The following is a 199,659-nucleotide window of genomic DNA, read 5'->3' on the forward strand; positions in this document are numbered from 1 at the left end:
GGAATATTCCGGGGGGCTTTTTTGTGTTCTCCTAAGGCCATTCGGCTTTGGCCAAGTAGCTTGGAATTGGCCTGTCAGGAATAGGCTGTTTGCTGCTTGTAACGCCGACTACGCAACATTCTGGCCTTTAATTCAAGTGTGTAAAAGGCTTAAGAATCTCCGGAGCGCTGCTGAAGTATGTATCGTAGTGAGCTGAGTTTGCAAGTTGACCTGCTTTAAGTAGAATAGCTGTTGCGTTTTACAAACGGTGTAGAGACGCGTAGTCGCGTCTCCTCGTTGAACGGTTTTGTTCGGGCGGCGCGAGCGAGGAGACGCGACTACGCGTCTCTACACCGTTTGTACAGCTACCATGATGCGACACGCGAAGTAAGGGCCACAAAAAAAGCCCCCCACCTAGTGAGGAGCCTGTTTTGGAAAGAAGGAGATACGCTTTCTACTGAGTCAGCTCGCCAAGGGCGCCGGGCAGAAACTTTATAAGCTCGTCAACCTGGGAGCGCGTGAAATTGCCGGATACGGCTATCAGAGCGAAGGATTCGGGAACGGCTTCTACGTTGCCGGTAGCAACCAATTCTGGTACCCGGTCGCCTTGCTGGCGAATGGCGTAGCGCGTGATGGTTGTGCTGGCCGAATCGGCGGATACGGGGATGGAAGTGTACCGCTCACTGGCCAGCAGGCCGTCTACTTCCTTATTAAGACCAGCCGCTACCAGGCGCTGGGCCCGATCGGTGGTGGGTGTGAAGGTAAGCATGCGGATTTCGCGCACCGAAGTCAGGGCCTGCGCCAGCTCATTATTGCCCCCCAGCTTGCCCAGGCGCGCCAGCAGCAACCGAGTGGTGAAGCCCGCCGACAGGGTGGTAGCCTTGAAGCCGGAACGGTTCTCGTATTTGCGAAAAAACTCAGCTACCGTGCGGGCAGGCGTTTCGGGGCCGCTTGTGCGGCAGCTTACAGTGAGGGCGAGGCCCAGTACGGCAACGAGCGAAAGCAGACGTAGTTTGGTATACATAAGGGAGCAAAGGAGATTTGGCTCCGCATACGTAGCTTGGCAGCGGCCCGTTCGCCCTGTGGTATTAATCGAAGGAAACAGTATTCAGAAAAAACACGTCGCGCCCCGCGCCTCGGGGAGTGCGTACGTGTTGGTAGCCAAAGGTCAAAAATCGGCTGCCGTACCACGCCAGCATGCCCTCGTAGTTGGTGCTGCCTAGCTTCTCCTTACTCTCCGGGTTAATCGGCTGCAAAGGCATTACCAAGTCATTGGGTGAGGGCAAGGTGCGGTCGATGATTTTATAATGGATATTTTCCTCTTCCAAATACGTCATTACGAGGCGCTGGCCATCGGGCATGGGTCGTAGCCGCACTGTTTCTTCCAGCTCATACGATTCGGCATCTTTCAAAACGAAGGTATTGTCCCAGAGTAGGTTGCCGCGCCGGTCGAAGCCGCACACAATGGCGTGGGTCGTATGATAGCCGTCGAACTGCCGGTACCGGGTGCCTACCATGCCGGGGCCGTAGCTGTCGCTGCGGTAGCGCGGGTAGTACACCTCCGCTACCAGTACGTAGCCGTTTTGGAAAGGCAGCAGGTCGTGCACGAGCAGGCGGTAGCGCAGGGGTAGCTCACGGTTGGCGGCCCGGCGCTCCTGACTGCGCTGCTGAATCCGGGCCGCACGGGCCGGCTTCAGGTAATCAAAAAAGTGCTTCAGACGCGTGAAATCGTAGAAGCGTAGGGACTGCCGCACGCCGGTTGGAGTGGTGCCTGCCGTGAGATCAGCCGAAAAAAGGCCCTGAGAGTAGCGCGGGTCGCGTAGGGTGTACGTGCCGGCTAGCATACGGTCCGAGCTGTCGCCGAGACTGACCTGGGCGGTTATCAGGCTGCGCTCGCTCTCTGTTTGGACAAACTCGGAGTTGAGTAACTGGCCATCGGCCGACAGCTGCTTTAGCTGCAAGCGCGATTTTACCCCATTCGACTGCCGCATAATTATCTCGGCGCGCTTGGTAGCGGAGTCGGTGAGAAAGGTGAGTTCGGTGGTCAGCGGCTCGTACACCGACGGTAGCAGCTGGTGCTTGCCGGCCTTCATGTCCAGCCTGACTATCGTCATGTGCTGATCCAGGAGCACTGTTACAAACAGATTGCCCGCTAATACTTTCTGGTCGAGCACGTCGCGGGTTACCTCAGTATCAAATTTAACCAAGGTTACGTCGCCCGTTCGACCATCGAGGCCCGCTACCAGCAAGCGCTCCGGGGCGTAGCGCGACTGAAATAGCGCATACACCGCCGTCGCCTCAGCGCTCATCAGCTTGAATTCGTACTCAATCGGAATCTCCAGGTTGCGCGAGCCAAGATCCTTAAGCTGGTGGTCGAATTTTTGGAAAGTATAGCTAGTGCGTGAGCCAATGAAAACATCTTTCTCCACCAACAGTACCACGCTGCTGTCTTCGGGGATGGCCAGCACTTGCACATCTGTATCGTATTGGGTGAAGGGCAGCTCCAGGCGAGCGGGCTGGCTAGGAGCAATGGAAAGCTCGGGTGCCTGGGCTAACAACGGCCGCCCTGCTACCACCAGAGTCATAATTCCCAGCCATCCGACTATTCTATTTTTCATAGCTACCATGCGCCCTATTCGCTGTGACGCTTAGTAAGATACGACGGAGACGGCATAAAGTCACGCGGCGCGGAAGGTTGTGGGGGGCTTTTTGCGAATGGTTACGCGGCCAGTAAGCAAGCCAACGCCGAAAAAAGCCCCCCAACCCGCGCATAAGCTAAAAAGCCTGCCTTACGGATAATAGACAGGCTTTTCAACGCAGAAATAGTTAGCTTCCCAGCTCCAGCACCACATCAAACTCCTCACTGCGCAGCGGCATCACCGACAGGCGCGACTGGCGCAATAAGCCAATCTGGCTCAGGCGTGCGTCGAGCTTTATGGCAGCCAGCGACACAGGACGGGGTAAGGGTTGGTGCGGGCGCAGCGCTACGGCCACCCAACCACTTTCGGGCGGCGCGGTGGCATCGGGGGCGGCGGGGGCAGCTACCTCGGCCATGCCCACCACAGTTTTGTCGGTTACGCTGTGATAGAAAAGAACCAGGTCGCCGGGCTGCATCTGCTGCAGGTAGTTGCGGGCCTGGAAGTTGCGGACGCCAGTCCAGTCGGTGTGCCCGTCGCGCACAAAGTCAGTCCAGGAATAAGCCGCAGGTTCGGATTTAACAAGCCAGTAATTCACTTCAAAAATAAGACAGCTGGAGAGTAAGGAAAAACAACGCACAACAAAGCCCGGCAAAAGAAGCCCTAAATTTCTTTAGAATCGCTTTTGCCGGGCTTTGCTGCCTCCCAACAGTCGTGAGAGAGTACTTATCGCAGGCGCAATACAACCAGCTTATCGTTCTCGACGCGCAGCACGCGCAATCGAAACGGTGGGCGCAGCTCCGCGTTGTCGAGCGTCATCGTCAGGATATCCTGGTTTTCCTGCATCGATGCCCAGCGACCAACATGGGCCTCCGGGGCATCGGCGGGGCCGAAAGTGTAGAATGTAAACTGCCCATCCTTATCAAAGCGCAGCCCATCCAAGTAAACAGGACCGTAGCGGGGCACACCGGGGGGCATTATATAGCCCTGGGGCCGATAGATAACCGTGTCGCCGGGGTGGGCTTCGTGCGAGTTGTACCAGGAGCGACCGTAGAGCGGCCCCGTCGGTCCCTCCGGGTTTAGCGTCATCAGGTCACCCACGTTTTCGGTACAAGCTCCCAATACCATAGCCACGAGGACGGTCAGGAGCGTAAGGGTAAAAATGCGCATAGTTGAATATAAAACAGAACAGAAGCAGGAGTCGTAAGCTGAATGAAAGGTTGCAGGGCTATTGCGGCAAGTGTCGAACTTTTAATAAATCCTTTTCCAACGATACAATTTCGAGCCGGTAGCCTGGCTCGTCTTTACTGTCAAACGTAATGTGGAGTACGTTCTCGCTTTCTGCTTTCCACTGGCCTTTACGTCCTTCAAGGCCATCAGTGGGGGCAATGTCGTACCGCGTAAAGAGGCCATTATGCTCGAAGTTGAACCCCGTACGGCCGCGTGAAGGGCCAAACGAATACGTATTGGGCCGGTATACTTCTATATTTTCTATATCCTCCTCGTGGGCGTGCAGCCAGGTACCTTCAAGCAAAAGCAGCTGCGGCGACTTGCGCGGGTCGGGTTTGCACGTTACGGCCAGCAGCAACACGCTCAGGCAGCAAAGCAGAGAAAACAGGCGCATGACAACAGCGTAAAAGTGAGAAATAGGCGGGCAAATTATTGGCTTCCAGTTTACAATCAATAGTTGTACCCGAAAACGCTATTCACCCTTATTCACGCATATTATTTAAAACATACTATTTCCCAACCCTGTACCTTTACCTTCCTTCTCCATCCCCCGCTGGGGGGCAAATTCTGCTTCTGTTTTGGACAATCGCGCCCTGATTCGCGCCTTCCGCCTCGCGGCCTCGCTGCTGGAACTGCACGACGAAAATCCATTTAAAATTCGGGCCTATGAAGGTACCGCTGCTGCCTTGGAGCGCCTGGAGTTTCCGGTGGCCGAGGTAGAGCGCACCGGCCTGCCCGACCGCACGGGTCTGAGCAAAACAGCCGCCGCCCGTGTGGCCGAAATGCTGGACACCGGTACCTTTGAGGAGCTGACGCGCCTGCTCAGCATCACGCCGCCCGGTGTGGTCGAGATGCTGAACATCAAAGGCATCGGCCCCAAAAAGATTCGTATGCTGTGGCGCGAGCTGGGCGTAGAAAGCTCCGACGCGCTACGCGCCGCCGCCGAGCGCGACGAGGTGAGTAAGCTTAAAGGGTTTGGCAAAAAGACTCAGGATGCCATTCTGCAAGCCCTCGAATTCAGTGACCAAAGCCGGGGCAAGCTGCTGTATCCGCAAGCCGAAGAACTGGCCAAAGATCTGGTTGTGCGCTTGCAGGAGGCGTTGTTTACGGAGTCGGTGGCCGTGGCAGGGGAAGTGCGCCGCCGCCTGGAAGTGGTGGAAAATGTGGTGCTGGTAGCGGCCACCGCCCAGCCGGAGAAAGCGCATAAGCTGCTGAATTCTTTGGATGGTCTGACGGCCGACCCTTTGCGCTCGGGGCCGTTTGCGTGGCGCGGCACGGCTACGACTTCGGGCGTAAAAGTGGAAGTGCTGCTGGTAGCTAAGGACGATTTCACGAATCAGCTCTTTTTGCTGACGGGTGCCGAGGCCCATCTATCCGAAATATTTGTCCCCCAGGCCGCGCATGGCCAACCGGCCACGCTGCGGCAGCTGCTGAAAAAGGAGCGTTTCTACCAGGAAACGGCCATCTACGAAAAAGCCGGCCTCCAATACGTGGAGCCCGAACTCCGCGAAGGACTCGGCGAACTAGCGCTAGCCAAAGAGCATAAGCTGCCTAAGCTGCTGGAAGATGCTGACCTGCGCGGCAGCGTGCACAACCACAGCAACTACTCCGATGGGGCGCACACGCTGCGCCAAATGGCGGAGTTTCTGCGGGATGAAGGCTACGAGTACCTGGGCATCTGCGACCACTCGCAGGCCGCGCACTATGCCAATGGCCTCAGCCCCGAGCGGGTGCACCAGCAGCAGCACGAGATAGATGAGCTGAACAAAGAGCTGGCGCCCTTCCGCATTTTCAAAGGCATTGAAAGCGACATTCTCGGCGACGGTGCTTTAGATTATCAGCCCACCGTGCTGGCGTCGTTTGACTTTGTGGTGGCCTCGGTACACAGCAACCTCAAAATGGACGAAGCCCGCGCCACCACGCGTCTGCTGCGGGCCATTGAAAACCCGTATTGCACAATGCTCGGGCATCCTACCGGGCGCCTGTTACTGCGCCGGGAGGGCTACCCGATTGACTACAAAGCCGTCATTGACGCCTGTGCTCAACATGAGGTTGTCATTGAGATAAACGCTAACCCGTGGCGGCTGGACCTGGATTGGCGCTGGGTGCGCTACGCCCTCGATCAAGGTGTGAAGCTGAGCATCAACCCCGATGCGCATCATACCACCGGCTACGCCGATATGCGCTACGGTGTATTTATGGGGCGTAAAGGCGGTCTAACGAAGGAAATGACGTTCAATGCAATGTCGCGTGAGGAGGTAGCCGCGTACTTTGCCCAACGGAAAGCTAAGATTAAGCCGGCTGAGGAGTTTAAAACGACTTTGTTTTAATGGGGGCTCGGGCTGCCGTTAAATAGCTTATGAAGATTCTTGTTCTGCGCTTTTCCTCCATCGGCGACATCGTGCTGACAACGCCCGTGGTGCGGGCGTTGAAGCAACAGGTGGCGGGTGCGCAGGTGCATTTTTGTACCAAGCCGGCTTACCGCGGTATCATCGAGCCAAATCCGTACGTGGAGAAGGTGCATTATCTCACCGGTTCGCTCACGGAGCTGGTAAACGAGCTAAAGGCCGAGCGTTTCGACTACATCATCGACCTGCATAATAACCTGCGCACTCACCTGCTAAAGCTGCGCTTAGGAGTACCCTCGTCGAGCCTCGACAAGCTGAATGTGCGGAAGTGGCTGCTGGTGAACCTGAAGATAAATACCCTGCCGCACCAGCATATCGTGGACCGCTACCTGGCCGCCGCCTCGCCTCTGGGTGTGCGTAATGATGGGCAGGGGCTGGATTATTTCATTCCTGCCAGGGATGAAGTGAGCCTCGATACGCTACCTGCCGACTTTCAGCGTGGGTACGTTGCCTTTGCTATAGGGGCGCAGCATGCCACCAAGCGTCTGCCCGTCGAACGCATTATTGAGCTGTGCGGGCTGTTGCGCCGTCCGGTGGTGCTGCTCGGCGGCCCAGAGGACGAAACAACTGGTCACGTAGTGGAGCTGGCCTTTGCTAAGCAAGCCGCTGCCTCGCCGCCACCCGCGCGCAAAGTGCCCGACAGCCCCTATTATTTCCCGTCGGAGGCCAGCACCGCTTATGCGCCCCAAACCGTTATTTACAACGCCTGCGGGCAGTATTCGCTCAACCAATCAGCTTCATTGGTGCAGCAGGCGCAGCTAGTCGTGAGCCACGACACGGGCCTGATGCATATTGCCGCGGCCTTCAAAAAAGATATTTTCAGCGTGTGGGGTAATACGGTGCCCGAGTTTGGGATGTATCCTTACCGCACCGAATTCCGCATTCTGGAAAGGCCGGGGCTTTCGTGTCGGCCCTGTTCCAAGATTGGCTACGAAAAATGCCCCCTGGGACACTTCAAGTGTATGCGCGAAATTCAATTTGATCTGGATTTGCCCCCCACGCGTGATGGGCGTTAAACCTTGATGAGCCTGAGTTGAGTGAGCCTCTAAGGCAGAAATAGGCGTAATAAACGGATAAAAACGGTATCTTTTATCCTTGCTATCACTCTTATTCCGTTCATTATGGCTGAAAATTCCGCGAAATCAGTGCTCGTGAAAGTGGGTGCTGACGCCCTGCTGGCCGACGTGCAGGCTGGTCGCCACACATATGTGCTGGATGAGCCCGAAGAGGTAGGTGGCCAGGACAGGGGCCCTACGCCGTATGATATGCTGCTTTCGGCTCTGGGAGCTTGCACCGCCATTACCCTCCGCCTCTATGCCGACCAGAAAAAATGGCCTCTGGAAGCAATTGAAGTGCGCTTACGCCACCAGCGCGTACATCGCACCGACTGTGAGCAGTGCGAACAGGAAGGCCGGATGTTGGAGGAAGTGGAGAAGGAACTGCGGCTGGTAGGGCCGCTCACGGCGGAGCAGCGCCAACGCCTGGAGGTGATTTCGCAGAAATGCCCCGTACAGAAAACCCTGATGAGTGGCTTACACATCAAAACCCATCTTGTGCCTGAGAGCAACTGATTCTTCGTCTAAAGCCGCTTTTTGTGGAAGCTAAATCGCCTTGCGTTCACCTCAGTAGCGTAACTGCCATTATCGAGGATGAGCAGTATGTGTGCCCCGAATGCGTAGCCTTGGGCGACGAGTGGGTGCACCTGCGCGTGTGTCAGACTTGCGGCCATGTGGGCTGCTGCGACAACTCCAAAAATAAGCACGCTACCCGCCACTTTCACGCTACCAATCATCCCGTCATAACCTCCGCTGAACCCGGCGAACGGTGGGCCTGGTGCTACGTGGATAGTGCGTTTGCTGAGTATTAGTCTGAACCACGGATTACGTGGATTTTGTAGCTGGCCTTGTACTGACTTCTCCAGGTTTTCTGTTAAAGTTATTTGCCAAAAAAGCCCCCCAGAAATAGTTCTGGGGAGCTTTTTTTAAGTTAAGGAACCATCCGCAAAATCCGTGACATTCGAAAAATCCGCGTAACCCGTGGTTCAGACGATCTTATCGAACCCACAGTAGCTGTGTAGCGCTTTGGGTAAGTGAATGCCGTCCTCCGCCTGATTATTTTCCAGCAAAGCGGCTACGATACGGGGCAACGCCAGCGCCGAACCATTAAGGGTGTGCAGAAGCTGGGTTTTGCTGCCCTCGGCCCGGTAGCGCAGCTTGAGGCGGTTGGCCTGGTACGTTTCGAAGTTGCTGGCCGAGCTTACCTCCAGCCACCGGCCTTGGGCCGCACTCCACACCTCCAGGTCGTAGGTAAGGGCCGACGTGAAGCTCATATCGCCGCCGCAGAGGCGCAGCACGCGGTAGGGCAGCTCCAGCTTTTGCAGTAAGCCCTCAATATGCGCCCGCATCTCTTCCAGAATACCATAGCTCTGCTCAGGCAAGGCGATTTGCACAATTTCTACTTTGTCGAACTGGTGCAGACGGTTGAGACCCCGCACGTCGGCACCCCAGGAGCCGGCCTCGCGCCGGAAGCAGGGCGTGTAACCCGCATTGCGAATGGGCAGCTTATCGATGGCAATAATCTCATCGCGGTAGAGATTGGTAATGGGTACCTCGGCCGTCGGAATCAGGTAGAGATTATCCTGGGCGTCGTGGTACATCTGACCGTCTTTGTCGGGCAGCTGGCCCGTGCCGTAGCCCGAGGCTTCATTTACCAGAATAGGCGGCTGCACCTCAACGTAGCCGGCCTCCCGCGCTTCATCCAGGAAAAAGTTGATGAGCGCGCGCTGTAAACGGGCTCCCTGACCTTTATATACGGGAAAACCCGCCCCACTTATTTTGTTGCCCAGCTCAAAGTCAACAATGTCATACTTCTTGATCAAATCCCAGTGGGGGAGGGCCGTGGGGGGCAAATCCGGCTTGATGCCATGCTCCGATACTACTTCATTATCCTGCGGAGTACGGCCCACGGGTACGCTGCTATGGGGCAGGTTAGGCAGCTTGAGCAACAGCTGCTGCAAAGCAGTTTCTACCTGGCTTAGCTCATCGGCGTAAGTTTTTATGTCAGCTTTGAGGGTTGCGGTGCGGGCTTTCAGGTCCTCGGCACTGGCTTTGTCGCCGCTCTTCATCAGGCCCCCAATCTGGCGAGCCAGCTCATTCGCTTCAGCCTGAGCCGAGTCGTGGGTGGTTTGCAGCTGGCGGCGGCGCTGGTCGAGGTTGAGAATGGCCGTAACGTCGGCTTCAGCGGTGGGATAGTGCTTTTTGGCCAGGCCGGCCAGCACGAGGTCAGGGTGTTCTTTTAAAACGGAAACTTGCAGCATACGGCAAAAATAGGGAAGTAGCGGAAGCTTTTATATTCGAAGCACGGGTAAATATCCATCCTGAACGAAATGCACTGCGTAGCCAAATGAGCGGGCACGAACCATTACCGCACCGCGAATGTCCTTACTATTGTGGCGAATAGCCCGAAAAAAAGCGTATCTGATTTGGCGGTTTACCCGTATTAGTCTAACATTGCGGCAACAAGCCGGCGGCTGATGCCGGGTCCGCAGTATTTTTTGCTCGCGTACGGCCCGCTTTTATTTCCAGCGCCTCCCCGAGTACCCCATTTTCCCTACGTCTTCTGTGCTTCGCGCCGCGCCGCGGTTGCCCTTTATGCCCCGGTTGGCCTGTGCTGCTCCCTATCCTGTCTTGTCTGGTATCTCCACCCCCCTTCTGCCCGTTTTCCTCCTAGTTAGTTTATGTACAATATTGAAGAATTGAAGGACCGTTTGCTTTCCGAGCTAAAAGAAATAGCGGAAAAGCTGCAGGTTGGTAACTTCAAAAAGCTCAGCAAGCAGGATCTGATTTATAAGATTCTCGATCAGCAGGCCATACTACCTGCCGATCAGCTTCCCCAGAAAATAAAGCCCGCCCACGCTAAAAATGGGGCTGACCAACCCTTCTCGGATGTGGCCGTAGCCGATGCCGTGCCAGTCGCCGCCTCTACGACTCCTGCCGCACGTCCGGCTCCAACTCGTGCCCGTGCTACCCGAAGCGCTGTTCCCACACCCGATGCAGCCGTTGATGCTGCCGTGGCAGCAGCGCCCGCTGTGGCTGTAGTGCCCGAATTAGCGCTGGCTGAAGCACCGGCTGTCGTAGAGGCCCCCACCGAAGCAACTGTGTCTGCCGACGCTGAGCCGGCAACCGAAGCTGGTGCCGCCCGACCCGTGAAGCTGTATCAGCGGCCTGAGCGCCGCCTGCGCAACGGCGTTGAGCGTAATCGCATCGAAGAAGTAACGCCTGCTACTTCGAATGACATTGACACATCGGGTGGCGACATGCCGGCTTCTCTGACCCCGGAAGGTGCTATTGAGGCTGCTGCCGATACTCACTCCGACGCAGCCGCTGCCCCTATTTCTTTTGCGCCCGGCGTGATCGCCCGTGAGCCGCGCACCGATCATCCAACTGCTCCCCGCGAGCGGGAATACCGCGACGGCCGTGAGCCCCGCGAACAGCGTGAACCACGTACGGATGCTCCCCGCGAGCGGGAATACCGTAATGACTCTCCGCGCGAGAACCGCGAGCCTCGGGATTTACGCGAGCCGCGCGACAATAATCGTGAGAATCGGGAGCCGCGCCCATTGCGTGATGCGCCCCGTGATAACCGGGAACTACGCGAGCCTCGGGAAAACCGGGAGCCCCGCGAGTTGCGTGAGCCCCGCGAACCAAGAGAAAACCGGGAGCCGCGTGAGTTGCGTGAGCCACGGGAAGGCCGCGACCAGCAGCGCCGTGATGACCGCTTTGCGGCCCGCGACCAGCAGCGTGCCCCGCGCCCCGCTGATGGCCAGCAGCCGGCCGGTCAGCAGCAGCGCCCGCGCAATGACTTTGATATTGTAGTGGATGGTGAAGGCACGTTGGAGCTTATGCCCGATGGTGGCTACGGCTTCCTGCGCTCACCTTTCTATAACTACCTCGCCTCGCCCGATGATATTTATGTGGCGCCTCAGCAGGTAAAGCAGTTTGGCTTGAAAGCTGGCGACACGGTAAAGTGCAAGATCCGGCCGCCCCGCGAAGGTGAAAAATACTTCGCGCTGGTAGGCGTAGATGGTATCAACGGCCGCACGGTAGAAGAGGCCCGCGACCGGATTCCGTTTAGTAACCTTACGCCGCTGTTTGCTGAGGAGCGCCTGAAACTGACCACAAAGTCCAGCCTGCTCAGCACCCGAATCCTGGACTTATTTGCCCCAATTGGCAAAGGCCAGCGCGGTCTGATCGTGGCCCAGCCTAAAACCGGTAAGACGGTTCTGTTGCAGGAAATCGCTAACGCTATTTCTGAAAACCACCCCGAAGTTTATCTCATCATTCTGCTTATCGACGAGCGGCCGGAAGAGGTGACCGACATGGCCCGCTCGGTGAAAGCCGAGGTGCTCAGCTCCACCTTCGACGAAACGGCCGACCGCCACGTCAAAATTGCCAGCATTGCTTTGGACAAAGCCAAGCGCCTCGTAGAGTGCGGCCACGATGTGGTGATTCTGCTCGATTCCATTACACGTCTGGCCCGTGCGTACAACACGGTGCAGCCGGCTTCGGGCAAAATCCTGTCGGGTGGTGTGGATGCCAATGCATTGCACAAGCCCAAGCGCTTCTTCGGGGCGGCCCGCAATGTGGAGAATGGCGGCTCTCTGACCATTATCGCCACGGCCCTGATTGAAACCGGCTCCAAGATGGACGAGGTTATCTTCGAGGAATTTAAAGGAACCGGCAATATGGAATTGCAGTTGGACCGCAAGCTGGCCAACAAGCGCATCTTCCCGGCTATCGACGTGCCGGCTTCCGGCACGCGCCGCGAAGATTTGCTCATGGGCAAAGAAGAGCTGAGCCGCATTTGGGTGCTGCGCAAGTTCATGTCCGACATGACGGCCGTAGAAGCTATGGAGTTCCTGAAGGACCGCATCAAAGACACCAAGAACAACAACGAGTTCTTGATGTCTATGAACGGCTAGTATATTGCTTAAATAATAAAAAAGCCCCCCGGAAATATCCGGGGGGCTTTTTTGTGCATACGGACTGATTGTGCCATTAAGTAAGAAGTCAAGTCTAAGAACCAAATTAGCTTCTTGAATACCTTGCTAACATGATTCGATATATCATGAACCAAAACACACCGAATACCACTGACTGCGCTAACAAAATTACAGCATAACTATCAGGCCCCATATAGGCGATTCCAAAACCAATGAAGCTGACAGATAGTGTTACTAAAAGGCCTAGCATTACCCAATCACCATATAGTGGAGGGTACAGGCATAGAACACTTGCTGTCCCTAGTCCAACGTATAAAAATGATATAACAAATGAGTTTTTGAAAGCACGGTTCTGCAAATCAGTCATCTTGTCGATTGGTTTCAAAGGTAGAACTGGGTAAATATATAGGTACTTGCCTCGCGCCCGCCGAAGGCGGTACTTTGTACAATGGAAAACACGCCTGACCTCCCCGAACTGTTATACATCTTTGATCCGCTCTGTGGCTGGTGCTATGGCATGACGCCCATAATCCAGCGCGTGCGCACCGAACTAGCGGGCCAGATTCAGGTATCGGTGCTCAGCGGCGGTATGGTGACTGGCGAGCGAGTGGCTCCCTTGCGCGCCAAGTGGAATTACATCAAGAATGCCCTGCAGGATGTGGAGCGGGCGGCTGGAGTGCGTTTTGGTGAGGCGTATCTTCGGCTGGGAGAGGAAGGCAGCGTTATTCAGAACTCCGAGCCGCCCTGCCGCGCCCTTACCGTTTTTCGGCAGCTGAATACCGACCCCAGCCGCGTCATCGATTTCGCCCACGACATCCAGCAGGCGCATTATTTCCACGGCCAGGATTTGACTGATCCGGCTATCTACTCTGCGCTTGTCGCGCCTTACCAGATTGATGCGGCCGAGTTTCAGCGTCGCTTGACCTTGCCCGAAACGGCTACCGCTACCCGCCAGGAATTTGCGGCCGTAGAGCGCATTGGAGTCCAGGGATTTCCGACGACAATATTGCGCGCAGGCCAGCAGGGCTATGTGCTAGCGCGGGGTTTTCAGTCGTATGAGGCGTTCAGCAAAGCCGTACGACAGGCCTTACAGCAGGCTACGGAAGAGCAGTAATAGCAAGATTCAATTTAGCTGCGCGTTCAGTAAGCACCTCGTTGCTTTAAGCTTGGTGTCAGCCGCCGACGCTGCCAATTCGCACCACCTGCTGTTTCAGTGGCGACCAGGCTATGCGGCGGCCATCTTCTTTGCCAACCAAATACTGAAAGCCAATGGAATCGGGGCGGCGCAGCAGGTCGTCCCAGGTCGTGCGGTCGATGGTATCAGCCTGGTAGGTGTCTTTGGCCGTAACGGCAGGCGTGCGGAAGTTTTTATCCGCAAAAAAATCGTCCATGCGGCGGCGCACAAAAGGTTCGCGCTCGGCCTGCGTGGCGGTGTTGCCTTTCATTTCATATACCATAGACGCCTCCAGATCGGCGGCAGAAAGCACTTCACGAAAAATTGTTTCGCCGCCGGAATTGGTAATGGTAAACGTTGCTTCGCCCGCCAGCAGACAAGGGCCGCGCAGCACCAGCTTAAATTCATCCTCAGCAGAGGGGGAGGAAAATCGCCGCTGCCGCTGCACCGTTTTGAGCGTGTCCGATTGGGCATTGACGGCGGGCGCGCGAGTCGTGTCCAGAGGCTCGGCCGGGGCGGCAACAATGGCCGTATCCGACGACTCAATACGCGTTGAATCGGGCCTGGAGCAAGATCCGAGCACAAATAGCAGTAAAACCGAACAGAGGGCGTGACGCATATAGTAAGACAACTTGGAGGCTGTTTCCCATACGTAACCACTTGTATTACTGTTCTGGGGGGCTTTTTTAGGACAAATTTCTGCGTCCGTCACTACTGAGTTACCCAATGTCTTAGCACCAGCATCAGCCCGAAAGCCGCACTCAAACACAGCGACGACACCTGATTCATGCGCATGGTGCGCTCGAAGTTGGCCGCCGAGGCATCGGACCAGACCAGAAAAGCCCAGCGGCTGAATAAGGCCACTATCGGCCCGGTAGCTATCAGGAAAATAATCAGGTTGCGGAGCTCGGCGCGCCACCAATACGTAAAACCCAGCAGCGCCGCCCCAAACAACAGCCCCACCGCCGCAAACACAAACGTACCCCGGATGCCCAGCACCAGGCTCAGGGTTTGGTCGCCGCGCTGCCGGTCTTCCTGGTGCTGATACACCTGCGTCAGCGGGTAGGAGCCGCACAAAAACAGGGTGCTCACCAGCGCGAGCAGCAGGTTGTCGGGAGCCAGAATCTCCCTAGAAATGCCCCCCGCGCCTACCTGAGTCATCAAAAACGTAAACGCGCCCTGAAACACCACCACCACTAGCGTACTCAGTAGCGGGTATTTCTTCAGCCGGATGCCCTCGTAGCTGTAGGCTTTGGAGATGAGCAGATACACGGCCACCAAACCCGCAAACAGCGGGCTGAGGAGCCAGGCTCCTCCCACAGCCAGCGCATCGAACAGCCACACCAGATGCAGCAGTTCCTGAGATACTTTGGGGGGCTTTTTGAGGCCGCCGATGCTGCCCTCGTCGCGGTCGTAGTAGGAGTTGTAGCCGTTGGAGGCCGGGTAGGCCAGCACATGGAGTACTATGAACACGCCCACCGCCCTCCACGGACTAAACGGCTGCCGCAAGGCGCTCAACCCAAACCAGAATACCGGCATCAGGTACACCGAAAAGGGAATGCGCAGCAACGGCGCGGCGCGGCGGTAGGCGAGAAGCATAAAGAGGCGAAAAACGGTAAGCGCGCAAGGTACGGTAGCCGGCCGGAGTGGTAGCACAACTTCAAAGTCGTACTACCACTAGAGTTGTACGACTTTCGCGTAAGCAGGCATCCGCAACGATAGTGGTACTACGACAGAAAGAGGCGTAGTACCACCTCAATCAAATGAATTTACACTTCCTTCGGCCAGCCCACTAAGTACGTAACCTGCGAGCCGGACCAATGCTTCACCTTGCCCGCCCGCCACTCAAATTTGCCCCCCAGATCGGCTTTACGTGCCAAGTCAAGCAGCTGAGCCGTTGGGTACATGCGTAGGATAGATACCGTCCCGTCCCAGATGGTGCAAAGCGGAATCAGGGGAATGATGAAAGTGAAAAACAGGCGACTCAGGCGAAATGGCGCCATAAATGACGTGGCCAACATCTGCATAATGGGCAAAACCGTCCAGGCCAGCAGGATTTCGTGCCAGTGCTTACCGGCGCCCTCAAACACGCCAATCCCTGCGCCCTGCCGCACGGCATCAGCCAGAATAGCCTCGGCCGCTGCGGGCCGAAAATGGTGAAAAGCGGAGAAGATGGTGCGAAACCCGGTGAGATGAGCGGGCACCGCCGTGGCATCCACCGCCGCTGTTTCGTAGCCAATTTGCCCCCCGGAGCTTTCCTGAATGCCTTGCCAGGCGCTGGGCTGCGGGTACAAATCGGTGAGGGTAACGCGGAGGCTGGTTAGGCCAGGCAGCTGGCGCAGCGCCCGCGCTACGCCGTCGGTGCCGCCGCCCGCGCCCGCGCCGAGTTCGAGCAGATGGAGCTGCTGAGTTTTCAGGAGCGCCTCCTGAAGCACCGGCACCAGCGGCTGATAAATGCCCAGGTGGCTGGTCATGAAGCGCAGATAGTCCATCATACCCGCCCGAATAACGCCGGGGAACCATGGTTGATCTTCAAACTCGAAAAGGTGGAGGCGGAGCTTCACAGAATAAAGGATTAGGGCGTTTTACTGCGAATAGTCCGCAGCCGTAGAGACGCGACTACGCGTTTCTACGGCTGCGGACTGGCAAAAAGAAAAATTTTCAGCGTGCATGGTTGCGAATCAGCCTAATCTTTATCAGCTTTGCAAAACAAAGTGCTTTTAAATTCTATGAACTCAGCCGTCGATCCGCTCGCCCAGCTTACTGAGATTCGCGCCATCATGGAACGCTCGTCGCGCTACTTGTCGCTAAGTGGCCTGTCGGGTATTGCGGCGGGCGTGGTGGCGCTGGTGGGCGTAGGCGTTGGCTATTGGTATGTGGGGCGCGAATACGGCAGTACGCAGGACTTTGTGCGCGTGATGCAGAGCTCAGAGGGGGAAAGGCTACGGGCGCTGCCGTTTCTGCTGGGGCTCACGGGGAGCATTATTCTGTTGGCGCTGAGCGCGGCGTATTACTTTACCCGCCGCCGGGCCCGGCATGATAAGGTACAGCTGTGGAGCCCGCTGGGGCGGCGCCTGGCCTTGAGTCTGGCTATTCCGCTGGCGGCCGGGGGGCTTTTTTGCCTGGCTATTTACCTGCAAGGCGCGGCCGGACTGGTGGTGCCGGGTATGTTGCTGTTTTATGGGCTAGCTTTGCTCAATGCCAGCAAATACACGCTGGAGGAAATCCGGTGGCTGGGCCTCACCGAAATTGGGCTGGGGCTGGTAGCCGTGTTATTTCCCGGCTACGGGCTACTATCTTTCGCCTTAGGCTTTGGCCTGAGCCACATCATCTACGGCCTGCTCATGTACCGCCGCTACGAACGGACTGCCCGCTCCCTGTGAAGCACACTATTCACACGCTCAATAAAGCCTTCGACCACCGCGTGCGCCTGGGCGTGATGGCCGTGCTGCTGGGCCAGAGCGACCCGGTGAGCTTCAACGAGCTGAAAGAAACCCTCGACCTGACCGACGGCAATCTGGCCAGCCATGTAGCCGCCCTCGAAAAAGCGGGCTACGTGCAGGTGAGCAAGCAGTTTGTAGGCAAAAAGCCGAACACCACTTACACACCCTCCAGCGAAGGTAAGCAGGCTTTTCAGGAGCATTTGAACGCTCTGGAAAAATTGCTGCGTGGCTAAACGCTCTTTTTTTGCCTATATCCTTTGAATTACAAAGTTCTTTTGATTTATAGATTTCACCCTTTTCACCTGCTTATCTATGGAAATCTTCACCAATATCCCGGGAGCCCGTGCTGGCGCTTCGTCGGTCGCGGCCCCTCGCCTTAGCCTCACCACCTTGCAGAAAGTAGCCATACCAGTCGGGGCAATCTGGTTCTACATATTGTTCTGGGAAGAGCGGCCGGCTCTGAACGTGCTTCTTTACACAGGGTTCGTGCTGGTCGTTGGGCTGGCAGGGCTGCCGCGCCGCGCCCCGCAATGGCGTTCTGGCGGGTTTCAGCTGACGCTGGCCGGCACGGTGCTCAGTGCCGCGCTGGTGGCCTGGTATGGCTCAGCGGTGGCGCTATTAGCCTGGGTGGCTTCATCGGCTATGTGGCTCGGCTACCGCAATCAGCCCCACCTGAAACTGGTAGTCTATGCGCTATGCACGGCCGTCAGCAGTGCCAGCCGCGCTGTGCCACGGCTGGCGCAGCTGATGCTCCTGCCGCGCAACCTGGATGGCCGCGTGGAACGGGTCTGGTTCTACGGACGACTGTTGATACTACCCTTAGTGGCTCTTTTAGTGTTTCACATCTTGTTTGCCATCGCCAACCCAGTTTATAGTGAGATAACGGGTCGGGTGTTGGATATAATAGGGGAGTGGGTGGAGGCCTTTTTCGAGATTTTCTCCATACCGCGTTTCCTGTTTTTCGTGTTCGGTCTGGCCCTGACCGGGGCGGCGCTGGTGCTTGTGCCGGTCCATTACTTTGCGGATCAGGAGTCACGCTTTGGCGAGTTCATCGTGCGTCAGCGTGACCGGGTGGCTTCCTTTGCCGTGCGCCGCCCCGACTTCCGCGCCAAACGCTTCCGCGCCCTCGACCTGCGCAAGGAATACCTCGTGGCTCTCAGCATGCTGGGTTTGGTGAACGTGTTGCTGCTCATTGTCAATGGCATCGACATCAACTGGATTTGGTTTGGCTTCACGCCCGCGCCCGGCTTCGATCTTACTCAGTTTGTCCACGAAGGCACTTACGTGCTCATTCTGAGCATCCTCGTGGCGATGGGCATCGTGCTGTGGTTTTTTCGCCGCAACCTGAATTTCTACGAGCGGGGACTGCCGCGGCTGCGCTGGCTGGCGACGGTATGGGTGCTGCAAAACGCGGTGCTGGCCGTGTCGGTGGGGCTGCGCAACTACTACTACATTCTGTATACCGGGCTGGCTTACAAGCGGATTGGCGTGTACTTCTTCCTGCTGCTCACTTTTTTTGGCCTGGCCACGGTGCTACTCAAAATCTGGCAGCGCCGCTCGGCTTACTCGCTGGTGCGTCTGAATATGCTAGCGGCTTACGTGCTTATGGTGGGGCTGGCCTGCGGCAACTGGGAAATCTGGATTGCGCGCTACAACCTGCGCCCCGAGCTGCATGAGCTCGACTACGGCTTTCTGCTCGACATGCCCGACCGGGTGCTGCCCATCCTGGCTGCTCACCCAGAGGTGCTTACCCAGCGCCACCTTGTGCACGAGCACTACAGCAGCTGGATAACGCTGAATCCTGATGTAGCAGCGCAGCGGCTCGAGCGGCGTCTGGCTCGATTCAAGGCTGTGCAGGGGGCTCGTAAGTGGCCCAGCTACACCTACACCGACTGGCAGGCTTACCAGCAGATGCCCCGCTGGGTGTGGCACGGGCTTTAGCCCGTCGCCCTTCCCGGTCGCGCCAGCACACACCGCATCCTGCCAGTTGGGAGTTCGGGTTACTGGCTTTTGCTGAAGTCGTAGGGATTGAATTTGGCAGGATAGAGGAAATATTGGTCACGCCGGGGGAGCATCTCTGTGCGCGAACAGCACCAAGCATCGGCAGGTACGGTGGTGGCCAGCGCGCCTCGATGCCCGGCAGGAATAGCATTTCAGGCGCACCAAGTGACGAGCGACATGATATTAATTGAGCCCGAGCATGTCCTAATGCGGTTTCATCGGGAACTCTGGCTACGGGGCCGCGCCTAGTTGGTATATTTGCGTATCCGTCGTCGGTGCCTACTACCAAGAGTGGCCCCTCGGCCGCAACGTGTTTTGTTCAGCATGTCCGCTTCCGAATCGCCTAATTCAGTAAAAAAGCCGCGTCGACGCTGGCCCAATATCCTGTCGCGTATGGCGTGGGGGGCTTTTATTATAGGGCTGGGCGTGTTTCTGCTCTATCCTATTCTGGTCAGCACTAACTTCATGTTTCTCTTTGGCAAGTCGCCGGGGCTTGAGGAGTTGGAGAATCCGAAAGTGGAAAAAGCCTCCGAGCTATATACCTCCGATGGCGTACTGATTGGTACCTATTTCCGCGAAAACCGCTCGCCCATTCCATTCAGTAAGATTTCGCCCTTATTAGTCAAAGCCCTGATTGCTACCGAGGACGCCCGCTTCTACGACCACGCCGGCATCGATCCGCAAGCCATGGCTGGCGCGGTGTGGGCCGTAGTACGCGGCGAAAAGCGTGGCGGCAGCACCATTACCCAGCAATTGGCTAAGAACCTGTACAAAACCCGCCGCGGCGAAACCGGTGGTGCGCTGGGTTATATTCCGGTGGTAAGTACACTTATCAGCAAAACCAAGGAGTGGTTGACGGCCGTGGAGCTGGAACGCCGCTATACTAAGGAGGAAATTCTGCGCATGTACTTCAACACGGTGGAGTATGGCTCGCAGGCCTTCGGCATTAAGGTGGCGGCCAAAACATTCTTCAGCACTTCGCCCGACAGTCTGAAGCCCGAAGAGGCCGCGATGCTCGTGGGCGTGCTGAACAACCCGACTGCCTACAACCCGCGCTTTCACCCTGAAGCCGCGCTCAAGCGCCGCAATCTGGTGCTGGCGCGTATGGGGCAAGCCGGCCACTTGAAAGTCAGCGAGGTTGATTCCCTGCAAAAAAGCCCCCTGGCTCTGCGCTATCAGGTAGATAAGCACTTCGACGGGCCTGAAGCTTACTTCCGCGGCGCGGTAAGCCAGACGGTAAATGAGTGGTGCGAGAAAAACGGCTACGATATGTACCGTGATGGCCTGAAGATTTATACTACGATTGATTCACGCATGCAGGCCCACGCCGAGGAGTCGGTGTTGCAACGCATGAAAGTACTGCAGCGGCAGTTCGATAACTTCTGGCGCAACCGGGGCGGCAATCCGTGGGTAGATGATAAGGGCAAGGAGATTCCTGATTTTATTGAAACCCAGATGAAGCGCACGGCGCAATACAAGCGCCTGGCTGAGCGCTACCAGGGCCAGCCCGCCCGGCTGGATTCAGCCCTGAACGCGAAGCGCCCCATGAAGGTGTTTACCTGGAAAGGCGACGGCGACACGACGCTCGTCATGTCGCCGCTCGATTCGCTGGCGTACTACAAAAAATTCCTGCACGCGGGCATGATGACCATGGACCCTTTCACGGGCCACATCAAAGCCTGGGTAGGGGGCCTGAACTACCGCTTTTTTCAGTACGACCACGTAAAGCAGGGCCGCCGCCAGCCGGGCTCCACCTTCAAACCCTTCGTTTACTTAACGGCTCTCGACAACGGCTACACGCCCTGCGACCGTATCCGCGATGAGCGTGTGACCATTCGCTACGTAGAGAATGGCAAGAACATGGAGTGGAAGCCCAACAACGTGACTCGCGAGTATTCCGGCTCCAACATGACCTTGCGCCACGCTATGGCGCGCTCCATCAACTCCGTGACGGCTCAGCTTACGGAGCTGGTAGGGTGGGAGAACGTAGCCAAATACGCCCACAAAGTTGGTATTCGCAGCAAGCTGCTCGATGTGCCCAGCATTGGCCTGGGCTCGGGAGGCGATGTGAGCGTGTACGAAATGGTAAACGCGTACAGCACCTTCGTCAACAACGGCTTCCGCACCGAACCCCTGCTCGTGACCCGCCTCGAGGACCGCAACGGCAACGTCATTAAGCAGTTCGATCCCAAACAAAAGCGCGTTATTCCGGCCGAAACGGCGTGGCTAATGCTCTATATGCTGAAAGGCGGTATGGAAGAGTACGGCGGCACCTCCCAGGCATTGTGGGAATATGATCTCTGGAAAAAAGGGAACGAGATAGGGGGCAAAACCGGCACCACCTCCAACTACTCCGACGGCTGGTACATGGGCGTGACCAAGGACTTAGTGAGCGGTGTGTGGGTAGGCGGCGAAGACCGCAGTATTCACTTCTTCCGCTCGCAGCAGGGCGAAGGCAGCCGGATGGCGCTGCCTGTATATGGCACCTATATGGAGAAATTATATAAGGACAAGAACCTGGACGTAGAATATGGGCAGTTTCCCAAACCCACCGTCAAAATCACGAAGAAGTACAACTGCCTGACGCCCGCCCCGCGCCGCATCGTGGAGCCAATTGACTCGCTGGTGGCTGATAATCTGTTGGAAAAGCTGAACGCAGGCACTATCGCCGTGCCGGACAGCCTGTAGCTCCAATTAGTATAGAAGAAGAAGTGAAAAGGAAAGAGGTGATAGGTTTTTATTCCTCTGCTGCGTAAAATGAATCCAAGGCGCCCTTTAGGTTGGGATACTCAAACGTAAAGCCTTGGTTTAGGACTTTCTCAGCACTTACCCGCTGCGAGGCCAGCACGATTTCGCTCATTTCTCCCATCATCAGGTTCAGGGCAAAGGCGGGTACTTTAGGTAGTACCAGTGGCCGGTGCATGACATCAGCCAGGGTCTCGGTGAAGATTTGGTTAGTAACAGGATTAGGCGATACAGCATTGTACGTGCCCTGCCACTGCGGCTCATCGAGCATCTGAATCAGTAGGCGACATAAGTCGTCGAGGTGAATCCAGGACATAAACTGTTTGCCTGAGCCTAAGGCAGCCCCGGCCATTAGCTTTACGGGGCGCGCCATTTGGGGTAGCGCCCCGCCTTCCGTGCTGAGCACGATGCCGATACGCGCAATGATGGTTCGTATACCCAGCGCTGCTACTTCCTGGGCTGCCTGTTCCCACTTGCGTGATACGTCGGCCAAAAAATCATCGGCAGGGGTGTTGGGGGGCATTTCTTCGTTTACCAGCTTGTCGCCGCTATCCCCGTAGATGCCGATAGCCGACGCCGACAAAAACGCTCGTACGTGGTGTTCGCCTTTGGCTAACTCTTTGGCTAGTAGCCTGGTGCCATTCAGGCGGCTTTCCAGAATTTCGCGCTTGCGTTCCTCCGTCCACTTGCCATCCGACACGCTCGACCCGGCCAGATTAATGATGTAATCGGCGTAGCGAATGGCGGCGGGGTCCAGTATATCGTGACGCGGGTCCCAGCGAAAAGTGTGGTAGTGGCTGGCACTGGTCTGGCGGCTGAGCAGGGCCACTTCATAGCCCGCATCAATGAGAAGTTCAGCGAGACGCGTGCCAATTAGGCCCGTACCGCCGGTGATGAGAACTTTTCGGGACATACTAATGAGTGTTGCCTATTGCAGTCTGACACTTACGTGTTTAGTCAGCAAAGGGTGTTGGGCAGATGAGGTGGTGAATGGGGATGCAAGCTAATAGGCGGCCGACAACTCACAACCAGAATTTACTTCCCAATCAAACGCAGGAACTCAGTGCGGAGCGTTTGGTCACGGTCGAAAGCCCCGCCATACTCGGCTGTAAGCGTGCCGCTGCTGGTATCGTTCACGCCCCGGCTCATTACGCACAAATGGTCAGCCTCGATCAGTACGGCCACGTCGTTGGTGTGCAGCGTATTTTTTAGCTCCTCGGCAATCTGCCGCGTCAGACGCTCCTGCACCTGCGGGCGCCGGGCATAATACTGCACCACCCGATTGAGCTTTGACAAACCAACCACATGCTCGCCGGGCAGATAGGCGACGTGGGCTTTCCCAATAATAGGCACGAAGTGGTGCTCACAGCAGGAGAACAGGGTAATGTCGCGCTCTACCAACATCTGGTGATACTGATAGCGGTTATCAAAAAGCTTTACATCGGGCTGATAAACGGGATTAAGGCCCCGAAACCACTCCTGTACATACATTTTAGCTACCCTACGGGGAGTGCCATTCAAGCTGTCATCGTCCAGATCCAGCCCCAGCAGCATCATAATTTCGCGGAAGTGATCAGCAATGCCAGCTATTTTCTCCTCTTCGCTCAACGTAAAGGCATCGGGGCGCAGGGGCGTGCGCAGGTCAACTGGTAAGTGGGCATCATTCGGGACGGGGCGGTCCGTTGCAGCTGCTGCGGGCACGGCGTTATCCATGGTATTCAACAAAGTTGCGTTCGGTCTCATACAAGGTGACCGATAAAAGTAAATGCGGCTCCACATGAGCCCGTAGCTTTCGCCAAATTACCACGGCGATATTCTCGGCCGTAGGGTTGAGGTGGCGAAACTCTTCCGTATCCAAATTGAGGTTACGATGATCAAAGGTATCCAGAATCTCGCGCTTAATCAGGTCGCTTAAGCGTTTAAGGTCATATACGTAGCCCGTTTCCGGATCAACAGTGCCCGTGAGGCGTACGATCAACTCGTAATTGTGGCCGTGGTAATTAGGGTTATTACACTTGTCAAACACCTGCTGATTGCGTGCCTCATCCCAGGCAGGATTGAAGAGCCGATGGGCGGCGTTAAAATGTTCCTTACGACAGACAGTGACTTGCATAGTGCTTGCTGAACCACAGGTGCGGCGTTTTGTTCAGTGGCCTATGGTTATACCTGTTTATTCTACACTTGTCAGGGCTTCAGAGGCTAACAGAGTAAGGGATATCACTTTGTAGATCAGCTTGTATGCGGGTTGTGGTAGTTAAACTATATGGGGTATAACTTAATAAATAAAAGTGGGTGTTCTTGAAAAAAAACAACTCGAAGGGTGTTCGATAAAGGGTAGTCTGGTATAGATTTGGTGTAGTGACATTTGAGATAGCAGCACAATCTTTCTAATAATAACTTTTTCTTTAACCCTTTTCATTCATATATGAAACAAGGTGTACTACTTACTCTGCTCCTGAGCTTCATGCTGACGGTAACCGGCTACGCCCAGAAGTCGCCCGTTGATGAAACGGATATGTCTATTAAGGGTATCCCCCGCAAAGGACAACGTATTTCCTTACAGCTTGAAAGCAAGCGCGTAGAGGATTCGTGGGCTAAACGACTGAATGAGAGGTTTGGTAGCAAAGTGAAGAACGACAAAGGCGTGTACTCGATGGAGGGTGTCACGATCGACGAAATTTCTAAAACGCCAGTTCGGGTTTTTAGCAAGATTGATGCTACCCCTACGGGTACTACCATCTGGTGGGCTATTGACCTGGGCAATGCTTACCTCGACAGAGCGGCTACTCCCGTACAGTGGAGCGCCGCGGAAAAGTACCTAAAAGACTTTGCCCGCCTGCTTTACCGCGAAGACTTAGCCGTGCAGGTAGCTGAGGCTGAAAAGTCTCTGATTATTTCTCAAAATAATCATAATGCAGTAATAGCTAAGGCTGACCTGGTACGGAAGGATATCGAGAAAAATAAAGCTCGCAAAACGGATATTCAGCAGGAGTTGGCGAAGAACGCCGCTGAGCTTCTGCAGTACAACAACGTGGTGGACATGAACCTGAAAGAGCAAGAAGCTGCCCGCGCCGACATTGTCAATATGCGCGTAGCTCTGGAGGCTGTGAAGGACCGGATGAACAAAATCGAGTAATCTGTAATAAGCTGCAGAAAAGCTCCTCAGAGGTGTCTGGGGGGCTTTTTCTTTTCTGAAGCGTATAGCTTTTCGCCTAGCGCATCACACTTCGCACCTGCTCGACGGCAGCCTGCTCGTCTTTCCACCCCATAATTCGTATCGTGCCCGGTGAGGCCCGCTGCTGAAACCACAGCCGTAGTATCTGGTGAGCAGCCGGGTAGCGTTGGATGAAAGCAGCCCAGGTACTCGTTTCTCGTAATATCTGCTGGCTCGGCCGGGCCGGTACAGCCAACACTACCCGTTCCAACGCTCCAGCGTTATCAAGCAGTAATAAGCCAAGGGGCAACACTTCGAGTACCGTACCCGTCGGCTGGCTTTCAGCAAGTACCAGCACGGGCAAAGGGCCGCCGGTAGCTGTATTGGTGCCCGGCACAAAGCCGTAGTTGCCAGGGTAAGGCAAAAACTCCAGCACCCGATCTTTGCCCGCCCGCTGCTGGGGGGCAAATTCGTGGGTAGCCGGGTCGTAGCGACGCTCAAGGTTGGTGCCTGCCGGAACCTCAATAACAGCTTGGAGCAGCTTGCGCTCAGCCGAGAAGGTCGGTAGCTCAGTGTAGTCGGTTTGACAACCAGCTACGCTAAGACCAATCAGAAGGCTGCCTAAAAGTCGTTTGGCTCCCCGCATCAATACTTGCGCTTATTTCGCCAGCTGCTCATCGAGCTGGCGAAAAGGATTGAGTTGATCGAGCCGCAACACAAAGCGAATCTGATCGGTGAAATCTTTGCGGCTGCTGGGCAAGCCATTCTCATATTGAGAACCAGCTACGGGCAAGTAAAACTGGAAGATATTTTTGATAACCGGCACCACAAGGCCCGCATCGTAGAAGAGATTTTGCCCCCCACGGCGGCCGAAGAGTGTATTATCTTCCTTCGTAACACCAAAGTCAGCAAACACGCTAAGGCCGGTGACCGGCAGATCGGCTTGCAGGTTGAGGGTGCTAAGCCAGCGCTGGCTATTTACTGGAATAAAGCCTTTGAAAGCACCGTCGCGGTCGTCAGTTTGATGCGTTTGGGCAGTGAAGGCATCCGAGATCTGATGGCGGTCCAGGAAGGCCGTTTGGCGACGGTAGTCAGGGCTGCCGCTCAGGCCAATGAAGAATGGCGCGTCGTTAGACTTTTGCAAAAAACGCCCTCCAAAGAGCCGCGCCTGCACGCGCTTCTTCGGCGAGTAATATCGGCTGTACGAAGCCGAAGCGCGCAGTAAGGTGGCCTGTAGCGATGAATTTTCTACTGATAAATCTGGAGTAAGCCTGTTCAGCTCCACGCTGGCCGACCAGGTTTGCAGGGCGTTGCCGGCTTGCACTTGGTAGAACAAGGTCTGGATGCTGCTGGTCACATCAAAGTCTTCATCGCGCACGGACGTGTTGGCGATTTGCACCGTGTGCTGGGGGGCATTATAAGCCGACTTAGGCAAGGTCAGGGTCAAGCTGGGCTCCACTTTCACGTAGCGCTCAAAACGTTGCACCGTAACACCAGTAACGAGTTGCCGGGCGGTTTGCCGGGGCAAAATGTTCAGATTGAGCGTGCCGATACCGTTCAGTTCGTTGCGGTTAAAGCTGTACATTGGCATAGCCAGGTAGCTCAGGCGCTTTGGTACCAAGGGGCTGCTATAGAAAGCCGCGCCCAGCATAAATTTGTCGGAAGTGTTGGCTCCCAGCACCGGCGCCCAGTTGATGGCGGCGCGGTCCCAGCGCTCCACGCCGGCTAACGGCTGCAAGCGCAGCGGCTCCAGGCGGGGCAAATTGCCCCCTAGTTTGAGCTTGTCATCGCGGCGGTTGAGCTGGGGCGTAAGGTAGGTTGGGTCAATGACGACGGAGGCAACACCTTCGCGCCGGAAGTCAAGCTGGGTTGCCTCGTCTTCTTCTCCGCTGCCAAATACGGGCGTCCATTGCGTTTCAAGAACCTGACCCTGGGCATTGAGAGTAGATACCGGCACGGCGAAGGGGGCCGGCGAGTCATTGCGAACCAGCACTTTTACCTGGTCATTCGTTACCTCTATATCACCTACAGCGGCGTTGTAGCGAGTGGTGTTTTGAAGCATATTCTCAAAAAACCAATCCAGTTGCTGCCCGGTGCTTTCTTCAAAAATGGCCTGCATGTCGGCAGGAGTAGGGTGCTTGAACTGCCAGCGCTGGTAGTAGGCACGCATAGCGGCATCAAACTTCTCCTGACCCAGATACCCCGCCAGATACTTGAGCAGGGAAGCCGTTTTGCCGTACACGATAATGCCATAATTGATTTTGCCGTACTCCGCCGAGCCAGGCCCGCTTACCGCCTGATCGAGGCCCCGGCTGGCGGAGGCTTGGTAAGGCACCTGATTTAGAGCCGTAGCATTCAAGCCTTCTACGCCCAAAATAGTAGAGGCTTTGCCCGATTTCAGGACACTTTCAAACATACCCGCATTCGGATTGTCGCGCTCAGCCACCCGATTTTCGATATAGGAGTTCACGCCCTCATCCAGCCAAGGGAAAGCTCGCTCATTAGAGCCCAAAATACCGTAGAACCAATTGTGCCCTACCTCGTGCACAATAGCTGAAGGCATCGTCACGGTTACCATAGGATACTCCATACCCGAGCCAGCGCTCAGCGCCCCATCTACGGCCGTAGCGGCGGTATATGGGTACTCACCCACCCACTGCGAATAGTAAGTGATAGCGTCGTTTACATCTTGCAGGCCTTTTATCCACTTCGCTACGTCCTTATTCACGAATAGCACCCACGTATCCACCTGCTTGCCCGAGGGCAGCGTAACGGCGCTCTTGAGCACATTAAACCGCTTGTCAGCAAACCAGGCGAAGTCGTGCACACGATCCTGCACATAACGCAAAGTTTTCGTCTCAGCAGCGGAGGCGGGGAAGGTGAGGTCTTTGCCGTAGTCTTCCGGCTTTTTAGCGGCAGCGGTGGTCGCTAGCTGCATTAAGCGGGCTTGCTCTTCGGCATTCTGCAGTACGCCGGTAGCGCCCACCGTGTAATTGGAGGGCAGGGTAATGCGCACATCGAACGACCCAAATTCGGAGTAGAACTCGCCCTGATCCAGGTAGGGCATCGGGTGCCAGCCCTGGCTATCGTACACCGCCGGCTTCGGGTACCACTGCGTTATCTGATACGACTGCTCTACGTGGCCAAAGCGCGAAAACGAAGCGGGAATCTTCACCCGGAAAGGGGTTGTAATTGTAATTTTGCCCCCCGGTGCCAAGGGTTGGGGCAACGCTAGCTTCGCTATATCGGCGTGCTCCGGGTCGAAGCTGAGCGTGGCGGGTTGGCCGTTTACTTTGAAATCAAGCTGATCTATGAAGCCGCGCTGGTCCTGGGGGGCAAATTGAAACTTGCTGCTGCCGTTGCGCAATTGTTGTTTCGCAAAAGCCGTGGTGTTGTCGCGGTAGGCATTGGGCCAGAGGTGAAACCAAATAAAGGTGAGCTGATCGGGTGAATTGTTGGTGTACTGTATTTCCTCCTGGGCCGTGAGCGTATGCTGGCGGTCATCAAGGGTGACATTAATGGAATAATTGACTTCCTGCTGCCAATAATCGCCAGGTGAAGTAGTCTGGGCCGAAAGTGCCAGAGGAAGAAAAGCAAGCCAGCAACTGGCTAATAACTTTTTCATGCGGGGAGGAAAGAATAAGGGGCGAATAAATATAGAACGAAAGTACGTGGTCGGCCTCAAAATGCCGTGTCACAACCTTTCTGCCGGGCGGCCCGTTTTCTCAAACTCAGTTCCACTATCCGCCCTGCGGATTAACACCCCCTACCTATGTCTTTCAATAAAATCCCCAAAGACGATACCCAGCACCAAAACCACCTAGATGGCGCGGTGAATAACCTGAATAATGACTTACAGGAAGAAGCCTCGCGCGCCGGCTTCGACAATGTGCTTCAGCGCTGGATTGAGGATGTAAAAGAGGTCAACAACCCGGAGCTACACCAGATTGTAGTTGATTTGCAGGCATTGAAGGCCCACTTCAACAGCGGCACCATCGATCATAAACTCGTTGGTCAGTTAATGGGACGTTTGGGTGAGAATACGCTTAAGGCAGCCATTTTTGCTGAAAACCCAAACACTGCCCAGCGAGTAACCAACTTGGGTGAAGCCTTGCTGAAGGCAGCCAAGCAGGTGCAAAACCCTAATGTCAATTCTACTCCCGAGCAGGATTTGAAAAATTCGAACGGCTAATAGCTACTTAATCGAATTTATATAAATGCAAAAAGCCGGCTCCTTGATAGGAGCCGGCTTTTTGTACGCTTAAAAAAGCCGGGCTTAGCCGCGCTTTTCTTTGATCTTGGCTGCTTTGCCCGACAGGCCACGCAGATAAAACAAACGAGCACGACGCACTTTACCGCGACGCACTACCTCAATCTTGTCAATATTGGGCGACAGAAGGGGAAAAATACGCTCGGTGCCGATTTGGTTCGAAATTTTACGAACGGTGAAAGTCTCGCCGTTGGAGTTTGGGTTCTTGCGTTGAATAACAACACCCTGGAACTGCTGAACACGCTCCTTGTTGCCCTCGCGAATCTTCACGTGAACATTAACGGTGTCGCCGGCGGCGAAAGCGGGGAAGCTGGCGCGGCGCTCCTGGGATTCCTGCTGGATAAAATCGAGTAGTACGCTCATGGCTGGGAAAAACTAAAAATAGGACGGCGCCGCCGTCCGAGTGGTTTCGGGTAAAAGAGGCGCAAATATAGCGCTCTGTTTTGAGGAAGGCAAACTTATTGCAGAGTTAAATGCTGAAAGGGCCAAACGGCTGCGTATACAGGGGTTAGCTGGCTACTCATCCAATAAATCAGGGCGTCTTTGGCGAGTCCTTTCCAAGGCTTGCTCGTGCCGCCAGATGTCAACCTGAGGTGTATTACCCGAGAGCAGAATCTCGGGCACGGTCTGGCCCCGCCACTCCGCCGGGCGCGTATATACCGGCGGAGCCAGCAGATTATCCTGAAAAGAATCACTTAAGGCTGATTCTTCATTGCCAAGTACCCCAGGCAAGAGCCGCACGATAGCATCAGTAAGAATGGCAGCCCCAAGCTCGCCGCCACTGAGCACGTAGTCACCCACGCTGATTTCGTGCGTGATGTAGGCCTGCCGGATGCGCTCATCAATGCCTTTATAGTGCCCGCACAGGATGATGACGTTCTCGGTCAGCGACAGGCGGTTTACCAGCGGCTGCCTGAGCGTCTCTCCATCTGGCGTCATATAAATGACAGCATCGTAGCGGCGCTCGGTTAAGAGTCCGTCCAGGCAAGCCGCAATGGGCTCTACGCGCAATACCATCCCTGCTCCGCCGCCAAATACGTAGTCGTCGATTTGCCCGTGCTTGTTAATAGCAAAGCGCCGCAAATCGTGGACGTGAATTTCAGCCAAACCCTTATCCTGCGCCCGCTTCACAATGGAGTGGGCAAAGGGACTGGCCAATAAATCAGGCTGGCAGGTGATTATATCGAGGCGCATGGTAGCACCGCCGTTGGCAGTGAAGCTAGGTTCTATAAATAAAGCGGTGATTAAGCGCTGGGGGCTTTTTTAGCTACGGTTCGATGAACTCATCAGGCTCGTCACGTTCCCGGGAAGACGGCTTGAGGTAAACATCCAGCAAGCCCTCTGGCAATCTAACGTGTAGCTTAAGCTCGGCTTCGTCGGCGTGTAAAACCAACTCATCCACGACCGGAATCAGCACTTCCTGCCCTAGGTAGCGCATACCCATCAGGTCTTGCTGGGGCATCTCGTAGAACGTCTCCACGATACCTAGCTCACCTAACGTTTCATCAACAACGAGGTAGCCGATAACGTCGTGGAAGTAAAACTGGTCATCCTCAAGCTCTGGCAACTCTTCAAGCGCCTGGTAAAGCTTCGCATTCCGCAAAGGCTCGGCCGCTTCTATCGTGTCGATGCCTTTAAGCTTTAATAACACGCGGTCAGCCGCCTGAGGCTGTACTCGCTCCACGGCGAAAGCCGTCAGCTTGCCGGGTGTGGGGGGCAATTCCAGCCACACGGACTTCATTTTACGGTAAGCCTCCACGTCGTCTACATCCAAGAAAGCTACAACGAAGCCTTTCAAGCCGTGTGTCTTCCCAATGCCGCCGAGCTGATAGCATTCGTCGATAGTCATAAGATAGGGATTGTGATGAGGTGAACGCGCAAGAGGTAGAAAAGAGAGCCTTCGCGGGAAAAAAGTTGAGAGTTTAGGAGAAGCTGCCGCGACACAAGCCGCGAGACAACAACTCCTAAACTCTCAAACGTTTAAACTCCTAAACTAAACTTAGGCGCCAGCTTCCTCAGTTGTTTCGGCCGGAGCAGCTGCTTCGGCCGTCTCGCCTTCAGTTTCGGCAACTGGCTCAGCAGCAGGAGTCTGCTTCTTGCGAATTGCTTCGGCACGAGCCTCTTTAACTTTGGTTTCGGCGGCAAGCTGCTGCTTGCGAGTCTCTTCCTTGGCAGTGCCCAGGCTTGTAAGCTTGCCTTCGATCTTCGCGTCTTTCTGCTCTTTCCAAGCAGTGAATCGCTCGTCAGCTACGTCCTGAGCGATGGCACCTTTGATAACACCTAGTTGGAGGTGCTTGCGGTATAATACACCCCGATACGAGAGCATAGCGCGCACCGTATCGGTCGGCTGGGCACCCTTCATGATCCAATCGAAAGCTTTTTCGCCGTCGAAGTTGATGGTAGCTGGGTTGGTATTCGGGTTGTAGGTACCGATTTTCTCGATGAAACGGCCATCGCGGGGGGCGCGGGCGTCGGCTACTACGATGTCAAATTGCGCGGCTTTCTTGCGGCCGCGGCGGGCGAGGCGGATTTTAACTGCCATAAACCTAGTTGGTTAAGCGACGGAACCCGTCCGTCTGATTGAAAGTGAGGCGCAAAGGTACGCACAACTGGCCCCAATTGAAACCCCTTTAATAAGATTCAACCTGATTACTTGGCTTTGTCACTTATTAAAAGGTAAAAGAAAGGGCTGCCTCGTTTCCGAAACAGCCTTTCTATTGGCTAAGATAAACTAAGCAGCAACGCGCACCGGAACTTGCTGCTTACGCTTGATTTTGATAACGCCCATCTTATCCATACTCCAGATGAACACGTAGGTAGGGTCAAACTCCCACCACTTCACACCGAAGTTGACGCGCAAGGGAAGCTTATGGTGGTTGTTCTGAAACAGTTCACCAAAAGCCAGAAAGTCCAGAGCCAGCGTATTCTTCGACTTATCGTGATTATCAAAGTTCTGATAGCCGTACTTGTGGCCACCCCAGTTCACGATAGCGCCGTGCAACGGGCCCATCAAAAAGTGAACCGGCAGCAATAGATACATCCACCAAGCGGTAGCAAAGTTGATGTAGAACAGCACGTAAGCTGTACCCCAGCCCAGACGTGAATACCACTGACTGCCGAAGCTTTCTACGGCTTCCCATACTGGATAATCACCTTCAAACCGCTCAGGAGCTTCTACGTTGTGCTTAAGCAGGTCAGTATAAATGACCTTCGTCTTCCACATCATCGCAAATGGGTTGGATGAGAAGTGGGGCGAGTGCGGGTCCATCTCGGTGTCGGAGTACGCGTGATGCATCCGATGCAGGATGGCATAGGCCCGCGGCGACAGGAACGAGGATCCCTGACAAGCGTACGTAAAGAGGTAGAAGAACTTCTCCCAGAACTTGTTCATCGTGAACATTTTATGCGCCGCGTAACGGTGTAGATAAAATGTCTGGGTGAACAGCGAAAGGTAGTAGTGGGCAACGAAGAAGACAAGTATGGGCATAAAGCAGGGGTGTTGGATATCAGAGGAGTCAGAACTAGAAGGTTGTTCGCAAAAGTCTACACGGTTGACTTTAGTTCAGATGTCGAGTACAAACCTACAGCCAGAGCTGCGTAGGGTCAATAAATAGACCGAAAAGGCCAAAATATTGTTCAGGTGCTATTTCACCCTGATTCAAGAACAAGTAAGCGTCATTACTGATACCTTAGGTTCTATTCTATTACAAAATCTTTGGCAGGCTCAACAGCAGTTGTTGTGACAGCTTTCAGTCATGATACTTACTCCTCAACTCACAAACGAACAAAAAGTTGGAAAAAGCTGAAAGCACTGGCTTTTAATAATATGCATTCGCTGCCTCCCAGTGCGCGATAGCCGGTAGCGGAGCCTCAAAAGTCATCAGCTCCTTGCTGACGGGGTGCGCCAGCTCCAGACGCCGAGCGTGTAAGGCGATACTCACATCAGGAAGAGGTGCCAAAAAGCCATATTTCACATCACCCACGATGGGCGTACCCAAACCGGTGGCGAGCTGCACCCTAATCTGATGTGGACGCCCCGTAATGGGGTTTACCTGAATGAGATAGCGCGAGCCAGCCTGACCTAATACTTCATAGTCCAGCTCGGAGCGCTGGCCCTGCGGATGCGCGGTGGAATATGCCTTGGTAACGTTGCGAATAGGATCTTTGACGAGCCAGTGCACTAAGTGGCCGTTGGCTGGCTCGGGGCGCTTGCCTACCAGCGCCCAATAGGTTTTGTGCACAGTATTGTCCCGGAACATCTCATTGAGGCGGCTCAGGGCTTTCGAGGTTTTAGCCAGGGCCACTACGCCGCTCACGGGTCTGTCCAGGCGGTGCGCCACACCTATGAAGGCCGCACCCGGCTTTTTGTATTTGAAACGCAGATACTCCGCGGCCTTTACCGATAACGGTTCGTCGCCGGTAGAGTCGCCTTGTACGAGCAAGCCGGCCGGCTTATTAATAATAAGCAGATGATTGTCTTCAAACAGAATCTCCTTCTGTTCTGACCATAAATTCGGACGAGTCACGCGGAATTAATTGACTAGTAATAATTATTAAAAAAGCCCCCCAGCACTATAACACTGAGGCCGAGGAGGGAAGAACGAACCGTTCTGGGAAATCTAGTAGGCTTCTTCGGACGAAGGAAAGTCTTGCGTTTTTACATCTTGAATGTAGCGCTGTACGGCATCGTGCATTACATCACCAATTTCGGCGTAGCGGCGCAGGAAACGGGGCTTAAACTCTTTGGTGATACCCAACATATCATGAACTACCAGCACCTGCCCGTCAACGTCGGGGCCAGCGCCGATACCGATAACCGGAATAGTGAGCGTTTCAGCAACCTGCTTAGCCAAAGCCGACGGGATTTTTTCCAGCACCAGTGCAAAGCATCCCAGCTCTTGCAGCAGCTGTGAGTCTTCAAGCAATTTTTGGGCCTCAGATTCTTCTTTGGCTCGCACGGTGTACGTACCGAATTTGTAAATGCTTTGGGGCGTGAGGCCTAGATGACCCATGACTGGGATACCAGCTGTAAGTATGCGCGTGATAGACTCCCGGATTTCAGCGCCGCCTTCCAGCTTCACGCCGTGCCCACCCGATTCTTTCATGATGCGAATGGCCGAGCGCAACGCCTCCGATGAATTGCCCTGATACGAGCCAAAAGGCATATCCACCACCACAAATGCCCGTTTTACGGCCCGCACCACGGAGGAAGCATGGTAAATCATCTGATCCAACGTGATGGGCAAAGTCGTTTCATGGCCGGCCATCACGTTGGAGGCCGAGTCGCCTACCAGCAGCACATCAATGCCCGCGCCGTCAAGCAGGGTGGCCATCGAAAAGTCGTAGGCCGTGAGCATAGCGATTTTCTCACCCCGCTGCTTCATGGCTAGCAACTGGTGGGTGGTCACAAGCTTAACTTCTTTGTGCTGGGACATGGGAGCGGAGAAATTTAGGAGAAGTTTTGGTGATGGTAGCGCGCCAATCCGTTCCGCGTCGAGCCGCAGGCGAGAATCCGATGTCGCGCAGACGCGTAGCCTCTTGCGGTGCCCGGCGCGGAACAGATTGCCGCGCTACGTGCATAATGGCCGCACAATGATACTAAAACGGTTCCAAGCGCGAGGATGGAAACTGAATTTGCCCCCCAGCCTTACCGATTCTGGAAAGTGCGGTTGCGGTTAAGCTTGAGGTCTTGCAGCAGACTTGATTTGGCGGCAATAGTTACGTTGTAGCCCTGGCGGATACCGAAGGGAAACCAACTGCCACTGATTTGCCAGCAGTGCAAATCACGGTAAAAATCGAGGGAAGTAAATGAAACCTGGTTGCTGCGGAAGTCATAGCCGCTACTGTAGCCGATACGCAGGTTCTGGGTGAGCTTCACCGAGCCGCTCAGGTTAAGTGATGCGACCGTAAGCGCGTCGGCGCGGGGTCGGTTGGGCCGGCCTGGTATTGGGCCTGGGTCTTGGTAGGTAGCACCAAAGGACGTGCTCAGCTCCCAGGGAATATCAAAGTCAACATAGTCCTCATACGGGTCGACGCGCACGGGATTACCCAATACAGGGTCATTAGCGGGGGCCACATCACGCTCCACGGTAGACTTTTTCGTGCCCGCCGCCGGATTAAACTGATAGCTTAAGTTCAGAGTAGCGGTGGTAAGCTGGGCCAGCCGCCGCTTCGGCTGATTGAAGAGGTATTCGTTGATAAACCGGCCTGTGGAGTCGCGTTGATAGAAGACAAAGCCGGCGTTCACCACGATGTTCAGCTTCTTGGCTACCTGGGTGCGGAACGTAACGGCCAGCGGTAGCAGGTTGAGCGAGTCGGCGGCAAAGTCGTAGCCGGTATTAAAGTCCAGCCCATCAATCAAGCTTACTTTCTCAAACGGAGTGGTGCCGGTCGTATCATTTTTGGAGCGGACCTTCATTTCTATCTGATTCTGTAATCCAACAGACAGCGCGCTGGAAGCCCGCCCATTCGGGTTGCCCGCCGTAGCCCCAATGAAGCGGCTGAACGCTATCGGATTGCGGGTGATGTCGTTCTGCTGGCCAAACTGGTTGTACAAGCGGCCTTGCGCATCGCGAAGAGCCCCCAAGTTCAGATTGGACTCGTAAAAATTGTCGTTTTGGGAAAAATTAGGGGTGTAGCTATAGCTAACCGACGGCGTGAGTTTGTGGCGAATAGCCTCAATTTTAGCCCCTTTTATCGGCACGATACCATAGATATTGGTCGATAGGCTGGCCCCGCCGGAATAATTGTACAAGCGGCCGAACTGAGAAACCGTGTCGATACGTACGGCCTGCGCATCGGGCTCGAACTTATAATTTAGACGTTTGAAATACCAGGATTCTCCGTAGTTGACCGTAGGGTTAAGACTCAGATACTTCAGGACTGTGTAGTTACCCAGGGTAATACCGAACTGGTGCTGTACAGTGGGCTGCGAATTATTTAGCAAAGGCGCCAGATTCGAGAAATCGAAGGGAATGGTACGGCCCTCACGCGTGCCGCCAATCACGGGAATAATGCCACCATTCAGCAAGCGAGGCTGCTCCAGGTTGCTTAGCTCATTGCGACCAATGAGGTTATAGGATATAGCGAACTGCTCGTAAAAAATCCCTTTAGGCTCCAGCCCGAACCACTGATACGGGTACTGCCGCGCTACCTGCACCGACACATCTGGCAGCACAAAATTCATGACACCCGTCTGGGTATTCTGATTCTGGCTGAGCTGAAGGGAATAGTTGATGGGCGAATTGCGAATCTGCTTTTGGTAGCTGATCGTGGAATTAAACGAAGGCGTGAGGTAGCGCCGCGTATCAAAGGAGTTTTGCTGGTTGTAATCGGTGCTGCCAGCCTGCACGCTCGCCGAAAAACGCCCCCCACCGGGCCGGGGAGTGGGCGTATGGTTCCAGTTGATCCAGATAGTCTTGGGGCTGCGCGGCCGCCGGAACTCTTGGTTGGTATTGAGCGCCTCCGAGCGCAGAATAAGATTAGCAGGGCGCTGCGTATAATCAATACTTAACAGGCCGTTGTAATTGTAGCGCTTGATGTACTGCATCTCGCCCCGCAAGGCAAAGCCGCCGAATGCCTCGGCATTGCCAGCATATACATCGCCGGTTAGGCGGAGGCCAATGTACTCATTGGGCGCGAAGTAGTAGCCACCATTACGCAGGAAAAAGCCCCGGTCGGCGGACTGCCCGAATGTGGGGAAAATAAGGCCCGATGCCCGACTTTTGCCCGGAGTTGGAAAGTAGCCGAAGAGAAAACCCAGCGGGGTCGGAATATCGCTTATCACGAGGTTGAAAGGGCCGGTTACCACTTTCTCCCCCGGAATTACCTTCATTTTGGTGGCGTTGATATGAAAGTGTGGATGCTCCAGATTACACGTCGTGTACTGCCCGTTGCGGCCGAAAATCTCGTTCAGCGCATTCTTCTTCACGATTCCAGCGTGCACGTAGCCTTCACCCTGCTGCGTAACGGCATCGGCAATTTTTCCCTTGCGCGTTTTGAAGTTGTAGTTGATAGAACCGGCCTGATAAAGCCCCCCAGCGTCTTTGAACACCGGCCGGCCCTGCACTTTGCCCGTGGAGTCGGGGGCACCGTTCGCCTTGAGCAGGTTTTGGCCGTAATCAACGGTAATGAGGGCCGCCTTTAACGATAAATCACCGTAGTCAACGTTAGCTTCATCGTAGAGATACGCGACCTTTTTCTGGACATCAAAACGAATGGAATCTTTCGCCGAATACTTAACCGTGGTTTTGATATCGCCCTTCACTTCGGCCCCAACGCGTAGGGAGTCGCCGGCTGCACTGGTATCAATAGCCGATACGAGGCGCGTTCCACGCGCTGCTCGGCTTGTGTCGGCTAGCACATTCGTCGTCTGGCGCCCGTCAGAGTTGACGCGTGGCACGACGGCGGGCACGGGGGTAGCCGGGCGTCGCTGTTGGCCCCAGGCGCCGCTGATACTCAGCACCAGCAGCACAACCGCCAGCAGCGGCACCAGCCGACCCGGATGGGGAAGTAGGCAAGAATAACTCAAGCGGAACGGCGCGGACAAGGCCACGTAGTTTTTATCGTTTATTTTGTGGCGATTTGCAAAGGTAGCGGGTAGCTACTCCAACTAACGAACTCTGTGCGGAATATTGTAGCTGTTTGTCTGGTGGGTCTGTTGTTTATTTCTGGCTCGTCGGTAGCCGTGGCCCCAGGCTCCACGGTTTTGCCCCCCAGGAAGTACCAACTACGCACTATAGTGCTGGATGCCGGCCATGGCGGAAAGGATAGAGGCTGCGCGGGCGTGTCGGCCCGTGAGGCGGCCGTGTCCCTGAAAATAATTCTGGAGCTGGGCCGGCTCATCGAAGCCAATGAACCCGATGTGAAGGTAGTGTACACCCGCAAGACCGATGTGTTCGTGGAGCTGGCCGACCGGGCCGGCATTGCCAATAAAAATAATGCCGACCTGTTTATCAGCGTGCACTGCAACGCGGGGCCATCTGCCGCTTACGGCACCGAGGTCTGGACGATGGGTACGGCCAAAACCGACGCTAATCTGGCCGTAGCCAAGCGTGAGAATGCAGTTATTTTACAGGAAGATAACTATAAAGCTCGCTACAGCGGCTTCGATCCCAACTCGCCCCAGAGTCATATCCTGTTCTCCCTGTTTCAGAGCGCCCACGTAGATAACAGCCTGCGCTTCGCGCAAAAGGTTGACTATCAGTTTAAAACAAAGGTGGGCCGGAAGTCGCGCGGGGTGAAGCAAGCTGGGTTTTTGGTGCTTTGGAAATCGACGATGCCGTCGTCTCTGATCGAAGTCGGGTTTTTGACCAACCGCAACGAGGAAAGCTACCTGAACGATAAATCGGGTCAGTCGTATATGGCCTCGGGTATATACCGGGCATTCCGGGATTATAAGAATGAGTTAGAAGCTATGAACGGGGACTAAAAGCCCCCCAATGGCATTTAACACCTTATTTGCCTGCTCCTCACCTTCCCTAACAGCTGACCCGACGTGTCAAAAGAAATCAAAGTAGCCCTGCTCGCTCTCGTGGCAATCGTAGCCCTTTACTTCGGGTTTACCTTCCTGAAAGGAAGCAATCTGTTCTCCTCCAGCCGCACGTTTCACGCCAAGTATGACAACGTGGACGGACTGGCCTTAGGCAACCCCGTTATCCTGAACGGGGTGAGAGTGGGGCAGGTGCGCGAAATGCACCTGGTACCGGAAGAAGGCAACCGGGTGCGCGTACAGTTCGAGCTGAACAAGGACATCGTGGTAGGCGACTCCACCGTGGCCAGCCTCTCGGGTACGCTGCTGGGCAGCAAGACCATTACGCTATTCATGGGCAAGAACTCGAAGATATATGACGGCGGGGAGGAGTTGAAGTCCTATACCGTAGCCAGTATTACCGATGCGTTTCAGGCCAAAGCTTTACCCGTGCTGGGGACCGTCGACTCGACCTTGATTAAGGTAAACAGCTTTCTGACCAAAGATGCCCGTGTAAGTCTGCAAGCGACGCTGCTCAACGCTCAGGGCTCGACGGAGGCGCTGAAAAACCTGCTGATTATGAATCAGCGCAACATCAACCAGATTACGACTAATATGGCCGAGCTGACCCGCTCGCTCAACGTAACAGAGCGTAAGTTCGACCGCCTGGCTACCAACCTGGCGCAAATCACGGACACGCTCAAAAATGCCCCCCTGAGCCAGACGGTGCGCAAAATGAATGCTACCGTGACGGAAGCTCAGGCTACCATGGCCTCGCTCAACCAGTCGTTGACCAGTACCAAAGGCTCGCTGGGCAAGCTTATCAATGATGACTCGCTCTATACCAACCTCAACGCCTCCGCTGCCAGCACCGACGCGCTGCTCGTTGACTTCAAGGCCAACCCCAAGCGCTACGTCAATTTCTCGCTAATCTCGTTTGGCGGCAAGGATAAAGCCAAGAAAGAAGTGACCAAAAAGCCTAACGGCGAAATAGAAACCGAGCAGAAAGTAAAATCTGATAGCCCGCAAACTATGGCTCCTGTCGACTCGGTCATTGCGCCAGTTAAATAAGGCGTCTGCCATTTTTAAGTACCTTTGAAATCCGCCTTCGGGCGGATTTTTTTGTGCCCTACCACCCAAATTTGCCCCCCAACACCCTTTTCCCACCCGCATGAATCTGGAGTTCAACAAAAACGAAGATCAAGTCAAACAACTCATTTTCCAACTCAGCCAGCGTCATAAGAAAGTAGCCTTGGGCGGCGGTGAAAAGCGCATCGAGGCCCACAAAGCCAAAGGCAAGCTCACGGCCCGCGAGCGGATAGCCTACTTGCTGGATGAAGGCGCGGAAACGGTAGAGATAGGGGCCTTTGCAGGCGAAGGTATGTACCAGGAGCATGGTGGCTGCCCCTCGGGCGGCGTGGTGGTGGTGATTGGCTACGTGAAAGGGCGGCAGTGCGTGGTAGTAGCCAACGATGCCACCGTGAAAGCGGGTGCTTGGTTTCCGATTACGGCCAAAAAGAACCTGCGGGCCCAGGAAATCAGCATCGAAAACAAGCTGCCCATTATCTACCTCGTCGATTCGGCGGGCGTGTACCTGCCGATGCAGGACGAGATTTTCCCCGATAAGGAACACTTCGGCCGCATTTTCCGCAACAATGCTGTGATGAGCAGCATGGGCATCGTGCAGCTGGCCGCCATTATGGGGCCTTGCGTGGCCGGGGGGGCTTATTTGCCTATCATGAGCGATGAGGCCATGATCGTGGACGGCACGGGCTCGGTATTTCTGGCGGGATCTTATTTGGTGAAATCGGCTATTGGTGAAAGCATCGACAACGAGACGCTGGGCGGCGCTACCACGCACTCCGAGATTTCGGGCGTGACTGACTATAAGTTTCAGAGCGACGAAGAGTGCCTCGACCATATTCGCAACATCTTTGATAAGATGGGGGGGCAGCCCACCGCCGGCTTCCACCGCGCCGCGCCCGCCGCGCCGGCCGAGAAGCCCGAGGAAATATATGGCCTGCTACCCGCCGACCGCGCCAAGCCCTACGATATGATGGATATTATCCGTCGCCTGGTGGATAACTCGGAGTTTGAGCCTTACAAAGACCTCTACGGCCAAACCCTTATCTGCGGGCTGGCGCGCATTGATGGCTGGGCGGTCGGAATTGTGGCCAACCAGCGCAAAATCGTGAAGTCGAAGAAAACGGGTATGCAGATGGGCGGCGTCATCTACTCCGACTCGGCCGACAAAGCGGCGCGCTTTATCATGAACTGCAACCAGAAGCGCATTCCGTTGGTGTTTCTGCACGATGTGTCGGGCTTCATGGTGGGCTCGCAAAGTGAGCACGGCGGCATCATCAAGGACGGCGCGAAGATGGTAAGCGCCATGAGCAACTCGGTGGTGCCCAAATTCACGGTTATCGTGGGTAATAGTTACGGGGCCGGCAACTACGCCATGTGCGGCAAAGCCTACGACCCGCGTCTCATCGTGGCCTGGCCCACGGCCCAACTGGCAGTAATGAGCGGAGCCGCCGCCGCCAATACGCTCCTCCAGATACAAGTAGCCAGCCTAAAAGCCAAAGGCGAAGAAATCACGCCCGAAGCCGAAAAGGAATTGCTCGACCGCATCAAGAACCGCTACGAGGAGCAACTCTCGCCTTACTACGCCGCCGCCCGCTTATGGGTAGACGCCGTAATTGACCCGCTGGAAACGCGCAAGGTAATTTCAATGGGTATTGATGCTGCGAACCATGCACCGATTGAGAAGGCGTTTAATGTGGGCGTTATTCAGGTATAAGAACATAATTGCTTATTGATTAAAATAATCTTTCATCGTTTTAGTTTAGTCCAACTTTAGTTATGATATCCTTTAGATTATCTTCAATTGGTAACGGTAGTAGTTTTCGTGGAACTGGATTTATCGTTAATAATAAGGCGTATTTTTTGGTCACAGCAAAACATTTGTTTTGCCCAAGCTCTACCTTAGATAAATATAGTGTTCCATCTATAAATAATTTGCTTGCTGAGGTATCGATATTGACCCCTGATGGTCTAATAGAAATTCATAAAGAGCTGCTAATAAGTTCTGATAAATTATCTATTAGGTATAATACATATAATTTAAGCGATACTAAAGTGTTGGACCTAGCAGTTTTAGAATTAAATGATACTCCAAGCGAATTGAAGAACAATGCTTTTCCTCTTCCATTGCTTAATGAAAATCTTAGTTTGAACTATGACGGTTTTTTGAAAATCACGGGTTTTTCAAGTAAAGTCGAAAATTGTCATTCTATATTAAGTTTTAAACTTGTAAAGGAAGTTCAAGATTTATTAGATGATTCTATATACTATTTCATGTTTAATGCTGAAGTAAATCTTAAAGGAATATCTGGTGCACCTATATTAAATTATGTTGAAGATGAGTGTATGAATTTGGATGGAGTTGTCGTAGGTCAAAACAATAAACATCCAACAATAGGCTATGGAATCAAGGCATTCTTTATAAAAGAAATAATTAACACATACCCTCCGCAGTCGCTCGGCTGCGCCGAGTGACGCTTACGCTTGAGCAGCTATGCTGCGAATCCGTCCGCGCCGCCCGGTAAACAATACCTTTCCACTCATGAAAAGGCTCTACATCATTGCTGGCTGCAACGGAGCTGGGAAAACCACAGCGGCCTTTGCCATGCTGCCGGGTTTGCTGGATTGCCACGAGTTTGTGAATGCCGATGAAATAGCGCGTGGACTTTCGCCTTTTCAGCCGGAAGCGGTGAGTGTGCAGGCTGGGCGGCTTATGCTCACGCGCTTGCAGGACTTGGTCGCGGCCGGAGAAAGTTTTGCATTAGAAACGACGCTGGCTACCCGAATCTATTTGCCGTTCATCAAAATGGCACGGGCGAAAGGGTATCACGTCAGTTTGTTCTTTTTCTGGCTTGACTCACCGGATTCGGCAGTACAGCGGGTGAGAATCAGAGTGCAGGAGGGAGGCCATAGTATTCCGGAGGCGGTAATCCGACGGCGCTACGAAGGCGGACTACGGCAGTTTTTCTCTCATTACCGAAGTACCGTCGATAAATGGGTATTCCTAGACAACTCGAATGGCATAGGACAAGTAATTGCCAGAGGTACTTCCAGCGAAGAAGTTGTATTAGATTCAAAACTGTGGCAGCACTTGACTATTACCTACCATGACTGATCAGGAAAAAAGTGATTGGGTTGACCGCCAGTTACAAGCAGGTCTAGTAGCCGCCTACGCCGCTATGCTGAACTTCAAGCGTTACAAAAAGACGCCCGTCATCGTGTCGCGCAACGGGCAGATTCTAGAGGTGCATCCTGATAAAATGCCCCCCGCAACTCAGGAAAATTAACTCAACTCTCCTCTGCGAGAATTAACGCTCGTGCCCACCGGAGTGAACATTCCAGCACCTTCTACGTGTTAATAAACAGGCAACCGGCGGCGGCGAAACCGTGTCGGTTGCTTTTATTTGCTACTTCGTGCTACTCGGGGCCGCTGCACACGCCCCGACCATCCGCTACATGACCAATAAAGAAATTAAAGCACTTATCTCGCTGCTCGACGACCCCGAAATTGCCCCCCAGATTGAGGAGCGGATTCAGGCATTGGGCGAAACGCTAATTCCCTTTCTGGAAGAATCGTGGGAGGAGAGCCTCGACCCGCGCCAGCAGCAGCGCCTGGAGGATCTGATTCACGATTTGCAATTTGATGGCCTGAAGCAGCGGCTGCGCGTGTGGCGCGATTCGGGCGGTGAAAACCTGCTTGAAGGCATGTGGCTGCTCAACTCCTACCAATATCCGGATGCCGATTTGCAGGCCCTGAATCGGGCTGTTGAGCAGCTGCGCTTTGAAGCCTGGACGCTGATGCGCCCTAACATGCACCCCACCGACCAGGTGCAGGTGCTTAACCATGTATTGTTCCGGGCGCATAAGCTAGGGGCCAACACGCAGAACTTTCATTCGCCGGCCAACTCCATGCTGCACCTGGTGTTGGAAACCAAGCGCGGCAATCCCCTTACGCTCTGCGTGATTTATATGCTGGTGGCGCAGCGGCTGAATTTGCCGGTTTATGGCGTGAATCTGCCCAATCTGTTTGTGCTCATGTATCAGTCGCAAAGTCAGATTTCGGAGCCGTTTTATATCAACTGCTACAACCGTGGCCTTATCCTCTCGCGCACCGATATTGAGCACTACGTGGCGCAACTGAACCTATCGCCCAACGATATTTTCTATATGCCCTGCTCGCACCTCGACATCGTGCGCCGGGCGTTGCGCAACCTGGTTATGAGCTTCGAGAAGCTGCAAGAGCCCGCCAAAGCCACCGAAGTGAGCAAGCTTCTCGCCATCCTGACCGATGAAATAGCTCCCCTAACTGATATTGACCCTAAGGAATAAGTAAAAAGGTGGTAGTACGATTCCAAAGCCGTACTGCCACTAGCGTAGGCCCATCTTTGATTGGCTTTTCCATCACTTCAACGACAGTAGTCCTATGACTTTGGAGTTGTAGGACCACAAAAAAGCCCCCCGGCAAAGCGCTGGGGGGCTTTTTCTTGTGAATAAGCTAACCGATTTACATTTTTTTAATCAAACAGCCTGCTGCTCGCTTATCGGCTACGCCAGCGGGCCTGCCGGCCAGGATATTATCCAGCGCCTGAGCTACGTAGTGTTCTTTGGCGTAGGCTTCTATCTGGGCGTTATTGTCGATAGCACCTTTATAACGCACCGCAAATCCCTTTTCGACGGGCTGCAATATCACGACCTCCGGCGTTTTGGTAGCGCCCAGCAGGGAGCTTACTTTCTGGCCTTCATCGGTGAGGTAAGGATAGTCGTCGGTGCCAGTGGTTTTCATCTTCAGCTTATCGGCGTCGATAGCATCAGCCGTAGCCTCCAGATTAATGGGCGCATTAATAAACAAAAACTGCACGCCTTTGCCGCTGTAAGTTGCATTCAGGGCGCTGAGCCGGCTTTGATAGAGCTTGGAAAAGGCGCAGTTAGGATTTACGAATACAACCACAACAGCCTTATTGCTGGCATAGCTGCTCAGCGTAATGGTGGCATTAGTGGGGCTGGTGAGGCTGAAGTCATTGACGGTGCGGCCATCCTGCGCCTTGGCCACACTTACCGCAATGGTACAGAAGAGCAGGGCCGTGGCGGCAAGAATGGAAATACGGCGAAAGAGCATGGGTGGGAAGTTTAGGAAGTAGAATCGAAGCGCCAAATCTTACTAAGTAGATTTTTATGTCTTTAACTAGATGAAGCAGGCAAAACTCAGCCGTGTGTAGCATCTTCAACGCAATACGTTAGCACGTAGTCGGTTGCTAAGCGTTGATAGGAAATTTGGTGTTGGCTGCGGAAGTTTTCGAGTAGCAGGTGCCCCGTCAAAACACCTGCCTCCCGCAGCTCAAACGGGTTGAGCAACAATTGCTCTTTAAACACCACGCCCCGGCGACTATGCAGCTTATACAATGTCTCTTTGGCACTCCAATAGAGACTATATTTAGCTAAGTCATCGCCGGCATTGGCTCTTTCAGTTTCAGCTAGAAACCGGGTCGCCAAGTGTTGCGCTTTGGGTCTTATCAGTTCAACATCTGTGCCAACGCGCCCTTGAGCCGCTACAATTCCTGCTACCCACTCCCCCGAATGTGACAATGAAACCGCAAAATCAGGCAATTGCTCCAGATAAGGACGGCCGTTCACGTCATTTAGCAGGAGGGCGTGGACAGAGGTTAGCTTGCGCAAAAGCGTATGCGTCAGCGCCCGCCCCGCCAGCCACTGCGCCTGGCGGGTTAAATCGCGCACTGCCGGCTGCTGCGAAGCATAGTGCGCGGAGTGGGGGAGAAGAGAATGTAGCGCGGGGGGCATTTCCGTAAGATGCCACAGCCCTAGTAACGCATGTTCGGAAAGCGGCGTGAGGGAGTATAGAGGCATGATTTATTGAGGAATTAGAACGTCATGTCGCGCGCAGCAAAGCAAGACCGCCTGCTTATTGCGGACTTGGTTAAAAGCAGGACTCCAATTGCTTAGAAAAATCAACTGCAAGTTGTTTCTCTAGAGGCTTGAAAAAACCACTGTAATTTCGCCCTAAATTTTTACCTCGTCCATGCCGTTGATTTCTCGTCCGCAAGTGCAGAAACTGGCTACCCTCAGTGGCCACCGCGACTGCGTGTATGCCTTGGCCGGCGCCGCTGAGGAAGATCGTTTCTTTTCGGCTGGCACCGATGGAATGGTCGCCGTGTGGAGCATTGATGACCTCACGCGCGATGGGGAGCTGGTAGCTCGGGTCGAAAATTCGGTATATGCCCTGCACTACCTGCCTGAACGAGGATTGTTGGTGCTGGGGCACAATTTTCAGGGCGTGCAGGCTATTGCGTTAGCCGAAAGAAAGCTGGTGCATAGCACGGCTCTGCCACCAGTTGCCATCTTCGATGTTGCGTATTCCGCGCCCCGGCAGCGCTTGTACGTGGCCCTCGGCAATGGGGTGCTGGCCGTGTTGCGAGCCACTGATTTTGCGCTGGAAAAGCTAATTTCTCTCAGCGAGAAAAGCCTGCGCTGCCTGGCATTGCACGAGGAGCGCGGCGAATTGGCCGTGGGTGGCAGCGATACAGCGGTGCGTATTCTGGATGCTGATTCGCTGGCCGTGAAGTATACGCTTACAGGTCATAGCAACTCAGTATTTACCGCTGCTTACTCGCCCGATGGTCAGCAGCTACTGACGGCCGGCCGCGATGCTCACTTGCGCACCTGGGCCGTGGGGGGCAATTATGCCGAAGTAGGCAGCATCGTGGCCCACATGTTTACCATTAACCACCTGCTATTCAGCCCCGACGGATTGCTGCTGGCTACGTGCAGTATGGACAAGTCCATTAAGGTGTGGGAGGCCGAAACCGGACGCTTGCTGCGGGTGGTGGATAAGGCCCGGCACGCGGGCCACGGCACTTCCGTCAACAAGTTATTTTGGTCGGGGAGGCAGAATCGGCTAGTTTCGTGTAGCGACGACCGCAGCCTGGCGGTTTGGCAATTGACAATGAGCAGTGAGCAATGAAGAATTGGTCAACTAGCCGCGTGGCGGCATCATATCCGTGGTTCGTAGTGCTGGCTGCATTGCAACCGCCGTACCGCGGCCAATCGATTCACTGCTCACTGTCAATGGCTCGACTCTTAATTACTCCTTGAAATGAAAATAACCGCCCTTGATATTCGGCAGAAAACCTTTGAAAAAGCCTTCCGCGGCGTTGATAAGGACGAAGTACAAGCCTTCCTGATCACGCTCTCGCAGCAATGGGAGCGCATGGGCGACGAAAACCGGGAATTACGCCTGAAGCTGGAGCACGCTACCCACGACGTGCAGAAGATGCGCGAGGTAGAAACCAGCCTCTACCGCACCCTCAAAACGGCCGAAGACACGGGCAACAGCATCACTGAGCAGTCGCAGCGCGATGCTGACTTGCGGGTTCGCGAAGCGCAGCTCAAAGCGGATCAGCTGCTAAGCGAGGCCCGGCAGGAGGCGCGTCGGTTGGTAGAAGAAGCTACCCGCGAAGCTGAGAAAAGCGTGGCAGCTATGCGCACCGAAGTCAATAGCCTGGGGCAAGAGTGTCATCGGCTGGAAAACCAGATGGAAAACCTCGTGCGCGATTTGCAACACCTGGCTTCTGACGCGCTGGAGAAAGTAGCAAAGGCGAAAGCCCGACCTAAAACAAAGGCCGCCGCCATCCTTTCGCGGGTCGAGAGCGTACAGGGTAGCAGGACCGAACCTTCACCCCAAAATGACTCTGCCATGCGTGTATCTTCTGCTTCTACTTCGTCGGCTGCTGCGGTAGCTGGCGCTTCCAGCGCCGTCCTGGGGGGCATTTCGGTGGCCGAATCCCGCCCCATTGGCCCTCAGCCCGGTAACTATAACCCTAAACCCGGCCAGCAGCCCGACCCCGGTGCGCCAGCCCAAACGCCCGGCCCCGATATTCGGCCCAGCTCGCCCGATGAAAACCCCGGCAAAGCCGACCCTTCGCGTATCTACCAGCCGGAGCCTTCGCGCGTCCCGGCGCCCGGCGCACCCGATATTGAGCGTCCAATGCCCGACATTCAACCCGTAGGACCCAGCCACCCCGAGATTATGCCGCCTTCGCCGGCCACGCATCCGGGTATGGCTACCGCGGCCTCAGTCGAAAAATCGTTTTTCGACGAGATCTAATCTCAGCCACGACTGAAAAAAGCGCAAGGCCCGCAAGCTATGCCGGGCCTTGCGCTTTTTACGCCCACACCTCTCTGGTCATTTCAGGGCATTACGCCACTATTAATCACGTACTATCATGGAACAAATCGCGCTGGAGGGCATGGAGTTCTTTGCTTTTCACGGCTATTATGATGAGGAGCAGAAGATCGGGAATAAGTACGGCGTAGACCTGTACATCCAAACTGACCTGCACGCGGCCGGTGCTTCTGATAAGTTGCAGGAAACCGTAAACTACGAGGTACTCTACCGCCTGGTAGCAGAAGAGATGCTGGCCCCGGCGCGGCTACTGGAGCATGTGGGGCATCGGGTAATGGACCGCATTCTAACCCAGTTTCCGCATGTGTACACCGTGAAAGTATGCGTATCGAAGTTCAACCCACCACTGGGGGGCATTTGCCGCCGGGCACGCATTACTCTCAAGCGCAAACGAGCCCAAAATGCCCCCCAGAACCCAGAAAAGTAGAAAAAACGTTTACTGTCAGCTTGCTAAACATAAAAAAGGCGACTAGTTATGGTCGCCTTTTTTATGTTTAGCAAGCTGACAGCTGCTCACCGCTTACGCGTTTCTGTTCGGATTATTAGGATTATTAGGGTTGTTGGTATTCGTGGTATTTTTGGTCGAATCGTTAATCTGCTCGATATCCACTTCCGTTTTGCGCACCGTGTCCCGAATAGTTTCTTCCCGCTCGGTCACTTCTTTTCCAAGGCTGATTTCTTCCACCACGCGGGCTTCTTTGCCTACTACGGCACGTTCCGCACTCTCCGTGATTTCAATTTCACCTTCTTTGAAGGCGGCAAAATCTGCTTCCGTAGCCGGACGGTTTACGGCGTTGCGCTCTACTTTTACGTGCTCCTCACGCAGGCGTAGATGCTCCTCTACGGGGCGCTCCACGATCCGGCTGCGCAAACGCACCCCCCCTGTTTGCTCCACGCGCTTATCTACTTGCAACTGCTCTTCCATCACTTTCATCGAGTCGGTTTGGCCGGTTTGGTCAGTGTCAGACTGAGCACCCGCATAGGAATTGCCGGAAGTGCCAGCATTGTGTTGCGAAGCCATATCATCAACATCTACCGCGCCGTAATTATCAAGAAAGTCGCGAGCCCGCTCAGCTTCCGCGGCTGACTGGGCATGTACCGTTACCAATGATTTACCGCTCCGCACTACGTTTGAGTAGTTGCTGGCCGTACTGTTGTCGTCGCTGCCAAACAGGTTGCTGAAAAAATTGCCAATGCTGTCGCCCACATTATCTGCGGCCGCTTCGGCGCGGGTGCCAGTGGTATTAGTGCTGGTGCTGGCACCAGAGTTATAATTGCTGCCGGAATCACTGCCCTGATTATATGGCGCTACGTCCACGAAATCACGCTGAAATCCATTCTGCTCAAGTTGCTGTACCGCACGCTGGGCTTCAGCGGCAGTGTTGAATACTCCTACTACGGTATGTGCCATGATATTAAGGTATTAGGATTGGGGATGAATGAAAGAAAGATTGATAGGTTGGTAAAGGGTAAAGTCTAGGTAGTGGGGTCGGAGGGGGAGGTGGGATCAGGCGCTATGCGCTGCAAATGAATTTCCTCCTTGCGTAGCGTTATTTGTTGGGGCGTACGCGTTTCCGTCTGGTGCTTTGTAATGCGTACTTCTTCTACTAATAGCAGCCGTTTTTCAACGACTAACACTTCCCTTAAAATGGGCATTATCATCGTGTCGCCCTCGTAGCGGACCGCTGGCGGAGTAGCTACATATTGATTGATGGTGACACGCTCTACGTTTACTTCTTCCTGAATAACGGGTACATCTACCACGCGCTGTTCTTCCTGCACCGTCTTCGATACCCGAATTCGGCCAGTCTCCACCACATCCTTCCCGATCTGCAACTGCTCCTCCACCACGGGAATTGTGACGCGGGGATCAGGCACCTGATAAGGCTGTTGGTTGTCGAATTGATTAGTGGAAGGCTCCATAGGCGAAAGCGCTGATAGCCGTGGGTTAGGTTGTGATACTCAGACAATAAATAATACGGGGTGTCTTTGGCTAAGTTGAAAATTGATGAAAAATTATTCCTGTTTTTTTACTAAAGCTCGACACTAACAATATTGGTTTTGTCATATAAAAACATTTAAATAGGGTTACATAAATATTGTAATTTGTTAGATGTCAAATGCTTATATTATAATTGTCTAAAATCCAGTGCCGCTGAGGTTGACTTTAATATTCACGGTTAAATCTAAACCCATAGATAGACATGCCATGCGACTTATCTTATCGGATTGATTGACTGTCATAAAACCGAAGGCCGCAACAATCCACTTACTTACGTGACTTTGAAGGCCCGGACAAGTGATGAGTAACCGCTGGGAATGGTATACGAAATTATTCGTATATAAAGCTTGCTAGTACGATAGCTTTCGTATACGTTTGTCATACGAATTCCTTCGTACTACTATAACTTTCAGAATCAATGAGCAAGCTACCCCTTCCCAAACCAACCGAATCGGAACTGGAGATCCTGCAGGTACTCTGGCAGCACGGCCCCACCACCGTCCGCCTCGTGAACGACGAGCTGAGCCGCAAGCGCGACGTGGGCTACACTACTACCCTGAAGCTGCTGCAGCTCATGCTCGACAAGGGCCTCGTGCTCCGCGACGATGAGAGCCGCACCCATGTGTACCGCGCCGCCGTGCGCGAGGAGGAAACCCAAGGCCTGCTCATCGACCGCCTCCTGGACGCGGCCTTTGGCGGCTCGGCCCTCAAGCTGGTAGTGCAGGCCTTGGGCCACCAGCGTACCTCACCGGCCGAGCTGGACCAGATCCGGAACCTGCTCAACGATATGGAGCAACAGAAAAACGCAGCCGAGAAAGGAGGGACTGATGAGCTGGCTTGAGCATCTTTTATCGCCGGCCATCGTTCGGGCGTTGGGCTGGACCCTCGTGCACTCGCTGTGGCAAGGAGCCGTGGTGGCATTGACTTTAGCCGGGCTGCTGCTATTGTTGCGGCAGCACACGGCGCGCATTCGCTACCGGGTGGCGGGTGTGGCCCTGGTCGCGCTGCTGGGCTTGGCGGTAGTTACATTTAGCCGGTATTATCTGGCCGAAAATCCCGATGCTAAGGTAGTGCCAACTGCCTTGGCTACGACGGCCAACGCTCCAGCGTCCGTTTCAACCAATCTGGGGGGCAATTTCCCCTTGGTTTACGCACTTGATAAGCGCCTGACAGCTGCCGTACCCGTACAGCCAGCTACACCCGCTGCCGCTGCTGCGTCGTGGCTGCCGTACTTCGACCAGCACCTGCCCTTGATCGTAGCGGCCTGGCTGCTGGGCTTACTGGCCATGACGCTGCGTTTTTTGGGCGGGCTGGCCTACCTGGACCGCTTGCGGCACTACCGCGTGCGGCCCCTGCCGGCCGAGTGGCAGCGCCGACTGGCGGCGCTGGGCAATCGGGCGGGGCTGCGCCGGACAGTGGCCCTGCTGGAATCGGCGCTGGTGAAGGCGCCGCTGGTGGCCGGTCACCTGCGGCCCGTTATTTTGCTGCCACTGGGCACCATTTCGGGCCTGAGCCAGGCGCACCTGGAGGCAATTCTGGCACACGAGCTGGCCCATATTATCCGGCGCGACTACCTGATGAACCTCGTGCAGTCCATTACCGAGATTCTCTTTTTCTATCATCCCGGCGTTTGGTTCGTGAATGCCTGCCTGCGCACCGAGCGCGAAAACTGCTGCGACGACATGGCTACGGCCCTGTGTGGCAGCCCGCTGACGCTGGCGCTGGCGCTTACCGGACTAGCCGAGCTGGGCCACGACCGCTTTGCCACCCCGCGACTGGCGGTGGCCGCCGTCGGGCCCGATGGCTCGCTGCTGGGCCGGGTGCGGCGGTTGGTGCAGCGCCGTTCGGCTCCCACGTTCTCCGAAGGCTTTATGGCGGCCGTGGTAGTGCTGGGTGGCATCGTGCTGCTGGGCGTGAGTACGGCTTTCTCCATGGCTGATCCGCACTTCAAGAACAGCCGGAATGAAACGATGGCAGTCGGCAATACCTGGCGGGCCGACTTGTTGCCGGGCCTGCTGGTAGTGCCTCCCATCACCAAAATTGCCCCCCAGGGCCCTTTGCGTGAGACAGTAGAAGGAAGCGATAAAGACAAGGACAAGGACAAAAAGAAGCGCCGGCGGAAGGACGATAACAACCGTATGGTTATCATCCAGGATGGCGCGCGGGGCCGGCGTGAGGAGGGCACCATCGTGCTGGAGCGCGACAAAAAAGGTCGCCTGACGGAGGTGATTGTTGATGGCCAGCGCATTGATAGCCAGGCGTTGGGCAAAGCGCAAAAGAGAAATAAAGCCGATGGGACGCAGGTTATTCGCCTCAGCACAGGCAGCTCCACCCGCTTGTACGGCCGAGCTGACGCCCGAATCGATTCGGGCTTGGCCAGCTCCGTCTTGTCCGACCTGGACCAAAACGAGCTGCGCCGCTCGCTACGGGAGCTCACGGTGGACACCGAGAGGATGACGCGCGACCTGGGAAATCTTAATCTGCGGGGCAGCGCGCAAGTAGTTGACGACGAAAGAATCCGTAGCCAGGCGCTGCGGTCGGCGGAGCTGGGCCTGCGCGCGGCCGAGCGCCGGGCCACCAATGAGACGGAGCGGGAAAAGATCAGAGAGCAGCTGGAAAATATCCGGCAGGAGCGCGAACAAGTGCAGGAAGCCGTTCAGTCCGAGCGGGAAGCGGCCCAGGCTGAACGAGAGACGGTTCGCGCCGAGCGAGAAGCCTCCCGTGCCGAGCGCGACGCCCGCAACCGCGCGGCCGACGAGGCCCTCATCGCCGAGCTGCTCAAAGACGGCCTGATCAAGGATCGGCAGAATTTTCAGCTGATGATGAATGCCACCGAGCTGCGCGTGAACGGCGAAAAGCAGTCGGCCGCGGCGTATGCCAAATACCGCAAGCTGTACGAAGAGGGCACCGGACGCGCCATCAGCCCCTCGGGCTCCGTGCTGCTGACGTACAGCGGCAGCAACGTGAACCGCGTCCATTCCAGTGGCCCCAATGCCAGGGCCAGCACCTTCAGCGCGCCGCCCGCGCCGCCGCTGCCCCCCACGCCTCCCAATCCGCCCCGGGCGCCCCGGCCGCCGCGCCCACCCCGCGCCGCCACCTTTGGGTCCGTGGACCTGGGCAGTCAGCTGCGGGCTGATGGGCTGATTGGCCAGAACGACAAGTCGTACCAGTTTCAGCTCAACGACAAGGGCCTGACCGTGAACGGCAAGCGCCAGCCCGAGGCAGTAGCCAGCCGCTACCGCCAACTGCTGGACAAGCACGGGCGCGGCCAGAAGTTCAACATGACCGTCAACGTGCAGGAATAGAGGATAAGGAAACAACGATATAAGATGAGGGCCTAAAAAGCCGGCTATTTCCAGGAAATAGCCGGCTTTTTTTAATAAAAATGCCCCCAGCGGCAACGCTTGCCCCGCCGGGCGCATCTATAAGGCCATATCCCGATTTTTTGATTTTAATAAGCAGTGTTATGCGCCGTTTTTTACTGTGCTGGTGGTTAGGATTAGTCACCTTCCTGGCTGGGGGGCAAAATTTGCCCCCCACGGCGGCCCCGGCCGCCACCGCACCTAAGCGCCAGCTCCAGGCCCTGCGCATCACCGACAACATCAAGCTCGATGGGGTGCTGGACGAGGCCATCTGGCAGCAGGCCCCCATTGCCACCAACTTCATCGAGAACCGGCCCACGCCCGGCCGCCCCGAAAACCACAAAACCGAGGTGCGCGTGCTCTACGACGACGCCAACCTCTACATCGGGGCCGTGATGCACGACGTGAGCCCCGATTCCATTCTGCGGGAACTGAGCCAGCGCGACGACATCAACAACTCCGACTACTTCGGGGTAATGCTGGACACTTACCACGACAAGCTCAACGGCTACGGCTTCGCCGTCACCTCGGGCGGGGTGCAGGTAGACGCGCGCTACTCGCCGGCCGTGGGTGATGACTATAACTGGAATGCCGTCTGGGACTCGCGCACCACCCTGCGCGGCACCAACTGGATAGCTGAAATGCGCATTCCTTACTCCGCCATCCGCTTCAGCGGCAACCCCGAGCAGGTGTGGGGACTCAACTTCGTGCGTCAGCGCCAGGCCACGCGCCAGCAGTTTTTCTGGAACCCCGTGCGGCCCGAAGTCGATGGCTTCGTGAACCAGTGGGGCGAATTGCTGGGCATCCGGGACGTAAAGCCGCCGCTGCGCCTGTCGCTGACGCCCTACGTGTCGAGCTACGTGAACCACAACCCGCTCAACGCGGAGGGCACGCGCCGCACCACCACCAGCTTCAACGGCGGGGCCGACGTGAAGTGGGGCATCAACGAAAGCTTCACCCTGGATGCCACGTTGGTGCCGGATTTCGGGCAGGTGCAAAGCGACAACCAGGTACTCAACCTGTCGCCCTTTGAGGTGCAGTTCAACGAGAACCGGCAGTTTTTTACCGAAGGTACGGAGCTGTTCAACAAAGGCAATTTGTTCTACTCGCGCCGGGTGGGGGCCACGCCCATTGGTTTCTACGAGGTGACGGTGGGCGAAAACGAAAAGATCGTGCGCAACCCGGCCGAGACGCGCCTGCTGAATGCCACCAAAGTATCGGGTCGTACCAGCAAGGGGCTGGGCGTGGGCTTGTTTAATGCCGTGTCGAACAACGTGTACGCCACCCTCCGCGACGCGCAAACCGGCCAGGAGCGCGAGGTGCTGACCCAGCCCCTGAGCAACTACAGCATTGCCGTGCTCGATCAGAGCCTGAAAAATAACTCTTTTGTGAGCCTGATCAACACCAACGTCACGCGCTGGGGCAGCACCTACGACGCGAACGTGACCGGGGGGCTTTTTCGCTTTGCCAACAAAAAAAACTCCTATGCCCTGAACGGGCAGGCTAACTACTCGCGCCGCCGGGGCCAGGTCTTCGGCTCCGACCAGCGAATCGATGACCGCGACGGCTACAAGTACGGGCTGAGCTACGGCAAGATCAGCGGCAACTTCACCTGGAACGTCAGCCACGGCATCGAGTCGGATACCTACAACCCGAACGATCTGGGCATTCTGTTTGGCAACAACTCCATTAGCCAGGGCCTGGACCTGGGCTACAACATCTACAAGCCATTCTGGAAAGTCAATCGGCTGAACACCTTCGGGGGCGTAGAGCACTCTCTGCTCTACCGGCCTAGGCGCTACCAGCGCGTGAGTGTATACGCCGGCGCCAATACCACCTTCACCAAAAACTTTTTGAGCACGGGCTTCAACCTCAACTTCCAGCCCACCACCCACGACTACTTCGAGCCCCGCGTGTTTCCGCTGGGTGACTACTACGTGCGCGTGCCCACCAGCCTGAACGTGGGCGGCTACATCTCCACCGACTACCGCAAAAAGCTGGCCTTGGACGTGAACGGGGGCGTCCGGACCTACGCCCGGGATGAGCGTCTGCCGCGCCCGCGCCGAATGGGCTACGGCCTGGGCATCTCGCCGCGCTACCGCGTCAATAACCAGCTCAACTTCCGCTACAGCCTCGACTGGAACCTGCGCCGCCACCAGGTGGGCTACGTGAACGGCGGCCTGAGCGCGCGCGATACCCTGGATCAGCCCTTCATAGGCCAGATTCTGCTGGGCCGCCGCGACGTGGTTACGGTGTCCAACGTGCTGTCGGTGGCCTACACCTTCACCAACCGGATGTCGCTGACCGTGCGCACCCGCCACTACACCAGCAACGTGCGCTACCAGGACTTTGCCACCCTGGCCCCCGGCGGCGCGGAGCAGCCCGTGGACTACCGCCGCAACCGCGACAATACCTACAACGCCTTCAATGTGGATGCCGTGTACTCGTGGTGGTTCGCGCCCGGCTCCCAGATCAGCATCGTCTGGAAAAACGCGGGCACCTCCTTTCTGCAAGCCAACGAGGCCACCCCGCTTTACTTCGACAACCTGAGCAACACCATCAACACGCCCCACAATAACTCTGTATCGGTGAAGGTACTCTACTACCTGGATTATCTGATGCTGAAAAAAAGGCGGTAAGGCTACGCGTATATCAGTAGCACGGAGTGCCACTACGTGCTACATTGTCGTGCTACTTGCCAGCTATAGTTCCAGCAGCTCGGCGGCGGCGCTAAAGGGCGATTTTTTGCCCCCCATCACCTGCTCCCGCATCTCGGCCAGCTGCTGTTGCACGCGGGGATTGGCATAAAAGCGCTCTTCCAACTCCTGCCGGATGGCCTCATGCAGCCAGTGCAGATTCTGCTCCTGGCGGCGGCGCTGAAAGTAGCCGCTGGCCTGCATCTGCTGCTCGTACAGCTCTATTACCTCCCACACTTCCGCCACGCCCGCGCCCGTCAGCGCCGAGCTGGTCGTCACCAAGGGCGCCCAGCTTGAGGCAGCTTTGGGGAAAAGATGCAGGGCATTCTGGTATTCGCGGCGGGCGCGGGCCGCGGCCAGTTCGTTGCCAGCGTCGGCTTTGGTAATGGTCACGGCGTCGGCCATTTCCATGATGCCCTTCTTGATGCCTTGCAGCTCGTCGCCGGCCCCAGCCAGCATCAGCAGCAGAAAAAAATCGACCATGCCATGCACGGCTGTCTCGCTCTGGCCCACACCCACGGTTTCCACGAAAATCACGTCGTGGCCGGCCGCCTCGCAGAGCAAAAGCGCCGCGCGGGTGCTGTTGGTGACGCCGCCCAGCGAGCGGCCCGCCGGTGAGGGCCGGATGTAAGCCGCCGGGTGGGCCGCCAGCTCGCTCATGCGGGTTTTGTCGCCCAGGATGCTGCCCCCGCTGCGCTGGCTGGTGGGGTCCACGGCCAGTACCGCCAGCTTTTTGCCCAGCTTATTTACCAAATGCAGCCCCAGGGCCTCAATAAACGTGCTTTTGCCCACGCCCGGCACCCCCGTAATGCCTACTCGCACCGAGCGGCCGGCTTGCGGCATCACCGCGTCGAGTACTTGCTGAGCGAGCTGTTGGTCGGTAGCCAGGGTGCTTTCCGCCAGCGTAATAGCCCGACTCAGCACGACGCGGTTGCCGGCCCGGATGCCGGCCACGTACTCATCGGCGGTGAAGCGTTTGGCCATAGGTGCGGGTTGCCCTTACTTAACGATGAAATTGGGCAAGCCAAACTTGCTGCGTTTGCCCCCCAGACTGATGCCATCGTCCTTGTACTGGCAGGCCAGGCCGGCGGCGTTCGGGTTCCCAATAATGCCCAGAAAGGGGTTGTCTTCGCGGGCCACGTAGATTTTGCCGTCCGGCCCCCGCTGGAGCGCCCCGATTTTGCGGTTCTTCGAGTCGCCGATTTTGGTGGCTTTGTCGGTTTTCAGGTCAAACTGCCAGATCTGGGCCGCCCCGCCGCCGGTGCCGTTGTTGGTGCCGTAGAGCTTGCTGCCGTCGGGCGAGAACTCTACGCCGTAGGCTTCCTCGTAGGGGCCAAACTGGCGCGGCTTGCTCACCAGCCCCGTATTCCGGTCAAAGTCAAAAACCTCGAACTTGTTGCTTTCGCGCCAGATGGCAGCGGCCAGCTTATTGCCATCGGGCGAGAATTTCAGGCAGCCGATGGCATTGCGGCCGGGGCCGGCGTGCATGGTGCCTACGTTGCTCAGAATAGGCTTGGTCTGCACCCCATCGGCCGTGACCAGGTAAGCCACAAAGGCATTGGAGTTCCAGCGGTGACCCACCACCCACACGTCGCGGCCGTTCTGATGGCGCACGGCGGCCAGCTTTTCGGCCACGGGCGAGATGAGCAGCATATTGGCGCGGGGCACGTCGCCCAGGCCGTTGTCGCGGGTCATGTCCACCACGGAGTAGCGCATGCCGCCGGGCCGGCCCTGAAAGTCGGTGATGAATACGTAGAAGATGTTGCCGCTGCCGGGGTCGGGCACGATGAGTACCCCTTGCGTGCTTTCCGGGCCGCCCATCAGCCGGCGGCCATTGGGCATGGGCGCGTGCTGGCGGTTGTAGATAGTGCCTCCATTGGTGTAAAACAGCAGCTGGCCGCTTTTAGTAGTGGCTACAGCGCAGTTTTCGTAGCTCACCATCTTGCTGTCGAGTAGGGGAGTGGGCTTGCCTTGGGCGAAGCTTAGCCCCGCCATATTGCCGAAGTACCAGATAGATTGCTCGGCCTGAGCCCAGGCTGTGGAAGTGGTAAGAAGGCTAACGAACAAGAGCAAAAAAGGAAGTCGTTTCATAGAGTTGCAAAGCGCTAGGGCAGGTGTAGTAACGGGTGCTACGGAAGGGAAAACGGAATTTCGTGCCAAGATAATATAGCTACCGGTCGCAGTCTCCAGCGAAAACCATCAGCAAAAAGTAACAGACAAGCACTTTACGTAGTTAGAAGACAAGCTGGGGGGCTTTTTTGAACCCAACAAAACTAAAAAGCTCCTTAGTGGCCACTATCTGATCAAGGCCGTATCAGCCCCACTTCTTTCCTGTCGCGCATGCTACGTTCCTTTATTCTGGTGTTACTACTAAGCGGCCTTGTCTTAGGTACTGTGGCTCAGGTGCCAGCGACTAAGTCTTCCTTGCCGGAGAGGATAGAAGCTCAGCGGTGGCGGAAAAGAATTGTTGTTCTCTACGCTTCCACGGCCGAATCAGCCAAGCTTAAGCAGCAGCTGGCCAGCCTGGCGACCGCCAAAGCGCAGGTGCAGGCTCGCGATATACTTATCATCGAGGCTATTGAAACATGCCTGAGCACCACCGAAAAGCAGTACATCCGCCAGACGCTGGCGGTAGAGCCGGGCGATTTCGCCGTGGTACTCATTGGGAAAGATGGGGGTGTAAAGCGAAAGGAAACTAATCCCATCGACCCCAAGACCTTATTTGAGACCATCGATACCATGCCCATGCGGCGCCAGGAGATGCGTGCAAAAGGTAAGTAGGATCGTGGGTGAGAGGTGCGTTGGGCTTAGAAGGATAATAGGAGCGTCCCAAAGCCAGAGCGCTTCTATCTTGTAAGTTAGCCGCTACTGATTCGAAATTTGCCCCCCAGCGCCGGTTGTTATGGCCGATTCAGGGTTGTAACCGTATGCATTGCAATCATTTCATTAAAATACACGCATAGTTCCATGTCATTCTCCTCTGCCCGTCCCGAAGATCTACTGTTTGATGCCGCCCGTCGGGGTGATGTTACTTATCTGAAAGAACTGCTGGATGCCAACGTCGACGTAAACACCGTGAACGGCAAAGGCTTTACCCCACTCATCGTGGCTGCTTACGACGATCAGCTGGAAGCTGCCCAACTCTTGCTGGAAGCTGGAGCCGACGTAAACGTGCAGGATGCTGGCGGAAACAATGCGCTAATGGGCGTTTGCTTCAAAGGCCACGCCGAAGTTGCCAGTCTGCTGATAGCGCACGGGGCCGACCTGAACCTGCAGAACGGTAATGGCGGCACAGCGCTCATGTTTGCCACGTTGTTTGGGCGTAATAAGCTCGTGAAGCTGATGCTCGACGCCGGCGCCGATACCACTATCCAGGATATTCGGGGGCTTACCGCGTTGGATCTGGCTGTGCAGCAGGGCAATGAGGAGGCTTTACAACTGCTCCAGTAGCTGTTTGACCACTTCCCTATCTATTGGCCGTATAACAACCCAAAATTGCTGCTGACATGTTCGTTATGAAGTTGCTAAACAGGTTATACATATTCTCTCAATGGACAGCTTAGCCAGATTTGCCCCCTACATTTATGCCTTGCTGCGCATTGTGGTGGGGTTGCTTTTCGCGATGCACGGTAGCCAGAAGCTACTGGGTTTTCCCGGTGACAAGCCGCCCGTGGAAATTGCTTCTCTCATAGGCCTTGCCGGAGTCATTGAGTTGGTAGGTGGCTTGCTGATTACTTTCGGACTTATGACGCGCATTGCTGCTTTCATAGCCAGTGGTACTATGGCCGTAGCTTACTTTATGGCCCACGCGCCGCAAGGAAGCCTTCCTATTCTCAATCAGGGAGAGCCGGCAGTTGTGTACTGCTTCGTGTTCCTGTATATCGCCGCGCAAGGCTCCGGCCCTTGGAGCGTCGATAATTTGATACGAAAAGATCGGCGCGACGTGCTGCCGCGCTAAATACTACATAGCATAGGCCAACTAACGATGCATCATAAAAAGAGGGCTGGCTTATCTAACAAAGCGTTAGAAAAGCCGGCCCTCTTTTTATGATGCTTTTTGCTATGCGGAAATTCGCCCGGAAACAGGCTAAGCTGGCTTGGTTAACAAATAGTAGGCGTAGCGCCGCCCCAATTTTACTTCCTGCTCAATTTCCAGTGCAACGAGTTGCGGTTCGAAGCCGCAGCTTATGGCGTTTCCCCAAAACTCCTCGATACGGTACGTCACCATATGTGGTAGATTCTGGGCGTAGCCCCAACGATGCGGCTGGCTTATAGGTGTGTTGTCGGCGTAGCGAATCTGAATAAAAGCTTGCCCGCCCGGCTTTAAGAGTTTATAGGCGATATCTAATACACGGCTACCGTAGGCTTTGGTAGGAAAAATCTCAAAGACGTAAGTCGAGAAAAACAGGTCGCAGGGCTCCGTAATAGTGCTGAGGACCGTTTCGGGGGTGCCAGCTTCAAACTGTATAGGAACAAAGCGATGAAAGCCTTCCTGTACTAGTTGCTTCTGGCACTCATTCACGCTGGCAGAGGTAATATCAGTGCCATAATAGCGGCTCGAGCCCGGCGCGAAATGTACGGCATTGGCGCCACCACCACACCCCCAGTCTACAATGCTGGTTGGTTGATTATCAAGGGTTGCCACGCCCGCCAAGCGGCGGTACATCTCGTAATTGTGGCGGCCCATCTTGAGCCACCGCTCGTCATTGTTCTTGAATACACCTGTGCCACGCCAATGGGCATTGCCTGGAATGTACTCTTTGTCAGTGCGTTCCCAATAATGTTGAGAATCAGATATTAGCTTATCTTCTGAATCGTACAGATGTAAGTTCTCTCGTACTACTCGCTCACTGGAGCGATAAATCCGAGCTAAAGTATTTCGTAACTGAGCTTTCATCAAGTTAATTGTAAGAAGTAAGGCTAAAGATTTATCAGTGCAAGATATGCAAGATATGCTTTAATGTCGTTTTAATCCTATAAAAATCCTTGTTTGTAGTTGAATAAATTTAAAATAGATAAGAGAGTAAGTAAGGAAAGCTCATCAGCTATAATTTTTAAGCATAATCTATATAAGCTGAGTCAGTACATACCTGTAAGTCAACTAACAACTTAGAATTTCGGAGTTGCCGTACAGAATAGCTGGTTGATATAGCGTAAAGCAGAGGTTTCACGCATCGTTTAGTGACTGGCTGGAAGCATTTCTAGTGGCTTGTAAAACCTCGGCAACGATGCGCGAAGCGGAAGCGTAGCTCTACCTTACTTCGGTGTTCGCGCTACATCCTGTACACTGAGTCTGAAATTGCTTTAGTAGGGTTAAACTTAGTTATAGGTTATCAAAATTAACAGAGTTTAAGTGTTAGAAAGGCGACACTGATTTTACTTATACCGTGTGATAGCAGCCTAAATACAAATAGATCCGTGGTAACGCTTAAGCAGTGGGTCATTTCTGAAGCTCCTTTAGCTTCTGCAATATTTCCTGCGCTGCTACTGCAATTACCGTTCCGGGTCCATAGACGCCAGCTACTCCCATCTCGAAAAGAAAGTCATAGTCCTGGGCCGGAATCACGCCGCCGGCGATTACCAGAATGTCAGCGCGGTCGAGCTTTCTAAGCTCCTCGATAAGCTGTGGAATCAGGGTTTTATGGCCAGCGGCTAAACTGCTCACGCCTACTACGTGCACATCATTTTCGGTGGCCTGGCGGGCTACCTCGGCCGGCGTTTGAAACAGAGGGCCAATATCTACGTCGAAGCCCACATCGGCGAAGCTGGTAGCAATAATTTTCGAGCCCCGGTCGTGGCCGTCCTGCCCCATTTTAGCCACCAGAATGCGTGGTCGACGCCCTTCCAGCTTGGCATACTCGTCAGCCATCTCGCGGGTACGCTGAAATTCGGCGTCGTAGTCCAGCTCAGCGGAATACACGCCCGAAATGGCGCGAATGGTGGCTTGGTGGCGTCCGTACACTTTTTCTAAAGCATCCGAGATTTCACCAAGAGTAGCGCGTACGCGGGCAGCTTGTACAGCCAGCGCCAGCAGGTTTTCGGAGCTGCTGCGAGCCGCTTCCGTCAGGGCCTCTAACGCTGCTTGTACCGCGACAGCGTCGCGTTCAGCTTTTGTAGTCGCCAGCCGGGCGAGCTGCGCCTCCCGGACGGCGGCATTATCAATATCAAGCACATCGATTTTGTGCTCTTCAGTGGGCCGGTACTTATTTACACCTACTATAATTTCCTTGCCTGAGTCGATACGTGCCTGCTTGCGGGCCGCAGCTTCTTCGATCCTCATTTTGGGTAAGCCAGTCTCAATGGCTTTGGCCATACCACCCAGCTCTTCCACTTCCTGAATCAGCGCCCAGGCTTTATCGGCGAGCTGGTGGGTGAGGCTTTCCACATAATACGAGCCGCCCCACGGGTCCACGACGCGGGTAATGTCGGTTTCGTGCTGGAGGTACAGTTGGGTGTTGCGGGCAATACGGGCCGAGAAGTCGGTGGGCAGAGCAATGGCCTCATCCAGCGCATTGGTGTGCAGGCTTTGGGTGCCGCCCAACGCGGCGGCCATTGCCTCAATGCAGGTACGCGCTACGTTGTTGAAAGGGTCCTGCTCCGTCAGAGAATAGCCCGAGGTCTGGCAGTGCGTGCGCAACGCCAGCGACTTTGGGTTCTGGGGGGCAAATTGCTGCATGAGCTTGGCCCACAACAGGCGCCCGGCACGCAGCTTGGCAATTTCCATGAAGTGGTTCATGCCAATTGCCCAGAAAAACGACAGTCGGGGGGCAAATTGGTCTACGTCCATGCCCACGGCCAGGCCGGCGCGCACGTATTCAAGGCCGTCGGCGAGGGTGTAGGCCAGCTCCAGGTCGGCGGTGGCGCCAGCTTCCTGCATGTGATAGCCGCTGATGCTGATGGAGTTGAAGCGCGGCATGTGCTGGGCCGTATAGGCAAAGATGTCGGCGATGATGCGCATGCTCGGCGCGGGCGGATAGATGTAGGTATTGCGCACCATAAATTCCTTCAGAATATCATTCTGAATGGTGCCCGCCAGCTTCTCCGGACTCACACCCTGCTCCGCCGCCGCCACGATGTAAAAGGCCATAATCGGCAGCACGGCCCCGTTCATGGTCATCGATACCGACATCTGATCCAGCGGAATCTGGTCGAAGAGAATCTTCATATCCTCTACCGAGTCGATGGCGACGCCCGCTTTGCCCACGTCGCCCTCCACGCGCGGGTGGTCGGAGTCGTAGCCGCGGTGCGTCGCCAGATCAAAGGCGACAGAAAGGCCTTTTTGCCCCCCAGCCAAGTTTCGACGGTAGAAAGCGTTGCTTTCCTCAGCCGTCGAAAACCCCGCGTATTGCCGGATGGTCCACGGATTCTGCACGTACATGGTAGCGTAGGGCCCCCGTAGGTAAGGCGCTACGCCTGCTCCGAACCCCAGATGATCGAGGCCGGCGGCATCTTGGGCCGTGTAGTAGCTACGGACTGGAATCTGTTCGGGCGTCAGTGCCTGCGTGGGCGCGGCCGGGGCGGGCGGCAACGGCGCCGCATCGTATGGAATCCGGGAAAAGTCAGGCTTCATGGTTGGGTGAGGTGAAAGTGGCCTGGGAAGTGTTTGAAAATTCGAACGTCGTGCTTGATCTAGCCTCCCGCAGGAAGCATCTCGCGTGTTTCATTGCTTAGCTTGGCAACGTCAGCACACGAGATGCTTCGCGCTGCTCAGCATGACAGACGTAATCATTATATTATTTCTTTCCCTGCAAACGGGCCAGCATATCGTCGGTGTTGTAGCCATTTACGCTGAACTCGTGAAAGCCGTGGCGCTGCACGGCGGCTTGCATGGTTGCCACGTCGCTGGATAGCAAGGTGGGCAGATGCACCGAAAGGTCGGCAGAATCAGGAGCGGATACTTCGCGGGCTAGGGCTCGGTATTGCTCAATGGTAGCGTACATTAAAGTCGCCGTTTCGGGCGTGGAATACAGCACTGATAACGTATCGGCCGGCGGGTCGGCTAGCGGAAGCGCCGCTTGCTCCTCGGTGGGAAGGGTTTTGAGAAAGGAATCCAGAATGGTGCGGTTGGCATCCTGACCCAAAAGCACCACCGCAGCCCGCTGATTCTGCTGCAACTGCCGCCGAAAATGCAAAGCCGTTACCAGGCTCAACACCTCGGTAGGATACGTAGCACGGGTCGTGTCGAAGTCGCGGCTACGCAACAGCTTTTTCGGATCGAACTCAAACTCTTCCTGGGGTTGCGTGAAGCGGTTGGTGCCCACTATTACCTGCTCGCCGGTAGCTATGCGATTAAACTGCTGACGGCTGACAGTGCGCAGCTCTTCCAGCGCACTGCCCCAGGCTTTGGGTAAGCCGCCTTTTGCCTCGGTTGCCTGAAAAAGTGCCCATCCCTCACGCGCCAGGGTGTCGGTGAGCGTTTCGAGATAGTAGGAGCCTGCGGCGGGGTCTGTTACGCGGCCCAGTTGCGATTCTTCGCGCAAAATAACGGAAAGGTTGCGCGCCAGCCGCTCCGAAAACTCGCCCGGCTCGCGGTACAGGCTATCGAAGGGCGCGACGGTAAGGGAGGTAGCGCCGCCCAACACGGCGGCCATTGCCTCTGTCGTGAAGCGCAATAAGTTGGTATGCGGATCGAGGGTAGTTTGCAGCCACGATGACGTGCTGGTATGGATGCGCAACGTAGCCGCGAGGCTGGGGGGCAAATTGAAGGCATGAAGCAGCGTTGCCCACAGCCGCCGCACGGCCCGCAGCTTGGCGATTTCCAGGAAGTAGCTGGTTCCTATGGCCAGGTGAAGCTGCATGGTAGCCGCCACGTCAGCCACGCTTAGCTCGGCGTTGGGCAGGTTTTGCAGATAAGCTGCCGCCACATTCAGCGCGTAGCCAACCTGCTGGGTATTAGTGCCGCCCCGATTGCCAAAGAAGCTGGCATCAATAGTCAGCGCCTTAAACGTAGGCAGATGTTGGGTTAGCTTTACGACCGTTCGCAGCTCGGGCAAGTGGGTGGCGAGTTCCGTATTATGGTGATGAATGAGGGGATCAGTCAATAAAAAGCCCCCCAACTCCTCACTGGCGGCCAGAAGCCGCCGCAGTAGACTGGTTGGGTGGTGAGGCACCGAATACCCAATAAAAGTGGTGTCGAGCGGCAGAAAGCTGTGCAGATAGTCTACGTCGAAAGCACTGGCGTCATCAGAGAAGACAAAATGCACACCGTCGGCGCCACGGTCCAGACTTATACGGGCCTGGTCTACGGCCTCATGGCCGCTGTTTTGCGCCGCCACGCGCACCACGGGCACGTTGCGCCAAGAGCGGTCGGGAGCAGCAGGCTCCGGTAGGAGAGGAGATGGCAAAGCGCCTAACACTTCCAGCGCCTCGCGGTGGTAAAACGGCTGTACGCTGAACCCTTCGGTTGTCTGCCACAGCAGCGTGGCGGGGTCCGTACCTTTTAAGTTGCGGTGGATGCGCTCCTGCCAGGCCTCCGTGCTGACGGGTTGAAACTCGGGAAACGAAACGGGTGCCGGGCGTGGGGTATCGGCCATACGGGGATAGTAAAAAGCCTCTGATTCCGGTAAGGAATGCGGGTTAAAGATACCGGATTGGGGTTATAATGGCGACTTGGGTCCGTTGATTGTACGGCGGCGTACGGCATCTGGCTTTGTTCGCTCACATAACCTGAGCTTCTCTCTTTGTTATTAAGGGCGGCTCATGTCGAGAAAAAGCCTGTTCTAGTCAACTCTATGCTAGGCCTGGGCGAAAGCACAAAGACCCGCGTTATCTTTGCCATCCGTCTGTTCGCCTTTTGCTGTTTTTATGCACTTTCTCCGCTCCCGTGTCGCTGGCCTCGGTCTGCTTCTTGCCGTTACCGTCGCGCCCGCCTGTCAGCGCGGGCCCTACGTGGCTAAGCCCACGCTAGCACCCACCACGGCCCAGCCCGTAGGTCAGACACTGCCTCCCGACCCTAAAATAGCAGCCCTTATTGAGCCTTACCAGCAGAAGGTAACGCGGCAAATGGTGGAGGTGATAGGTACAGTGCCCGTAGCCATCAGCAAAAACGCAGGTGAATCGCCCCTGGCCAACTTCGTGGCCGATATTCAGCGCCAGCGCGCTACCGCCGTCACGGGCAAATCCATTGATATAGGCGTAATAACCAACGGAGGCCTGCGCACGAATATTCCAGCCGGCTCGCTCACGCTGGGGGGTATTTTTGAGCTCATGCCTTTCGAAAATGAATTGGTTGTGCTTGACGCGCCCGGCCCAGTGATGCAGCAGCTATTCGACTATTCGGCCCGTAGTAAGATGGCGGTTTCAGGTGCTACCTACGCGGTAAGTGCCGATGGCCAGCCAACCAATATTCTAATTGGTGGTCGGCCTTTCAACCCGGCCCAAACCTATACCGTCGCTATTTCCGATTATCTGGCCGGCGGTGGTGATAATATGGTGTTCTTCAAACCCATTAAGCCTCGGGGCACTGGTGTACTGCTGCGCAATGCTATTGCTGACCATATTCGTCAGCTTACTAAAGAAGGCAAGCCCGTGGAGGCCAAAGTAGAGGGCCGGGTGAAAGTCATTTAACAGCTATCAGATTGTTAATAGGTAATGGTGAGTCATCAGCTAATAAAAGTTTTGTTAAATGTTCATTGCTGCCTGTTAAATGAAATCCATGAACCGTCGCGACTTTCTTAAAAACTCGACCCTTGGCGCCGCTAGCTTAAGCTTGTTGGGTGTGCCAGCGTTGGCCCGCGACGCGAAAAGCTCGCGCCTCACTATTCTGCATACCAACGACATGCACTCGCGCATCGAGCCGTTTCCGGAAGGCAGCGGGCAGTTTGCGGGCATGGGTGGCATGGCGCGGCGGGCTACGCTGATCCAGCAAATTCGGGCGCAGGAACCCAACGTACTGCTACTCGACTCCGGCGACGTTTTTCAAGGCACTCCATATTTCAACTTCTTTGGAGGAGAGCTGGAGTTCAAGCTGATGTCGCAGATGGGCTACGATGCCGGCACGCTTGGCAACCATGATTTTGATAACGGTTTGGAAGGACTGGCCAAGCAGTTGCCTAACGCGAACTTCCCCTTTCTGATAGCCAACTACGATTTCTTACAAACACCGCTGGCTGGTCGTTTTCAGCCCTATAAGGTGTTCACGAAAGCCGGACACCGCATCGGAGTTTTTGGGTTGGGCATTGAAATGGCTGGCTTGGTAGCCGACAAAAATTTTGGCAAAACCGTGTATCTCGATCCTATTGCCACGGCCCGTACCACCGTGGCTCGTTTGCGCGACACTGAGCGTTGCGATTTGGTTATTTGCCTGTCGCACTTGGGATATCAGTACAAAAATGAAAAAGTTGATGACCATAAATTAGCCGCGCAAGTAGCTGGCATCGACTTAATTTTGGGCGGCCACACGCACACCTTCCTCGATGCGCCCGTGCCCATTGACGGCCCCAGCGGGCACCGGACGCTGATTAACCAGGTTGGTTGGTCGGGAATCAACCTCGGCCGTTTGGACTATGAGTTCGAGCGCAAGTCGCGACGCCCTACTGTTGCGGCAGCTTCCGTCGTCACCGTGCGAACGGCCTGACAAAAGCAAGGAGTCGGGCGTTTTTTTGTGTCCTGACTTTTCCACATTTTTGTCTCCCCCTAATATAATCGGGGCGCGGTCGGCCCGTGCTCCGATGATTTTACCTGACCCTGCACCCGTTGCTTTTGTCCTATATAGTTGATGCTGAAGGATTGCCAAACCGTATGGGCCAACTGTCTTCGCGTCATCAAGGCAAACATTGGTGAGCAGAGTTTCCGCACCTGGTTCGAACCCATCGTGCCGGTGCAGCTCCACCATAATGTCCTGATTATTCAGGTTCCCAGCCAGTTCTTTTATGAATGGCTGGAGGAGCATTATGTGGATGTACTCAAGAAAAGCATCTACCAGGAGCTGGGCCACGAAGGCCGTTTGGAATACAGCATTGTAGTTGATCAGGGCAACGGCCAATCGAAGCCGCGGACGGTGAACATCCCCACGTCGCGCAAAGCGGCGTATCCCGCGCCCGGCAATAACAGCGCGACCCAAGTAGCGGCTAGCGCTCAAACGGCCAGTGCCCGCAACGTGGCCGCCGCCGCCAGCGCACCCGCCAACCCTGACACCCTACGGAACCCGTTTGAGGCCGCGAAGGGCATTGATCGGAATTACCTGAAGTCGCAGCTCAACCATACGTACTCTTTCGAGAACTACATAGAGGGCGACTGTAACCGTTTGGCCCGCTCAGCGGGTTTGGCCGTTGCCAATAAGCCGGGTACTACCAGTTTCAATCCGCTGATGATTTATGGCGGCGTAGGCTTGGGCAAAACGCATTTGGTGCAAGCCATCGGCAACCACGTCAAGGCCACTACGCCCGATAAGTTCGTGCTTTACGTGTCGGCGGAGAAGTTTACGAATCAGTTTATTGAGAGCCTGCGCAGCAACGCGGTGCAGGACTTCGCCAACTTCTACCTGCTGGTAGACACGCTGATTCTGGACGACGTGCAGTTTTTGTCGGGTAAGGATAAAACCCAGGAAATGTTCTTTCACATCTTCAACCACCTGCACCAGGCCGGCCGTCAGATTGTGATGACTTCCGACCGGCCTCCGCGCGACCTTAATGGTTTGGAAGACCGGCTTCTATCCCGCTTCAAGTGGGGCCTCACGGCTGACTTGCAGAGCCCGGACTTCGAGACGCGCATGGCCATTATTCAGAACAAAATGCAGCAGGATGGCATCGACATCCCGCCGCAGGTAGTGGAGTATCTGGCCCACTCCGTGAACACCAACGTGCGCGAGCTGGAAGGGGTACTTATTTCGCTGGTGGCTCAAAGTAGCCTCAACCGCCGCGAGATTGACCTGGAAATGGCCAAACAGGCCCTGCGCCACATCATTGAGGAAGTAGAGGCCGAAGTCAATCTGGATTTCATTCAGAAAACCGTGGCGGAATATTTCAGCATTCCGGTTGATTTGCTGAAGGCTAAAACCCGCAAGAAAGAAGTTGTAACGGCTCGTCAGGTGGCCATGTATTTTGCGAAGGAGCATACCAGCCATTCACTCAAAAGCATCGGCCACAACTTCGGCGGCCGCGACCATAGTACCGTCATTCACTCCGTTCAAACCGTGTCGGACCTGATTGATAGCGATAAAAGCTTCCGCAGCACCATCGCGGAGCTACGCAAGAAATTCGCAGGCAAGTAGCCCTGAGGTTCCAGCTTGGGGCTGCAAAAAAGCCCCCCAGACTAATCTGGGGGGCTTTTTTTCTTTTAGAAGGTTAAGAGTTTGGCTGCGCATCGCGCAGAGGTACCTGGTGCTGATGGGCAAAGGCGCGCACTTGGTCGCGCAAGGTGCGTTTGCGCCGGGAGCCTCTTACTTCACGCATGCTCAGGTTATACTGGTCGCCGGCTTTGAGCTTAATGCGGAGCTGTTGCGCTACAAAGTCCAGGCTGGCAATATCCTCTGCCGCAAAAGCCTGCTTGGCCCGAAACAAACCGCCCTTGTGCACAATGTAGCCCGGCGTAAATTCCAGGTAGCTCTGGGTGCCAAAGACGGGCGCATTATGTACCAGTACATAGCCCAGATACACGAAGCTGAACACCAGAAACACCCAGTGCAGGAAGTGATAGTCGTTCACGCCGTCATCCGACGACATGGAGAACAAAGTGTAGGCAATCCAGAAGCAGGCAATGAGTACCTGGCCCCAAAATGGGACGCGGGAGGTATTGGCTGGTTGCAGACGAATGCGGGTAGAAGTAGCGGGCATAGAAAGAACAGATAGTTCGGCAAAAAGCAAAGTAAACTAAAAACCGGCAAGGCTGTGGGCATTACCGGTTTTTAGTTGCTTCGCAATATTTACCTGCTGGATTAACTAACGAGCGTTATCACCAGCAAAAATTACTTCAGGCTTGCGCTCAGCGTCATTTCGGGCACAGCTTGCAGGAGCTGCGAAATAGGGCAGTTTAGCTTGGCGTCTTCGGCGTGCTTCTGGAAGTCTTCGGGTGAAATGCCGGTTACCTGCCCTTCCGTCGTGACGTGAATTTTGGTGACTTTGGGCTTGCCATCTACCGTATCCATGGTCACCTTCGATTCGGTATTGAGCTGTTGGACCTGGGCACCGGCCTTGCTGAGCTGAATGGCTAAATACATGGTGTAGCAGCCCGCGTGCGCCGCGCCCACCAACTCCTCCGGATTGGTGCCTTGCTTGCCTTCGAAACGGCTGCCAACCGAATATGGCGCGTTCAGGGCGCCGCTCTGGGTGGTGAGGGTACCGCTGCCTTTTTGGTCGCCGTTCCAAATGGCCTTGCCTGCATGATCTGCCATGATGTGATGAGTAAGGGGTGAAAAATGGGTTGATATAATCTACCAACCTATAAAATGCGCGTTGGGTTGTGGTGTCTGATAAATTTGGAGTGACAGAGGCAATTTGCCGCGACAGCAACAGTTATTAGCCGATTATACAGTCTGTTGGACGCTTAGGTTAAATTAATCCGATAATTTGCCCCCCGGTTAGTACTTACGCTACTAAAATTCGTACGTATTTCTCGGTATGACGTGCTGGCGCCGGGTACGTAGTTATTTCAGAAACTTTTTCGCTTGTTTATGGCCCTAAAGGCCGCTTTCAGCCGTCCACTTGCCGCGCTCCTATACCATCGCTATCAGCAATGGTTGCACCGCCCGGTAGCTACACAGAAGCGCGTGTTAGCGAGCTTAATCAGTCAGGCCCACGCTACTGCTTTCGGCCGCGACCATGATCTTGCCAGCATCAGCAATGCCACGGACCTGGCTCGTCAGGTACCAGTGCGCGACTACGAGGCGTTATCCCCTTATTTTCGGCGGGTACAGGAGGGTGAGCCCGATGTACTGTGGCCTGGCCGTCCCCTGTATTTAGCCAAAACCAGCGGTACTACCTCGGGCACCAAGTACATACCGATTACCACCGCCAGCATTTCCAATCACATTAATGGGGCCCGCGATGCTTTGCTCACCTACGTGCACCGCACGGGCAAAGCACAGTTTCTGGATGGTAAGCTCATGTTTCTGTCGGGTAGTCCAGAGCTGAGCATAGTCAATGGGATTAGAACAGGGCGCTTGTCAGGCATTGCCAATCACCATGTGCCGGCTTACCTGCGCCGCAGCCAACTGCCTGGCTATACTACCAATTGCATCGAAGACTGGGAGCAGAAGCTCGACCGCATCGTGGACGAGACTATTGAGCAGCCAATGAGTCTGATTTCGGGCATTCCGCCTTGGGTGCAGATGTATTTTGACCGCCTGGTGCAGCGCACGGGCCAGCCCATCAAGGATATTTTTCCCGATTTCGACCTGTTCGTATATGGGGGCGTCAACTTCGAGCCCTACCGCGCCAAGCTTTTTGAAACCATCGGTCGCCCCGTGGATAGTATCGAGTTGTTTCCGGCCTCCGAGGGCTTTCTGGCTTTTCAGGATGAGCCTGGCAACCCCGGCTTGCTGCTCCTGCTCGATGCCGGCATTTTCTTCGAATTTATTCCCGCCGAACGCTTTTTTGAGCCTAACCCGCCCCGCCTCACCATTGCTGATGTGGAGCTGGACAAGCAGTACGCCTTAGTGCTCAACTCCAACGCCGGCCTCTGGGGCTACAGCATCGGCGACACGGTTCGCTTCGTGAGCCTTTCGCCCCACCGCGTGGTGGTGAGCGGGCGCATCAAGCATTTTCTGTCGGCCTTCGGCGAACACGTCATTGGGGAAGAAATAGAGCTAACGCTGCGCGAAGTCATGGCCCAATTCCCGGAAGTGGAAGTGGTGGAGTTTACCGTCGCGCCCCGCGTGAGCACCACGCCCGATGAGCCCTCCCAGCACGAGTGGCTCATGGAATTTGCCCGCCCGCCCCAGGATGCTGCCGCCTTTGCCGCCGCTCTGGATGTCGGTCTGCGCCGCCGCAACACGTACTACGACGACCTGCTGGGGGGTAATATTCTGGCTCCGCTCCGGCTCACAAGCTTGCCGCCGGGCGCATTTCAGCGCTACATGAAAGGCTTAGGCAAGCTTGGGGGGCAAAATAAAGTGCCGCGCCTGAGCAATGACCGGGGCGTGGCTGATGGGTTGGTCAGCGCGGTTTAAAAGCTGTATCTTGAGTTGTGACAGATGTAACCCAGCCAGACGAAAATGCTCCGAACTACGACATCGACGACGTAGCATACTGGCTCACCCGGACGGTAGAAGAAAGGATGCAGCATTTGGAATATCTACGCCGCAAAGTTTATTTCGAGGAGCAGGCGAAGCTTGGTAATTACCCAACGGAAATGCCACCAATGGAGAAAGTAGGTAGAATAATTAGGTTAAAGGATAAAAAATAAACGGGTGATTGAGTATCCCAGCTTACTTCGCCCCACGGCTACCGAAAGCATAGTAGTAGCTGGTCAGTCGTTCGCTGTTCCTAAAGTAGAGCTATTGCTTCGGCCTTGGCTGGGAGCGCCACTTATGAATCACTTCGGTCATAAGCCCCTGATTGATTTCGGTGGGCTCCCGGTGTTTGCGGAGTTGTGCGTATACGAGCTATTCCGACTGTCGGGTTGGGAGGCACGGTGGCTTGAAACGTATGGTGCGCCAGCGGCTGGTCCTTATTTATTTACCAATTGGCTCGATGTGCCACTAAAACAGCAGCAACATCAGCCGCTGCGTGTTGCTTGGGTAGCTGAGCTGCTAGAGGTAATAGCAGCCTATAACAAAGGCCGCTATGGTGGCTGCTGGGATGTAATCGGGTGGCACGGCAAAACAATAGTATTCGCTGAGCTGAAACGGCGCAAGAAAGACCGGCTTCAAACAACGCAGCCGTTATGGCTGGAAGCAGGCTTGCGGGCGGGTTTACAGCCGGAAAACTTTCTGTTTGTGGAATGGGATTTTGATAGCAGTATCTAATGCGCATAGCCTTTGACCTCGACAATACATTAATTCGTTGCGGCTACGATTTCCCGCTTGAAAAGCCAAAACGGGCTATGCTGGCCAAGCTGCTGGGAAAAGAGGAGTTGCGGCAAGGAACGAAAGAAATAATAGACTACTGTCATTAGCAAAGCCTGGAAGTATGGGTATATACGACCTCGTATCGCAGTAATTGGTATGTTCGGAAATTGTTCTGGTTACATGGAATTTGGCTGGATGGCGTAATAAATCAGTCGCGCCATAAGCTTGCAGTCCAGGCTCTCTGTACTAAACACCCTCCAAGTTTTGCCATTGACTTGCTGATTGATGATTCAGAAGGTGTTCGGATAGAAGCAGAGCGACATAATTTCAAAATGTTGGTCGTGTTGCCCGAAGACGACCAATGGGTGTCGAAAGTCAAAAACGCATTGAAATCGTTAAGTGCTTAATGTCAGGTATTTTAAAACCCCACCTCCACGCCGCCTGCCTCGCCTACGTCCAGGACCGCATAGCCGCGGCTACTCAGGCCATGCAAGCCGCTCAGGAATCGGCCAACTCCGAAACCAAGAGTAGCGCCGGCGACAAGTACGAAACCGGCCGCGCCATGGCGCAGGAGGAGCGCAACCGCAACGCCGTGCAGCTCCGCGAAGCCCAGAACCTGCACGCCGAGCTGGCCCGCATCAACCCCGAGCAAGCCTGCGATACGGTGCGGCCGGGCGCGCTGGTCGAGACGAGCATAGGGGGCTTTTTTATCAGTATCAGCGCTGGTAAGCTTACTGTTGATGGTAAAGATTACTTTGCTGTATCGGCCGCGGCGCCGGTGGCGGTGGCACTGAGTGGGAAGCGGGCGGGGGAGGAAGCGGTGTTCAATGGGAAAGTAGTGAGTGTATACCATGTGCACTAGAAAATCTCATGGCTAAAGTAAAAAAGAAACAGGGCGGGCATCGAGTAGCCCAACGACCAAAAGCATTAGTCTGGCCGGCGGTTCTGTTCTTTATTATTTTCGTGCTGACGTGGGTAGAAGCAGCCAGTATAAAGGCTGGCTGCTCAGGGTTATATACTGAGCGAGGAGTTATAGCTCATTTTGTTCCTTTAATTATAGTATTAGTATAGTATTAGCTTTCCAGCGAATTATTGATGGCAATTTCTTCAAGCAATATGCCATAGTAACTATGCTATTTGGTGTTGGATGCATGAGTATCTGGGCGCCGCTGCTAGATGCGAGAAGCCAAGCCCTTTTCTTCTTGCCCTTTGTATATATAATATGGTTGCGAGTGCTGCTATTTATACTTTTCCAGGAGTATCCATCTTTAAAGTCGGTTCCGGTTCTAGTGATGGGTCCTAGATCCTATAAGGGCCACCCTTATTATAAGCCCACGAGGCGGGAGACGTTCTTCTCGGTAGCTGTCTTGGTGGGAATGTTTGCTTGGTTAATACTTTTGAATGCAGTATTTCCCTGATGAGCATCAGCTAACAGGTGTCGGCATTGCCATGGTCATTGCATTACCTTTGTTGACCCACGTCACCGCTTCGCATGTTCCACCCACCCAAACGTCTTACCCTACTCGGCTCTACTGGCTCCATCGGTAACCAAGCTTTGGATGTAGTGCGCTCCCAGCCGGACCGGTTTATTATTTCGGCACTTTCGGCCCACTCCAATGCCGATTTATTGATCCAGCAGGCGTTAGAGTTTCGGCCGGCTGCTGTCGTTATCGGCGACGAGAAGCACTATCAGACCGTCAGAAATGCGCTGGCTGGGCAGCCGACGGAAGTGCTGGCGGGCATTGCGGCATTAGAAGAAATAGCCAGCCGCGCCGATACGGACATCGTGCTCACGGCTATGGTGGGCTACGCGGGGCTGCTGCCTACCGTGCGCGCTATTCAGGCCGGCAAAACCATTGCGCTGGCTAACAAAGAAACCCTGGTAGTGGCTGGTCAGCTTATTACGGGCTTAGTCAAAAAGCACGGCGTGGGCTTGTATCCTGTCGATTCCGAGCACTCGGCTATTTTTCAATGCTTGGTGGGCGAGGAGTGCAATCCAATTGAAAAAATTATTCTGACGGCCTCTGGGGGGCCTTTTCGGGGGCGCACGTTGCAGGAGTTAGCTACCGTAACGAAGGTGCAAGCACTGAAGCATCCCAACTGGGACATGGGGGCCAAAATCACCATTGACTCCGCTTCGTTGATGAATAAAGGCCTGGAGGTGATTGAGGCTAAATGGCTGTTCGGGCTGCGTGACGACCAGATTGAAGTAGTAGTGCATCCGCAGAGCATTATTCACTCCCTTGTGCAGTTTGAAGACGGCTCTCTGAAAGCCCAGCTCGGCCTACCCGATATGAAGCTGCCGATCCAATACGCCTTGGGCTACCCTGAGCGGCTGCCGAGCAACTACCCACGCTTTTCCTTCCTCGATTATCCTCAGCTTACCTTCGAGCAGCCCGACCACGGCACATTTCGCAATCTGCCGCTGGCTTTTGAGGCCATGCGTCGGGGCGGAAATGCTCCCTGCATTCTCAACGCCGCCAACGAAGTTGCCGTAGCTGCGTTCCTGCGTGATGGCATCGGTTTCCTGCAAATGCCCGACCTCGTGGAAAACTGCCTGTTGAAGGTTTCGTACCTTGCCGAGCCTGCGCTCGACGACTACGTGCAAACCGACTTGGAAACGCGCCGCGTAGCGCAGGAATTTTTAAAACATTAACCCAAACCCCGTGTCATTCTAAGTATAGCCGCGCGGAACGAAGCACCGCTACTGCTTCGTTACAGTGCCATGCTTGACTTGCACTTTTCCCCCAATTAATCCGCCGGACTGATACTAAACAGCGCGGAAACACCGATTTTTATCACTCTGTAAAAACAAAAAGCTTTGGATATTCTGATAATGGCCGGGCAGCTCATTCTGGGGCTGACGATTCTGGTGGGCGTCCACGAAATGGGGCATATGCTATCGGCCAAGTGGTTTGGGATGCGGGTGGAGAAATTCGCCATCGGCTTTCCACCGAAATTATTCGGCAAAAAAATCGGCGAAACTGAGTACATGATTGGTGCTGTGCCCCTGGGGGGCTTTGTTAAGATCACGGGTATGATCGACGAGTCGCTCGATACAGAGGCCATGAGCCAGGAGCCCCAGCCCTATGAGTTTCGGGCCAAGCCAGCCTGGCAGCGCCTGATTGTGATGCTGGGGGGCATTATCGTGAACGTGCTCACCGGTATCCTCATCTTCACCATTCTTACCGCCAAGTACGGGCAGAGCTATCTGCCAGCTTCGGAAGTGCGCTTCGGCGTGGTGCCCAGCAAGCTAGGCGAAGAGATAGGCTTCCGCAAAGGCGACAAAATCGTGAAAATCAATGGCCGGCCGTTCGAGCAGTTCGACGACGTGTACGACCCGGACGTGGTGATGGGCAACCAGAGCTACTACACCGTGGAGCGCAACGGCCAGCTGCTCGATATCAAGCTGCCCACCGACTTTATGGACCGCTTGGCTGATAATCAGAAAGATCCCGCCCGCTTCGTAGAGCCGCTAAATCCGTTTGAAGTAGGCGAAGTAGTGGCCGGCCGCGCCGCCGCCAAAGCTGGTTTGCAGCCCGGCGACCGGATTCTACGGGTCGGCAACCAGGAAATCAACTTCTTCCCCGAGCTACAGCAAGCCCTAAAAGACAACGCGGGTAAGGCTACCGCCCTGCTCGTGCAGCGCAATAGCCAGCCGATTACGATTACGGCCAACATTGAAGACGAAGGAACGCTGGGCTTCATGCCCAAATCCTTGCTCCAATACTCGACCAAGGACTACAACTTCTTTGAAGCCATTCCGGCTGGGGCTTCGCAGGCATTTGGTATCGTGAGCAATCAGGTGCAGGCGTTTGGCAAGATATTCCGGGGCGAGGCATCGGCCAGCAAGTCATTGGGCGGACCAATGGCTATTGCCCAAACTTACGGCGGCACCTTCAACTGGATCAAGTTCTGGACCCTGACCGGCATGCTGTCCATGGTGCTGGCCTTCATGAACCTGCTGCCCATTCCGGCCCTCGACGGCGGCCACGTCATGTTCCTGACCTACGAGATGGTATCGGGCCGTAAGCCTTCCGATAAGTTCTTGGAGAACTCCCAGAAGGTAGGCATGGCGTTGCTGCTGAGTTTGATGGTATTCGTTATCTTCAACGACCTGTTCAAAACACTGTTTTAGAACTTATTGGCCGCTTTTTTACCTAAATAGAACGGAGTCCGCTTCGTTCTATTTTTGTTTCCAACTCCTTTGATCTGTATGCGTTATCTGCTCGTTTTCTGCGCTTTGTGTCTGCTTAGCTTTTCTGCGATGGCACATGCCTACCACGCCAGCATCATGGACGTGCGGTACAACCCGAAAAAGCAGCAGCTGGAAGTGGCGTTGAAGGTTTTTACCGATGATTTTGAGAAAGGCCTAAGTGCCGGCCAGCCTAACGCCGTCACTTTCGATAAGCTTTCCCCGGCTCAGGTTTCCAGCCTGACCACCGCACTGCTGCAACGCTCCGTGGCCTTCGGCACCAAGACCGGCGAAACCCTGCCGCTCCGCTTAGTTGGCGTTGAGAAGGACAAGGACGCGCACTGGATATATTTCTCCGTAAAAATGCCCCCCAAGCCTGCCACTACCATCTATCTGCAGCACCGCTTGCTCCTGGATACCTTTCAGGACCAGATGAATATCGTGAATGTAGACGGCGGCGGTAAAAAGCAAAGCGCCTTGTTCCGCGCCGGCAACGACGAGCAAAAGCTAAGTTTTTAGGCAGCGTTTCTGGCGCAGATTAATGCGTGTAGCGATAGTAAGGTGACCTGGTCTTTAAATAGTGAATAGCCCAGCTGGTTATTTACTACTTTCATCGTCATGCGGTCTTCCCTAACTCTGATTCTACTTAGTGCCGGGCTCCTGGCTTTTGCTGTTGGTTGCGGTGTTTTGTCTGGCTCGAAAAGCGGCCGCGCCAGTACCGGCCTCGTGCAAGTATGGCTCACCAACCCAGCACAAGCAGAGCGGTTTGCCGTTCAGCCTAGTCTGCGCTCAGGGGCGATAATCACCGCCGACGTTCCTATCATTGCTATCGATGAGCAGCAGCGCTTTCAAACCATGGACGGGTTTGGCTATACACTCACCGGTGGCAGCGCCATGCTTCTGCATAAAATGACCCCCGAAGCGCGCGCTAAGCTATTGCGTGAGTTGTTTGGCGTGAAAGACGACGCTATTGGCATAAGCTATCTGCGCTTGAGCATCGGCGCTTCCGACCTCGACGACCGGGTATTTTCCTACAATGATTTGCCCCTCGGTGAGACTGATCCGACGCTGGCGCGGTTCAGCTTAGCTCCCGATCAGGAACACCTAATTCCGGTGCTCAAGGAAATTCTGGCTGTCAGTCCCGACATTAAACTACTCGGCTCTCCCTGGTCGCCGCCCACCTGGATGAAAACCAACGCCAACTCCAAGGGCGGTAGCCTCAAGCCGGAATGGTACGATGCCTACGCACGCTACTTTGTGAAATACGTGCAGGGCTACGCGGCGGAGGGCATTCGAATTGACGCAATTACAGTGCAGAACGAGCCACTGCATCCTGGCAATAACCCCAGCTTGCTGATGCTGGCGGAGCAACAGGCTACATTCATTAAGAGTAATCTCGGGCCGGCTTTCAAAGCCGCGAAGCTCGACACCAAGATCATCATCTACGACCACAACGCCGATAAGCCGGAGTACCCAATTACCGTTCTCAACGACCCGGAGGCCCGCGCTTACATCGATGGCTCGGCGTTTCACTTGTATGGGGGGCAAATTGAGGCGCTCAGCAAGGTACACGCTGCTTACCCCGATAAGCATCTTTATTTTACCGAGCAGTGGGTGGGTTCCAAAACCAAGTTTGCCGACAATTTTAGTTGGCACATCAAGAACCTCGTCATCGGGGCGCCGCGCAATTGGGCGCGCACCGTGCTGGAGTGGAACTTAGCGGCCGACTCCCAGCAAAACCCACACACGCCCGGCGGCTGCACGGAATGTCGGGGGGCAATTACCATTGATGGTGATTCAGTGAAGCGCGAGGACGCGTATTATATCATCGCCCACGCCAGCAAATTCGTGCAACCCGGTTCGGTGCGCGTGGCCTCTACTGAAACGACCGGTTTGCCAAACGTAGCTTTTCGCACGCCAGATGGTCAGCTGGTGATTATCGTGCAGAATGAAGGCACTGAGCCTAAAACCTTCGGTATCCGCCGCGGGCAGCAAACCGTAACTGCTACGCTGCCGCCCGGTGCCGCCGCGACGTATGTATGGTAACGCCGATTGTGGAAGGGAGTTAACAGCAAGTAGTTACCAACCCGCGCCCGCGTCTTTATTCTCCTCCAGTTTAATCAAACGGAACTCCACTCGGCGGTTAAAGCGGCTGTCATCTTCGGTTTTCTCTTCGCGTAAAGGCTGCGTGCTGCCATAGCCCATGTTATCGATACGGTTGGGCTTGAGCTTACCCTTTTGCTCAATGTAGTTGCGAATGGCCTGGGCACGGTCCTGCGAGAGGGCCACATTGACGTCCGGGTCGCCGCTGGCGTCGGTGTGGCCTGAAATGCTAAGCCGGAACGTGGGGTGGTCAACCATATATAACGCAATCTGATCCAGCGTTTGATGCATAGAGGGGCGGATGGCCGATTTGCCTTGGTCAAATTCGATGTTGCGAAAAATCAGGGGCAGACGGTAGTCAAGCGAGTTAGTGAGCAAGCGCATTACCGTGTCGCCTTTCAGCTCAAACTGCTTTTCCACGCTGAAGAAATCCGGGCTCTGAATCAGCAACACGTAGTGCGAGCCCTCGATCAGATCAAAGTCGAAGGAGCCATCAGGGCGCAGGTATTTGCTGGCTACCTCAATGCCATCATCAGTATCGATAATGCTGACAATGCCCCCCAGCGGCTTTTTGCTTACTGAGTCAGCCAGCACGCCCTCCACATGGGTGGTTGCCAGCGGCTGGGCTTCCATCGGGAGCGGAAAGGAGTAGAGGTCGAGGTTTTTGAGGTCTTTCACCTCCGAGCGGGCGTAATAAAGATTCTTGGAGTCGCCGTCGATGGTGAAGTAATACTCTGACCCTTTGCCATTTACCAGCGGCCCCACGTTGCGCGGCTCCTGCCAGCGGCCCTGCACGCGGTAGCTCTTATAGATATCGAAGTCGCCGTAATTCAATAATTGCCCCCTGGAGCTGAAGTACAGCACATTATACAGCGGGTGAAAGAATGGGCTGACCTCGCTTTCGCGGGTATTTACCACCGGACCCAGATTCTGGGCTTTGCCCCACTGCCCGTTTTTTTGCCGCGCCGTGTACCAGATGTCCGACAGCCCAAAGCCTCCCAGCCGGTCGGAGGCGAAGTACAGCGTGTCTTCCCCCCGCGACAAAGTAGGCTGCGAATCCCAGGCCGATGAGTTTACATTAGCCCCCAAACTCTTCGGCACCGACCATTGCCCATCCTGAAACGTCGACTGAAAAAGGTCGCAGTTGCCGTGGCAGTTCGGGCATTCGCAACGGGCAAAGTAGATCGTGCGGCCATCCTTGGTAATGCAAGCCGAGCCCTCGTTGTAAGGCGAGTTGATGGGCTTAGGCAGCGGTTCGGCGTCAGTCCAGTAGTCGCCTTCCTTACGCGACGTGTATAGGTCCTCATCAACCACGGGGCTGGTAATACCACGGGTCTTGCGCTTGGAGGAGAAAATAAACAGGCCCGCTTCCGAATTCAGCGTCGGGCCATAGTCTTCCACGTCGGAGTTGATACCATCGCCCATGCTCGTATACACGCCTTTGGGCGGATGAAACGTGACGATGTTTTTTCGGTACTCAACCAAGTCGTAGTAGGTTTTCAGGGGCACATACAAATCCTGGGTTTTCTGTTCCAGAGAGTCGTAGTAGAGTTGAATTTTAGTGATATCCTGCCGGTGATGCTTGAGCGCCAATCTATAGTAGGCTTTGGCGCGTGCCTCGTCGCCGGTGCGCTCACAAAGCTGACCTAAGCGCCAAAGTAGCGGCGTGTCTTTTTCGAAGTTCTGAATGCCAAACTGATGCACATACGCTTCGAGCAGCTTGCGGGCCTGGGCCCAGTTTCGGCGCTTCTCGGCCCGCTGAATCTCTTTCAGCTCTTTCTTATTCTGATAATACGCTACCCGGTTCACGTTGGGGAAGCTGGGGGTAGCATCCGGTCGTAAGCGCAGCGGGGGGGCTTTTTTGCTTGGGACTGGTCGCGCTTGGGCGGACTTACCAGTCGGTTGTTGCGCATATGCGGCCGTAGCGGTCAAAAACCACAGTAGTAAGACTAGACGGAACAAGCGATGCATACAGAGTTTTTGAACACCAAGAGCCGCTACAATTGCCGCGCCAGACACCAAAAATAGAAGTTTTTCAATGCAAGTGCTAAGCTTATTATCTGCCTGATTGGCTAGTCGCCGGGGGGCATTTATGCCGCTTTGTCGGCAAATCGCGCAGGGGGTATCATGGCATAGCACTTGCCAAAGCCGTACCTTTGACCTACCGTTGGCCCTGGGGAGCTACGGAGCGCTGCAATTCTGTCATTCTGGCACCGCCATCTCTTCCTCGATTGTATTATTATGAGTGAAAACCGCAATTCGCGCCGTCCCAAGTCGTCTGTGCTACATATGGCTGAAGATCCCGCCGAGATGGTGTCCATTATCGCCACCGATCCTGAGCAGGTCATGTCCGGCCAGGATGCGCCCGAGGTATTGCCTTTGTTGCCCGTACGCAACACCGTGCTGTTCCCGGGCGTGGTACTGCCCGTCACCGTAACGCGCAAAAAAAGTATTCGCCTGGTGCGTAAAGCGTATCGTGGTAATAAGATCGTAGGCGTATTAGCCCAAAAAAACACGCAGAGCGACGACCCAACCATCACCGACTTATATGAAGTGGGCACCATGGCCCGCATTCTGAAACTGTTGGTGCTGCCCGATGGCAACACCACCATCATCATTCAGGGCCAAAGCCGATTCAAGGTAGAGGAAGAGCAGCAGGACAGCCCCTATCTGACGGCTCGGGTCAGCTATTTCTCCGAAACGTTTCCCAACAAGACTTCCAAGGAAGTGAAGGGCTTGGTGTCGTCGCTGAAGGATGCGGCGGCCAAGATGCTCAAGCTCAACCCCGAAATTCCGCAGGAAGCGCAGGTGGCCCTGGATAATATTGAGTCGCCGGCTTTCCTCACTCATTTTCTCTCCTCGAATATCAACGTGGAGGTAGGCCTTAAGCAAAAACTGCTGGAAATAAATGATGGCGTGGAGCGGGGCACGCGCCTGCTGGAAATGATGCTCAAGGAGATTCAGCTCCTGGAAATAAAGCACGAAATCCACAACAAGGTTCACACCGACATCGACCAGCAGCAGCGCGATTACTTTCTGCGCCAGCAGATAAAAGTGCTGCAGGATGAGCTAGGCTTCGATGGTCCCGACCAGGAAGTAGAGAAGCTACGCGCGCGGGCCAAGGACAAAAAATGGCCCCCCGCCGTAGCCAAGCACTTTAATAAGGAGGTAGATAAGCTCAGTCGGGTGAACCCGCAGGCCGCAGAGTACCCGATGAGCGTCAACTACGTGGAGTTTCTGATCGATTTGCCCTGGGCCGAGTACACCAAGGATAACTTCAATCTGAAGCGTACCCGCAAAATCCTTGACCAGGACCACTATGGCCTGGAGAAGGTAAAGGACCGCATTATAGAGTACCTGGCGGTGCTCAAGCTCAAGCAGGACATGAAGGCCCCAATTTTGTGCCTGTATGGCCCTCCCGGCGTGGGCAAAACTTCTTTGGGTCGTTCGGTGGCTCAGGCATTGGGTCGCAAATATGTGCGAATGAGCCTGGGTGGCGTGCGCGACGAGGCCGAGATTCGCGGGCACCGCAAAACCTACGTGGGCGCTATGCCGGGCCGTCTTATTGCCCAGATTAAAAAGGCCGGTGCTTCTAATCCGGTCATTATTCTGGATGAGATTGATAAGGTAGGGGCCGACTTTCGCGGCGACCCACAGTCGGCGCTGCTGGAAGTGCTGGACCCGGAGCAGAATTCCACCTTCACCGATAATTACCTGGAGGTGGAGTACGACCTGTCGAAAGTGCTGTTCATCGCTACGGCCAACTCCCTGGATACCATTCATCCGGCCTTGCGCGACCGGATGGAAATTATTGACCTGACGGGCTATACGCTGGAGGAAAAAACCCAGATTGCTAAAAAGCACCTCTGGCCGAAAGTACTCCACGAGAATGGCCTGACGCCAAAAGACGTGAGCATCACGCAGCCGGCTTTGCAACGTGTGGTTGATGATTATACGCGCGAGTCGGGGGTGCGTGGCCTAGAGCGCAAGCTCGGCTCGGTGGCTCGCAACATTGCCAAAAGCAAGGCGCTGAAGGAGGAGCATGCCACCATATTAGAGCCGAAGGATGTAAGTCGCATTCTGGGGGCCGCCATTTTCGACCGCGACCTGTATCAGGACAACGAAACCGCTGGCGTCGTGACGGGCCTGGCCTGGACGTCGGTAGGGGGGGACATCCTCTTTATCGAGAGCCTGCTGAGCCGTGGTCGGGGGAAGGTGACGCTCTCGGGCCAGCTGGGCGACGTGATGAAGGAGTCGGCCGTGACGGCCTTATCGTATCTGCGCAGCCGCGCCGATTCACTGGGCATCGATTACCGGATTTTCGACCAATACGACCTGCATATTCACTTTCCGGAGGGGGCCGTGCCCAAAGATGGCCCCAGCGCGGGTATTGCCATCTTCACCAGTATTGCCTCCGTGTTCACGCAGCGCAAGATCCGCTCGCATCTGGCCATGACGGGCGAAATTACCCTGCGCGGCAAAGTGTTGCCCGTAGGCGGCATCAAAGAGAAGATTCTTGCTGCCAAGCGTGCCGGCATCCGCGACGTGATTCTTTGCGACAAAAATCGTAAAGACATTCAGGAAATTTCAGCTGAATATCTCAAGGACCTTACTATCCACTACGCTGCCCGCGTCGATGATGTGCTGAAAGTAGCTCTGCTGGATGAGTTGGTAGCCAACCCGCTTAAGCTCACGGTGCGCGACGAGCCCGCGCCAGCATTGTATGGCCCGAGCGTAGAGGTATCCTAGTAAGAAAGAAGACCAGCACCCGCTGGGTGTAACGTTGCAGTAGTAGGTGAAAGCCCCCCGACGACTGTAATGATGCATCTAGTGGGTGCTGGTCTTCCTGTTTTACCGCATATAGGTAAGGCCAGAATAGCCGAAACGCTGTATCTTGGAACGATGATTCGCCCGCTGCCCTCTCGTTCGTTGCTTGCCTTCTTTGGTTTGGTGCTGGGAATAGTATTGGCAAGTAAGCCGGTGGCAGCGCAGATTGGGGGCCAGCAGGCATTCACCTTCCTGAATTTGCCCCCCAGCGCTAAGCTGGCCGGTTTGGGCGGCGTCAATGTCAGCTCCCGCGACGCCGACGCGACCATGATCTATGGCAATCCGGCCCTGCTTAACGCTGATATGGACGGTCGCCTGGCGCTCGGCTACGTCGATTATCTATCTGATATCAAGCAGAGTACGGCGGCCTACGTCTTCAATACAAAGTCATTGGGTCGGTTTGGCGTTGGGCTCACGTATCTGAACTACGGCAGGTTTGAGCAGTTCGACGCGGCAGGTACTAGTCTGGGTGAGTTTTCGGTAAACGAATACGCGCTGGGCGTGTCCGACGCCTACACCAGCGGCAACTTCACGCTGGCCGGTACGCTCAAGCTGGCCGTGTCTGGTATTGCTGGCAATCATTCGCTGGCTGCCTTGGCCGATGTGGGGGGCATTTTCAAGCATCCGACAAAGGATTTTACGGTGGGCCTCACTGTGCGCAATGTCGGCTACCAGCTCCAACCCTACGCTGGAGCCGACCGTGAGCCCATGCCGCTGGACGTACAGCTGGGGGCTTCCTTTAAGCCTGAATATATGCCGCTGCGCCTTTCCATCACGGCGCACCACCTCCAGCAGCTGGATATCGTGTACCTCGACCCCAACCAGCGCGGGCAGCTCGACGATAATGGCGACGAAATCAAGCCGAAAAAGTCGCTGGGTGACAAAATTGCCCGACACTTTGTGGTGGGGGGCGAATTGTTGTTCAGCAAGAACTTTCACCTGCGGGCCGGTTACAACCACTTGCAGCGCCGGGAGCTACGCCTGGAAAATACCTCGGCAGGCGCTGGGTTGAGCTTTGGTGCTATGCTACGCATCAGTGAATTTCAGCTCGACTATACCCGCGCCTATTACCACGCTTCGGGCGCAGCCAATTATCTTACCGTGGCCCGTAATCTGAATTCGCTTTTTAACAAGAATACCAGCAACTGATGTTGCTATCAGATAGTTATAAGGGTTGTCCGTTCCACCAGATACCTACTCTTTGGTTGTCCGGCATGATAAGCCGGCGACACAATTTTTCTTAAGTAATTCGTTTGCTTAGGGTTATGAGGTCAATAGCCTATATGGTTAGCACGACGTATAAAGGGCCCACCTACGATTACAAGCCCTACCTACACCACCTGTGGGTTTCACACCAGCCCACGTTTCGTTTATCCCATGATTGAATCAGCTTCTTTTCTTACCCCGGCCCAGATAGTGGCCGAACTCGATAAGTATATTATTGGTCAGCACGATGCCAAGCGTCACGTAGCTATCGCGCTGCGCAACCGCTGGCGCCGCCTGCATGCTCCCGCCGATATGCAGCGCGAAATAGTGCCCAACAATATCCTCATGATTGGCTCGACGGGCGTGGGCAAAACGGAGATTGCCCGCCGTCTGGCCAGCATCGCCGATGCGCCCTTCACGAAAGTGGAAGCCTCCAAGTTTACCGAAGTCGGCTATGTAGGCCGCGACGTGGAAAGCATGGTGCGCGACCTTGTGGAGCAATCGGTGAACATGGTGCGGATGCGCCGTAAGGAAGAAGTGAAAGTACAGGCTGCCCAGGTAGTAGAGGATATCATTTTAGATGCGCTTATTCCGCCCATTTCCAGCACGCCCACTACGGTAAGCAAGTCGTCCGTCGACTTCAGCGGTGAGGGAAACATGCCTGAGAGCGACCACGAGCTAAACGAGCGCACCCGCGAGAAATTCCGCCAGAAAATTCGGGCCGGCGAGTTGGACGACCGCAAAATTGACATCAAGGTTCAGCAAAATAATACGCCCGGTATTGGGGTAGTGGGTGGCCCTGGCGGCATGGATGAAGCCTCGATGGCCGGCCTTCAGGATATGCTGAGCAGCATGATGCCCAAGAAAACCCGGAAGCGCAAAGTAACCATCGCCGAAGCTCGTAAAATCCTGCTCGATGAAGAAGCCGCTAAGCTCATCGATATGGATGAAGTGAAGGACGAAGCCATCCGCAATGCCGAAAACGCCGGCATTATCTTCATTGATGAGATTGACAAAGTAGCCAGCCGCAACGGTAAAAGTGGGGGAGGTGGCCCCGACGTAAGCCGCGAAGGCGTGCAGCGTGATTTGCTGCCCATCGTGGAAGGCTCGGCCGTCAGCACCAAGTATGGCGTTATTAATACGGATCATATCCTGTTTATCGCCGCTGGTGCCTTCCACGTAGCCAAGCCCAGCGACCTTATTCCCGAGCTGCAAGGCCGCTTCCCGATTCGCGTAGAGCTGCAAAGCCTCACAAAAGCCGATTTCTTCCGTATTCTCAAAGAGCCTAAAAACGCGCTTACCAAGCAGTATGAGGCGCTCTTGATAGCGGAAGAGGTGGAGTTGTCCTTTGATGACGCCGCTTTGGAGCGCGTGGCCGAAATTGCTTTTGAGGTGAACGAAGAAGTTGAAAACATTGGGGCCCGACGCCTGCACACGGTGATGAGTCGCTTGCTCAACGATATTCTGTTCGATGTGCCCGACCGCATTGGAGCCAATGCGCACATTCTGATTACACGCGAGCTGGTAGAAGAGCGCCTCCGCGATATGGTCCGCAACCGAGATTTGTCGCAGTATATTCTCTGATTTACAGTAGAGTCAGATAGGTGAGCTAGTCCTCAACTAAAGTATTCCAACGAAAAAGGCGGCTCTCAGAGCCGCCTTTTTCGTTGGGTTTCCTCTGCGGCTAATTTGCCCGTATAAGAATTTCTTTCGACCGCTTCATCTTCAATTTCTATACGCGATGCACTACTATATCATTACTGGCGCGAGCCGAGGCTTAGGCAAAGCGCTGGCCGAAGAAATCCTGCGCCAACCCGATACGATGGTGCTGGGGGTTTCGCGCCACGCTACCATCGAGCATGCCCGCTATCAGCACCAGCCTCTCGACTTATCGGATATCGTGGCCGTGGAAGCCAATTTGCATAAGGTATTTGCCCCCCAGCCCGATGCGTCCAGCATTACGCTGGTGAATAATGCAGCGGTATTAGGCCAAATCGGATACGTGGGTGAGCTACCCAATGAGCATTTCACATTCGCTTTCGACGTGAGCTTAGTGGCTCCGGCTATGCTCATGAATACCTTTTTGAGCAAATACGCCGGCATGACTTGCCCGCGCACTATCCTCAATATCAGTAGTGGGGCCGCGTAGCGCGCCGTAGATGGCTGGGCCGCTTATTCCGCCTCTAAGGCCGCCCTCGATGCGTTGTCACGCGCCATTCAGAAGGAGCAGGACTTGCGGGGGACAGGGGTACGCGTTCAAACTATATCACCGGGGGTGCTGGATACAGGCATGCAGGAGCAAATTCGCGGCACTGATAACCGGCAGTTTAGCGAAGTCGACAAGTTTGTTGCTTTTCACACCGAGGATAAACTCGCGGATCCGGTAGAAGTCGCCCGCAAGATTCTTGCCTCACTCTAACTGAGTTGATTGGGTGATATCGCTGCGGCCTTAGCATATAGGTTGCCTTAGTAGGTAGTGCCAAAAAAAGCCCCCCAGACTATTCTGGGGGGCTTTTTATTTAAGCTACAATTTATTAGTAGCCAGGGTTCTGGGTTATATTCGGATTGTTCACCGTTTCACGGAACGGAATCGGGAAGAGCAGACGGTTAGGGTCTACAATTCCCAGTACGCTTTGGGCCCGGCCGGTACGCACCAAGTCAAACCAGCGGTGGCCTTCCAGGGCCAGCTCAACCCGACGCTCCTGCGCAATAGCATCTAGCAGAGCCGCCTGGGTAAGGCCGGCTCTGGCCGCCAGCCCAGCCCTCACCCGCACCCGGTTTAGCAGCGTTAGCGAGCCGGGGATGTCGCCCAGCTGGGCTTTCGCTTCTGCCCCGATCAGCAGGATTTCGGCAAACCGAAAAACGCGGAAGTTATCGGTGCCGGTGCCCGGATCGATGAATTTGATTCCGTATCCGGCAGGAATGCGCAGCCCGTTTGAGGTAGTGACAGTAGCCGCGCCATTGGATATGGTGGCGTCTTTGCGCAGGTCACCGGCTTCGTAGGCCGTAGGCAGTGAGCTTGCCGCGCCCGTTGGGCTCAATTCATTGCGGCCCCCACTGGAGCCGGGCAGAAAGTAGAAAGCGTACTGGCTCGACGTATTGGCATCAAACTGAACCTCAAAAATCGATTCGATCGAGTTCTCGGTGGTGAAAATGGTCCGATAGCTGGGGAGCAACTGAAAACGGTTGCTGGCGATAATCTGATCAGCGGCGGCGGCGGCGGCTTGCCAGTTCTTACGGTACAGCTCTACGCGCGCCCGCAGCGCGCGGGCAGCTGATTTGGTAGCGCGGCCTACGTTGACTTCCGGCAAGGAGGGTTCAGCGGCTGCCAGATCGGTCAGCACTTGCTCGTAGACCGCGGCCTGCGGCGAACGGGCTACGTTCAGGGTCGCGTCGGGCGTAGAGGTCGGCGTGAGCACTATCGCTACATCACCCCAATAGCGCGTAGCGTCGAAGTGGGCGAGGGCCCGCAAAAACAAGGCTTCGGCTACGAACGCGTTACGCTGGGTTTCCTCAATACTCGTTATGCCGGGCACCTGGGCAATCACGTTGTTGGCGCGACCAATAGTGCGGTACAGGGCAAAATAAGTATTCTGATTGTTTGCGTTGTCTGTCAGAATGTTGCGGTTCTTTATCTGCGCAAACGTCGGAAAAGTGCCGATGTGAGCCAGGTTATCGGCTACCAGATCAGCAAAAATCGGATACTCCAGGCCGTAGTAGTTGGAACTGGTCAGCGCGCCGTAAATGCCGATTACTGCCCCGCGTGCTCCTTCCAGGTCAGTGAATACATCATTCCGGTCGACCGAAGTCTGGGGAGTGGGGTCTAGAAAGTCGGAGCAGCTGCCTGCGCTCAGACCCAGTAGACCAAGCATTGCCAGGGTGGCAAATTTTGAACGAATTGTCATATGGTCAGAAGAGAAAGACGGTTTAGAAGCCTAGATTAACACCTACCTGGAAGGTGCGGGCTTGCGGGAAAGTTAGAAAGTCAGTGCCCAAAGACGTGTTGCTGCCGCTGAAGGTGTTGATCTCAGGGTCCAGGCCAGAGTAGTTGGTGAAGGTCAATACGTTCTGGCCGGAGAGATATAACCGGGCCGTTTGCACACGCATCACTTTCGTGAAGGCTTCCGGAATGTTGTAGCCGAGCGTGAGCGTCTTCAGGCGCAGGTAAGAGCCATCTTCCAGAAAGCGCGTCGAGGTACGACGGTTGTTGTTGGGGTCGCCGAATGCCGCGCGGGGCATATCGGTGTTGGGGGCATCGGGGCGCCACCGGTCAAGAACCGAGGCAAGCTGACCAAACTGACCGTTCATGCCTTCTGCAAAAGCGCGGGTATTGTTGTAAATCTCATTGCCGGACTGATACTGGAAGAAGAAGCCTAAATCGAAGCCTTTAAAGCTCAGCTGGTTGTTTATGCCACCAAAGAACTTGGGCTGCGCCGAGCCAATAATGTCCTGGTCAGCCTGGCCTATCATGCCATCGCCGTCTAGGTCACGGAAGCGAATGTCACCTGGGCGGGTTCCTGCTGCCTGATAGAACACGGTGGTACGGCCGGCAAGCTCACGGGCGCGGGCATTATCGGCATCAATTTCCTCCTGGCTCTGGTAGATGCGGTCTACCACATAGCCGTAGAAGCTGCCCAGGGGCGAGCCTACCTGCACCCGGTTGGCGAAGCCAGCCTGAAACGGTGCGTCATTCACCAGACTGGTTACTTCATTGCGGATAAAGGACATATTAAAGTTGGTAGTCCAAGTAAACGCGTCATTTTTGACGTTCTGCGTGGTTAATTCCAGCTCCAAGCCCTTGTTTTCGAGGCTACCAATGTTCTGCGTGACGGAGAGGAAGCCGGAAGTCAGCGGCAGCTGACGGTTCAGCAGCAAACGATCTGCCTGCTTCTTAAACACGTTGGCTGAGAAGAGCAGCCGGCTATCCAGCAGGCCCACATCCAGGCCCACGTTTACTTCTGCTGACTTTTCCCAGGTCAAATCATCTACCCCGATCTGCGTGGGCACCAGGCCGGCGATCTGGTTGTAGTTGGCCAGGTTGCCGGCACCTACCCCGTACAGATTGCGTGAGGCAAAGTTGCCGATTTCGAAGTTGCCGGTTTGGCCATAGCCCCCACGCACCTTCAGCTCGTTTACGAATTTCTGCTCAGGGAAGAAAGCTTCTTCCGAGATGCGCCAGCTGCCCGAAACAGCCGGAAAAACGCCGTACTTGTTTTGAACCCCGAAGCGCGACGAGCCATCGCGGCGCAACGAGCCGCTCAGAATGTAGCGGCCCTTGTAATCGTAGTTCACCCGGCCAAAATAGGAAAGCAGTGTCCAGAGCGTCCCATCGGAGGAGGCTTCGGTTCTGACCGAGCCGGCCGCCAGGCGTTTGATCTTGTTGGTCGCAAACCCCGAGACGGTGGTCGTGATGCCTTCCTGGGTTGACTTAATTGCGCTCTGACCGGCCAATAGCGTGATGTTATGGTCACCCAAAGACTTCGTGTAGGTCAGCGTGTTCTCCGTTTGCCACAGCACGTCATAGCGGCTGTTGGCGTTGCCTATGCCATTGCTGCCTGCTCCCTGCAGCAGAGTGCTGGGGATAAACCGATCCTCTTTCAGGTTCAGGTAGTCAGCTCCTAGAGTGGTGCGCAGACGCAGATCCTTCAGAATGTCAGCTTCCGCGTAGATGTTGCCGATCATGCGGTTGCTGCGCGCTTCCAGGGTAGGCAAGGTCGCGGCTGCCACCGGGTTTTCTACCGAGGAGAAAGGGTCCCGGCCAAAGCTGCCATCAGCGTTACGGAGTGGCGTCTGTGAGCCCAGCAGGATGGCGGCGCTCAGTACACCGTAGATGTTGTTGTCGTTGGCGATACGGTTGCTCAGCGAGCGGCTACCGGTCACGTTTACGCCCACCCGAATCCGGTCAGAGATTTTATTGTCAATGTTGAGGCGCATACTGCCGCGCTTGAAGCCCGAGGCAATGATGATACCCTCTTGATCAAAGTAGCTGCCCGAAAGCAGGAAGCGGGTACGCTCGTCGCCTCCGGAGGCAGTAAGCGTATAGTTGCTTATACCAGCGGTGCGGAAGATCTCATCCTGCCAGTTTGTGCTGGCCCCGGTAAACAGCGCCTGTTGCGCAGTCGGATTAGCTTCCACGTAGCGTGGGGCCAATCCAACATTAACGCGGGATTCATTGATGATGTCCTGCGACTGCTGTCCGTCTAGTACATCTAGGCGCTTTATTGTCTCCTGAACGCCCTTATAAGCATCGAACGTTATTTTGGTGCGGCCCGCCTGACCGCGCTTGGTCGTGATAAGGACCACACCGTTCGCGGCCCGTGAGCCATAAATGGCAGCGGCGGCGGCATCCTTCAGAATTTCGATGGAGGCAATGTCGTTCGGGTTGATGTCGGACAGAGCATTCAGCTGCTGGTTGCCAACGCCAATGTTGGAATAGCTGCCCGTGTTGATTGGCACCCCGTCCACCACATACAGCGGGTCGCTGCTGGCGGAGATGGAGTTGTTGCCCCGGATGCGCACAGAAATGCCCCCTCCCGGAGTACCTGAGTTGGCCGTAACCTGCACCCCGGAGGCCCGGCCTTGGAGAGCTTGATCTACGCCTGCAATAGGCTGCCCCTGAAACTCCTTGGCGTCAACGGAGGTGATAGCCCCCGTAACCAATGCTTTAGACTGGCTGCCGTAGCCTACCACGACCACTTCGCTCAGTGCTTTCGTATCAGCTGCAAGCGAAACATTTACTTGGTTGTTAGTGCCAATAGGTTGTTCCTGAGTTACATACCCAATTGAGCTGAAAACCAATGTGGTACCAGTGCTTGGTACTGCAAGCGTGAATGTACCGTCTGAATTGGTTGAAATACCATTACTAGTGCCTTTTACCAGAATGGTAACCCCTGGCAAGCCTTCTCCCGTTTGCCGGTCTGTAACCCGGCCAGATATACTCCGGTCTTGAGCTGTCACCTGCTGCAACAGGGTGACAATGAGCAAAAAGCTCATCAGTAAGATTTTTTTCATGCAATAGAAATGAATTAAGTGAGTTTGGTCAACTAAGATAAACATAAATAAAATATCATAACATTATAGAAACACACTTTATAGGATTAATTATAATACATTTTGTATATACGTTATTATATATGATGTATAAGAGTTTATTATATATACTGTGCTTCTGATGCTGTTAAGCGTGACAATTTTGATTAAGCCTTTATATAAGTATTAGGCATTGGCTAAATAAGAAAAAGCCCCCCAGACTTCTGGGGGGCTTTTTTTGTAATCAAATATTTCCGCGTTGAATAACGCGCAAGTACTAGGGGCGCACTATCACAGCCGTGTAATAGCGTGTGGCAGTAGTTCCACCAGCCAGAGTTGCATCAACTTTGAAATTAAATGTGTTGGCCGCACGCGAGGAAGCTGGACTAGTACCAGCCCCTACCACTGTACCAGTGGCACGAATCGAGTTAGCCGGAACAGACAGGGTAGCAGTTCCGTCGACTATAGGCAGAGTACCCAAAACTTTAGTACCACCTGTAAGATTAGTCACGGTTACGCTGCTAGCCCCTGCCGCCGATATTTTCAGAACAATGTTGCTATTTAAAGGGTAGTCAGCGGTGATCTTATTGATGTTGTCGTCAAAAATGATCGGAGTCTGGGGAATAATCCGGAAGTTCTCCTCTTCCTTTTTGCAACTAGCGAGTGTCATCGCTGCTACTAAAAGCAACAGCACATGGTAGATGATTTTTTTCATGAATCGAATTCTTGATTAGAAAGTGGGAAAAGCGCCGCGTGGAGAAGTTGTTGGCCCCCACGCGGCAGCATTTTGCTAGCGGCCTGGATCCCAGAATACAGATGGTGCCGTCAGATCGGTACGCTCCGGTGTGTTTGCTGGGTTCGCTACACGCTCTAGATCCGGGTAAGGAAGAATACGAGGAATCTGCTGCAAGACCGCATTAGCAGCCAATGACAGGGTAGGAAAGCCAGTACGGCGCCAGTCCGTCCAAGGCTCTACTGCTACACCATAATTGGCTACAAACTTTTCTTCGATGATCGTCCGAAGCAGGTTGGCTGGAGTGATCTGCGCGACTCTGCCTGCAATGTAGGTAGTTGCGTCAGCGGGGGCTACACCGGCGGCATCCATGGATGCCTGAATACCTGCTCTCAGCGCGGTGGTAGCGCTTGCTACGTTGCCCGTGCGTTGATAATACTCAGCCAGAATTAAGTTGTACTCAGCGTAAGTCAGCATCCGAATAGGAGCCGCTCCTGTATAAGTAGTAGTAGAACCGGGTGTAAGCGCGCCACGCAGGTATGTGTTCATGCGCGAAAAGGTAATATTCGGCGCACCTGTTACGCCCGTACCGTTGCCGGCACCGGTGTACTGACCAGCCGCTGGAGAAGCTGTAAAGTAAGAAGGCCGACGCGGATCCGATTTTGTATTCATCAAGCTAACCAGCGTCGAACTTGGAAAGAACGTGCCGGGACGGCTTATCTCAAATTGATGAATAGGGTTTTCGTTCCGGGATACGGCTGCGAAATCCAATTGAAAGTTATCGGTATTGCTACCCATAAAACTCGTAGGCCCCTTCGCAATGAGGGCAGCAATATTACTGGTGGCAGTAGCTGATACCTTGGGATAGTAGTGAACGTACAAACGCAGCTTAAGCGTGTTGGCAAACTTCGTCCACTTAGTCAGGTCACCATTATAGATCAAGTCGTCACCAGCAGGGGTAAAATCCGACGCCTTTCCAAGATCCTCAATGCCCGAATCAAGGAGAGCCATAATTCCGGTGTACACATCCTCCGACTTATCATATTTAGGCTGCACGTTGGCACCAAATTTCAACGCTTCCGTGAAAGGAATGTCTCCAAAGGCATCTGTAGTGATAGCAAATGTGAAAGCCTGCATGATCTTGCTGATGCCGGCATACTTAGGACTAGCGGCTTGCGTCTGATCAATGAGCTTCTGCATATCAGCCAAAGCTCCTCCGTAGATGTTGCCCCGCCAGGCATTGTTCAGATCAGTCGCAGTCACGCTGTAGCGGTCGTACTCAGCCGTCTGAGTACCCGAGCCGCCCTGACCGGAAAACTGCTGCACGAACAGGGAGGTGTACCGATGGATATCAGAACCCATCAAAAATCCGAGCTGGGTTTCAGCAGACACCAGTATGTTGGCTGCTGGAGCAACCAGCACATCATTCGGGCTTCGGTTAATATCCAGAAAGTTGTCGCAGGCACCAAGCAGCCCTAGTGTGGCCGTGAATGCGACGTATTTAGTAAAGCGGGAAAATCGCATAGTATGTTCGTTTGATCAATTAGAAAGTGAGGCGAATTGAAGCGCCGTACGTGCGCGACTGGGGCAGCGCGTTGAACTCCAGACCCTGCGAATTGCTTTGGCCCTGAGCGTTCACCTCCGGGTCAATGTGCGGGATGTTCGGAGCGTACAAGAACACGTTACGAGCGTTCAGGCCCAACTCAACGTTGCCTAAAAAGGTTCTATCCGTCAGGGCTTTGGGCAGCGAATAAGTTAAGGCTAATTCGCGCAGACGAATCCAGGAGGCATCAAATACCACGAACTCTGCTCGGCCGAAACCATAAAGGTCATCAAAATACTCTTCGGCTCTGATCTGAGTTGTATTGGGGGTAAAGCTGCCATCGGCCTGCTGAACTACGCCCTTAATGACATATAGATTGTCACGATCTCCGGTCTCCTCGGCTGCACCAAACCGACGCAAGTCGCTTACGTTGCGCGAGATGACGTCGCCACCGTAGCGAATGTCCAACAGGGTATTAAGGGTCAGGCCCTTAAATGCAAAGGTATTGGTGATACCGCCCGACCATTTTGGGTTTGGATCGCCCACGATCTTGTTATCCAAAGCCAATTGAGCACGACCCTGGGCATTGAGTAGTAACTGCCCATCGGGAGAGCGTTGGAATACGCTGCCGAAAATTACACCGTAGGGTTGGCCGGCAATCAGCCGAGTGCTGGGAGTAACGAAACCACCCAGAGTAATCTGCTCCACGCCAGGAGCCAAAGACACTACACGGTTGCGAATACGCGTCCAGTTGAAAGAGTTGCTGTACGTGAAGCCTCCAGCCTTTACAGGAATAGAAGTGATAAGCAGCTCTATACCTTTAGCTTCCGACTTACCAATGTTCTGAAAATTGTTAGTGAAACCTGAAGCTGCAGCTACGGGCACCTGGAAAATGATGTCCTTACTCTGCTGGTTGTAAACAGTACCTTCCAATCCTAAACGTCCTCCGAAGAAGCTTAAATCAAGGCCACCCTCGTAGGTAGTGGTAAACTCCGGACCTAAGTCAGGATTGCCCCCTACGTTGTCCAGAGACTGACCGACCTGATCACGGAAAGGGAAGTTAATGGCTGGGCCAAAACCATCGGCTGGGATATTGGTAGAAGAGAAGTAGGTATCGGTAGAATATACGGGAGCCTCACGACCTACTGTGGCAGCAGCACCTCTGATTTTACCGGAGGTGAAGTATTTATTGTCCTTTAAGCCCGGTATAGCTTCGGTGAACACAACGCTGGCTGATACGCCAGGATAGAAGTAAGAGCGGTTTTCAGGGCTGAAAGTTGACGAGAGGTCATTACGACCCGTTAAGCCAAGGAAGGCGAAATCTTTATAGCCAACGTTCAAATCACCATAAAAACCAATCAAGCGGGTTGCCGACGTAGTGCCGAAGGGCAGAAAGGTTTTGGTATTGGCAATGTTGTCGAAACCACGGATTACAATGTCACTACCCGTTACACCCCGGCTCGTTGTCCGACGCTGGTTGATTTCGTTACCTACCAGCAGGCGTACATTCAGATCCTCCGTGATATTGCGGTTGAACGTCAGGTTCAGGTACGAGCTAAGCTCGCGACGGTTGAACGTTTGATCCCGAATAGCACCAATAACAGCCTGCGCGCCGGGAACAAAACTTCCCCGACCATCACGGGCCCCAACATACTTGAATTCCTGAGCGTACGTATCCGTGCCCAGTTTGTAGTCCAACGACAGCCAATCGGTGAAGTCATAGCCCACGCTCACATTACCCACGATACGGTTTATCTCATCGTCGTAGGTGTTGTTCTTGATCGTCCACAATGGGTTATCATCATTGCTGTACCAGGTATTGTTGGGCGTAAAGGTGCCAACAACAGCTGCACCCTGCTGACCACCGTTGGGTAGCTCAAAAGGATAGCGGTGTACGTCGTAGCTGCGGGGTAGGGACCAGCTACGGAAAAAGGGGTTTGCCAACGTATTTCCCTGAGGAGTTCGTGAGGAAACGTTGTTGGAGAAGATCATATTAACGCCCGTACGCAATTTGTCCGTGAGCTGCGCATTGCCGTTGAAGGTTACGGTATTACGCTTCAGGTCATTATTGTCCAAAATACCCACTTCATGCAGATTACCATAGGAGGCAAAATAACGCGTCCGCTCAGTAGCACCTGATAAAGAGACGTTATTCTGGAAGTTGGAGCCTGTCTTGAAAATGTCTTTGACGTTGTCAGGGTTGATAGTCAGGACCTCATCTTCACCTCGGAAGTTCGTGACGGTCTGGCCTTCTACCCGAGGACCATAAGAAGCGACACTGGTGCGGCCGAAATTACCACTGTTGCCCTGACCATAGGTGTTCTGATAATCAGGCAGACGGCCCACCTTAACGATGTTGTAGTTCGAGGTTACGTTTATCGACTGCTTCTTCGAGCCTAGCGTAGCTCCTCTTTTAGTCGTGATAAGGATAGCGCCCGAAGCGGCCCGCGAGCCATATAGTACGGCCGCAGCAGGTCCTTTCAGAATGGAAACGGTTTCGATATCGTCCTGGTTGATGTCGATGGCCCGGTTGGAGTTAGCAACCCCGTTCTGGAGCGCGTTGCCGCCTCCACCGTTGTCAATCGGAATACCGTCTACTACAAATAGAGGCTGATTGCTGCCGTTAAATGTGGTTAGACCACGAATAAAAATGTTAGAAGACGCGCCTACCATGCCGCTGGAGCCTTGAACGCGTACGCCCGCTACCTTACCAGCCAGCGAGTTTACTACGTTAGTCTGACGGGCTTGCGTTAGCTCTTCCGCCTGAACCTGAGATACTGAGTAGCCCAGTGACTTCTTTTGAGTCTCCTGACCAAGTGCGGTAACAACTACTTCACTCAGCTGCTTGGTGTCAGAAGCTAAGCCAACATTGATTCGATCTTCAGTGCCGATAGACCGATCTACGGTGATATAGCCAATAGAACTGAAGGTTAATACGCCACCGGTAGCTGGTACTGTGAGCGTAAATGTACCGTCAGAATTCGTTGAAATGCCATTCGTAGTGCCTTTCAGCAGCACTGTTACGCCTGGAAGGCCTTCCCCCGTTTGTCGATCCGTAACCTGACCCGATACATTTCGGTCCTGGGCCGTGACTTGCTGTAGCAAGGTGAACATGAGCAATATGCTCATGAGTAAGATTCTTTTCATGCAAAAAAGATTTGGGTAAGAAGAAATGTGAAACTTAACTTTTGCTCTGCTAAAAATAAGGAGGATTTATGGAAAACAAGATTTTAGATCACTTTTTACAGTGATTACACCAACTCATATGTTTAAAAACAGACATTAAAAATCTAATAGAAATTAATATAGCATAGAGAAAATAACAATAGTTATAGGAATGCTGCAAAATAATTGGTGTATTTAAAGATTCTTTTACTGCTTCTCCGTAGGCACTCATACTTTGAAATACTTGCCAATCAGGTGCATGTAGATTATTTAAGACTTACGCAGTTGTTTTTACGAAACTAAGGCGGTCTAACCAAAACGGACGGGGAGAATTCTTAACTTCTACTGCCGGTGAACGAAAAAATGAATCTTGGTGAGTTGCTCACCACCCGCAAGGCCTATATATCCTCATTCAAAGCTGAGTGCGTACGTCGGCGACTATTGATGACTGGCAAAGCATTGCGGCCCATGTATGAACCATTTTGTCCCCGTTACTTAAGCTAGTGGCTCTAAGCATTGGACTAGGCCCTGCCCATCAGCGCAGAGCAAGGCGAAATCAAACGACTGCAGGCTGAACTGAGGCCCAATCCACTTGCCACGGTATCTGAATTGCCTGCTGGGCCAATCTGTGCTTGAGGTGGTGTATTAGATTACCTCATAGAAGCCTGACCAAAGTGAGACACCACTTCTATTTCTAACCCAAGTTACGGAATAGTCGCGTAGCGGCGACAGAGGCGCAAGGAAATCTGTCGCTGCTACGCGGCTTATGTGTCCGCTTGTGGCCATTTCTACCAACATGCCGCCACTATGCAGCTACTCCGCAACTTGGGTTTTCTACTCTAACCCTCGCCACTCAGCAAGCACTCTTCTCACCAATCTGAACAGACTCTCCTGCTTAACCTACTTATTGGTTCAACATCTATTAGTATTGGACCACCTCAGAGGATGTTAATAGAGGGGTATATGACCTTCGCGGGGAAACTGTTATATTAAAAGCGAATTAAAGTAAAAACCACTTCTTAGCGCTTTAGACGGTTTTTTTCTTTACGTTTGGGTTTCATCACTCATATAAAATTCACTCACCAACACAAATTAGTACATGAAAAGACTTTTCTTATTATGCAGTTTTCTGTTTATGGTCGCCCTGTTGCAGCAGGTAGCGGCTCAAGACAGAGGCATCTCTGGGGTTGTGGCTGATGCTGCCAATGGGCAGGGTCTTCCTGGAGTGACAGTACTCGTGAAGGGTACTACTATTGGGGCCTCAACTGGTGCTGATGGCGCGTATACATTAAGTATTCCAGCGTCGGCTACCACACTTACGTTCAGCTTTATTGGTTATAATAGTGTTGAGCGTGCTATCAGTGGTGCCTCCACTATCAATGTTACTCTCACCACTGATACCAAGCAGCTAAATGAGGTAGTGATTACGGCACTCAACGTAGAAAGAACGCGTAACTCCTTGCCTTTTACTGCCACAGTAGTAGAGGGCGAGAATATCACGGTTGCTCGTAACCCCAACGCTGTTAACGGACTATCGGGTAAGGTGGCTGGTTTGAACATTCAGCAAAATAATGGCTTAGGTGGATCCTCTAACGTTGTAATTCGGGGCACTAAATCGCTCTTCGGCAACAACCAAGCACTGTTTGTGGTCGATGGCGTGCCAATCAGCAATGCCAACACCAACACTGCTGGTCAGCAAACTGGCCGGGGTGGCTATGATTATGGTAACGCCGCCGCCGATATCAACCCAGATGATATTGCTTCTACTACGGTACTAAAAGGCGCTGCCGCCACAGCACTTTATGGCGAACGAGCAGCTAATGGAGTAATCTTGATAACGACCAAAAAAGGTCGCAAAGGACTGGGCGTAACTGTAAATGCCGGAGCTACTGTTGGCCGTATCGATAAGAGCACCTTTATTAAACACCAGACGCGCTATGGAGCTGGTTATGGCCGCTACTATGAAGATGAGTCTGGTTATTTCCTTTCCCGCGATGTGCTGGGTAATGGCGAAGACGCTTTAGTAACTCCTCTATCGGAAGATGCCTCTTATGGTGCTCCTTTTGACCCAAATTTGCTGGTTTATCAATGGGATTCCTATGATCCAACCTCGCCCAACTACAGAAAGGCTACGCCATGGGTTGCCGCTGCGAATGGGGCCGATACCTTTTTTGAAACGGCTACTACGCTGAATAATAGCGTTATGATCGATGGTGCTAATGATAATGGCTATTTCAAATTGGGATACAACCGGGTAGATGATACGGGGGTATTGCCGAATAGTAAAATAACCAAGAACATCATTAATCTCGCTGCCTCTCTTAATCTGACTCCTCGCTTAACGACCAGCGCAGCTATTAACTACACAAATCTGCAAGGTAGAGGCCGCTATGGCACCGGCTATGGTGATGGCAACATCATGACGAACTTCCGGCAGTGGTGGCAGACAAACGTTGACATTAAGGAGCAAAAAGCCGCCTATGAGCGCAATGCTGCCCGCAATTTCAACCCAACCTGGAACTACGCTGATCCAGACAATCTGACTCCTATCTACTGGAATAACCCTTACTGGGTACGCGAGCAAAACTACGAGACAGACTCACGCGACAGGTATTTTGGTAACGTGGCTGCCACATACAAGTTTGCCGATTGGTTTAATGTACTTGGCCGTGTAACCTTAGATACTTATAGCGAACAGCAGGAAGAGCGTCTAGCCGTTGGAAGTGTGGGCGTATCGGAGTATTCACGCTTTAACAGAACTTCTAAAGAGGCTAACTTCGACTTGATTGGTAATTTTTCAGCAAACATTACCGATGCTATTTCCTTTAAAGGCTTGTTAGGTACCAACTTGCGTCGTCAGGCTTTTAGCTCAATTCTTGCTTCCACTACTGGTGGCCTCGTTGTGCCGAGATTGTATTCTTTGTCTAATACCGTCGATCCTCTGCAGCCACCAGTTGAGAGTGAGATACAGGTAGGAGTAGATGGTGTTTTTGCCAGCACTACGTTTGGACTGCGGGACATGCTGTTCCTGGACCTGACCGTCCGTCGGGATAAGTCCACAACGCTACCCGTCAACAATAATGTGTTTTACTATCCTTCAGCTGCCCTTGGTTTCGCCTTTTCTGAGCTAACGAAGGAATCTGCTCCTTGGCTGTCGTACGGTAAAGCCCTCATTAACTATGCGGAGGTAGGACAAGGTGCTTCCCCTTTGAGCGTTTTTGATACCTATGTTAAGCCTACGGGCTTTGGATCGATTCCGCTTTTCTCGTTGCCCGATACGAAAAACAACCCGGAGCTAATGCCCGAGCGGACTAAAAGCGCCGAAGCAGGAGTGGAACTGGCATTCTTAGAAAGCCGTGTTGGTTTGAACGCTACAGTATATCAACAGAATACTGTAGATCAAATCATTCCACTCAATATCTCTACTGCTACTGGCTTCAGCCGCCTGTTTGTTAACTCCGGAAACGTTCGCAACCGCGGCGTAGAATTGGCTGGTTATGTAACGCCTTTCAGAAGCGATAAACTGACCTGGACGGTGAATGCTAACTGGTACAAAAACCGTAATGAGGTTCTTTCTTTGTTTGAAGGAGTTGATAACATTGTATTAGCCAGCTACCAGGGTGGGGTTACTTCCAATGCTACCGTAGGCCAAGCATTTGGTTCGCTACGGGGCTCTACGTACCGGCTTAATGATAATGGAGAGAGAATTCTGGACGTAAGGAAAAATGCTGCTGGCTTGCCTACGACCGCTTACTACGCTCAGTCATCTACATCTAATGAAGTTATCGGAGACCCCAATCCTGACTGGAAGGCTGGTCTTTCCAACACGATTAACTATAAAGGCATCTCTCTCTACTTCCTGCTGGATATTCGTAAGGGTGGTGATGTTTTCTCACTCGACCGCTACTATGGCCTTGCTACCGGTATGACCGAGGAAACGGCAGGTGATAACGATCTGGGAAATCCATCGCGGAGCCCAATTGCACGTAACGCAGATGGATCCTACGCTGCAAACAGTGGTGGTGTAATTCTGCCTGGCGTTTATGCCCCCGGAACTACCATCAATGGTCAGGATGTTTCCGGCCAACCGAACACGGTGCGGTCGAGCAATACGAACTATGGCTTGTTTGGCTACTTACGCAATCCAAACTCAGCTTTTGTGTATGATGCCAGCTTTGTGAAGCTCCGGGAAGTGTCATTGTCTTATACTCTGCCAACAGCGTTTGTGACGCGGGTAGGCGGTGTAAAAGGAATTGATGTTTCCTTGATAGGTCGCAACCTGTGGTTGATTCACAAGAACCTACCTGACGCTGATCCCGAAGATGCCTTGAGTTCCGGCAACTTAGGTCAGGGATATTCATCGGGTGCTTTCCCCACTACGCGCAGTGTGGGTGCTAATATCCGCTTCCGGTTTTAAGAAAAACAACGAATGAAAAAGATACTTCTTTTCGGCTTTACAGCTCTATTTCTAGCCACGTCATGCGTGGATAGTCTGGACGACTACAACGTTGATCCTAAACGCGCCACCACTGTGCCTGGCGTTACCTTGATCACCAATGCACAACGCAGCTTAGCTCGTACCATTACCAGCTCCAACGTGAACCTGAACCCTTTCAGGCTTTACGTGCAGTACTGGGCACAAACCACGTACTTCGATGAAAGCATCTACAACATCGATACTCGCGCCATTAACAATACTTTCTGGACTGCCTTATACCGTGATGTATTGGGAGATCTAAGAGAGGCCAAAAAAATTATCACGGCCGATCCAGTTCCCACCGAGGCAGTGAAAGCTAATCAGCTGGCTATTCTGGAGGTGATGGAAGTGTATGCATGGTCAACGCTGGTTAACACGTTTGGCAACGTACCCTATACGCAGGCCCTGGACTTCAAAAATACCCAGCCTGCTTACGATGACGCTGCTACCATTTATACCGACCTCATCGCACGGCTTGATGCGGCCATTGGGCAAATGAAAGGAGACGCAGGTAGCGGCTCGTTTGCAGATGCAGATTTGTATTACCATGGCGATATTGCGGGATGGTTGAAGTTTGCCAACTCCCTCAAGCTACGCATGGCGCTTACAATCGCCGACGTGGATGCTACCAAAGCAAAACTGTTGGCTGAGCAGGCTGCATCTAAAGTGTTAACCAGTAATGCGGATAACGCACAATTGAATTTCCTTTCCAGCTTTCCTAATGCTAATCCTGTTTGGGAAGACCTAGTGCAGAGTGGTCGTTTCGACTACGTCGGCGCTAGCACCTTCATCAACCAGTTGAATACCCGGAATGATCCAAGAAGGGACGACTACTTCAAGACGGTAGCGGGTGGTACTAATGCTGGCACCTTCCGTGGTGGGGTATATGGCACGAACAACAGCTATGCTTCTTTCTCTGCGCCAGGCGAAAAGCTGGAAGATCCGACCCAGCCAGGCGTGTTGCTCTCGTATTCCGAGGTTGAGTTCCTGTTAGCTGAGGCTGTTGAGCGGGGCTTTGCTGTTGGCGGAACCGCTGCTACTCACTATAACAGAGCTGTAACGGCCTCTATTCAGCAATGGGGCGGTACCACAGCTGAGGCGACTACTTACCTAGCCCAGCCAACCGTTGCCTACGCTACTGCTGGTAGCACGTACAAAGAGAAAATAGGTATCCAGAAATGGATTGCCTTATACGCGCAGCCTGTAGAGTCATGGAAGGAGTTTCGTCGTCTCGACTATCCAAGGCTGACTGCTCCGGCTGGTGCATTGAGCGCATTACCCCTGCGCTTCACTTATCCGGTGATAGAGCAAAACCTTAATGGAGCGAATTATACCTCCGCATCTTCTGCAATTGGGGGAGATGTTGTAACGACTAAAATATTTTGGGATAAATTTTAGTATTCCGTAATACCCACACAAAAAAGCCCCCCACAATTTGTGGGGGGCTTTTTTGTGTGGGTTGTCTCAGTCAGGCCCTAATGTCCTCGGCCAAGGCCCATTCAGCATATTTTGCAAGTCTGTGCACTATATATCGGTGCGCAAGTCTTTAATAAGCTTATAAGGGAGCAGCACGGACTTGCCAATCCAGAGATTAAAATCATCAGGTTTCTTGCTCCTCGATCGTGGTATAGTTGAGGTCTGGGTTTTTGAATATGGATAAGGACAGAAGATATAGGCATGCATCCAGTTGATAATATAAATAATCTAGTAAAATTTTGCTTAGCTTGGCAGAAGAAATTCTAGTTTTAACTCTTTCCTTCTTATTGTCTCAACACACTCCCACAACTTTAAACCACATGAAAAAAACTTTATTCATCATCTTCTTGATGGTCACCGCGCTGTTGCAGCAGGTGGTAGCCCAGGATAGAAGTATTTCCGGACGCGTGACCGACGCGGCAAGCGGTCAGGGCTTGCCGGGCGTGACGGTGCTGGTGAAGGGCACAACAGTAGGGGCCTCTACCAATAGTGATGGCACTTTTAATCTGAGTGTACCCTCAACGGCAGCTACGCTTACCTTTTCATCTATAGGCTATCTCTCCGTTGAGCGGCCTATAGGCAACTCAAATGTTATCGATGTGCAGCTGGCAACTGACACTCGTCAGTTAGAGGAAGTAGTCGTAACCGGTTTGGCCACCTCTATCAAACGTTCTAACCTGGCCAATGCCGTGACTACTATCTCAGCTAAGGAACTGGTAGGTAGCACACGGCCGGTGACAGTAGATGCTGCTCTGAACGGCAAAGTAGTGGGTGCCAATATCTCTCAAACCTCCGGGGCGCCTGGTGGTGGTGTGGCTATTCAGCTACGCGGTATTTCCACGCTAAATGGTAGCACTCAACCGCTCTATATTATTGATGGCGTCTATGCCGTTAATGCTGAAGTTGGTAATGGAGCCGGCGCGGCGGCTTTTTCGGCGGCGGCTTCCACAGTTGCTGGCCGTAGCTCACAGGATAACCCGGTCAACCGCATATCAGACCTGAATCCTAATGATATTGAAAGCATTGAGGTCCTGAAGGGCTCCAGCGCGGCGGCCATTTATGGTACTCGGGCTAACAATGGCGTAATCATCATTAAGACTAAGCGTGGAGTAGCTGGTCAGACCCGTGTTAGCTTTAATCAAGACTTAGGCTTTGCTAAGGCCTGGCGTTTATTGGGAAAGGAAGACTGGACGGATAGTAAGATTGACCTCGTATACAGTGGGGCCCGTGCTGCACTTGAAAAAGAGCGCTTACGTACCGCCCAAGCCAATGGACAGATTTTCGATTATGAGAAGGAAGTATTCGGGAATACCGGATTCTTGCGCAATTCCTCGGTCAGTATCTCTGGTGGATCGGAGCGAACGAAATTCTACGTAGCAGGCACTACCAGCAATGAAGAAGGTATTGTGAACCGCACCGGATTCAAGCGTAACTCAGTTCGGGCCAACATAGATCAAAAGATTGGTGAACGCATCGATATAGGAGTTACTTCAAGCTTTATCAATACGCAGAACCGGCGGGGCTTTACAGGCAATGACAACCGGGGAGTGAGCTTGGGCTACACCTTGGCATACTTGCCAAGCTATGCTCAGTTGCAGCCTAATGAAGCAGGTGTATTCCCTGAAAATCCATATGGCGGTGATAACCCATTGGCTATTGTAGAGCGTTCGATAAATGAAGAAAACACTAATCGCACGGTGCAGGCAGCTACTGGGGTGCTCCGTATTTTAGAAAAAGAAGGCTCTTCACTACGGCTGGCTGTGCAAGGCGGTATTGACTTTTCGAGCAGCGATGCATTGCTGGCATTACCAGCCGATCTACAATCACAACGGAACCTCGCTAATCCTGGCGCAGTGCGGGTAGTAAAAAACCAGTTCTTCAATTACAATGCGCAGGCATTCTTAGTGTATGACTGGCGTATAGGCGAAACCATCAACCTGACCTCCCAAATTGGTTCGGTACGTTTGGGCCTTGAGCGTGATTTGAGCTTTAGCCAGGGGCAGAACTTAGCGCCTGGTAACCCATTATCACCTAATCGTAGCTCATTGGTAACTCAGGAAGTTGAGTTCGGCTCTGAGCAGGATATTGGCCAGGTTGCCCAGCAAGAGATAAACTTTCGGGATCAGATTATCGCTACGGCAGGCGTACGATTTGATAAATCGAGCCGCAACGGCGACCCGAATAAGTACTATGCTTTCCCGAAGGCTTCCTTAGCAGTGAACATAGCTAAGTTTGGCTTCTTTGATTTGCCAGCGGTAAACTTAGTAAAGCTTCGTGCGGCCTACGGTGAAACGGGTGCTCCACCCATCTTTGGCTCTACTTTCTCGCCATTGGTAAACATAAGCACGGGGGGGCGGATTGGCTTTTTGCCTTCAACGCTAGTGGGTAATCCTAACATTGGGCCGGAGCGGGCTACCGAATTTGAAACCGGAGTAGACTTAGCGTTTCTTGACAACCGCATCACTCTGGAAGCAACGGTGTATAATAAGGTAGCAAAAGACCTTATCAATATATTCCAGCTGGCGCCAAGCACGGGTGTTACTTCTATTCGAGCATTCCCGGTGGGCGACCTGCAGAACCGTGGCATAGAGTTATCGTTAGGCGCGACGCCTGTACGCACGGATAACTTCAGCTGGACCTCAACCACCCAATATTGGTCTAACCGCACGAAGGTGACGCGCCAAGTGGTACCTAATTTTAATACTGGCTTAGGTTTTGGCGCCTCATTCGGCCGCAACGTATTCTCCTTGGGGCAGTCGCCCTCACGCTGGTATGGTTCCCCTACTAGTGCTACTGATAACCCCAACAACCCTAGCTTCCTGACGCGTTACGAAGAGGCGCAGCCAAAATTCCAAATGTCGTTTTTGAACAGCTTTACTCTATTTAAAAACGTGGAGTTATCCTTTCTGGTAAACTGGCGCAAAGACTCCTACACAAGCAACCTGAGCCGTCTTCTACAGGATGAGGGCGGCACGACAGAGGATTGGAGCCAGGACGATGATGGTGATGGCGAGGTAAATGGCCAGCAGCGTCAGAGTGGAACGGCCCGTGAGTTTATTCAAAACAGTGGCTTTGTACGCGTACGGGAGGCGAGCATCTATTATTCGGTGCCAGCCAGCGTGCGCACCAGCCTGTTCAAAGACTATGTGCGAAATATTCGCATAGGGGTGTCGGGGAACAATTTGCTGACTTACACTGATTATGTTGGCTATGACCCAGAGGTTTCCAACTTTGGTTCTACCTCCAATGGTGCTCAGGTAGATGTGAGCAGCTTCCCGAATACACGGCGGGTGTTTTTTCACTTGAGCCTCGATTTTTAATCTTCACTTGCTTCACTCTACCAATGAATAAAATATTAAAATTTCAAGCTCGTCCTCTATTGATGGCGGGCACTTTGGCTACTTTGCTTAGCGCGAGCAGCTGCAGCTTTTTCGAGATTGATAAGGTAACGGACCCTAACAATGCCAGCATTGAGAGTGTGGCTACTAACGCCAGCCAGGCTCAACTGAACGCGCTTGCCGTAGGCGTGGAAGCGTCGCTTCGACTGGGGCACGCGAACAACAGCTCCTATAACCAGATCGTAGGTACGCTGGGCCGCGAGGTGACCGTGCTGGCCCAAACGGAAAGTCGTTGGTATCTGGAATTGCAAGGCCGCCGGGGAGCTACTGGAAACGTTAGTGTGGATGTGCTTGATGATGCTGCTTTCTACAATGGTCAGTACACTGACTTCGCGCGCGTAGGCCGCGCGGCCCGGGTCTTCCGGGCATCGGCCGAGGCGAGTGCAGTAGTTAATGCCGAGCAAAAGAGTGGCATTGCCGGCTTCACGCGCACGTATGAGGCGCTAAGCAAACTGCATCTGCTCAACCTGCAAGGTGAGAATGGTATCCGGGTAGACCTGGACGATATTCGGCGCCCTGGCAAATTTGTGACGCCAGCTGAAGCGTTAGTAAATATTCGCCAGCAGCTCGATCAAGCCGACCAGGATCTGGCTGCTGCGGGTGCAGCTTTTGCTTTCCCGCTTTCAAGCGGCTACGCTGGCTTTAATACACCTACCACCTTCCGGCGCTTCAATCGGGCACTGGCTGCGCGGGTGTCATTGTACCAAGCTGACTTTGCCGGTGCTCTGACGGCTCTGAATGCATCGTTTTATGATCGGGCTGGTAGCCTTACTTTGGGCCCAAAAATTACCTTTAGCCCAACCACCGCCAGCGACGTAGGCAACCCATACTTTCAGGTACCGAATGGTGAGCCATCTAACCTGGTAACGGTGCCTAGCAATTTTGTGACGGAGGCTGAAGCGGGCGATACGCGCTTAGCAAAAGTAGCGCTGCGCACCACACCTCGCACGCTGGGTAACATAACAGGGACCTACGAGGCGCGTGTGTTTCCATCCCAAAATGCTCCTCTTGACATCATCCGCAACGAAGAGCTTATTCTGATTGCGGCGGAAGCGCGGGTTGGTACGGGTGACTTGACGGGTGCTTTGGCCGATATCAATGCTATTCGGACTCGGGCTGGCGGTCTGCCTGCCCTCACGGCTGGCTCGCTCGCAGGTTCAGCTCAGTATATCAACGAGATTCTGAAGCAGCGTCGGTATTCCTTGTTCTATGAAGGCCACCGTTGGATCGATCTGCGTCGTCTGAATCGGTTGAACCCGAACCCAGCTCCTGGACAGACGCTTGCTTTCACCGCTGCCCCTTTCCGGCTGTTTACTCGCCTGGAGCGGCCAGCGGCTGAGAAGCAGTGGGACATTGCTAATCCGTAATCCTCGGATCAGGACCACAAAAAGGCCCCCCAGCAAGCTGCTGGGGGGCCTTTTTGTGCAACAGGGTTTAGCTCTGCATCAGGAAACCCTTGATGTACTCGTCTAGGTCGCCATCCAGCACGTTTTGCACGTCGGTGCGCTCGATGCCGGTGCGCAGGTCTTTGATGAGCTTGTAGGGGTGTAGCACGTAGTTACGGATCTGCGAGCCAAAGTCGATGCGCTTCTTGCCAGCTTCCACCTTGTCGCGCTCGGTGTTGCGCTTGTCGATTTCAATCTGGTAGAGCCTTGACTTGAGCATACGCAGGGCGTGCTCCTTATTCATGAGCTGGCTGCGCTCAATCTGGCATTCGATGATAATGCCGGAAGGCGCGTGCTTAAGCCGAACTGCGGTTTCGACTTTGTTTACATTTTGCCCCCCGGCACCGCCAGCCCGATACGTATCCCAGGTGATGTCGGCCGGATTGATCTGAATGTTGATGGTGTCATCAACAACGGGATAGGCAAATACCGACGCGAACGACGTGTGACGCCGGCCGCTGGAGTCGAAAGGGGACATGCGCACTAGACGATGCACGCCAATCTCGCTTTTGAGGTAGCCGTAGGCAAAGTCGCCGCTGATTTCTATGGAGGCCGACTTGATGCCGCCACCTTCGCCGGGTTGGTAGCTCACCTGTCGCACCTCAAAATCGTGCTTCTCGCCCCACATGATGTACATACGCATGAGCATCTCAGCCCAGTCCTGGCTTTCGGTGCCGCCAGCGCCGGGATTGATGTCGATGATGGCAGAGAGCTGGTCTTCCTCATCGGAAAGCATCCGCTTGAATTCGAGCTCCTCTACGGCTTTTTGGGCCTTGTCGAATTCGCGCTGCATCTCCTGCTCGGTGGCCTCGCCCTCGCGGTAGAAGTCGAACAAGACTTCGGTGTCGGCTACGGAGTGGGCTACGGCTTCGTAGTCATCGGTCCAGACTTTGATCGACTTGATGTCTTTGAGAATGGCTTCGGCCTTCTTGGAGTCATCCCAGAAATCGGGGGCCGTTGTTTGCTCCTCAGCGGCTTCTATTTGGGCTTTGCGGTTATCGTAGTCAAAGATACCTCCTCAGGGCCTCAGCGCGGCCCTTCAATTCCTTAACCTGATCTTGGGTCATGTGGGAATAGAAAAATGGATATTAAGTAGGAAAGCGGCAAAGGTCCGCAAAATAAAGCGGTCAGCCTTGTAGTAGACTGACCGCTTTAAGAATAAGCTGTAACTAACTGACCAGCGGGTTATACGCTCACCATCCAGCCGTGCGTATCGGCGGACCGGCCGTTGCGAATGGCATCCAAGGCCTGAGAGACTCTCTTGGAAATGGAGTCAGGGCCGCTGGGGGGCAAATCGTAGTCCTGATCGCGGTAGCCGATGGTGGCAATAGGGGCAATGGTAGCGGCCGTGCCTACTCCAAATGCCTCCTGTAAGGTGCCGGCAGCCTGAGCCTTCAAAATCTCATCAATTGAAATCTTACGCTCCTCTATTTGTAAGCCCCAATCGCGGGCTATTTGCAGCACACTCTTGCGCGTAATGCCATCCAGAATAGAAGTGCTGAGGGCGGGAGTAATAATGCGTCCGTTAATGACGAACATCACGTTCATCGTACCCGACTCCTCTACGTAGCGATGCTCCGAGGCATCAGTCCACAGCAACTGATGGTAGCCTTCGAGGTTAGCCTTTTTGGTAGGGAACATGGAAGCGCCATAGTTGCCGGCCGCTTTGGCATAGCCCGCGCCACCCTCAGCCGAGCGAACGAATTTCTCTTCAAACCGAACCCGCAATGGCTTATTATAATACAAGCCAACGGGGCAGGTGAATATCATAAAGCGGTAAGAGTTAGAGGGCCGAACACCCACGAAGCCATCGGTGGCAAACATGAACGGGCGGATGTACAGCGCACTGCCCGGCCCGTCGGGAATCCAAGCGGAGTCAAGACGAACGAGCTGCGTAAGGCCCTGCATGAATAGCTCCTCGGGAAGCGTGGGCATGCACATGCGCTCGGCCGAGGCATTCAAGCGGTGAAAGTTGTCGAGGGGGCGAAACAGGGCTACTTCGCCGTCGGCGTTTTTGTACGCTTTCATGCCCTCGAAGATAGCCTGACCATAGTGCAGAGCTGAGTTGGCAGGGCTGACCGCCATGTCACCGTAGGGAACAATTTGGGGCTCCTGCCACTCGCCATCGTGGTAGTCTACCGCGAACATATGATCGGAGAAAATCTTGCCGAACTCGAGCGTGCTGGCGTCGAGTTGCGATAGGCGAGAAGCTGTGGTACGCTGGGTCCGAATGGTCAAGGTATCAAGCATAGGGTGGATGATGGAAAGGGTGGGTGGGTAAGTATCAAACGGCAGACTGGGGTGGGCAGTTGCCGCCGCTTGGGGTACAAAGATAAGCCGCTAAAGGCCGACGCTGGCGGGAGGGGCGCTTTGGGGCAGAAGCGAGCTTTAATAAATCAAGATACAAAAATTGTCCCCCAGGTACGATGAATAGTTTACAACCGCGCCTTCCAGGTTACTTCTTCAGCACCAAGGTCTTGTGCCATCTGACGGCTTAGTACAAACAGGTAGTCCGACAGCCGATTCAGGTAAATAATGACCAGCTCGGCCACAAAGGATTCTTCGCTCAGGTGAATGGCCAATCGCTCGGCGCGCCGGCACACGCAGCGCGCGACATGAGCATACGACACCGCTACGTGGCCACCCGGCAGGATGAAAGCATGCAGCTCGGAAAGCTGCTCGTTCATGCGGTCCATCTCACTTTCCAGCAACAGCACGTCTTCCTCGTGCAGGTCCGGAATCTTCATCTTCGATTTTTCCGGGTCAGAAGCCAGGGAAGCGCCGATGGTGAAGAGGCGGTCCTGAATTTCCTTGAGCAAGTCGCGGCGGGGGGCATTTATTTCCTGGTCCCGGACCAAGCCGATATAGGAATTAAGCTCATCCACGGTGCCGTAGCTTTCAATGCGCAGGCTGGCCTTAGAGACGCGAGTGCCGCCGATAAGAGAGGTAAGTCCTTTATCGCCGGTTTTGGTATAGATTTTCATGGGAAATTAAATGGCTGAACTGTTAAACTGTTAAATGGCTAATTGTTCTAGTAGCTCGTTGAACGACCAGCCATTTAACCATTCAGCCATCTAGCCATTCACCAGGTGGTGCGTGGCAATGTCGGTGTTTACCGTGTCCGACTCTACCAATCCATCGCGCAGGCGCACGATGCGGTGGGCATAGCGGGCAATGTCTTCTTCGTGAGTCACCATGATAATGGTATGCCCTTTGGCGTAGAGCGCCTCGAACAGGTCCATGATTTCGTGGCTGGTTTTGGTGTCTAGGTTGCCGGTAGGTTCGTCGGCCAGCAGAATGCTGGGGTTATTCACCAAAGCACGGGCAATAGCCACCCGTTGCCGCTGACCACCCGACAGCTCATTAGGGCGGTGCTTGGCACGAGTGTCGAGACCTACGCTACGCAGCGAGTCCATCGCCTTTTCTTCCCGGTCGCGCTTATTATAGCCAGCGTAGATAAGCGGCAGGGCTACGTTGTCCAGGGAACTGGCGCGGGGCAACAGGTTAAAGGTTTGAAAGACGAAGCCGATTTCCTTGTTGCGCACCTCCGCCAGCTGATTATCTGACATCCGGCTTACGTCCTGACCATTCAGAACATAGCTGCCATCTGTAGGCGTATCTAGGCAGCCGACAATGTTCATCAGCGTCGATTTGCCCGAGCCCGAAGGACCCATAAAGGCTACGTACTCACCGCGCTGAATACTGATCGTGACGGACCGCAGCGCGTGAATACGCTCAGCGCCCATCTGATAAATTTTGGAGATGCCAGTGGTTTCAATGACAGGAGGTTGCATGAGCAGCGAGCCGGGTTAGTTCCAGGGAGCAAGAGCAGCGGCCTGCGCGGCGCGTTGCGCTTCATATTGACTACGAAAGGTAGCATATTCCGCCGGGGCGAGCAATGTGCGCAATTTATCCAACGGCTCCTCCGCGTAAGGCGCTAATCCCGCCCGTACAGCCGCTATTACATAAGCCTTTAACAACGGAACTGATTCAGGATTATAGTCCAATCCTTTGAGCAGGACATCGTACGCTTTGGCATAGTCGCGCTGGCGGACATGGAAATCAGCTGCTGCCAGTACGCCCTCAGTCAGGTAGGGAGCTTCCCTTATAAGTTTGGCATAAAGGCGCGCAGCATCAACGGGCTTATCGGCGAGCGTAGCCTGAAAATAAAGTCTGTGCGGCTGATGCTGGGGGGCAAAATAGCTTGTGCTTACCAGTTGGCGAAGATTTGTAGTCTGCTGGGTTTGCACATACAGCTTTCCTCGCAGCGCGTTCCATTGGGAGGATGCAGCGCTTTTAGTGGCCGGTGAAGGCGCATAGCGTTGTAAAGCGGCGCGTACCCCTTCCAGATTTCCTGCGGCTAAAACGCGCGGCAATTGAGCTAGCAAAGCTGCCTGCCGAGCTGTGGGCGTTTCTATAGCTTCAGCCGCCGTGAGCAGAGCCATAGGATTGGCGTCGGCCGCTCCCACAACTACTATGTACTGGGCCTTTATTGAATCAGGTGCCGACGGAAACTGCGTGGTGAAGTCCAGCGTAAGAAGATTGCGTAACCGTTGACCTTGCCGAGCTAATGTGGGGTTTGGGTCTTGGGCAGCCACGGCAGCCTGGATCTGAGCTGAATCAGGCTGGCCTGCCAAGGCAAAGGCATAGGCGCGGGGCAAGGCGACTTCCGCGAATCCGTTGCGGGCAGCTTCCGCGAAATAGGCAGCTGCCGTGGCGTACAGACCTTGGTCGAGCAGCCACATTGCCCGCACCTGCTGGTAATAGGCCGCACTGGGCGAGGTACCAATAACCAGTGGAAGCAGCGTTGCCTGCGCGGCCACCGGCCGGCCCCCGTAGTATTGGGTTAAAGCGCGTAGAAACGTCAGCTGCTCAACATAAGCCTCATTGTCGGGGTGGCTAATTGCTTGATTTAATAGAGGTAGGAGCGTAGTGTCATGGGCGGCTAACCGGCGCAGGCCGGTGTGGTAAAGGCGGCCAAACTCGGCGGCACTAAGGCCATTGGTTGAGTCAGCAAGTGTACTGGTTCCAGTAGCTGTATTGTCGCCGGTGAGTTGGGCTAAAAGCAGCGCATTGCTTTGTAAAGCCATATCATCAGTCTGGGGGGCATTCTCTCGCAGCAACTCCTGAGCCGCCTTTAATTCCTGGTTCTGCACCAAAAAAGCCAGCTGGTTGGCCCTCACGATGGTATTATCAGGCGACAGCGTAGTGGCCCGTTGCTGATAAAAAAGGACGGAGTCGGTGAGGGCGGAGCGGGAGTACAGTTGAGCCAGGTCGTTGGCCAGCCGCGCACTCCGGGGGGCATTTTTAATGCCTTCCTGCAAGGTCTTCTGACGGTCGAAGAAGTCGGAAGGCTCATCGAATAAAGCGGCCAACCGTAGGGGTATTTTTTCGGAAGGCGCGCGACTTAAGGCTCTACGCAGGGCGTTGATTTCGTTCTGCCGCTGATTGCGAAAGCGGTAAAGAGCCGCCCGACCCATGCTGGCGCGATGGTTAAAGCGGTCGTACACGTCGCTCTCGGCGTAATAGCGCTCTGCTAGCAGGGCCAGACCATCGTTCGTAGGATCTTCCTCACTTTGCAGGCGGCTCAAGTCACCAAGGTTGTTGTAGAAACCTGCCCGTACCTGGTTGAGCACGAAGAAGTTATTGCGCATAGACACAATCCCCAATGCCCCAATCCCGATAACATAAACGGTATAAAATGGCAGCCGCCGCGGCTCATACACCACGCGGTACACGCGCAGCCGCTGCCGCATGAGCGGCGCGAAATTGAGTAAAATGTACAGCAAAAAAGCCCCCCCGCAGGTCAGCAGGGCCAATGCCGTAAAGTCACGGCCGGCGGTGATAAGCGGATCATTCGCCGTAGCCAGCGCGTAGCCCAGGCTGCCCGCCGCCAGCGCCACCAGTACCAGATAAATGTGCGCCGCGCCCGGCCAGTAGCCAACCCAGGAGCCATAGGTAGCCGCCCGCCGCCGTAGTCCCAGCCAGCCCACCAGCACGGCCGGCAACAGCAGCAAGTAGGGATCCAGACGGACGTTAGGCAGAATCAGAACTTCGCCGTCGTTCAGGTAATACAACAGCAACGTGCCTAGGTAAAGCCCGCTTGCCAGCACAAATGGCAGCAGGCCAAACCGGCTACCCGGATTTTCAGCCTGGGTATTCAACCACAATAGCCCATGAATATTCTCGAAGGCTACCCACAGCACCAACAGGGCAAAAGCCACCGCGCCGCTTATGGTGGCGTAACTGGTTAAGTGAAGGGCTGTAAAAGCAGGAGAGAAGTTGCTTTGCGATAGGAGAATAACGTTCAGCGCGCTCACCACTACCGCGAACGTGAGCAGCCGCTGCCCCAGGGTAGCCGTGGGCCAGAAAGCGTGAAAAGCAAAGGCCGGCAGCCCCAGCAGCGCCAATGCCAGAACCAGAAAATACTGCTGCAACGAGTCGAACACGCCGAGCAGGTCGGCATTGAGCGACATCAGCAGGAAGATAACCAGCGCCATGCCCACCACGAAGGCAGGGCGAGCCAGCGTGCTTACCAGGGCCAGAAAATACACCAGACAAACCGCCAGCAACCCTAGCCAGGCCATAGCGGCTTCGGGCTGCACATAAGGCCCAGCCACATCATACGTTTGCGTGACCAGGTAGCCGTTGAGGCGCACGGCCAGCTCATCGAGACCAATCTTAAGTGGTGTGAGCGTGGTGGGGATGGGCGTGAGCTGCGGCACCGTAACTACGGGCAGGGTCCGCTCGGAGCCGGTGAAGGAATGAAACAAGGCCAGCCCGACGGCCAGCAACGCCACAAAACCTAGAATAAGCAGGGCAACACGCCGGCGCGGAGCAGGCGGCAAAGCAGGGGTAGGCACCAACGGTTATTCCAGCACTTTCGGAACGCGGAAGTAATCCGAGTCTTTGCGCGGCGCGTTGCGCAGACCATCCTGATGGTTAATAGTGTTCTGGGCTTCGTCGGGGCGCAACACGTTGATTTCCTGGGATAAATGTACCAGCGGCTCTACGTCGGTGGTGTCAAGCTCACGCAGCTCAGCTACCCAATCCAGGATTTTATTCAGGTCGCCGAGCATTTCCTGCTCCTTGGTGGCGTCGAACTCGAGGCGGGCCAGATGGGCAAGTTGGCGCAGGGTGGCAAGGTCAGTACTCACGGTATCAATGAGGAATTAGGAATGAAGAATCAGGAATTGGGCAGGCTAAGCCCGGCGTTGCCGTTGGTTAGCGTCTCGTTGGCGTTTGCCCCTGAGCTGGAAAGCTGCTGGGGGGCCTTTATGGTGACTTCTGATTTGCTGGCGCGCAAAAATGGCCGGGGTGAAGGCTCGGGCAGGCCAGCAGCATCGGGGTGAAACTCGCTGGCAATAATAGCGAATGCGCGCTGCTTAAGCGCTTCCACGTCATTCATTGTCAGGTGTTGGGTCGGAATAGGGTCGTGGAGTACGATGCGCAGCGGAGAGTAGCGCACGCGCAACGCGCCGTCAAGATCGGGCAGAAAGCGGTGATTGAGTGGCATCGAGACGGGCACGATGGGCACGCCGGCGGAAATAGCGAGCTGAAACGCGCCATCCTTGAAAGGCACCATCTCTTCACCGGGCTTCTTGGAAATGGTGCCCTCCGGGAAAATAATGATGGAGCGGCCCTGCGCCAGTCCGGCCCGTGCCTGCACGATGGCCCGGCCCCGGCTCATGGCGCTTTCGCGGTTTACGGTAATGTACACGCGCCCAAATAATGGCCCCCAGAACGGCACCTTCGCCAAATCACTTTTGCCCATGATGTTCAGAAAGCCGGGAATGGCTTTGAATAACATTGGAATATCAATGTAGGAACTGTGGTTGGCCACGTACACGCACGGCTGGCCGGGGGGCAATTGGTTTTTGCGCACCACCTCCACAGGCATGCCCCACATTCGAATCGAGATGATAGACCAACTCCGATTAAACGTGTGTAGGTGCCGATACCAGGCCGGCCGCCGCCCCAGTACCCACTGCGCCGGATACGTGACTACGAAGGGCATCACAAACCAGAAGGTGCTCCAGGTAGTATACAGCCGATGTCCGAGAAAACGCAGCAAGTCACGCATAACACAAATTTAGGAGATAGGAGTTAGAAGCCCGGAAGTAAGCCTCTTTTTGGAATATCAAGAATAAGCGCACTCCATTTTTGCCCCCCGCAAGATATAAAACGAACCAGGCGGCTATTTTCCAGTGGGCTGGTTGCAAGCGAAAATAGCCTATTTAGAATGTAACCCCAAGGCGGTGCTGTTAGCTCCTTGCTTCTTCCGGCTGCTTTCTACTGGCCAGTACTTTTTCTGCTTTGAGCAAGCCAGCCACACTGATGGCATCGGTAATGCGGTCATCCATTACCATGCGGATGGCTTCGGCTAGTGGCAGCTTCCACACGCGGAGGTCCTCGGTTTCTTCGGGCTCCACATCACCCTGTTCTAGGTCTTCGGCCAGAAAAATGAAGCCCTCTTCGTCCGTAACGGAGTTGGAGGTGTGAATGCGGGAAATGGTAGTCCAGCGTCGGGCAAGCAGGCCCGTCTCCTCCCGGAGCTCTCGCTGGGCCGATTCCAGCACATCCAGCTCAATTGGCCCCCCGCCCATCGGTATTTCCCAAGAGTATTCATTCAGCGTGTAGCGGTACTGGCCCACCAGCCACGTATTGCCATCCGTATCTAGGGGTACAATGCCGATGGCCTTGTTTTTCATGCTCACTACTCCGTAGATACCGGGTCCGCCCGCCGGGTTCAGTACTTGGTCTTCGCGCACCGAAATCCACGGGTTCTGGTATTTGAGGTCGGTGCTGAGTACCCGCCAGGGGTTATGATTCGGATTGAAGTCGGAGAGTGCGGAATGGGACATAGGGTAGAGCTGCGGCAAAAAGGTAAGAAGCACAAAGGTAAGGCGCGGGCCGAAGAGCGACCAAGCGAGGCGTCCATCGGGGGAATTAGCAAGTTGGGCGAGTAGTAGTCTGAGTTGGTCCAAAATATTTCGGTTAATTGGCTGATGGATAATACTTTTGCATCAATAGTATAAGTACCCGCGGGGGGAGGTTGTGGAAAGGAAGAATCTTTCCGTGGGGTGCCGATCAGGCCTAGGAGTAGGGTGAATCAATATAGACCATCGGCGCACAAAAAAAGGCTGTTGCACTATGCAATGGCCTTTTTTGTTTGGGGGGGCAAAATGTGCGCGTGGCCGTAATCGTATACCAACCCAGGGCGGCGAGTGCGCGTACCAAGAACTAGCCGCCCGCACACATTCCGGGCTGCCCCCGATATTCCTATGGCTAATCAACCCAAAAAGCAACCAAATCAACCCCAGCCCGGCGACCCGCTTTTCAACCTTAAGCACGCCCAGGCTGAAGCCGAACTGGCCCAGAAAACCGGCGGCCTCGGCCCTCTTACCAACGAGTATATTACCACTGAAGAGGATGAAGCCCTGGACGAAGGTCCCCGCGACAGCCAGGGTTTCCGGCGCGGCGAAAATGAGGCTCCCGTAATCGGCAGCAACGCCGGCGACCACAAATAAGCCGCTCCGCCCTTTGGCAGTAGCATAGTTTATTACTTAAAATTACTTAAAAAGGCTTTCCCCACGGCGCTACTGGCCGCAGGGAAAGCCTTTTCTGTGGGCATTGATGCCGTAAGCAGCGCTGGCTGCTTACTTTCGCGGCTACTATGCTCCTGATTTCCCACACGCACGAGCCGCTCGAAGCGGGCCTTGACGAAGCTGGCCGGGGCTGTCTGGCCGGGCCGGTGTTCGCGGCGGCCGTTATTTTGCCCCCCAGCTTCACCTCAGCCTTCCTCAACGACTCCAAGCAGATGACGGCCCGTCGCCGTGAGCTGGTGAGGACCGAAATATGCGCGGGCGCGGTGGCATGGGCCGTGGCCGAAGCCTCACCGGCCGAAATTGCCAGTATCAATATCGCCCAGGCCAGCTGTCTGGCCATGCATCGGGCAGTGGCGGCGCTTACCGTGGTGCCTACGCATCTGATCGTGGATGGCAACCGATTTCAGCCTTATTCGGGTATCGAGCATACGTGTTTTGTAGCGGGCGATGCGCACTACGCCAGTATAGCGGCTGCGTCAGTGCTGGCCAAAACGTTTCGGGACGAGCGAATGCGGACCTTGGCGGCGGAATTTCCCGACTATGGCTGGGAACAGAACGCAGGCTACCCCACCAAAAGCCACCGCGCCGCCATTCGGGCGTACGGCCCCACGGAGCATCACCGGCTGGGCTTTCGGCTATTGTAAGGGTGAAGTTTCGAAAAGCCAGGATGCAGCTTTAGTATGTGCTACATCGCCCCTCACAATTTCACCCTTTCATCTGTAGTAAATCCAGAAAGAGGCTGAACCCATCGACCGTGGTGGCGCCTTCTCCGAATTTGTCAAAGCTTAGGGGCTTAACGATGTAGCCGCTCACGGCCAGTTCGGTGGCTTTGAGGCGGTCGGCTTCGAGGTCGGAGGTGGTCATGATAAATACGTTCAACCCCACGAACTCGGGGTCGGAGCGCAGGGCTTCGAGCAACTCCAGGCCATTCATGCGGGGCATGTTGATGTCGAGCATTACCACGTTGGGCTTGGCTATCTTGACTTGCCCATTTTCGCCACGCAGCAGATTCAGCGCCTCGCGGCCGTTGCGGGCCAGGTGAAGCGGCACGTCAATGTTGTGCTTGCGCAACTCGCGTTGCACGTTCATAACATCCATCTGATCATCTTCGACGAGCAGAATACTAGGGGTAGTAGTGGTTTCGAGCGACATAGAATACAGAAACTAAAGCGATAAAACAGACTCGTTTCTGGCTCCCTATACGACCGGGGGGCAAATTAGGCTGTCCGAATGCCGGTTTCGATAGCACGGCTCGCTTCGGCCACAGCCAGTTTGGGCCAGGTAAACGTGAAAATTGCCCCCTGGCCTTCAGCTGATTCTACCTGGATAGTGCCACCCTGGCGTTCTACTATCTTCTTCACGATGGCCAGCCCTACGCCGGTGCTTTCAAGCGTATCGCGGTCAGTAAGGGTCTGAAAAATCACGAATATCCGCTCGTGGTATTCCGGGTCAATGCCCGGTCCATCGTCGGCAATGGAGAAAGTGTACTGCTGGCGGTCTTCGCGGCAGCTGATACGCACGGTGCCCGTATCGGGGTGGTCGTGGTATTTGAAGGCATTGCTGATCAGATTGGTGAATACCTGCTGGAGCTGCACCCGATTGGTAATAAGGGTAGGCAGATAACTTGGCAGATCAACTTTGAAACCAGCGGGCGGTGCCAGCGAATCAATAATTTCGGTCAGGAACTCCCGTACGTTTACCCGCTCCTGAGCCTGAGCCGTACGTCCTACGCGGGCCAGCTCCAGAATGCCGCTGATCAGGTTTTCCATGCGGTGCACGCGGGTCCGCATCAGCTGCAGGAACTCCCGGATGTGGTCGGGTAGCTCCTGGCCCAGGTCTTCCTCAATCCAGCGGGAGGCGCTTTCAATGCCGCGCAAAGGCGCTTTCAAATCGTGCGAGACCACGTAGGCGAACTGGTCCAGCTCATTGTTGCGCCGCTCCAATTGTGTAATGGTCGAGCCAATGGTGCGGGCCATCATATTCAGGGACGTCACCAGCTCGCTCAGCTCATCCTGGTCCGTATCCTTCAGCTGGGTTTGATAATCGCCCCCCGCTACCCGCCGCGACAGGTCCAGCATCATGGCAATGCGTTGGGCCAGCAGGCGGGTGATATACGTGGCCCACACAATGCCCATGGTGATAGCAATGATGGTGAGCGAGATAGACAGCATCCGGGTCTGCTGAATGCTATCGGTGAGCTTGTCGCGCCGCTCAAGGCGGGCCGCCAGCTCATCTGCTTCAAACCCATCAAATAAAGCCCGAATCTGGTCCATGAGCATCTTGCCCGTCAATCCTTCCGCCAGCAGTTTATGCTCCAGCCCTTCGAGGGCCACCTGATAGGGGTTGCGGCGCAGGGCTTCGCGCTTCTCACTGATCATCAGATGCGAGTAGGATGCCCACTGTTGAAACAAGTGCTGGGCGCGCTCTAAGCGGCCGCGCTGGGGGCTATCGGGGGGCATTTGCTGGCGCAGATTCACGAAGCGGCCCAAGAGGTTACGCTCCCCTATATGGTAAGGCTCCAGCATGGCTTCGTTGCCCACGAGCATATAGCCCCGGAAGCCCGTCTCCATGTCAATGATATTGCGAAGCAGCGTGGTAGCTTCTTCCGTCCGCAGCTGCGATTCTTCCACCCGCAACGAGTTGCGCAGCACTTTGCGCGACAGCTGGTAATTGATGATAACCACCGCCGCGAACAGCACTGAAATGGCCAGAAAGCCGGCGAAGAGTTTAGTAGAAAGCTTGAGCTTCATGCGAGGCGGTAATAAAAGAAATTACCGGCCCAGGCTTGGGCTTTCGGTGCGCAGCCTCTGCTCCATTGTGCGTAGCAGGCGCGTAATTTCGTCGACGTATACTTGTACGGAGGCCAGGCCAGCAATGGCTTGCTCCACATTACCGGCCTGGTGCAAATCGAGTAGACGGTTGGCTTCCTGATGAATTTGCTGATGCACTTTGTCCAGTTCGCGGCTTTCGGGCAGATGGGCATAGGCTGCTAGGGCCCGCTCCCGAATCCAGACGCCGAGCGCGCACAACTGCGCATCCCGGATGGGCGCTTCGGCAATGCCACTACCGTAAAGGGCCGAGCGGAGTTTCGATTTGAACAGCAGGTGCCGTACCTGCGCCATTTCAAAGTCCTGTTTTAAATCTTCGTGCATAAAAACTTCGCCCTTAAAGCGCCAAAAGGCCCAAAGGGCGGATGCAGACTCTCCGTGTGGATGCGCCTCGACCAACGAGAAAACCAGGCTCATTGTTCACGGGTTTGGCCCCCTACGTATGATAACTCAAAGGTAGCAGGTATGGTTAAGTAGCCTAGCCGATGGAATTGGCTAGTTTTGCCCCCCAGAACCCACCCTTGTACCTCACTCCTTTACCGATGGCCGAAGACCTCAAAACCGTTACTCTCAACGACGTACACCAGCAGCTGGGGGCCAAAATGGTGCCCTTCGCGGGCTATAATATGCCCGTGCGCTACTCTTCCGACCTCGACGAGCACCACACGGTGCGTCGGGCCGTCGGTATTTTCGATGTATCCCACATGGGTGAATTCCGAGTGCGCGGCCCCCAGGCGCTCGACCTGATTCAGCGCGTCACCAGCAACGACGCCAGCAAGCTCGTGGACGGCAAGGCCCAATATGCCTGCCTACCGAATACTGAAGGTGGCATCGTGGACGATTTGCTGGTGTATCGCCTGGCCGAAAACGATTATCTGCTGGTCGTAAATGCCTCCAACATCGAGAAGGACTGGAACTGGATCAGCCAGCACAACACGGAAGGCGTGGAGATGGAAAACATCTCTGACCAGATCAGTCTGTTTGCCGTGCAGGGCCCGAAAGCCGCTGCCGCGCTGCAACCCTTGACCGATGTGGACCTGGGGGGCATTCCGTACTACTCTTTCGTGCAGGGCACGTTTGCCGGTGCTCCCAACGTCATTATTTCCGCCACTGGCTACACCGGCGCGGGCGGCTTCGAGCTGTATGTGCCGAATGAAAGTGCCCGCGCGGTGTGGGACAAAATCATGGCGACCGGCCAGGAGTTTGGCCTGAAGCCCATTGGTCTGGGTGCCCGCGACACGCTTCGCCTCGAAATGGGCTACTGCCTCTACGGCAACGACATCGACGACGCCACCTCGCCCCTGGAAGCTGGCCTAGGTTGGGTAACGAAGTTTACCAAAGACTTCACCAACGCCGACAACCTCAAAAAGCAGAAGGAGCAGGGCGTGAGCCGTAAGCTCGTTGGCTTTCTGATGGACAGCGGCGGCATCCCACGCAGCCACTACGAGCTGGTAGACGAGGCCGGAACCAAAATCGGAGAAGTTACTTCGGGTACGCAGTCGCCATCGTTGGGTAAAGGAGTTGGCTTAGGCTATGTAAAAACGGAGTTCAGCACACCCGGCAGTAAGGTGTTCGTGCAAGTGCGCGGCAAAAACCTGCCCGCTACGGTCGTGAAGCTGCCGTTTGTAAAGGGCACGGAGGAGTAAAAAGGGTACCGTTAGAACGTCATGCAGAGCGGAGCGAAGCATCTCGCGTGCAGCCGTTGGGTTAGTAATCCGACGACCACACGCGAGATGCTCCGCTCCGCTCTGCATGACGCTTTTTCAAATAGACTACTATAAAAATGCCTGCCCTCGACGTTTGTTTTTCCCCCGAGCTGCTAACACTATATGATCTGCGCGGCAAGGTGGCTGTGGTGGTGGATATTCTGCGCGCTACGTCCTCCATGGTGACGGCGCTGGCCGCGGGCATTACGCATATCATTCCGGTGGCGGAGCTGGCCGAATGCCGCGCATTTGCCCCCCAGGGCTACCTCACCGCCGCCGAGCGCGACGGCGTGCAGGCCGAAGGCGTCGATCTGGGCAATTCGCCTTTCGGCTACCTCGATGGCAAAGTGTCCGTTAAGGGCCGGGCCCTGGCCATCACCACTACCAACGGCACCCGCGCCATTCACCTGTCTCTCTCTGCCGATAGCGTCGTGCTGGGGGGCTTTTTGAACCTAGAAGCCGTGGCCAATTTTTTGCGCCAGCAGCAGAAAGACGTGCTGGTCGTGTGCGCGGGCTGGAAAGGCCAGTTTAATCTGGAAGATACCCTGTACGGCGGCGCTCTGGCCGAGCGCCTGGCCGCCGACTTCGACACGGCTAGTAGCGACGCCACACTGGCCGCTCTGCATCTGTGGCAGTACGCCAAAGACGACCTGGCAGGCTACCTCCTGCAATCAGCGCATGTGCGGCGCCTGAACAGCCTTGAGGTGAATAAGGATATGGAATTCTGCCTCCAATTGGATGAATACAACCTCGTGCCCATCTGGCAGGATGGCCGAATCGTGGCGCTGTGATCGTGGCACAGTCTACTTCAGCTTCTCATTGTCGTGGTGGCGGGTGGCGTCGCGCGTGGTTTTCTTCTCCAGATTCTTCGCCAGCGCTTCGGTCAGATTTACACCGGTTTGATTAGCCAGGCAAATCACCACAAACAGCACGTCGGCCAGCTCATCGGCCAGCACTCTGTCCTTGTCGGATTCTTTAAAAGACTGCTCGCCGTACTGGCGCGCGATAATGCGGGCTACCTCGCCCACTTCCTCCGTGAGCATGGCCATATTGGTCAGCTCGTTAAAATACCGCACACCGGTAGTCTGAATCCAGGTGTCGACGGTTTGTTGAGCTTCTTCGATGGTCATAAGGGGAAATAAAAAGTTGAGTTGATGTTAGCTCGGCGGCGAATCAAGCACGAGCGTTACCGGGCCGTCGTTGAGCAAGCTTACCTGCATATCCGCCCCAAACTCGCCGGTGGGCACGGATTTGCCGAGCAGTCCTTCTACTTGCTGCACAAACTGCTGATACAGCGCGACGGCCACGGGCGGCGGGGCGGCACCGATGTAGCTGGGGCGGTTGCCTTTGCGGGCATCGGCGAGCAACGTGAACTGACTCACGACCAGAATTTGCCCCCCGACATCCTGCACACTACGATTCATTTTGCCTTCCTCATCGGAGAAAATGCGGAGCTGCACCAGCTTGCGCGCCATCCAATCCAGCGACCGGGCATCATCGTGGGGGGCAAATCCGGCCAGCACCAGCAGCCCCGGTCCGATTTCTCCTACCGTCCGGCCTTCTACTACCACGCGGGCCTCCCGCACCCGCTGAACTACTACGCGCATTGTTGAGCTTGAACAAAGTGTGTGGCGTGGTCCTACGACTCCTTCTGTCGTAGGACCACTATCGTTGAACGACTCATTCAATCTAGGCTCGAACGTCAGCAACGATAATGGTACTACGAATTCCGCGGAGCGGTTCGTAGTACCACCGCAAGTAAAGCCTTAATCTTGCCTTCTCAAATGAAAGGGCCTGATCTGGGTCGCTCATCGTTAACGGTTAGGTGCCCCTTGAATCAGCGTTTGTTGCTCCTGTTTCTGGCTTTACTGGTGGTTGCGGCCGTGCGGCTGTACGGACTGGCAGGCGCCGCCCTGCCCGATTATGATTCGGTGTATAACTGGCAAATCGTGCGGGAAGTAGCCGCGGGCGACCTAACGCACTTGTTTCACCAGGGTGCCCCGCTGTTTTATCTGATTATCGCCCCTTTGGTATGGCTGGGGGGCAATTTTCACTTTCTACAACACGCCAACGCCTTATTGTCGGTGGTGGCAGTGGGCAGCCTGGCAACGTTCGTCGGGCGTGAAGCTCGTCTTTCCGCGTGGCAAACGGCTGGGTTAGCCCTGTTCATCGGTACCTCGGTATTCCTGACCTTCTCCGGCCGCGACTTCACCATGAATTCCGGTAATCTGCTGGTGTTTGCCGGTCTGCTACGGGCTTATTATCATCGCCTACAGGTGCCCAGCCGCCAAACCCTGCTGCGGGCAGCCGTCTGGCTCATGCTGGGAATCGGCTTTAATTACCGCTTTTTATTCACTGTTCCGATTCTGGTCGCTTTCGAGCTGCTGGCCGCCGATGACCTGTTGCTTCGGCGCGGTAACGCCTGGCGAGTCATAGCAATCTTAGTCGCGCCTTTTGTGGTGCTGGGCTTGGTGAGCTTAGTAGCAGGGTTGCCTTTGCAGCGCCAATGGCTGGCCGTGTATTATGGCCTGATCATGCGCGGCGAGCCCAACTTGGCCGGTAACGTCGGCATCTTCCACCTCGACCTACTCTACTACTTCTACTTTCTGCGCGACTTTGAGTCGCCGCTGGTGCTGCTGACGTTGCTGGTGGCACCAGTGCTGTGGCGGCGGGAGCTGTTTCAGCGGCAACAGCTGCCTAACCTAGCGCGCTACCTGGCCGTGTGGGGCTACTGTTTTTTGGCGGGCATGTCGCTGCTTATAAAAGCCCCCCGCGGGCTGCTGCTGGCGTATGGCGTCTTTTACGCGCTGACCTTTCTGAGTCTGCGCCGCCTGGTTTCTGGTAAAGTCCTGGGCGTGCTGGTGCTGCTGGCAGTTGGGTTCAACGTGTACCGCATTGAGCGCGAAGTGTATTCGTATGCGCCCACTAATTATCCGAAGGTGGCAGAATGGCTGCGGAATCAACGAGTTGCTAAGCTGCTCAGCACGATAGGGCAAGGGGCAGCACCTTTCGTCGCGTCAATGCCAGTAGTTGTCATTACCGATGAAAAGCAACTACCTGCCCTGCGTCAGCAAAGCTACCGCTATGTCCTGCTTGATGCCTACTGGCGCGTAGCCGGCGTTCAGCGGTTTGAGGCATTGCGTCGCCAACCGGCGGTAGCTGCCTGGCCCGAGTTACAGCTCACCTCACCTCTACTTTTTCTGGAACACTCAGAGTATACCGGCCTGACGTATCACCAGACCCTAGCCCGCCAGCAAGCCGCCGCCCGCGACTCTTTGCAGCTGCGGTTAATCCGGCTCGAGTAAGTGGATATATTTATAAGACCGTCATGCGGCGCAGCGCGCAGCATGACGGTTAAGAAGAGATAACATTACGATCCCCCAAATAGCTCTACCGCCGAATCTTCAAGCTATCGAGCGTGCGTTGATAGCGGCGGGCATTGCGGCGGTGTTCGGCGTAGGTGGCAGCAAAATCGGAGTAGCCGCTAAAGTCGGGGCGGGCACAGAAGAAAAGGTAGTCGTGGGCGGCGGGCTTGAGCACCGCGTTCAGGCTCTGCCGATTAGCCGAGGTAATGGGGCCGGGGGGCAACCCTTTGTGCTTGTACGTATTATAAGGCGAATCCACGAATTTATCTTTGTTGAGCACGCGCCGTACCCCGAAGTTGCCAATGGCCCACAGTAGCGTCGGGTCAGCCTGCAGGCGCATGCCCTGGCGCAGCCGGTTAAGGTACACGCCGGCAATAATGGGCTTATCCTCCGGCTTAGCCGTTTCACGCTGCACAATGCTGGCCAGCACATGCACCTGCGCTGGCGAGAGCTTTAAAGAATCGGCCCGCTGGCGGCGCTCCGGTGTCCAAAAGCGACGATGAACCGCAGCTGCTGAATCGAGAAATTGCTCAGCAGAAGTGTTCCACAGGAATCGATAAGGACCAGGCAAAAATATGGTCAGCACCGTAGTGGTGTCGAGCTGGTAGCGGCGGCGTAAAAAACTGTCGTCCTGCAACAAAGCGCGCAGCGTAGTTGAGTTGGCTTCTAGCTGGGGGGTAATTTGACCTACCAGCTGCGGCTTGTATTTGAAGGCGTTCAGCTCAAAAGCAACCGTATCCTGCTCGCCGTTCATCAGCTTATCGAGCAAGGCATCATTGCCCAAGCCGGCCTCCAACCGATACCGGCCCGGCCGCACCTGCCTCGCATACTCCCGGTGTTCTGCCAGCCAAACAAAGGTTTCCGGCTCCTGTAGCAACTCCTGCCGCCGAATAGAGTCGAGCACCGCCTGAAACGAAGAACCCGTATGGATATACAAATATGCGGGCCCAAAAGGCGAAACGGCCACGTTGGGTTTCCACCGTACGCGCCAGGCCGCATACAGCCCCGTGCCTGCCAAGACGAAGACGACGGCCAGAAAAATGCCCCCCAGCCAGCGCCAGCGCCGATTTGGGGAGTGAGAAGAAGCTACTTTATTCAAACCTGATTCGTATCAACAAATGCGTATTAACGTGGGCGCCTATCCAGGCTTTTCTGCTCTCGCAACGAGGCGCTGCCACACAAAAGTATACTCATCGGGGGGCTCTACCCGAATTTGAAAAGCTTCTACGGCGGCGGGTGGCGCTTCGGCGAAGGCTTGGCGTACGGCCGCGGCTGCCTCATCCACGCAACCCGCTTTTTCCAGCCAGTCATTCAGCGACATGGGCGTAGTGCCACCCGCTAAAGTCATTGCCTGTACCGTTAGCCCCGCGTCAGTTAGCGCTTGCCGCCACTCACTCGGGGCAAGGTTGCGGGCGTGCGAGGGGTCGCGGAAAGTTTCCACGCGGTTTTGCCACTGGCCTGTTGTTGGATCATCATCAGGAATAGTAGTGTCAGCCAGCAAAAAACGCCCCCCAGGAAGCAGTACTCGATTCACTTCAACCAGGAAAGCCGGTACCGACTGAAAATGATGGGGCGCAATCCGACACGTAACCACGGAAAAACTAGCATCTGGAAAAGGTATTGTCTCTGCGGCGCCCTCCTGCCAGCGCACATTCGTAAGGCCGCGTGCAACCTGATTCCGCTGCGCCTGCGCCAGCATTCCCGGCGATACATCCAGCCCCACCACCGACTGGACGTGGGGGGCAAATGCAAGCGCGGTAAAGCCCGTACCGGTGGCCACATCTAAGACCGTATCCCTGGAATGGCACGCTGCCTGTGCCAGCAGCCATTCCAGGGAAGAGGCCGTCCAGGAGTTCCACTGCGCATTATAGTGCGGCGCTTGGCGGTCAAATTGTTCTTTGGCGGAGCTGGGGGGCATTTTTGGGTAGGGGGGCTTTGCACGCGCCCGTTGTTGTTTAGGTGTTTTACGTGTAGTGATGGTTTAGGTATGCCGCCCCGGAGCATCGTTCGACGACGGGCGCGTACCACGCGCCCCTACCCGCCATGCACCAGTGTGGCTACCGCTTCGGCCAGTTGCTGCCGCCGCTGCTGGCGCTCAATTTCTAGGGGTGGGGCCGAGCGCACCTCACAGTCAGGAATGGAGCACCGCTCACAGGTTTCATTCACGATGCGCAGCGGAATAGCCGGGTCGCCGATAAAACGAACTTTGCGCTTCAGGTTCTCGTCGCAGAGCAGCCCAACCGTTACGCTCACGGCCGGCTCCGTGGCGGTCGAGGCGCGGGCCAGCGTCAGGCAGATATACTCGTTATCGGTGCCGTAATAGCGGGAGCGTTGGGCGCCAATGGCCACCGTGGGCGCGCCCGGCTTCGCTTGCAGGCGCAGCTCGGCCAGCAGGCGCAGCGAAATCCAGCGCCGGCAATAGTGCTCATGCAGCTCGTTGCCGTGCGGGTTGTGCAGGCGCGAAAGGTGCAGTTCCTTTGTCAGCTCGTAAGGTGCCGTAGCGTTTGCCTGATCGAAGCGCAGGAAAAACAGGCTTTGGAGGCCAAAATGCCGGGGCAGCAGATTAGTCAGGCGCTGCATGAACATTTCCGGCGACACATTATACTTGGTCAGCAAGCTCAGCCATTGGCTTTCATCCCATTTGGTGGCGTCAAACAGCTTTTGCAAATCCCGCACCAGGGCTTCTTCCTCCATCAGCAGCGCCCCGGCGAAGTAAGAGGCCTTAAAATTATTGAGTACCTCATCGAAAGAGCGCACTGGGAAACTGGCATTCACATACGGCCGCTCGCGCAGGTTGAGATAGTGAAACGCTACCTCCCGTCCAAGTACGAAAGCCTCCTGCGCACTGCTCAAGCCGGGCCGCAGCAACAGCCGGCGGGTTTTGGGCTGGAACACCGACCGTAACCGTCCCAACGAAGCATATTCATCTAACAGGCTGCGGTCCAGTGAGTATCCATACTTATCAGTCAGTACGCGCTCCAGCTGGCGCGTGTCGAAGGGCGCGGCGGCGTTTAGCTTTTGCTCTACCGTGAAGGTGCGTACATCCTGCTCCAACTCCTCAAAATAGTTGTCGTGCATTTCCTGGTAGGAGCGCAGAGCCGCCAGAAAAAAATGCTCCTGCCGCATCTCGTAGTTGCGGCCAATCTCAAACAAGGTGCTGATAAAGGCATTCATTTTGGCCGGCGCATCCGCAATCAGCTCCACGATGCGCATTGGGTCCAGCCCAAACATCTCCAGCGGAAACTCCTTGAGCAAGTCCGACTGGAGCAGCTCCGAAATGGGCTCCAGCTTACGGCTCAGCGTAAGCGATGTAAGCTGATCGTAGCTCACGCCTAGTACCTTACTCAGACTCAGTATTTTATCCGCCTTCGGATATTTCTTGCCTTTCTCAATCTCATTGAGGTACGAGACCGATACATCGCAGGCGCGGGCCATCTCGGCGGGAGTCAGCCCTCGCTCTTGCCGCAACTCACGAAGCTTCAACCCAAAAATCAATCGTACTATCTGACCGTGACTAAGCATATTAATATAGATGCGACGGGACGCCTTGTTCCTTCCGTCTTGATACTTAGTGTTGAAAGGTTGACAAATCTACGCTTTGTGAGCGATTATTAAATATTAGCGAATATTCGCTTGTTTAATAAAATTCGCTTAGTTATGTTTGGTGCATAGTGTATTCAACCCGCCAAACCACTCTCAGCTATGACCTTCTCCGAGCCGCACATGCTAGTATCACTCCCGAAGTATTTGGCCCCCGAGCGGGTAAAAGTGCTAGGTGCATATACAGCAGAGTTTGCCGAAATTCTGACGCCATCTGCGTTAGCCTTTGTTGCCGAGCTGCACCGGCGCTTCGACCGCACCCGCCGCGACTTGCTGGCCCGGCGCGTAGCACGCCAAAAAGAATTTGCCGCCGGCAAGCTCCCCGATTTTATATCCGAAACACGGCTCATCCGTGAAAAGCCATGGACCGTAGCGCCCCTGCCCACCGATCTGCTCGACCGCCGTGTGGAAATCACCGGGCCCGCGGAGCGCAAAATGATTATCAACGCCCTGAACTCAGGCGCCAAAGTGTTCATGGCCGACCTGGAGGACTCGAATTCTCCTACCTGGGCCAACGTCGTTGGGGGGCAAATTAACCTGCGTGATGCGGTACGCCGCACTATTTCGCTCAGCACACCCACGAAAGAATATCGCTTGAATGAGGAAATCGCCACGCTCATTGTGCGGCCGCGCGGCTGGCATCTGCTCGAAAAACATGTGTTGGTGGATGGCGAGCCCATCAGCGCCGCCCTGTTTGACTTTGGCTTATACTTTTTCCATAATGCCCACGAACTGCTGGCGCGGGGTAGCGGCCCTTACTTTTACCTTCCCAAAATCGAAAGTCACTTGGAGGCCCGGCTGTGGAATGATGTGTTTGGCATTGCCCAATGGTCGCTCAAGATTCCAAAAAGCAGTATTAAAGCAACGGTGTTAATTGAGACGCTGCCCGCCAGCTTCGAGTTAAACGAGATATTGTATGAGCTGCGCGACCACTCGGCGGGTCTGAACTGCGGGCGCTGGGATTATATCTTTTCCTATATCAAGCGCCTGGGCCTGAACCCCGATTTCCGCCTGCCTGACCGTGCCCAGGTAACCATGACGGTGCCGTTTATGGCGGCTTATTCCCAGCTTGTTGTCCAGACCTGTCACCGGCGCGGCGTGCACGCCATTGGGGGCATGGCCGCTCAGATTCCCATCAAAAATGACCCGGATGCCAACGAGTCCGCACTGGAAAAAGTCAGGCAGGATAAAGTACGCGAGGCCAAAAACGGCCACGACGGAACCTGGGTAGCGCATCCGGGTCTGGTGCCCATCGCCTTGCAGGTATTCAATGAATTGATGCCCAGTGCCAACCAGATAGAGCGCAAGCGCGAAGACGTGCACGTAACTGCCGCCGACCTGGTGCAAGCGCCGCAAGGCACCATTACCGAAGCCGGCCTGCGCCTGAATATCGACGTGGCTATTCGGTACCTCGAGGCATGGCTGGGAGGCAATGGGTGCGTGCCGCTTTATAATCTAATGGAAGACGCCGCCACCGCCGAAATATCACGGGCGCAGATGTGGCAGTGGCTGCACACGCCTGGTACCACCCTAGAGGATGGCCGCCCCGTCACGCTGGAACTGTACCGTTCGCTCATCACCGATCAGATAGCCCTTATGCGCAAAGCAATAGGAGAGGAGAATTTCACGCAAGGCCATTATGAACAAGCCGCCCGCCTCTTCGACCGTCTTGTGACGACCAAGGAATTCACCGAGTTTCTAACCCTACCGGCTTACGAACAACTAGCCTAGGTCGCCGCGGTACTACCAATTCCGAGGAGCGGTTGGTAGTACCACTATCGTTGAACGACCCACGTTGGGGCAGACATCCACAACGATAGTGGTACTACGACAGAAAAAGTCGTAGTACCACCCCGCCCGCTTACCGATTTCCTCTTTTCTCTGCGAAAAAGCCGCTTTCCTGAGCAGCATGGACATGCTTAGCCCTTTTTTAACGCTAATTCTTAACCATAAACCGCCATGAACAAGCCCGAACGCATTGCCGCCATCAACCAGGACTGGACCAGTAATCCGCGCTGGCAGGGCATTAGCCGGCCTTATACCGCCGAGGAAGTAGTGAAGCTGCAAAATTCCATGAAGATTGAGTATTCCTTGGCCCGGCAGGGCGCTGAGCGGCTGTGGCAGCTGCTGCACTCGGAGGAGTACGTGGCCGGACTGGGCGCGCTTACCGGCAACCAGGCCGTGCAGGAAGTGCAGGCTGGCCTGAACGCCATCTACCTCAGCGGCTGGCAGGTAGCCGCCGATGCCAACGGCGCCGGTCAGATGTACCCTGACTAGAGCCTCTACCCTGCCGACAGCGTGCCCAACGCAGTTAAGCGCATCAATAATGCGCTGCTCCGCGCCAATTAGATTCAGAACCTGACCGGTGACGGCGACGTGCATTGGCTGGTGCCCATCGTGGCCGACGCGGAAGCGGGCTTTGGCGGTAATCTGAACGCCTTTGAGCTGATGAAGATGATGATTGAGGCCGGGGCCGCCGGGGTGCATTTCGAAGATCAGCTGTCCTCGGCCAAGAAATGCGGGCACCTGGGGGGCAAAGTGCTCGTGCCCACTCAGGAAGCTATCAACAAGCTGGTCGCCGCCCGCCTGGCCACCGACGTGCTGGGCGTACCCACGCTGATCGTGGCTCGCACCGACGCCGATGCCGCCGACCTGATCACGAGCGACGTGGATGAGCGCGACCTGCGCTTCGTGCTCAGTGAGGACGGCCGCACCAGCGAAGGCTTCTACCGCGTACGGCCCGGCGTGGAGTCGTGCATTGCCCGCGGCCTGGCCTACTACGCGCCCTACGCCGACATGATCTGGATGGAAACGTCGCACCCCGACCTGGCGCAGGCGCGGCAGTTTGCCGAAGCTATTCATGCCCAGTACCCCGGCAAGCTGCTGGCCTACAACTGCTCGCCATCCTTTAACTGGGCCAGCAAGCTGAGCGTGGAGCAGATGGAAAGCTTCCGCGAAGAGCTGGCGGCCCTAGGCTACAAATTTCAGTTTATCACCCTGGCCGGCTTCCATGCCCTGAATACCAGCATGTTTGAGCTGGCCCTAGCCTACCGCGACCGGGGCATGGCCGGCTACTCCGAGTTGCAGGAGCGGGAGTTTGCTTTGCAAAAGCAGGGTTTCAAAGCCGTGAAGCACCAGTCTTCCGTGGGCACCGGCTACTTCGACGCGGTGCAAAACGTGGTGTCGGGGGGCAAAACCAGCACGGCCGCGCTGGTCGGCTCCACGGAAGAAGCACAATTCTAAATCGCAGATGTTGCAGATTTATTGAATCGCACAGATTCGTGAATGATTGTGCCGCCATCAAAAAAGCCCCCCCAGTACGGTCTGGGGGGCTTTTTTATTAACAAACTATGGCTTGAAGCCAAATAAACAGTTCCCTTCTAGAATCAATGCAATCAAATAAATCTGCAACATCCGCGATTTAGAAGGGCTCCGCAATCAGCCCATAATCAAGCGAATGCCGCTCAGCGGTTTCGCGCAGGATGGCTTGCTGCCATGGTCGGAGTACCTGGCCGGCCCCCAGCTCCACGATGTCGGCCACGAGGCGGTTGGACAGCACCAGATTAGCCACGAAGCCGTTGATGTCGGTCGTGATAAAGGCCTTGAGCTGAAGCAGCAGCTGCTCGCGGGCGTCGGCCTGAGCCGCTTTCTGGCCGTTGAGCCGCCGCCGGAACGGAAAGCGCCGCTGCTCGCCCGTGGCGGCCGGCTCGGGCGCGGGCACAAACGTATCGGCCGAGAGCGCCGCGAGCTGGTCGAGGTAGGGCGCGCGCTTCAGCTCGGGGTGAAGGCCGCGGGCGGCTTTCCAGTCGCTGAGGTCGCGGGGCGTGGTGCGTACTAGCTCCGAGAGGCGGTCGTTGGCGAACACCATATAGGGCGGCCGGTCGAGCTGCTTGGCTACCTGGTCGCGCAGCAGGTAGAGGTCGCGAAACAAGGGCAGCTCGTCGGGCAGAATGCGGTATTTGCCGGCAATACGCAGGTAAGGCCGCTCGTCGCGGGTATAGCGCACCGTTTCCAGGGCCGCGTTTTCCTCGGTGGCCCAATGAGCCCGGCCCAAGGCCTCCAGCTTGGCCGTGAGGCGGTCGGCCAGCTCAAACAGGTAGATGACGTCGTTGGCCGCGTACACCTTCTGCGCATCCGTAAGCGGGCGCTTCAGCCAGTTCGACTTCTGCTCACCCTTATCCACTTCCAGGCCTAACTCACTCTGAATCAGCCGACCCAGGGAGATATTGTTGTCGGCCTCAGCCAGCAACGTGTACTGCACGCTGGTATCGGTGATGTGGCGCACGTGTACACCATATAGCTCATCAAGCAGCAGAATATCAGACTTGCAGCTGTGAAATACCTTCTCGATGGCCGGGTCGCGCAGTAGCTCCCAAATGGGCTCCAGGTCCTGGGCCGGATTGGTAAGGGGAAGCGGGTCGATGAGGTAAACGCTGGGGCCGTCGAAGATCTGGATCAGGGCGAGATTGCGGCCGTAGCGGTGGCGCATATCATCAAACTCCAGGTCCACCGCGATGCGCGGGGCGGGACGCATGGCATCGGCTGCCGCCTGCACGGCCGCCGGAGTTGTCAGGTAGTGTATATCGGGTTGTGACATGGAAATCAAGACAAAAAACAGAGCCCACACCAGGCGGCAAGGCCGGGGGGCATTTTATCAAAGGTAGGCAGGAGTGGGGGGCAAAAGCAACGGCGCGGCCGGCAGTGGGCATCAGCGGCTCAGCACGGCGCTGTGCTGCCGCACCTGCTCCACTTTCGCCCGGATTTCGGCCAGGCCCAGGTTATGGATGCTGCCCAGGTGCGTGGTCATAAACTCGCGGTGGGGCACGTAGCTGCCGTCGTCTACGGCCCGCCCCACCTGCTGGTAGGCCTCGCGGAAAGGCACCCCGGCCTGAATAAGCTGATTGATGTTCTCCACCGAAAACACCCCGTCGTACTTGGCCTGGCTGAGCAGGTCGGGCTTGATGCTGAGCTGCGGAAGAGCGAAAATGAGTATATCGAGAATATCCACGAACTGCATCATCGGCTCAAACAGCAGCTCTTTCAGCAGCTGAAAATCGCGGTGGTAGCCGCTGGGGAGGTTGTTCACGCAAAGCGTAATCGTGTTGGGCAGCGCCTGCAAGGCATTGCAGCGGGCCCGCACGAGCTCAAACACGTCGGGGTTTTTCTTGTGGGGCATGATGCTGGAGCCCGTGGTGAAGGCGGAGGGCAATTCCACGAAGGCCAGATCCTGGCTGTTGTAGAGCACCAGATCGTAGGCCAGCTTGGAGAGCGTGGCCCCCACGCCCGCCAGGGCAAAAGCCAGCGTCTTCTCGGTTTTGCCCCGCAGCATCTGCGCGCCCACCGCGCTTACGGCCAGCTGCCCGAAGCCCATTTCCTGGGTGGTAAGCTTTCTGTCAATGGGGAAGCTGCTGCCAAAGCCGGCCCCCGAGCCCAGCGGGTTTTGATCGGCGACGGTGTGCGCGGCTTCAAACAGGGCAATATCCAGCAGCAGATGCTCGGCGTAGGCTGAAAACCACAGGCCGAAGCTGCTGGGCATAGCGGCCTGAAAATGAGTGTAGCCGGGCATCAGATCGGCCTGGTGGGTTTCGGCTTTTTGCAGCAGAATATCCACCAGCGCCATGATTTTGGCGGCGGCCTGCCGGGTGTAGTCTTTCAGAAAAAGCTGAATGGCGGTCAGTACCTGGTCGTTGCGGGAGCGGGCGGTGTGAATCTTCTTGCCCGCGTCGCCAAACTTCTCGGTGAGGTAAAACTCGATTTTCGAATGTACATCCTCGAAGCTGTCTTCAATAACGAAGCGGCCGGCGGCAATTTCGGCTTCTAACTCACCAAAGCCTTGTAGTAGTTGGTCTTTTTCTTCCGTTGAAATGAGGCCGACTTTGGCCAGCATGATGGCCTGGGCTTTGGAGGCCAGCACGTCGAAGTGCGCCAGGTACATGTCCAGCTCCCGGTCTTTGCCGACCGTGAACCGCTCTATTTTCTCGTCAACGGCCGTGCCTTTTTCCCAGATTTTCATGTCTCAAAAACTAAAGCCTTCCAGCAGTTCGATGTAGCCTCGGATTCCGGCCCTCACCTCGCTAAGGTAAATGTATTCGTCGGGGGTGTGGGAGCGGGCCGAGTCGCCGGGGCCTATCTTGACCGTGTCAAACGGCAGCACGGCCTGGTCGGAGAGAGTAGCAGACCCAAACAGCTTCCGGCCCAGATTTGCCCCCCGCAGCACCAGCGGATGCGTGGGGGCTATGCGCGAGGAGTTGAGATGCACCGAGCGCGGCGTGACTTCCGCCCGCAGGTGCTCCCGCACGACGCGCACGATTTCCTCATTGGAATATAGCTCATTGGGCCGCACGTCGACCACAAACCGGCAGGTATCGGGCACTACGTTGTGCTGGGTGCCGGCCTGCACCTGGGTCACCGTCATTTTCACCGCCCCCAGCAGCTTCGACTCGTTGGGGAAGCGGTAGCTGCGCACCCACTGCATATCGTCCAGGGCTTTGTAAAGAGCATTTTCGCCTTCGTCGCGGGCGGCGTGGCCGGTGCGGCCGTGGGCTACGCAATCCAAGACAACCAGGCCTTTTTCGGCAATGGCCAGGTCCATCTGGGTTGGCTCACCGACGATGCCCAGGTCAATTTTACCCAAGTGGGGCAAAATGCTGCGAATACCATTCGCGCCCGAAACTTCTTCCTCGGCCGTGATAGCGCAGATGAGGTTGAAGGCGGTTTCCCGCTCCTGAAAATAAAGAAACGCAGCCAGCAGGCTTACCGCTGCTGCCCCGGCATCATTGCTGCCCAGGCCAATGAGCTTGTCGCCTTCCCGCGCGGCCCCGAACGGGTCGTGGGTCCAGCTTGTGCCGGGCTTCACGGTATCGTGATGGGAATTGAGCAGGATGGTGGGCTTGTGGGGGGCAAATTGTTGGGCGACGGCCCACACGTTGTTGCCCGAGCGTTGAGGCTGAGCACCGTGCGTCGTCAGGAAGGCAAAAATCAAATCAGCCGTTTTGTCTTCTTCCCGCGAAAACGAAGGCGTTTGAATAAGCTGAATCAATAAGGCAATGGCCCCTTCGGTAAGCTGCTCGATTAGGCGCGGCATACAATCGTTTTTACCGGCTCGTTGATTTTCAATGCGTTTTCAATGATGACTTTCGCTACGCCCTCATCCAGTGCCGCAAACGCATTGTCGAGCTTGGGCAGCATCCCGGCGGCAATGGTGCCGCGGGCTTTCAAGGCGGCGTAGAGCGTGGGCGTGATTTGGGGAATAACGGAGCTTTCGTCGTTCACGTCGGCCAGCACGCCATCTTTCTCGAAGCAGAAATGCAGCTCTACCTGGTAGCGGCCGGCCAGAGCGCGGGCCAAGGTGCTGGCAATGGTATCGGCGTTGGTGTTGAGCAGCTGGCCGTGGCCATCGTGGGTGATGGCGCAGAAAACGGGCATCAGATTGCCCCCCAGCAGCAGCTCGATAAAGTCAGTGTGGATGTTTTGCTTCTGCAAGTCGCCCACGAAGCCGTAGTCAACCTCCCCCACGGGCCGCTTGCTGGCCCGAATAACGTTGCCGTCGGCACCGGAGAGGCCCAGGGCATTTACGCCCGCCTGCTGAAGCAGGGCCACGATTTGCTTGTTGGTTTTGCCCGCGTAGAACATGGTTACCACGTCCAGGGTGACCGCATCCGTGATGCGGCGGCCGTTGATCATGTTGGGCAGCATCCCCAGGCTGGCCAGCAGCTCGTTGGCCCCCTTGCCGCCGCCGTGGACCAGAATTTTTTTGCCCCCCACCCGCGCCAGCTCGCCCAGAAAGAAGCGAAGCTGGTCGGGGTCGTCAATAATTCCGCCCCCGATCTTGAAAATTTTCAGGACTTCGCTCATGCAGGTAGAGAAAGGGTAAAGGTGGCGCTCAGGTCCATGTGGCTGAGTTTGTAACTAATCCGGCGAATCGCCAGCACCGGCACCGGATCGGCTTAACAGTGTTTTAAAGCCGGCCGGGTAAAGTTTCCAAAAAAAAACATCTAGTTTTGCAACGATTTAGCGGCCTATTCAATTTAAACCGCACAATCTCACTCCGTACTACGGTACCTATCATGATTCTTCTCTCTTCTATTGCACTTCTGCCGCGGCCCACTTTGGCCGTGCGAACAATGCCAGCTTAAGAGCTGGCTGCAATAATCTGCCTGCGTTTTTAGATCGATAAAAACCGGCATGGGGCCCTCCCAAAGAACCCCATTGAAGAGAACGTTCACGAATCATCCTTTGACACGAGTGTAAGCTATAGTGTGCCTTATCTTGCCTGGTTGACAGCTTTTGCTGCCCTGGCGAGACGTAAGCCAACCACCCCCTTTCTTCTGGGTTTACTTCCCGAACTGGTTCCGGTTGCCGTGTATCCTCGTCCGTAAGGACCGCCCTTCTTGCTCTCAATTTGTACTATCTGCCATCAGGCACCCCAGTTTTACTCCCATGATAATACGCGTAGCCAATGCCGACGACGCGCGGTACGTGGAAACACTTTGTCAATGGTACGAGGAATCGGCCAAACAGCGGGGCGTAGGCATCGCCAAGCGCAACCCCGATTACGTTCGCCAGAAAATGGTGAAGGGCGACGCTATTATTGCCTTTATCGACAACGAGCTGGCTGGTTTCTGCTATATCGAAACCTACGAGGACAACACATTTGTGGTCAATTCGGGCCTGATCGTGAATACCGCTTTGCGCAAGGAAGGCCTGGGCCGCGCCATCAAGCACGAGGTGTTCAAGCTTTCGCGCACCAAATACCCGGCAGCTAAGATTTTCGGTATTACCACCAGCCTGGCGGTAATGAAGATTAATACCGAGCTAGGATATAAGCCCGTGACCTTCACGGAGCTAACGCGGAGCGACGACTTCTGGAAGGGTTGTTCCAGCTGCAAAAACTACCCCATCCTGATGGAGAATGAGCGCAAAATGTGCCTCTGCACGGGCATGGTCTACGATACGCTCAACGACCAGTTCAGCCAGCAGAGTATTGAGATTTTAAGTCAGGAGAAATAGAAGCGGCCGTCATGCAGAGCTTGTCGAAGCATCTCGCGTGCGTGGTACTATTTTACCAACAAAAAGGCGGTTATGCTGAGGAACCGAAGCATCTCTACCGCTTTGTTGCGATGGTAACTCAACGAAGCGGTAGAGATGCTTCGGTTCCTCAGCATAACACGACCGTAGCATGACCGCCTTATAACCGTCATTCCCAACAAATGAAAAAAGTAGTTTTAGCGTACAGCGGCGGCCTGGATACGTCGTACTGCGTGGTGTATCTGACCAAAGAGTTAGGCTTGGAAGTACACACGGTCATTGTCAACTCGGGGGGCTTTTCTGCCGAAGAATTGCAACAAATCGAGACGCGGGCCTATGAGCTGGGCTCCAGCAAGCACGAGGTTATCGACGTCACGGCGCGGTTTTACCAGGATTGTCTGCGCTATCTGCTGTTCGGCAACGTGCTGAAAAACGACACGTATCCGCTCTCCGTGAGCGCCGAGCGCATGTTTCAGGCCCTGGCACTGGCCGAGTACGCCCGTGAGCATAAAGCCGATTACATCGCCCACGGCAGCACCGGTGCCGGAAACGACCAAGTGCGCTTCGATGTGGCTTTCTCCGTAATTGCCCCCCACACCGAAATCATTACGCCCATCCGCGACCAGAAGCTCAGCCGCCAGGCCGAGATTGAGTATCTGCGCGGCCACGGCGTAGAAATGAGCTGGGAAAAAGCCCGATACTCCATCAACAAAGGCATCTGGGGTACCAGCGTGGGCGGCGTGGAAACGCTGACTTCGCACCAGGCCCTGCCGGAAACGGCTTATCCTACCCAGCTTGAGCAAACCGAGCCTACGACTATCGAAGTCACCTTCGAAAAAGGCGAACCCGTGGCGCTGAACGGTCAAAAAATGCCCCCCGTAGAACTTATTCAGGCGCTGAACGAGCTGGCGGGCCGCTACGCCATCGGCCGCGACATCCACGTAGGCGACACGATTCTGGGCATTAAAGGCCGCGTAGGCTTCGAGGCACCGGCCGCGCTGATGCTCATTAAAGCCCACCATTTGCTGGAAAAGCACACGTCCTCGCGCTGGCAGCTGCTACACAAGGACTATATCGCCAACTGGTACGGCACGCTCCTGCACGAGGCCCAGTACCTCGACCCGGTGATGCGCGACATGGAAGCTTTCCTAGAGTCGTCGCAGGCGCGGGTGTCGGGCACGGTATTTATCAAGCTGAAGCCCTACCAATTTGAGCTGCAAGGCATTGATTCCAAGTTTGATATGATGCGCTCCAAAGTAGCGACCTACGGCGAGGAAAACGACGCCTGGGATGCCCGCGATGCGCAGGGTTTCATCAAAATATTCAGCAACCAGCTCAAAATTCACGGCAGCTTCAATGGCGAAAGTTAAGGTAGGCATTGTGGGCGGGGCCGGCTACACGGCCGGCGAGCTGATTCGCATTCTGCTGTATCATCCGCAGGTAACGATCAGCGCGGTGGTCAGCTCTTCCAATGCCGGCAACCCCGTGTATCAGGTACACGACGACTTAGTGGGCGAAACCGACCTGCGCTTTCAAAGCGACCTGAACGGCGACGAAGAGGTGGTTTTCCTGTGCCTGGGTCACGGCAATTCCCGCAGTTTTCTGGAGAAGAACACTGTGCCCGCAGAAGCCAAAATCATTGATTTAAGTAATGATTTTCGGCTGAATGTTGATAAAGAGGTGGCTGGACGAAGCTTCGTATATGGCTTGCCCGAGCTGAATAAATCTGCCATTCAATCTGCGCAGAACATTGCCAATCCCGGCTGCTTTGCCACGACTATTCAGCTCGCTTTGCTGCCTTTGGCGCAAGCCGGCCTGCTTACTAGCGACGTGCACGTATCGGCAATTACTGGTTCTACGGGTGCGGGGCAGAGCTTGTCGGAGACGGTGCATTTCTCGTGGCGTACTAATAACGTGTCTATCTATAAGCCTTTCACGCACCAGCACCTCGGCGAGATAGGAGAGAGCCTGACGCAGCTACAGCCGCAGCTGGAAGGTGATATTCACTTCATTCCGTACCGCGGCAACTTCTCACGGGGCATTTTCGCCAGCGTGTACACGCCTTCCGAGCTAAGTCAGGAGGAGGCGCGGAAGCTGTTCAAGGATTTCTATGTCGATGCTCCTTTCACTACGGTATCAGACAGGGAAATTCACCTGAAGCAGGTAGTGAATACCAACAAGTGTGTGCTGCATGTGCAGAAAATCGGCAAGCAGCTGCTCATCACATCCGCTTTGGATAATCTGGTGAAGGGCGCCTCCGGGCAGGCTGTGCAGAACATGAACCTGCTCTTTGGGTGGGAGGAAAATGAAGGACTTCAGCTCAAATCAGTCGCTTTCTAATGGATTTATTCAACGTTTACCCACTCGTTAACATCACGCCGGTAAAGGCTCTGGGAGCAACGTTGTGGGACGAAAACGGCCAGGAGTACCTGGATTTCTACGGCGGCCACGCCGTTATTTCCATCGGCCACAGCCACCCGCACTACGTCCGCCGCATCAGCGAGCAGCTCAGCCAGATTGGGTTTTACTCCAACTCCGTGCAGATTCCAATTCAGGCCCAGTTGGCCCGGAAGCTGGGCGAAGTTTCCGGCTACCCAGAGTACAGTTTGTTTCTGTGTAATTCCGGGGCTGAGGCCAATGAAAATGCTCTGAAGCTGGCCTCGTTTCACACCGGCAAAAAGCATGTTATTGCTTTCAAAGGAGCCTTCCACGGCCGCACATCCGGCGCCGTAGCCGCCACCGATAACGCCAAGATTGTAGCGCCCTTCAACGCGGGCCACGGCATCTCTTTCGTCGGCTACGACCTGGCCGAAGTAGAGCGAGTAATGCAAAGTGAAGCAGTTTGCGCCGTCATTATCGAGCCGATTCAAGGTGTGGGGGGCATTTTACGGCCTTCCGATGTATTTCTGCAAGGCCTCGCGGCGCTATGCAAAACGCATAGTGTCGTGCTCATTGCTGACGAAGTACAAAGCGGCTATGGGCGTAGCGGCCGCTTCTTTGCCCACCAGCACGCCGGTATTCAACCCGATATTATTTCGGTGGCCAAAGGCATGGGTAACGGCTTTCCCATCGGCGGCATCCTGATTTCGCCGGAGCTAAAGGCTTCCTATGGCCTGTTGGGCACTACGTTTGGCGGCAACCATCTGGCTTGCGCCGCCGCACTGGCGGTATTGGAAGTTATTGAACAAGAAAATCTGATAGCTCACGCCGATGAGCTGGGGGGCTACTTGCGCGCCGAGCTGGAAGCTAACACCGGTGCCCAGGAAATCCGGGGCCGCGGGCTGATGGTAGGCATCAAGTATAACTTTCCCATCAAGGACCTGCGCGACAGGCTGCTGACGGAGCACCACATCTTCGTCGGCAACGCCTCCGACCCAACTGTGCTTCGTCTGCTGCCCCCGCTCAATATCACCAAGGCCGATGTTGATAGGTTTCTGGCGGCGCTCTACCGGACCTTACCCCCTAGCCCCCTCTCCGCAGGAGAGGGGGCTAGGGGGAACTAGCTCTAAAAAAGTAGTTTCCATCCCCCCTTTTCTCGCCTCATCACCAGCCGAACTTTCTGGCCTTAAAAACTAGAAACTAGTCCCCCCTCTCCCCGAGGAGAGGGAGCTAGGGGGTGAGGTCCACGCTGATATGAAACAAGTAAAGCTAATCCTCGAAGACGGCACCGAAATCGAAGGAACTGGGTTCGGGGCGCACACCTCAGCCGCGGGCGAAGTTGTATTCAGCACGGCCATGACGGGCTACCCCGAAAACCTGACGGATCCGTCGTTCAGAGGACAAATCCTGGTGCTGACCTACCCCATGGTGGGCAACTACGGTGTGCCAGGCGAAGAGCTCTACGAGTCGATCTCCAATATTTTCGAGTCGGACAAGATTCATATCTCCGGGCTGGTCGTCAACTATTACTCTGAGGAGCACAGCCATTGGAACGCCGCCAAAAGCCTCGGCGACTGGCTCAAGGAGTACAACATCCCCGGCATTTTCGGCGTGGACACGCGTATGCTCACCAAAAAGCTGCGCGAGAAAGGCGCTATGCTGGGTAAGATTGTAGCCGAAGTCGACGTGCCGCTCTACAACCCCAACCAGGAAAACCTGGTAGCTCAGGTAAGCCCCCCTGGCGTGCAGCACTACGGTACTGGTCAGCACAAAATCGTGCTGGTGGATTGCGGCACCAAAACCAATATCATCCGCTGCTTCCTCAACCGCGACGTGGAGCTGATCCGCGTGCCCTGGGACTACGACTTCACCCAACTCGACTACGACGGCCTCTTCCTGAGCAACGGCCCCGGCGACCCAAAGATGTGCGAGGCAACTATCAGACACCTCCAAACCGCTTTGCTGCAGGACAAGCCCATTTTCGGCATCTGCCTGGGCTCCCAGCTCATGAGCCTGGCGGCCGGCGGCGATACGTTCAAGCTAAAATACGGCCACCGCAGCCACAACCAGCCAGTAAAGCTTTCAGGCACCCAGCGCTGCTATATCACCAGTCAAAACCACGGTTTCGCCGTCGATACCGATACGCTGCCCGCCGATTGGGACATGCTGTTCGAAAACCTGAACGACGGCACCTGCGAAGGCATTAAGCACAAAACCAAGCCGTTCTTCTCCACTCAGTTTCACCCCGAAGCCGCCGGCGGCCCGGAGGATACGGAGTTTCTGTTTGATGATTTTTTGAAGGCGGTGGCGGAGTATAAGAACCGCTAACCCCACCCCCACCCCTCCCCGATGGGGAGGGGCTTCAATTCACGTAATCTAATTAGCGGGTTATGGTTGAAAATAATAAGAAATGGCATCAGATACGCCTCCGTCTAGCCGAGTTTTCGCTGCATTTTCATCCTCAGAAAACCATAGAGTTTCTGGATGCTTGCAGAGCTTCCAGAAGCCTTCGCCAGCTGCTGCCATATATCAGTTTAGGGCGCTTGGGACTAGAATGTTATGATGCTAATGAGCGTGGGCAATCTGACGAGTTTGTGTGCTTGTATTTTCATCAAGACCAGTACACCGTTTCAAGCTACGACAATACCGAAAAGAGGTATTTCGATAATCCGCAAGCCGCTATTGATTTCGTCGAACAGAGCCTCGCTAAGGAAAACCCTTTTGCAAAATCAGCTTCAGTAGAAGTTTAAAAAACATAAACCCACAAGTCGTCTGGCTCCCCCTCCCCACCGGGGAGGGGGCCGGGGGGTGGGGTTCCGCACATGAACAAACCCAACAAAGTTCTCATCCTCGGTTCCGGCGCGCTGAAAATTGGCGAGGCCGGAGAGTTCGACTACTCCGGCTCCCAGGCCCTTAAGGCGCTGAAAGAGGAGGGCATCCGCACCATCCTCATTAACCCCAACATTGCCACCGTGCAAACGTCGGACAACATTGCCGACGATGTGTACTTTCTGCCCGTGACGCCTTTCTTCGTGGAGGAGGTCATTAAGAAGGAACAGCCCGATGGCATTCTGGTGGCCTTTGGGGGGCAAACTGCTCTGAACTGCGCCGTGGCGTTATTCCGCGGCGGTGTGTTTGAGAAGTACAACGTGAAGGTGCTGGGCACGCCCGTGCAGGCCATCATCGATACCGAGGACCGGGATATTTTCAAGGAGAAGCTCGACCAGATTGGCGTATTCTCAGCTCGTAGCGAGGCCGTAACCAGCATTGAGGATGCGCTGAAGGCCGCTGAGAGAATTGGTTTCCCGATTATCGTGCGGGCGGCGTTTGCGCTGGGTGGCCTGGGCAGCGGCTTCGCTAATAACATGGACGAGCTGCGGGCCCTGGCCCAGAAGGCTTTCACGATTTCCGATCAGATTCTGGTGGAAGAATCGTTGAAGGGTTGGAAGGAAGTGGAGTACGAAGTGGTGCGCGACCAGTACGATAACTGCATCACGGTCTGCAACATGGAGAACTTCGACCCCATCGGTATTCACACCGGGGAGAGCATCGTGGTAGCGCCCTCGCAGACGTTGAGCAACCGTGAGTACCACAAATTGCGCAGCATCGGCATCAAGACCATTCGCTACCTGGGCATCGTGGGCGAGTGTAACATTCAGTATGCCCTGGACCCCGTTTCGGAGGATTACCGTGTAATTGAAGTGAATGCCCGCCTGTCCCGCTCCTCGGCGCTGGCCTCTAAGGCGACGGGCTATCCGCTGGCATTTGTGGCGGCCAAGCTAAGCCTGGGCTACTCGCTGGCCGAGCTGAAAAACAGCGTGACGCAGACGACGTCGGCCTTCTTTGAGCCGGCCCTGGACTACGTGGTAGTGAAGCTGCCGCGCTGGGACTTGGGCAAATTTGAGGGCGTGAACCGGCAGATTGGCTCCGCTATGAAAAGCGTGGGCGAGGTCATGGCCATCGGTAAATCCTTCGAGGAAGCTATTCAGAAGGGCCTGCGCATGCTGGACACCGGCAAGCGCGGCTTCGTGGCTAATAAGCCTGAAGACCTGGATACCGCCACCATCGACAAGCTGCTCAACGAGCCGAACGAGGAGCGGATCTTCGCCATTAATCTGGCATTTGAAGCCGGCTACACGCTGGACCAGGTGCATGATTTGACCAAAATCGACCATTGGTTTTTGCAGCGCTTGTACACCATCTTTCAGCTCGGCACCCAGCTCGCAGAGAAGCGCGGCAGCGGCTTAGGTGCCTTGGAAACCGAGCTGCTGCGCGACGTGAAGAAAGCCGGTTTCTCGGACCAGCAAATAGCCGTGAAGCTACTCGGCGAAGGCGACGTAAAAGCCGACGAGCTGCTGGTGCGTGCCCGCCGCAAGGCGCTGGGCGTGCTGCCCGTCATTAAGCAGATTGACACGCTGGCGGCCGAGTTTCCTGCCAAAACCAACTACCTCTACACCACCTACCACGGCACTGAAAACGACCTGGAGCCCGAAACCGATAAGTCGGTGGTGGTATTGGGCTCGGGTGTGTACCGCATTGGCAGCTCCGTGGAGTTTGACTGGTGCGGCGTGCAGGCCGTGCAGACGGCTGCCGAAGAGGGCTACAAAACCATCATCATCAACTATAACCCCGAAACCGTCAGCACCGACTATGACGTCAGCGACCGGCTGTACTTCGAGGAGCTGAGCTTCGAGCGGGTGATGGATATTCTGGAATTTGAGCAGCCGGGGGGCCTTATTCTCTCCACTGGGGGGCAAATTCCGAATAACCTGGCTACCCGACTGGAGGAAGCCAACGCGCCTATTCTGGGTACCACGGCTTTCCGCATTGACGAGGCCGAGAACCGTCATAAGTTCTCCAGCATCATGGACGAGCTGGGCATTGCGCAGCCCCGCTGGAAGGAGCTGACCTCACTGGATGCCATGCTGATGTTTGTGCAGGCAGTGGGCTTCCCGGTGCTGATTCGGCCTTCCTATGTCTTGTCGGGGGCAGCAATGAACGTTGTTTCCAACAACTTCGAGCTGGAGGAATTTTTGAAAGCTGCCAAGGAAGTAAGCGCCGAATACCCGGTAGTGGTGTCGGAATTTATTCAGGAAGCCAAGGAAGTTGAGCTGGATGCGGTGGCCGACAAGGGCGAAATCGTGAGCTACGCCATTTCCGAGCATGTGGAGTTTGCCGGCGTACACTCCGGCGACGCCACCATGTACTACCCGCCCCAGAAGCTGTACGTGGGCACCATCCGCAAGCTCAAAATTATTGCCGAGAAGGTGGCCAAGCGCTACGAAATCAGCGGCCCGTTCAATATTCAGTTTCTGGAAAAAGACGGCGAAATCCGGGTGATTGAGTGCAACCTGCGCGCCTCCCGCAGCTACCCGTTCGTATCGAAGATTTCGGGCAACAACCTGATCAAAAAAGCCACCCAGGTACTACTGGGCAAGAAAGTGACCCGCGACGAGAGCGAGCGAATCTACGACCTGCCCTTCGTGGGTGTAAAAGCCCCCCAGTTCTCCTTCACCCGCCTCCCCGGCGCCGACCCGGTCATGCGCGTGGATATGGTGAGCACCGGCGAGGTGGGCTGCCTGGGCGACACCGCTGAGGAAGCCCTGCTGAAATCGATGCTGAGCGTAGGGTATAAAATACCCGCGAAGTCGGTGCTGATTTCCAGCGGACCTATCAAGTCGAAAGTGGCCTTGCTCTCGGCGGCCGAGCTACTGGTGAAGCACGGCTACACCATCTACGCCACCCAGGGCACGCACCGATTCTTCGCCGAAAACAACGTGCCCAGCAGCCTCCTGTTCTGGCCCGACGACCACCAGGAGCCCAACGTACTGACTTACCTCAAGGAGAAGAAAATCGACCTAGTCATTAACATCCCCAAGAACCTCTCGAAAGGCGAACTGGACAACGACTACAAAATCCGCCGCACCGCCGTGGACTTTGGCGTGGGCTTGCTAACGAATGCGCGGCTGGCCAAAGCATTCATTCAGGCCTTCTGTACGCTGAAGCTGGAGGATCTGAAGATTAAGAGCTGGAACGAGTATAAGGCGATGTAACTGGCAGAATTAAGGAAAAAAGACGGTCATGCTGAGCTTGTCGAAGCATCTCTACTGCTTTGTTGTGGTGCTATTCAAACGGCGTGGTAGAGATGCTTCGGCAAGCTCAGCATGACGGTCTGGTTTTCTTTGTATTGTAACCGTATGTACGTTTACATCCTCACTAATCCAACCCAAACCGTCCTGTATATCGGCGTTACCAACGACCTCATACGGCGACTCTATAAGCACAGCAGTGGCCGAGGCGACGCCGGAAAATTTACCGGCCGGTATCAGGCGGATTTGCTTGTGTTCTTCGAGTTGTGCCCGGATGCCACACAGGCCATTGCACGGGAAAAGCAGCTGAAAGGCTGGACACGCCACAAGAAAGATATGTTGATTACAGCATTCAATCCGACTTGGCAGGTTATTGATTTAGAAACGTGGACAAGATGACCCCAACGGAGCGGTAGAGATGCTTCGACAAGCTCAGCATGACACTCTAATAGTAACTTATCTGACCTCCGAATAGCTTCAGAATTAATGACGAAATACTGGTGGCTGGGCAGGTTTGCAATACTCTGCTGGCACTGTCCAAACTTCGGGAATGGGATTTCCTGCTCCACCTTGAGATATACGTTTTTGTGATTCGGCTCCGAACCAAATAACTAGATGGTCTTCAAGATTACCATGTTCGTTGGGAATAATTCCGACCACAACGCCCAATAAGCCATCTAGCTCAATAAAATCCCCAACCTTGACATCTTGGATTCGCATAACTAAGCAAGAGATTTAAATACAAACTCCTGACAAGATATAAGCTTCAGATTCCGTCTCCTAAATATGCAAAACTTCACCTCCTTCGCCGATGCGGGCGACTACAAGGCCCTGTTGCAGCAAGCCCTGGAAGTCAAGGCGAATCCGTACGGCTACCAGCACATTGGCAAGAACAAAACCGTGGGGTTGATTTTCTTCAACCCCAGCCTGCGTACCCGGCTCAGCTCCATCAAAGCCGCCTACAACCTCGGCGCGCAAGCCTGGGTGCTCAACGCGGGGGCCGACTCCTGGACGCTGGAAATGGCCGATGGCGTGGTGATGAACGGCGGCACACAGGAGCACATCAAGGAGGCTATTGCCGTGATGAGCCAGTACTGCGATGTGCTGGGCGTGCGCACCTTCCCCACGCTCACGGACCGCGAGGCCGACTACAGCGAGGAAGTTTTCAACAAGATTCTGAAGTACGCCACCGTGCCCGTTATCAGCCTGGAAAGCGCCACGCTGCACCCGTTGCAGTCGTTTGCCGATCTGATTACAGTAGCCGAGCACAAGCAGAAGGAGCGCGTGAAAGTGGTGCTGACATGGGCTCCGCACGTGCGCGCCCTGCCCCAGTGCGTGCCCAACTCTTTCGCTGACTGGTTCTCGGAAGTGGATTGGGTAGACTTCGTCATCACTCATCCCGAAGGTTACGAATTAGCCCCCCAGTTCACTAAAGGAGCCCATATCGAGTACGATCAACGCAAAGCCTTGGAAGGCGCCGACTTCGTTCAAGCCAAGAACTGGAGCAGCTACCTCGACTACGGCCAGGTCCTCAGCAACGACCCCGCCTGGATGCTCACGCCCGAGCACCTGGCCGAAACTCATAACGCCAGGTTTCTGCACTGCCTGCCCGTGCGCCGCAACGTGGAAGTATCCGACGCCATTCTCGACTCGCCGAACTCGCTCGTGATTCAGGAAGCCGGCAACCGGGTGTTTTCTATGCAGACGGTGTTGCATGAACTCTTGAAATCCTAGCCGGAATCAGTACTTTAGCAAAAGCCAGGGTCGTTAGCGGTGGAAAGGCGGCGTAGGAGCGGAGTGTGGGGTTCGGCCGGTTGCGCGGGGTGGTGTAGCGGAATAGCGCAAAGGCAACAATATAGGGCGAGTCCCGCATGAGCAGACTAACTATTAGTAAGTGCTTATAAAGCAATTGGTTAGCTCCCACGGATTTCGGCGCAATAGTATTTAACCAAAAAAGAAAAGCATTTATGTAGTACTTTAAGCGGCATATTCGCTCAGACAGCGTCGGGGCAGGCAACTCGGCGAAAACAAAGCTTTCACTTTTTACTTTTTTACACCTTTGCGGCCGGTCTGACAAGCCGGTATTTCTCACTCTAACTGGTTAAAAGCCAAACCCTAAATGAAACAAAAATTTTTACTCTCTCTCGTCTGGTGCCTGCTGCTGGTTACGGCCGCGTGGGCCCAGACCCGCACGGTGACCGGCCGCGTGACCGACGCTACGGGCACGGGCCTGCCCGGCGTGACGGTGCTGGAGCGCGGCACCACCAATGGGGTAAGCACCAGCGTCGACGGTGCCTTCTCGCTGAGTGTGCAACCCAACGCCACGCTGATCATCAGCTCCATCGGCTACAACAGCCAGACGATTCCGGTAGGCAACCAGAGCGTCATTAACGCGCGCCTGGGCTCCAACGAAACGCTGCTGAACGAGGCCGTGGTAGTGGGCTACGGCAGCCAGGCCAAGTCCGAAGTAACGGGCTCCGTCACGCAGCTCAGCAGCAAGGATGTGGAGAACATCCCAACGGTGAGCTTCGAGCAGGCCATTCAGGGCCGTACGCCGGGCGTCACCATTAACCAGGGCTCGGGTAAGCTCGGGGCCGGGGTGCAAATCCGGGTGCGGGGCTCCTCATCAGTAACAGCTTCCAACCAGCCCTTGTATGTAATCGACGGTATTCCGGTAACCTCCCAAGACGTAGGTTCGGATACGGAGCCGCTCAACCCGCTGGCTGACCTGAACCCGAACGACATTGAGTCCATCACCATCCTAAAGGACGCCGCTTCTTCCGCTATTTATGGCTCGCGCGCTTCTAATGGGGTAATCTTGGTAACGACCAAGACCGGCCGCGCAGGCCAGACGAAGGTGAACATGGGCTACTATGTAGGTACCAGCGAAACCACTCGGCGGCAACAGTTTCTGAACGCTGCCCAATACAAGGAGCTATTCACGGAAGCAGCCGAAAATGAAGACCTGGATGCCGCAGAAGAGTTTGAAAACAACGGCTTGGATATTAACTCCACCGTTGATCAGAAATGGTCGGATGAGCCTTTCCGCAAGGGCAAAGTAGCGCAGTACGATGTAAACGTAAGTGGGGGCGATGCCAAGACGCGCTTCTACCTCAGCACAACGTATAATGACCAAACAGGTATCATCATTGGCAACCGGTATCGTCGGGGTAGTGCCCGCATCAACCTTGACCACTCTATTACAGAGAAGCTACGCGTGGGCTTGAACTTGTCGTTGACCCGCTCGGTAAATGATCGTACGCCCAATGATAATCTCTTCTCAAACCCCGTGCAGCTGAACGCTCTGCCCCCCATTCAGCCTAAGATTGACCCGGAGACGAACGAGCTGAACCGGAACACGCTGTACTATAACAACCTGATTGACTTGAGTCGAAGCGAGAATCGCTCTGGTACGTACCGTTCCTTCAGCAACTTCAATCTCTCGTATCAGCCAATTAAGAACTTAACGCTGCGCACAGAGGCCGGGGCTGACTTTCTGAACCTGAACGAGAACCTTTACGGGGCAGCTGGCACTATCCTCGGTAGTAACACCGGCTATGGTTTCAGCAACCAGGTGCAGGTAATCAACTACACGACCAACAACACGGCCGTTTACAACCGCAGCTTCAACGAAGACCACAACGTAGAGGCGCTGCTCGGTTTCTCCTTCCAGCGTTCTGATACAAAAGAGACTTCAGCCGAGGGCCGGGGATTTGCTAACCCTGAGTTCACCAAAGTTGCCAGTGCTGCCATCAAAACGGCAGGCTCGGCTTCTGAGCAAACAGGCTTCTCATTCGTCTCTTACTTTGGACGCCTCAACTATGCGTTTAAAGGCAAATATCTGTTGTCGGGTAGCGTACGCCGCGACGGCTCGTCGCGCTTTGGCGCGAATAACAAATACGGCAACTTTGGGGCTGGTTCTATTGGTTGGGTAATTTCGGAGGAAGGTTTTCTGCAAGACAATTCTATTCTGAACTTCCTGAAGCTGCGTGCCAGCTACGGCCTCACAGGTAACGCCGAAATCGGCAACTTCGCTTCGCGTGGCTTGTTCTTGGCTGTTCCTTATGCCGATCAGGCGGGTATTCGTCCGAGCACGGTGGTAGGCAACCCCGATTTGTCGTGGGAGAGCACAGCCCAAGCTGACCTCGGATTGGAGTTTGGTTTCTTCGATAACCGCATTTCCGGTGAAATCGACGTGTACAACAAGAAGACTACCGACCTGCTGCTCAGCCGTCCGTTGCCATTCAGCAACGGCTACAGCAGCATTACCGAAAACGTAGGCTCATTGCAGAACCGCGGTTTGGAAATCGCGCTGAACACGCGCAACTTCGATGGTGACTTCAAGTGGAGCACTAACTTCAACATCTCCTTCAACCGCAACAAAATCACTTCGTTGGCCGCACCTATTCAGAGCCAGTATCTGGGCAGTGTGCGCCAGGGCGAGCCAATCGGCGTGTTCTACGGTCGTAAGTATGCTGGGGTAGACCCTGCAAATGGGGATGCGCTTTATTTTGCGGAGGATGGCAGTACTACTAATCTTGCTTCACGAGCCTTCCTACAGAAAGTGGGTGATCCTACCCCAGACTATACGGGTGGTGTTACGAATACTTTCTCGTTTAAAGGCTTCGACCTGAGCGTGCTGGGTCAGTTCGTGTATGGCAACGACATCTATAACTCAGCTGGTATCTTCCAGTCGGCCAATGGTGACTACTTTGATAACCAAACCATTGACCAGCTGGATCGGTGGCAGAAGCCCGGCGACATTACGGATGTTCCTCAAGCCCGCCTATATGGTGCCAATGGCACCGTCCAGTCGTCGCGTTGGGTAACCAAAGGTTCTTTCCTGCGGGTCAAAAACCTGACCCTGGGCTACACACTACCTCAGACGCTGGCTAAGCGTGGCTACGCACAGTCGGCTCGTATCTACGTGTCGGCCCAAAATCTGGCGACCATTACCAACTACGATGGCTATGACCCAGAGGTAAACACCGCTGCTTTCGGTCAGGCTAACTTCCTGATTGGTCACGACTTCTACACCCCACCACTGGCCAAGACCTTCTTGGTGGGTATTAACGTAGGCTTTTAATCTCAACGGAATTACTGATGAAAACGATATTTTTCCGATCGGCCGCTATTACAGCCCTGAGCTTGAGCTTGGGTCTGGGCGCGTGCGACGATAAACTCAATATTGATCCGCTGCAAGCCATCGATGCCACCACGGCGTTGAACTCTGAAGCTAACGTGACCAGCGCCGTCGTTGGTTTGTACTCCTCTATTAGCGGCTCGAACCTGTACGGCGGCAACCTGATTATGGTACCAGAGCTTATGGCAGCTGATGGCTACATCAACTTTCAGGGCACCTTTGCCAACTACCGGCAACTGGCCCGCCGAACTACCAACTCGGAAAACGCTACGGCTCAGGGTATTTGGCAGGCTGCTTATCAGACTATCAACCAAGCTAATCTGGTGATTGATGCGCTGCCCGTTGTAACCACGCCCGCCCTAAAGGCGCGGTTCGAAGGGGAAGCTCGCTTTATCCGGGCTGCTATGTACTTCGAACTGGTACGCTTGTACGCAAAGCAGTACACCCCCGGAACAACCAACACGCAGTTGGGAGTGCCTATTAACCTAGTGCCCGTAAAAACGTCTAAGGAAGCTTCAGTGCTGGGCGCACGGGCTACGGTAGAGGAAGTGTACACGCAAGTAATTACGGACCTAACGCAGGCTTCGACGTTGCTGCCAGCCAACAATGGCTCGAGGGCCTCACGCTTCACGGCCAAGGCGCTGCTGTCGCGTGTGTACTTGCAGCAAAGTAACTTTACGGCCGCCCGGACCCAGGCCAACGACGTTATTGTGAATAGTGGTAGAACCCTATCTCCCACATTGCAGTCAGTGTTCACGGGCCGTAACACGTCCGAAACGTTGCTGGAAATTCAACAGAACGATCAGAATAATGCGGGGACCTTAACTACGTTCTTCTCTAGTATCGGTGATTTGGGCCGCGGCGACATACAGGTGCTGTCCGCTTTTGCTAACCAGTATGAGGCTACGGATGCCCGTGGCCGCTTGCAGCTTATCTACCCCGGAACGGGCCGAAACAGCTTCAGTGGCCAATTGCGGTCAGGTAAGTACACGACATTAGGTCAAAACATTCCGGTAATACGTCTCGCCGAAATGTATTTGAATCGCGCTGAGACTGCATTTCGGGCAGGGGATCTCCCTGCTGCCCTTGCAGATGTCAACCGTATTCGTACTCGTTCAGGTGCTACGCCTTTGACTGCTCCTAATCTGACGCTTGCCACTATTCTGCGTGAGCGGCAGTTGGAGCTCGCTTTTGAGGGCTTTCGCATTCATGATCTGAAACGGACTGGTACGAATATCGTCACTACCGGTACTCCGCCAGTTATCATTCCGATTACCAGTAATATTCTGGTGCTTCCAATTCCGAAGCGTGAGACGGACCTGAATCCCAATCTGGTGCAGAACCCTGGTTACTAATCGAGTTTACATTGAGGCATAAAAAAGCCCCCCAGAGTCCTTCTGGGGGGCTTTTTTATGCCTTATCAATTAGCTATTTATCGGTCAGCAACACCTGGGGGGCATTTCGGCTGTTGCCCATGATGATGACCTTGCTGTTGGCGGAAGTGGCGATGGCCTGGTTGGCCTTGATGGTTTCGTATTGCAGAAGCTTGTCGCTGAGCTCGGCGCTGATGATTTTCTGGTAGTCGGCGATGCCCTGGGCTTCGAGGCGCTTGCGCTCGGCTTCCTGCCGCTCCTTCTGCAGCACGAACTGCATCTTCTGGGCTTCCTGCTCGGCGGAAATCTTGCTTTCGATGCTGCGTTTGACGGGGGCGGGAAGCTGGATATTGCGAATCAGGAGCTGCTCGAGCTGAAGGCCGCGTTGCTTAAAGTCGCGGTCGATGGTGTTGTAAATGCGGCTCTGAAACTCGTCGCGCCGAGTAGAGTAGAGGGCCACGGCGTCGTAATACACGGCATTGTCGCGGATGCGGGTGCGCGTGACGGGGCGCACGATGGCATCCTGATAGTTGGGGCCAATGGTAGACAAAACGTGAGGCGCCTTGTCGGGCACTACACGGTAAAGCACTGTCAGATCGATGACGACTTCTAGGCCGTCGGCGGTGAGCACCTGAATGGCATCGTCGCCCACGCGCTGGCCTTCCTCACGCTGGGCCGACATGGTGTAGTTCTGGGTGCGCGTGTCAAATTTGGTGACGTCTACCAGCGGATTAACCACATTCAGGCCGCTGGTAAGGATGCGCGGCTGCACCTTACCAAACAGCGTCTGAACGCCGACTTGCCCGGCCTCAATCTGTACCATCGTACTCAGCGCTAAGCCCAGCACCACCAACGTAAGCCCGGCGAACAGCAGCAGGCTGCGAAACTGCTGGAAAGCGTACGAGATTTTGCTCGCATTATACCCCAGAATAAGCAGCACAAGGCCGAGAAAAACAAGAGTCATACAGGGGAGGGGTTAGGGTAGAAAGGGAAGTGGTAGCGAGGAGAAGGCGCGAAAAATGCCCCTCGCCCGCTACGAAAAGATACGAGTTTGAGCCACCGTTTGAAATAGAGCGGTGAAACCGGCGGGTTTTAAAATCACTGAGCACAGGCTATTCATCCTCATCCTCGTCCTCCTGCAGGGCGTCGAAGTCTATCTCCTGAGCTAGCGCTAGAGCTTCCCGTATCACGGCGTCCATCAGGGGCTGGATATCGGCGTCGAGGGTGCGCTCGAAAAGCTGCAAGATCTGTTCGCCCTCCTCATTCACATAGAGGTTGGTATAAAGACGCTCAAAAAGTTTGGCGTCACGGGTAATAACGGTGTCGATGTCGGCGACGGAGCGGGCGCCCAGGGCGCGGTGCAGCACGTCGAGTACACGGCGGCTTTCCTCGTGGTCGCCCAGGTCGGTGAGCAACTTGAGCAAGGACATGGCCACGCCCAGGCGCACGCGCTCAAAGCGGAAGGGAACATCGGCGCGGCGGGCGTGCTCGAAGGTGGCGTAGGCCGCCGTGTCGGGCTCAGTGAGGTAGTAAGCCGCGTCAGCGTCGGTGCGAAAGGCGGCACGTAGCAATTGTTCGTAGTCAAGAGCACTCATGTTGGTAGTGATAAAGAAGCGTGAAAGGCCTTGGGGCCGCCGTTGAAAAAGCCCCCCAGAGCAGGTAGACGTAACCTAAAAGGTGAAAGGTACGATTGGAGAAAAGACAGCGCGGGTTTTAATCGGCAGTAGTTTTTTTACGGAGCGCCGGTAGGCCGATCTGTGACGTATTATTTTCCCATTTGACACACTTTTTAATTGCAAGACGAATGACACACAAGAAAAAATGGCTGCTGTTTGCTCCCTCCGGACTGATGCTGGTTGGGTTTGGCACTTGTCTGATTCAATGGGCTACCAGCCTCCAGCGCAAGCAAGTACCCACTGCCGAGTGGGTGGCGGCCGGTACCCTGGCGCTGGGCGTGTTCAATGCCGGGCTGTGCGTATTTGGGCGCGGCGTGTCGGAAGGCGTACTGTATGAGCTGCGCGAGAAAGGCCCTTCTGCCGTTATAACAGACGAGATTCCGCAGGCGCAGGAGTAGCCAATAGCACAACTAGGAGGAAAGCCAAAAAACAGGGAGCCATTTGCGCCCGCTGTTTTTCGGCTTCTCGATTCCCGGCTGAGGGGTCTGGATAGCAGGTGGTAGTACGGCTCCAAAGCCGTACTACCACCTGCTATCCAGGTCGGAAACGGACCTCGATTGAGGCATTTTACCTGAACATTAGCTGGTGATAAGCGTAAGAAAACGACTGTGGAGATTTAGTAGACATACTAGATATAGCGTATTGTTAATCTGTTGATTACTCATCTCTTCATTCAGCTTCGCTAAGCAAACCGGATTGCTTCGTCCCAGTTAAACATCCGTAGGTCACTCACGGGCACCCGCCTGACGGCTTGCTGGCTCCGTCATCCTCCAAATCCCCTTCCATGACAAACGATTCTTTCACCGACCAGCCCGGCGCCGCGCCGGACGATGGCTCGCGGCGTAGCTTTATGAAGCAGGCGGGGGGCATTTTGGGTCTGGCCCTGACGCCGCCTTTCGTCAGTCAGGCTGAGCGGCTCACCGCACTTTCCCGCAAGGTGCAGGGCGTATCGGAAATGCGGCTGAAAGTGAATGGTACCGTGCGCGTTATAAATGCCGAGCCCCGCGTGACCTTACTCGATGCCCTGCGCGAGTACCTCGACCTGACCGGCTCCAAAAAAGGCTGCGACCTGGGCCAGTGCGGGGCCTGCACCGTACTGGTAGATGGCCGCCGCATTAACTCCTGCCTCACGCTGGCCGTGATGAACCAAGGCAGGGAAATCACGACCATCGAAGGCTTGGCCAAAGGCGACGACCTGCACCCTATGCAGGCCGCCTTCGTTAAGCACGACGGTTTTCAGTGCGGCTACTGCACGCCGGGCCAGATTCTATCGGGCGTGGCCTGTGTGAATGAGGGCCACGCCACCTCCGACGCCCAAACGCGGGAGTGGATGAGCGGCAACTTATGTCGCTGTGGCGCTTACCCCAACATTGTGGCCGCAGTGCGGGAAGTACAACAGAAAGGAGGCGGAAAAGCATGAATAATTTTGCCTATCAGCAAGTGGGGAAGGCCAAAGATGCCACCGCCATTCTGCGCGAGGACAAGCAGGCGGCCTTCATTGCCGGCGGCACTACGTTGCTGGACTTGATGAAGACCAACATCGAGCAGCATTCTCAGCTCGTAGACATTAATCTGCTGCCCTTCAAAGGCATTGAGCAGACCAGCGACGGTTTGCGCATTGGCGCGTTGGAGCGAATGAGCGACGTAGGAGAGAACCGGTTGGTGCTGGAGCAGTACCCGGCTATTTCGGAGTCGCTGCTGCTGGCCGCCTCGCCCCAACTGCGCAACATGGCCAGTATAGGGGGCAATCTGTTGCAGCGCACCCGCTGCGGCTACTTCCGCGACGTGGCTTTTCCGTGCAATAAGCGCGAGCCCGGCTCGGGCTGCCCCGCCCAGAAAGGTGACAACCGCAACCTGGCCATCCTCGGCGTGAGTGACAGCTGCATTGCCAACAGCAACCCCGGCGACCTGGCCGTGGCCCTGGTTGCCCTGGACGCAGTACTGACCTTAGAAAACGCGAAAGGCAAGCAGCGCCGCGTGCCGCTGACCAACTTTTACCTGCTGCCCGGCAACACGCCCCACAAGGAAACCGTGCTGGAACCCGGCGAGTTGATTGTGGCCGTAACCGTGCCCACTGCCGCGCACGCCCGGCGCTCGATGTACCTGAAAGTGCGCGAGCGCACTTCCTACGCCTACGCGCTGGCTTCAGCCGCCGTGGGTCTGGATGTGCAGGGGGGGCAAATTCGCTCGGCCCGCGTGGCGCTGGGCGGCGTTGGTGCCCAGCCCTGGCGCTCGTTAGAGGCCGAAAAGATCCTGACGGGCGCTCCCGCCACGGAAGCAACGTTTCGGGCCGCCGCCGCCGCGGCCCTGCAGGGGGCGCAGCCCCGCGAACACAATGGCTATAAAGTGGAGCTGGCCAAAAACACCCTCGTGCGCGCCCTCTTCGACCTCACCGCCAAAGTCTAAGCATCGCCGTTATGAACGAACCAAACTTCTTTGAATCGCCCGGCGCGGGGGGCAGCGTGGGCCAGCCCCTCGACCGGGTGGATGGCCACGACAAAGTAACTGGCAAAGCCCGCTACTCAGCCGAGTTTCCGCTGCCCGGCCTTACATACGGGGTGCTCAGAACCAGCGAGATTGCCAAAGGCAAGATTACGAGCATCGATACCACAGCCGCCACCAAAGAGCCGGGCGTAATCGCGGTACTCACCCACCTGAATCTGCCCAAGCTCGCCCAAACGCCTAACACGCCGGAGGGCAAAAAGGCGATTGGGGCACCTATGGGCTTTTTGCCGCTTACCAGCGACGAGATCCACTATGCCGGGCAGCCAGTGGCGCTGATCGTGGCCGATACCTTCGAGCGGGCCACGCACGCGGCTTCGCTGGTGCGCGTCCAGTATCAGGCTGCGCAGCCCATTGCTTCTTTTCTGGATGCGAAAGCGGAAATCTTTGATCCGCTGAAAGTGCAGGATGGCAAGACACCCGGCCACACCCGCCGGGGCGACCCACAGGCGGCGCTGGCGGCTTCGGCCGTGAAATTGAAAGCTACCTACAACCACGCCATCAATCACCACAACCCCATGGAGCCCGGCGCGACCACGGCCCACTGGGAGGCCGCCGACCGACTGACCGTATATGAGTCGACCCAGGGCGTAACGCGGACCCAGACAGCCCTGTCGCAGATGCTGGGACTGCCGCGGGAGCAGGTTCGCGTGGTGACCAAATACATTGGCGGAGGCTTTGGCTGCAAAGGCTCGTGCTGGCCGCATACGCCGCTGACGGTGCAGGCCGCCAAGGCCGTAGGACGGCCGGTGAAGTTGGTTCTCACCCGCCCGCAGATGTTTACCTCCATGGGCCATCGCGAAGATCAAACTCAGACTCTAACGCTGGGCGCGACCAAGGAAGGTAAGCTCACGGCCCTCATTCACGAAAAAACGTCCACTACCTCGCCCTGGGATAATTATGCGGAGCCCAACAGCCGCATTATCAACCTGCTCTACGAATGTCCCAACTTCGAGGCGAAGTACGAGCTGGCCCGCGCCAACGTGATGACCTCCACCTTCACGCGTGCCCCCGGCGAGGCACCCGGCTCCTTTGCCATTGAATGCTTGATGGATGATCTGGCGTATCAGCTCGGCATCGACCCGATTCAGCTTCGGCTGCTGAATTATGCGGAGAAAGACCCCAGCACTGGAAAGCCGTGGTCGAGTAAGAGCCTGAAGCAATGCTACGCCCGCGGGGCGGAGCTGTTTGGCTGGAGCAAGCGCAACCCCAAAAACGGTCTGACCCGCGACGGCCGCCATCTGGTAGGCCTGGGCATGGCCACCGCCAGCTACCCCGTGCATAACTCCCAGGGCACGGCCCGCGTGCGCCTTTACGCCGACGGCCATGCCGTGGTGCAGAGCGGCGCCACCGACCTGGGCACCGGTACCTACACCGTCATGACCCAAGTGGCGGCCGACTCTTTGGGCTTGCCGGTTGATAAAATTCGGTTTGAGCTGGGTGATACGCGCCTGCCCACCGCGCCCAATTCAGGCGGCTCGGTGGCGGCGGGTACGGTGTCGTCATCCATCTATATGGCGGCGCAGGATGTGTGGCAGAAGCTAACCAAGCTGGCTATTCAGGACAAAAGGTCGCCGCTGTTTCGGGCCAAGCCGGAGGACGTGATAAACGAAAAAGGCCGGTTGGTTCTCAGAAAAGACAAAGCCAAAGGTGAAGATTTTGCGGTGCTGATGAAGCGCATTGAGCTGACCGATATCGAGGGCACCGGCAACGGCAAGTACGGTGCGGGCTACGAATCGGGTATGGCAGCCAGCCCCGCCGACTCAGGCCATAAAGACGATACCGCCGGGCACTCCATGCACTCCTTCGGAGCGCACTTCTGCGAAGTGCGCGTCGATCCGGAGCTGGGAACCGTGCGCGTGTCGCGGTGGGTGAGCGTGCACGCGGCCGGCCGCATCCTAAACGCCAAAACGGCCCGCAGCCAGATTATCGGCGGCAGCATCTTCGGCATCGGTAACGCCCTGATGGAAGCTACGCACCGCGACGATACGTTCGCCCGCTACACCAACGCCACGCTGGCTGACTACCACATTCCCGTCAATGCCGATATTCCCGAGATGACCGTCGAGTTTATCGAGGAGCACGATCCTTATATCAATGCGATGGGCGTGAAAGGCATCGGCGAAATTTCGATGGTGGGCGTGGCGGCGGCCGTGGCCAACGCGGTATTCCACGCCACGGGCAAGCGCGTCCGCGACCTGCCGATTACCCCGGATAAAATACTTAGCGCCGGCGTCGCTTCTTAATGTCTGTGTGGTTAACTGGAACGAGGTAGAGACGCATAGTTGCGCCTTGTCGTTGCTGATGTCGCTTATGCCGTGCGGTAGCGGTCGTTCAACGACGAGATGCAACCTTGAACAGCTTTCTAGTTCTTAGATAAAAAAGCCCCCCAGAATTTGTTCTGGGGGCTTTTTGGTGGATGGCTCGACATACTAAGCTACTCTGTCTGGCTATGGTTTTGGAGCGGAGAGAAGCCGGCAGCTTCGCGGCGGCGCTCCTCATCATTCTGCATATCATTCAGCTCAATGTTGAGCGCATCGCCGGAAATTTGAATCTCGCGCAGCGACATAGCCAGCGACACCAGCAAGGCCAGCAGGCTCGCGCCAAAAACCAGCTGCCCCGCCCGCACGAAGCCCGCAAACAGCAGAAACATGCAGAGCACGCATCCAAACATGCTGGCTATACCCACCGCCTGCATATTGCGCACAATCGCCAGCCGCTGCCGCAGGTTCTGGATCTGGAGCATCAGGTGGGTGCTATGCGTGGTCTGATACTGCGATTTGAGCGTACGCACCCGGTTGGCCAGGGCCATGAAGCGGTTGGTGTAGGCCAGCAGCAGCAGCGACAAAGCCGGAAAGAGCAGGGCCGGCGTAGTGAGCGTGATGTCCATAAAATCTAATATGATAAGAGGACCTTCCTTGTGAAGGCGAGGTGTGGTACTACCAATTCCGGGGAGCGGTTGGTAGTACCACTATCCTTGAACGAGGTCGTTCGCGCATCAGCAACAATAGTGGTATTACGACTTTGGAGTCGTAGTACCACCGTACGTCAACATTATTTCAACACCTTCACTACCAGCTGCGAGGCGTGTTCAGGCGAATGATAGAGGCGGTGCGTGGCCTTTTGAAAATCCTGCTCCTTCGCCTCATAGATATTGGGCACGAAGGTCTGCGGGTTGCGGTCCACGAGCGGGAACCAGGAGCTTTGCACCTGCACCATCAGGCGGTGGCCCTTACGGAAGGTGTGGCACAGGTCCTGGAGGGCGAAGGGCACGGGCGTTACTTCATTGGGTGTAAAGGCTTTGGGTTGGGAAAAGCTCTCGCGGAAACGGCCGCGCATTACCTCGGAGCGGATGAGCTGCTGGTAGCCGCCGAGCTTCACATCGGGCAAGGTGCGCGTGTTGTCGGGCGTGTCGTCGGGGTACACGTCGATGATTTTGACGACCCAGTCGGCGTCGGTGCCAGTGGTGGCTACCTGCAGCAGGGCCTGAATGGGGCCGGCCAGGGTAAGGTCTTCAGTCAAAACGCCGGTTTGATAGGTGAGCACGTCGGGGCGGCGCGCGGCGAAGCGCTGGTCATCGGTCATGTACTCGCGGGTCATGCCGGTGGCGGTGGCTTCGGTGAAGGGCACGGGCTTGGCGGGGTCGCTGGTGTATTCGTCAAAAAGCCCCCCAGGCGCAGTAGCGGTTGGTTTATCGAAGGAAATTTGCCCCCCAGGCTGGAAAAACAGCGTCCGGTCCTGGGCCTGCTTAGGCGGCCAGGCATCGAAAGTGCGCCAGCGGTTGGTGCCACCCTCGAAGATGTAAGCCTCGGGCAGCTTCGGGTCAGTTGACTTGTCAGCCTTCAACTGAGACCGGAAGAATGGGGCCTCGATGCTGTCCTGATAGAATAGCGACGGGGCCGGGCCGTAAGCTACGTTGCCCACCATTTCGCCCGTGCCGCGCGCCCAGCCGCCGTGTACCCAGGGCCCCATCACGAGGCGGTTGGTGAGCTTAGGGTTGTTCTGCTCAATGGTTTTATAAGTTTGCAGGGCTCCAAACAGGTTTTCGGCATCATTAAAGCCACCCACGGTAAGCACGGCGGTGTTCGGGTTCAGGTCGCGCAGATGGGGGCGCAGGTTGCGGGCCTGCCAGAACTCGTCGTAGTTGGGGTGAGCCGTCAGGTCGTTCCAGAAGGCCACGTTATTCTTAAAGTAGCGCTCATTGGCGTTTTTGAGCGGACCCATGCGCAGAAAGAACTCGTAGCCATCGGGCGTGCCGTGCTGAAACGCGGGATTGCGGGTGGGCGTAGGCTGGGGGCGCGGCAGGCCGAAGCTGGCCAGAAAATTAAAGGCGTGGGGCAGGAAAAATGCCCCGTTGTGGTGAAAATCGTCCCAGAACCAGTCGGCAATCGGGGCCTGCGGCGAGGAAGCCTTGAGTGCCGGGTGCCGGCTGGTGAGGCCCACCGACGTGTAGAAGCCCGGATACGATATGCCCCACTGGCCCACGCGCCCATTATTGCGGGGGCCTTTTTTGACCAGCCACTCAATGGTATCAAACGTGTCGGTGCCCTCGTCGATGTCCTGCTTGCCGCGCGGCTTGTCCTTGACCGGCCGCATATTCACAAACTCGCCCTCCGACATATACGCCCCTCGCACATCCTGATACACGAACATATAGCCCTCGCGCATCATCGTCGGCGACGGGCCGAGGGCGAGCTTGTAGGTGTCGGGGCCGTAGGGGCCGGCCGAATAAGGCGTACGATTCAGCATGACGGGGTAGCGTTTCGCGGCCGCGTCGGTGGGAGCGTAGATGACGGTGTGCAGCTTGCGGCCGTCGCGCATGGCTACCAGCTGCTCGGTTTTGCGGTAATGCTGGCGCACGTAGGCCGAGTCGGCGTTGATTTTCTGGCCGTAGGCCGTAGCGCTGGCCAGCAGCAGCGCCGTGGTAAGCAGGCGAAAGAGTAGGGGTGACTTCATGGGGGAAGAAAAAATGGACAGGTTGCAGAAAGAATACGACGAAAGTAACAGAGATTCGCACACTGCTACTATCAGGTTAGTACCTTGCTTTGAAACTGTCGCGCCCTGCAACGCCTGGTGACGGAGCGTAGCAGCCGGGCCGACTGGTTTGGGCCGTTAGTTTCACTTTGTTTTTCTGTATTTCCAGCACTGGCTGGCCACATTTACTCTATGAAGAAACCCGCTACCCGGCGGACGAAAGTCTGCACTGGCTCGATCCAATCCCTGTTTTTCCTGCTGGCTCTGCTGTTTGGCTCCCCAGCCGCCGGTCAGGCCCAGACGGCACCAGTTACCGCAGCCGCAAGCGCGCTGCTGACGCCCGCCCAGTTTCTGGGCTATCCGCTGGGGGCCAATTTTACGCCCCACTCCGAGCTGCTGCGCTACGTAGACCACGTCGTGCAGCATTCCGGGGGTCGGATGCGCCTGCAGTCCTACGGCCGCACCTACGAAAACCGCCCCCTGGAAGTAGTGCAGATCGCCTCGCCCGAAAACCTAAGCCGTCTGGATGAAATCCGGCGCAACAACCTGCGCCGGGCCGGCCTGGAAAGTGGAGCTGCCCAGGCCAAAGACCCCGCCATTGTGTGGTTGAGCTACAATATCCACGGTAATGAAGCGGTGTCGTCGGAGGCCATGATGCAGGTGCTGTATGACCTGGCCAACCCCCAGAACCAGCAGACCCAGCAGTGGCTCCAGAATACGGTAGTGCTCCTGGACCCATGCGTGAACCCCGACGGCCGCGAGCGGTACGCGCAGTGGTACAACCGCGTCCGCAACCGCACGCCCAACGCCTCGCCCTATGCCTGGGAACACCACGAACCCTGGCCTGGGGGGCGTTTTAACCATTATTATTTCGATCTGAACCGCGACTGGGCCTGGCAAACCCAGCAGGAAAGTAAGCAGCGCGTGGCGCTCTACAGCCAGTGGCTGCCCCAGGTTCATGCCGACTTTCACGAGATGGGCGTAGACAACCCGTATTACTTCTCGCCCGCCGCCAAGCCGTTTCACGCCGACATTACGCCTTTTCAGCGGGAGTTTCAGAACACGATTGGCGAGTATAACCGGAAGGTGTTCGACCAGAATAACTGGCTCTATTTCACCCGCGAAACCTATGACTTGTTTTACCCCAGCTACGGCGACACGTATCCCTCGTTTAATGGAGCCATCGGCATGACGTATGAGCAGGGCGGCGCGGGCCGGGCCGGGGTGCAGATTGCCAAAGCCGACGGCGACACGCTCACGCTCGCCCAGCGCATTGCCCACCACCACGCCGCCAGTCTGGCCACCATTCAGGCTACGGCCGAGCGCCACGACCCGCTGGTGCGTGAGTTTGAGAAGTACTACACCACTGCCCGCACCAAGCCCGGTGGCGAGTACAAGACCTACGTGCTGGCCGCCACCAACGACCCCGGCCAGCTGGAAAGTCTTCGCAAGTACCTGGAGCGGCAGCAAATCAGCTATGGCTACGCGCCGCGTAAGCTGCGCACCAAAGGATTCAACTACGCCACCGGCAAAAATGAAACCGTGGAAGTGCAGCCCCGCGACCTCATAGTAAGCATGTATCAGCCCAAATCGACGCTGGTGAAGGTGCTGTTCGAGCCCCGCCCGGCCCTGGAGGATTCGTTGACCTACGATATTACGGCCTGGGCCTTACCTTATGCGTATGGCCTGCAAGCGTATGCGCTGAAAGAGCAGCTGCGGGGGGCAAATGCTGCTTCACCGGCTCCGGGTATTGCCCCCGCGGCGCGCGGCGCGCAAGCTGCCGCTGGTACGCCGTATGCCTATGTGGCGCGCTGGACGAATGTGCAGGATCTGCGTTTCCTGAGCCAGCTGTTGCAGAAGAAGGTGAAAGTGCGGGTGGCGGAGCTGCCATTTGAGGCCGAAGGTCAGAAATATCAGGCCGGCACGCTGGTCATTACGCGCACGGGCAACGAAAACCTAGGCCCGCGCTTCGACCAGATCGTGCGGGCCCAGGCCGATTCGATGGGGGTAAGGGTGCAGTCCGTGCGCTCGGGTTTCTCGACTACGGGGGCCGACTTTGGGTCCAGCTCGGTGCGCTACGTGAAGCAGCCCACCGTGGGCCTGGTGGCGGGCGAAGGTATCTCGCCCACTGCTTTTGGCGAGGTGTGGCACTTCTTTGAGCAGCAGATTGGCTACCCCGTCACGGTGCTGGGCACGGACTACCTAAATAGCATACCGCTGCAAAAGTTTGACGTGCTGATTCTGCCCGATGGCAACTATGCCGATATCTACCCCGAAAAAAGCCTCGAAAACCTGAAAGCCTGGGTGCGGGCCGGTGGTAAGCTCATCGCGATGGAAGGCGCCGCTGCCTACCTCGCCAACCGCAAGGATTTTCTGCTCAAAACCAAGCCCGCCGACTCGGCCGCCGCCAAGAAAGCGGCTCCCTACGCGTCGCTCCGGCGCTATGCCGACTCTGAGCGCCGCCAGATTGAGGAGCGCGTGCAGGGCAGCGTCTACCGCGTGCAGCTCGACAATACCCACCCGCTGGCCTTTGGCTACGGCTCCACGTATTACGCCCTGGTGCGCGATACACTCAACTACCGCTTTTTGGGCGAAGGCGGCTGGAATGTGGGCATCCTCAAAAAAGAAGGCTCCGCCGCGGGCTTTACTGGCCGCCGCGCCCGCCAGAAGCTCACCGACACGTTTGTGCTGGGCACCCAGGAAATGGGCCGGGGCCAGGTAGTGTACCTGGGCGATAATCCGCTGTTTCGCGGGTTCTGGCAGGGTGGCAAGCTGTTATTCGGCAACGCGTTGTTTTTTGTGGGGCAGTAGCTACCCTCCACCCCTGGCCCCGGATTAGGGGTGGAGGTTACGACACAAAAAAAGCCCCCCAGAAACTTCCGGGGGGCTTTTTACTGCGCAAAACAAAAATTAATCAACGATGTCCTCGGCTTTGTTGCCTACTTTCTTGGCACCTTTCTTCACGGCTTTGCCGGTTTTCTTAGCGCCTTTTTCGACCGCGTTGCCGGTTTTGCGGCCGGCGCGCTTAACGTCCTGGGTGGTGTTGTAACGCTTCTGGCCAACCGCCGTGCGGCCGGTGCGGGTAGTGGTTTCGGTTTTTACGGTGCCGTTGTCGCGCACGTCTACTTCAGTCGTAGAGGTGTTGCCGGTAGCCTTATCGCCGGTGGTAGTAGTGGTAGTCTGCGCGAAGGCAGCGGAAGAAAAAGCTGTCGCGAAGAACAGCAAAAGAGCCTTTTTCATAACGGGTTTCATATTTAAGGGGAAAGACAAATGTGTCTTACGGGGCCTTATACGGCAGACCCGCAAATAAGTATGTCCTATTCCCTTCTTTACTTTCGGTTGAGCTACAACTTGTGTTCAGTTGGCAGCAGCAGCGAGCTATCGCCGTAGCTCAAAAATCGATACTCGTGCGCTAAAGCGTGGTTGTAAACTCGCCGCCAGGCGGGGCCAATAAGAGCTGCTACGAGCAGCAGCAGGGTGCTTTCGGGCTGGTGAAAGTTGGTGACCAGACCCTGAACTACCCTGAACTCGTAGCCCGGCGCAATAAGCAGCTGCGTGGTAGCGCGCAGGAAAGTATTGCCACTGCCTTCCACGTATCGCAGTAAGGCCTGCAATGCCTCCGCTACCGTTACCAGCGGTCCTTCTTCGTACGGCTGCCACTGGGTCACATGCAGCCCGGTTACGGACATCCTATCGGGCTGCTGAGTCAGCCTGGCCCCCAGCCAGTACAGGCTTTCGAGGGTGCGCAGACTGGTAGTGCCCACCGCGATAATGGGCTGTGGTGCCTGCTCCAACAGTTGGCGCAGCACGCTGGCTTCCACCACAAACGGCTCGTCGTGCATGGCGTGGCCCGCCATGTGCTCGGCTTTTACGGGCTGGAAAGTGCCGGCGCCCACATGCAGCGTTACGCGGGCCGTTTGGAAGCCGTGCTTACTGAGGTCAGCCAACACGGCATCGGAGAAGTGCAGGCCGGCCGTGGGAGCAGCCACCGCGCCTTCGTGGGCCGCGTACACGGTCTGGTAGCGCACGGCATCTACGTCGGTGTCTGCGCGGTTGAGGTAAGGTGGAAGCGGCAAGTGCCCGGCATAGCGCAGCACTTCCGCGAAAGGCAACGCAGCCGGCTCCCAACTGAACTGAATAAGGGAGTAGCCGTCGGCCACTTCCCGGCGCTCAGCCGTGAGCAAAGCCGGCTCATCATCAACAGCAAATGCCAGCTGTACGGGGCCTGTTTTCCAGCGCTTGCCATTGCCTACCAGACACTTCCAGACACAGCTGCCGGTTTGCTGCATGGCTGGCTCCACGGCGCGGTGCGGGGCTACGGGCTCCAGGCAAAACAGCTCGACCGCGCCGCCCGTAGGCTTCTGGCAAAAAAGCCGCGCCCGCACCACCTTTGTGTCGTTGAAGACCAGTAAGGCGCTGGGGGGCAATTCAGACGATAAATTACGGAAGCGTTGATCGGAAATCTGCCCCCCCCGATATACCAGTAGGCGCGACTGGTCGCGGTGGGGCAAGGGCTCCGGCGCGATGCGATGGGGGGGCAATTCGTAGGTAAAATCCTGGATGGAAAGCTGACGCGGATCGGGAAAGGCGGACATAGCCGCAAAGGTAAGCAGGCAGTCGACGGCTGGCGCACAAAAGTCAGCCGCCCCGAGGTAGCTGCTTGTGCGCTAATCCGGGGCGGCTGACTTCTTTAAACCAAAGCAGGCTAATCGGCCCGTTGAAAAAACATGAGATGCTGCTGCGGCAGGCTTTCTACGCTTTCGATAAACTCGAGCCCAACGGCGGCCATCTCCTTGCGGGCCTGCTCTATGCTCATCTTATGAATACGCTTGATGGGCACATTCACGTCCTCGGCGCGGTATTCCACCAGTGCCAAGCGCCCCGTAGGCGTGAGACTTTTGCGAATGGCCGTCATCATTTCGCGCGGGTGGTCAAACTCGTGGTACGCATCCACAATCAGCACCAGATCAACGCTATTGGGGGGCAAATTTGGGTTGCGGTTGGTGCTTAATACAGGCTCCACATTCGGTGCCTTGTTGCGGGCTTTATTCTCCTTTAAGTAAGCAATCATTTCGGGCTGAATATCCACCGCCAGTACTTTGCCCTGGGGCACCAGCTGGCTCATCTGAAAGGTGAAAAAGCCCGTGCCCGCGCCAATATCGGCTACTACGTCGGTGGGCTTGAGCTTGAGCTCACGCAATAAGATATCGGTGCCTTCTTCCTGCTGCCGGTCGTCGCGCTCCAGCCAGCCCGCGCCCTCATGGCCCATTACGTGGGCAATCTGGCGGCCCATATAATACTTGCCGATGCCATTGGGGTCGGCGGGGGGCTTTATTTCGTAGCCGCTGGTATCGCGCGAAGCATTCAGGCGCTTCTCCGTCTCGAGGGGTAAGCGGCTTTCGGTGGGAGGCTGCGTGCAGGAAGTAGCATGTAAAAGCAGCGCGGCTGGTAATATGACCCACGAAAAAATCAGCGAAACGGTATGCATAGAAAACAAACAGGGATGCTACGGATAAGCAAACAGCTAAGGAGCCTGAAGCGTTCGGGAAATAAATTTCTCGTCTGTTCACTACCCCATTGTAGGTGAGAGAGCTTAGATAACGTCAGCTAATTCAGAAAAAATATATTCAAAAAGGTGATTTTATCCACCCCTTTCTACCTTTGGACCGTACAAAAGCCGGTTCTACTTCTCTCCACTTACATTTTTGACCTATGAAACACCTATCCGGACTCTGGCACAAGCTAACGGTCGTTGTAGCCGTAACTGCCGCATTGAGCAGCTGCAACCGCGCTGAATACGCCATGCTGCCTCAAACAACATCGTATCACGGTACTGCCCAGCGCGCCGTAACAGTAGCACCCGCTGTGAAAGCTCCTGCCGCTACCGAAGTTACTCCTGCTGTCGAAGCTCCCATATCAACTTCAGAGGAAGTAGCTATTACTCGTCCGGTTGAGGTACCCCCCGCTACCGTAGCAGCGCCAACTGCCTCTGCTCAGGCAGTAGCCCCCGCAGTTGCTGTCGCGCCTGCAAAGGCTACCGTGGCCCCCAAGCTGAGTTTTGCACAGAAAGCGTTAGTGCAGAAGCTAGCTAAAAAAGCTGAGAAAATGTCGAGCAAGATGCAGGTGAAGCAACGGACAGAAACAGCCGGAGCCGAGCGGCTGGGAGGCAGACTGCGCCAAGGTATCATCCTGCTTATCGTTGGTCTACTAGTTGGATTATTAGGAACAGCTCTTAGTGGAGGAATAGGCACATTGATTGGTATCATTGGTACTATTTTAGTCATTGTGGGTATAATTCTCATTGTTCTTTATCTGCTTGATGAATTATAAGAGCAACCGTATACAAAAAGCCCCCCAGCATCGCGCTGGGGGGCTTTTTTGTGATTGAAAGTTGACGGCTACATCGGGTCCACATCGGCCACGAGGCGGGCTTGCTTGAATTCTTTCTGGTCTTTCACCACGTTCATAGCCGCCAACACATGGGCTTTGGCCTGCTTGAGCACCGTGTGCTCGCGGTCAATCTTAACCGTAATTTCCTGTAGATAGAAATTACGAATGCGAAAGATATACGGTGCTTCTGGCCCTAAAACGGCCTCGCGGCCCAGCCTTTCCACCAGCTCCTGGGTGAGCAAAATGGCCGCCTGCTCCGCCAACAGCTGATCGACGTGCTTCACCGTAAGACGAATAACGCGCATAAACGGTGGGAAGCCGTACTCGCGGCGCTGCCCGATTTCGTACTCGTAAAATTCGAGGTAGTCGTTGCGGATAACCTTGTCGAAAATAACCTGCGTTGGGTCGGCGGTCTGGATGATGACTTTGCCCTTTTTGCCCTTGCGCCCGGCCCGGCCGCTTACCTGCACAAACATCTGAAAAGCCCGCTCGTGCGCCCGAAAATCGGGGTAGTGAATGATGCTGTCGGCATTGATAATGCCTACCAGACTCACGTTGGCGAAGTCCAGACCCTTGGTTACCATCTGGGTGCCTACCAACACGTTCGTCACCTGGTTCTCGAAGTCAGCGATGATCTGCTGGTACGAATTTTTAGCGCGGGTCGTGTCCAAGTCCATGCGCTGCACGTTGGCGGCCGGCAACATGATTTTGAGGTCGTCTTCGATTTTCTCGGTGCCGAAACCGACGGTTTTCAGGGCGCGGGAGCCGCAGGCGGGGCACTCCACGGGCATCCGGTCGTTGTAGCCGCAGTAGTGGCAGCGCAGCTCGTGGCTATGCTTGTGGTAGCTCAAACTCACGGCGCAGTTTTTACACTTCGGAATCCAGCCGCAGTCGAGGCAGTTGATGAAAGGAGAGTAGCCGCGGCGGTTCTGAAACAGAATTACCTGCTCCTGCAGGCCTAGCTTGCGCTCAATCTCACTGAGCAGCTCGGGCGTAAAGTGGTTGTGCATCTTCTTGGCCTCGCGATGCTTGCGCGTATCTACCAGCTCAATTTCGGGCAAGCCAGCCTCGCCGAAGCGCTTGGTAAGCTGCACCAGCCCCCAGCGCCCGGCACGAGTCTGGTAGTAGGTTTCCACGGCCGGCGTGGCCGAGCCCAGCAGGGTTTTTGCCCCCTGATAGTTGGCCATCATAAGGGCCACCTCGCGGGCGTTGTAGCGCGGGGCCGGCTCGTACTGCTTGTAGCTCGACTCGTGCTCCTCGTCCACGATAATCAGCGCCAGATTATCAAACGGCAGAAACACCGCCGAGCGTACGCCCACCACCACCTGAAACCGCCCCGACAGCACGCCATTCCATACTTCCACGCGCTCATTATCCGAGAACTTGGAGTGGTACACGCCCAGGCGCGTCCCAAATACGCGCATCAGACGGGTCACAATCTGGGCGGTGAGGGCAATTTCGGGCAGCAGGTACAGCACTTGGCCACCGCCATCCAGGGCATTGCGGATGAGTTCGATGTATATTTCGGTTTTGCCCGCGCCCGTCACGCCGTGCAGGAGCACGATGTCGCGCTGGCTGAATTGGGTTAATATCTCGTCGCGGGCGGTGGTCTGGGCTTCGCTGAAGGTAAAATGCAGCTTGGCTTCGGGCTCATCATCCAGCGGAAAGCGCGACACAATCACGTCGAACTGCTCCAGTACGCCGTTTTTGATGAGCGTATTCACCGCCGATGGCGAAAGGTGCGGACTGCTGGTCAGCGCGCTTTTCTCCAGCCCCCGATGATTAGCGTGAATATTCTGGTACACTGGCACCCGCTGCAAATAGCGCATGAGCACGTCGAGCTGCTTGGGCCGGCCGGCCAGCTGGCCGAAAAGCGTTTCCAGCGCGCTTTCCTCAATGAAATGATGCGCCAGCCGCACCTTCTTCACCACTTTGGGCGAGTACTTGTCGGCCAGATGCTCAAATAGGAAGATGATATCCTTCTGCATCAAGGACTTAATGACTTTATGAAAGCTGCTGACGCCGAGTAGCTCGCCCACTTCCGTGAATGTCATAGACTTACCATCCTCAGTGCTCAAAGCCGTCAGAATCTGCTGTTCCGGCTCCGAGATAGGGTAGGGGCTGCCCTCCGCCACGAAAGCCGGGTGCAGCTGAATGCGCGATTCGGAGCTTAGCTTCAGCGCCGAGGGCAGCGCCGCGTTGATGACCTCGCCCAGCGTACACATATAATAGTCGGCCATCCAGCGAAACAGCTTCAGCTGCGGCTGCGTCACGACGGGCGCGTCATCGATGAATTCGAGAATATACTTGGCCTGATACTGCGCGGGGGGCGTTTCATGCACGGCCGCCACGATGCAGCTCAGCGTTTTTTTGGCCCCAAACTGCACGATCACCCGCCCCCCGATCACGACCTCGTCGTTCATCTCGTAGGGCACGCGGTAGGTGTATAGCTTGGGCAGGGGCAGGGGCAGAATCACGTCGGCAAACAGCGTGACGCGGTCGGTGGCCGCCGGCTCCGGCGAAACAAAATCAAAGGTGAGGCTCAACGGAAAGAACAGGCAAAGTCGGAGGGTAAAGATAACAGGAGATGCGGCGCGGACCCGCGCTTGCTCCCTGCTATTCGTAAGAATGCGTCACCGCATGCACTCCCTTTACTTAACAATTGACAGGGGTAAATGCCGCGAAATCTCACCTGCCATTTCTGGCTAAAGTTTCGCTAACGCCTCAGCCACAGTATGAACCGGCTGCTGGCAAGCCCGATTAAAACACACGTAAATCGTAGTGCGGCCCTCCAGCGCCGTGCGCTGCTGCAAAAGCGGAAGCTCGTCGGTAGGCGAGGCTGCGCCCGCCAGCACCACGTTCGGCAGAAAGTGCCGGCTTAGCTCCCGGCGAAATGTTTCCGCCTCTGGCCCGACGATGGCGATTTCGGCTAATGGCCGCAGGAAGGCTGCATACAAGCTGGCCCAGTTGGTGAGGTGCTGCGGCTCCTTCACTACCAAGTCCTGCACTTGCGCCAGCATAGTGGCCGCCAGCTCGCCTAGGGGGGCATTTTCGAGGTGGAGGCTGAGACGGTGCAGGTTGTGCGCCATCAAAGAGTTAGAGCCAGGAATTACGTTGTCGAACAGCTCTTTCTTACGGGCAATCAGCGCCTCGCTGCTGGCGTCGGTGTAGAAAAACAGGTTTTCTTCAGGGTCAAAAAAGTTAGCCTGCACGTAGCTGGTTAGGGTTTCCGCCTCGTGCAGCCACTGCGCGTCAAATGTGGCTTCATACAGATTAATATAAGCCTGAATAACCAGCGCGTAGTCTTCCAAAAAGCCTGCAATCGTCGCTCTGCCATCCTTGTAGTTGCGCCACAAACGCGGACCGTTGCGCAGATTCATTTGAATAAAATGAGCGTTGCGTAAGGCTAATTCCAGAAACTTCCCGTCGCCAAACGCGCGGTACGCGTCGATGAGGCCGTTGAGCATGAGGGCATTCCAACCAGTCAGAATCTTGTCGTCCGTGCCGGGCCGGACACGCTTGGCACGAGCCGCCATGATTTTCTTTCCCCAGCCATGCACCAGCTCCGCCAGCACCTGGGGGGCAATTTCGTGGATTGCAGCAAAGTCTTCGTTCGACTCGCGGCGGTGCAGAATGTTCTGGCCGTGCTCCCAATTGCCGGCAGCCGTGCAGTTATAGTAGGCAGAAAACAGCAGCTCCTCATCGTCGAGAATGTCGCGTAGCTCATTTTTGGTGAATACGTAAAATCTGCCTTCCACGCCCTCGCTATCGGCATCCAGGGAGGAGTAAAAGCCCCCCTCCGGGCTCATCAGCTCCCGGCGCACGAACTCGATAGTGTCATACACCACCGTCTGGTATAGCTCGTCCCTGGTCACCTGATACGCCTCGGCATACAGGCTGACGAGCTGTCCATTATCGTAGAGCATCTTTTCAAAATGCGGAGCCAGCCACTCCGCGTCTACCGAATAGCGGGCAAAGCCGCCGCCAATCTGATCATACAGGCCGCCCCAGGCCATCTGACGCAGGGTTCGATTAAGTTGATCAAAGATGGGTTGGCTGCCTTTCAGATGATAGGCCCGCAACAGGAAACGCCAGATACTGGGCATGGGAAACTTGGGCGCGCGGTTCATTCCACCCCAAGTCTGGTCAAATTTGCCCCCCAGATCAGCTAGCAGCAGCTCAAACTGCTCGTCCGATACGGTAGAGGCTGTAGGTCCCAACCCGTACTTGGCCAAGTCGCTGGCTTGTAAAGCGCTGGCAAACTGCTCCGCCGACTCATCCAGCTCCCCCCGCTGCTCACCCTGATACGCCTGGCCTATGCTGGTGAGCAGTTGCGTCCAGTTGCGCGGCGGAAAATAGGTGCCACCATAAAACGGCTTGGCCTCGGGATTCAAAAACACATTTAGCGGCCACCCACCTTGTACGCCCATCGCGTGCACGGCATCCATATATAACTGGTCCACGTCGGGGCGCTCTTCACGGTCGACCTTAATGCACACGAAATGCGCGTTCATCACCTCCGCGATGCGCGGATTCTCGAACGATTCGCGCTCCATGACGTGACACCAGTGGCAGGCCGCGTAGCCAATGCTTACCAGTATCGGCTTTTGCTCAGCTTTGGCCTTTCGCAGCGCTTCCTCGCCCCACGGATACCAGTCCACGGGATTATGCGCGTGTTGGAGCAGGTAAGGGCTGGTTTCGAGGCTAAGAAGGTTAGTGTAAGCTGGCGTTTGGGAGGCAGACATATATAATAAAGTGCGCGGCTAACTAAAGAAGAAACCCGGCGAAAAGGCCGGGTTTCATTTTACGTTTCGGAAGTTGGTTGGTCGGAAGATGAAGCAGGCTTTTTGCGCGGAGGCCTTGCTCGGCGCTTCGGTGAGGATTTAACAGGCTTTGAATCCGACGTGGGGGGAGTTTCCGGTGCAGGCGGAGCATCTGCCGTAGGCAAGCTGGAGGCAGCCAAAGTAAGAGAAAGTTGCTCAGGGGCTGGTGACGGCGGCTCAACAGTCGGCTTGCGCCGGGCCGGACGAGCAGTTCTTGGCTTGCTCTCAGCTTTCGTTGTCGTTGCTTTTGTGGGCTTGCGTGAAGTTTTAGCGGCTTTCACTTGGGCCGCCGTCCGCCGTTTAGGCGGCGCTGGGGCATGAGCTTGCACCTCAGGCGCTGTCCCTGATCCTTGTACCTCCCTACTAGAAGGTACTTCTGCTGGAGCAGCATCCTGACTGGTAACCTCTACAGTTTTGTCCGTATAATCTGTAATCTCAACTGGTGAGTTGGGAGTCATTTCAGTCTCAGCTTCAACTATTTCTCGTTGGTCTGAAGAATTATCAGCAATCGACAAATCCTCATTTGCGACGCTGGCCAGCGTCGCCGCCAACTGCGCGGCCTTCTTGCGGCCACTGCGTTTAGCGCCGCCCCGCGACCGACGTTTTTTCTTAAATGGAGCAGCTTCTGTCGCCTCCGATATTGTTTCCTCACTGACAGCTTGTTCTGGGGTAGGGGAGGAGTAGGAAGTAGGTGCGGTAGTGACCGCGACAGGGACTATTGCGGGCTGTGGGGCATTTTCAACCTCTCCTATGTCAATACGCTCTTCTTCGTCCTCATCAACTTCCGGTACAGGTGCCGGGCGAGGTTTAAGGGGCGCCGGAAGTGAATGAAGCTGTTTCTGCACCTCCCGAACCTCTGGCCGCACGTCTACTTGGTTCCCAAGCCGTCGCAGGCGGGTAAGGGTGGTTTCCAGAAACTGGCGGTGCTCGGGAGAAGCCGGATACAACGGACGATGGGCCATCGCCTGACGTACGGCGTCCCATTCCTTCTGAAAACGGCCAAAGCTGCTATCAAAATATTCGCGCGAGAAACGCTCCCAGACATAGTCTTCCGCTACTGGCGTGGGATGAATCATATCAGCGGCGTAGAACCGATAATCCCGCAAATCATCCATCAGCAGCTCATAGGCAGGGAAATACGTCACATCGGGCAGCAGTTCGCTTAGATAGTGACAAGCTACCCGCAATATCGACTTACTGACCGCATTCAAAGGCAGCGTGTCCTTTATATGACGCACCGGACTCACTGTCAGCACGAAGCGCAGCTTCGGGTTGCGGCGACGCAGTAGCGCGTGCGTCTCAGCTATGGCATTGATAATCTCATCAGGTGTCAGCAGCTCTTTCTCAAACTGGTCAGCAGGCACCTTATGGCAGTTACTCACTATTTCCTGGGTTTCCCGCAACCGATAAGCGTAGGCCGTTCCCAGAGTCAGAACAACAACATCAGCCGTTTCAAGAAACTGGCCAGTATGCTGCATCAACTCCTGAATGTGCTGTAGCAGTTCCACGGGAGAGTCTGAGCCTACCGTAGCATGCAAATCATAGCTCTGCCAGCGCCCCCGAGCAGGCACCAAGTGCTGTTGCCAATCCATCTCCTCCCCCGCCGCGGCTCGCAACAGTTTGCAGGCTGACAACGGATTAAAGACAGTACCAAACGGATTGGTGAGCGACCGTACTTTATAAGTATTCAATCGATCACCCAACACATCCGAAAAGCAGGAGCCTACCGTCAGCACGCGAGCCGCGAGCGATAAAGGGCTAGAATGAGGCGTTAGAGGTATTTCAGTACGAAACATCAGAATAATAAATGACCAGAAATGGGTCAATGGGTAAGCAACCTACTCAACTCTCCTCTTTTAGCCAAAACAGCAACCTACCTGGTATGGATTGCCAGCCTCAGATCAGATAATGCCTCCAACTCGGTCAAAGTTACCGTCGGTGATAAAAGGCGCGAGGTTGATTAAGAAAAAAGCCCCCCAGCGCGGTGCTGGGGGGCTTTTTCTTGAAGCGAAGCAGCTTACTCAGCTACAACATTGAAACGAACCTGATGCTTTACTTCTTTGTGTAGGTTGATGGTAGCAGTGTACTCACCAACAGCGGTTGGTTCCTGATCAAAAGAAATACGCTTGCGGTCTACGTCGATGCCTTTAGCTTTCAACGCCTCAGCAAGCTGAAGCGTAGTCACGCGGCCAAAAATTTTACCACTCTCGCCTACTTTGGCGCGAATGTCGAAAGCCACGTCACCAATCTGGGTAGCCACGCTCTGAGCTTCGGTTTTGATCTTTTCAGCCTTGTGCGCCGCTTGGCGTACATTTTCAGCTACAATTTTCTTGTTAGTCTTGTCGGCTAGAATAGCCAACCCCTGCGGGAGCAGGAAGTTGCGACCATATCCAGGCTTTACCGTCACGATGTCGTTCTTGTAGCCCAGGTTCTTTACGTCGTCTTTCAGAATTACTTCCATGTTTTTAGGAGAAGTGAGAGATGAGAAGTGAGAGATGAGACTACTATTTCAAGCCAATTACTTGAGAACATAGTCTCACTCCTCGCTTCTCCTATCTCATGTCTATTTCAAAGAGTCGGTTACGTAGGGCATGAGCGCCAGGTGACGGGCCTTAGCCACGGCCTGAGCCACTTTGCGCTGGAATTTCAGGCTGGTGCCCGTAAGGCGGCGGGGCAGCACGCGGCCCTGCTCGTTTACAAACTTCAGAAGGAAGTTCGGGTCTTTGTAGTCCACGTACTTAATACCGTTCTTCTTGAAGCGGCAGTACTTTTTGCGGGTATCCTGCTTGTGGATCTTTTCGTTGGCGAGGCTCATCTTCTTAATTATTGGGCTACTGCTTCCGATTGTTTCTGGGCTTTCTGCTGGTTCATTTCCCCATTGCGGCGGCGCTCGTTATAAGCTACTGCGTGCTTGTCGAGCACCGTAGTCAAAAAACGAATCACACGCTCATCGCGGCGAAATGCTAGCTCCAGCTGGTCCACTATGTTACCAGAGCCAGCGAATTCTACTAGGTGATAATACCCGGTAGATTTCTTCTGAATTGGGTAAGCAAGCTTTTTAAGGCCCCAGTTTTCAGTGTTGATAATGTCGGCGCCATTTTCCTTAAGCACCTGCGAGAACTTCTCGATCGTCTCTTGCACCTGACTTTCGTTCAGAACGGGCGTCAGGAGAAAGACCGTCTCGTAATTTCTTACTTCCATTAGACGGGATGAAAAAATTAAGTGAAAAACTAAATTAGGGGGCAAAGGTAGCTAAATAACAGGATATCTGCGCTAAACACTTCACTTATTTTTACCTTGAAACCGGAAAATCAATTTCCTGCCAAACAACTATATAGAGGTGCTGAATGGAAATTTTAACGGAAACATTGCTTACTATAAACTAAGTAAAACCTTTCGCTGGCAACAACAGTTGGAGAACTAACAGACCACGATAATTGCCAAATCCACTAGTACAGTGGGCTTACATCTGGCTAGTTGAGTTGCAACCCCTTATTTTAGTGCTGAAGTGCTGCGAAGTGGGTTTTTGGTGGGTTTTGCTGTGTTTTCCTTTCCCAAAAATTAGAAGTGTCGCTTTTGTTTCCTGCATTTCCCGACCTACATTTGTGGCCTTAAGGCACCCCTGCGTTTCTTTTCCCCAGTGAATTTGTGCTATGAATAGCATCCGACTTCGTACCCTTCCCCACTTCTTTCTTGCTCTGTTTCTGACGTTTGCCTCCGTCGGCCGTGCCTCGGCACAGGACGTTGGTGCCGCGCCGGCCGTAAGTAAAGAAGGGGTGGTTCCCGGAGCTGCAGCCCAAGCTGCGCCCGCCGCCGCTGCAGGCACTACCACCGGCGACCCTGCCGCAATTGCCGCTGGCGACGCGTTATTTAAAGGTAACTGCGCCCAGTGCCACGCCATCAACGAGGTAGTGGTAGGACCGGCTCTGAAGGATGTGCATAAGCGCCGCCCCATTTCCTGGCTGATCCCTTGGATCAAGAACTCCAGCAAGATGGTAGCCAGCGGTGATGAGTACGCGGTTAAGATCTACAATCAGTATCAGAAGCAGCAGATGCCTAGCTTCGCGCTGACTGATGCCGAGATCACCTCTATTGTATCCTACATCGCTGCCGAGAGCGAAAAGCCCTCTCAAGTGACCGCTGGTGGTGCAACTGCTGGCAATGCTGGTCAAGTTGATGGTCAAGAGGCAGGTGGAGCCGGCGTTGGCACGGGTGCTGGTCAATACGTCGACCTACTTCTGATCGTATTGGTAGTTGTTCTGATTGTCTTGGTTGTAACCTTAGTTATCATCGCCAATATCATGGGCGATGTCCTGAAAGGCCGCAAGGATCTTGATGGCCGAGATATAGAGCTGCTTGATCAGAAATTTGATTTCAGCAAAATATACAAGTCTAACGTCGTGCGTGGGTTGGCTGTGGGGCTTTTTGTTCTCGTAGTTCTATATGAGTCGGTACAAGGCGTAATGGCTATTGGTCTGGACCAAGGCTATCAACCTACGCAGCCAATTGCTTTCTCGCACAAACTGCACGCTGGCGAGAACCAGATCAACTGTGCTTATTGCCACACTAGCGTATATAAGAGCAAGAGCGCTAACATTCCTTCGGCTAACATCTGTATGAACTGCCACTCACAGATCAAGACGGAATCACCCGAAATCAAGAAAATTTATCGTGCCATTGAGCGCAAGCAGCCTATCCAATGGGTACGAGTGCACAATCTGCCAGATTTGGCTTACTTCAACCACTCTCAGCACACGCAGGTAGGCGGTATTGAGTGCCAGACCTGCCACGGTCCTATCCAGAATATGGAAGTAGTGTACCAATATTCACCCCTGACTATGGGCTGGTGCATTAACTGCCACCGCGAGCAACCGCTTAATACAAAAGGCAACGGCTATTATGACAACCTCGTGAAATTGCACGATGCTGCCAACCAAGGTGCCGCCTTCACAGTGTCATCAAATGGTGGTACTGAGTGCTCCAAGTGCCACTATTGAGTTACCATATAGCTTAAGTGTGAGTATGAATTCTGCTCACACTTGCGCTTTCAGGCTCAGTACCTTAAAATAACACTTCTTACTTAGAGATTATAACTGGGTTTCTCTCAGATCTTTAGATCTCCAAGAATACAAGTCAAACAAAATGCAAGAGTCGCCCAAATACTGGAAAGGAATCGAGGAGCTAGAAAACTCGCCAGAGTTTGCAAAGAATGCTTTCAGCGAATTTGCCGATTTCCTGCCGGTGAGCGAAAAAAACAGCTCTACTGACGCTACTGTTTCTCCACGTCGTGATTTCCTGAAGCTGATGGGGTTCAGCTTGGCAGCAGCCACTCTGGCTAGCTGTGAGGCTCCTATTCATAAAGCAATTCCATATCTTAACAAACCTGAGGAAGTCGATCCAGGTATTGCTAACTTCTATGCTTCGACTTATTTCAACGGTTCAGATTACAACAGCGTCTTAGTAAAGACCCGGGAAGGCCGGCCAATCAAGTTGGAGGGGAATCCAGAGTCACTAATTACGCGAGGTGGTCTGTCAGCTCGTGCTCAAGCTTCTGTTTTGAGCCTGTATGACAGCGCTCGTCTACAGTATTTCACAATCAAAGGCCAGCAAGCTGATAAGGACCGCGTTGACCAAGAGATTCGCAGTAAGCTTGTTGCTACGGGGGGCAAAATTGCTATCGTATCACCAACCATCATTAGCCCTTCGACTAAAAGAGCTATTGCGGAATTTGCCTCACGCTATCCCACTACAGAGCATGTGATGTATGACGCTCAATCTCAGTCGGCGTTGATACAGGCTAATGGAGGTGTACTGCCTTCTTTCGACTTTAGCAAAGCCAATGTGATTGTGAGCTTAGGGGCTGACTTCCTAGGTACTTGGATATCGCCAGTGGAGCACGCTCACCAGTATATCACGAATCGCAAAGTATCAAGCGACAAAAGAACAATGTCGCGTCATTTCCAGTTTGAGCCCAATCTTTCTCTAACTGGCTCTAATGCCGATATACGCGTGCCGCTCAAGCCTTCAGAAATGGGGCAGGCTACACTGGCGTTATATAATGAGGTAGTAGGTGGCGGTGCTGCTTCTAGTTTTAATAATGCACAGTTGAAGAAAGCTGCTGCCGAGTTGAAAGCCAACAGAGGCCGTAGCTTAGTAGTTGCTGGCTCTAACGATGTAGCAATCCAAACGCTTGTAGCTGCCATCAACCAATCATTAGGTAACATAGGGGCTACAATTGACACGGCAAATCCTTCGATGGTACGCCAGGGAGATGATACTCGCATGATCCGTCTCGTGAATGAGATGAATGCTGGTAGCGTTGGTGCTGTGATATTTTATCACGCCAATCCTGTTTATGATCACCCATTAGCTGCCAAAGTAAAATCAGGCATTGCTAAAGTACCGTTGAGCATTTCTTTCAATGACCGCTTGGATGAAACAGGTAGCCTCTGCTACTATGCTGCCCCTGATCATCATTACTTAGAGTCGTGGAATGACTATGAGCCTAAACGCGGTTCATTAAGCTTAGCGCAACCTACAATTTCTCCTCTTTTCGCTACCCGTCAGGCTCAGGACAGCTTGCTGACATGGGCTGGCAATCCACAGAGCTACTACAACTTCCTGCGCGCCAACTGGCGTAGCATTCTGGGGGGCAATTTCCAACAAGGTTGGGATAAGGCCGTTCATGATGGTGTAGCCGCTGGTTCGCTTTCACCTGCGCCACTCGCTCCGGTTGCTACCGCAGTTGATACTAATCAAGCGATCAGTGCTATAGCCCGCGCACCAAAAGCAGGAGGCATCGAATTCTCGCTTTACGAGAAAGTAGGTATCGGTAATGGTTTCGAAGCCAATAACCCTTGGTTGCAAGAATTACCTGACCCAATATCAAAAGCTACTTGGGGTAACTATATAGCTGTACCCCGCGACATGGCTGTAGCAAATGAGTGGGAGCAGGGCGATGTACTTAAAGTTACCGCCAACGGTACATCAATTGAACTCCCCGTTCTTATTCAGCCAGGTCAGGCAAAAGGATCAGTTAGTATAGCAGTTGGTTATGGCCGCGAGTTGGCTGGTAAAGTAGGCAGCAAAGTGGGCGCCAACGCTTATCCTTTAGCAACAGTCCGTGGCAACGCACTCCAATATAGCGGTACTGCTACCCTAGAGAAGACCGGCGCGAAGTCACCCATCGCTCAGACGCAGACGCACCACACGGTTATGGACCGTAAGCCAGTAGTGCAAGAGTCTACCCTAGCTCAGTATATCAAAAACCCTAAAGAGGTAACTGAGTACGATAAAGTTGCTACCCCTGATGGTCTCGAAAAGCCCAACAAGGTGTCTCTGTGGCAAGATTATGAGTACAAGAATCACCACTGGGGTATGGTCATCGACCTAAACTCCTGTATTGGCTGTGGTGCCTGCGTAATCGGTTGCCAGGTAGAAAATAACATAGCGGTAGTAGGTAAGCAGGAAGTAATCAATCGTCGTGAGATGCATTGGCTGCGTATTGACCGCTACTATAGCTCAGATACTACTAAAGAGGATTTCGCGGAGAAGGGTAAGCTGGATACTTACGACGCAATGGAAGAACCATCGGAAAATCCGAGCGTAATCTTCGAGCCAATGTTATGTCAGCACTGCAATCATGCTCCCTGCGAGACGGTATGTCCAGTACTTGCGACTACACATAGCAGCGAAGGATTGAACCAAATGACCTACAACCGTTGCGTAGGTACTCGTTATTGTGCAAACAACTGCCCTTACAAAGTGCGCCGTTTCAACTGGTTCTCTTACTATACGAATGAGAAGTTCGAGGCTGTAAATGGTCACATGTTCACCGACCTAGGTCGCATGGTCTTGAACCCTGACGTGACAGTACGGGCACGCGGGGTAATGGAGAAGTGTAGCTTCTGCGTTCAGCGTATTCAACTTGCTAAGCTGGAAGCCAAAAAAGAGCGTCGTCGTCCGGTAGACGGCGAAGTAGTTACAGCTTGCGCCCAGTCTTGCCCAACCCAGGCTATCGTATTTGGTGACCTACGCGATCCAAACTCGCGCGTGTCACAAGTTACACGACGCGAAGATGGAGAACGTGGCTTTCACGTACTCGACGCTATCAATGTGCAGCCAAACATCACGTATCTGACGAAGATTCGTAATGTGGAGCCAGGCAAAAAGCTAACAGTTTAGAAACAGCGAAGGGACAAGAGATTATATCGCTGATAAAATAACTCGTCTCGCCACTTTTTACATTCAAAATTATGCAGCACGTATCGCCAGTAAGAGAGCCGCTTGTAACGGGGGGCAAAACTTACCACGACATCACGCAGGACGTGTGCCGCCAGGTGGAAGCTAAGCCAAATATTCGATGGATGGCAGCCCTGAGCGTGGCGCTCTTTTTTCTGGGCATTTTCTTCTATTCTGTATACCGCACTTTATGGTATGGCATCGGAGAATGGGGCCTGAACAAAACGGTTGGCTGGGCTTGGGACATTACCAACTTTGTATGGTGGGTAGGTATCGGTCACGCTGGTACTTTGATTTCAGCAGTACTATTGCTGTTCCGTCAAAAATGGCGTAGCTCTATTAACCGCGCAGCTGAGGCAATGACCATTTTTGCTGTAATATGCGCGGCCATGTTCCCTGTACTGCACATGGGCCGGCCTTGGTTGGCTTATTGGGTATTCCCATTTCAAAATACGTTTGGTTCGCTGTGGGTGAACTTTAATTCACCTCTTCTGTGGGATGTATTTGCCATCTCCACATACTTCTCAGTTTCCCTAGTATTCTGGTATATCGGCCTCATTCCCGACTTCGCTACTATTCGCGATCGGGCAAAAGGCCCTATTGCTAAGCGCGCTTATGCCCTGCTGAGCTTTGGTTGGAAAGGTTCGGCCAAAGCTTGGTCACGTTACGAGACAGTGTCGCTGATCTTAGCCGGTGTTGCAACTCCTCTAGTGCTTTCGGTACATACTATTGTATCAATGGACTTTGCAACCTCCATTGTACCTGGTTGGCATACCACTATTTTTCCTCCTTATTTCGTTGCGGGGGCGATTTTCTCCGGTTTTGCGATGGTACTAACGCTGATGCTTATCACGCGGGTAGTATTTAAGCTCGAAGACTACATTACACTAGAGCACATTGCTTTGATGAACAAAATCATGATGATTACAGGCTCTATAGTAGGTGTTGCCTACATCACTGAGTTCTTCATTGCCTGGTATTCACAAGTTGAGTTTGAGCAATACGCATTTATCAACCGTGCTACTGGACCGTATTGGTGGGCTTATGCTTCTATGATGACGTGTAACGTAATTACGCCTCAGCTAGTGTGGTTCCGGCGCATTCGCTACAGCATTCCGGCTACGTTCGTTCTTTCTATTATCGTGAACATCGGTATGTGGTTTGAACGATTCGTGATTATCGTAACGTCGTTGCATCGTGATTACTTGCCTTCAAGCTGGGTAATGTTCTCTCCAACTTGGGTCGATATCGGAATCTATGTTGGCACCCTAGGTCTGTTTTTTACCCTCTTCCTTCTATTTGCTAAGTTCTTTCCAGTAGTGAATATGGCTGAGGTTAAGACTATTCTTAAGTATGGAGTGGATAATGGCCCAACGTATGTCGGTCATCATAGCCACCAAGTGGCTCCAGTTCATCAACCAGTAGCTCCTGCCGTCCCAGCTTCAGCTCCCGTAAATTATAATAAGCATGACTAAGCGCTTCGCCCTCGGCATCTTCGACGACGAGGACGTGCTGTTGCACGCCATCGAGAACATCCGCGCCGCTGGAGTTAAGATCCACGACGTGTTCTCGCCTTATCCTGTTCACGGTATCGACGACGCTCTCGGTATTGAGCGTTCGCGCCTACCCATCGCAGCATTTTTCTTTGGTCTGACAGGCTTATCATTTGCCTTATGGATGCAGATTTATATGCTGGGTTTCGATTGGCCAATGATTATTGGTGGTAAACCTCATATTGCTCTGCCAGCATTTATTCCCGTGAGCTTTGAGATGACGGTGCTTTTCTGTGCTCATGGCATGGTAATTACCTTTTTCACGATCAGCAAGCTCTACCCACGTTGGAAAGTGCCAGTGATGGATGTTCGTGCTACTGATGACAAGTTTGTAATGGCCATCGAATTAAAAGATGATGCTTCTGAATTGAGCCGCTTAACTCAACTGCTCCGCGAAAACGGTGCATCGGAAGTCAACGAAAAAGAAATGACCCAAAAATAATGATGCACTGGCTGAAATTAAGTCTTCAGGGGTCGACAATGCTCTTTGCTGCGGTATTAGCTACTAGCTGCGACCGTGCTGACGTTCCGGCTATCCAATATGCCCCCGAAATGTATGAGTCCATCCCATACGAACCGCTTAGGCAAACTAACGTTAATTTAATCAACCCAATGGGTATCAACGAACGTGTTCCAGTAGTGGGAACCGTTCCATTGGGTAAATTAAATTACTACACGCACATTCCTAAAGACAGTGTAGGTATTGCGGAGCGTGTATTGCGTAATCCTTATGCTTATTCAAAGGCTAACTTGGAAGAGGGAAAGGCGCTCTACACCAGAGTTTGTTCACATTGCCATGGTGAAGATGGTGGGGGCCAAGGACCTGTAGGTATCAAGTTCAAAGGTGTTCCTAACTATTCTGCGGGTGCCTATAAAACTATGAATGACGGACATATCTATCATGTCATTCAATGGGGACGTAACCGTATGATGCCACACGGTTCTATTGTGAACCCTGAAGAGCGCTGGAAAATTGCTATGTACGTACGCGTGCTACAGCGTGGTGAAGGTCCTGATGGATTGGCCAAACTAGTGGATGTCAGTCAGGATTCTACCGAAATGACTGATCGTGCCAACCAGAGTCCGATAGGGGAGGCACAAGCTGACAAAGCATCAGCGACTCCAGGGCAAGGTGGTACGGAGGCAAGAAACGGAACGGCGAACTAACAATTATGGCAACTCTGACGCACCAGGATGGTGTTACGGCTGAACATTTACAACTTTCGCCTAGCACTCGTAAGAAATTCATTACTATAATCGCGGCGGGTGTTATCCTGTTGATTATCGGAGTAGTGTTAGCTGCCCTAGGAATAGGAGAGGAGCATAGTGCCGCTACTGGCCATGAAGTAGGAACCGGAGCAGGCGCCTCGGCGGAGCACCATGAGGGAAGTCCGGTTTGGCTGAAGCGAGTGTTGGTAAGCCTCTGGCATAGTAATGTTTACTTCATTGGTATTGCCGTTATCGGTACCTTCTTCGTAGCACTACAATACGTAGCCTACGCTGGTTGGTCTGTACTAATCAAGCGTATAAACGAAGCCTTAAGTGCCTGGCTTATGCCAGGTGCTATAATTATGCTTATCGTGTTCTTTGTGGGCCGCCATGATCTGTTTCACTGGACTCACGATGGAATTATGACACTTGGTCATGAGAACTACGACGCGATAGTGGCAGGTAAAAGCGGTTTCTTAAATTTGCCATTCTATGTAATCAGAATGGTTACTTATTTGGGTATCTGGTGGTTCTTTTCAGAAAGACTCAGAAAGCTTTCACTTGAGGAAGACATTAATGGAGGAACGGAGTACTTCCATAAGAGTATAAATGTAGGGGCTCTCTTTCTGGTTCTGTTTGCCGTCTCGTCCTCAATGGCAGCCTGGGATTGGGTGATGTCAATTGACGTACACTGGTTTAGTACAATGTTTGGCTGGTATGTATTCGCTAGCTGGTGGGTATCGGGCATTGCCGCAGTAACGCTTGCTGCTATCTATCTAAAGCAAGCTGGTTATCTACGTTTTCTAAACGCTAACCATCTTCATGATCTTGGTAAGCTCATGTTTGGTTTCAGCATATTCTGGACCTATATATGGTTTTCACAGTTTATGCTGATATGGTATGCCAACTTTCCTGAAGAGGCAGTTTATTTTAATCAGCGCTTGGGGGGCTTTAATGGTCACTATACTTGGATCTTCTATTTCAATTTGATCATCAACTTCGCTTTTCCATTCCTTGTGATGATGACACGGGACGCAAAGCGCCAAATGATTATGCTGAAAATTGTATGTATAGCCATCTTGATAGGGCACTGGTTTGATTTCTATCTGATGATTATGCCTGCAACCATGAAGGCTGAAAGCGGATTTGTTATTGAAATTGGTATTGCACTGATCTTTTTGGGCTCTTTCCTGTTATTGTTTACAAAGCGTCTGTCTCAAGCGTCATTAGTGCCCGTGCATCATCCTTTCCTTGACGAAAGCGTACATCATACAACATAAAATTGATTTGAGTATTAGGTAAAAAGTAAACCCAAATAGGTGGTACGCTTACTACTTACATACTCATAATCACTGTACTCACATCTATCCCTAGATAATGATTGCTCTTGGTATCCTACTGGTATTGGTGCTTCTGCTAGTCGTATTCGGCTTGTTGTTTCGCCTCCAGATCCTTACTTCCATCTTTTCTGGTAGCCTGACCCGTGAAATCGGCATGAGCAACCGAGTCAATGCTATCCTTATGATCATCTTTATGGTGGTTGGCGGGGGGGCCTTCGCTTGGTCATTTATCGACAACTACGATAAGATGAATCCTCCTATTGCGTCCATTCATGGGTATGCAGTAGAAAATATGTTTTGGACTACGATGATCATTTTGGGTGTAGCCTTTGCGCTAACCCACCTTATGCTGTTCATCTTCTCTTACCGGTATCAGCATAAGGAAGGACGCAGGGCATTCTTCTTTTCTCACAATAACAAGATTGAGATTATCTGGACATTGATCCCAGCTATCGTGATGGCTAGCCTCGTGTTCGCAGGTTGGAAAGAGTGGACTAAGATTACTGGTCCTGCTCCTAAAGATTCTATCGTTCTGGAAATAATGGGCAAGCAGTTCAACTGGTTGGTACGCTATCCTGGCCGTGATCAGAAATTAGGAGTGGTTAACTACCGCTTAATTGATGCAACAAACGAATTTGGCTTCGATTTGAATGACAACAATGCCATGGATGATTTCACTGTGAATGAAATCCATGTGCCAAAGGGCCATCCTGTATTGCTTAAGATTCGGTCACGCGATGTGCTGCATGGTGTGTATATGCCAAACTTCCGGGTGCAGATGTACGCAGTGCCAGGCATGCCAACCAAATTTTGGTTCACTCCCACTAAAACTACGGATGAAATGCGTGCTCAATTAGGTAACCCTAAATTCAACTATGAGCTAGCCTGTTCACAAGTATGTGGTCGTGGGCATTTTGCTATGAAAGCAACCATAGTTGTAGATGAGCCCGATGACTACGTAGCTTGGTTTGCTCAACAAAAATCATTTGCAGAACAGAATCCTGATGTTTTAGCTAGCTTCAAACAGAAGTCAGATAAACTGGTTAAAGATAAAGCGGCTGATGCTGCCGCTGTCTTAACTCAGACTACTAAAGCTTCGCTCTAACTTACTATATAACGCACGCTCAACTGTATGGCTGCTAATATTCCCACCAACGCTCCAGTACACGGAACGCCCACAGTGCCTCATGTTGAGCACGATGAGCACCTACATCATGACGAGCACCATGAGCAAAGTTTCCTGACTAAATATATATTTAGTCAGGACCATAAAGTCATTGCTAAGCAATTCCTTATAACTGGTATTTTTTGGGCCATTATGGGAGGTGCGCTGTCTAGCTTATTCCGTCTTCAGCTAGGATGGCCCGAGTCAACTATGTCTTGGTTGACACCTGTACTAGGCAAATGGGTTGAAGCTGGTAAGCTTAATCCTGAGTTCTACCTTGCCCTCGTTACAATGCACGGCACTATCATGGTGTTCTTTGTGCTGACGGCTGGCTTGAGCGGTACATTCTCTAACTTCTTGATTCCTTTGCAAGTTGGAGCTCGTGATATGGCATCAGGCTTCATGAATATGCTTTCTTACTGGTTTTTCTTTATATCCAGTATTATAATGTTCAGCTCTATATTCATTGAAACCGGCCCTGCCTCCGCTGGTTGGACAATTTATCCTCCCTTGAGCGCATTGCCACAGGCGATTCCAGGTTCAGGCGCTGGCATGACGCTGTGGTTGGTGAGCATGGCCCTCTTTATCATATCCCAGTTGTTGGGTGGTGTTAACTACATCACTACAGTTATTAACCTAAGAACTCGTGGAATGTCAATGGGTAAATTGCCACTGACTATCTGGTCGTTTTTCTTGACTGCTATATTAGGTTTGTTAGCTTTTCCCGTGCTCTTCTCGGCTGCTCTACTATTGATCTTCGACCGTTCGTTTGGTACCAGCTTCTTCTTGTCAGATATATACATTGCTGGCCAAGCATTAAATAACACCGGTGGTAGCCCTATTCTATTCCAGCACTTATTCTGGTTTTTAGGTCACCCTGAGGTGTACATCGTTATCATGCCTGCGATGGGTATGGTATCCGAAATTCTGGCTACCAATTCTCGTAAGCCCATCTTTGGCTACCGGGCCATGATTGGGTCGCTAATAGGCATTTCTTTGCTTTCCTTCGTCGTATGGGCCCACCATATGTTCGTGACGGGCATGAACCCGTTCTTGGGATCAGTATTCATGTTCCTGACGCTGATTATTGCCGTACCATCTGGTGTGAAAGTGTTTAACTGGCTGGCTACTCTATGGCGGGGAAATATTCGCTTCACTACTGCCATGCTGTTTTCTATTGGCTTCGTGTCGCTGTTCATCTCAGGAGGTTTGACCGGTATTATCTTGGGTAATGCAGCACTGGATATTCAGATGCACAATACCTATTTTGTAGTGGCTCACTTCCACTTGGTAATGGGTAGTTCGGCTTTCTTTGGTTTGTTTGCTGGCGTTTATCACTGGTTTCCAAAGATGTTCGGCCGTATGCTTGATGAAAAGTTGGGTTATGTTCACTTTTGGCTCACGTTCATTGGTGTATACTTGGTGTTCATGCCGATGCACTACGTTGGTATCGCAGGTTTCCCCCGTCGCTACTACGCTTGGACTGGTTTTGATAGCTTCAGCCAGTTCGCCGACCTGAACAAGTTCATCTCAGCTGCTGCCATATTTGCCTTTATAGGCCAGTTCATTTTCATCTTCAACTTCTTCTATAGTATCTGGCGTGGTCGTCGTGCTACTGAAAATCCATGGAACTCGAACACTTTGGAATGGACTACTCCTGTCATCCCTGGGCATGGTAACTGGCCTGGTGCTATACCTGCTGTTCACCGCTGGCCTTATGATTATAGCAAGCCTGGTGCAGAAAAGGACTTTATTCCACAAAATGTACCGTACTCGCAAACGCAGTCTTCAAACTTGCCTAACGAGCGCGAAACAGCTGAATAATTACCCCCCAGCTTTAAAAAACGAGCCGCTGTATTTACGGCGGCTCGTTTTTTTATTACAAGGGAAGTTCAAAGTCGGCTGGCCGACCTGAATTTCCCTTCTTTTTTGGGCAAAAAGTGAGTTCTGATTGTTATATATCCGAACCTAGTCGAAAATCTTAAGCACAATGATTCCTGCCTTCGTGCGCCGCTTTCGCTTTATCGGTATTCTAACAATTGCTGCCGTTTATTTACTCATTCTAGTAGGTGGGGTAGTGAGAAGCACCGGCTCTGGTATGGGTTGCCCTGACTGGCCCAAATGTTTTGGTACTTGGATACCACCAATCCACATTAGTCAACTCCCTTCTGACTACAAAGAAATTTATACTGCTCAACGAGTAGCCAAAAACAAGCGACTGGCCGCCACACTTGAGCGATTTGGATTTAAGCAAGTAGCAGGCGACATTTTTGCGCACCCTACGCAATACATTGAAACGGATTTTAATGTCACTAAAACCTGGATTGAGTACCTAAATAGATTGTTGGGTGCCTTAATTGGAGTATTTGTTTTCTTGACTGTCATTTTCGCTGTGCCCTATTGGCGGCGAGATAAAACAGTTTTCTGGCTTGCTTTCGGCGGCTTTATTCTGGTAGGAGTTCAGGGGTGGTTAGGTTCGTTAGTTGTCTCAACGAACTTGTTGCCGATAATGGTGACTATCCATATGGGGTTAGCACTTGTAATTGTGGCTATGCTCCTGTACGCTGTTGATCGTTCACAGCAATCCACTGAACAAGCAGAAGCAATACCGTTCTCTCCTGTCTTAACAGCCGGACTCTGGATAATGGTCTTGCTCACTTTTGGTCAAATAGTGCTAGGTACACAAGTACGGGAAGAAGTAGACCTGGTCGCTTCAACTATGAATTACGGCAACCGTGCAGGCTGGATTGAGCAACTGGGGGGCATTTTTAAGGTACACCGGACGTTCTCATTGTTACTTCTACTCTTAAACGTCTACCTCGCTTATCAGCTATACAGGCTGCCATCCAAACGGCTCCACAAGTTGACTACTGCGGTGCTTGGGTTCCTGGGTTTAGAAATTCTGGCAGGTATCGTTCTGGCTTACTTTGCATTGCCCGCAGCTATGCAGCCAGTGCACCTTACAGTAGCTACTTTATTGTTTGGGGGGCAATTCTTGGTGTTAGTCGCTTACCATAGAATGGCGAAATCAGTAGCAAAGCCCACTTATCCGCATGTTGTTGCGTAACTTTGCGGCCCCGTTTGACAAAGTTCAATCGGGTGTTTTGTACCCATCCTTGATGACGAAACTCAAAGCTTATTTCCAGCTGCTCAAATTCCGGCTCTCAATCACCGTTGCCTTCTCAAGCGCTATTGGTTACCTGCTCGGTGTACATGAGTTAGACTGGAGTCGGGCCTTGCTAGTAATGCTGGGCGGGTTAGCCGTAACAGGTTCGGCCAATACAATTAACCAGATTCATGAGCGCGATTTAGACAAGCTCATGAAGCGTACTGCTAAGCGTCCGTTGCCAATGGGAGTACTTAGCATCCCAGAAGCTTGGGTATTCGCAATAGTCTTAGGATTAGCAGGTTTAGGCTTATTGGCTTATTATTTCAACCTGCTAACTGCTGCTCTTTCCCTACTCTCCCTGATCCTGTACGGCTTTATTTATACGCCCCTTAAAACCATTTCACCGATCTGCGTTTTTGTGGGGGCCATTCCCGGTGGTATGCCACCACTTATTGGTTGGGTAGCGGCCACAGGAGTTTTGGGTATAGAGGCTTGGGTGCTATTTGGCATTCAATTTATGTGGCAGTTTCCGCACTTTTGGGCCATTGCGTGGGTTTTAGATGAGGACTATAAGCGTGCGGGATTTAAGATGTTGCCTACTCCGGGGGGCAAAGATTTGCGCACCGCTTTCCAGATAATGACCTACACGCTTTTGCTGATTCCACTAAGCTTACTGCCCCTTCAGTTTGGGATGGCCGGCAAGATATCAGCGATGATTGCGGTGGTGTGTGGGGTATTATTTCTCATGCAGACTTTTTACCTGATGCGTACTTGCTCGAAAAAGGCGGCTATGAACATCATGTTTGGGTCTTTTCTGTACCTGCCAATCGTGCAGATTGCGCTGGTGTTTGATAAATTATAACGCTTTTGCTGTATGCATCCTTCTGAAACGCTTACCGACAAAGAGACCGGCACTGGTCTTCACCCGTTGCGTCTATTGCTCATTCTGCTCATCATCAGTATTCTGATGATGTTCGCAGGCTTAACAAGCGGCTACATTGTTCGCCGCGATGAAGGCAACTGGTTGGAGTTTGATCTGCCTACCGGGTTACTATTTAATACGATCGTAATCGCCATCAGCTCTGCTACCATGCAGTGGGCGTGGTTTTCAGCTCGTAAGGACAATTTGCGTCAAGTTAAAATCGGAATGCTGACAACCCTGGCTTTAGGCGTGCTTTTCCTGATAGGGCAGTGGCAAGTATGGGGCGAATTGGTGAGTAACAGAGTATACTTTGGCGGGGCCGACTCCAATCCATCAGGCTCCTTTATGTATGTACTCACGGGAGTTCACGGGTTCCACTTAATCACTGGTCTTATTTTTCTCGTACTGGTGGTAGTAAAGAGTCTGCGCTATGAGGTGCATTCTCGTCAAATGCTGGCTATTACCAATGGAACTATCTACTGGCACTTCTTGGGAGCGCTTTGGTTGTACTTGTATTTGTTCCTACTTTTGAACCACTGATTTCGTCCTTACCCGCTTTATATGGCCACTACCTCAACGACACAGACTCTATCTTCGCCATCCACCCAGGAGCAGCCACGCACTGGCACATGGGATGGGGGCAATGAGCCCTTCAAGGCTAGCTATGGCAAGCTGATGATGTGGTTCTTCCTGTTGTCGGATGCCTTTACGTTTGCTGCATTTCTGACCACTTATGGGTTGATGCGCCATCGCCATTTGGCTTACACCGGTACCAACGAGGCATTTGAGTTCTCAACAGCTTATTGGCCTATCCCAGATAAAGTATTTAATTCTTTCCCTGGTCTACATGGTGTCAATTTGCCTTTGGCATTTGTGGCCCTAATGACCATGATTCTGATTTTTAGCTCCGTAACAATGGTTCTAGCTGTAGAGGCTGGCCATCGGATGGACAAGAAAGATGTGCAGAAGTGGCTATTGTGGACCATTTTATTTGGCGCCACCTTCGTAAGCTGCCAGGCTTGGGAGTGGTCACACTTTATTGGCGGTACTGAGAAGGGAACTTTGATGGTAGACGGTACGCGTTTTTTTGGCGCTAACCTGCAAAGAAATGAATATGGGCCCGTGCTTTTCGCCGACTTGTTCTTCTTCATTACCGGTTTTCACGGCACCCACGTATTCAGCGGTATCTGCCTACTGGTTTGGTCATTCATCGCAACTACCAATGGTACCTTCGAAAAGCGAGGACACTATGAGATGGTAGAGAAAATCGGTCTGTACTGGCACTTTGTAGATTTGGTGTGGGTGTTTGTATTTACCTTCTTCTACCTCGTTTAGTATCTCAGAAACGAAGAATTCTCATTGGAACGATCTGTATTCAGTCGTTTGAGTTAAGATTTAAATTCAAAAGTTATGGCTCAACATAGCACTAACCAACCGCCACAGCTAGGCGAAATCCCAAAGCCCAATACGGCTTGGATCTGGAAGACATTCTTCGTGCTTGTAGGTATCACGGCTCTTGAGTTCGTGTTCGTATTTGTGATGGACCCTGGCACTTTGCGCAATACAATCTTCATTATCCTGACGATCTTTAAGGCCTTTTTCATTGTTGCCGAATTCATGCACTTAAAGCATGAGACGAAAGGACTTATCTGGACGATTTTGATTCCGATGGGTCTTCTGATTTGGCTACTAGTAGCCTTAGTTAGCGAAGGCTCTTATGTCGGTGAGTCCATTCAAAACGCTCTTAATTAAGGCATGAGGCCCAAGCAAACGTTGTTTCTGGGCCTTATTCTTTTGGTGCCGGTACTGGCTTTCTTGTTTCTCAAGTCATTCGGTACAAATCGTTACGCGCTGCCAACTTACCTACCCGACCATGTTGATTCAACACTAGTAGGCGGGATGTGGCAGCGCGATACTGTTTTCCACAGATTACGGAATTATAGCTTCCCGTCTCAAACAGGTCGGGTTGTGGGCCAAAAAGATCTGAAAGGTGGTTTGTACGTGACAAGCTTCTTTTACACAGCTTGTCCGCAGGACTGTGCACAGCGAAATAGTCAGCTCACGCGTGTGCAGGAGAAGTTTCGCTTTGAGCCAAGAGTCCGGCTGATTTCTTATACCGTGAACCCAACGCAGGATTCGGTAGCAGTGCTGGAGCGGTATGCTGAACGGTACGGAGCTATAGCTGGTAAATGGTTTTTTCTGACTGGTGACAAAAACCAATTGAACCGGTTGTTAACGGAAGAGTATCGGCTTCCTGCTCCTGTGGGCGAGGCACCATCCATACAGCATAGTCAACAGCTATTCCTAGTAGATCGCAACCACCGGGTGCGGGGTATCTATGATGGTACGAAGGCCAGAGAAATAGACCGCCTCATTACTGAAATTTCCGTGTTGCTTTACACCTATGACCACAACGACGAGCCCCGCGCTTGAGCCGGGCGATTTTACTAAGTACAAGGTTATTCTGGGAGTTCTGGCAGCTGTTGTGCCTCTGCTGGTTGCTGTTCTGTATTACTTCCCTAATGCGTTTCGCATTCCGGGAGCGGAAGTAAAGTTTCTGCCAGCCTTAAATGCCGTACTAAACTCACTTACCGCAATCTGTCTGTTGCTGGGCTACTACTTCATTCGAAACAAACAAGTAGCCCGCCACCGAGCCATGATGGCTAGTGCTTTTGCGCTGGGGGGCATTTTTCTGCTTTCTTATGTCGTATATCACTCCCAGGTGGAGTCCACGCGTTTTGGGGGTGAGGGTGTTATTCGGTATGTATACTTCTTTTTGCTGCTCACGCACATTGCTTTAGCCATCGTGACGGTTGGGTTAGTGTTGTTTACCCTGTACTTTGCTTTAACTGAGCAGTTTACTAAACATCGAAAAATAGCCCGTTGGGCCTTTCCCGTGTGGCTATATGTATCCGTTACGGGCGTTATCGTATACTTTATGATCTCGCCCTATTACACATAGAAATAAGGAAACTTTGTCTTCATTAAAGTGTTGAAATAATATGAAAAAGGCAGCTATTATCGGTTTGTTTACCTTCCTATTCGGCTTATTGCTTTGTGTTGCTCCTATCTCGGCGCAAGCTCAGTGCTCAATGTGCAAAACACAGGTTGAGTCGGCGCGGGGCGGTAAGGATGAGTATGATGCCTCTGGTCTGAACAAGGGCATATTAATGCTTATGACGGTACCTTATGTACTGATGGGAGTTGTTGGGTTTATCTGGTACCGGCATAGCCAAGCCAAAAAACAAGGCTAAGCGCACTGGCAGGGCGGTGCTAATAGCAAGCGTAGTCAGCAATGGAATAGGAAATGCCGCCGAATGGCGGCATTTTTGTTAAAATCCCATTCTCATCTGTGGTGGTGCATTAGCACCCTGACTGCCTTTGAAGTTAGTTCGCTCGTCTCCACTGGTTTTGCTGTTGGCCGCTACGCTTTGTTTCGTGGCAGCTTACCTGAGCAATCGATATGGCCAGGTGCCGGAGGTCCTATTGCGCGCCGAAACGGCGCGTCTGCAAAATCTGGTTATTGAGGCACAGCGCACCGCTGAGCGCGAAGCTGATGAAGTTGCGGAGCGCTTGCAGGGGCAGGTGCTCAATTTCAGCTCTCTTGTTGGTTTAACCACTTATCCTTGCTTTGTCTTTGAAGGCGAGAAACTATTGTATTGGTCTGATCATACGATCCGGCCAGAGGTAGCCAATGTGGGCCAGAGCTTCCGCGAGAAGCTGGCCGATATGCGGTTTGGACAGTATCTGGTGTTGCGCCGTCCTGTTGGGCAGCACACCATCCTAACGTATATCCCCCTGGAGAAGCGATATGGCATCAGCAACCGCTATCTGCGCGAGGGGGCTAAGCAGGCCTTATTCCGGGGGGCAAATGTGCGGCTGGTAGTTAATAGCAACCCCCGATTACCACGCCTTTTCTCTGAAGAAGGAGATTATCTCTTTTCGATTGAGAGCTCTGCTCCTGATCCTGTCACCGGCAAGTACCTGCCCGTGGCGTTTTTGCTACTGGGTTTTGGGTTGTACCTGGCTGGCTGGCTCCGCTTGGCCATTGGCTTCTTCTCCACGGGCCGGATACTAGCCGGAGTAGGCTCGGTGGTATTCTCTCTCATGGCGCTGCGCGCTGCGCTGCTGTTCTTAGGGCTGCCATTTTCGCTGGTTGAGGTTCCATTATTCGATCCGCGCTTGTATGCGGCTTCATGGCTTTCACCCTCCTTGGGCGACCTGTTGATCAACGCCTGTTTGTTTGTGGCCTTGTCGTATTATGCCTTGCTACTATTCCGACGCTTTGGAATAGTGCGGCGGGTGCGGCGGATTCGGCGGTTTTACTTGCTATTCATCGTAGCTACTACGGCGGTACTAAGCTTTTATGGCTTATTGCAGCTGCTGTTCAGCTTTTATTCCAATAGCTTCAATAACTCCCAGTTAGTGCTCGACGTGACCCAGAGTATCGATGTGTCGGTATTTAAAGGGTTGCTGTGTTTGGCTATTATTCTGCATACCGGAAGTTATCTGGTTGGCTTTTATATGCTCTCGCAGCTATTTATAGCGGCCGTGCGACCGGCTACGCGTAGTGTGGGTATCGTGTTGTTGGGACTAACAACGCTTATAGTCTTGCCTTTAGGGCTGGCCTTTAGCCTGACCAACGGGATACTATTAGGGCTTGCCCTGCTCTTCTTTTTTATCGTGCGGCTGACGGGCCTGCGGCAAGTAGCCTCGGTGGTGCCTTATCAGGTTTACTTATTTATATTCCTGATGCTGGGGGTGAGTTCAGTGGTAGGAGCTTTGGCTTTATATGAACACTTCGATCGTCAGCTAGTCATAAACAAGCAGCGAATCGCCAGTAACCTGTTGGTTGATAATGACTTGCAGGGTGAATATCTGTTGGCGGAGCGCTCCCGCCAAATGGCCGCCGACCCATTAATCCAGACTATGCTGGCGCGCCCTTTCGCCAACCAGGATGTGGTGCGTCAGAAGATCGTGAAATATTACCTGCGCGACTACTTTGATAAATATGAGATTGTAATCACGCTCTTCGACCCTGCAGGGCGCTCTCTGGATGGCAACGAGGAAACACTGAATCTGCCTCAGCTGCGGCGGCGCCTTCTGCGTACTGCCCTGTCCACAGATCACCCAGACCTGTATCTGATTCACAACAGCAACTCCTTTAGCTCCCGGCGCTATGTGGCTTTTGTACCAGTGGTTACTTCCGCGGGAGGCACGAGTACCGTTCTGTTAGAGCTTTCACTCAAAAAACTGACAGCCTATAGTGTCGTACCTGAATTGCTGGTCGATCAGAAGTTTTTCCAGCCGGGCCTGGGCTCCGATTTAAGCTATGCTGGCTATGAAAACGGGCGGTTGGTGTATAAGGAAGGCGATTTTGATTACGTAAATCAGCTTACTCCCGCTCAACGGCAAGATCCGCGCTTGTATAGCGTGGGTTTGGCTGTCGATGGGTTCCATCATCTGGCCGTTCGGGGTGCTCAGCGCCGCACCGTAGTGGTAACGACGGCCATGTACGCTTTCGACGATTGGCTGGCGAACTTCTCCTTTCTCTTTTTGCTGCACACCTTCTTTGGCTTGTTGGTAATCGGGAGCTATATGCTGGCGCGGGGCCAGTATTTTCAGGTTTTCCGCACCACGTTTAGCACCAAGATTCAGTTGTTTCTCAACTTCGGCATTCTCGTTCCGCTGCTCATCGTTAGTATCGCTACGGCCAGCCAAGTCACGTCGTCGTATCAACGGGATTTGCGGCGCAATTACGAGCGGCGGGGCAAAACGGTGCAGGAAAGTCTGCTGAAAAACCGGGCCCTTCTGGCCGATTCGTCCGGCCGCGCGGCCCTGATTGATTTAGCCGAAAATGTATCTGATCTGACCGAAACAGATCTTAACCTGTACGGTGCCGATGGTATTCTGCAAGTAAGCAGCCAGCCCTTGATTTTTGAGTCAGGGCTGCTGAGCACCTTGATGCATCCGCGGGCGGTGGCCGAATTAGCGGAGAAAGGGCAACCGCAAGTACTGCTTACCGAAACAGCTGGCTCTCTGTCTTTTAATACCTTATACCTGCCCTTGCGTGCCGTGGTGCGTCCCGGCCGCCCCGATGTGATAGTTGGGTACGTTGGTATTCCATTTTTTGACTCCGAGAAAGAGCTTGATAATAAGCTTATTGAGTTGATTTCTACCATTTTGAACATTTTCACGGTGATGTTCATTATCTTTTTGGTGCTGGCATTTGTCGCCTCCCGTATTCTGACGGCTCCCCTCAAGATCATCACCGAGAAGCTCAAGCAAACCACGCTTACGGGGCAAAATGAAATGCTGGCCTATGAGTCGTCGGATGAAATCGGGTTGTTGGTGCGGGAATACAACGCTATGCTGCTGAAGCTGGAGGAAAGTAAGCAGGAACTGGCCACCCAGGAAAAGGAAGCGGCGTGGCGCGAAATGGCCCGTCAGGTAGCTCACGAGATAAAGAATCCGCTGACGCCCATGAAGCTTTCGCTCCAGTATCTGCAGAAAGCCATTGCCGAGCGCCGCGCGAATACGGAGGAGCTGATTGGCAAAATATCCCAGACGCTCATTACGCAAATTGACGTGCTCAGCGACATTGCCACGTCGTTTTCGACCTTCACCAACCTGCCGGCCATGCGTCCGGAGCGGCTGGACGTGGTGCCTATTTTACGACGTTGCGTGAGCCTGCACAAGGGTGGAGTGGGAGAAGGCAGCATTCGGTTGAAGGTGCCCGCCGACGCCAAGAACGGTCGTTATGTAGTCTTTACGGACGAAAACCTGCTGGTACGTACCTTTAACAACTTACTTATCAACGCCCTGCAATCGGTGCCGGAGGGGCGCAAGCCGCAGATCAATGCCAGCCTGGAACTTCGTGGCACCGACCGCATCGTGATTTGCATAGCCGATAATGGCGCCGGTATTCCCGAGGATGTGCAGGCGAAAGTGTTCGTGCCCAACTTCACTACCAAGACGTCCGGGTCGGGAATTGGCCTGGCTGTTGCGCGGCGCGGAATTGAAAGCGCCGGGGGGCAAATCTGGTTTGAAACGGAGGAAAACGTGGGTACGCGGTTTTGTATTGAGCTGCCGTTGGCACCAGAATAACGGATGATGGTTGTCCCTGGCTTCTTTTATCCGCTCGCTTAGTCCTATCCTGGCATAGCGGCACGAATCTGGTGGCTTCGCACGTTGTGGAGCTGAAAAAAGCCCCCCGCTTGAAAAATACGTAGCATGAGTAGCAGCTTTACGCAAAGCCTTCCGCGTTTCAGCCTGCTGCTCACGTTTTTAATGTTGGCCCAGGTGGTAGCGGCCCAGCAAATAGGACCGCCCACCACGCGCCGCTGCCGGTGGGTGCGCCTGCTTACCAACCGCGACACCACCGATTTTTCGTTGCCCGATTCTCTGACGATTGTGCCCGCGTCGGTAACGGCTAATGGGCGCTCGGTCAGCTATAATTCAAGTACGGATCAATACCGGATTATCCGGCCGTCTAGTCGGTTTCCGGCTCCTGACCCTGGGCAGCCGGACATTGTGTTTCAGCCTACCGGGCCCGATTCCGTGCTGGTCTGTTATCGGGTGCTGCCCCTGCGGCTGGCGGCACCAACTTTCCGCCGCCCGCGTACCCTGATTGATAGCCTCAATTTTGCCCCCCGGTCTTTCGGTTACAATGATTTTGCAGTGAAAGAGCAGATTCTGGCTACGCCGGGCATCAACAAAACGGGTAGTCTGGCGCGGGGCATTTCCTTCGGCAATACGCAGAATGTATTCGTGAACTCGGCCCTAAACCTGCAACTGGAGGGCAAGCTCACCGATCAGATTAACCTTACGGCCGCCATTTCTGACCAGAACGTGCCCTTTCAGCCCGAGGGCAACACCCAGCAGCTACAGGAGTTCGACCGCCTCTATATTACCCTTACGCATCCGCGCTGGAGCCTGACGGCCGGCGACGTAGTGCTGCGAAACCGCCCCGATTATTTCCTGCGTTTCTACAAAAACGTGCAGGGCGCTGCTGTGGAGGCCAAGCTAACGCAGGGCGTTGGTAAGCGGAGCGTGACTACCGCCGCGGCCGGCGTGGCCAAGGGCAAGTTTGCTTCCATCGAATTGCCGCCCCTGGAAAACGTGCAGGGCCCATACCGCCTACGGGGCACGAATGGCGAGCAGTTTATCGTGGTTTTGGCTAATTCAGAGCGCGTGTATCTCGATGGCAGGCTAATGACGCGGGGCTTTGACTTCGATTATATAA

The 199,659-nt window shown here is 54.5% G+C and carries 158 protein-coding genes and 3 pseudogenes; 88 read left to right on the forward strand and 73 right to left on the reverse strand.

Features of this window, described 5'->3' with window-relative positions:
• Positions 1–433: 433 nt before the first annotated feature.
• The 5 genes from B9A24_RS12635 to B9A24_RS12655 form a co-directional block, all read right to left on the reverse strand.
• Positions 434–1,003: a DUF4252 domain-containing protein gene (locus tag B9A24_RS12635; RefSeq protein WP_084446384.1), complete on the reverse strand. Its 570-nt coding sequence runs from the start codon at positions 1,001–1,003 to the stop codon at positions 434–436.
• A gap of 64 nt (positions 1,004–1,067) precedes the next feature.
• A complete protein-coding gene (locus B9A24_RS12640) occupies positions 1,068–2,597 on the reverse strand; it encodes a hypothetical protein (protein WP_143434924.1) in 1,530 nt (509 codons plus the stop codon).
• Between the two features lie 208 nt (positions 2,598–2,805).
• Entirely contained in the window at positions 2,806–3,213 is a 408-nt protein-coding gene (locus B9A24_RS12645; RefSeq protein WP_084446386.1) for an EVE domain-containing protein, read from the reverse strand.
• A gap of 128 nt (positions 3,214–3,341) precedes the next feature.
• The gene (locus B9A24_RS12650; protein WP_084446387.1) at positions 3,342–3,785 is read right to left on the reverse strand and encodes a hypothetical protein; all 444 of its coding nucleotides are present in this window, start codon (positions 3,783–3,785) and stop codon (positions 3,342–3,344) included.
• Positions 3,786–3,843: 58 nt separating this feature from the next.
• On the reverse strand, positions 3,844–4,239 hold the full coding sequence (locus B9A24_RS12655) for a hypothetical protein (RefSeq protein ID WP_084446388.1): 396 nt from the start codon (positions 4,237–4,239) through the stop codon (positions 3,844–3,846).
• Between the two features lie 184 nt (positions 4,240–4,423).
• Here B9A24_RS12655 and B9A24_RS12660 point away from each other — a divergent pair, with 184 nt between their 5' ends.
• From B9A24_RS12660 to B9A24_RS12675, 4 genes are all read left to right on the forward strand, one after another.
• Positions 4,424–6,175, forward strand: a complete 1,752-nt coding sequence (locus B9A24_RS12660) for a DNA polymerase/3'-5' exonuclease PolX (RefSeq protein WP_084446389.1) — start codon at positions 4,424–4,426, stop codon at positions 6,173–6,175.
• 29 nt (positions 6,176–6,204) lie between these two features.
• The gene (locus tag B9A24_RS12665; protein WP_084446390.1) at positions 6,205–7,269 is read left to right on the forward strand and encodes a glycosyltransferase family 9 protein; all 1,065 of its coding nucleotides are present in this window, start codon (positions 6,205–6,207) and stop codon (positions 7,267–7,269) included.
• 105 nt (positions 7,270–7,374) lie between these two features.
• Positions 7,375–7,824, forward strand: a complete 450-nt coding sequence (locus B9A24_RS12670) for an OsmC family protein (protein WP_084446391.1) — start codon at positions 7,375–7,377, stop codon at positions 7,822–7,824.
• Between the two features lie 23 nt (positions 7,825–7,847).
• A complete protein-coding gene (locus B9A24_RS12675) occupies positions 7,848–8,120 on the forward strand; it encodes a UBP-type zinc finger domain-containing protein (protein WP_084446392.1) in 273 nt (90 codons plus the stop codon).
• Positions 8,121–8,294: 174 nt separating this feature from the next.
• On the opposite strand, the gene serS is transcribed toward B9A24_RS12675, so the two are convergent.
• A complete protein-coding gene (gene serS, locus B9A24_RS12680) occupies positions 8,295–9,569 on the reverse strand; it encodes a serine--tRNA ligase (RefSeq protein WP_084446393.1) in 1,275 nt (424 codons plus the stop codon).
• A 420-nt stretch (positions 9,570–9,989) separates the two neighbouring features.
• Here serS and rho point away from each other — a divergent pair, with 420 nt between their 5' ends.
• Entirely contained in the window at positions 9,990–12,233 is a 2,244-nt protein-coding gene (gene rho / locus B9A24_RS12685; protein ID WP_084446394.1) for a transcription termination factor Rho, read from the forward strand.
• A 469-nt stretch (positions 12,234–12,702) separates the two neighbouring features.
• The gene (locus tag B9A24_RS12690; RefSeq protein ID WP_084446395.1) at positions 12,703–13,368 is read left to right on the forward strand and encodes a DsbA family protein; all 666 of its coding nucleotides are present in this window, start codon (positions 12,703–12,705) and stop codon (positions 13,366–13,368) included.
• Between the two features lie 58 nt (positions 13,369–13,426).
• Here the strand turns inward: B9A24_RS12690 and B9A24_RS12695 are convergent, their stop codons facing one another.
• The 3 genes from B9A24_RS12695 to B9A24_RS12705 all read right to left on the reverse strand — a co-directional run bounded on the left by B9A24_RS12695 (position 13,427) and on the right by B9A24_RS12705 (position 15,992).
• The gene (locus B9A24_RS12695) at positions 13,427–14,047 is read right to left on the reverse strand and encodes a hypothetical protein (RefSeq protein ID WP_084446396.1); all 621 of its coding nucleotides are present in this window, start codon (positions 14,045–14,047) and stop codon (positions 13,427–13,429) included.
• Positions 14,048–14,139: 92 nt separating this feature from the next.
• Positions 14,140–15,027 (reverse strand): UbiA family prenyltransferase, encoded by an 888-nt coding sequence (locus B9A24_RS12700; protein WP_084446397.1) that lies wholly within the window; start codon positions 15,025–15,027, stop codon positions 14,140–14,142.
• 170 nt (positions 15,028–15,197) lie between these two features.
• Entirely contained in the window at positions 15,198–15,992 is a 795-nt protein-coding gene (locus B9A24_RS12705; protein ID WP_143434925.1) for a class I SAM-dependent methyltransferase, read from the reverse strand.
• A 165-nt stretch (positions 15,993–16,157) separates the two neighbouring features.
• Here B9A24_RS12705 and B9A24_RS12710 point away from each other — a divergent pair, with 165 nt between their 5' ends.
• From B9A24_RS12710 to B9A24_RS12725, 4 genes are all read left to right on the forward strand, one after another.
• A complete protein-coding gene (locus B9A24_RS12710) occupies positions 16,158–16,811 on the forward strand; it encodes a hypothetical protein (protein WP_084446399.1) in 654 nt (217 codons plus the stop codon).
• The gene (locus B9A24_RS12715) at positions 16,808–17,104 is read left to right on the forward strand and encodes a winged helix-turn-helix domain-containing protein (RefSeq protein WP_084446400.1); all 297 of its coding nucleotides are present in this window, start codon (positions 16,808–16,810) and stop codon (positions 17,102–17,104) included. Before B9A24_RS12710 ends, B9A24_RS12715 begins: the two co-directional genes overlap by 4 nt.
• A gap of 79 nt (positions 17,105–17,183) precedes the next feature.
• Positions 17,184–18,812: a DUF4153 domain-containing protein gene (locus B9A24_RS12720; RefSeq protein WP_084446401.1), complete on the forward strand. Its 1,629-nt coding sequence runs from the start codon at positions 17,184–17,186 to the stop codon at positions 18,810–18,812.
• A gap of 384 nt (positions 18,813–19,196) precedes the next feature.
• Entirely contained in the window at positions 19,197–21,560 is a 2,364-nt protein-coding gene (locus tag B9A24_RS12725; RefSeq protein WP_234997247.1) for a transglycosylase domain-containing protein, read from the forward strand.
• 49 nt (positions 21,561–21,609) lie between these two features.
• On the opposite strand, the gene B9A24_RS12730 is transcribed toward B9A24_RS12725, so the two are convergent.
• The 3 genes from B9A24_RS12730 to B9A24_RS12740 all read right to left on the reverse strand — a co-directional run bounded on the left by B9A24_RS12730 (position 21,610) and on the right by B9A24_RS12740 (position 23,730).
• On the reverse strand, positions 21,610–22,530 hold the full coding sequence (locus tag B9A24_RS12730) for a TIGR01777 family oxidoreductase (RefSeq protein WP_084446402.1): 921 nt from the start codon (positions 22,528–22,530) through the stop codon (positions 21,610–21,612).
• Between the two features lie 122 nt (positions 22,531–22,652).
• Positions 22,653–23,330, reverse strand: a complete 678-nt coding sequence (gene folE, locus B9A24_RS12735; RefSeq protein ID WP_084446403.1) for a GTP cyclohydrolase I FolE — start codon at positions 23,328–23,330, stop codon at positions 22,653–22,655.
• Positions 23,323–23,730 carry a 6-pyruvoyl trahydropterin synthase family protein gene (locus B9A24_RS12740; RefSeq protein ID WP_084446404.1) on the reverse strand — a complete coding sequence of 136 codons (408 nt, stop codon included), beginning with the start codon at positions 23,728–23,730 and terminating at the stop codon, positions 23,323–23,325. Before B9A24_RS12740 ends, folE begins: the two co-directional genes overlap by 8 nt.
• Positions 23,731–24,042: 312 nt before the next feature.
• Here B9A24_RS12740 and B9A24_RS12745 point away from each other — a divergent pair, with 312 nt between their 5' ends.
• The gene (locus B9A24_RS12745) at positions 24,043–24,753 is read left to right on the forward strand and encodes a hypothetical protein (protein ID WP_084446405.1); all 711 of its coding nucleotides are present in this window, start codon (positions 24,043–24,045) and stop codon (positions 24,751–24,753) included.
• Positions 24,754–24,829: 76 nt separating this feature from the next.
• Here B9A24_RS12745 and B9A24_RS12750 read toward each other — a convergent pair whose 3' ends face one another.
• Both B9A24_RS12750 and B9A24_RS12755 read right to left on the reverse strand, forming a co-directional pair.
• Positions 24,830–25,417, reverse strand: a complete 588-nt coding sequence (locus B9A24_RS12750) for an inorganic diphosphatase (RefSeq protein WP_084446406.1) — start codon at positions 25,415–25,417, stop codon at positions 24,830–24,832.
• A 12-nt stretch (positions 25,418–25,429) separates the two neighbouring features.
• Positions 25,430–28,396: a M1 family metallopeptidase gene (locus B9A24_RS12755; RefSeq protein ID WP_084446407.1), complete on the reverse strand. Its 2,967-nt coding sequence runs from the start codon at positions 28,394–28,396 to the stop codon at positions 25,430–25,432.
• Positions 28,397–28,543: 147 nt separating this feature from the next.
• Here B9A24_RS12755 and B9A24_RS12760 point away from each other — a divergent pair, with 147 nt between their 5' ends.
• On the forward strand, positions 28,544–28,963 hold the full coding sequence (locus B9A24_RS12760) for a hypothetical protein (protein WP_084446408.1): 420 nt from the start codon (positions 28,544–28,546) through the stop codon (positions 28,961–28,963).
• 84 nt (positions 28,964–29,047) lie between these two features.
• Here B9A24_RS12760 and rplS read toward each other — a convergent pair whose 3' ends face one another.
• The 8 genes from rplS to B9A24_RS12800 form a co-directional block, all read right to left on the reverse strand.
• Entirely contained in the window at positions 29,048–29,404 is a 357-nt protein-coding gene (gene rplS, locus B9A24_RS12765; protein ID WP_084446409.1) for a 50S ribosomal protein L19, read from the reverse strand.
• A gap of 153 nt (positions 29,405–29,557) precedes the next feature.
• Positions 29,558–30,235 carry a tRNA (guanosine(37)-N1)-methyltransferase TrmD gene (gene trmD / locus B9A24_RS12770; protein WP_084446410.1) on the reverse strand — a complete coding sequence of 226 codons (678 nt, stop codon included), beginning with the start codon at positions 30,233–30,235 and terminating at the stop codon, positions 29,558–29,560.
• Positions 30,236–30,308: 73 nt separating this feature from the next.
• Positions 30,309–30,890 carry a ribosome maturation factor RimM gene (gene rimM / locus B9A24_RS12775; protein ID WP_084446411.1) on the reverse strand — a complete coding sequence of 194 codons (582 nt, stop codon included), beginning with the start codon at positions 30,888–30,890 and terminating at the stop codon, positions 30,309–30,311.
• 150 nt (positions 30,891–31,040) lie between these two features.
• Positions 31,041–31,583, reverse strand: a complete 543-nt coding sequence (locus B9A24_RS12780) for a 30S ribosomal protein S16 (protein WP_084446412.1) — start codon at positions 31,581–31,583, stop codon at positions 31,041–31,043.
• Positions 31,584–31,772: 189 nt separating this feature from the next.
• Entirely contained in the window at positions 31,773–32,528 is a 756-nt protein-coding gene (locus B9A24_RS12785; RefSeq protein WP_084446413.1) for an acyl-CoA desaturase, read from the reverse strand.
• Positions 32,529–32,859: 331 nt separating this feature from the next.
• Entirely contained in the window at positions 32,860–33,567 is a 708-nt protein-coding gene (locus B9A24_RS12790; RefSeq protein ID WP_084446414.1) for an RluA family pseudouridine synthase, read from the reverse strand.
• Positions 33,568–33,660: 93 nt separating this feature from the next.
• Entirely contained in the window at positions 33,661–34,476 is an 816-nt protein-coding gene (gene panB, locus B9A24_RS12795; protein ID WP_084446415.1) for a 3-methyl-2-oxobutanoate hydroxymethyltransferase, read from the reverse strand.
• A 212-nt stretch (positions 34,477–34,688) separates the two neighbouring features.
• Positions 34,689–37,571, reverse strand: a complete 2,883-nt coding sequence (locus tag B9A24_RS12800) for a putative LPS assembly protein LptD (protein WP_143434926.1) — start codon at positions 37,569–37,571, stop codon at positions 34,689–34,691.
• Between the two features lie 93 nt (positions 37,572–37,664).
• On the opposite strand from B9A24_RS12800, the gene B9A24_RS12805 reads away from it, so the two are divergent.
• The 7 genes from B9A24_RS12805 to B9A24_RS12835 all read left to right on the forward strand — a co-directional run bounded on the left by B9A24_RS12805 (position 37,665) and on the right by B9A24_RS12835 (position 43,922).
• Positions 37,665–38,471, forward strand: coding sequence for an N-acetylmuramoyl-L-alanine amidase family protein (locus B9A24_RS12805; protein WP_084446417.1), 807 nt, complete (start codon positions 37,665–37,667; stop codon positions 38,469–38,471).
• Positions 38,472–38,537: 66 nt separating this feature from the next.
• On the forward strand, positions 38,538–39,581 hold the full coding sequence (locus B9A24_RS12810) for an MlaD family protein (protein WP_084446418.1): 1,044 nt from the start codon (positions 38,538–38,540) through the stop codon (positions 39,579–39,581).
• A gap of 100 nt (positions 39,582–39,681) precedes the next feature.
• The gene (locus tag B9A24_RS12815; protein ID WP_084446419.1) at positions 39,682–41,310 is read left to right on the forward strand and encodes an acyl-CoA carboxylase subunit beta; all 1,629 of its coding nucleotides are present in this window, start codon (positions 39,682–39,684) and stop codon (positions 41,308–41,310) included.
• 62 nt (positions 41,311–41,372) lie between these two features.
• Positions 41,373–42,068, forward strand: coding sequence for a serine protease family protein (locus tag B9A24_RS12820; protein WP_143434927.1), 696 nt, complete (start codon positions 41,373–41,375; stop codon positions 42,066–42,068).
• A 67-nt stretch (positions 42,069–42,135) separates the two neighbouring features.
• Positions 42,136–42,708 (forward strand): ATPase, encoded by a 573-nt coding sequence (locus B9A24_RS12825; protein ID WP_084446421.1) that lies wholly within the window; start codon positions 42,136–42,138, stop codon positions 42,706–42,708.
• Positions 42,701–42,880, forward strand: coding sequence for a hypothetical protein (locus tag B9A24_RS12830; protein WP_084446422.1), 180 nt, complete (start codon positions 42,701–42,703; stop codon positions 42,878–42,880). Before B9A24_RS12825 ends, B9A24_RS12830 begins: the two co-directional genes overlap by 8 nt.
• Positions 42,881–43,049: 169 nt before the next feature.
• Positions 43,050–43,922 (forward strand): transglutaminase-like domain-containing protein, encoded by an 873-nt coding sequence (locus B9A24_RS12835; RefSeq protein ID WP_084446423.1) that lies wholly within the window; start codon positions 43,050–43,052, stop codon positions 43,920–43,922.
• A gap of 175 nt (positions 43,923–44,097) precedes the next feature.
• On the opposite strand, the gene B9A24_RS12840 is transcribed toward B9A24_RS12835, so the two are convergent.
• Together B9A24_RS12840 and B9A24_RS12845 are read right to left on the reverse strand one after the other, a co-directional pair.
• Positions 44,098–44,709, reverse strand: a complete 612-nt coding sequence (locus B9A24_RS12840) for a redoxin domain-containing protein (RefSeq protein WP_084446424.1) — start codon at positions 44,707–44,709, stop codon at positions 44,098–44,100.
• A gap of 86 nt (positions 44,710–44,795) precedes the next feature.
• Positions 44,796–45,326: a 4'-phosphopantetheinyl transferase superfamily protein gene (locus B9A24_RS12845; RefSeq protein WP_159452040.1), complete on the reverse strand. Its 531-nt coding sequence runs from the start codon at positions 45,324–45,326 to the stop codon at positions 44,796–44,798.
• Between the two features lie 301 nt (positions 45,327–45,627).
• Between B9A24_RS12845 and B9A24_RS12850 the strand changes: the two genes are divergently transcribed.
• The 3 genes from B9A24_RS12850 to folB all read left to right on the forward strand — a co-directional run bounded on the left by B9A24_RS12850 (position 45,628) and on the right by folB (position 48,217).
• Complete coding sequence (locus B9A24_RS12850; protein ID WP_084446426.1) at positions 45,628–46,569, forward strand: WD40 repeat domain-containing protein; 942 nt, start codon at positions 45,628–45,630, stop codon at positions 46,567–46,569.
• Positions 46,570–46,701: 132 nt separating this feature from the next.
• Positions 46,702–47,712, forward strand: a complete 1,011-nt coding sequence (locus B9A24_RS12855) for a DivIVA domain-containing protein (protein ID WP_084446427.1) — start codon at positions 46,702–46,704, stop codon at positions 47,710–47,712.
• Positions 47,713–47,830: 118 nt separating this feature from the next.
• Complete coding sequence (gene folB / locus B9A24_RS12860) at positions 47,831–48,217, forward strand: dihydroneopterin aldolase (protein WP_084446428.1); 387 nt, start codon at positions 47,831–47,833, stop codon at positions 48,215–48,217.
• A 93-nt stretch (positions 48,218–48,310) separates the two neighbouring features.
• On the opposite strand, the gene B9A24_RS12865 is transcribed toward folB, so the two are convergent.
• Both B9A24_RS12865 and B9A24_RS12870 read right to left on the reverse strand, forming a co-directional pair.
• Entirely contained in the window at positions 48,311–49,201 is an 891-nt protein-coding gene (locus B9A24_RS12865; RefSeq protein ID WP_084446429.1) for a YsnF/AvaK domain-containing protein, read from the reverse strand.
• 65 nt (positions 49,202–49,266) lie between these two features.
• Entirely contained in the window at positions 49,267–49,713 is a 447-nt protein-coding gene (locus B9A24_RS12870; RefSeq protein WP_084446430.1) for a YsnF/AvaK domain-containing protein, read from the reverse strand.
• A 497-nt stretch (positions 49,714–50,210) separates the two neighbouring features.
• Here B9A24_RS12870 and B9A24_RS12875 point away from each other — a divergent pair, with 497 nt between their 5' ends.
• From B9A24_RS12875 to B9A24_RS12885, 3 genes are all read left to right on the forward strand, one after another.
• Entirely contained in the window at positions 50,211–50,633 is a 423-nt protein-coding gene (locus tag B9A24_RS12875) for a BlaI/MecI/CopY family transcriptional regulator (RefSeq protein WP_084446431.1), read from the forward strand.
• The gene (locus B9A24_RS12880; protein WP_084446432.1) at positions 50,620–53,097 is read left to right on the forward strand and encodes a M56 family metallopeptidase; all 2,478 of its coding nucleotides are present in this window, start codon (positions 50,620–50,622) and stop codon (positions 53,095–53,097) included. The genes B9A24_RS12875 and B9A24_RS12880 overlap by 14 nt, the downstream gene beginning before the upstream one ends.
• 161 nt (positions 53,098–53,258) lie before the next feature.
• Positions 53,259–55,793, forward strand: coding sequence for a DUF5916 domain-containing protein (locus B9A24_RS12885; protein WP_159452041.1), 2,535 nt, complete (start codon positions 53,259–53,261; stop codon positions 55,791–55,793).
• Between the two features lie 63 nt (positions 55,794–55,856).
• Here the strand turns inward: B9A24_RS12885 and meaB are convergent, their stop codons facing one another.
• Together meaB and B9A24_RS12895 are read right to left on the reverse strand one after the other, a co-directional pair.
• Positions 55,857–56,834, reverse strand: coding sequence for a methylmalonyl Co-A mutase-associated GTPase MeaB (meaB, locus tag B9A24_RS12890; protein ID WP_084446434.1), 978 nt, complete (start codon positions 56,832–56,834; stop codon positions 55,857–55,859).
• A 15-nt stretch (positions 56,835–56,849) separates the two neighbouring features.
• Positions 56,850–57,941 carry a WD40 repeat domain-containing protein gene (locus B9A24_RS12895; protein WP_084446435.1) on the reverse strand — a complete coding sequence of 364 codons (1,092 nt, stop codon included), beginning with the start codon at positions 57,939–57,941 and terminating at the stop codon, positions 56,850–56,852.
• A gap of 249 nt (positions 57,942–58,190) precedes the next feature.
• On the opposite strand from B9A24_RS12895, the gene B9A24_RS12900 reads away from it, so the two are divergent.
• The 3 genes from B9A24_RS12900 (at position 58,191) to B9A24_RS12910 (ending at position 59,808) form a co-directional block, all read left to right on the forward strand.
• Entirely contained in the window at positions 58,191–58,631 is a 441-nt protein-coding gene (locus B9A24_RS12900) for a DUF4174 domain-containing protein (protein ID WP_084446436.1), read from the forward strand.
• A gap of 186 nt (positions 58,632–58,817) precedes the next feature.
• Positions 58,818–59,300, forward strand: a complete 483-nt coding sequence (locus B9A24_RS12905; RefSeq protein ID WP_084446437.1) for an ankyrin repeat domain-containing protein — start codon at positions 58,818–58,820, stop codon at positions 59,298–59,300.
• Between the two features lie 100 nt (positions 59,301–59,400).
• On the forward strand, positions 59,401–59,808 hold the full coding sequence (locus B9A24_RS12910; RefSeq protein ID WP_200813921.1) for a DoxX family protein: 408 nt from the start codon (positions 59,401–59,403) through the stop codon (positions 59,806–59,808).
• 129 nt (positions 59,809–59,937) lie between these two features.
• Here B9A24_RS12910 and B9A24_RS12915 read toward each other — a convergent pair whose 3' ends face one another.
• The 3 genes from B9A24_RS12915 to B9A24_RS12925 form a co-directional block, all read right to left on the reverse strand.
• The gene (locus B9A24_RS12915) at positions 59,938–60,747 is read right to left on the reverse strand and encodes a class I SAM-dependent methyltransferase (RefSeq protein WP_084446439.1); all 810 of its coding nucleotides are present in this window, start codon (positions 60,745–60,747) and stop codon (positions 59,938–59,940) included.
• Between the two features lie 543 nt (positions 60,748–61,290).
• Complete coding sequence (gene scpA, locus B9A24_RS12920) at positions 61,291–63,420, reverse strand: methylmalonyl-CoA mutase (RefSeq protein ID WP_084446440.1); 2,130 nt, start codon at positions 63,418–63,420, stop codon at positions 61,291–61,293.
• 163 nt (positions 63,421–63,583) lie between these two features.
• Entirely contained in the window at positions 63,584–65,383 is a 1,800-nt protein-coding gene (locus B9A24_RS12925) for a methylmalonyl-CoA mutase family protein (protein ID WP_084446441.1), read from the reverse strand.
• Positions 65,384–65,654: 271 nt separating this feature from the next.
• Here B9A24_RS12925 and B9A24_RS12930 point away from each other — a divergent pair, with 271 nt between their 5' ends.
• From B9A24_RS12930 to dnaA, 3 genes are all read left to right on the forward strand, one after another.
• Complete coding sequence (locus B9A24_RS12930; RefSeq protein ID WP_143434928.1) at positions 65,655–66,416, forward strand: 5'-nucleotidase C-terminal domain-containing protein; 762 nt, start codon at positions 65,655–65,657, stop codon at positions 66,414–66,416.
• Between the two features lie 88 nt (positions 66,417–66,504).
• Complete coding sequence (locus tag B9A24_RS12935; protein WP_084446534.1) at positions 66,505–67,425, forward strand: bifunctional metallophosphatase/5'-nucleotidase; 921 nt, start codon at positions 66,505–66,507, stop codon at positions 67,423–67,425.
• A gap of 141 nt (positions 67,426–67,566) precedes the next feature.
• Positions 67,567–69,060, forward strand: a complete 1,494-nt coding sequence (gene dnaA, locus B9A24_RS12940) for a chromosomal replication initiator protein DnaA (protein WP_084446442.1) — start codon at positions 67,567–67,569, stop codon at positions 69,058–69,060.
• 73 nt (positions 69,061–69,133) lie between these two features.
• Here dnaA and B9A24_RS12945 read toward each other — a convergent pair whose 3' ends face one another.
• Together B9A24_RS12945 and B9A24_RS12950 are read right to left on the reverse strand one after the other, a co-directional pair.
• Entirely contained in the window at positions 69,134–69,622 is a 489-nt protein-coding gene (locus tag B9A24_RS12945; protein WP_084446443.1) for a hypothetical protein, read from the reverse strand.
• Between the two features lie 131 nt (positions 69,623–69,753).
• The gene (locus B9A24_RS12950) at positions 69,754–70,179 is read right to left on the reverse strand and encodes an OsmC family peroxiredoxin (protein ID WP_084446444.1); all 426 of its coding nucleotides are present in this window, start codon (positions 70,177–70,179) and stop codon (positions 69,754–69,756) included.
• Positions 70,180–70,458: 279 nt separating this feature from the next.
• Between B9A24_RS12950 and B9A24_RS12955 the strand changes: the two genes are divergently transcribed.
• The 7 genes from B9A24_RS12955 to B9A24_RS12995 all read left to right on the forward strand — a co-directional run bounded on the left by B9A24_RS12955 (position 70,459) and on the right by B9A24_RS12995 (position 79,036).
• Entirely contained in the window at positions 70,459–71,955 is a 1,497-nt protein-coding gene (locus B9A24_RS12955) for a GH3 family acyl-acid amido synthetase (RefSeq protein ID WP_084446445.1), read from the forward strand.
• Positions 71,956–72,315: 360 nt separating this feature from the next.
• Positions 72,316–72,753 carry a VRR-NUC domain-containing protein gene (locus B9A24_RS12965; RefSeq protein WP_084446447.1) on the forward strand — a complete coding sequence of 146 codons (438 nt, stop codon included), beginning with the start codon at positions 72,316–72,318 and terminating at the stop codon, positions 72,751–72,753.
• Positions 72,754–73,201: 448 nt separating this feature from the next.
• Positions 73,202–73,657 (forward strand): 3-oxoacyl-ACP synthase, encoded by a 456-nt coding sequence (locus tag B9A24_RS12970; RefSeq protein WP_084446535.1) that lies wholly within the window; start codon positions 73,202–73,204, stop codon positions 73,655–73,657.
• Between the two features lie 630 nt (positions 73,658–74,287).
• Positions 74,288–75,451, forward strand: a complete 1,164-nt coding sequence (locus B9A24_RS12980; protein WP_084446449.1) for a 1-deoxy-D-xylulose-5-phosphate reductoisomerase — start codon at positions 74,288–74,290, stop codon at positions 75,449–75,451.
• A 165-nt stretch (positions 75,452–75,616) separates the two neighbouring features.
• Positions 75,617–76,933 (forward strand): RIP metalloprotease RseP, encoded by a 1,317-nt coding sequence (gene rseP, locus B9A24_RS12985; protein WP_084446450.1) that lies wholly within the window; start codon positions 75,617–75,619, stop codon positions 76,931–76,933.
• A 129-nt stretch (positions 76,934–77,062) separates the two neighbouring features.
• Positions 77,063–77,509, forward strand: a complete 447-nt coding sequence (locus tag B9A24_RS12990) for a DUF6702 family protein (RefSeq protein WP_084446451.1) — start codon at positions 77,063–77,065, stop codon at positions 77,507–77,509.
• A 99-nt stretch (positions 77,510–77,608) separates the two neighbouring features.
• On the forward strand, positions 77,609–79,036 hold the full coding sequence (locus B9A24_RS12995) for a glycoside hydrolase family 30 protein (RefSeq protein WP_084446452.1): 1,428 nt from the start codon (positions 77,609–77,611) through the stop codon (positions 79,034–79,036).
• Between the two features lie 33 nt (positions 79,037–79,069).
• Here the strand turns inward: B9A24_RS12995 and B9A24_RS13000 are convergent, their stop codons facing one another.
• Entirely contained in the window at positions 79,070–81,025 is a 1,956-nt protein-coding gene (locus B9A24_RS13000; protein WP_234997249.1) for an OmpA family protein, read from the reverse strand.
• Positions 81,026–81,382: 357 nt separating this feature from the next.
• Here B9A24_RS13000 and lon point away from each other — a divergent pair, with 357 nt between their 5' ends.
• From lon to B9A24_RS22690, 4 genes and pseudogenes are all read left to right on the forward strand, one after another.
• Positions 81,383–83,842, forward strand: a complete 2,460-nt coding sequence (gene lon, locus B9A24_RS13005; protein WP_084446536.1) for an endopeptidase La — start codon at positions 81,383–81,385, stop codon at positions 83,840–83,842.
• A 153-nt stretch (positions 83,843–83,995) separates the two neighbouring features.
• Positions 83,996–85,069, forward strand: coding sequence for a type IX secretion system protein PorQ (porQ, locus tag B9A24_RS13010; RefSeq protein ID WP_084446454.1), 1,074 nt, complete (start codon positions 83,996–83,998; stop codon positions 85,067–85,069).
• 228 nt (positions 85,070–85,297) lie between these two features.
• Positions 85,298–86,710: an ATP-dependent protease ATPase subunit HslU gene (hslU, locus tag B9A24_RS13015; RefSeq protein ID WP_084446455.1), complete on the forward strand. Its 1,413-nt coding sequence runs from the start codon at positions 85,298–85,300 to the stop codon at positions 86,708–86,710.
• Between the two features lie 157 nt (positions 86,711–86,867).
• Positions 86,868–87,545 (forward strand): annotated as a pseudogene (locus B9A24_RS22690) (SDR family NAD(P)-dependent oxidoreductase).
• 115 nt (positions 87,546–87,660) lie between these two features.
• On the opposite strand, the gene B9A24_RS13025 reads toward B9A24_RS22690, so the two are convergent.
• The 5 genes from B9A24_RS13025 to B9A24_RS13045 all read right to left on the reverse strand — a co-directional run bounded on the left by B9A24_RS13025 (position 87,661) and on the right by B9A24_RS13045 (position 97,578).
• Positions 87,661–89,031: a RagB/SusD family nutrient uptake outer membrane protein gene (locus B9A24_RS13025; protein ID WP_084446456.1), complete on the reverse strand. Its 1,371-nt coding sequence runs from the start codon at positions 89,029–89,031 to the stop codon at positions 87,661–87,663.
• 22 nt (positions 89,032–89,053) lie between these two features.
• Positions 89,054–92,137 (reverse strand): SusC/RagA family TonB-linked outer membrane protein, encoded by a 3,084-nt coding sequence (locus B9A24_RS13030; protein ID WP_159452042.1) that lies wholly within the window; start codon positions 92,135–92,137, stop codon positions 89,054–89,056.
• A 295-nt stretch (positions 92,138–92,432) separates the two neighbouring features.
• On the reverse strand, positions 92,433–92,870 hold the full coding sequence (locus B9A24_RS13035; protein ID WP_084446458.1) for a hypothetical protein: 438 nt from the start codon (positions 92,868–92,870) through the stop codon (positions 92,433–92,435).
• A gap of 75 nt (positions 92,871–92,945) precedes the next feature.
• Complete coding sequence (locus B9A24_RS13040) at positions 92,946–94,412, reverse strand: SusD/RagB family nutrient-binding outer membrane lipoprotein (RefSeq protein WP_084446459.1); 1,467 nt, start codon at positions 94,410–94,412, stop codon at positions 92,946–92,948.
• A 19-nt stretch (positions 94,413–94,431) separates the two neighbouring features.
• A complete protein-coding gene (locus B9A24_RS13045) occupies positions 94,432–97,578 on the reverse strand; it encodes a SusC/RagA family TonB-linked outer membrane protein (protein WP_084446460.1) in 3,147 nt (1,048 codons plus the stop codon).
• 1,117 nt (positions 97,579–98,695) lie between these two features.
• Between B9A24_RS13045 and B9A24_RS13050 the strand changes: the two genes are divergently transcribed.
• The 4 genes from B9A24_RS13050 (at position 98,696) to B9A24_RS13065 (ending at position 108,314) form a co-directional block, all read left to right on the forward strand.
• Positions 98,696–102,013, forward strand: coding sequence for a SusC/RagA family TonB-linked outer membrane protein (locus B9A24_RS13050; protein WP_084446461.1), 3,318 nt, complete (start codon positions 98,696–98,698; stop codon positions 102,011–102,013).
• Positions 102,014–102,025: 12 nt separating this feature from the next.
• Complete coding sequence (locus tag B9A24_RS13055; RefSeq protein WP_084446462.1) at positions 102,026–103,471, forward strand: SusD/RagB family nutrient-binding outer membrane lipoprotein; 1,446 nt, start codon at positions 102,026–102,028, stop codon at positions 103,469–103,471.
• 398 nt (positions 103,472–103,869) lie between these two features.
• Positions 103,870–106,869, forward strand: coding sequence for a SusC/RagA family TonB-linked outer membrane protein (locus B9A24_RS13060; RefSeq protein ID WP_084446463.1), 3,000 nt, complete (start codon positions 103,870–103,872; stop codon positions 106,867–106,869).
• A gap of 23 nt (positions 106,870–106,892) precedes the next feature.
• Positions 106,893–108,314: a RagB/SusD family nutrient uptake outer membrane protein gene (locus B9A24_RS13065; RefSeq protein ID WP_084446464.1), complete on the forward strand. Its 1,422-nt coding sequence runs from the start codon at positions 106,893–106,895 to the stop codon at positions 108,312–108,314.
• A 67-nt stretch (positions 108,315–108,381) separates the two neighbouring features.
• Here the strand turns inward: B9A24_RS13065 and prfB are convergent.
• The 8 genes from prfB to B9A24_RS13105 all read right to left on the reverse strand — a co-directional run bounded on the left by prfB (position 108,382) and on the right by B9A24_RS13105 (position 117,256).
• A protein-coding gene (gene prfB, locus B9A24_RS13070; RefSeq protein WP_200813922.1) for a peptide chain release factor 2 occupies positions 108,382–109,459 on the reverse strand; the annotation gives its coding sequence in 2 pieces (ribosomal slippage) (positions 108,382–109,407 and positions 109,409–109,459; 1,077 coding nt in all).
• Between the two features lie 118 nt (positions 109,460–109,577).
• Positions 109,578–110,642, reverse strand: coding sequence for a branched-chain amino acid aminotransferase (locus tag B9A24_RS13075; RefSeq protein WP_084446465.1), 1,065 nt, complete (start codon positions 110,640–110,642; stop codon positions 109,578–109,580).
• A gap of 185 nt (positions 110,643–110,827) precedes the next feature.
• Complete coding sequence (locus B9A24_RS13080) at positions 110,828–111,376, reverse strand: cob(I)yrinic acid a,c-diamide adenosyltransferase (protein ID WP_084446466.1); 549 nt, start codon at positions 111,374–111,376, stop codon at positions 110,828–110,830.
• Positions 111,377–111,466: 90 nt separating this feature from the next.
• The gene (locus tag B9A24_RS13085) at positions 111,467–112,186 is read right to left on the reverse strand and encodes an ABC transporter ATP-binding protein (RefSeq protein WP_084446467.1); all 720 of its coding nucleotides are present in this window, start codon (positions 112,184–112,186) and stop codon (positions 111,467–111,469) included.
• Between the two features lie 15 nt (positions 112,187–112,201).
• Entirely contained in the window at positions 112,202–115,258 is a 3,057-nt protein-coding gene (locus B9A24_RS13090; protein WP_084446468.1) for a tetratricopeptide repeat protein, read from the reverse strand.
• 3 nt (positions 115,259–115,261) lie between these two features.
• Complete coding sequence (gene gatC, locus B9A24_RS13095) at positions 115,262–115,549, reverse strand: Asp-tRNA(Asn)/Glu-tRNA(Gln) amidotransferase subunit GatC (RefSeq protein ID WP_084446469.1); 288 nt, start codon at positions 115,547–115,549, stop codon at positions 115,262–115,264.
• Between the two features lie 29 nt (positions 115,550–115,578).
• On the reverse strand, positions 115,579–116,475 hold the full coding sequence (locus tag B9A24_RS13100; protein WP_234997250.1) for a lysophospholipid acyltransferase family protein: 897 nt from the start codon (positions 116,473–116,475) through the stop codon (positions 115,579–115,581).
• Between the two features lie 181 nt (positions 116,476–116,656).
• Complete coding sequence (locus tag B9A24_RS13105; RefSeq protein ID WP_084446470.1) at positions 116,657–117,256, reverse strand: NUDIX domain-containing protein; 600 nt, start codon at positions 117,254–117,256, stop codon at positions 116,657–116,659.
• Between the two features lie 420 nt (positions 117,257–117,676).
• On the opposite strand from B9A24_RS13105, the gene B9A24_RS13110 reads away from it, so the two are divergent.
• Both B9A24_RS13110 and B9A24_RS13115 read left to right on the forward strand, forming a co-directional pair.
• On the forward strand, positions 117,677–117,922 hold the full coding sequence (locus B9A24_RS13110) for a hypothetical protein (protein ID WP_084446471.1): 246 nt from the start codon (positions 117,677–117,679) through the stop codon (positions 117,920–117,922).
• Between the two features lie 146 nt (positions 117,923–118,068).
• Positions 118,069–118,644, forward strand: a complete 576-nt coding sequence (locus B9A24_RS13115; protein ID WP_084446472.1) for a ribonuclease HII — start codon at positions 118,069–118,071, stop codon at positions 118,642–118,644.
• Positions 118,645–118,705: 61 nt separating this feature from the next.
• On the opposite strand, the gene B9A24_RS13120 is transcribed toward B9A24_RS13115, so the two are convergent.
• From B9A24_RS13120 to B9A24_RS13130, 3 genes are all read right to left on the reverse strand, one after another.
• A complete protein-coding gene (locus B9A24_RS13120; RefSeq protein ID WP_084446473.1) occupies positions 118,706–119,152 on the reverse strand; it encodes a response regulator in 447 nt (148 codons plus the stop codon).
• A 65-nt stretch (positions 119,153–119,217) separates the two neighbouring features.
• Positions 119,218–120,750 (reverse strand): sensor histidine kinase, encoded by a 1,533-nt coding sequence (locus B9A24_RS13125; protein ID WP_084446474.1) that lies wholly within the window; start codon positions 120,748–120,750, stop codon positions 119,218–119,220.
• Between the two features lie 21 nt (positions 120,751–120,771).
• Positions 120,772–121,152, reverse strand: coding sequence for a CZB domain-containing protein (locus B9A24_RS13130; RefSeq protein ID WP_159452044.1), 381 nt, complete (start codon positions 121,150–121,152; stop codon positions 120,772–120,774).
• Between the two features lie 218 nt (positions 121,153–121,370).
• Between B9A24_RS13130 and gcvT the strand changes: the two genes are divergently transcribed.
• Together gcvT and B9A24_RS13140 are read left to right on the forward strand one after the other, a co-directional pair.
• Entirely contained in the window at positions 121,371–122,474 is a 1,104-nt protein-coding gene (gcvT, locus tag B9A24_RS13135; protein WP_084446476.1) for a glycine cleavage system aminomethyltransferase GcvT, read from the forward strand.
• A gap of 137 nt (positions 122,475–122,611) precedes the next feature.
• Positions 122,612–123,325, forward strand: a complete 714-nt coding sequence (locus B9A24_RS13140) for a 2-phosphosulfolactate phosphatase (RefSeq protein ID WP_084446477.1) — start codon at positions 122,612–122,614, stop codon at positions 123,323–123,325.
• A gap of 12 nt (positions 123,326–123,337) precedes the next feature.
• Here the strand turns inward: B9A24_RS13140 and B9A24_RS13145 are convergent, their stop codons facing one another.
• Positions 123,338–123,664 (reverse strand): nucleotide pyrophosphohydrolase, encoded by a 327-nt coding sequence (locus B9A24_RS13145; protein WP_084446478.1) that lies wholly within the window; start codon positions 123,662–123,664, stop codon positions 123,338–123,340.
• 27 nt (positions 123,665–123,691) lie between these two features.
• Positions 123,692–124,141 (reverse strand): D-aminoacyl-tRNA deacylase, encoded by a 450-nt coding sequence (gene dtd, locus B9A24_RS13150; protein WP_084446479.1) that lies wholly within the window; start codon positions 124,139–124,141, stop codon positions 123,692–123,694.
• Between the two features lie 225 nt (positions 124,142–124,366).
• Here dtd and B9A24_RS13155 point away from each other — a divergent pair, with 225 nt between their 5' ends.
• Positions 124,367–125,839, forward strand: coding sequence for a hypothetical protein (locus B9A24_RS13155; protein WP_084446480.1), 1,473 nt, complete (start codon positions 124,367–124,369; stop codon positions 125,837–125,839).
• A gap of 85 nt (positions 125,840–125,924) precedes the next feature.
• Here B9A24_RS13155 and mltG read toward each other — a convergent pair whose 3' ends face one another.
• From mltG to B9A24_RS13170, 3 genes are all read right to left on the reverse strand, one after another.
• Complete coding sequence (gene mltG / locus B9A24_RS13160; protein WP_084446481.1) at positions 125,925–126,998, reverse strand: endolytic transglycosylase MltG; 1,074 nt, start codon at positions 126,996–126,998, stop codon at positions 125,925–125,927.
• 39 nt (positions 126,999–127,037) lie between these two features.
• The gene (locus B9A24_RS13165; protein ID WP_084446482.1) at positions 127,038–127,817 is read right to left on the reverse strand and encodes a class I SAM-dependent methyltransferase; all 780 of its coding nucleotides are present in this window, start codon (positions 127,815–127,817) and stop codon (positions 127,038–127,040) included.
• A 116-nt stretch (positions 127,818–127,933) separates the two neighbouring features.
• Complete coding sequence (locus B9A24_RS13170; protein WP_084446483.1) at positions 127,934–129,421, reverse strand: helix-turn-helix domain-containing protein; 1,488 nt, start codon at positions 129,419–129,421, stop codon at positions 127,934–127,936.
• 180 nt (positions 129,422–129,601) lie between these two features.
• Between B9A24_RS13170 and aceB the strand changes: the two genes are divergently transcribed.
• A complete protein-coding gene (aceB, locus tag B9A24_RS13175; RefSeq protein WP_234997252.1) occupies positions 129,602–131,230 on the forward strand; it encodes a malate synthase A in 1,629 nt (542 codons plus the stop codon).
• A 228-nt stretch (positions 131,231–131,458) separates the two neighbouring features.
• Positions 131,459–132,742: pseudogene (gene aceA / locus B9A24_RS13180) on the forward strand (isocitrate lyase).
• 178 nt (positions 132,743–132,920) lie between these two features.
• Here aceA and B9A24_RS13185 read toward each other — a convergent pair.
• The 4 genes from B9A24_RS13185 to argB all read right to left on the reverse strand — a co-directional run bounded on the left by B9A24_RS13185 (position 132,921) and on the right by argB (position 137,353).
• Positions 132,921–134,096 carry a ribonuclease D gene (locus B9A24_RS13185; protein WP_084446484.1) on the reverse strand — a complete coding sequence of 392 codons (1,176 nt, stop codon included), beginning with the start codon at positions 134,094–134,096 and terminating at the stop codon, positions 132,921–132,923.
• Between the two features lie 111 nt (positions 134,097–134,207).
• Positions 134,208–135,512 carry an argininosuccinate lyase gene (gene argH / locus B9A24_RS13190; protein WP_084446485.1) on the reverse strand — a complete coding sequence of 435 codons (1,305 nt, stop codon included), beginning with the start codon at positions 135,510–135,512 and terminating at the stop codon, positions 134,208–134,210.
• A 3-nt stretch (positions 135,513–135,515) separates the two neighbouring features.
• Positions 135,516–136,583: a M20 family metallo-hydrolase gene (locus B9A24_RS13195; protein ID WP_084446486.1), complete on the reverse strand. Its 1,068-nt coding sequence runs from the start codon at positions 136,581–136,583 to the stop codon at positions 135,516–135,518.
• Positions 136,571–137,353 (reverse strand): acetylglutamate kinase, encoded by a 783-nt coding sequence (argB, locus tag B9A24_RS13200; RefSeq protein WP_084446487.1) that lies wholly within the window; start codon positions 137,351–137,353, stop codon positions 136,571–136,573. The genes B9A24_RS13195 and argB overlap by 13 nt, the downstream gene beginning before the upstream one ends.
• Before the next feature lie 585 nt (positions 137,354–137,938).
• On the opposite strand from argB, the gene B9A24_RS13205 reads away from it, so the two are divergent.
• The 8 genes from B9A24_RS13205 (at position 137,939) to B9A24_RS13240 (ending at position 147,393) form a co-directional block, all read left to right on the forward strand.
• Entirely contained in the window at positions 137,939–138,508 is a 570-nt protein-coding gene (locus B9A24_RS13205) for a GNAT family N-acetyltransferase (RefSeq protein WP_084446488.1), read from the forward strand.
• Positions 138,509–138,708: 200 nt separating this feature from the next.
• Positions 138,709–139,896: an argininosuccinate synthase gene (argG, locus tag B9A24_RS13210; RefSeq protein WP_084446489.1), complete on the forward strand. Its 1,188-nt coding sequence runs from the start codon at positions 138,709–138,711 to the stop codon at positions 139,894–139,896.
• A complete protein-coding gene (gene argC, locus B9A24_RS13215) occupies positions 139,883–140,866 on the forward strand; it encodes an N-acetyl-gamma-glutamyl-phosphate reductase (protein ID WP_084446490.1) in 984 nt (327 codons plus the stop codon). Before argG ends, argC begins: the two co-directional genes overlap by 14 nt.
• The gene (locus B9A24_RS13220; protein WP_084446491.1) at positions 140,866–142,029 is read left to right on the forward strand and encodes an aspartate aminotransferase family protein; all 1,164 of its coding nucleotides are present in this window, start codon (positions 140,866–140,868) and stop codon (positions 142,027–142,029) included. Before argC ends, B9A24_RS13220 begins: the two co-directional genes overlap by 1 nt.
• A 130-nt stretch (positions 142,030–142,159) precedes the next feature.
• Positions 142,160–143,233, forward strand: coding sequence for a glutamine-hydrolyzing carbamoyl-phosphate synthase small subunit (carA, locus tag B9A24_RS13225; protein ID WP_084446492.1), 1,074 nt, complete (start codon positions 142,160–142,162; stop codon positions 143,231–143,233).
• A 62-nt stretch (positions 143,234–143,295) separates the two neighbouring features.
• Complete coding sequence (locus B9A24_RS13230; RefSeq protein WP_084446493.1) at positions 143,296–143,655, forward strand: hypothetical protein; 360 nt, start codon at positions 143,296–143,298, stop codon at positions 143,653–143,655.
• A 72-nt stretch (positions 143,656–143,727) separates the two neighbouring features.
• Positions 143,728–146,958, forward strand: coding sequence for a carbamoyl-phosphate synthase (glutamine-hydrolyzing) large subunit (carB, locus tag B9A24_RS13235; RefSeq protein ID WP_084446494.1), 3,231 nt, complete (start codon positions 143,728–143,730; stop codon positions 146,956–146,958).
• Positions 146,959–147,102: 144 nt separating this feature from the next.
• A complete protein-coding gene (locus B9A24_RS13240; protein WP_084446495.1) occupies positions 147,103–147,393 on the forward strand; it encodes a GIY-YIG nuclease family protein in 291 nt (96 codons plus the stop codon).
• 84 nt (positions 147,394–147,477) lie between these two features.
• Here B9A24_RS13240 and B9A24_RS13245 read toward each other — a convergent pair whose 3' ends face one another.
• A complete protein-coding gene (locus B9A24_RS13245; RefSeq protein WP_084446496.1) occupies positions 147,478–147,714 on the reverse strand; it encodes a hypothetical protein in 237 nt (78 codons plus the stop codon).
• A gap of 66 nt (positions 147,715–147,780) precedes the next feature.
• Between B9A24_RS13245 and B9A24_RS13250 the strand changes: the two genes are divergently transcribed.
• From B9A24_RS13250 to B9A24_RS13260, 3 genes are all read left to right on the forward strand, one after another.
• Complete coding sequence (locus B9A24_RS13250; protein WP_084446497.1) at positions 147,781–148,728, forward strand: Rossmann-fold NAD(P)-binding domain-containing protein; 948 nt, start codon at positions 147,781–147,783, stop codon at positions 148,726–148,728.
• Between the two features lie 385 nt (positions 148,729–149,113).
• Positions 149,114–152,080: a SusC/RagA family TonB-linked outer membrane protein gene (locus B9A24_RS13255; protein WP_084446498.1), complete on the forward strand. Its 2,967-nt coding sequence runs from the start codon at positions 149,114–149,116 to the stop codon at positions 152,078–152,080.
• A 17-nt stretch (positions 152,081–152,097) separates the two neighbouring features.
• A complete protein-coding gene (locus B9A24_RS13260) occupies positions 152,098–153,492 on the forward strand; it encodes a RagB/SusD family nutrient uptake outer membrane protein (protein WP_084446499.1) in 1,395 nt (464 codons plus the stop codon).
• A gap of 73 nt (positions 153,493–153,565) precedes the next feature.
• On the opposite strand, the gene B9A24_RS13265 is transcribed toward B9A24_RS13260, so the two are convergent.
• The gene (locus B9A24_RS13265; protein ID WP_084446500.1) at positions 153,566–154,474 is read right to left on the reverse strand and encodes a prohibitin family protein; all 909 of its coding nucleotides are present in this window, start codon (positions 154,472–154,474) and stop codon (positions 153,566–153,568) included.
• Positions 154,475–154,622: 148 nt separating this feature from the next.
• Positions 154,623–155,105 carry a hypothetical protein gene (locus B9A24_RS13270; protein WP_084446501.1) on the reverse strand — a complete coding sequence of 161 codons (483 nt, stop codon included), beginning with the start codon at positions 155,103–155,105 and terminating at the stop codon, positions 154,623–154,625.
• A 209-nt stretch (positions 155,106–155,314) separates the two neighbouring features.
• Here B9A24_RS13270 and B9A24_RS13275 point away from each other — a divergent pair, with 209 nt between their 5' ends.
• From B9A24_RS13275 to B9A24_RS13290, 4 genes are all read left to right on the forward strand, one after another.
• Positions 155,315–155,584, forward strand: a complete 270-nt coding sequence (locus B9A24_RS13275; RefSeq protein ID WP_084446502.1) for a hypothetical protein — start codon at positions 155,315–155,317, stop codon at positions 155,582–155,584.
• 386 nt (positions 155,585–155,970) lie between these two features.
• Complete coding sequence (locus tag B9A24_RS13280) at positions 155,971–156,606, forward strand: (2Fe-2S)-binding protein (protein ID WP_084446503.1); 636 nt, start codon at positions 155,971–155,973, stop codon at positions 156,604–156,606.
• Positions 156,603–157,592: an FAD binding domain-containing protein gene (locus B9A24_RS13285; protein ID WP_084446504.1), complete on the forward strand. Its 990-nt coding sequence runs from the start codon at positions 156,603–156,605 to the stop codon at positions 157,590–157,592. Before B9A24_RS13280 ends, B9A24_RS13285 begins: the two co-directional genes overlap by 4 nt.
• A gap of 11 nt (positions 157,593–157,603) precedes the next feature.
• Entirely contained in the window at positions 157,604–159,934 is a 2,331-nt protein-coding gene (locus B9A24_RS13290; protein ID WP_084446505.1) for a xanthine dehydrogenase family protein molybdopterin-binding subunit, read from the forward strand.
• 191 nt (positions 159,935–160,125) lie between these two features.
• Here B9A24_RS13290 and B9A24_RS13295 read toward each other — a convergent pair whose 3' ends face one another.
• On the reverse strand, positions 160,126–160,578 hold the full coding sequence (locus B9A24_RS13295) for a DUF2721 domain-containing protein (protein WP_084446506.1): 453 nt from the start codon (positions 160,576–160,578) through the stop codon (positions 160,126–160,128).
• A 164-nt stretch (positions 160,579–160,742) separates the two neighbouring features.
• The gene (locus tag B9A24_RS13300; protein ID WP_084446507.1) at positions 160,743–162,644 is read right to left on the reverse strand and encodes a CocE/NonD family hydrolase; all 1,902 of its coding nucleotides are present in this window, start codon (positions 162,642–162,644) and stop codon (positions 160,743–160,745) included.
• Positions 162,645–162,854: 210 nt separating this feature from the next.
• On the opposite strand from B9A24_RS13300, the gene B9A24_RS13305 reads away from it, so the two are divergent.
• A complete protein-coding gene (locus tag B9A24_RS13305; protein WP_084446508.1) occupies positions 162,855–165,473 on the forward strand; it encodes a M14 family metallopeptidase in 2,619 nt (872 codons plus the stop codon).
• Positions 165,474–165,572: 99 nt separating this feature from the next.
• On the opposite strand, the gene B9A24_RS13310 is transcribed toward B9A24_RS13305, so the two are convergent.
• The 3 genes from B9A24_RS13310 to B9A24_RS13320 form a co-directional block, all read right to left on the reverse strand.
• Positions 165,573–165,902 carry a hypothetical protein gene (locus B9A24_RS13310; RefSeq protein WP_143434932.1) on the reverse strand — a complete coding sequence of 110 codons (330 nt, stop codon included), beginning with the start codon at positions 165,900–165,902 and terminating at the stop codon, positions 165,573–165,575.
• 104 nt (positions 165,903–166,006) lie between these two features.
• Positions 166,007–167,257: an S-adenosylmethionine:tRNA ribosyltransferase-isomerase gene (locus B9A24_RS13315; RefSeq protein WP_084446510.1), complete on the reverse strand. Its 1,251-nt coding sequence runs from the start codon at positions 167,255–167,257 to the stop codon at positions 166,007–166,009.
• Positions 167,258–167,367: 110 nt separating this feature from the next.
• Positions 167,368–168,150 (reverse strand): class I SAM-dependent methyltransferase, encoded by a 783-nt coding sequence (locus B9A24_RS13320; protein WP_084446511.1) that lies wholly within the window; start codon positions 168,148–168,150, stop codon positions 167,368–167,370.
• Between the two features lie 224 nt (positions 168,151–168,374).
• Between B9A24_RS13320 and B9A24_RS13325 the strand changes: the two genes are divergently transcribed.
• Complete coding sequence (locus tag B9A24_RS13325) at positions 168,375–168,992, forward strand: hypothetical protein (RefSeq protein ID WP_084446512.1); 618 nt, start codon at positions 168,375–168,377, stop codon at positions 168,990–168,992.
• 68 nt (positions 168,993–169,060) lie between these two features.
• Here the strand turns inward: B9A24_RS13325 and priA are convergent, their stop codons facing one another.
• The 6 genes from priA to rpsF form a co-directional block, all read right to left on the reverse strand.
• Positions 169,061–171,598: a replication restart helicase PriA gene (gene priA / locus B9A24_RS13330; RefSeq protein ID WP_084446513.1), complete on the reverse strand. Its 2,538-nt coding sequence runs from the start codon at positions 171,596–171,598 to the stop codon at positions 169,061–169,063.
• Positions 171,599–171,757: 159 nt separating this feature from the next.
• On the reverse strand, positions 171,758–173,797 hold the full coding sequence (locus B9A24_RS13335; protein ID WP_084446514.1) for a thioredoxin domain-containing protein: 2,040 nt from the start codon (positions 173,795–173,797) through the stop codon (positions 171,758–171,760).
• Positions 173,798–173,856: 59 nt separating this feature from the next.
• Positions 173,857–175,701, reverse strand: coding sequence for a GSCFA domain-containing protein (locus B9A24_RS13340; protein WP_234997255.1), 1,845 nt, complete (start codon positions 175,699–175,701; stop codon positions 173,857–173,859).
• A 191-nt stretch (positions 175,702–175,892) separates the two neighbouring features.
• Positions 175,893–176,336 carry a 50S ribosomal protein L9 gene (gene rplI, locus B9A24_RS13345; protein WP_084446516.1) on the reverse strand — a complete coding sequence of 148 codons (444 nt, stop codon included), beginning with the start codon at positions 176,334–176,336 and terminating at the stop codon, positions 175,893–175,895.
• A gap of 102 nt (positions 176,337–176,438) precedes the next feature.
• Positions 176,439–176,690 carry a 30S ribosomal protein S18 gene (gene rpsR, locus B9A24_RS13350; protein WP_084446517.1) on the reverse strand — a complete coding sequence of 84 codons (252 nt, stop codon included), beginning with the start codon at positions 176,688–176,690 and terminating at the stop codon, positions 176,439–176,441.
• A gap of 8 nt (positions 176,691–176,698) precedes the next feature.
• On the reverse strand, positions 176,699–177,076 hold the full coding sequence (gene rpsF, locus B9A24_RS13355; protein WP_084446518.1) for a 30S ribosomal protein S6: 378 nt from the start codon (positions 177,074–177,076) through the stop codon (positions 176,699–176,701).
• 452 nt (positions 177,077–177,528) lie between these two features.
• Here rpsF and B9A24_RS13360 point away from each other — a divergent pair, with 452 nt between their 5' ends.
• From B9A24_RS13360 to B9A24_RS13445, 18 genes and pseudogenes are all read left to right on the forward strand, one after another.
• Positions 177,529–178,872 (forward strand): c-type cytochrome, encoded by a 1,344-nt coding sequence (locus B9A24_RS13360; protein ID WP_084446519.1) that lies wholly within the window; start codon positions 177,529–177,531, stop codon positions 178,870–178,872.
• Positions 178,873–179,017: 145 nt separating this feature from the next.
• Entirely contained in the window at positions 179,018–182,059 is a 3,042-nt protein-coding gene (locus B9A24_RS13365; RefSeq protein WP_084446520.1) for a TAT-variant-translocated molybdopterin oxidoreductase, read from the forward strand.
• A gap of 71 nt (positions 182,060–182,130) precedes the next feature.
• Positions 182,131–183,591 carry an NrfD/PsrC family molybdoenzyme membrane anchor subunit gene (nrfD, locus tag B9A24_RS13370; protein WP_234997257.1) on the forward strand — a complete coding sequence of 487 codons (1,461 nt, stop codon included), beginning with the start codon at positions 182,131–182,133 and terminating at the stop codon, positions 183,589–183,591.
• Positions 183,584–184,111 carry a DUF3341 domain-containing protein gene (locus tag B9A24_RS13375; protein ID WP_084446521.1) on the forward strand — a complete coding sequence of 176 codons (528 nt, stop codon included), beginning with the start codon at positions 183,584–183,586 and terminating at the stop codon, positions 184,109–184,111. Before nrfD ends, B9A24_RS13375 begins: the two co-directional genes overlap by 8 nt.
• Positions 184,111–184,836, forward strand: coding sequence for a c-type cytochrome (locus tag B9A24_RS13380; protein WP_084446522.1), 726 nt, complete (start codon positions 184,111–184,113; stop codon positions 184,834–184,836). Before B9A24_RS13375 ends, B9A24_RS13380 begins: the two co-directional genes overlap by 1 nt.
• A gap of 5 nt (positions 184,837–184,841) precedes the next feature.
• Positions 184,842–186,158 (forward strand): quinol:cytochrome C oxidoreductase, encoded by a 1,317-nt coding sequence (locus B9A24_RS13385; protein ID WP_234997259.1) that lies wholly within the window; start codon positions 184,842–184,844, stop codon positions 186,156–186,158.
• A 97-nt stretch (positions 186,159–186,255) separates the two neighbouring features.
• Positions 186,256–187,323, forward strand: coding sequence for a cytochrome c oxidase subunit II (locus tag B9A24_RS13390; protein WP_084446523.1), 1,068 nt, complete (start codon positions 186,256–186,258; stop codon positions 187,321–187,323).
• 27 nt (positions 187,324–187,350) lie between these two features.
• On the forward strand, positions 187,351–189,207 hold the full coding sequence (locus B9A24_RS13395; RefSeq protein WP_234997261.1) for a cytochrome c oxidase subunit I: 1,857 nt from the start codon (positions 187,351–187,353) through the stop codon (positions 189,205–189,207).
• 166 nt (positions 189,208–189,373) lie between these two features.
• Positions 189,374–190,450, forward strand: a complete 1,077-nt coding sequence (locus B9A24_RS13400) for a COX15/CtaA family protein (protein ID WP_084446524.1) — start codon at positions 189,374–189,376, stop codon at positions 190,448–190,450.
• 52 nt (positions 190,451–190,502) lie between these two features.
• The gene (gene cyoE, locus B9A24_RS13405) at positions 190,503–191,354 is read left to right on the forward strand and encodes a heme o synthase (protein WP_084446542.1); all 852 of its coding nucleotides are present in this window, start codon (positions 190,503–190,505) and stop codon (positions 191,352–191,354) included.
• Between the two features lie 12 nt (positions 191,355–191,366).
• Positions 191,367–191,954, forward strand: a complete 588-nt coding sequence (locus tag B9A24_RS13410; protein ID WP_084446525.1) for a cytochrome c oxidase subunit 3 — start codon at positions 191,367–191,369, stop codon at positions 191,952–191,954.
• Positions 191,955–191,975: 21 nt separating this feature from the next.
• Positions 191,976–192,749: a cytochrome c oxidase subunit 3 gene (locus tag B9A24_RS13415; RefSeq protein ID WP_084446526.1), complete on the forward strand. Its 774-nt coding sequence runs from the start codon at positions 191,976–191,978 to the stop codon at positions 192,747–192,749.
• 75 nt (positions 192,750–192,824) lie between these two features.
• A complete protein-coding gene (locus B9A24_RS13420) occupies positions 192,825–193,166 on the forward strand; it encodes a cytochrome C oxidase subunit IV family protein (protein WP_084446527.1) in 342 nt (113 codons plus the stop codon).
• 147 nt (positions 193,167–193,313) lie between these two features.
• The gene (locus B9A24_RS13425) at positions 193,314–193,847 is read left to right on the forward strand and encodes an SCO family protein (RefSeq protein WP_262490597.1); all 534 of its coding nucleotides are present in this window, start codon (positions 193,314–193,316) and stop codon (positions 193,845–193,847) included.
• A complete protein-coding gene (locus tag B9A24_RS13430) occupies positions 193,819–194,376 on the forward strand; it encodes a DUF420 domain-containing protein (protein WP_084446529.1) in 558 nt (185 codons plus the stop codon). Before B9A24_RS13425 ends, B9A24_RS13430 begins: the two co-directional genes overlap by 29 nt.
• A 40-nt stretch (positions 194,377–194,416) precedes the next feature.
• Positions 194,417–194,668 carry a hypothetical protein gene (locus B9A24_RS13435; protein WP_084446530.1) on the forward strand — a complete coding sequence of 84 codons (252 nt, stop codon included), beginning with the start codon at positions 194,417–194,419 and terminating at the stop codon, positions 194,666–194,668.
• A 127-nt stretch (positions 194,669–194,795) separates the two neighbouring features.
• Complete coding sequence (locus B9A24_RS13440; protein ID WP_143434934.1) at positions 194,796–198,521, forward strand: sensor histidine kinase; 3,726 nt, start codon at positions 194,796–194,798, stop codon at positions 198,519–198,521.
• A gap of 126 nt (positions 198,522–198,647) precedes the next feature.
• Positions 198,648–199,659, forward strand: a pseudogene (locus tag B9A24_RS13445) (hypothetical protein); the annotation flags it as partial.

Origin of the sequence: Hymenobacter roseosalivarius DSM 11622 (assembly GCF_900176135.1) — a bacterium.
Lineage (GTDB): Bacteria > Bacteroidota > Bacteroidia > Cytophagales > Hymenobacteraceae > Hymenobacter > Hymenobacter roseosalivarius.

What these genes read in the sequence shown, in the direction of transcription:
- rho (WP_084446394.1), top strand. Translation starts at nt 9,990, where the DNA reads ATGTACAATATTGAAGAATTGAAGGACCGTTTGCTTTCCGAGCTAAAA.
- rplI (WP_084446516.1), bottom strand. Translation starts at nt 176,336, where the DNA reads ATGGAAGTAATTCTGAAAGACGACGTAAAGAACCTGGGCTACAAGAAC.
- B9A24_RS13060 (WP_084446463.1), top strand. Translation starts at nt 103,870, where the DNA reads ATGAAAAAAACTTTATTCATCATCTTCTTGATGGTCACCGCGCTGTTG.
- B9A24_RS13270 (WP_084446501.1), bottom strand. Translation starts at nt 155,105, where the DNA reads ATGAGTGCTCTTGACTACGAACAATTGCTACGTGCCGCCTTTCGCACC.
- B9A24_RS13110 (WP_084446471.1), top strand. Translation starts at nt 117,677, where the DNA reads ATGGCTAATCAACCCAAAAAGCAACCAAATCAACCCCAGCCCGGCGAC.
- serS (WP_084446393.1), bottom strand. Translation starts at nt 9,569, where the DNA reads ATGCTGCAAGTTTCCGTTTTAAAAGAACACCCTGACCTCGTGCTGGCC.
- B9A24_RS12725 (WP_234997247.1), top strand. Translation starts at nt 19,197, where the DNA reads ATGTCCGCTTCCGAATCGCCTAATTCAGTAAAAAAGCCGCGTCGACGC.
- argH (WP_084446485.1), bottom strand. Translation starts at nt 135,512, where the DNA reads ATGAAAATCTGGGAAAAAGGCACGGCCGTTGACGAGAAAATAGAGCGG.
- B9A24_RS12880 (WP_084446432.1), top strand. Translation starts at nt 50,620, where the DNA reads ATGAGCTGGCTTGAGCATCTTTTATCGCCGGCCATCGTTCGGGCGTTG.
- B9A24_RS13245 (WP_084446496.1), bottom strand. Translation starts at nt 147,714, where the DNA reads ATGCGAATCCAAGATGTCAAGGTTGGGGATTTTATTGAGCTAGATGGC.
- dtd (WP_084446479.1), bottom strand. Translation starts at nt 124,141, where the DNA reads ATGCGCGTAGTAGTTCAGCGGGTGCGGGAGGCCCGCGTGGTAGTAGAA.
- lon (WP_084446536.1), top strand. Translation starts at nt 81,383, where the DNA reads ATGGCTGAAGATCCCGCCGAGATGGTGTCCATTATCGCCACCGATCCT.
- B9A24_RS12855 (WP_084446427.1), top strand. Translation starts at nt 46,702, where the DNA reads ATGAAAATAACCGCCCTTGATATTCGGCAGAAAACCTTTGAAAAAGCC.
- B9A24_RS12905 (WP_084446437.1), top strand. Translation starts at nt 58,818, where the DNA reads ATGTCATTCTCCTCTGCCCGTCCCGAAGATCTACTGTTTGATGCCGCC.
- B9A24_RS12885 (WP_159452041.1), top strand. Translation starts at nt 53,259, where the DNA reads ATGCGCCGTTTTTTACTGTGCTGGTGGTTAGGATTAGTCACCTTCCTG.
- B9A24_RS13295 (WP_084446506.1), bottom strand. Translation starts at nt 160,578, where the DNA reads ATGGACATCACGCTCACTACGCCGGCCCTGCTCTTTCCGGCTTTGTCG.
- folE (WP_084446403.1), bottom strand. Translation starts at nt 23,330, where the DNA reads ATGGATAACGCCGTGCCCGCAGCAGCTGCAACGGACCGCCCCGTCCCG.
- B9A24_RS13040 (WP_084446459.1), bottom strand. Translation starts at nt 94,412, where the DNA reads ATGCGATTTTCCCGCTTTACTAAATACGTCGCATTCACGGCCACACTA.
- B9A24_RS12695 (WP_084446396.1), bottom strand. Translation starts at nt 14,047, where the DNA reads ATGCGTCACGCCCTCTGTTCGGTTTTACTGCTATTTGTGCTCGGATCT.
- B9A24_RS12870 (WP_084446430.1), bottom strand. Translation starts at nt 49,713, where the DNA reads ATGGAGCCTTCCACTAATCAATTCGACAACCAACAGCCTTATCAGGTG.
- B9A24_RS12780 (WP_084446412.1), bottom strand. Translation starts at nt 31,583, where the DNA reads ATGGCAGTTAAAATCCGCCTCGCCCGCCGCGGCCGCAAGAAAGCCGCG.
- B9A24_RS13185 (WP_084446484.1), bottom strand. Translation starts at nt 134,096, where the DNA reads ATGTCACAACCCGATATACACTACCTGACAACTCCGGCGGCCGTGCAG.
- B9A24_RS12840 (WP_084446424.1), bottom strand. Translation starts at nt 44,709, where the DNA reads ATGCTCTTTCGCCGTATTTCCATTCTTGCCGCCACGGCCCTGCTCTTC.
- B9A24_RS13165 (WP_084446482.1), bottom strand. Translation starts at nt 127,817, where the DNA reads ATGCCCCCCAGCTCCGCCAAAGAACAATTTGACCGCCAAGCGCCGCAC.
- B9A24_RS13335 (WP_084446514.1), bottom strand. Translation starts at nt 173,797, where the DNA reads ATGTCTGCCTCCCAAACGCCAGCTTACACTAACCTTCTTAGCCTCGAA.
- B9A24_RS13290 (WP_084446505.1), top strand. Translation starts at nt 157,604, where the DNA reads ATGAACGAACCAAACTTCTTTGAATCGCCCGGCGCGGGGGGCAGCGTG.
- B9A24_RS13100 (WP_234997250.1), bottom strand. Translation starts at nt 116,475, where the DNA reads ATGCGTGACTTGCTGCGTTTTCTCGGACATCGGCTGTATACTACCTGG.
- B9A24_RS13305 (WP_084446508.1), top strand. Translation starts at nt 162,855, where the DNA reads ATGAAGAAACCCGCTACCCGGCGGACGAAAGTCTGCACTGGCTCGATC.
- B9A24_RS13035 (WP_084446458.1), bottom strand. Translation starts at nt 92,870, where the DNA reads ATGAAAAAAATCATCTACCATGTGCTGTTGCTTTTAGTAGCAGCGATG.
- B9A24_RS13250 (WP_084446497.1), top strand. Translation starts at nt 147,781, where the DNA reads ATGCAAAACTTCACCTCCTTCGCCGATGCGGGCGACTACAAGGCCCTG.
- B9A24_RS13025 (WP_084446456.1), bottom strand. Translation starts at nt 89,031, where the DNA reads ATGACAATTCGTTCAAAATTTGCCACCCTGGCAATGCTTGGTCTACTG.
- B9A24_RS12865 (WP_084446429.1), bottom strand. Translation starts at nt 49,201, where the DNA reads ATGGCACATACCGTAGTAGGAGTATTCAACACTGCCGCTGAAGCCCAG.
- B9A24_RS13065 (WP_084446464.1), top strand. Translation starts at nt 106,893, where the DNA reads ATGAATAAAATATTAAAATTTCAAGCTCGTCCTCTATTGATGGCGGGC.
- rimM (WP_084446411.1), bottom strand. Translation starts at nt 30,890, where the DNA reads ATGACTATCGACGAATGCTATCAGCTCGGCGGCATTGGGAAGACACAC.
- B9A24_RS13260 (WP_084446499.1), top strand. Translation starts at nt 152,098, where the DNA reads ATGAAAACGATATTTTTCCGATCGGCCGCTATTACAGCCCTGAGCTTG.
- B9A24_RS13045 (WP_084446460.1), bottom strand. Translation starts at nt 97,578, where the DNA reads ATGAAAAGAATCTTACTCATGAGCATATTGCTCATGTTCACCTTGCTA.
- B9A24_RS13415 (WP_084446526.1), top strand. Translation starts at nt 191,976, where the DNA reads ATGGCCACTACCTCAACGACACAGACTCTATCTTCGCCATCCACCCAG.
- B9A24_RS13380 (WP_084446522.1), top strand. Translation starts at nt 184,111, where the DNA reads ATGATGCACTGGCTGAAATTAAGTCTTCAGGGGTCGACAATGCTCTTT.
- nrfD (WP_234997257.1), top strand. Translation starts at nt 182,131, where the DNA reads ATGCAGCACGTATCGCCAGTAAGAGAGCCGCTTGTAACGGGGGGCAAA.
- B9A24_RS12850 (WP_084446426.1), top strand. Translation starts at nt 45,628, where the DNA reads ATGCCGTTGATTTCTCGTCCGCAAGTGCAGAAACTGGCTACCCTCAGT.
- aceB (WP_234997252.1), top strand. Translation starts at nt 129,602, where the DNA reads ATGACCTTCTCCGAGCCGCACATGCTAGTATCACTCCCGAAGTATTTG.
- B9A24_RS13365 (WP_084446520.1), top strand. Translation starts at nt 179,018, where the DNA reads ATGCAAGAGTCGCCCAAATACTGGAAAGGAATCGAGGAGCTAGAAAAC.
- B9A24_RS12925 (WP_084446441.1), bottom strand. Translation starts at nt 65,383, where the DNA reads ATGGCCGATACCCCACGCCCGGCACCCGTTTCGTTTCCCGAGTTTCAA.
- B9A24_RS13120 (WP_084446473.1), bottom strand. Translation starts at nt 119,152, where the DNA reads ATGTCGCTCGAAACCACTACTACCCCTAGTATTCTGCTCGTCGAAGAT.
- B9A24_RS13220 (WP_084446491.1), top strand. Translation starts at nt 140,866, where the DNA reads ATGGATTTATTCAACGTTTACCCACTCGTTAACATCACGCCGGTAAAG.
- B9A24_RS13075 (WP_084446465.1), bottom strand. Translation starts at nt 110,642, where the DNA reads ATGCTTGATACCTTGACCATTCGGACCCAGCGTACCACAGCTTCTCGC.
- B9A24_RS12710 (WP_084446399.1), top strand. Translation starts at nt 16,158, where the DNA reads ATGAACTCAGCCGTCGATCCGCTCGCCCAGCTTACTGAGATTCGCGCC.
- B9A24_RS12935 (WP_084446534.1), top strand. Translation starts at nt 66,505, where the DNA reads ATGAACCGTCGCGACTTTCTTAAAAACTCGACCCTTGGCGCCGCTAGC.
- meaB (WP_084446434.1), bottom strand. Translation starts at nt 56,834, where the DNA reads ATGGCCAAACGCTTCACCGCCGATGAGTACGTGGCCGGCATCCGGGCC.
- B9A24_RS12830 (WP_084446422.1), top strand. Translation starts at nt 42,701, where the DNA reads ATGACTGATCAGGAAAAAAGTGATTGGGTTGACCGCCAGTTACAAGCA.
- B9A24_RS13385 (WP_234997259.1), top strand. Translation starts at nt 184,842, where the DNA reads ATGGCAACTCTGACGCACCAGGATGGTGTTACGGCTGAACATTTACAA.
- B9A24_RS12965 (WP_084446447.1), top strand. Translation starts at nt 72,316, where the DNA reads ATGAATCACTTCGGTCATAAGCCCCTGATTGATTTCGGTGGGCTCCCG.
- B9A24_RS12785 (WP_084446413.1), bottom strand. Translation starts at nt 32,528, where the DNA reads ATGCCCATACTTGTCTTCTTCGTTGCCCACTACTACCTTTCGCTGTTC.
- B9A24_RS13320 (WP_084446511.1), bottom strand. Translation starts at nt 168,150, where the DNA reads ATGCATACCGTTTCGCTGATTTTTTCGTGGGTCATATTACCAGCCGCG.
- B9A24_RS13195 (WP_084446486.1), bottom strand. Translation starts at nt 136,583, where the DNA reads ATGCCGCGCCTAATCGAGCAGCTTACCGAAGGGGCCATTGCCTTATTG.
- B9A24_RS13420 (WP_084446527.1), top strand. Translation starts at nt 192,825, where the DNA reads ATGGCTCAACATAGCACTAACCAACCGCCACAGCTAGGCGAAATCCCA.
- trmD (WP_084446410.1), bottom strand. Translation starts at nt 30,235, where the DNA reads ATGCGCCTCGATATAATCACCTGCCAGCCTGATTTATTGGCCAGTCCC.
- cyoE (WP_084446542.1), top strand. Translation starts at nt 190,503, where the DNA reads ATGACGAAACTCAAAGCTTATTTCCAGCTGCTCAAATTCCGGCTCTCA.
- hslU (WP_084446455.1), top strand. Translation starts at nt 85,298, where the DNA reads ATGATTGAATCAGCTTCTTTTCTTACCCCGGCCCAGATAGTGGCCGAA.
- B9A24_RS12665 (WP_084446390.1), top strand. Translation starts at nt 6,205, where the DNA reads ATGAAGATTCTTGTTCTGCGCTTTTCCTCCATCGGCGACATCGTGCTG.
- B9A24_RS12835 (WP_084446423.1), top strand. Translation starts at nt 43,050, where the DNA reads ATGACCAATAAAGAAATTAAAGCACTTATCTCGCTGCTCGACGACCCC.
- scpA (WP_084446440.1), bottom strand. Translation starts at nt 63,420, where the DNA reads ATGAAGCCTGACTTTTCCCGGATTCCATACGATGCGGCGCCGTTGCCG.
- B9A24_RS12945 (WP_084446443.1), bottom strand. Translation starts at nt 69,622, where the DNA reads ATGCCCGCTACTTCTACCCGCATTCGTCTGCAACCAGCCAATACCTCC.
- B9A24_RS12815 (WP_084446419.1), top strand. Translation starts at nt 39,682, where the DNA reads ATGAATCTGGAGTTCAACAAAAACGAAGATCAAGTCAAACAACTCATT.
- argC (WP_084446490.1), top strand. Translation starts at nt 139,883, where the DNA reads ATGGCGAAAGTTAAGGTAGGCATTGTGGGCGGGGCCGGCTACACGGCC.
- B9A24_RS12650 (WP_084446387.1), bottom strand. Translation starts at nt 3,785, where the DNA reads ATGCGCATTTTTACCCTTACGCTCCTGACCGTCCTCGTGGCTATGGTA.
- B9A24_RS12760 (WP_084446408.1), top strand. Translation starts at nt 28,544, where the DNA reads ATGTCTTTCAATAAAATCCCCAAAGACGATACCCAGCACCAAAACCAC.
- B9A24_RS13240 (WP_084446495.1), top strand. Translation starts at nt 147,103, where the DNA reads ATGTACGTTTACATCCTCACTAATCCAACCCAAACCGTCCTGTATATC.
- B9A24_RS13325 (WP_084446512.1), top strand. Translation starts at nt 168,375, where the DNA reads ATGAAACACCTATCCGGACTCTGGCACAAGCTAACGGTCGTTGTAGCC.
- carB (WP_084446494.1), top strand. Translation starts at nt 143,728, where the DNA reads ATGAACAAACCCAACAAAGTTCTCATCCTCGGTTCCGGCGCGCTGAAA.
- B9A24_RS13230 (WP_084446493.1), top strand. Translation starts at nt 143,296, where the DNA reads ATGGTTGAAAATAATAAGAAATGGCATCAGATACGCCTCCGTCTAGCC.
- B9A24_RS13030 (WP_159452042.1), bottom strand. Translation starts at nt 92,137, where the DNA reads ATGAAAAAAATCTTACTGATGAGCTTTTTGCTCATTGTCACCCTGTTG.
- B9A24_RS12635 (WP_084446384.1), bottom strand. Translation starts at nt 1,003, where the DNA reads ATGTATACCAAACTACGTCTGCTTTCGCTCGTTGCCGTACTGGGCCTC.
- B9A24_RS12640 (WP_143434924.1), bottom strand. Translation starts at nt 2,597, where the DNA reads ATGAAAAATAGAATAGTCGGATGGCTGGGAATTATGACTCTGGTGGTA.
- B9A24_RS12755 (WP_084446407.1), bottom strand. Translation starts at nt 28,396, where the DNA reads ATGAAAAAGTTATTAGCCAGTTGCTGGCTTGCTTTTCTTCCTCTGGCA.
- B9A24_RS13080 (WP_084446466.1), bottom strand. Translation starts at nt 111,376, where the DNA reads ATGAAAATCTATACCAAAACCGGCGATAAAGGACTTACCTCTCTTATC.
- B9A24_RS13390 (WP_084446523.1), top strand. Translation starts at nt 186,256, where the DNA reads ATGATTGCTCTTGGTATCCTACTGGTATTGGTGCTTCTGCTAGTCGTA.
- B9A24_RS13145 (WP_084446478.1), bottom strand. Translation starts at nt 123,664, where the DNA reads ATGACCATCGAAGAAGCTCAACAAACCGTCGACACCTGGATTCAGACT.
- B9A24_RS12820 (WP_143434927.1), top strand. Translation starts at nt 41,373, where the DNA reads ATGATATCCTTTAGATTATCTTCAATTGGTAACGGTAGTAGTTTTCGT.
- B9A24_RS13430 (WP_084446529.1), top strand. Translation starts at nt 193,819, where the DNA reads ATGACCACAACGACGAGCCCCGCGCTTGAGCCGGGCGATTTTACTAAG.
- B9A24_RS13055 (WP_084446462.1), top strand. Translation starts at nt 102,026, where the DNA reads ATGAAAAAGATACTTCTTTTCGGCTTTACAGCTCTATTTCTAGCCACG.
- B9A24_RS12950 (WP_084446444.1), bottom strand. Translation starts at nt 70,179, where the DNA reads ATGGCAGATCATGCAGGCAAGGCCATTTGGAACGGCGACCAAAAAGGC.
- B9A24_RS12670 (WP_084446391.1), top strand. Translation starts at nt 7,375, where the DNA reads ATGGCTGAAAATTCCGCGAAATCAGTGCTCGTGAAAGTGGGTGCTGAC.
- B9A24_RS12720 (WP_084446401.1), top strand. Translation starts at nt 17,184, where the DNA reads ATGGAAATCTTCACCAATATCCCGGGAGCCCGTGCTGGCGCTTCGTCG.
- B9A24_RS13085 (WP_084446467.1), bottom strand. Translation starts at nt 112,186, where the DNA reads ATGCAACCTCCTGTCATTGAAACCACTGGCATCTCCAAAATTTATCAG.
- B9A24_RS12980 (WP_084446449.1), top strand. Translation starts at nt 74,288, where the DNA reads ATGTTCCACCCACCCAAACGTCTTACCCTACTCGGCTCTACTGGCTCC.
- B9A24_RS12745 (WP_084446405.1), top strand. Translation starts at nt 24,043, where the DNA reads ATGAAACAAGGTGTACTACTTACTCTGCTCCTGAGCTTCATGCTGACG.
- porQ (WP_084446454.1), top strand. Translation starts at nt 83,996, where the DNA reads ATGATTCGCCCGCTGCCCTCTCGTTCGTTGCTTGCCTTCTTTGGTTTG.
- B9A24_RS13315 (WP_084446510.1), bottom strand. Translation starts at nt 167,257, where the DNA reads ATGTCCGCCTTTCCCGATCCGCGTCAGCTTTCCATCCAGGATTTTACC.
- rplS (WP_084446409.1), bottom strand. Translation starts at nt 29,404, where the DNA reads ATGAGCGTACTACTCGATTTTATCCAGCAGGAATCCCAGGAGCGCCGC.
- panB (WP_084446415.1), bottom strand. Translation starts at nt 34,476, where the DNA reads ATGTCCCAGCACAAAGAAGTTAAGCTTGTGACCACCCACCAGTTGCTA.
- dnaA (WP_084446442.1), top strand. Translation starts at nt 67,567, where the DNA reads ATGCTGAAGGATTGCCAAACCGTATGGGCCAACTGTCTTCGCGTCATC.
- B9A24_RS12990 (WP_084446451.1), top strand. Translation starts at nt 77,063, where the DNA reads ATGGCACATGCCTACCACGCCAGCATCATGGACGTGCGGTACAACCCG.
- B9A24_RS12895 (WP_084446435.1), bottom strand. Translation starts at nt 57,941, where the DNA reads ATGAAACGACTTCCTTTTTTGCTCTTGTTCGTTAGCCTTCTTACCACT.
- B9A24_RS12900 (WP_084446436.1), top strand. Translation starts at nt 58,191, where the DNA reads ATGCTACGTTCCTTTATTCTGGTGTTACTACTAAGCGGCCTTGTCTTA.
- B9A24_RS13125 (WP_084446474.1), bottom strand. Translation starts at nt 120,750, where the DNA reads ATGAAGCTCAAGCTTTCTACTAAACTCTTCGCCGGCTTTCTGGCCATT.
- B9A24_RS13050 (WP_084446461.1), top strand. Translation starts at nt 98,696, where the DNA reads ATGAAAAGACTTTTCTTATTATGCAGTTTTCTGTTTATGGTCGCCCTG.
- B9A24_RS13310 (WP_143434932.1), bottom strand. Translation starts at nt 165,902, where the DNA reads ATGAAAAAGGCTCTTTTGCTGTTCTTCGCGACAGCTTTTTCTTCCGCT.
- B9A24_RS13140 (WP_084446477.1), top strand. Translation starts at nt 122,612, where the DNA reads ATGCCTGCCCTCGACGTTTGTTTTTCCCCCGAGCTGCTAACACTATAT.
- B9A24_RS13170 (WP_084446483.1), bottom strand. Translation starts at nt 129,421, where the DNA reads ATGCTTAGTCACGGTCAGATAGTACGATTGATTTTTGGGTTGAAGCTT.
- B9A24_RS13360 (WP_084446519.1), top strand. Translation starts at nt 177,529, where the DNA reads ATGAATAGCATCCGACTTCGTACCCTTCCCCACTTCTTTCTTGCTCTG.
- B9A24_RS13255 (WP_084446498.1), top strand. Translation starts at nt 149,114, where the DNA reads ATGAAACAAAAATTTTTACTCTCTCTCGTCTGGTGCCTGCTGCTGGTT.
- folB (WP_084446428.1), top strand. Translation starts at nt 47,831, where the DNA reads ATGGAACAAATCGCGCTGGAGGGCATGGAGTTCTTTGCTTTTCACGGC.
- B9A24_RS13400 (WP_084446524.1), top strand. Translation starts at nt 189,374, where the DNA reads ATGATTCCTGCCTTCGTGCGCCGCTTTCGCTTTATCGGTATTCTAACA.
- B9A24_RS12875 (WP_084446431.1), top strand. Translation starts at nt 50,211, where the DNA reads ATGAGCAAGCTACCCCTTCCCAAACCAACCGAATCGGAACTGGAGATC.
- gcvT (WP_084446476.1), top strand. Translation starts at nt 121,371, where the DNA reads ATGGCCGAAGACCTCAAAACCGTTACTCTCAACGACGTACACCAGCAG.
- carA (WP_084446492.1), top strand. Translation starts at nt 142,160, where the DNA reads ATGAAACAAGTAAAGCTAATCCTCGAAGACGGCACCGAAATCGAAGGA.
- argG (WP_084446489.1), top strand. Translation starts at nt 138,709, where the DNA reads ATGAAAAAAGTAGTTTTAGCGTACAGCGGCGGCCTGGATACGTCGTAC.
- B9A24_RS12700 (WP_084446397.1), bottom strand. Translation starts at nt 15,027, where the DNA reads ATGCTTCTCGCCTACCGCCGCGCCGCGCCGTTGCTGCGCATTCCCTTT.
- B9A24_RS12910 (WP_200813921.1), top strand. Translation starts at nt 59,401, where the DNA reads ATGGACAGCTTAGCCAGATTTGCCCCCTACATTTATGCCTTGCTGCGC.
- B9A24_RS13115 (WP_084446472.1), top strand. Translation starts at nt 118,069, where the DNA reads ATGCTCCTGATTTCCCACACGCACGAGCCGCTCGAAGCGGGCCTTGAC.
- B9A24_RS12995 (WP_084446452.1), top strand. Translation starts at nt 77,609, where the DNA reads ATGCGGTCTTCCCTAACTCTGATTCTACTTAGTGCCGGGCTCCTGGCT.
- B9A24_RS12750 (WP_084446406.1), bottom strand. Translation starts at nt 25,417, where the DNA reads ATGCGGGGAGCCAAACGACTTTTAGGCAGCCTTCTGATTGGTCTTAGC.
- B9A24_RS12730 (WP_084446402.1), bottom strand. Translation starts at nt 22,530, where the DNA reads ATGTCCCGAAAAGTTCTCATCACCGGCGGTACGGGCCTAATTGGCACG.
- B9A24_RS13375 (WP_084446521.1), top strand. Translation starts at nt 183,584, where the DNA reads ATGACTAAGCGCTTCGCCCTCGGCATCTTCGACGACGAGGACGTGCTG.
- B9A24_RS13300 (WP_084446507.1), bottom strand. Translation starts at nt 162,644, where the DNA reads ATGAAGTCACCCCTACTCTTTCGCCTGCTTACCACGGCGCTGCTGCTG.
- B9A24_RS13265 (WP_084446500.1), bottom strand. Translation starts at nt 154,474, where the DNA reads ATGACTCTTGTTTTTCTCGGCCTTGTGCTGCTTATTCTGGGGTATAAT.
- B9A24_RS12970 (WP_084446535.1), top strand. Translation starts at nt 73,202, where the DNA reads ATGTCAGGTATTTTAAAACCCCACCTCCACGCCGCCTGCCTCGCCTAC.
- B9A24_RS12930 (WP_143434928.1), top strand. Translation starts at nt 65,655, where the DNA reads ATGCACTTTCTCCGCTCCCGTGTCGCTGGCCTCGGTCTGCTTCTTGCC.
- B9A24_RS13395 (WP_234997261.1), top strand. Translation starts at nt 187,351, where the DNA reads ATGGCTGCTAATATTCCCACCAACGCTCCAGTACACGGAACGCCCACA.
- B9A24_RS12955 (WP_084446445.1), top strand. Translation starts at nt 70,459, where the DNA reads ATGGCCCTAAAGGCCGCTTTCAGCCGTCCACTTGCCGCGCTCCTATAC.
- B9A24_RS13425 (WP_262490597.1), top strand. Translation starts at nt 193,314, where the DNA reads ATGTGGCAGCGCGATACTGTTTTCCACAGATTACGGAATTATAGCTTC.
- B9A24_RS12915 (WP_084446439.1), bottom strand. Translation starts at nt 60,747, where the DNA reads ATGAAAGCTCAGTTACGAAATACTTTAGCTCGGATTTATCGCTCCAGT.
- rpsR (WP_084446517.1), bottom strand. Translation starts at nt 176,690, where the DNA reads ATGAGCCTCGCCAACGAAAAGATCCACAAGCAGGATACCCGCAAAAAG.
- argB (WP_084446487.1), bottom strand. Translation starts at nt 137,353, where the DNA reads ATGAGCGAAGTCCTGAAAATTTTCAAGATCGGGGGCGGAATTATTGAC.
- B9A24_RS13205 (WP_084446488.1), top strand. Translation starts at nt 137,939, where the DNA reads ATGATAATACGCGTAGCCAATGCCGACGACGCGCGGTACGTGGAAACA.
- B9A24_RS13275 (WP_084446502.1), top strand. Translation starts at nt 155,315, where the DNA reads ATGACACACAAGAAAAAATGGCTGCTGTTTGCTCCCTCCGGACTGATG.
- B9A24_RS13130 (WP_159452044.1), bottom strand. Translation starts at nt 121,152, where the DNA reads ATGCACGAAGATTTAAAACAGGACTTTGAAATGGCGCAGGTACGGCAC.
- rpsF (WP_084446518.1), bottom strand. Translation starts at nt 177,076, where the DNA reads ATGGAAGTAAGAAATTACGAGACGGTCTTTCTCCTGACGCCCGTTCTG.
- B9A24_RS12740 (WP_084446404.1), bottom strand. Translation starts at nt 23,730, where the DNA reads ATGCAAGTCACTGTCTGTCGTAAGGAACATTTTAACGCCGCCCATCGG.
- B9A24_RS13280 (WP_084446503.1), top strand. Translation starts at nt 155,971, where the DNA reads ATGACAAACGATTCTTTCACCGACCAGCCCGGCGCCGCGCCGGACGAT.
- B9A24_RS13105 (WP_084446470.1), bottom strand. Translation starts at nt 117,256, where the DNA reads ATGTCCCATTCCGCACTCTCCGACTTCAATCCGAATCATAACCCCTGG.
- B9A24_RS12655 (WP_084446388.1), bottom strand. Translation starts at nt 4,239, where the DNA reads ATGCGCCTGTTTTCTCTGCTTTGCTGCCTGAGCGTGTTGCTGCTGGCC.
- B9A24_RS12825 (WP_084446421.1), top strand. Translation starts at nt 42,136, where the DNA reads ATGAAAAGGCTCTACATCATTGCTGGCTGCAACGGAGCTGGGAAAACC.
- B9A24_RS12690 (WP_084446395.1), top strand. Translation starts at nt 12,703, where the DNA reads ATGGAAAACACGCCTGACCTCCCCGAACTGTTATACATCTTTGATCCG.
- B9A24_RS13410 (WP_084446525.1), top strand. Translation starts at nt 191,367, where the DNA reads ATGCATCCTTCTGAAACGCTTACCGACAAAGAGACCGGCACTGGTCTT.
- B9A24_RS13435 (WP_084446530.1), top strand. Translation starts at nt 194,417, where the DNA reads ATGAAAAAGGCAGCTATTATCGGTTTGTTTACCTTCCTATTCGGCTTA.
- B9A24_RS13285 (WP_084446504.1), top strand. Translation starts at nt 156,603, where the DNA reads ATGAATAATTTTGCCTATCAGCAAGTGGGGAAGGCCAAAGATGCCACC.